The organism is Paenibacillus sp. Soil766 (assembly GCF_001428105.1).
In the GTDB taxonomy this organism is placed as follows: domain Bacteria; phylum Bacillota; class Bacilli; order Paenibacillales; family NBRC-103111; genus Paenibacillus_E.
This window is the reverse complement of record NZ_LMSJ01000023.1, coordinates 1-230,686: the sequence shown is the minus strand read 5'-3', so window position 1 is coordinate 230,686 and position 230,686 is coordinate 1. Positions and strand designations below refer to the sequence as shown.

The 230,686-nt window shown below is 44.2% G+C and carries 247 protein-coding genes, 1 tRNA gene, 1 pseudogene, 1 riboswitch and 1 other annotated feature (1 of these 251 cut by a window edge); of the genes and pseudogenes, 216 read left to right on the top strand and 33 right to left on the bottom strand.

Annotated features, from left to right (window positions below):
* From ASG89_RS18610 to ASG89_RS18520, 19 genes are all read left to right on the top strand, one after another.
* Positions 1-958, top strand: partial view of an AraC family transcriptional regulator gene (locus tag ASG89_RS18610; protein ID WP_057312355.1) — the 3' portion only. Its footprint begins 1,379 nt before the window's first position; the window shows 958 of its 2,337 coding nt (coding positions 1,380-2,337); the start codon falls outside the window, past its left edge; the stop codon is at positions 956-958.
* Between the two features lie 192 nt (positions 959-1,150).
* On the top strand, positions 1,151-2,095 hold the full coding sequence (locus ASG89_RS18605; protein ID WP_057312354.1) for an ABC transporter permease: 945 nt from the start codon (positions 1,151-1,153) through the stop codon (positions 2,093-2,095).
* 23 nt (positions 2,096-2,118) lie between these two features.
* The gene (locus tag ASG89_RS18600) at positions 2,119-3,018 is read left to right on the top strand and encodes a carbohydrate ABC transporter permease (RefSeq protein WP_057312352.1); all 900 of its coding nucleotides are present in this window, start codon (positions 2,119-2,121) and stop codon (positions 3,016-3,018) included.
* A gap of 78 nt (positions 3,019-3,096) precedes the next feature.
* Complete coding sequence (locus ASG89_RS18595; protein ID WP_157276707.1) at positions 3,097-4,647, top strand: ABC transporter substrate-binding protein; 1,551 nt, start codon at positions 3,097-3,099, stop codon at positions 4,645-4,647.
* A 186-nt stretch (positions 4,648-4,833) separates the two neighbouring features.
* Positions 4,834-5,364: a hypothetical protein gene (locus tag ASG89_RS18590; protein ID WP_235549815.1), complete on the top strand. Its 531-nt coding sequence runs from the start codon at positions 4,834-4,836 to the stop codon at positions 5,362-5,364.
* Positions 5,365-5,603: 239 nt separating this feature from the next.
* Positions 5,604-6,518, top strand: a complete 915-nt coding sequence (locus ASG89_RS18585) for a DMT family transporter (protein WP_057312346.1) — start codon at positions 5,604-5,606, stop codon at positions 6,516-6,518.
* Positions 6,519-6,810: 292 nt separating this feature from the next.
* On the top strand, positions 6,811-7,446 hold the full coding sequence (locus tag ASG89_RS18580) for a helix-turn-helix transcriptional regulator (RefSeq protein WP_057312344.1): 636 nt from the start codon (positions 6,811-6,813) through the stop codon (positions 7,444-7,446).
* Between the two features lie 16 nt (positions 7,447-7,462).
* On the top strand, positions 7,463-8,266 hold the full coding sequence (locus tag ASG89_RS18575) for a pyruvate, water dikinase regulatory protein (RefSeq protein WP_057312342.1): 804 nt from the start codon (positions 7,463-7,465) through the stop codon (positions 8,264-8,266).
* Positions 8,267-8,312: 46 nt separating this feature from the next.
* Complete coding sequence (gene glpX, locus ASG89_RS18570; protein WP_057312340.1) at positions 8,313-9,278, top strand: class II fructose-bisphosphatase; 966 nt, start codon at positions 8,313-8,315, stop codon at positions 9,276-9,278.
* A gap of 96 nt (positions 9,279-9,374) precedes the next feature.
* The gene (locus ASG89_RS18565) at positions 9,375-10,040 is read left to right on the top strand and encodes a hypothetical protein (RefSeq protein ID WP_057312338.1); all 666 of its coding nucleotides are present in this window, start codon (positions 9,375-9,377) and stop codon (positions 10,038-10,040) included.
* A 614-nt stretch (positions 10,041-10,654) separates the two neighbouring features.
* Positions 10,655-11,740, top strand: a complete 1,086-nt coding sequence (locus ASG89_RS18560; RefSeq protein WP_057312336.1) for a Gfo/Idh/MocA family protein — start codon at positions 10,655-10,657, stop codon at positions 11,738-11,740.
* A 151-nt stretch (positions 11,741-11,891) separates the two neighbouring features.
* Positions 11,892-12,674 (top strand): SDR family NAD(P)-dependent oxidoreductase, encoded by a 783-nt coding sequence (locus ASG89_RS18555; protein ID WP_057312334.1) that lies wholly within the window; start codon positions 11,892-11,894, stop codon positions 12,672-12,674.
* 506 nt (positions 12,675-13,180) lie between these two features.
* On the top strand, positions 13,181-14,302 hold the full coding sequence (locus ASG89_RS18550; RefSeq protein ID WP_057312332.1) for a glycoside hydrolase family 88 protein: 1,122 nt from the start codon (positions 13,181-13,183) through the stop codon (positions 14,300-14,302).
* Positions 14,295-15,455 carry a DUF2264 domain-containing protein gene (locus tag ASG89_RS18545; RefSeq protein WP_057312330.1) on the top strand — a complete coding sequence of 387 codons (1,161 nt, stop codon included), beginning with the start codon at positions 14,295-14,297 and terminating at the stop codon, positions 15,453-15,455. Before ASG89_RS18550 ends, ASG89_RS18545 begins: the two co-directional genes overlap by 8 nt.
* Before the next feature lie 312 nt (positions 15,456-15,767).
* Positions 15,768-16,457 carry a DUF1961 family protein gene (locus ASG89_RS18540; protein ID WP_057312328.1) on the top strand — a complete coding sequence of 230 codons (690 nt, stop codon included), beginning with the start codon at positions 15,768-15,770 and terminating at the stop codon, positions 16,455-16,457.
* Positions 16,458-16,565: 108 nt separating this feature from the next.
* On the top strand, positions 16,566-18,221 hold the full coding sequence (locus ASG89_RS18535; protein ID WP_057312326.1) for a PucR family transcriptional regulator: 1,656 nt from the start codon (positions 16,566-16,568) through the stop codon (positions 18,219-18,221).
* Between the two features lie 122 nt (positions 18,222-18,343).
* Positions 18,344-19,459: an alanine dehydrogenase gene (gene ald / locus ASG89_RS18530; RefSeq protein ID WP_057312324.1), complete on the top strand. Its 1,116-nt coding sequence runs from the start codon at positions 18,344-18,346 to the stop codon at positions 19,457-19,459.
* Between the two features lie 272 nt (positions 19,460-19,731).
* On the top strand, positions 19,732-21,378 hold the full coding sequence (locus ASG89_RS18525) for a hypothetical protein (RefSeq protein ID WP_057312323.1): 1,647 nt from the start codon (positions 19,732-19,734) through the stop codon (positions 21,376-21,378).
* 24 nt (positions 21,379-21,402) lie between these two features.
* The gene (locus tag ASG89_RS18520) at positions 21,403-22,362 is read left to right on the top strand and encodes an acetylxylan esterase (protein ID WP_057312321.1); all 960 of its coding nucleotides are present in this window, start codon (positions 21,403-21,405) and stop codon (positions 22,360-22,362) included.
* 66 nt (positions 22,363-22,428) lie between these two features.
* On the opposite strand, the gene ASG89_RS18515 is transcribed toward ASG89_RS18520, so the two are convergent.
* Positions 22,429-22,635 carry a YrzA family protein gene (locus tag ASG89_RS18515; protein WP_057312319.1) on the bottom strand — a complete coding sequence of 69 codons (207 nt, stop codon included), beginning with the start codon at positions 22,633-22,635 and terminating at the stop codon, positions 22,429-22,431.
* 182 nt (positions 22,636-22,817) lie between these two features.
* Here ASG89_RS18515 and ASG89_RS18510 point away from each other — a divergent pair, with 182 nt between their 5' ends.
* The 7 genes from ASG89_RS18510 (at position 22,818) to ASG89_RS36485 (ending at position 31,087) form a co-directional block, all read left to right on the top strand.
* On the top strand, positions 22,818-24,572 hold the full coding sequence (locus ASG89_RS18510; RefSeq protein WP_414813276.1) for an ABC transporter ATP-binding protein: 1,755 nt from the start codon (positions 22,818-22,820) through the stop codon (positions 24,570-24,572).
* Positions 24,556-26,376, top strand: a complete 1,821-nt coding sequence (locus tag ASG89_RS18505; RefSeq protein ID WP_057312317.1) for an ABC transporter ATP-binding protein — start codon at positions 24,556-24,558, stop codon at positions 26,374-26,376. The genes ASG89_RS18510 and ASG89_RS18505 overlap by 17 nt, the downstream gene beginning before the upstream one ends.
* Positions 26,377-26,462: 86 nt before the next feature.
* The gene (locus ASG89_RS18500; protein WP_057312315.1) at positions 26,463-28,679 is read left to right on the top strand and encodes a GDYXXLXY domain-containing protein; all 2,217 of its coding nucleotides are present in this window, start codon (positions 26,463-26,465) and stop codon (positions 28,677-28,679) included.
* A 41-nt stretch (positions 28,680-28,720) separates the two neighbouring features.
* On the top strand, positions 28,721-29,587 hold the full coding sequence (locus ASG89_RS18495; protein ID WP_057312314.1) for a DMT family transporter: 867 nt from the start codon (positions 28,721-28,723) through the stop codon (positions 29,585-29,587).
* A gap of 109 nt (positions 29,588-29,696) precedes the next feature.
* Positions 29,697-30,326 carry a hypothetical protein gene (locus tag ASG89_RS18490; RefSeq protein WP_057312313.1) on the top strand — a complete coding sequence of 210 codons (630 nt, stop codon included), beginning with the start codon at positions 29,697-29,699 and terminating at the stop codon, positions 30,324-30,326.
* Positions 30,327-30,497: 171 nt separating this feature from the next.
* On the top strand, positions 30,498-30,815 hold the full coding sequence (locus ASG89_RS37750; RefSeq protein WP_235549814.1) for a hypothetical protein: 318 nt from the start codon (positions 30,498-30,500) through the stop codon (positions 30,813-30,815).
* Positions 30,816-30,940: 125 nt separating this feature from the next.
* Positions 30,941-31,087: a hypothetical protein gene (locus tag ASG89_RS36485; RefSeq protein ID WP_157276705.1), complete on the top strand. Its 147-nt coding sequence runs from the start codon at positions 30,941-30,943 to the stop codon at positions 31,085-31,087.
* Between the two features lie 320 nt (positions 31,088-31,407).
* On the opposite strand, the gene ASG89_RS18480 is transcribed toward ASG89_RS36485, so the two are convergent.
* From ASG89_RS18480 to ASG89_RS18465, 4 genes are all read right to left on the bottom strand, one after another.
* The gene (locus ASG89_RS18480; protein WP_057312310.1) at positions 31,408-32,643 is read right to left on the bottom strand and encodes a threonine synthase; all 1,236 of its coding nucleotides are present in this window, start codon (positions 32,641-32,643) and stop codon (positions 31,408-31,410) included.
* 34 nt (positions 32,644-32,677) lie between these two features.
* Complete coding sequence (locus ASG89_RS18475) at positions 32,678-33,424, bottom strand: YheC/YheD family protein (protein ID WP_057312309.1); 747 nt, start codon at positions 33,422-33,424, stop codon at positions 32,678-32,680.
* Complete coding sequence (gene panD / locus ASG89_RS18470) at positions 33,417-33,818, bottom strand: aspartate 1-decarboxylase (RefSeq protein ID WP_057312307.1); 402 nt, start codon at positions 33,816-33,818, stop codon at positions 33,417-33,419. The genes ASG89_RS18475 and panD (ASG89_RS18470) overlap by 8 nt, the downstream gene beginning before the upstream one ends.
* Positions 33,819-34,029: 211 nt before the next feature.
* Entirely contained in the window at positions 34,030-34,794 is a 765-nt protein-coding gene (locus ASG89_RS18465; protein WP_057312304.1) for a sulfite exporter TauE/SafE family protein, read from the bottom strand.
* A 184-nt stretch (positions 34,795-34,978) separates the two neighbouring features.
* Between ASG89_RS18465 and ASG89_RS18460 the strand changes: the two genes are divergently transcribed.
* Positions 34,979-36,304: an MFS transporter gene (locus ASG89_RS18460; protein WP_057312303.1), complete on the top strand. Its 1,326-nt coding sequence runs from the start codon at positions 34,979-34,981 to the stop codon at positions 36,302-36,304.
* 121 nt (positions 36,305-36,425) lie between these two features.
* Complete coding sequence (locus tag ASG89_RS18455) at positions 36,426-36,851, top strand: GNAT family N-acetyltransferase (protein ID WP_235549813.1); 426 nt, start codon at positions 36,426-36,428, stop codon at positions 36,849-36,851.
* 82 nt (positions 36,852-36,933) lie between these two features.
* On the opposite strand, the gene ASG89_RS18450 is transcribed toward ASG89_RS18455, so the two are convergent.
* A complete protein-coding gene (locus ASG89_RS18450; RefSeq protein ID WP_057312300.1) occupies positions 36,934-37,830 on the bottom strand; it encodes an AraC family transcriptional regulator in 897 nt (298 codons plus the stop codon).
* Positions 37,831-38,152: 322 nt separating this feature from the next.
* On the opposite strand from ASG89_RS18450, the gene ASG89_RS18445 reads away from it, so the two are divergent.
* From ASG89_RS18445 to ASG89_RS18410, 8 genes are all read left to right on the top strand, one after another.
* The gene (locus tag ASG89_RS18445; protein ID WP_057312298.1) at positions 38,153-39,286 is read left to right on the top strand and encodes a Gfo/Idh/MocA family protein; all 1,134 of its coding nucleotides are present in this window, start codon (positions 38,153-38,155) and stop codon (positions 39,284-39,286) included.
* A gap of 41 nt (positions 39,287-39,327) precedes the next feature.
* Complete coding sequence (locus ASG89_RS18440; RefSeq protein ID WP_057312295.1) at positions 39,328-40,998, top strand: DUF4091 domain-containing protein; 1,671 nt, start codon at positions 39,328-39,330, stop codon at positions 40,996-40,998.
* Positions 40,999-42,058: 1,060 nt separating this feature from the next.
* Positions 42,059-42,892, top strand: coding sequence for an electron transfer flavoprotein subunit beta/FixA family protein (locus ASG89_RS18435; RefSeq protein ID WP_057312294.1), 834 nt, complete (start codon positions 42,059-42,061; stop codon positions 42,890-42,892).
* Positions 42,893-42,916: 24 nt separating this feature from the next.
* Complete coding sequence (locus ASG89_RS18430; protein WP_057312291.1) at positions 42,917-44,056, top strand: electron transfer flavoprotein subunit alpha/FixB family protein; 1,140 nt, start codon at positions 42,917-42,919, stop codon at positions 44,054-44,056.
* Positions 44,053-45,363 carry an FAD-dependent oxidoreductase gene (locus ASG89_RS18425; protein WP_057312289.1) on the top strand — a complete coding sequence of 437 codons (1,311 nt, stop codon included), beginning with the start codon at positions 44,053-44,055 and terminating at the stop codon, positions 45,361-45,363. Before ASG89_RS18430 ends, ASG89_RS18425 begins: the two co-directional genes overlap by 4 nt.
* Positions 45,360-45,647 carry a ferredoxin family protein gene (locus ASG89_RS18420; RefSeq protein ID WP_028554142.1) on the top strand — a complete coding sequence of 96 codons (288 nt, stop codon included), beginning with the start codon at positions 45,360-45,362 and terminating at the stop codon, positions 45,645-45,647. Before ASG89_RS18425 ends, ASG89_RS18420 begins: the two co-directional genes overlap by 4 nt.
* A gap of 152 nt (positions 45,648-45,799) precedes the next feature.
* Positions 45,800-47,995, top strand: coding sequence for an alpha-galactosidase (locus ASG89_RS18415; RefSeq protein WP_057312287.1), 2,196 nt, complete (start codon positions 45,800-45,802; stop codon positions 47,993-47,995).
* A gap of 196 nt (positions 47,996-48,191) precedes the next feature.
* Entirely contained in the window at positions 48,192-48,704 is a 513-nt protein-coding gene (locus tag ASG89_RS18410; RefSeq protein ID WP_057312284.1) for a DinB family protein, read from the top strand.
* A 41-nt stretch (positions 48,705-48,745) separates the two neighbouring features.
* On the opposite strand, the gene ASG89_RS18405 is transcribed toward ASG89_RS18410, so the two are convergent.
* Positions 48,746-48,973, bottom strand: a complete 228-nt coding sequence (locus ASG89_RS18405; RefSeq protein WP_028554145.1) for a hypothetical protein — start codon at positions 48,971-48,973, stop codon at positions 48,746-48,748.
* A 203-nt stretch (positions 48,974-49,176) separates the two neighbouring features.
* Positions 49,177-49,971, bottom strand: coding sequence for an AraC family transcriptional regulator (locus tag ASG89_RS18400; protein WP_057312282.1), 795 nt, complete (start codon positions 49,969-49,971; stop codon positions 49,177-49,179).
* A gap of 131 nt (positions 49,972-50,102) precedes the next feature.
* On the opposite strand from ASG89_RS18400, the gene ASG89_RS18395 reads away from it, so the two are divergent.
* Together ASG89_RS18395 and ASG89_RS18390 are read left to right on the top strand one after the other, a co-directional pair.
* The gene (locus tag ASG89_RS18395; protein ID WP_057312280.1) at positions 50,103-50,873 is read left to right on the top strand and encodes a sugar phosphate isomerase/epimerase family protein; all 771 of its coding nucleotides are present in this window, start codon (positions 50,103-50,105) and stop codon (positions 50,871-50,873) included.
* A gap of 33 nt (positions 50,874-50,906) precedes the next feature.
* Complete coding sequence (locus ASG89_RS18390; protein WP_057312277.1) at positions 50,907-51,926, top strand: Gfo/Idh/MocA family protein; 1,020 nt, start codon at positions 50,907-50,909, stop codon at positions 51,924-51,926.
* 123 nt (positions 51,927-52,049) lie between these two features.
* Here the strand turns inward: ASG89_RS18390 and ASG89_RS18385 are convergent, their stop codons facing one another.
* Entirely contained in the window at positions 52,050-54,167 is a 2,118-nt protein-coding gene (locus tag ASG89_RS18385) for an LTA synthase family protein (RefSeq protein WP_057312275.1), read from the bottom strand.
* A 208-nt stretch (positions 54,168-54,375) separates the two neighbouring features.
* Between ASG89_RS18385 and ASG89_RS18380 the strand changes: the two genes are divergently transcribed.
* Positions 54,376-55,242, top strand: coding sequence for a YitT family protein (locus tag ASG89_RS18380; protein ID WP_235549830.1), 867 nt, complete (start codon positions 54,376-54,378; stop codon positions 55,240-55,242).
* Here ASG89_RS18380 and ASG89_RS18375 read toward each other — a convergent pair.
* A complete protein-coding gene (locus ASG89_RS18375; protein ID WP_057312274.1) occupies positions 55,239-55,949 on the bottom strand; it encodes a response regulator transcription factor in 711 nt (236 codons plus the stop codon). The two genes, ASG89_RS18380 and ASG89_RS18375, sit on opposite strands and share 4 nt — an antisense overlap.
* 26 nt (positions 55,950-55,975) lie before the next feature.
* Positions 55,976-57,325 (bottom strand): sensor histidine kinase, encoded by a 1,350-nt coding sequence (locus ASG89_RS18370; RefSeq protein WP_057312272.1) that lies wholly within the window; start codon positions 57,323-57,325, stop codon positions 55,976-55,978.
* 146 nt (positions 57,326-57,471) lie between these two features.
* Between ASG89_RS18370 and ASG89_RS18365 the strand changes: the two genes are divergently transcribed.
* Together ASG89_RS18365 and ASG89_RS18360 are read left to right on the top strand one after the other, a co-directional pair.
* Positions 57,472-58,401, top strand: a complete 930-nt coding sequence (locus tag ASG89_RS18365) for a CPBP family intramembrane glutamic endopeptidase (RefSeq protein WP_057312270.1) — start codon at positions 57,472-57,474, stop codon at positions 58,399-58,401.
* Positions 58,402-58,414: 13 nt separating this feature from the next.
* Positions 58,415-59,392 (top strand): aldose 1-epimerase, encoded by a 978-nt coding sequence (locus ASG89_RS18360; RefSeq protein WP_057312267.1) that lies wholly within the window; start codon positions 58,415-58,417, stop codon positions 59,390-59,392.
* A 1-nt stretch (position 59,393) separates the two neighbouring features.
* Here the strand turns inward: ASG89_RS18360 and ASG89_RS18355 are convergent, their stop codons facing one another.
* Complete coding sequence (locus ASG89_RS18355) at positions 59,394-59,777, bottom strand: YmaF family protein (protein WP_057312266.1); 384 nt, start codon at positions 59,775-59,777, stop codon at positions 59,394-59,396.
* 54 nt (positions 59,778-59,831) lie between these two features.
* Positions 59,832-61,925: an LTA synthase family protein gene (locus tag ASG89_RS18350; RefSeq protein WP_057312264.1), complete on the bottom strand. Its 2,094-nt coding sequence runs from the start codon at positions 61,923-61,925 to the stop codon at positions 59,832-59,834.
* 1,199 nt (positions 61,926-63,124) lie between these two features.
* On the opposite strand from ASG89_RS18350, the gene ASG89_RS18345 reads away from it, so the two are divergent.
* The 8 genes from ASG89_RS18345 (at position 63,125) to ASG89_RS18315 (ending at position 70,449) form a co-directional block, all read left to right on the top strand.
* Complete coding sequence (locus tag ASG89_RS18345) at positions 63,125-63,715, top strand: transposase (RefSeq protein ID WP_057312262.1); 591 nt, start codon at positions 63,125-63,127, stop codon at positions 63,713-63,715.
* 118 nt (positions 63,716-63,833) lie between these two features.
* Entirely contained in the window at positions 63,834-64,058 is a 225-nt protein-coding gene (gene yidD, locus ASG89_RS35685; RefSeq protein ID WP_082593386.1) for a membrane protein insertion efficiency factor YidD, read from the top strand.
* 407 nt (positions 64,059-64,465) lie between these two features.
* On the top strand, positions 64,466-66,466 hold the full coding sequence (gene metG, locus ASG89_RS18340) for a methionine--tRNA ligase (RefSeq protein WP_057312260.1): 2,001 nt from the start codon (positions 64,466-64,468) through the stop codon (positions 66,464-66,466).
* 126 nt (positions 66,467-66,592) lie between these two features.
* Complete coding sequence (locus ASG89_RS18335; protein ID WP_057312258.1) at positions 66,593-67,012, top strand: hypothetical protein; 420 nt, start codon at positions 66,593-66,595, stop codon at positions 67,010-67,012.
* A gap of 59 nt (positions 67,013-67,071) precedes the next feature.
* Positions 67,072-68,100: a metal ABC transporter substrate-binding protein gene (locus ASG89_RS18330; protein WP_321166518.1), complete on the top strand. Its 1,029-nt coding sequence runs from the start codon at positions 67,072-67,074 to the stop codon at positions 68,098-68,100.
* Between the two features lie 39 nt (positions 68,101-68,139).
* Positions 68,140-68,919, top strand: coding sequence for a metal ABC transporter ATP-binding protein (locus ASG89_RS18325; protein WP_057312254.1), 780 nt, complete (start codon positions 68,140-68,142; stop codon positions 68,917-68,919).
* A gap of 12 nt (positions 68,920-68,931) precedes the next feature.
* Positions 68,932-69,732, top strand: a complete 801-nt coding sequence (locus tag ASG89_RS18320; protein ID WP_057312253.1) for a metal ABC transporter permease — start codon at positions 68,932-68,934, stop codon at positions 69,730-69,732.
* A gap of 3 nt (positions 69,733-69,735) precedes the next feature.
* Entirely contained in the window at positions 69,736-70,449 is a 714-nt protein-coding gene (locus ASG89_RS18315; RefSeq protein WP_057312252.1) for a cytochrome c biogenesis CcdA family protein, read from the top strand.
* Positions 70,450-70,453: 4 nt separating this feature from the next.
* On the opposite strand, the gene splB is transcribed toward ASG89_RS18315, so the two are convergent.
* Positions 70,454-71,515 (bottom strand): spore photoproduct lyase, encoded by a 1,062-nt coding sequence (gene splB / locus ASG89_RS18310; RefSeq protein WP_057312250.1) that lies wholly within the window; start codon positions 71,513-71,515, stop codon positions 70,454-70,456.
* 158 nt (positions 71,516-71,673) lie between these two features.
* Here splB and mntR point away from each other — a divergent pair, with 158 nt between their 5' ends.
* Both mntR and ASG89_RS18300 read left to right on the top strand, forming a co-directional pair.
* A complete protein-coding gene (gene mntR, locus ASG89_RS18305) occupies positions 71,674-72,099 on the top strand; it encodes a transcriptional regulator MntR (RefSeq protein ID WP_056614749.1) in 426 nt (141 codons plus the stop codon).
* Positions 72,100-72,210: 111 nt separating this feature from the next.
* On the top strand, positions 72,211-73,188 hold the full coding sequence (locus ASG89_RS18300; RefSeq protein ID WP_057312248.1) for a patatin-like phospholipase family protein: 978 nt from the start codon (positions 72,211-72,213) through the stop codon (positions 73,186-73,188).
* Here ASG89_RS18300 and ASG89_RS18295 read toward each other — a convergent pair.
* Both ASG89_RS18295 and ASG89_RS18290 read right to left on the bottom strand, forming a co-directional pair.
* Positions 73,185-73,442, bottom strand: coding sequence for a hypothetical protein (locus tag ASG89_RS18295; RefSeq protein WP_057312246.1), 258 nt, complete (start codon positions 73,440-73,442; stop codon positions 73,185-73,187). The two genes, ASG89_RS18300 and ASG89_RS18295, sit on opposite strands and share 4 nt — an antisense overlap.
* On the bottom strand, positions 73,439-74,329 hold the full coding sequence (locus ASG89_RS18290) for a DUF1385 domain-containing protein (RefSeq protein WP_057312649.1): 891 nt from the start codon (positions 74,327-74,329) through the stop codon (positions 73,439-73,441). The genes ASG89_RS18295 and ASG89_RS18290 overlap by 4 nt, the downstream gene beginning before the upstream one ends.
* A gap of 199 nt (positions 74,330-74,528) precedes the next feature.
* On the opposite strand from ASG89_RS18290, the gene ASG89_RS18285 reads away from it, so the two are divergent.
* The 5 genes from ASG89_RS18285 to ASG89_RS18265 all read left to right on the top strand — a co-directional run bounded on the left by ASG89_RS18285 (position 74,529) and on the right by ASG89_RS18265 (position 78,626).
* Positions 74,529-75,020 carry a YqhR family membrane protein gene (locus ASG89_RS18285; RefSeq protein ID WP_063867989.1) on the top strand — a complete coding sequence of 164 codons (492 nt, stop codon included), beginning with the start codon at positions 74,529-74,531 and terminating at the stop codon, positions 75,018-75,020.
* Between the two features lie 79 nt (positions 75,021-75,099).
* Positions 75,100-75,531, top strand: coding sequence for a type II 3-dehydroquinate dehydratase (gene aroQ / locus ASG89_RS18280; protein WP_057312244.1), 432 nt, complete (start codon positions 75,100-75,102; stop codon positions 75,529-75,531).
* A gap of 60 nt (positions 75,532-75,591) precedes the next feature.
* Complete coding sequence (locus ASG89_RS18275; RefSeq protein WP_057312242.1) at positions 75,592-76,665, top strand: M24 family metallopeptidase; 1,074 nt, start codon at positions 75,592-75,594, stop codon at positions 76,663-76,665.
* Positions 76,666-76,680: 15 nt separating this feature from the next.
* Positions 76,681-77,244, top strand: coding sequence for an elongation factor P (gene efp, locus ASG89_RS18270; protein WP_057312240.1), 564 nt, complete (start codon positions 76,681-76,683; stop codon positions 77,242-77,244).
* A 125-nt stretch (positions 77,245-77,369) separates the two neighbouring features.
* On the top strand, positions 77,370-78,626 hold the full coding sequence (locus tag ASG89_RS18265; protein ID WP_057312237.1) for an aspartate kinase: 1,257 nt from the start codon (positions 77,370-77,372) through the stop codon (positions 78,624-78,626).
* Between the two features lie 8 nt (positions 78,627-78,634).
* On the opposite strand, the gene ASG89_RS18260 is transcribed toward ASG89_RS18265, so the two are convergent.
* The 3 genes from ASG89_RS18260 to ASG89_RS18250 form a co-directional block, all read right to left on the bottom strand.
* Positions 78,635-79,099: a DUF441 domain-containing protein gene (locus ASG89_RS18260; RefSeq protein ID WP_057312647.1), complete on the bottom strand. Its 465-nt coding sequence runs from the start codon at positions 79,097-79,099 to the stop codon at positions 78,635-78,637.
* A gap of 76 nt (positions 79,100-79,175) precedes the next feature.
* The gene (locus ASG89_RS18255; RefSeq protein WP_057312235.1) at positions 79,176-79,895 is read right to left on the bottom strand and encodes a 2-phosphosulfolactate phosphatase; all 720 of its coding nucleotides are present in this window, start codon (positions 79,893-79,895) and stop codon (positions 79,176-79,178) included.
* A gap of 3 nt (positions 79,896-79,898) precedes the next feature.
* Complete coding sequence (locus ASG89_RS18250; RefSeq protein ID WP_057312233.1) at positions 79,899-80,702, bottom strand: phosphosulfolactate synthase; 804 nt, start codon at positions 80,700-80,702, stop codon at positions 79,899-79,901.
* 203 nt (positions 80,703-80,905) lie between these two features.
* Here ASG89_RS18250 and ASG89_RS18245 point away from each other — a divergent pair, with 203 nt between their 5' ends.
* From ASG89_RS18245 to spo0A, 26 genes are all read left to right on the top strand, one after another.
* Complete coding sequence (locus ASG89_RS18245) at positions 80,906-81,169, top strand: YqhV family protein (RefSeq protein WP_056614722.1); 264 nt, start codon at positions 80,906-80,908, stop codon at positions 81,167-81,169.
* A 72-nt stretch (positions 81,170-81,241) separates the two neighbouring features.
* Complete coding sequence (spoIIIAA, locus tag ASG89_RS18240) at positions 81,242-82,210, top strand: stage III sporulation protein AA (protein WP_057312231.1); 969 nt, start codon at positions 81,242-81,244, stop codon at positions 82,208-82,210.
* 21 nt (positions 82,211-82,231) lie between these two features.
* Positions 82,232-82,750: a stage III sporulation protein SpoIIIAB gene (gene spoIIIAB / locus ASG89_RS18235; protein ID WP_057312646.1), complete on the top strand. Its 519-nt coding sequence runs from the start codon at positions 82,232-82,234 to the stop codon at positions 82,748-82,750.
* A 57-nt stretch (positions 82,751-82,807) separates the two neighbouring features.
* Positions 82,808-83,011, top strand: a complete 204-nt coding sequence (gene spoIIIAC, locus ASG89_RS18230) for a stage III sporulation protein AC (protein WP_056614718.1) — start codon at positions 82,808-82,810, stop codon at positions 83,009-83,011.
* Positions 83,012-83,020: 9 nt separating this feature from the next.
* On the top strand, positions 83,021-83,410 hold the full coding sequence (gene spoIIIAD / locus ASG89_RS18225) for a stage III sporulation protein AD (protein WP_057312229.1): 390 nt from the start codon (positions 83,021-83,023) through the stop codon (positions 83,408-83,410).
* Positions 83,411-83,435: 25 nt separating this feature from the next.
* Complete coding sequence (gene spoIIIAE / locus ASG89_RS18220; protein WP_057312227.1) at positions 83,436-84,635, top strand: stage III sporulation protein AE; 1,200 nt, start codon at positions 83,436-83,438, stop codon at positions 84,633-84,635.
* 13 nt (positions 84,636-84,648) lie between these two features.
* Positions 84,649-85,392, top strand: a complete 744-nt coding sequence (gene spoIIIAF / locus ASG89_RS18215; protein ID WP_057312225.1) for a stage III sporulation protein AF — start codon at positions 84,649-84,651, stop codon at positions 85,390-85,392.
* Positions 85,393-85,396: 4 nt separating this feature from the next.
* Positions 85,397-86,038 carry a stage III sporulation protein AG gene (gene spoIIIAG, locus ASG89_RS18210; RefSeq protein WP_056614704.1) on the top strand — a complete coding sequence of 214 codons (642 nt, stop codon included), beginning with the start codon at positions 85,397-85,399 and terminating at the stop codon, positions 86,036-86,038.
* A gap of 39 nt (positions 86,039-86,077) precedes the next feature.
* Positions 86,078-86,815, top strand: coding sequence for a SpoIIIAH-like family protein (locus ASG89_RS18205; protein WP_057312223.1), 738 nt, complete (start codon positions 86,078-86,080; stop codon positions 86,813-86,815).
* A 157-nt stretch (positions 86,816-86,972) separates the two neighbouring features.
* On the top strand, positions 86,973-87,470 hold the full coding sequence (accB, locus tag ASG89_RS18200; RefSeq protein ID WP_057312220.1) for an acetyl-CoA carboxylase biotin carboxyl carrier protein: 498 nt from the start codon (positions 86,973-86,975) through the stop codon (positions 87,468-87,470).
* 66 nt (positions 87,471-87,536) lie between these two features.
* Complete coding sequence (gene accC / locus ASG89_RS18195) at positions 87,537-88,895, top strand: acetyl-CoA carboxylase biotin carboxylase subunit (RefSeq protein ID WP_057312218.1); 1,359 nt, start codon at positions 87,537-87,539, stop codon at positions 88,893-88,895.
* Between the two features lie 158 nt (positions 88,896-89,053).
* A complete protein-coding gene (locus ASG89_RS18190; protein ID WP_057312215.1) occupies positions 89,054-89,467 on the top strand; it encodes an Asp23/Gls24 family envelope stress response protein in 414 nt (137 codons plus the stop codon).
* Positions 89,468-89,551: 84 nt separating this feature from the next.
* Entirely contained in the window at positions 89,552-90,112 is a 561-nt protein-coding gene (amaP, locus tag ASG89_RS18185) for an alkaline shock response membrane anchor protein AmaP (RefSeq protein WP_057312213.1), read from the top strand.
* 14 nt (positions 90,113-90,126) lie between these two features.
* Positions 90,127-90,354: a DUF2273 domain-containing protein gene (locus tag ASG89_RS18180; RefSeq protein WP_057312211.1), complete on the top strand. Its 228-nt coding sequence runs from the start codon at positions 90,127-90,129 to the stop codon at positions 90,352-90,354.
* Positions 90,355-90,473: 119 nt separating this feature from the next.
* The gene (nusB, locus tag ASG89_RS18175; protein ID WP_057312209.1) at positions 90,474-90,935 is read left to right on the top strand and encodes a transcription antitermination factor NusB; all 462 of its coding nucleotides are present in this window, start codon (positions 90,474-90,476) and stop codon (positions 90,933-90,935) included.
* A 63-nt stretch (positions 90,936-90,998) separates the two neighbouring features.
* Positions 90,999-91,865, top strand: coding sequence for a bifunctional methylenetetrahydrofolate dehydrogenase/methenyltetrahydrofolate cyclohydrolase FolD (gene folD / locus ASG89_RS18170; RefSeq protein ID WP_057312206.1), 867 nt, complete (start codon positions 90,999-91,001; stop codon positions 91,863-91,865).
* Between the two features lie 7 nt (positions 91,866-91,872).
* Positions 91,873-93,243: an exodeoxyribonuclease VII large subunit gene (gene xseA, locus ASG89_RS18165; protein WP_057312203.1), complete on the top strand. Its 1,371-nt coding sequence runs from the start codon at positions 91,873-91,875 to the stop codon at positions 93,241-93,243.
* The gene (xseB, locus tag ASG89_RS18160) at positions 93,230-93,481 is read left to right on the top strand and encodes an exodeoxyribonuclease VII small subunit (RefSeq protein ID WP_056614667.1); all 252 of its coding nucleotides are present in this window, start codon (positions 93,230-93,232) and stop codon (positions 93,479-93,481) included. The genes xseA and xseB overlap by 14 nt, the downstream gene beginning before the upstream one ends.
* A complete protein-coding gene (locus ASG89_RS18155; RefSeq protein WP_414813278.1) occupies positions 93,477-94,391 on the top strand; it encodes a polyprenyl synthetase family protein in 915 nt (304 codons plus the stop codon). The genes xseB and ASG89_RS18155 overlap by 5 nt, the downstream gene beginning before the upstream one ends.
* Positions 94,392-94,505: 114 nt before the next feature.
* The gene (gene dxs, locus ASG89_RS18150) at positions 94,506-96,398 is read left to right on the top strand and encodes a 1-deoxy-D-xylulose-5-phosphate synthase (RefSeq protein WP_057312199.1); all 1,893 of its coding nucleotides are present in this window, start codon (positions 94,506-94,508) and stop codon (positions 96,396-96,398) included.
* Positions 96,399-96,431: 33 nt separating this feature from the next.
* Complete coding sequence (locus tag ASG89_RS18145) at positions 96,432-97,262, top strand: TlyA family RNA methyltransferase (RefSeq protein WP_057312196.1); 831 nt, start codon at positions 96,432-96,434, stop codon at positions 97,260-97,262.
* Between the two features lie 103 nt (positions 97,263-97,365).
* Positions 97,366-97,818 carry a hypothetical protein gene (locus ASG89_RS18140; RefSeq protein WP_057312194.1) on the top strand — a complete coding sequence of 151 codons (453 nt, stop codon included), beginning with the start codon at positions 97,366-97,368 and terminating at the stop codon, positions 97,816-97,818.
* A gap of 2 nt (positions 97,819-97,820) precedes the next feature.
* Entirely contained in the window at positions 97,821-98,270 is a 450-nt protein-coding gene (gene ahrC, locus ASG89_RS18135) for a transcriptional regulator AhrC/ArgR (RefSeq protein WP_057312193.1), read from the top strand.
* 15 nt (positions 98,271-98,285) lie between these two features.
* Positions 98,286-100,013 carry a DNA repair protein RecN gene (gene recN / locus ASG89_RS18130; RefSeq protein WP_057312192.1) on the top strand — a complete coding sequence of 576 codons (1,728 nt, stop codon included), beginning with the start codon at positions 98,286-98,288 and terminating at the stop codon, positions 100,011-100,013.
* A 118-nt stretch (positions 100,014-100,131) separates the two neighbouring features.
* Positions 100,132-101,472 (top strand): SpoIVB peptidase, encoded by a 1,341-nt coding sequence (spoIVB, locus tag ASG89_RS18125; protein WP_057312191.1) that lies wholly within the window; start codon positions 100,132-100,134, stop codon positions 101,470-101,472.
* 235 nt (positions 101,473-101,707) lie between these two features.
* Positions 101,708-102,505, top strand: a complete 798-nt coding sequence (gene spo0A / locus ASG89_RS18120; RefSeq protein WP_056614643.1) for a sporulation transcription factor Spo0A — start codon at positions 101,708-101,710, stop codon at positions 102,503-102,505.
* 149 nt (positions 102,506-102,654) lie between these two features.
* On the opposite strand, the gene ASG89_RS36480 is transcribed toward spo0A, so the two are convergent.
* On the bottom strand, positions 102,655-102,750 hold the full coding sequence (locus tag ASG89_RS36480; protein ID WP_157276702.1) for a YjcZ family sporulation protein: 96 nt from the start codon (positions 102,748-102,750) through the stop codon (positions 102,655-102,657).
* A 243-nt stretch (positions 102,751-102,993) separates the two neighbouring features.
* Between ASG89_RS36480 and ASG89_RS18115 the strand changes: the two genes are divergently transcribed.
* From ASG89_RS18115 to ASG89_RS18105, 3 genes are all read left to right on the top strand, one after another.
* Complete coding sequence (locus ASG89_RS18115) at positions 102,994-104,094, top strand: MBL fold metallo-hydrolase (protein ID WP_057312190.1); 1,101 nt, start codon at positions 102,994-102,996, stop codon at positions 104,092-104,094.
* 98 nt (positions 104,095-104,192) lie between these two features.
* Positions 104,193-104,618 (top strand): hypothetical protein, encoded by a 426-nt coding sequence (locus tag ASG89_RS18110; RefSeq protein ID WP_057312187.1) that lies wholly within the window; start codon positions 104,193-104,195, stop codon positions 104,616-104,618.
* Between the two features lie 31 nt (positions 104,619-104,649).
* Complete coding sequence (locus ASG89_RS18105; protein ID WP_057312186.1) at positions 104,650-104,880, top strand: hypothetical protein; 231 nt, start codon at positions 104,650-104,652, stop codon at positions 104,878-104,880.
* A gap of 62 nt (positions 104,881-104,942) precedes the next feature.
* Here ASG89_RS18105 and ASG89_RS18100 read toward each other — a convergent pair whose 3' ends face one another.
* Positions 104,943-105,209 (bottom strand): hypothetical protein, encoded by a 267-nt coding sequence (locus ASG89_RS18100; RefSeq protein WP_057312184.1) that lies wholly within the window; start codon positions 105,207-105,209, stop codon positions 104,943-104,945.
* 144 nt (positions 105,210-105,353) lie between these two features.
* Here ASG89_RS18100 and ASG89_RS18095 point away from each other — a divergent pair, with 144 nt between their 5' ends.
* Positions 105,354-105,611 carry a hypothetical protein gene (locus ASG89_RS18095; RefSeq protein ID WP_057312181.1) on the top strand — a complete coding sequence of 86 codons (258 nt, stop codon included), beginning with the start codon at positions 105,354-105,356 and terminating at the stop codon, positions 105,609-105,611.
* Positions 105,612-105,945: 334 nt separating this feature from the next.
* Positions 105,946-106,125, top strand: coding sequence for a hypothetical protein (locus ASG89_RS18090; RefSeq protein ID WP_057312178.1), 180 nt, complete (start codon positions 105,946-105,948; stop codon positions 106,123-106,125).
* Positions 106,126-106,186: 61 nt separating this feature from the next.
* Here the strand turns inward: ASG89_RS18090 and ASG89_RS18085 are convergent, their stop codons facing one another.
* Positions 106,187-106,372: a hypothetical protein gene (locus ASG89_RS18085; RefSeq protein WP_057312177.1), complete on the bottom strand. Its 186-nt coding sequence runs from the start codon at positions 106,370-106,372 to the stop codon at positions 106,187-106,189.
* 133 nt (positions 106,373-106,505) lie between these two features.
* Between ASG89_RS18085 and steA the strand changes: the two genes are divergently transcribed.
* Positions 106,506-107,663 carry a putative cytokinetic ring protein SteA gene (gene steA / locus ASG89_RS18080; RefSeq protein WP_057312175.1) on the top strand — a complete coding sequence of 386 codons (1,158 nt, stop codon included), beginning with the start codon at positions 106,506-106,508 and terminating at the stop codon, positions 107,661-107,663.
* A 37-nt stretch (positions 107,664-107,700) separates the two neighbouring features.
* On the opposite strand, the gene ASG89_RS18075 is transcribed toward steA, so the two are convergent.
* Entirely contained in the window at positions 107,701-107,964 is a 264-nt protein-coding gene (locus tag ASG89_RS18075) for a DUF2627 domain-containing protein (protein WP_056614619.1), read from the bottom strand.
* Positions 107,965-108,251: 287 nt separating this feature from the next.
* Here ASG89_RS18075 and lpdA point away from each other — a divergent pair, with 287 nt between their 5' ends.
* The 4 genes from lpdA to ASG89_RS18055 all read left to right on the top strand — a co-directional run bounded on the left by lpdA (position 108,252) and on the right by ASG89_RS18055 (position 113,156).
* Entirely contained in the window at positions 108,252-109,676 is a 1,425-nt protein-coding gene (gene lpdA, locus ASG89_RS18070) for a dihydrolipoyl dehydrogenase (RefSeq protein WP_057312172.1), read from the top strand.
* 108 nt (positions 109,677-109,784) lie between these two features.
* Positions 109,785-110,795, top strand: coding sequence for a thiamine pyrophosphate-dependent dehydrogenase E1 component subunit alpha (locus ASG89_RS18065; RefSeq protein ID WP_057312170.1), 1,011 nt, complete (start codon positions 109,785-109,787; stop codon positions 110,793-110,795).
* A complete protein-coding gene (locus ASG89_RS18060) occupies positions 110,796-111,776 on the top strand; it encodes an alpha-ketoacid dehydrogenase subunit beta (protein WP_057312168.1) in 981 nt (326 codons plus the stop codon). It begins immediately after the preceding gene.
* A gap of 48 nt (positions 111,777-111,824) precedes the next feature.
* On the top strand, positions 111,825-113,156 hold the full coding sequence (locus tag ASG89_RS18055; RefSeq protein ID WP_057312167.1) for a dihydrolipoamide acetyltransferase family protein: 1,332 nt from the start codon (positions 111,825-111,827) through the stop codon (positions 113,154-113,156).
* A 4-nt stretch (positions 113,157-113,160) separates the two neighbouring features.
* Here ASG89_RS18055 and prli42 read toward each other — a convergent pair whose 3' ends face one another.
* Positions 113,161-113,265 carry a stressosome-associated protein Prli42 gene (gene prli42, locus ASG89_RS36475; protein ID WP_157276701.1) on the bottom strand — a complete coding sequence of 35 codons (105 nt, stop codon included), beginning with the start codon at positions 113,263-113,265 and terminating at the stop codon, positions 113,161-113,163.
* A 72-nt stretch (positions 113,266-113,337) separates the two neighbouring features.
* On the opposite strand from prli42, the gene ASG89_RS18050 reads away from it, so the two are divergent.
* A complete protein-coding gene (locus ASG89_RS18050; RefSeq protein ID WP_057312166.1) occupies positions 113,338-114,468 on the top strand; it encodes a M20/M25/M40 family metallo-hydrolase in 1,131 nt (376 codons plus the stop codon).
* A 59-nt stretch (positions 114,469-114,527) separates the two neighbouring features.
* Here the strand turns inward: ASG89_RS18050 and mciZ are convergent, their stop codons facing one another.
* The gene (gene mciZ / locus ASG89_RS18045) at positions 114,528-114,725 is read right to left on the bottom strand and encodes a Z-ring formation inhibitor MciZ (RefSeq protein WP_057312165.1); all 198 of its coding nucleotides are present in this window, start codon (positions 114,723-114,725) and stop codon (positions 114,528-114,530) included.
* A 94-nt stretch (positions 114,726-114,819) separates the two neighbouring features.
* On the opposite strand from mciZ, the gene ASG89_RS18040 reads away from it, so the two are divergent.
* From ASG89_RS18040 to sigF, 17 genes are all read left to right on the top strand, one after another.
* Positions 114,820-115,374, top strand: a complete 555-nt coding sequence (locus tag ASG89_RS18040) for an NUDIX hydrolase (protein WP_057312163.1) — start codon at positions 114,820-114,822, stop codon at positions 115,372-115,374.
* A complete protein-coding gene (locus tag ASG89_RS18035) occupies positions 115,375-116,556 on the top strand; it encodes an endonuclease Q family protein (RefSeq protein ID WP_057312160.1) in 1,182 nt (393 codons plus the stop codon).
* A gap of 61 nt (positions 116,557-116,617) precedes the next feature.
* Positions 116,618-117,262, top strand: a complete 645-nt coding sequence (gene spoIIM / locus ASG89_RS18030) for a stage II sporulation protein M (RefSeq protein ID WP_235549811.1) — start codon at positions 116,618-116,620, stop codon at positions 117,260-117,262.
* A 102-nt stretch (positions 117,263-117,364) separates the two neighbouring features.
* On the top strand, positions 117,365-117,835 hold the full coding sequence (locus tag ASG89_RS18025; protein WP_057312157.1) for a Fur family transcriptional regulator: 471 nt from the start codon (positions 117,365-117,367) through the stop codon (positions 117,833-117,835).
* Positions 117,836-118,017: 182 nt separating this feature from the next.
* Positions 118,018-119,148 carry an alanine dehydrogenase gene (gene ald, locus ASG89_RS18020; RefSeq protein ID WP_057312154.1) on the top strand — a complete coding sequence of 377 codons (1,131 nt, stop codon included), beginning with the start codon at positions 118,018-118,020 and terminating at the stop codon, positions 119,146-119,148.
* A gap of 59 nt (positions 119,149-119,207) precedes the next feature.
* A complete protein-coding gene (locus ASG89_RS18015) occupies positions 119,208-119,444 on the top strand; it encodes a DUF4227 family protein (RefSeq protein WP_057312152.1) in 237 nt (78 codons plus the stop codon).
* An 86-nt stretch (positions 119,445-119,530) separates the two neighbouring features.
* Complete coding sequence (gene xerD / locus ASG89_RS18010) at positions 119,531-120,427, top strand: site-specific tyrosine recombinase XerD (protein WP_057312150.1); 897 nt, start codon at positions 119,531-119,533, stop codon at positions 120,425-120,427.
* 122 nt (positions 120,428-120,549) lie between these two features.
* Entirely contained in the window at positions 120,550-121,725 is a 1,176-nt protein-coding gene (gene deoB / locus ASG89_RS18005) for a phosphopentomutase (protein WP_057312147.1), read from the top strand.
* Between the two features lie 36 nt (positions 121,726-121,761).
* Positions 121,762-122,589 (top strand): purine-nucleoside phosphorylase, encoded by an 828-nt coding sequence (locus ASG89_RS18000; protein ID WP_057312145.1) that lies wholly within the window; start codon positions 121,762-121,764, stop codon positions 122,587-122,589.
* 19 nt (positions 122,590-122,608) lie between these two features.
* Complete coding sequence (locus tag ASG89_RS17995) at positions 122,609-123,463, top strand: purine-nucleoside phosphorylase (protein WP_057312143.1); 855 nt, start codon at positions 122,609-122,611, stop codon at positions 123,461-123,463.
* Positions 123,464-123,620: 157 nt separating this feature from the next.
* A complete protein-coding gene (locus ASG89_RS36470) occupies positions 123,621-124,067 on the top strand; it encodes a flagellar protein (protein ID WP_157276700.1) in 447 nt (148 codons plus the stop codon).
* A 146-nt stretch (positions 124,068-124,213) separates the two neighbouring features.
* Positions 124,214-124,597 carry a hypothetical protein gene (locus tag ASG89_RS17990; RefSeq protein ID WP_057312141.1) on the top strand — a complete coding sequence of 128 codons (384 nt, stop codon included), beginning with the start codon at positions 124,214-124,216 and terminating at the stop codon, positions 124,595-124,597.
* 132 nt (positions 124,598-124,729) lie between these two features.
* Entirely contained in the window at positions 124,730-126,031 is a 1,302-nt protein-coding gene (locus tag ASG89_RS17985) for a pyrimidine-nucleoside phosphorylase (RefSeq protein ID WP_057312139.1), read from the top strand.
* Positions 126,032-126,202: 171 nt separating this feature from the next.
* Positions 126,203-127,378 (top strand): D-alanyl-D-alanine carboxypeptidase family protein, encoded by a 1,176-nt coding sequence (locus ASG89_RS17980; protein WP_057312137.1) that lies wholly within the window; start codon positions 126,203-126,205, stop codon positions 127,376-127,378.
* A 140-nt stretch (positions 127,379-127,518) separates the two neighbouring features.
* A complete protein-coding gene (spoIIAA, locus tag ASG89_RS17975; RefSeq protein ID WP_082593382.1) occupies positions 127,519-127,872 on the top strand; it encodes an anti-sigma F factor antagonist in 354 nt (117 codons plus the stop codon).
* Entirely contained in the window at positions 127,869-128,315 is a 447-nt protein-coding gene (spoIIAB, locus tag ASG89_RS17970) for an anti-sigma F factor (protein WP_057312135.1), read from the top strand. The genes spoIIAA and spoIIAB overlap by 4 nt, the downstream gene beginning before the upstream one ends.
* Positions 128,316-128,326: 11 nt before the next feature.
* Positions 128,327-129,082 carry an RNA polymerase sporulation sigma factor SigF gene (sigF, locus tag ASG89_RS17965; RefSeq protein WP_028554229.1) on the top strand — a complete coding sequence of 252 codons (756 nt, stop codon included), beginning with the start codon at positions 128,327-128,329 and terminating at the stop codon, positions 129,080-129,082.
* Between the two features lie 148 nt (positions 129,083-129,230).
* Here the strand turns inward: sigF and ASG89_RS35680 are convergent, their stop codons facing one another.
* Positions 129,231-129,440, bottom strand: a complete 210-nt coding sequence (locus ASG89_RS35680; RefSeq protein ID WP_082593381.1) for a DUF378 domain-containing protein — start codon at positions 129,438-129,440, stop codon at positions 129,231-129,233.
* Positions 129,441-129,631: 191 nt separating this feature from the next.
* Here ASG89_RS35680 and ASG89_RS17960 point away from each other — a divergent pair, with 191 nt between their 5' ends.
* The 15 genes from ASG89_RS17960 to ytfJ all read left to right on the top strand — a co-directional run bounded on the left by ASG89_RS17960 (position 129,632) and on the right by ytfJ (position 143,504).
* Positions 129,632-130,264, top strand: a complete 633-nt coding sequence (locus ASG89_RS17960; RefSeq protein ID WP_063867987.1) for a stage V sporulation protein AA — start codon at positions 129,632-129,634, stop codon at positions 130,262-130,264.
* A 5-nt stretch (positions 130,265-130,269) separates the two neighbouring features.
* Positions 130,270-130,683: a stage V sporulation protein AB gene (locus ASG89_RS17955; protein WP_235549828.1), complete on the top strand. Its 414-nt coding sequence runs from the start codon at positions 130,270-130,272 to the stop codon at positions 130,681-130,683.
* A 25-nt stretch (positions 130,684-130,708) separates the two neighbouring features.
* Positions 130,709-132,352: a spore germination protein gene (locus ASG89_RS17950; protein ID WP_057312131.1), complete on the top strand. Its 1,644-nt coding sequence runs from the start codon at positions 130,709-130,711 to the stop codon at positions 132,350-132,352.
* Positions 132,353-132,511: 159 nt separating this feature from the next.
* Positions 132,512-133,843: a diaminopimelate decarboxylase gene (gene lysA / locus ASG89_RS17945; RefSeq protein WP_057312129.1), complete on the top strand. Its 1,332-nt coding sequence runs from the start codon at positions 132,512-132,514 to the stop codon at positions 133,841-133,843.
* Positions 133,844-133,960: 117 nt separating this feature from the next.
* Positions 133,961-134,392 carry a peptidylprolyl isomerase gene (locus ASG89_RS17940; RefSeq protein WP_057312128.1) on the top strand — a complete coding sequence of 144 codons (432 nt, stop codon included), beginning with the start codon at positions 133,961-133,963 and terminating at the stop codon, positions 134,390-134,392.
* Positions 134,393-134,680: 288 nt separating this feature from the next.
* A complete protein-coding gene (locus ASG89_RS17935; RefSeq protein ID WP_057312127.1) occupies positions 134,681-135,865 on the top strand; it encodes a hypothetical protein in 1,185 nt (394 codons plus the stop codon).
* A gap of 165 nt (positions 135,866-136,030) precedes the next feature.
* Positions 136,031-136,211, top strand: a riboswitch (FMN riboswitch).
* Positions 136,212-136,444: 233 nt separating this feature from the next.
* Entirely contained in the window at positions 136,445-137,554 is a 1,110-nt protein-coding gene (gene ribD / locus ASG89_RS17930; RefSeq protein ID WP_057312125.1) for a bifunctional diaminohydroxyphosphoribosylaminopyrimidine deaminase/5-amino-6-(5-phosphoribosylamino)uracil reductase RibD, read from the top strand.
* A 16-nt stretch (positions 137,555-137,570) separates the two neighbouring features.
* A complete protein-coding gene (gene ribE / locus ASG89_RS17925; RefSeq protein WP_057312124.1) occupies positions 137,571-138,242 on the top strand; it encodes a riboflavin synthase in 672 nt (223 codons plus the stop codon).
* A 16-nt stretch (positions 138,243-138,258) separates the two neighbouring features.
* Positions 138,259-139,488: a bifunctional 3,4-dihydroxy-2-butanone-4-phosphate synthase/GTP cyclohydrolase II gene (locus ASG89_RS17920; RefSeq protein WP_057312122.1), complete on the top strand. Its 1,230-nt coding sequence runs from the start codon at positions 138,259-138,261 to the stop codon at positions 139,486-139,488.
* Positions 139,489-139,555: 67 nt separating this feature from the next.
* Complete coding sequence (gene ribE, locus ASG89_RS17915) at positions 139,556-140,026, top strand: 6,7-dimethyl-8-ribityllumazine synthase (RefSeq protein ID WP_057312121.1); 471 nt, start codon at positions 139,556-139,558, stop codon at positions 140,024-140,026.
* Positions 140,026-140,667, top strand: a complete 642-nt coding sequence (locus ASG89_RS17910) for a site-2 protease family protein (RefSeq protein ID WP_057312119.1) — start codon at positions 140,026-140,028, stop codon at positions 140,665-140,667. The genes ribE (ASG89_RS17915) and ASG89_RS17910 overlap by 1 nt, the downstream gene beginning before the upstream one ends.
* Positions 140,668-140,683: 16 nt before the next feature.
* A complete protein-coding gene (locus ASG89_RS17905; protein ID WP_057312117.1) occupies positions 140,684-141,475 on the top strand; it encodes a segregation and condensation protein A in 792 nt (263 codons plus the stop codon).
* The gene (scpB, locus tag ASG89_RS17900) at positions 141,459-142,064 is read left to right on the top strand and encodes an SMC-Scp complex subunit ScpB (RefSeq protein ID WP_057312115.1); all 606 of its coding nucleotides are present in this window, start codon (positions 141,459-141,461) and stop codon (positions 142,062-142,064) included. Before ASG89_RS17905 ends, scpB begins: the two co-directional genes overlap by 17 nt.
* A gap of 123 nt (positions 142,065-142,187) precedes the next feature.
* The gene (locus ASG89_RS17895; RefSeq protein WP_157276698.1) at positions 142,188-142,892 is read left to right on the top strand and encodes a DUF2953 domain-containing protein; all 705 of its coding nucleotides are present in this window, start codon (positions 142,188-142,190) and stop codon (positions 142,890-142,892) included.
* A gap of 126 nt (positions 142,893-143,018) precedes the next feature.
* Entirely contained in the window at positions 143,019-143,504 is a 486-nt protein-coding gene (gene ytfJ, locus ASG89_RS17890; RefSeq protein ID WP_057312112.1) for a GerW family sporulation protein, read from the top strand.
* Between the two features lie 54 nt (positions 143,505-143,558).
* On the opposite strand, the gene ASG89_RS17885 is transcribed toward ytfJ, so the two are convergent.
* Complete coding sequence (locus ASG89_RS17885) at positions 143,559-144,170, bottom strand: TetR/AcrR family transcriptional regulator (RefSeq protein WP_057312110.1); 612 nt, start codon at positions 144,168-144,170, stop codon at positions 143,559-143,561.
* Positions 144,171-144,356: 186 nt separating this feature from the next.
* Between ASG89_RS17885 and ASG89_RS17880 the strand changes: the two genes are divergently transcribed.
* The 10 genes from ASG89_RS17880 to ASG89_RS17835 all read left to right on the top strand — a co-directional run bounded on the left by ASG89_RS17880 (position 144,357) and on the right by ASG89_RS17835 (position 154,773).
* Positions 144,357-145,115 carry an SDR family oxidoreductase gene (locus ASG89_RS17880; protein ID WP_057312109.1) on the top strand — a complete coding sequence of 253 codons (759 nt, stop codon included), beginning with the start codon at positions 144,357-144,359 and terminating at the stop codon, positions 145,113-145,115.
* A 203-nt stretch (positions 145,116-145,318) separates the two neighbouring features.
* Positions 145,319-146,512, top strand: coding sequence for a D-alanyl-D-alanine carboxypeptidase family protein (locus ASG89_RS17875; RefSeq protein ID WP_057312108.1), 1,194 nt, complete (start codon positions 145,319-145,321; stop codon positions 146,510-146,512).
* Between the two features lie 40 nt (positions 146,513-146,552).
* Positions 146,553-147,152 carry a nucleoside recognition domain-containing protein gene (locus ASG89_RS17870; RefSeq protein ID WP_057312106.1) on the top strand — a complete coding sequence of 200 codons (600 nt, stop codon included), beginning with the start codon at positions 146,553-146,555 and terminating at the stop codon, positions 147,150-147,152.
* Between the two features lie 6 nt (positions 147,153-147,158).
* A complete protein-coding gene (locus tag ASG89_RS17865; protein ID WP_056614498.1) occupies positions 147,159-147,692 on the top strand; it encodes a spore maturation protein in 534 nt (177 codons plus the stop codon).
* Positions 147,693-147,813: 121 nt separating this feature from the next.
* Complete coding sequence (locus ASG89_RS17860) at positions 147,814-148,560, top strand: pseudouridine synthase (protein ID WP_057312104.1); 747 nt, start codon at positions 147,814-147,816, stop codon at positions 148,558-148,560.
* A gap of 83 nt (positions 148,561-148,643) precedes the next feature.
* Positions 148,644-149,177, top strand: a complete 534-nt coding sequence (locus tag ASG89_RS17855; RefSeq protein ID WP_057312102.1) for a redoxin domain-containing protein — start codon at positions 148,644-148,646, stop codon at positions 149,175-149,177.
* A 42-nt stretch (positions 149,178-149,219) separates the two neighbouring features.
* Positions 149,220-150,881: a cytochrome c biogenesis protein ResB gene (locus ASG89_RS17850; RefSeq protein WP_057312100.1), complete on the top strand. Its 1,662-nt coding sequence runs from the start codon at positions 149,220-149,222 to the stop codon at positions 150,879-150,881.
* Positions 150,878-152,134 (top strand): cytochrome c biogenesis protein CcsA, encoded by a 1,257-nt coding sequence (ccsA, locus tag ASG89_RS17845; protein WP_057312098.1) that lies wholly within the window; start codon positions 150,878-150,880, stop codon positions 152,132-152,134. Before ASG89_RS17850 ends, ccsA begins: the two co-directional genes overlap by 4 nt.
* A gap of 38 nt (positions 152,135-152,172) precedes the next feature.
* Positions 152,173-152,886 carry a response regulator transcription factor gene (locus ASG89_RS17840; RefSeq protein WP_057312096.1) on the top strand — a complete coding sequence of 238 codons (714 nt, stop codon included), beginning with the start codon at positions 152,173-152,175 and terminating at the stop codon, positions 152,884-152,886.
* Entirely contained in the window at positions 152,887-154,773 is a 1,887-nt protein-coding gene (locus tag ASG89_RS17835; protein WP_057312095.1) for an ATP-binding protein, read from the top strand.
* A gap of 240 nt (positions 154,774-155,013) precedes the next feature.
* On the opposite strand, the gene serA is transcribed toward ASG89_RS17835, so the two are convergent.
* Positions 155,014-156,594, bottom strand: coding sequence for a phosphoglycerate dehydrogenase (serA, locus tag ASG89_RS17830; RefSeq protein WP_057312094.1), 1,581 nt, complete (start codon positions 156,592-156,594; stop codon positions 155,014-155,016).
* 71 nt (positions 156,595-156,665) lie between these two features.
* Positions 156,666-156,898, bottom strand: a binding site (T-box leader).
* A gap of 238 nt (positions 156,899-157,136) precedes the next feature.
* Here serA and ASG89_RS17825 point away from each other — a divergent pair.
* On the top strand, positions 157,137-157,460 hold the full coding sequence (locus ASG89_RS17825; RefSeq protein WP_057312093.1) for a rhodanese-like domain-containing protein: 324 nt from the start codon (positions 157,137-157,139) through the stop codon (positions 157,458-157,460).
* A gap of 54 nt (positions 157,461-157,514) precedes the next feature.
* Here the strand turns inward: ASG89_RS17825 and ASG89_RS17820 are convergent, their stop codons facing one another.
* A complete protein-coding gene (locus tag ASG89_RS17820) occupies positions 157,515-158,438 on the bottom strand; it encodes a hypothetical protein (protein ID WP_057312091.1) in 924 nt (307 codons plus the stop codon).
* Between the two features lie 91 nt (positions 158,439-158,529).
* On the opposite strand from ASG89_RS17820, the gene ASG89_RS17815 reads away from it, so the two are divergent.
* Positions 158,530-159,138 carry a CPBP family intramembrane glutamic endopeptidase gene (locus ASG89_RS17815; RefSeq protein ID WP_082593435.1) on the top strand — a complete coding sequence of 203 codons (609 nt, stop codon included), beginning with the start codon at positions 158,530-158,532 and terminating at the stop codon, positions 159,136-159,138.
* Positions 159,135-159,347, top strand: coding sequence for a hypothetical protein (locus ASG89_RS17810; RefSeq protein ID WP_057312089.1), 213 nt, complete (start codon positions 159,135-159,137; stop codon positions 159,345-159,347). The genes ASG89_RS17815 and ASG89_RS17810 overlap by 4 nt, the downstream gene beginning before the upstream one ends.
* 69 nt (positions 159,348-159,416) lie before the next feature.
* Here ASG89_RS17810 and ASG89_RS17805 read toward each other — a convergent pair whose 3' ends face one another.
* Positions 159,417-160,274 (bottom strand): polysaccharide deacetylase family protein, encoded by an 858-nt coding sequence (locus ASG89_RS17805; protein WP_057312088.1) that lies wholly within the window; start codon positions 160,272-160,274, stop codon positions 159,417-159,419.
* Between the two features lie 175 nt (positions 160,275-160,449).
* Between ASG89_RS17805 and ASG89_RS17800 the strand changes: the two genes are divergently transcribed.
* The 61 genes from ASG89_RS17800 to ASG89_RS17510 all read left to right on the top strand — a co-directional run bounded on the left by ASG89_RS17800 (position 160,450) and on the right by ASG89_RS17510 (position 209,916).
* Positions 160,450-160,761, top strand: coding sequence for a hypothetical protein (locus tag ASG89_RS17800; protein WP_057312086.1), 312 nt, complete (start codon positions 160,450-160,452; stop codon positions 160,759-160,761).
* 248 nt (positions 160,762-161,009) lie between these two features.
* Positions 161,010-161,615 carry a genetic competence negative regulator gene (locus ASG89_RS17795; RefSeq protein ID WP_057312084.1) on the top strand — a complete coding sequence of 202 codons (606 nt, stop codon included), beginning with the start codon at positions 161,010-161,012 and terminating at the stop codon, positions 161,613-161,615.
* A 181-nt stretch (positions 161,616-161,796) separates the two neighbouring features.
* Positions 161,797-162,492, top strand: coding sequence for a glutamic-type intramembrane protease PrsW (prsW, locus tag ASG89_RS17790; RefSeq protein WP_057312082.1), 696 nt, complete (start codon positions 161,797-161,799; stop codon positions 162,490-162,492).
* A gap of 69 nt (positions 162,493-162,561) precedes the next feature.
* Complete coding sequence (locus ASG89_RS37165) at positions 162,562-162,720, top strand: hypothetical protein (protein ID WP_164483569.1); 159 nt, start codon at positions 162,562-162,564, stop codon at positions 162,718-162,720.
* A 554-nt stretch (positions 162,721-163,274) separates the two neighbouring features.
* The gene (gene ypeB / locus ASG89_RS17785; RefSeq protein WP_057312081.1) at positions 163,275-164,645 is read left to right on the top strand and encodes a germination protein YpeB; all 1,371 of its coding nucleotides are present in this window, start codon (positions 163,275-163,277) and stop codon (positions 164,643-164,645) included.
* An 89-nt stretch (positions 164,646-164,734) separates the two neighbouring features.
* Positions 164,735-165,397 carry a flagellar brake protein gene (locus ASG89_RS17780; protein WP_321166517.1) on the top strand — a complete coding sequence of 221 codons (663 nt, stop codon included), beginning with the start codon at positions 164,735-164,737 and terminating at the stop codon, positions 165,395-165,397.
* A 66-nt stretch (positions 165,398-165,463) separates the two neighbouring features.
* On the top strand, positions 165,464-165,688 hold the full coding sequence (locus tag ASG89_RS17775; protein ID WP_057312080.1) for a hypothetical protein: 225 nt from the start codon (positions 165,464-165,466) through the stop codon (positions 165,686-165,688).
* Positions 165,689-165,827: 139 nt separating this feature from the next.
* Entirely contained in the window at positions 165,828-166,511 is a 684-nt protein-coding gene (gene cmk / locus ASG89_RS17770) for a (d)CMP kinase (protein WP_057312078.1), read from the top strand.
* 2 nt (positions 166,512-166,513) lie between these two features.
* Positions 166,514-167,095 carry a lysophospholipid acyltransferase family protein gene (locus ASG89_RS17765; protein ID WP_057312076.1) on the top strand — a complete coding sequence of 194 codons (582 nt, stop codon included), beginning with the start codon at positions 166,514-166,516 and terminating at the stop codon, positions 167,093-167,095.
* A gap of 150 nt (positions 167,096-167,245) precedes the next feature.
* Positions 167,246-168,559: a 30S ribosomal protein S1 gene (gene rpsA / locus ASG89_RS17760; RefSeq protein WP_057312075.1), complete on the top strand. Its 1,314-nt coding sequence runs from the start codon at positions 167,246-167,248 to the stop codon at positions 168,557-168,559.
* Between the two features lie 30 nt (positions 168,560-168,589).
* Positions 168,590-169,648, top strand: coding sequence for a type 2 isopentenyl-diphosphate Delta-isomerase (fni, locus tag ASG89_RS17755; protein ID WP_057312074.1), 1,059 nt, complete (start codon positions 168,590-168,592; stop codon positions 169,646-169,648).
* Positions 169,649-169,779: 131 nt separating this feature from the next.
* Entirely contained in the window at positions 169,780-170,400 is a 621-nt protein-coding gene (locus tag ASG89_RS17750; RefSeq protein WP_057312072.1) for a hypothetical protein, read from the top strand.
* Positions 170,401-170,412: 12 nt separating this feature from the next.
* Positions 170,413-171,318 carry a YIEGIA family protein gene (locus ASG89_RS17745; RefSeq protein ID WP_057312636.1) on the top strand — a complete coding sequence of 302 codons (906 nt, stop codon included), beginning with the start codon at positions 170,413-170,415 and terminating at the stop codon, positions 171,316-171,318.
* A 7-nt stretch (positions 171,319-171,325) separates the two neighbouring features.
* Entirely contained in the window at positions 171,326-171,505 is a 180-nt protein-coding gene (locus ASG89_RS17740) for a capping complex subunit for YIEGIA (RefSeq protein ID WP_057312070.1), read from the top strand.
* 129 nt (positions 171,506-171,634) lie between these two features.
* Positions 171,635-172,960 (top strand): ribosome biogenesis GTPase Der, encoded by a 1,326-nt coding sequence (gene der / locus ASG89_RS17735; protein ID WP_057312068.1) that lies wholly within the window; start codon positions 171,635-171,637, stop codon positions 172,958-172,960.
* Between the two features lie 13 nt (positions 172,961-172,973).
* Entirely contained in the window at positions 172,974-173,576 is a 603-nt protein-coding gene (gene plsY, locus ASG89_RS17730; RefSeq protein ID WP_057312066.1) for a glycerol-3-phosphate 1-O-acyltransferase PlsY, read from the top strand.
* Positions 173,577-173,607: 31 nt separating this feature from the next.
* Positions 173,608-174,633 (top strand): NAD(P)H-dependent glycerol-3-phosphate dehydrogenase, encoded by a 1,026-nt coding sequence (locus tag ASG89_RS17725; protein WP_057312064.1) that lies wholly within the window; start codon positions 173,608-173,610, stop codon positions 174,631-174,633.
* A 112-nt stretch (positions 174,634-174,745) separates the two neighbouring features.
* The gene (locus ASG89_RS17720) at positions 174,746-175,012 is read left to right on the top strand and encodes a stage VI sporulation protein F (RefSeq protein WP_057312634.1); all 267 of its coding nucleotides are present in this window, start codon (positions 174,746-174,748) and stop codon (positions 175,010-175,012) included.
* Between the two features lie 189 nt (positions 175,013-175,201).
* A complete protein-coding gene (locus ASG89_RS17715) occupies positions 175,202-175,381 on the top strand; it encodes a DUF2768 family protein (protein WP_057312062.1) in 180 nt (59 codons plus the stop codon).
* Positions 175,382-175,400: 19 nt separating this feature from the next.
* Entirely contained in the window at positions 175,401-175,694 is a 294-nt protein-coding gene (locus tag ASG89_RS17710) for a 2Fe-2S iron-sulfur cluster-binding protein (protein ID WP_057312060.1), read from the top strand.
* A gap of 25 nt (positions 175,695-175,719) precedes the next feature.
* Complete coding sequence (locus ASG89_RS17705) at positions 175,720-176,310, top strand: hypothetical protein (protein WP_157276697.1); 591 nt, start codon at positions 175,720-175,722, stop codon at positions 176,308-176,310.
* Between the two features lie 2 nt (positions 176,311-176,312).
* Positions 176,313-176,663, top strand: a complete 351-nt coding sequence (locus ASG89_RS17700; protein WP_414813275.1) for a 2Fe-2S iron-sulfur cluster-binding protein — start codon at positions 176,313-176,315, stop codon at positions 176,661-176,663.
* Between the two features lie 21 nt (positions 176,664-176,684).
* Entirely contained in the window at positions 176,685-177,428 is a 744-nt protein-coding gene (locus tag ASG89_RS17695) for a hypothetical protein (protein ID WP_235549810.1), read from the top strand.
* 247 nt (positions 177,429-177,675) lie between these two features.
* Positions 177,676-179,154: a stage IV sporulation protein A gene (gene spoIVA, locus ASG89_RS17690; RefSeq protein WP_056614411.1), complete on the top strand. Its 1,479-nt coding sequence runs from the start codon at positions 177,676-177,678 to the stop codon at positions 179,152-179,154.
* Positions 179,155-179,401: 247 nt separating this feature from the next.
* Positions 179,402-179,674: an HU family DNA-binding protein gene (locus ASG89_RS17685; RefSeq protein WP_056614405.1), complete on the top strand. Its 273-nt coding sequence runs from the start codon at positions 179,402-179,404 to the stop codon at positions 179,672-179,674.
* A gap of 161 nt (positions 179,675-179,835) precedes the next feature.
* Positions 179,836-179,909 (top strand) — tRNA-Pro (locus ASG89_RS17680).
* A gap of 106 nt (positions 179,910-180,015) precedes the next feature.
* Positions 180,016-180,936 carry a phosphatase PAP2 family protein gene (locus ASG89_RS17675; RefSeq protein WP_057312054.1) on the top strand — a complete coding sequence of 307 codons (921 nt, stop codon included), beginning with the start codon at positions 180,016-180,018 and terminating at the stop codon, positions 180,934-180,936.
* 74 nt (positions 180,937-181,010) lie between these two features.
* The gene (gene mtrB / locus ASG89_RS17670) at positions 181,011-181,259 is read left to right on the top strand and encodes a trp RNA-binding attenuation protein MtrB (RefSeq protein WP_057312631.1); all 249 of its coding nucleotides are present in this window, start codon (positions 181,011-181,013) and stop codon (positions 181,257-181,259) included.
* A 122-nt stretch (positions 181,260-181,381) separates the two neighbouring features.
* On the top strand, positions 181,382-181,915 hold the full coding sequence (locus ASG89_RS17665; protein ID WP_057312052.1) for a hypothetical protein: 534 nt from the start codon (positions 181,382-181,384) through the stop codon (positions 181,913-181,915).
* A 99-nt stretch (positions 181,916-182,014) separates the two neighbouring features.
* Positions 182,015-182,881 carry a heptaprenyl diphosphate synthase component 1 gene (locus tag ASG89_RS17660; RefSeq protein ID WP_057312050.1) on the top strand — a complete coding sequence of 289 codons (867 nt, stop codon included), beginning with the start codon at positions 182,015-182,017 and terminating at the stop codon, positions 182,879-182,881.
* 13 nt (positions 182,882-182,894) lie between these two features.
* The gene (locus ASG89_RS17655; protein WP_057312048.1) at positions 182,895-183,650 is read left to right on the top strand and encodes a demethylmenaquinone methyltransferase; all 756 of its coding nucleotides are present in this window, start codon (positions 182,895-182,897) and stop codon (positions 183,648-183,650) included.
* A 7-nt stretch (positions 183,651-183,657) separates the two neighbouring features.
* Positions 183,658-184,533 carry a UbiA-like polyprenyltransferase gene (locus ASG89_RS17650; protein ID WP_057312046.1) on the top strand — a complete coding sequence of 292 codons (876 nt, stop codon included), beginning with the start codon at positions 183,658-183,660 and terminating at the stop codon, positions 184,531-184,533.
* Positions 184,530-185,144 carry a UbiX family flavin prenyltransferase gene (locus ASG89_RS17645; protein ID WP_057312044.1) on the top strand — a complete coding sequence of 205 codons (615 nt, stop codon included), beginning with the start codon at positions 184,530-184,532 and terminating at the stop codon, positions 185,142-185,144. The genes ASG89_RS17650 and ASG89_RS17645 overlap by 4 nt, the downstream gene beginning before the upstream one ends.
* The gene (locus tag ASG89_RS17640) at positions 185,125-185,988 is read left to right on the top strand and encodes a menaquinone biosynthetic enzyme MqnA/MqnD family protein (protein ID WP_057312042.1); all 864 of its coding nucleotides are present in this window, start codon (positions 185,125-185,127) and stop codon (positions 185,986-185,988) included. The genes ASG89_RS17645 and ASG89_RS17640 overlap by 20 nt, the downstream gene beginning before the upstream one ends.
* Entirely contained in the window at positions 185,985-186,962 is a 978-nt protein-coding gene (locus tag ASG89_RS17635) for a polyprenyl synthetase family protein (RefSeq protein WP_057312040.1), read from the top strand. Before ASG89_RS17640 ends, ASG89_RS17635 begins: the two co-directional genes overlap by 4 nt.
* A gap of 59 nt (positions 186,963-187,021) precedes the next feature.
* Positions 187,022-187,465 carry a nucleoside-diphosphate kinase gene (gene ndk, locus ASG89_RS17630; protein WP_057312038.1) on the top strand — a complete coding sequence of 148 codons (444 nt, stop codon included), beginning with the start codon at positions 187,022-187,024 and terminating at the stop codon, positions 187,463-187,465.
* Between the two features lie 124 nt (positions 187,466-187,589).
* Positions 187,590-188,372, top strand: a complete 783-nt coding sequence (locus ASG89_RS17625; protein ID WP_057312036.1) for a CheR family methyltransferase — start codon at positions 187,590-187,592, stop codon at positions 188,370-188,372.
* Between the two features lie 92 nt (positions 188,373-188,464).
* On the top strand, positions 188,465-188,629 hold the full coding sequence (locus ASG89_RS37160; RefSeq protein ID WP_200963494.1) for a hypothetical protein: 165 nt from the start codon (positions 188,465-188,467) through the stop codon (positions 188,627-188,629).
* Positions 188,630-188,894: 265 nt separating this feature from the next.
* Positions 188,895-190,058, top strand: coding sequence for a chorismate synthase (aroC, locus tag ASG89_RS17620; protein ID WP_057312034.1), 1,164 nt, complete (start codon positions 188,895-188,897; stop codon positions 190,056-190,058).
* 1 nt (position 190,059) lies between these two features.
* Positions 190,060-191,154, top strand: coding sequence for a 3-dehydroquinate synthase (gene aroB, locus ASG89_RS17615; RefSeq protein ID WP_057312032.1), 1,095 nt, complete (start codon positions 190,060-190,062; stop codon positions 191,152-191,154).
* 3 nt (positions 191,155-191,157) lie between these two features.
* Positions 191,158-191,544, top strand: a complete 387-nt coding sequence (aroH, locus tag ASG89_RS17610) for a chorismate mutase (protein ID WP_057312031.1) — start codon at positions 191,158-191,160, stop codon at positions 191,542-191,544.
* A 288-nt stretch (positions 191,545-191,832) separates the two neighbouring features.
* Entirely contained in the window at positions 191,833-193,380 is a 1,548-nt protein-coding gene (gene trpE / locus ASG89_RS17605; protein WP_057312030.1) for an anthranilate synthase component I, read from the top strand.
* 21 nt (positions 193,381-193,401) lie between these two features.
* Entirely contained in the window at positions 193,402-194,442 is a 1,041-nt protein-coding gene (gene trpD, locus ASG89_RS17600) for an anthranilate phosphoribosyltransferase (protein WP_057312028.1), read from the top strand.
* On the top strand, positions 194,432-195,226 hold the full coding sequence (trpC, locus tag ASG89_RS17595) for an indole-3-glycerol phosphate synthase TrpC (protein WP_057312026.1): 795 nt from the start codon (positions 194,432-194,434) through the stop codon (positions 195,224-195,226). The genes trpD and trpC overlap by 11 nt, the downstream gene beginning before the upstream one ends.
* 104 nt (positions 195,227-195,330) lie before the next feature.
* A complete protein-coding gene (locus ASG89_RS17590; protein ID WP_057312024.1) occupies positions 195,331-196,029 on the top strand; it encodes a phosphoribosylanthranilate isomerase in 699 nt (232 codons plus the stop codon).
* A complete protein-coding gene (gene trpB, locus ASG89_RS17585; RefSeq protein WP_057312023.1) occupies positions 196,026-197,219 on the top strand; it encodes a tryptophan synthase subunit beta in 1,194 nt (397 codons plus the stop codon). Before ASG89_RS17590 ends, trpB begins: the two co-directional genes overlap by 4 nt.
* A gap of 3 nt (positions 197,220-197,222) precedes the next feature.
* Positions 197,223-198,038, top strand: a complete 816-nt coding sequence (gene trpA, locus ASG89_RS17580) for a tryptophan synthase subunit alpha (protein ID WP_057312021.1) — start codon at positions 197,223-197,225, stop codon at positions 198,036-198,038.
* Positions 198,039-198,054: 16 nt separating this feature from the next.
* Entirely contained in the window at positions 198,055-199,155 is a 1,101-nt protein-coding gene (gene hisC, locus ASG89_RS17575) for a histidinol-phosphate transaminase (RefSeq protein WP_057312019.1), read from the top strand.
* A 27-nt stretch (positions 199,156-199,182) separates the two neighbouring features.
* Positions 199,183-200,271 carry a prephenate dehydrogenase gene (locus ASG89_RS17570; RefSeq protein ID WP_057312017.1) on the top strand — a complete coding sequence of 363 codons (1,089 nt, stop codon included), beginning with the start codon at positions 199,183-199,185 and terminating at the stop codon, positions 200,269-200,271.
* Positions 200,272-200,446: 175 nt separating this feature from the next.
* Positions 200,447-201,307: a polysaccharide deacetylase family protein gene (locus tag ASG89_RS17565; RefSeq protein WP_057312015.1), complete on the top strand. Its 861-nt coding sequence runs from the start codon at positions 200,447-200,449 to the stop codon at positions 201,305-201,307.
* Positions 201,308-201,700: 393 nt separating this feature from the next.
* Entirely contained in the window at positions 201,701-202,282 is a 582-nt protein-coding gene (locus ASG89_RS17560; protein ID WP_056614299.1) for an RNA polymerase sigma factor, read from the top strand.
* 6 nt (positions 202,283-202,288) lie between these two features.
* On the top strand, positions 202,289-202,918 hold the full coding sequence (locus ASG89_RS17555) for an anti-sigma factor family protein (protein ID WP_057312013.1): 630 nt from the start codon (positions 202,289-202,291) through the stop codon (positions 202,916-202,918).
* Positions 202,919-202,964: 46 nt separating this feature from the next.
* Positions 202,965-203,555: a histidine phosphatase family protein gene (locus ASG89_RS17550; RefSeq protein WP_057312011.1), complete on the top strand. Its 591-nt coding sequence runs from the start codon at positions 202,965-202,967 to the stop codon at positions 203,553-203,555.
* Positions 203,556-203,677: 122 nt separating this feature from the next.
* Positions 203,678-204,799 carry a hypothetical protein gene (locus ASG89_RS17545; RefSeq protein ID WP_321166516.1) on the top strand — a complete coding sequence of 374 codons (1,122 nt, stop codon included), beginning with the start codon at positions 203,678-203,680 and terminating at the stop codon, positions 204,797-204,799.
* 176 nt (positions 204,800-204,975) lie between these two features.
* Positions 204,976-205,164, top strand: a complete 189-nt coding sequence (locus tag ASG89_RS17540; RefSeq protein ID WP_056616951.1) for an IDEAL domain-containing protein — start codon at positions 204,976-204,978, stop codon at positions 205,162-205,164.
* 206 nt (positions 205,165-205,370) lie between these two features.
* Complete coding sequence (locus ASG89_RS17535; RefSeq protein WP_057312010.1) at positions 205,371-205,802, top strand: DUF2487 family protein; 432 nt, start codon at positions 205,371-205,373, stop codon at positions 205,800-205,802.
* 281 nt (positions 205,803-206,083) lie between these two features.
* Positions 206,084-206,629 carry a ubiquinol-cytochrome c reductase iron-sulfur subunit gene (locus ASG89_RS17530; RefSeq protein ID WP_057312009.1) on the top strand — a complete coding sequence of 182 codons (546 nt, stop codon included), beginning with the start codon at positions 206,084-206,086 and terminating at the stop codon, positions 206,627-206,629.
* Positions 206,630-206,646: 17 nt separating this feature from the next.
* A complete protein-coding gene (gene qcrB, locus ASG89_RS17525; RefSeq protein WP_028554311.1) occupies positions 206,647-207,318 on the top strand; it encodes a menaquinol-cytochrome c reductase cytochrome b subunit in 672 nt (223 codons plus the stop codon).
* 20 nt (positions 207,319-207,338) lie between these two features.
* Positions 207,339-208,229 (top strand): c-type cytochrome, encoded by an 891-nt coding sequence (locus tag ASG89_RS17520; protein ID WP_057312008.1) that lies wholly within the window; start codon positions 207,339-207,341, stop codon positions 208,227-208,229.
* A gap of 91 nt (positions 208,230-208,320) precedes the next feature.
* Complete coding sequence (locus ASG89_RS17515) at positions 208,321-208,980, top strand: DUF1405 domain-containing protein (protein WP_157276696.1); 660 nt, start codon at positions 208,321-208,323, stop codon at positions 208,978-208,980.
* 54 nt (positions 208,981-209,034) lie between these two features.
* Complete coding sequence (locus ASG89_RS17510) at positions 209,035-209,916, top strand: sporulation protein YpjB (protein ID WP_057312007.1); 882 nt, start codon at positions 209,035-209,037, stop codon at positions 209,914-209,916.
* A 64-nt stretch (positions 209,917-209,980) separates the two neighbouring features.
* Here the strand turns inward: ASG89_RS17510 and ASG89_RS17505 are convergent, their stop codons facing one another.
* Positions 209,981-210,856: a YitT family protein gene (locus ASG89_RS17505; RefSeq protein ID WP_057312006.1), complete on the bottom strand. Its 876-nt coding sequence runs from the start codon at positions 210,854-210,856 to the stop codon at positions 209,981-209,983.
* A 118-nt stretch (positions 210,857-210,974) separates the two neighbouring features.
* Between ASG89_RS17505 and ASG89_RS17500 the strand changes: the two genes are divergently transcribed.
* The 14 genes from ASG89_RS17500 (at position 210,975) to ASG89_RS17435 (ending at position 224,523) form a co-directional block, all read left to right on the top strand.
* Positions 210,975-211,313: a nucleotide pyrophosphohydrolase gene (locus ASG89_RS17500; protein ID WP_057312625.1), complete on the top strand. Its 339-nt coding sequence runs from the start codon at positions 210,975-210,977 to the stop codon at positions 211,311-211,313.
* Positions 211,314-211,377: 64 nt separating this feature from the next.
* On the top strand, positions 211,378-211,902 hold the full coding sequence (locus ASG89_RS17495) for a tetratricopeptide repeat protein (protein WP_063867984.1): 525 nt from the start codon (positions 211,378-211,380) through the stop codon (positions 211,900-211,902).
* Between the two features lie 16 nt (positions 211,903-211,918).
* Complete coding sequence (dapB, locus tag ASG89_RS17490; RefSeq protein WP_057312004.1) at positions 211,919-212,722, top strand: 4-hydroxy-tetrahydrodipicolinate reductase; 804 nt, start codon at positions 211,919-211,921, stop codon at positions 212,720-212,722.
* Between the two features lie 25 nt (positions 212,723-212,747).
* On the top strand, positions 212,748-213,167 hold the full coding sequence (gene mgsA / locus ASG89_RS17485; RefSeq protein WP_057312003.1) for a methylglyoxal synthase: 420 nt from the start codon (positions 212,748-212,750) through the stop codon (positions 213,165-213,167).
* A gap of 1 nt (position 213,168) precedes the next feature.
* Entirely contained in the window at positions 213,169-213,858 is a 690-nt protein-coding gene (gene bshB1 / locus ASG89_RS17480; protein ID WP_057312001.1) for a bacillithiol biosynthesis deacetylase BshB1, read from the top strand.
* Between the two features lie 23 nt (positions 213,859-213,881).
* Positions 213,882-215,054 (top strand): N-acetyl-alpha-D-glucosaminyl L-malate synthase BshA, encoded by a 1,173-nt coding sequence (bshA, locus tag ASG89_RS17475; protein WP_056614263.1) that lies wholly within the window; start codon positions 213,882-213,884, stop codon positions 215,052-215,054.
* A 22-nt stretch (positions 215,055-215,076) separates the two neighbouring features.
* Positions 215,077-216,369, top strand: a complete 1,293-nt coding sequence (locus ASG89_RS17470; RefSeq protein WP_057311999.1) for a CCA tRNA nucleotidyltransferase — start codon at positions 215,077-215,079, stop codon at positions 216,367-216,369.
* Between the two features lie 551 nt (positions 216,370-216,920).
* On the top strand, positions 216,921-217,889 hold the full coding sequence (locus tag ASG89_RS17465) for a biotin--[acetyl-CoA-carboxylase] ligase (RefSeq protein WP_057311997.1): 969 nt from the start codon (positions 216,921-216,923) through the stop codon (positions 217,887-217,889).
* Between the two features lie 235 nt (positions 217,890-218,124).
* Positions 218,125-218,979 (top strand): 3-methyl-2-oxobutanoate hydroxymethyltransferase, encoded by an 855-nt coding sequence (gene panB, locus ASG89_RS17460; RefSeq protein ID WP_082593370.1) that lies wholly within the window; start codon positions 218,125-218,127, stop codon positions 218,977-218,979.
* A 24-nt stretch (positions 218,980-219,003) separates the two neighbouring features.
* Positions 219,004-219,873 carry a pantoate--beta-alanine ligase gene (gene panC / locus ASG89_RS17455; protein WP_057312622.1) on the top strand — a complete coding sequence of 290 codons (870 nt, stop codon included), beginning with the start codon at positions 219,004-219,006 and terminating at the stop codon, positions 219,871-219,873.
* Positions 219,874-219,879: 6 nt separating this feature from the next.
* Positions 219,880-220,263, top strand: coding sequence for an aspartate 1-decarboxylase (panD, locus tag ASG89_RS17450; protein ID WP_056614256.1), 384 nt, complete (start codon positions 219,880-219,882; stop codon positions 220,261-220,263).
* Between the two features lie 89 nt (positions 220,264-220,352).
* Positions 220,353-220,949 (top strand): tetratricopeptide repeat protein, encoded by a 597-nt coding sequence (locus ASG89_RS17445; protein ID WP_057311995.1) that lies wholly within the window; start codon positions 220,353-220,355, stop codon positions 220,947-220,949.
* A 91-nt stretch (positions 220,950-221,040) separates the two neighbouring features.
* A complete protein-coding gene (dinG, locus tag ASG89_RS17440) occupies positions 221,041-223,899 on the top strand; it encodes an ATP-dependent DNA helicase DinG (protein ID WP_057311993.1) in 2,859 nt (952 codons plus the stop codon).
* Between the two features lie 3 nt (positions 223,900-223,902).
* Entirely contained in the window at positions 223,903-224,523 is a 621-nt protein-coding gene (locus ASG89_RS17435) for a redox-sensing transcriptional repressor Rex (protein ID WP_057311991.1), read from the top strand.
* 57 nt (positions 224,524-224,580) lie between these two features.
* Here ASG89_RS17435 and ASG89_RS17430 read toward each other — a convergent pair whose 3' ends face one another.
* A complete protein-coding gene (locus ASG89_RS17430) occupies positions 224,581-225,582 on the bottom strand; it encodes an inorganic phosphate transporter (RefSeq protein ID WP_057311989.1) in 1,002 nt (333 codons plus the stop codon).
* Positions 225,583-225,639: 57 nt separating this feature from the next.
* Positions 225,640-226,266, bottom strand: a complete 627-nt coding sequence (locus ASG89_RS17425; RefSeq protein WP_057311987.1) for a DUF47 domain-containing protein — start codon at positions 226,264-226,266, stop codon at positions 225,640-225,642.
* A gap of 258 nt (positions 226,267-226,524) precedes the next feature.
* Here ASG89_RS17425 and ASG89_RS17420 point away from each other — a divergent pair, with 258 nt between their 5' ends.
* From ASG89_RS17420 to ltrA, 3 genes and pseudogenes are all read left to right on the top strand, one after another.
* Positions 226,525-227,820, top strand: a complete 1,296-nt coding sequence (locus ASG89_RS17420; protein WP_057311986.1) for an amidohydrolase — start codon at positions 226,525-226,527, stop codon at positions 227,818-227,820.
* Positions 227,821-227,863: 43 nt separating this feature from the next.
* On the top strand, positions 227,864-228,352 hold the full coding sequence (locus tag ASG89_RS17415) for a DUF5590 domain-containing protein (RefSeq protein WP_057311985.1): 489 nt from the start codon (positions 227,864-227,866) through the stop codon (positions 228,350-228,352).
* A 1,083-nt stretch (positions 228,353-229,435) separates the two neighbouring features.
* Positions 229,436-230,539 (top strand): annotated as a pseudogene (ltrA, locus tag ASG89_RS17405) (group II intron reverse transcriptase/maturase); the annotation flags it as partial.
* Positions 230,540-230,686 lie beyond the last annotated feature (147 nt).

Sequence of the window (230,686 nt, the reverse complement as noted above, 5' to 3'; positions counted from 1 at the left end):
CCCTTGTGAGGCTGTGGAGGTATGGGGAGATCATATTATTCTTATTGTATCGCTGATTGACGCGCCTATTACGGCGAAAACCGATAGGATTCTTCCCATTATTCAGAGCATCCAGCATACGATAGAGACTTATTACGATCTGAGCCTGTCATGTGGTCTTAGTGATCCCATCTCTCAATTGACACAACTGTCATTTGGCTATACGCAAGCTATGCAGAATAGCTTATATACCCTTATTTTCGGCTACAAGTCCATTATTACGAGTGAAATGGTGAGAGAGAACAACGCGAATAAGCGTGTGTCAATCCCTGAAGCCATCGAAAGGAAACTGTCCGAGAGCTTGAAGAAGGGTTTAATGACAGAAGCGGGGATCGAACTGGAGAAAGCGTTCTCCCTTTTTGCCACCTTTCATTATCATGATATTCAACGCGCCGTTACCAATTTAACATGGGTAATCAAATATACCGTCGTAGAGATTATGGAAAATCGCGTAACGAAGATGAGCTTCAATGTGGATTATATTCATCACATTCCACAAGAGAAGGAAACGTTAGAAGACATGTACGTAGCATTATTAGCCTTATGTTCTCAAATTTGTGAGGGTCAGAAGCCGTCTAATGTGGAACGGAATGACATGATCCTCGAAACAGTAAAGGAACTAATTCATCAGAAATATGCGGATATCAACTTGAGCCAACAATCCATTGCTTCGACGGTCAAGCTCTCTTCCGCTTATCTGGGGAAACTGTTTAAAGACAGCTATCAACTTACACTCACGGAGTACATCAACGAGATTCGGTTGAAGCATGCACAGCAACTTCTTGAGAATGGGGATCATTCGGTCTTAGATATTATGGAAAAATGCGGTTACGCCAATCCGAGTTACTTTTTCCGATTATTCAAAGCCAAATTCTGCAGTACGCCGAAGGAATATCGCATGAAAAAATCCATTTCATAACAGGGGAAATGTGTTCAACTAACCGCCACTTCTTCCACCATTTGGTGCATGGAAGGGTGGTTTTTAGCTTTAAAATGGTAAAAAGAGAGTAATTCGCACATTGTACATATGCTTTCTACATATTTTCGAACATCGTACGCTATGTAAACGCTTTATCCTGTGGCAAGATACGAATAGGGAGGGAGGAGCACAATGACGAAATCGCATCCCAACATAAAAAGAAGGCTATTCCAAGAATTCAAACATCTGCGGAAAAATCGAGAGCTGCTGTTGCTTGCGATCCCAGGCATTTTGTTTGAACTGGTCATAAAGTATGTGCCCATGATCGGCCTTATCTTAGCCTTCAAGTATTTCAGGTATGATCAAGGGATTCTAGGTAGCAAATGGGTCGGCTTCAAAAATTTCGAATTTATTTTCAAATCGCAAGACGCCTGGCGCATTATTCGAAACACCTTGTTATACAACATGACTTATATCTTTCTCGGAACGCTTGCAGCACTAGTCCTTTCTATTCTGTTATATGAGGTAAGCGGCCGCATGGTGAAAGTGTATCAAACCACGCTATTTCTTCCATATTTCATTTCACTTGTATTGGTCGGTTACATTACGTACGGCTTCCTGGAGCATAAAAGTGGTTACCTCAATAGCTTTCTGAACACCATCGGGCTTTCGCCGCACAAATGGTACCTTGAAACGGCACCTTGGTTATTCATTCTGCCTGTGGTTGCCGTTTGGAAAAGTGTTGGCTTCTCAACATTGATCTACTACGCTGGGATCGTCGGTATTAACACCGAATATTATGAGGCAGCTAAGCTAGATGGCGCATCACGCTTTCAAATGATTTCACGAATTACATTGCCGCTCATGAAGCCATTGATTATCATCGTATTTATTCTAGGCTTAGGCAATATTTTCCGTGGTGACTTCGGATTGCATTACTTTGTGCCGAATAATGTTGGAGCCAATTTGGCGACAACAGATGTCATTGATACGTATGTGTATCGTGCCCTCTCGAAACTTGGCGACATTAATTCCGGGGCAGCTGTAGGTTTTCTGCAATCTGTGGTGGGATTAATCACCATTGTGTCAGCTAATGCAGCGGTGCGCCGAATCGATAGGGATAATGCATTATTCTAATGAGGGAGGAGCCTAGGAGCTTAATGGAGCTTGCGATTGCTAAACCAACGAAAACGGAATCGATGTGGTATATCCATGTGTTTTTTACAGTTATTTGTGTGTTGATGATCATCCCTTTTGTGCTTGTGATTGCGGTGTCACTGTCATCAGAGAACAGCTTGATACAATTCGGGTATCGTTTTATTCCGAAAGAGCTTAGTTTTGAAGCTTACCGAATCGTCTTGAAATCGCCTGAAATTTGGTTGAAATCGTATGGGGTCACGATTGGTATTACGATTATTGGAACCGTGTTATCCCTGTTATTAACAACGTTGACAGCATATCCGATGTCACGACGCGATTTTCGCTATCATCGTCCGCTTACCTTTTATATCTTCTTCACCATGTTGTTTAATGGGGGCACAATCCCGTTCTACATCCTAATGACGCAATATCTGCATTTAAAAAACTCGATCCTTGCACTCATCATTCCACTTCTCATGAATCCTTTTAATATTATTATTATGAAAAGTTATCTCGATAAAATATCGATGGAAATTATCGAATCTGCCAAAATCGATGGCTCTAGTGAGCTTCGCATTTTTTATCGTATTATTTTGCCGCTTTCTACGCCGGCGTTAGCGACACTCGGTTTATTCATTTCTTTTGCCTATTGGAATGATTGGTTTAATGCCTTGTTATTTATCGATGATAACAAATATGTGCCACTTCAATTGCTGCTAGTTCGCATTCTATCGCAAATTGAATTTCTGGCGAATTCGCCTCTAGCTGAGGCTGCGAGTAAATTACAATTCGCCAACTTCCCTACATTATCCGTGCGGATGGCAATGGCCTTGGTAGCGGGTGGTCCAATGATGATCATGTTCCCTTTTTTCCAAAAGTACTTCGTGAAAGGAATCACGGTAGGTTCACTCAAAAGCTGAGAGGAGGTGAGGGGGCGTTTGTATGAAAGGTTCGATGTTATGATGATACTAGGGGTACTTCATATGGAGGTGTGAAGGTTGATAAGAGGAAAAAAAATGTACCTGAGCAGTGCAGCCATTATGCTTCTGAGTATATCCGTGTTAGCTGGATGCAAGACCGACACGGCAAGTGAAACGTCATCACCGGCCGCAACAACACCCGCAACCACGACAAGTGCTGCACCCGCAACACCGCAACCTAGCACACTGCCTGAAGTTAAATTGACTTTTTACTATCCAAGTAATCCGCCTGGCAAAGATCAGGCTCTCGTAAATGAAGAAGTTAATAAGTATGTGAAGAGCAAAATTAATGCGACAGTAGACCTTAAGCCACTTTCCTTTGATGAATATGATCCGAAATTGAACACGATTATGGCCTCTGGCGAAGCCTTCGATGTGGCCTGGGGCTCGAAATATTGGCTGCTAAGCTATCAGCCGAACATCGATAAAGGTGCGCTCTTGGAGCTGACAGATGCGATGATTAGCATAAATGCAGCACAGGCTCGGAAGAATATTCCCGATAAATTCTGGCCGGATATGAAAGCGACGGATGGCAAAGTTTACGGCTTCCCTGTTTATCAAATTGCTGCTAAGACGAAAAGTCTCGTCATTCAAAAACAATTCGTGGATAAATATAAACTGGATGTTAATTCAATTAAGACGTATAAAGACCTAGAGCCCTTCCTCAAAACGATCAAGGACAATGAAAAGGACGTTATTCCTTTCGGGATGGCTCAGAATTCTTGGGGCCTCTATACGGACCCGAATCTGGTGGCAGCGGATGGTCTTGCGGTTGCTTATAAGAAAGATGACAAAACGTACACGTCCATCACGAAAATTCAACAGTTGCAGAATAAGAAGGACTTCTTCACGACGATGCATAAATGGTCAGTAGCTGGCTATATCAATGAGGATGCCCCGCTTTTGAAAAACATTACGGATCTCAAGAAGAAGGGGAAAGTGGCGGTAAGCCTTGAGTTTACGACGAAACCAGGCGGCGAAGTGGATGAAATGGCGAATAACGGCGGCAACGCGGTTGTGTATGTACCAATCTCTGACTCCTACTTTACAGGAGTTGCGAGTGCTATGCAGGTGATTAGCAAAACATCCAAAAACCCAGAACGCGCCCTCATGTTCATTAACCTGCTTAACACAGATAAAGTATTATATAATCTGATTTCGAATGGGTTGGAAGGCAATCATTATACGAAGAAGGATGACAAATATATTGAACCAATCAAGGATTCCGGTTATGCGCCGAATGTGGATTGGGTGTTCGGTAACCAATTTAACGCCTTCTTGAAAGGTGCGCAGACAACTGATGTATGGGATAAAACGATCAAATTAAACGAAAGCGCCATGGTACCTGTTTCTTACGGATTTGATGTGAATAGAGACACTATCAAATCTGAGGTTGCCAATGTGACCGCTGTAGATAACGAGTTTCAAGTTGCTCTTGAAACCGGTGCTGTAGATCCGGCAGATCAGCTGCAGAAATACATCGACAAGTTGAAAGCGGCCGGTCAAGACAAGATTGATACAGAAACGACGAAGCAATGGCAAGCTTTCTTGAAAGCGAAAGGCTTGTAAATTGTGCACCAGGGCTGTCCCACAAGGTCGATTGACTTTGAGTGGCGGCTTTTTGCGTTTCCGATGCTGGACTGGCTTGTATACATAACAGGACTAGATCTCGAATATATATGAATGAGGACAAGTTGGTTTTCAAATAGAAAAAAGAATGGCTTTTTTTGTTTTCATGCATATACTAATAACACAATGACAGGATTGAAAGAGGTGATCTTGGTGGGAACACGGCTTCTATCGGAACAGCGTGTGAAAACTCGCTTTCCCCATTTAAGGTACATCCGAATTCACACTTCAGATAAATATAAGGCGACCATTTATGCATGGACGGAAGATTTGCAACTATCGAATCAGGATGCACTGAGTGTTGAGAAATATGCAAACGCTTACTTATATCCGTATGTGGTTTTTCAAGTAAAGGCTTATTGTGCAGTCAGGACCGATAAAGTGCCGCTGCTGCAAGAAGTGCCTGTGGATATTTCACAAACGGCGCTGCGCTCAAATTTAAATCAATATGGCATTCTTGCTGCAATCAATCGGCAATTTCCTTATGGGCGATTGCGATTTAAGCACTATGACGTCATCAATAGCATCATACATTTTGATTTCGATGCGCTTAAGCGTATGACGGAACAAGAGAAGGGAAGCATGGCGCTGTATTTACAAGAAATGATTCCCCTCGGCTGCTTCTGTGAGGTGCGATTTCTTGACGAAGATGACTAAGTGATTTGACGAATCCTGCCATAATGACATCCGACTAATTTACCATTGATGAATTTGGATGAAGGGTGTTAGAATTTGTGGTGAAATGGTAAGCTTATTGATGCCTAAGGATTGGACAAGTGTATGCGTATCGAACAACTATGGGGATATCTAGATTCAGGCTGGAAGTATGATCTACTTAATAGCACAACAGGATTGTCATCAAGTAGATATTTCATAAGAAACGAAGGAGCACAGCAATGCTTAAACGATCACCGTATTTCTTATTAATCCTAGCAACTTGCATTTGGGGAGGTAACTTTGTAGCGGGGAAGTCACTCGTTTTACACATTCCTCCAATCACACTCGCAACAGGTCGTTGGGGGATTGCCTTCTTGTGTTTATTACCCTTGTATGGAATAGCAGCTTGGCAGCTTAAACATGAATTTCTAGCGCATTGGAAAATGGTGCTGTTCCTCTCCCTGACAGGAGTAGCGGGATTTAACTCTCTCACTTATGTTGCTGTTCAATACACAGGCTCGATCAATGCCTCATTAATGAACTCGGCGACACCTATTTTCGTTGTTCTCATCACTTGGGCTGTTATGAAGGAAAAACTTGCCTGGTGGGCACTACCCGGAATTGGCGTTTCCATCCTAGGGGTGTGCTGGATTATTAGTCAAGGGGATTTGTCTGCGCTTCTCCGGTTATCCGTCAATCAAGGTGATATGTACATGTTGATCGCCGTCTTATGCTGGGCTTTATATTCAGTAGGTATGAAAAAAATGGCTGGTCGCTTTCCTGCAAGTCCATTTTTACTGGTGCAAGTAACTGTTGCGCTTGTAGTATTAATTCCAAGTGCCTCCATAGAATGGATCATCAAAGCACCGGATATGTCCTGGAGTCCTGCTTTAGTGAGCGGATTACTATATGTGGGAATATTCGCGTCCATCGTAGCTTTCCTGAGCTGGAATAAAGCGATTGAGCTTGCCGGCCCTCAGCGATGTGCAGGGTTTCTCAACTTCATACCGTTGTTTAGTGCCATCTTCGCAACCTCGTTTACGGGGGAATCTCTCCAGCTATATCATCTGTTGGGAGCCTTCTCCATCGTATTAGGTGTGTATTTAACAAATAGGGCTATGAAGAAGCAAGTTCGCCCCTCTTTATCAAAATGAATCAAGTGCTATGCTGAATGAACAAATACAGGTGTGTAAATGGTGAAAGATGCTCTTATGCATCTTTCACAGTTACCTTCACACAGGAACATACAGACTTTGAGGGAGTGTCTCGGCCATTTACATGGCTTTGGGGGACTCTCTTTTTTTATCTCAAATAAGAACTAGGTGATAAATATTTCTTTTATAGGCAATAAACATCTTTAAATTTTAGAAAAATGCTATATAATGTACAATATATAATAAATAGAACATACTATATAGCTGTGTTTCAATGCTTTAGGAGGGATACATCATCGAACTTACGGCTCGCCAATTAGAAATAATTGATCTCGTCGGCAAATATGCGCCAATTGTTGGGGAACGCATCGCAGAGCTATTGGGAGTTAGTCGGCCGACCATTCGGTCGGATTTAGCGGTCTTAGTGATGTTAAGGCATATCGATGCCAAACCAAAGGTAGGCTATTTTCTCGGAAAAGCAGCACATGATGTCCATACACCTAGTAAGATGATCGAGTCCGTGAAGGTGAAGGACGTGATGGGCATTCCAGTGTTACTGCGGGAAACAGTTACTGTTAGCGATGCAGTTGTTACACTTTTTCTCGAGAATGTAGGGAGTTTGATGATTGTTAATCAAGAGGGTGCACTAGCAGGCGTGGTTTCACGAAAGGATCTACTGAAGGTTACATTAGGACATGCAACGGCAACGGCTATGCCAGTCTCGCTGGTGATGACCAGGCAACCGAACATTATTACGGTAAAGCCAGATGATAGCGTGTTAGAGGCAGCTCGTAAGATGATTCAGCATGAAGTTGACAGTTTACCCGTTGTTAAAGCTATTGATGGCAGGGATGGGCTTGAAGTCGTAGGCAGAATTACCAAAACAACAATGACCAAATTGCTGCTGGATGTAGCGCTGGGTACGTAAATCAGGGGGAGTTTACATGGGAGAGAAGCTGCATACCATTTTCGTATGTTCGGATTCGGTAGGAGAAACAGCAAATACGGTTGTTCAAGCAACGATTCGGCAGTTTAATGCTAGTCAGGTTGTCGTTAAGCGACATGGTTCCATTCGAACAGAAGATGAGGTGCGTGCGATCGTAGAAGAAGCTTCACGACTGAAGGGATTTATCGCCTACACGCTTGTATTGCCTGAACTAAGAGAAATGATGAGGCAAGAAGCCATCCGATTGAACGTGAACGCGATCGATATTATGGGACCTATGATGCAAGCCTTTATTGATACGTTTAAGGATTCGCCTAAGCGTAAAGTCGGGCTGCTGTATCAATTAGATGAACAGTATTATCAAAGAGTTGAAGCGGTAGAATTTACTGTCAATAGTGATGATGGCAAAGATCCTAGCACAATGAAGCAGGCACACATCGTACTGCTGGGACCGTCGCGAACCTCCAAGACACCGCTTAGCATTTATTTGGCACACAAAGGATTTAAGGTCTCGAATTACCCTTTAGTCCCTGAGGTTAAACCGCCTAGTCTTTTATTTGAATTAGAACCGAAGAAGCTAGTTGGACTGACGATGAGTGTGGATAAGCTGATTGGTATTCGTACAGAACGACTGAAAGCCGTTGGTCTCCCTTTTGGGGCTAAATATGCGACGAAAGAGCGTGTAGAGGAAGAATTAGCTTTTGCCATGAAACTGTATCGTGAATTGGGTTGTTCGGTTATTGATGTGAGCGAGAAAGCGATTGAGGAAACAGCGGGCTTAATTTTGGCGGAAAGATCATAACGCATCAAACAACGAATCAAACCAATATCGAGAGGGTGGATCGCGTATGCACAGAGATTTATCGTTGGAAATCGTACGGGTAACAGAGGCAGCAGCTATTGCATCATCTAGCTGGACAGGTAAAGGGAATAAGCATGATGCGGATGGGGCTGCAACTTCTGCGATGCGGGAGTATTTTAGTTCTGTTCCTTTTCGGGGGACGGTTGTCATTGGTGAAGGGGAAATGGATGAAGCTCCAATGCTTTACATTGGTGAAGAGGTAGGCAGTGGTGTTGGACCTGAATTTGATGTGGCAGTTGATCCATTAGAGGGAACCGATATAGTTGCAAGCGGTCGGAATAATGCTCTGTCCGTTGTGGCTATCGCAGAGAAGGGCAATCTCCTCCATGCCCCTGATATGTATATGGCGAAGCTGGCTGTTGGGCCGCGATTGGCTGGCAAGCTGAGTCTTGAAGATCCGCTAGAGGTAACCATTCAGAAAGCGGCAAGCATTCTGCATAAGGAAATTTCAGAGCTGACGGTCTCCATCCTAGATCGTAATCGACATGCGGAACACATTATGATCTTGCGTAAACTAGGGGTCAAAATTTATTTGCTCAGCGACGGTGATGTGGCAGGTGCGATGGCTGTGGCATTCCCAGAAACTGGGATTGACCTGCATGTAGGTTCAGGGGGGGCTCCCGAAGGTGTCCTTGCAGCAGCAGCTTTGCGGTGTATGGGAGGCGAAATGCAAGGGCGTTTGCTTCCTGAGAATGAAGAAGAACATCATCGTTGTCTAGCCATGGGGATTACGGATCCATCGAAAGTGTTAGGCATGCGGGACCTTGTGGGTGATTCCGATATTATTTTTGCGGCAACTGGGGTCACATCAGGTGATTTCTTGAACGGTGTCAAATATGGCTGGGGCGGTCGTGCGCAAACCCACTCAGTCGTGATGAGAGCAGAGACACAGACTGTGCGTTTTATCCAATGTGTTCACCAGTTACATGAGGAGCAGCGCGGGAGTGCCTAATTCTCAAGAACAAAGTAACTAGGAATCAAGTTAGACATGTGCCAAGTTCCTCTCCGCATATACTTATGCCAAAGAAGATGCGAAAAGAGGGATAACATGAGCTTGTCTTCAATTGATTTTCTTTCTGTCGTCCGCAGTTGTATACCTGAGGAGGCCGAGATTGTTGTGCTGAGGCAGGAGGGAGAGCCCGCGGCGATTCTTTATGCTGATGTGGATGGTGATGGATTTCCAGAAATCACAGCCCTATATAGATATTTAGATAGCCAATATTTGTTTTCCTTGAAAGAATACTCCGGCAATTGGTTTCCAATCGGGTCGGCATCTACAGGAAAGGATCTTGCTGTGAAGGATTTTGCTGCAGCTCCAGTTTCACGCAAAGAGGGCTGGGATGTCCTTATTGGTTGGGAACGGGCAAATGAACCTACAGCAGAGCTGGATATTATTCAATGGACGCAGACAGGGTTTCAGCGTGTAATTCCACCTGGCACGATATATTCACACTTGGAAATTGAAGATATGCCGACGCGGAATGGTCCAGATGGCCTTTGTGAAATTGCCTTGTGGACGCAGGAGCAAGGTCAAGCGTATCTTGTAGAAACGTATGGCTGGGAACCATATCGGCTTGTGCCGACAAGTGATGTGCATGGCTACTACTTCCAGAAAGTTGCTCGCTACTACGAGAATTTAACGAAGGAACAACCGAATGAGGAGCTGTATCGTAGCTATTTGGAGGATGCTCAGAAACGAGCAGGCGGCAGCTAGAATAGTCCAAATTAAAGCCAGGGGAAATATTCTCCTGGCTTTTACTTGTGTTCAAGGACAAGGGAGAAGGGGAACTTCCCCTTAATTATTAGGGGGAGATAGTGTGTGATAAGGTATGCGTCAAGGAGTAGCAGTAGGAGCAGGGTAAAAGGTGTAGAAGTAGAAGTAGAAGAAAAAGTGTGCTCAATTGAGTAGCTAGTTTCCAAATAACTGTAAAATGTACAGCTAATATTGTCGTTTCACCTAAGCTTTAGCGATTAGATGGAAAAAGTACAGTTAATATGAGCAAGATTAACTGTTTGATGGATTTTGGCGGAAATTAGCTGTAGGAAATCCATCTAATGCTCCCAAATAGGGAGATTCAGCAAAATCCTGTGCTCCAGGCGAATAGAAGAATTTTCTCCAGCTATGCGTCCGTGCGCCGGCCACTTATGTCCGCATCGCGTATCCGATAGCATTATCCGCATTACGTCTCGGCCTATCGTGTCGCAATATCTGACTATGATTGTCCGAATGTTAGACTAAAAATAAGCGTTTTCTTGTGCTAAATTTAAGAGAGTTGTCTAGATATCATATATTTGTATGCAAGGAAAAAACCTATTGGAGGTCTTCACATGTCACGTAAGTATCGAATTGGTATTATTGGTTGCGGTGGAATTGCGAATGGTAAGCATTTGCCTAGTTTGAGCAAGTTGTCAAATGTTGAATTAGTCGCATTTTGTGACATCATTCAAGAGAGTGCAGCAACAGCTGCAGCGAAATATGGGATTGAAGCCGCACTAGTTTGCGAAGATTATAAAGAAGTTCTGCAAGATCCTACGATTGATATCGTGCATGTACTAACACCGAATATTTCTCATGCTGAAATTTCAATTGCTGCACTTGAGGCTGGCAAGCACGTCATGTGTGAGAAGCCGATGGCGAAAACAGCTGAAGATGCGAAACGCATGGTTGAAACAGCGAAACGCACTGGCAAAAAGTTAACTATTGGCTATAACAACCGTTTCCGCCCAGATAGTCAACATCTGAAAAACGTATGTGCTGACGGCGAACTTGGACACATTTATTTTGCTAAAGCACATGCGATTCGTCGTCGTGCAGTACCGACATGGGGTGTATTCCTTGATGAAGAGAAGCAAGGTGGCGGTCCGTTAATCGATATCGGTACGCATGCCCTAGATCTTACACTGTGGATGATGGACAACTATAAGCCGAAGGTTGTTTTGGGCACATCCTACCATGAATTGTCCCAAACAGAAAACGCTGCCAACGCATGGGGGCCATGGGATCCGAGTAAATTCACCGTTGAGGATTCCGCTTTCGGAATGATCGTAATGGAGAATGGTGCTACCATTATGCTTGAATCCAGCTGGGCACTAAACACACTTGAAGTTGACGAAGCGAAGTGTTCGTTAAGCGGTACCGAAGGTGGAGCGGATATGAAAGGCGGTCTTCGCATCAATGGTGAGAAGCACAGTCGTCTCTACACTACCGAGGTTGAATTGAAAGCGGGCGGCGTTGCTTTCTATGATGGTAAAAGTGAAAGCGCGGCTGATGTAGAAATGCGTACTTGGATCAATGCGATTGATCAAGATATTGATCCAGTTGTAACACCTGAGCAAGCTTACGTTGTATCACAAATTCTCGAAGCTATTTATGAGTCTGCTCGTACGGGCAAAGCTGTTTACTTAAACCAATAGAAATTGCAAGAGAAAACCATGAGGATGATAGGTCCTGATGGTTTTTTCTTCGCTGTTGATTCAGCTGAGATTTGAAAAAAGGCGCTGTGATGGCGTATGCTTATCAATAGGTTGCCATTATTGTGTTATTAAGGGAAAGGAAGCGAACCATATGCAATTAGGCTTGCAAAATAAAGTGGCTTTAATCACGGGCGGAAGTAAAGGAATCGGACTAGCTACCGCTATTTCTTTGTCACGTGAAGGGGCGAAGGTGGCAATTCTTGCTCGCAATGCAGAGCAGCTTCAAGAAGCTGCGATCCACATTGCGAATCTAACTGAGGGCGAAGTTCTCGCGATTCAAGCAGATGTGACCTCGGAGGTTGATTGTCAGCGAGCAATCGAAGAGACGGTACAACGTTTCGGCAGTTTGCATATTCTTGTGAATAATGCAGGGACATCTGCAGCTGCACCTTTCGAACAAGTAGGTTCGGCCGTGTGGCGCCAAGATTTGGAGTTGAAATTATTCGGAGCCATCCATTGCTCACAATTTGCGATTCCACATATGCGTGAAGCAGGCGGCGGCTCCATCGTGAATATTACGACATCCGCAGCCAAAACACCTCCGGCTTCATCGCTCCCGACATCCGTTAGCAGAGCGGCGGGTTTGGCATTAACGAATGCGATGAGCAAAGATTTGGGATCGGCACAGATTCGGGTCAACACCGTATGTATTGGAACCATTCGCAGTGACCAGATCGAGAAAGTCTGGAAAAAAGTTGCACCTGACCTCACTTGGGAAGAGTTCGCAAGTGATCCGCGACATGATATTCCATTAGGCCGTATTGGCAATGCGGAGGAAGCAGCCAATGTGATTACCTTTTTAGCATCGGATGCGGCTTCCTATGTAACAGGTACCTCTGTGAATATTGATGGTGGAAAAGGCGCAGCCTTATAGATTATAGTAGTGCAACTACAACAAAGCCTATGTCTCTCCGTTAACGGAAAGCCATAGGCTTTGTTCTTCTTCTATGTTTTTTAGGGCATGGTGCTAGGATTAAATTCTACGTTTCTTTCTTAGGTACCAGATGATCTCAGAGATCGCATCCCGGATTGAAGTGTTTTGGTGAAAAGCGAGTGTTATTGTCATAAGCAAGAAACCTCCCTAATCCTGAAAGAATGTCATGCATGAATAGTATTACGTAAGAAAATCGACGTTGGTTCTATTTTTTTTGTGGGTTAAGCCTATTTTTTGGAGAAAAAGATTCTCACTGTTTCACTTCAACCACCGGCACTAATTTTGGATTAACGATCTTGTCCAAAATGGACGTCAAAACGTTAATTTTGCTTGACAGGTTAAACGTTTCAATTTAATCTAAATATGAGTGTTAAACGTTTAACTCGCTCGTGAAGTTGAGGCAGGTACAATGCAACCTATAACAAGGGATACGGAGTGATTCTATCATGTGGAAACAAGCTATTGAGGATGCTTTGCAGAAGACGAAAGTGAATATTGAGCGTTTCGGGGATCAGTTCCCTCATGTCAGTGAGAACGATATTTATCATTTGAATCCGAATACCGATTGGACGGATGGCTTCTGGTCAGGGATTTTGTGGCTGAGCTATCAGTATAGTGGTGACAAAGTATTCCAGGAGGCTGCACAGAAAACGGTAGCGAGCTTTAAAGAAAGACTTGATAATCATGTCGGACTGGATCATCATGATATTGGCTTTCTGTATTCCCTTTCTTCGAAGGCACAGTGGATTCTTGAGAAGGATGAGAACGCAAAACAACTTACCTTGCAAGCAGCAGATGTATTGATGAAGCGTTGGAGACCGAAGGGGCAGTACATCCAAGCTTGGGGACCTGAGGGTGACGAGCATAATGGCGGACGGATCATTATCGATTGTCTACTAAACCTGCCGTTGCTTTACTGGGCATATGAACAAACCGGAGATACGAAATATAAAGAAGTAGCGATTATCCATGCGGATTTGTCTCGCCGTTACTTAGTGCGCGGTGATGATTCTTCTTACCACACATTCTACTTTGATCAAGAAACAGGTGAACCACTTCGTGGTGGAACGCATCAAGGTTATCAAGATGGATCTACTTGGACAAGAGGACAAGCGTGGGGGATTTACGGGTTTGCGCTTTCGTACCATTATACGAAAAATCCGCTTTATTTAGAGACAGCCAAACGTTTGGCACGTTATTTCTTCGAGCGTTTGCCAGAGGATGATGTTGTATATTGGGATTTCAATGCGCCAGTAAATGCTGAAACGAAGCGTGATAGTTCTGCTTCCGCGATTGCTTCTGCAGGGGCTTTGGAGATTCTTGAGCATTTGGCAGCAGATGATCCGGATCGTGCGTACTTGGAAAATGGTGTTCAGCGTTCAATGGCAGGATTAGTGAAATCCTACGCTACAATTGGTAAACCGGATGCGCAAGGATTCCTTGAGCGCGGTTCTTACAGTGTTCGCGGCGGCGCTGCACCGGATGATTATGTCATTTGGGGAGACTACTACTATTTAGAGGCTCTGCTTCGTCTAGAAAAAGGATTTAAGGGGTATTGGTATGAGTAATTCGCAATCGGCCGTGGCAACAGATCGCGTCTATTGGGTTCAGACGATGCTTCGCATCGCTGAGCCTGTCCTTCGGGCGCTGGCAAGTAGACAACTTAGAGCCACCATGCCAGTTGAATGTAAAAAAGAAGAGCAACGCGCCTTCACGCATCTCGAAGCGTTCGGTCGTACGCTCGTCGGAATGGCGCCTTGGTTAGAAACACCAGCCTTAGATATCGAGGAGGAACAGCTTCGTCAGGCGTACGGTAAGCTTGCACGAGAGGCGATGGATGCGGCAACGGATCCGGAATCACCCGATTTCTTGAACTTCGCTCAGGGGATGCAGCCGATCGTGGATACCGCGTTCCTTGCGCACGCCATTTTACGTGCACCGAATACGCTATGGCATAGCTTGGACGCTCGCGTACAAAAGAATCTCGCTGCGGCAATGAAAACCTCGCGAACACGCAAGCCAGGCTTCAATAACTGGCTGCTTTTCGCAGCGATGACAGAAACCGCTCTTGGTGTCATGGGCGAAGACTGGGATCATATGCGTGTTGATTTTGCTCTAAAGCAGCACGAACAGTGGTATCTAGGCGATGGCATGTATGGTGACGGTGTTGACTATCATGCGGATTATTACAACAGCTTCGTCATTCAGCCAATGATGGTGGATATTATCGAGCAAGTGCATGCGCTTTATCAAGATTGGGGCAAAATGCGTGAGAACATCCTGAAGCGTGCGCAGCGTTACGCGGCAGTTCAAGAGCGCATGATTTCTCCAGAAGGTACATTCCCTGCGATTGGCCGTTCGTTAGCCTACCGCTTCGGTGCTTTCCAAGCGCTGGCGCAGACATCACAGCGGCGCGAGTTGCCTGTTGGCGTCCAACCAGCTCAAGTACGCGGAGCTTTAACAGCTGTTATTCGCAGATTGATTGAAGTACCAGGCACTTTCGATGAAGCCGGTTGGTTGCGGATTGGACTTTGCGGACATCAACCAGAACTTGGCGAGCCGTATATCTCAACAGGGAGCTTGTATCTATGCTCTGCGGTCTTTCTACCGCTAGGCTTGGCGGCGAATGATGAATTCTGGCAAGGTGCAGATGTACCGTGGACCTCACAGCAGGTTTGGTCGGGTCAGAAGGTTGCTATAGATTCAGCGTTATATGAATAGTGTAGATTATTGTATTTCGAAGCACGTACACGTCCCGATGGGATGGGTACGTGCTTTTTGTACATGCCAGAACCCGAAGGAATAAGAACCGTTCGATGACTATGCAAATCGGGAGATTATGAAGGGGCATCTTCCCTACGACCTGTAAACCAAGGAGAGATCGTAATGGGCTTATTGGAGGGATTGTATCAATTTCAGGATTGCAGTTACGCCCGAATTCCTGATAAACTCTGCTTTATGGGGCGTACCATTGTTACAGCTAAGAACGTCTAAATATTAGATAGCAAAAGTCAGGTAGGGGGAATAGAGGCAATGTCTCAAGTAAAGCGAACGTTAATCTACGAAAATAAACTGGCATCGATTGAGGATATTCAAGACTTCCGGCTGGAGGGCAAGGCCAAAATCACATTCCCTAACGGCAGAATGCGGATGGAGAACGCGCTCGACGAAAGCTTGGAACAGTTGGCGAATTATGTGTTCTGGTGTCCTGAAGAATTTCCTGGAGACATTCAGGTGGAGTGGGATTTCTGGCCAATAAAGGAGCCAGGTCTAAGTATGATGTTTTTTGCTGCAGCTGGAAAGAACGGGGAAGATTTGTTCGCCGCCAATTTGAACGAACGGTCTGGACAATATGCACATTACACGCATGGAGACATCGACACGTTGCATATTTCTTATTTCCGGCGTAGGTACCCAGATGAAAGAGGATTTCATACATGCAATTTGCGCAAAAGTTATGGTTTTTATTTAGTCGCTCAAGGTGCGGATCCGATTCCTAATGTGGAGGATTGTATATCGCCCTATCATATGATGCTTAGGAAGCATGGGGCGAAGGTCCATTTTGCCATAAACGAACTGCCTGTATTGGAGTGGGAGGATGATGGCACAGAATTCGGTCATGTTCTGGGCAGCGGCAAGATCGGTTTACGTCAAATGGCACCTCTGATCGCTGAATATGCGAATTTACGTGTGTACCGTCTGGATGAAGATGGTACAACCTAATGAGAATAAATAAATTGGCGTAGTTATATCCACAAATACTCTGATATAAAGATTGTGGATAACTTTTGGCAAAGCATAGATCGAGAACGAGTAGAGAGAAGTGAGTTTATGCATCAAACCTATCAATTAACCGTTGAAGAGGTATTAGCACGACCAACTTTTCATCATGCCTATATCGCGGCTGGCAAAATGGGCTTAGGGCGACTAGTCCGCTGGGTTCACATTATCGAGGTGATCCAGTTTGAACAACTGCTGCAAGGTGGCGAGATGATTCTAACGACGGGTGCCGCCTTCAAGAACGATACGGAATCATTCATGACCTATCTAGAACAGCTAATCCATAGAAATGTCACCTGTCTTTGTATTGAGATGGGACACTATATAAGCTCAGTTCCCCAAGAATGGATGGATGCGGCCGAAGCTCACGATTTCCCACTCATTATTTTCCCAAATGCTGTTCGATTTATTGATATCACGCAGGATATTCATGCTCATATTATTAATCAGCACCATAAAGCACTTCAGGATTTGGAAAAAATATCGCGCGAATTCCATCGTATGACCTTGTCTTCTCAAGGAGTCACGCATGTTCTTGCTCTATTGCAAAGCAGTACCAAAGGTCAAGTCATTTATGTGCCTGTTGATACTCAACCGAAGTTCACCCCACCGCTTGGCAAACAGGAGTCAGATCAATGGCTGGATTTTCTAGCCAATCGCGGCAAAGTAAGTGGGAACGATGGAACAGGTGAGGGGCAATATGTTGAAGACATTGCGGGTCAATCGGTAATTGTTCAACCTGTAGGGGCTATGGGCAAAACCTGGGCGCACATCCTACTCGTGCTGGATCGCAAGCCGCAGGAATATGAGTTTTTAATTCTAGATTCTGCTTCGTTGTCAATTGCACAGGATTTATTGCGAAAACGATACATGGAAGAACGTAAATTGTATTCGCAAACACTGTGGGTGGACGATTTGCTTCATATGCGCATTCAAGAGGAAGAGCAGATCAAGGATCTGATCGGTGTTGAATTTAAACGTCTAAATTCACTCGCCTATCAGGTTGTTTTGATTGAATTTGAGCAAGAGCAAGAAGAAGATCATGCCACGGAAAAAGATGGTATTGAATCTGTAGGTCTGCATTTGTCGCTTGCGGCTAGATCGATTTTTGAGGGACAATTATTTCACCCCTTAATCACGTTGAAACATAACAGACTTGTCGTTCTCGCATTCGATAAGGCTCCTAAGAAGCCAGCGAAGGAGCGCTTGCATTATGTGCTGGAGGCGCTTCAAGGGATGAAGGAACATGCGGAGACTCGGCTGAAGATCGGTATTGGTCAGACGAATCGAACCTTCTTGAACGCGCATCGCAGCTATCAGGAGGCGCTTCAAGCATTGTCAGTAACGGTTACCTTGCAGCAGAAGAATGTCATGTTTTATGACGAGTTAGGCGTATTTGAACTGTTGTTTCATATCGGGGACAAAAGTATTCTGGCATCATTCGTCCGATCGTATCTCGGGCCGATTATTGATCATGATAGCCTCAAAGGCAGCGAGCTCCTCCGAACGCTTAAAGTGTATCTTGACCATGATGGGTCGAAGCAAATCGCTGCGCAGCAGCTTTTTATCGTGAGACAGTCCCTTTATTATCGATTGGAAAAAATTGAAGAGCTACTAGGTGCTGATTATATGCATCCTGAGAAAAGATTAGCGTTACAAGTAGGGATACGTGCTTATCAACTCCTTCGTCCGGAGAAAAAATTGTGAAAAGAAAAGCAGCGGTTTTTTGACAAAATGTCTAATGGCATGTGCCAGTTTCTACCTTATACTTGGAGACAAGTAGAGAGTGATCCTTACACTAAGGGGTCCTTAAGAGAGGTTGATGGGGCATGATTATTGGCGTTCCTAAAGAGGTTAAAAACAATGAGTTTCGCGTTGGCATGACACCGAGCTCGGTGCTTTCATACAAACAGGCAGGACATGAAGTACGGATTGAAACGCTTGCAGGCCACAGCATTGGTTTCACGGATGAAGATTATACGGCGGCAGGTGCGACGATCGTTGCAACCGCAGCGGAGGTATGGTCATCGGATATGGTTGTCAAAGTGAAAGAACCACTACCTGAGGAATATGGTTACTTTCATGATGGATTGATATTGTACACGTATCTGCATCTAGCTCCTGAAGCTGAATTAACGCATGCTCTTATTAGTCAAAATGTAACAGCCATCGCGTATGAAACGATCCAGCTCGACAACGGGAGCTTGCCGCTCCTAACGCCGATGAGCGAAGTGGCTGGACGTATGTCCGTGCAGATCGGTGCTCATTTTCTTGAGAAGGCTCATGGCGGTAAAGGCATTCTGCTTGGTGGTGTTCCCGGCGTTGAACCAGGTAAAGTAGCTGTAATCGGTGGCGGCATCGTCGGTGCAAATGCAGCGAAAATGGCGATTGGTCTCGGTGCTGAAGTGACAATCATTGACTTGAATGCCGACCGACTACGTCAATTGGATGATCAATTTCAGGGTCGTGTGAGAACGATTATGTCCAATCCGTATAACATCGCAGAAGTCGTACGCCGTGCGGATCTCGTTGTTGGCGCTGTGCTCATTCCTGGTGCTCGCGCACCTCGGCTCGTGACCGAGGAGATGGTGAGAACGATGAGTCCAGGTAGTGTGATCATCGACGTTGCCATTGATCAGGGCGGATCGATCGAGACGATCGACCGCATTACAACCCATGATCAGCCGACCTATGTGAAGCATGGTGTCATTCATTATGCCGTAGCCAATATGCCGGGAGCCGTGGCTCGCACTTCTACCTTGGCTTTGACGAATGTGACGACCAGCTATGGTCTTCAAATCGCGAACAAAGGCTTCGTGCGTGCCGCGCTCGATAACAAAGCCATCGCCAAAGGGATTAATGTGGCAAGAGGTCATGTCACATATCCAGCTGTCGCTGAAGCACATGGCTATACGTATACGGATATCTATTCGTTGATTCAATAAAACAAGATGAGGGGCCACCACATGATTGTGGAGGTTCTTTTTTTGCGGGCAGGCGTACCATGCAGCCGATAGATGGAATTTATACTGTTAATTGTTGCGGAACCCAACCCACCAGTCATCCCCATCCCGAGAAATTCGCATTGACGCTACTTTTATTAACATATAAAATTGGTAAAGTGAAACGTTTCAATCCGACTAATTACCTTTGAATTGCCCTTGAATTTGCAACTAAACAAATATGCTTCATATGTTCCTCAATGGGAGATGACAAATTGACTACAATACAGCAACGCCAAGACGAAATTATTGCGAACGTTGCGCATGCAGCTTATAAACAGCCAGTTCTGAGCAATGGCTTTTTGTTCGAAGGGGACGTGCGTGATAATTTCTATTACGCATCGTATCTTTTCGCAGCTTCTGTGGATCCCAACATCGCCTTTGAAGGTGACCGCAAACAGGCTAAGGATAAGGCAGAAGGTGTGCTCCTTCACCTACTTGATATCCAAGATCAAGATTCAACTAGTAGCACCTATGGTCATTGGCCACTCAACTTAAGACCAACGCCTCATGAGGCGTCTAAGAATACATTGCCAGTGGAGCTCATGGGGAGCTTGATGGTTTATTTTGCTCAGCGATATCAAGCTCAATTAAGTGATGCGCTCCGTGTTGCATTGGATAGGACACTTCGCCATATTTATGACAGCAACTTTTATCGAAAACCGCTCACAAGTTATGGTCATCATGAAGCGAAGTATACAGCAGCGAAGCTGATTTTCGGACAACGCTATGAAGATGCCGCTTTACTCCAAGATGGTTATGAGAGTCTGCAATTAACACTTGAGCGAGTCAAAGCCAATGGGATGACAGAATACGGCGGTCTGCCATGGTTCTGGCATTGGGTGCAGGCTTTCACCTGTGCGTGGCAGTTGATCCAAGATACAGAAATCCGCAGCGAGTTGGCTCGGATGCTGGACTATTTGTGGAGCGAGCGCGCGACATTCTACTTAGGCGGCGCCTGGGTAGGTCCACATGCGCGGATTTGGCCGCATGACATGCCGAAAGATACGAATGTGCTGCACGATTATGTGCAATTCGGGGACTTCAAGCTGCCGACTCACATGCCGAGAACCGAATACGCGGGTTTCCTTGTTTATGAAGCGCCAGCACCAAGCATTCAAACTGCTTTGCGTCGGTCACCAGTACCCATCGAGATTAAACGGCAAATTCCTAAGCAAATCGGTCAAGCTAATCATGAGAATGATCATCTCCATAGTTATGTATACTTCACAGAAAGCTTTGCCATGGGCGGCATGTGGGAACGAATTCGAGAGTTCGATAACGAACAGCATCGTTGGGACATCGCGTTCCCGCTTGATCACGTACAAGGTGTGAATCACGCTTATTTTTTCCATCCGGATCTGGAGCAGCCAGAAGGAGATTTGCGCCATCAGAGCGAATACACAGAAGTACTTTTTCATAAACAAGTAATTATGGCCTCTTACAACATACCAGAAGACCAACCAAACTACATTAAAGGGTGCTTGCCTCTGGGTGAGTGGATGGAGTCAACAAGTGGAATTTTTGGACGGGTAGGAAACGCCTTAATGGCTGTATACATCCAGCAACCCTATCATCGTGAGGTTCTGGAGGATCGTTGTTTTGTAACTAGTCGTGGTAGAACGAATGCCGTTGTCGTCGAATGCGTTGATCAAGTAACTGCAGAGTCACTTGGCATACGCGATGTTCACCATTTTGCGGAAATGATGAAAGACAAGCAACCTACATACGGTGCAAATAACTCGATTACGTATACTTCCTTGTCCAATCAAACGTTGTTGTTAAGCGGCGATCCAACGAAGGAAATCAGTCCACTTATTGATGGTGAAGCCATCGATTTCACTTCCTATACGGTCGCTTAAATTCATAGAAATGAGGATGGACACATGCCAGCAATTGATTTTCCATTAGAAAAGCTTCACGCGTACGAAGGACGAAATCCAAGACCCGAAGATTTTGATGCTTACTGGGAGCGTGCAATCGCTGAAATGAAGGCGGTAGACCCCCAAATCGAGCTTCGCCCAAGTGAATTCCAAGTACCGTATGCGGACTGCTTTGATCTGTATTTCACAGGAGTTAAGGGTGCTCGCATTTACGCAAAATATATTCGTCCGAAGAACGTGACAGAGCCGCATCCTGCCATTGTTCAATTCCATGGCTACTCCGGTAATTCAGGTGATTGGAACGATAAGCTTTCATATGCAGCGCTTGGTTATTCCTTCTTCTCCATGGATTGCCGTGGTCAAGGCGGATTCTCGGAAGATGTTGGCGGTACCAAAGGGACGACGCTCAGAGGACACATCGTTCGTGGATTGGATGATCACCCGGATCAGCTTTTATTCCGCGATATTTTCTTAGATACTGCACAGCTTGCTGGCATTGCGATGAATATGCCTGAAGTTGACCCTACACGTGTAGGCGCAATGGGAGGATCGCAAGGTGGTGCTTTAACGATTGCTTGTGGGGCACTTGAGCCGCGTATTAAGAAATTAGCACCCGTCTATCCGTTCCTAAGTGACTATAAGCGCGTATGGGAGATGGATTTGGCGAAGGATGCCTATCAAGAGCTGAAGGACTTTTTCCGCCGTCATGACCCACAACACAAACGTGAGGAAGAATATTTCACAAAATTGGGCTATATTGATATTCAAAACCTAGCGAATCGTATTCAAGGGGATGTGATGATGGCCGTAGGTCTCATGGATACTGTATGCCCGCCGTCTACCCAATTTGCTGCTTACAATAAAATCACTGCAAACAAAAAACTGGAAATCTTCCCAGATTTCGGACATGAAGGATTACCAGGTTTCAATGATTTGACTTTCCAATTTATGATGGATCTTTAACAAATTAAAAAACCACTCTCATTCAATTGATGTGAGTGGTTTTTTGCGCTCAGCTTCATTGTCATGCTATTTCACTTTGAAATGAACAACAGCGCTATACAGCATTTTACCCGCATTTGGGTCAAATACAATGTGATGCTGGATGGCGTATACATCAAGCATAAGCGCCTTGTTATTGTCGATTTGATCATTGATTTTCTCTTCAAGTGTTTTTAAATCATAAGCCTGAAAAAACTCGATTTTATTTTCTATTCGATCTAAAATAAAGTCCATGATCCTGTGCCTCCTTTGAGTATATGTAAATTTAAGACGACTTCTCTTATTATAACGTCAATATCTGATATAGGAAGTGGATCTGAATAGGCGTATACTGGGAAATGCATGGATCGGACGTTTTTAATACATGGGGAAAGACTAACAAGCGAGTCAAAATTGTAATGGGAAGTGATGTCGTTTTGAAGCCGACACGGTTATTGGTTGATTTCTTACTAAAGAATTGGCCGGTGTATGTTATCGCCGCACTCTTGATTTCGGTAGGGAATATTGTTCACTCGTACTATCCCAAACTGCTAGGCATGTTTACGGACCAGCTCCAAAAGGGTGGACTCAGTAAAAGTTTAATTGCCCAGTACAGCGTTAAGCTACTCGTTATTGGTGTAACTTTTGGTGTATTGTGTGCGATTGGACAGTACATGATTATGCGGAGCGGTCGCCGTTTCGAGTTTGGAACAAGAAATCGGTTATTTGATCATTTTACCCGACTTGGAGCAACTTTTTATTCCCAGAATGGAGTCGGTAAGCTACTGAGTTATGTAATGAATGATGTGACCGTTATTCGTGAGTCCATCTCTTTGGGGATCAATCAGATTGTGAATTCTGTCATATTAATTGCAGCTGCTATTGTTTCGATGATGTTCAGCTCCATTCCGCTCTACGTCATTCTGATTTGTATCGTGCCCTTATTACTTATTCCTGTGTTATCCGCTAAGTTTCAGCCAGTAATTAAGCAGCGTTCATTACAGGTTCAGGAAGCATTAGGAACGATGACAGAGTCAGCCGAAGAACAATTTGGAGGCATCCGTGTTGCGAAGAAATTCGCGGTAGAACCGATTATGATTGACAGATTTAGTGAAACGGTCGACAGGATTCGTGACAATCAGCTACGGTTAGTACGACTTTCCTCGTTATTTGAAGCGTTAATTCCGTTTCTGGGTGCGGTATCGCTTATTATTGCGATTGCCTTCGGGGGCTATTTGACGATTCATGGGCGTATTACGATTGGGCATTTTGTAGAATTAACGTTGTATATTCGGATGATGGTGAATCCATTGCAGCAAATTGGACGTGTAATAAATGCCTTGCAGCGTTCACGAGCTTCCTTAGAGCGAGTCAATGAGCTGCTGACGAAGGAATCGGACATTAAGCAGAATGAGCTTGCTCAGCCTACACACCTAGATCAGGAAGAGATTCGCATTGAGCATCTGTCATTTGCTTATCCAGATGATGAGGATGAAGTGCTTCATGATATCTCACTGACCATTGAACCTGGGAAATCGATCGGCATCATTGGTAAAACGGGCAGCGGGAAGTCTACGTTGATGAAAATCATGTTGCGTATCTATGATCCACCAGAAGGAACTGTATGGATCGGAGATAGTGATATCCGTGATGTGACACTCGAAAGCCTGCGGAATCAGATCGCTTATGTGCCACAAGAGGGCTTTTTGTTCAGTACATCGATTAGGGATAATATTGCCTTCTTCAAAAGGGAATCCTCTATAGAACAAGTAGAACGTGCGGCCAATAAGGCGCAAATTTTATCCAGCATCGTGTCATTTCCAGAAAAGTTTGAGACAAAGCTTGGTGAGCGCGGAGTAACCTTGTCGGGCGGGCAACGTCAGCGAACGAGCTTAGCGAGAGGGATTATCAAAGATTCACCTTTGATGATTCTTGATGACAGCGTCAGTGCAGTAGACTCGGTAACAGAAAAGCACATTATTGATGCGATTAGGAAAGAACGATCGAATAAGACGACGATTTGGATTGCACATCGGATCTCTGCTTTGAAACACGCGGATGAAATCATCGTTCTGCATGAAGGAAGAATTGTCCAGCGTGGCACACATCAGCAACTGCTTGCGCAAGATGGCTTGTATGCGGAGCTGTATGCCATTCAAGAAGGAGGAAACGACCATGTTCAAGCGGAATAAACCTCCACAAGACCTCAGTCAATCGAATGCTTCCTTCCGTGCGTTAGCTGCATATGCGAAACCTCACAAGCTTACGTTCGCAGCTGTTGTCGTATGTGCCTTGCTTGGCATCGCGGCAGATTTATTTCAGCCCTATTTGGTTAAAATTGCGATCGATGGTAATCTCATGATCGGCAAAAATGATTTCAACGCACTGATCATGATCTGCTTACTGTACGGGGGATTATCCATCTCGAGCATGTTTTTCAGCTACTTACAAAACAATCTGCTGCAATTCGCAGGTCAGAGCATTGTAGCCAAAATCCGTAAGGATTTATTTCAACATATTTTCAGACAATCGATGTCCTACTATGACAAAACGCCGAGCGGAAGCCTGATTACGCATGTGTCTAGCGATACGGAAACGTTGAACCAGTTTTTCACGCAAGTGCTCCTTAGCTTAGTGCGTGATAGCATGACGTTGGTTTTCATTATCGTTCTCATGTATCATTTGGATCCAATGCTGACGTTGTATAGTATGATCGTCATTCCCATCATCGTTCTCATTGCGGTGGCTTTCCGTCAATATATGCGCAAAACGTACCAGCTCTCGCGATCGAAATTATCCCAAATGGTAGCGTTCACAGCTGAGAATTTATCAGGTATGCACCTTATTCAAGCATTCCATCAAGAGAAAGAGCAGATGAGCCGCTTTACGGATAAGAACACGGGTTATTTCCGAGCGAACCTAAGAGAGATCCGAACAAACGTGTTATTTAACCGCTCTTTTGACATTTTGGGGAACCTATCGATAGCCTTTATTACTTGGGTTGGCGGTATTGCGGTCTTCGATAAAGCCATTGAGTTTGGCGTGTTATATGCGTTCATAACGTATATTAGGCAGTTTTTTCAGCCGATTAATAACATTACACAGCAATGGAATACACTTCAATCCACACAAGTATCCATGAGTCGGATTTGGAATATTTTCTCGGCGCAACCAGAAGTAAAAGATAAAGAAGTTTCAGAATTGATTCCTTTGGTTAATGTCCAAGGAGACATTCAGTTCGATCATGTCCATTTTGGGTATCAGAAGGATACCGCTGTCATTGAAGATTTGGACCTACATATCGCTCCTGGCGAGATGATTGGGGTAGTAGGTACAACGGGTGCAGGCAAAAGCTCATTGATTAGTCTGCTCTGCCGCTTCTATGACGTGCAAGGAGGTGCCATACGAATAGATGGTATTGATATTAGAGACATCTCCCAGACGGATCTCCATCGAACGATTGGCTTAGTTCAACAAGAGCCGTATTTATATGCGGGCAGCATTTTTGAAAATGTAAGGATGTTCGACCCCGCAATTTCACGAGAGACGGTTATTGAAGCTTGCAAATTGGTCGGCGCGGATGCGCTTATAACACGGATGAAAGACGGGTATGACTCCCGAATTTCTGAGAGAGGCAGCGGGTTGTCTGCTGGTGAACGACAATTAATATCTTTTGCGCGAATTATCGTATTCCAACCAAAGGTTCTTATCTTAGACGAGGCTACGGCTAATCTGGATTCACAAACGGAGCAGCTCATTCAAACGGCCTTGAACGTTGTGGCTGAAGGAAGAACGTCCATTGTGATCGCACATCGGATATCAACGATTATGCATGCCGACCGTATTATCGTGATGAGTCATGGGGAAATTGTTGAAGAAGGCACACATACCGAGTTGCTTGCACTTCAAGGTATTTATGAACAACTTGTGCATCATTCACAAGGAAGTCATGCACAAGAGAATGTAGCTGAAGGTCGCATTTCTTCCATAGGCTAATGATCAGGTACTAGGAATAGATAGTACTTCTCAAATCAGCGATCTCCTGTAGAATTAGAAGCATAGTAAGAGAGGAGATGAACAGCATGAAATCCAACAAAATCATGATCCAACTTGGTTATGTACTTGGGGCCAGTGCTCTTTTAACTGCTATCGGTTACTTCTTTGCTTCTAACTGGGAGAAGTTGAACCGATTAGAGAAATTTATTCCTATATTTGTTCTTATATTGGGGTTTTACGGGTTATCCGTTTGGCTTTCCCGTCAGGTTGGAAGAGAGTTTCTAAGTAAGTTAAGCTTGTTTGCCAGCTGCATTTCTTTCGGAGTTGGGATCGGTTTAATTGGTCAAACCTATAATTCACACGCAGACAGTTATAGTTTGTTTCTAGTGTGGTTTCTGCCAGCCGTTCTATATGCGATCTTAACCCGATGGCAGCCCTATTATGTCTTGAGTTATATACTTGGACATCTTGCCTACGGACTGTTCTTCTTTCCCAAATGGGGCAGTTATTCCGAAACCGAGGGAGCTACACTCGCGATCTGGTTTGGGCTTGCGATCGTGAACGGTACCTTGTTCGTCTTGTTTGAGAAGGGGAGCTTACATTCCCCATTCCTCAAATGGGTGACCTTTCAAGCGACACTTTGTATATTCATTATCATGTCTGTGTCCCATACGTTCGAGAATTATGGGATTTGGATGAACCTGCCGCTCATTGCAGCACTAGCTGCGGCCGTCCTGTATGCTCATCGGACACAGAGTAAAGTCTATCTGCTGTTCGCAGGGCTTTGGATTTCTGCCGCGATCACAACGAAGTATGTTGAATTGATTATTGAGTACCATAATGAACTATTTTTTATCGTGAGCTTGTTGTTCGTAATCGTGTTTATCGGTGCGAATGTGATGTTCATGAACTACGTGCGCGCTTGGAAGCCTTCTTCTGAGAAGATTGAGTCAGGTGCAACGGATGAAACCGATACGCCGATCAAAAGCGACGGAGACTTCAGCAAATGGGTCGTACGTGTGCTTACGATTTCTGTCATTATCATCGGTTCTCTGTTAGGAAGTTTCACTCTGATTGGTCTCGTGACGGTTGTTCTAGGTTTTGATGAGCCGGCAAATATTTTGATCGGTTATGGGTTCGTTGCAGTGATTGGTATGTTAGCAGCGCGTAAGTTCAATGTCTTGGCTCGTTTTACCATTTTGTTAAGCGGACTTATGTTGGGCACAGGGGCTTCGGTCGGTACAGAACAATCTTCGATGCTGCTCATCTATCTAGCCTTAACACTTGTGGCTTTTGTATTGTTACAGGGATTGATTACACGGATCCTCTTCTTCCTAGCCTCAATAATTATCGTAGGCTTTGTCCTATGGGATTGGATCAATAGTGGTGTTGCTATTCTTAGTATTCTCGCAGGATTGCTTTTCGTGCTGTTCGCTGGTGGACAGGTGATTCGTTCGGCAGCGTTCCGAGAACCCGTCGTATACAGTAGTTATCCAGCTTTCTTGTTAGCACTGTTTGCCTTAACCTTTATCACGGAATCAGGATGGTACTATACTACGAATGTGCTGTTCTTTGTACTTGTCTTAGCGGCAATTCTGATAAGTCGGCAGCTTCATGTCAAATGGTTATTTGATTGGTCGATGGGCTTCTGGATCGCTTTCCTCGTCTACAAATATTATGATTTGGCGTGGAAGCTTCTGCATAAATCCATCAGTTTCGCGATAATCGGTATTCTGATCATTGGAATTACTGTGTGGATAGAGAAGAAGAAAGGTCTTGAACCAGACGATGGTTCGCTTCTACAAACGGGTTATGGTACGAATCGTTGGGTTATTGCATTATTAGTTGGACTTCAAGTTGTGGCTATGTCTTTGCAAATTGGCAAGAGTGAATATCTTCTCAGTCATGGGAAGCTGATCAAGTTGCAACTGCAGCCATTGGACCCGCGTTCCTTGATACAAGGGGATTATGTTCGACTACGATACACGATTTCAGAGCCTCCGATCTATCAGAACAACCTAGAGGAACGGACTTCCAATGGGAAAATATCGGTTATTCTTGGACCAAGCGGGGATCCAACAGTGTATGAGTTCCGTAGGGAGTACAAGGCTGATGATCAACTTGCCCCTGATGAAGTCCACTTGAACGGTGAGCGAGAGGGGTATGAGGGAATTAAGTATGGTATCGAGAATTTCTTTATCCCTGAAGGCACCGGGGGAATTTATGAACAGAATGCCAAGTTTGCTGAGGTAAGAGTATCCGCAAACGGGGACGCAATATTGGTACGATTAACAGAGAAATAAATCAACATCTTTAGAAAAGAAAGAATGAGGTAACGAACATCATGTGGCTACTTTTTTCCGTCCTCGCGGCTTTATGTTTTGGGCTGCGAGGAATTTTATATCATTGGTCTAGTCAGCAATCGCTGAATCGAAATGTACTGCTGTGTGGCACCTTTGCAATGGGGGCGGTTGTAAGTTTAGCCTGTGCCCTAGTTTGGCAGTCAGAATGGGAAATATCGGCGCTTATCGGGATTCAAATGGGGTTGTTCTCCTTCGGAGCTAATGCCAGCATGTTCAAAGGTTTCGCGGTCGGCAAGGCTTCCTTAGTTGCTATTCTGACGGGATTGCCATCGGTTGTAGTTGTACTATTTGCATATATCCTATGGGGTGAACGGCTGAGCTTGCTACAGCTGTTTGCTTTTGTTGTTATTGTCATAGGCATTTTATTCGTGAAGTACTCTAATGATATTACATTGAAAAACTTACAAGGTGCCGGTTGGGGTGTGATTGCGCTCCTCTTATTTGCGGCCAACGACTTGTCCAGTAAATGGACAACCCTCGTGCATGCTTCCTTATTTCCTACCTTGTTTTATATGTTTGCAACAGGCACGATTTGCTTTGCTATTTGGTGGTGGAAAGATAAGAAGAAGGACGCTCCGCAGCAAACAGCGCGAAGTACGTGGACAGAACGCAAGACGTTTCTTTTCGGCATGGGTGTTGGTATTACGAATGTCATGGGAATGATACTTATTATTCATGGATTTGCGAACGGAATTACTGGATTGGTTTCGGCGGTCGTTGCGCTGAATGTACTGATCGTGCTGTTGTATACGCGATTTATTTTGAAGGATAAATTCTCGAAACTCGAACAATCTGGCTTAGCGATTGCGATGGTTGGCATCCTCATGATGAAGCTTGTTGCCTCTTAAGATCGCATTAGCGCATGTAAATTACAACATATACTTTCTGATCTGGCGTAAATGCGTTACAATAGGAATATTCGTGCCATTAAGAATGATTCAGGAGGCTATAACGACAATGACAGACAAAGATATCGAAACACAAGCAACCGAAGAGATTGAACATGATCCAGAACGTGATCAGGCCCAAGTCATTATTACATGGTTCCAACATGTCCAAGAAATTGTGAAAGAACAATTTCCTGAGTATGAAGTCGATGGTCAAATTGGCAATAATCCAACCTACGGTCCGATGTTCGCTTTTACACTTAAAAAAGATGAGAAATCCACAGCTTGCGGATTTTTCTTGAATGAAATTATGCGTAATTTCCAATCGAATCCCAATGCAGGACTGTGGTTATCCTCATTCTTCGTAGATTTGTTAAGAAGCGACGAGAGTCACATTCTTCCGAATCCGCCTCAATCCGAAGATGAGGCCAAAGATCTACTGGACAAGCATATTGTTCCTTATTGTGCAGCAGCAGTTCGCGAGGAGTTCCCTGAGCAGAAGATCTATGTAGATCTAGAGCTTCATGAAGAGCATGGTCCAGTACTTGAAGCGGGCTTTGTTGCTGTTGAAGAGGGCAATAATACCTGTGCACTTCCACTCCAATACTTAATGACGTTATACTTATTGAATCGTGACCCAGCAGAACCATTGATTCAAGCCATGTACCGACTGTATGAAGAAAATAATTTAGGTCAATAAGATAGCAACGATTCATGCGTGAAGCACACGCCGCTAGCTCCTGATTGTAGGAGTTGGCGGCGTTTTTGTTTTTTAGGAGGCGATTGATTTGTTTGAGAAAGATTATGAGGTTTTTGGAACGAGCAAGTTCGACATGCGGAAGGCCAAAGATTAGAGATGTTGCGAAGGGACTTGACGGGAACGAAAATACTCTTGAAAGAGGTGTTGTTGCCTGTACTAGGCTCGTTTGACGGGTTAGAACTAGAATATGAGATGTTAAGCTTCTCAGGTGTGAAGATATACGGCGTCGTCTGTCATCCCATAATGCGGATCGTGTTCGAGAGGATAGCTTCATTACGCACGCTGAGAAAATTACGAGAGACCGTTTTTCATTCGAAAGGGCACGTGCTCGAAGTGTTGCAATGCTTGGTTATACCTATTTTCCATACAGCCGAGATGAGCTTGAGAAAAAGCCAAGTTTGTGCCAAAGAAATCTATATGAATGGATAGGCCGATTCGGAAATGTGCAGGGAGCGGGGTTTGGGTTGCACGCGTTGCCGGTTTATGAGCGGGAGATTTTGAGGTTTGCTCTAACATGTAACAAGCCGTTTTGTATGAAGGAAGTGTGCCACTGGTTGCAGCTTACGAGAGAAACTAGTAGTAAAATCGTACGAAACTTGGTAGCCAAAGGCTTGCTAAGACCGAATGGTGGAAGTCTGACAAGAAGCTATCAATTTCTGATCACTGAAAAAGCAATTGCACTTTTTCATCGCAGCAAGTGAAGCAATGGGTGGCGAGATCGTCGAAAAAATCGACGATCTCCGGCCTAAGAGAGTCAAAAAGCAAGGAGATCGTCGGAATAATCGACTATCTCCGGCCTAAGAGAGTCAAAAAGCAAGGAGATCGTCGAAAAAATCGACGATCTCCGGCCCAAGAGAGTCAAAAAGCAAGGAGATCGTCGGAATAATCGACTATCTCCGGCCTGAGAGAGGCAAAAAGCAAGGAGATCGTCGGAATAATCGACTATCTCCGGCTCAAGATAGGCAAAAGGCAAGGAGATCGTCGAAAAAATAGACGATCTCCGGGTCACCCTCAAGAAAAGCTATATGTTCCGATAGAGCATAAACTCATCATAGGTTCGAATGATGGGAATGGCCGCGCTCGCCCCAAGTTTAGCATATTTCATCGCATGCGAAGTGTTAAACAGTACCACAGTGTCCGTGTGGCGAAGCCAGCCATTGTCACTAAGGGCCAGCATGGCTGCCCAAGTCGCCGCGCCTTCGGGAGAAGAGGAAATGCCTTCCGCGCCTAAGCTATGCGTGGCTTGGGCAATTTGCTCTTTGGACACCGCGATGGCAGTTCCACCACTCTGCTCGATAATCGACAGAAGCAGTTCCAAATCCGGCGGGTTCGGAACACGCATCCCTGTTGGATTGGGAATAATTCTGCCGCTTACAGGCGTGGTACTTACAATCGTAGGTGTTCCCCCCAACGCTTTCGTCAAACCATCGACAATAGGCTGACAGCCCTCCTCTTGTACACAAACGAATCTAGGCATGTCGCAATTAATGAAGCCTAATGCCTTCAACTCCAAAAAAGCTTTCCACATGCCAATAATGCCTGAACCGCCGCCTGTGGGATAGATGATCACATCAGGGAACGTCCAGCCCAACTGTTCAGCAAGTTCAAGCCCCATCGTTTTTTTGCCTTCTACACGGCCGGGCTCTTTCAATGTGCCGACATTCACCCAGCCTTGCTCCATGCGGCCAGACTCGATGATCGCGGCAGCATCATGAATAAAGCCATCGACAAGTACAGTCGTTGCTCCATACATTGGACATTCATCGACAATGAGTGAAGGACAGTCCATGGGGATGAAAACAAACGCTTGAATGCCGGCTCTTCCTGCATAGGCAGCTAATGCGCTTGCTGCATTCCCGTTTGATGGAACTGCAGCTTTCGTTGCTCCGGCTTGTTTCAATAAGGAAACCGCTACCGAAAACCCGCGTGATTTAAAGCTGCCTGTTGGATTTTGTTCCTCACGTTTGATCCATAGTCGTTTGAGTGATAGCTTGCTCTCCCAGTCTGGCATTCGTAGCAGCGGTGTCCAGCCTTCACCTAGGGAAACGATATGGGACGGATCGTGAATGGGGAGCAGTTCGTGATATTTCCACATGGAAGGATACCTTAACCCAAGAGAAGTTTTCGTGAACGTTTGTGCAACTTGCTCGAGATCATAGTTCACCAATAAAGTGCCGCCGCAGTTGCATTTCATGTCTTGATAGCGGAAGGGCAGTTTTGCAGAACATCGTGAGCAATGAAGCTCCCATTGTTTCATTTCTGGACCTCCTCAGCGTCTCTAGTAGGAATGATCATGTTTGCTTCCTACCTGCATGAAATGATTTGATTTTATGGAAGGTAGATTTATTGGGCAGCTTCAGGAATAACTCGAGCATTGGGGCGAAGTTCACTTCGATTATCCAAACATGTCCTTGCTTATCAAAGGCCATATCGATCCCCATCGTTTTGACCCAACGATAGGAAGGACCGATCTGATTGGCTGTTTGTAGTGCAACCGAACGCAACTCGGCAAGGAGCGCTGAAGTCTGCATGTCCTGAAGCTCAGAACCTTGGATGGCCTTCTCTACAGTGACAACTCGACCGCCACTCCTACGAATATTGGTGATAATATAGCCTTTTCCAGCTACTTTGGCCAGCATGCCTGTCACTTGCCATTCGGATTTGGTATGTCTTTGAACCATGACTCTTAGATCAAAGGGACGCCCCTGCTTGGTCGCAAGCGGGATTCGTTGTTGAACGATATTGTTGTTGTTCGCTTTTTTCTTGATAAAGGGGGTAATGGCACTATGATCTGTATAGGTTCGAGTTTTGGAGCCATCTTGAACCTCATAGGATGAGTTTCCGGAAGATTTGACCTGTATAACACCATTGCCGCCATAGCTCCCTGTTGGTTTAATAATGACTTGACCATATTTGGTTATTAATCGCATGAAACTGTTCTCGCTCAACCATTCTGTTTCAGGCAGATGAGCTTGCAACCTCTTTGATCTTCGCAGGATTTTATGTTTGCTCCATTTGCTCGTGGATAGACTACTCATTCGCTTTCTCTTCTTGCCGCTGAATGACGAGATCATGTTCATCCACTTGAAGTAGTTGATTATGACTATCGACGAAAACGACCTGTGGTTTGAGTGCGCGAATTTCCTCTTCATCCATAAGGCCCATACTGAGAATGATCACGAGGTCTCCAGGAGAGAAGAGATGGGCAGGGGGACCGTTTAATCCAATCTTGCCGCAGCCTTCTGGAGCGGGAATCGCATACGTTTTCCAACGGGTGGCATTTCGTAAGCTTGTGACTTGAACCATTTCATAAGGATGAATATTCGCCTTGCGCATCAATAACCCATCTATGGTAATACTTCCTACATAATCCAAATCGGCTTCCGTTACAGTCGCACGATGTATCTTCCCTTTACACATTAGTCGCTGCATATGCAGTAGCGCTCCTTTATGATCACATGTTGTTCTTCACAAGGTATGAGTGAGACGAGTATCACGGTGTAGGCATGGGCCTAATTCTTTTGAAAAATGGGCTATATCATGTGGGAATTAACCTCTCTATTTCCCGGGCAACCGCAGAATCCGACAGGAAAGTGGATTCCGCTAGATAAAAAAAGCAGAGCCTAGGGGCTCTGCTTCAAGATTAAATTAGTTTAAGACCGCTAATTAATACTAAGGTGGCAATAATCGTACGAAGTACCGTTGTAGGTGCTTTCGTTGCAAGCATGCTTCCGATGAGTACGCCAGGGATCGAGCCGATGAGAAGATTAATAACGAGCGAATAATTGACGTTACCCATACTTGCGTGCAAAATACCTGCTGTTGAGGAGAGTATAAAGGCATGTGCGATATCCGTACCCACAAGCTGAGCGGGAATCATTCGGAAAAAATAGAGCATGGCAATCGCATATAAGGAGCCAGAGCCAATGGAAGTCAATCCAACAATGAAGCCAAGAACTGCGCCAATGGTAATCGTCAACCAGCGCTTCTCTTCTAATGATTTGAGCTGCCAACGATTCTCTTTCATCCGATGCCCGAAGAATACCTTGAACAACGTTGCGAAGGCTACTAGAATCAACACATAGCCGAGTGCGTGCTTGATGATTACTTCTTGATTATCGAAGAAAGAATCAAATAATTTCAGGAACACGACAGCAAGTACAACACCTGGAAGACTACCTAGGGCAAGCATTTTAACAAGCTTAAAGTCGATTGTTTTCTGCCGCCAATGCTGGACTGTACCGAAAAGCTTCGTAATCGAATTATAAAGAAGATCTGTTCCTACAGCAATGGAAGGATGGATACCAATTAAAATAAGTATGGGAGTCAGCAAGGAAGCGCCGCCTACACCTGTCATTCCGACCAGAAAACCAACGATTAAACCCATTAGAATAATACTCAAAGTCATGTTGTCATGTCCTCTTTTCATAACCCACTAAACACATTGGATTAATTTTAGTCCTGCAAAAGGCATTTGTAAAGAGAAATTTTCCAAACTCGACTCTATCCCGAGTAAATCACTTGCTATTCATCAATTCTGGAATGGTTTACAATGGATAGATGTGTCAAAGTCAGCTTAGGGAGGACAATTCATGAGTAATCGAACTACCGTGATGGTCAGTATTGTTCTGGCCATGTTAGTCGCGTCTATGGACACCACTATTGCCAATACAACGATGCCGATCATTGTGAATGACATTGGTGGAAACAGCCTATATGCCTGGGCATTTACATCATATATGGTGTTATCTACGGTTCTAGCCCCTCTTGCAGGGCGTTTATCGGATTTATTTGGGCGCAAACGCATATATGCCGCGGGCATTTTGTTATTTCTAGGAGGATCAGTTCTCTGTGGATTAGCAGACACAATGGTGCAGCTCATTATTTTCAGAGCGATTCAAGGGATTGGTGCAGGGGTGATGATGCCATTTCCATCTATTATTGCTGGAGATATCTACCCTGTGGAGCAGCGAGGGAAGGTTCAAGCTTTTTTCACAGGCATGTGGGGATTAGCAGCGATTCTAGCTCCTACGTTAGGCACGTTTTTTGTAACCTATTTGAACTGGCGATGGATTTTCTTCGTGAATGTTCCAATATGTCTCATTGCATTACTTGCCTTGCTCCCTTACAAAGAAGTGTATCAACCGAAGAAAGCGGTAATTGATTATTGGGGTGCACTTTTGTTTGCCGCGGGGATATCATCGATACTTCTAATAACCGTTGCGCATTCCTATACATACATCTATGGTGCCGTTGGTGTGGCACTGCTCATTGCATTCTTTCTCTATGAAAAAGGGCATGCTGCCCCAATTGTTCCCATGACGTTGATGCGCAATAAGCCTGTGGCTTTGATGATAGGCGGCTCATTTCTTAGTTGTGCGGCCCTTTTCGGGACGTCCAGTTTTATTCCCTTATTTTTGCAAAATCAAGGGCATTCGCTGTTCATCAGCGGGATTGCGCTTCTTGGCACCTCTATCGGTTGGATGGTTGTCGCAATACCGAGCGGGAAATGGGTGATTCGCTTCGGCTATAAGCCGTTGCTGTTAGCGGGCAACGCATTACTTGTCGTCACAGCCGTTCTACTATTCTTTATCCGTGAAGGCACCTCATTTATTTACGTTTTCAGTACACTTACCATGCTTGGACTCTCATTTGGACTTCTGTTTACGGTATCAACGATTGGTGCTCAGCAGCTAGTCGAGGCCCATCAGAAGGGGATTTCGACCTCGCTGCAGCTATTCGCCCGTAACATCGGAACGGCGGTCAGTGTCACGGTGATGGGCTCGATCGTAACGAAATCTGAGGTATTCTACACCGGCATTCATGGGATGTTCGTTTATGGGTTAATAGCAAGCATTGCAGCTTTTGCTGTACCTTTAGCGATTCGTTCAGTAGGTAAAGAGCCATTGTCAGGATAGTACAATGCATAGAAAGCAAACATTGGCGCTACGAATTGACGCAAGTTGACAGCCTGCACCCATTTGTAGAATATTAGAGATATACGAATATAGAAAGAAGTGAGCGTACGTGCTGTTAAATGTGAAATCCCGCCTTCAAGAGGGTGATATTCAACAATTGCTTGGCTATAGTGTGTTTCCAGATCCTGAAAGTCTTCAAGAAGCCCTCAGTCACTATGAAAATAATGAAAACACATGGTTATTTGCCTATGAATCGGAAGGTTTACCAGTCGGAATTATCGGCTTCGAGCTGAATGAGAAGCAAGAAATGACGCTTCGTCACCTTGCAGTTGAACCCGAGAGCAGAGGGGAAGGCTTCGGACGTGGCATGCTGCTTGAAATTATTGATGACATGCAGCCAGTTCGTATTACGGTGGAAACGGATGAAGAGGCCGTGCAATTTTATCGCAACGTTGGATTCGTGATTCGCAGTCTTGGTGAGAAATATCCAGGCGTGGAGCGGTTCCTATGCACGTATGAGGTTGAGGAAGAAGACGAAGACGCGTGAGCTAGATGAGTAATTGAGAAATCCCGAGGAACTGCTAAGTTGCAGCTTCTCGGGATTTTGTTGTAAATGATAAGATAAGTGTCTACATACGGGATTTGACCGTTCTTGCATACTCGGATGGACTCATTAAGGTTGCTTTCTTAAAGGCCTTGGAGAAATAGTGAACTGAGCTGAAGCCTAGTTTCCTAGAAATCTCAGTGAAATTATATGTTTCTTCGCGTATCAAGATTTTGGCTTGATCGATTTTTAATTTGGCAAAGTACTCCATAATGGTATAGTTCGTGTTTTTTTTGAAAAGTTCCTTGAGCTGCGTTTTACCCACACAGAACACTTGGCTGATTTCGTTTAGAGTAAGATGAGCATCGATATGCTCCGCCATATAACTCATGACTTTGCTGGTCAAATCATGGACCGACTTCTCTTTAGCAACTGTGGAGAGAGGTGTATCGACTTCTGCCTGAGCAGATTTCCGTAGCAGACGCACTAAGAGAATTTCTAAGTAGCTTTGAATCATTTGTTCACTGCCTACAGGGGCATCTTGCCTGCGCACAAGGGGATGACCGAATGGGAATTCGAAGGCTTGTTGTCCTTCTCGTACGATTTGGGCAAGAAGATTACGTTCCTCATCATCTAAGTGCAGCACTTTTTGCTCAAAAAATTGCATAGCTTTCGAATGACAGTCGAACGTCATAACGATTAAATTGGGGGCTTTTCCTTTGGTTGCGTAGAAGCTATGAAATTCATTCGGTTTATGAAAAATGATGGATCCCTGTTTAAGTAAATAGCGGTGATCATCCGCATGAACTTCCACTTCGCCGCGATCGACATAGAGAAATTCCCAGAAATCATGCTTCTCCCCATTGAACGAATAATCCTTACCAAACTCGAAGTAATGCATCGTAATAACTTTATTAATTACCAGACTCATCTTCAAATGTGTCCGCTGATACTCGGTCGTGTTCGTTTTGCTAATCGCCATGGGTGTCACTCCTGATCTTTCGATGCAATGCGTATAGGTCTATCATAACACAGCAGAAATGAGAAAACTTCTATCGAGGCCATTCAATGATGAGCGACCGCTATTCTACCCCACAAAGTGACGATAAGCTTCGAAGTAAATTCCGATTACTTTGTGGGGACCCCGAGAGATGTAAGTTTTATCGCCAATAAGAAAGCTGTTTTCGGAAGCCGAAAACTTATACTTTCTTATGTGGTAACAAAAAAATCGGCTTTTAAGACAAAGAAAAACACCAATCTTTCTTTTATAATCAAGGTATCGTAAAGTTCGAGGGGGAGCTAGCATGAAGATAGGCGTTATTGGATATGGGCATAGGATTGAGCATGTGATTAAAGAAGTAATGAAGGCAGATGCGGACTGCCGAATTGAAGCCATTGTTGATGTACGTAAAGATCAGATTAAAGCCAAGTTACTTGAGCAAGGGTGGGATCACATTAAGTACTATGATACACCGGAACAAATGCTGGAGACAGAGCAGCTAGACGGGGCAATGATTGGCACACGCTGTAATTTGCATACAACAATGGGGTTAAAAGTGTTACAACATGATCTACCTCTTTATATCGAAAAGCCAGTAGCTACTAACTATGAAGATCTACGTCGGTTGAAGCAAGGTTATGAAGCATCTAAGTCGCCAGTCGTCGTATCTTTCCCCTTGCGGGTAACCTCCATTGTGGAGCTGGTAAAGGAGATTATTCAATCGGGTAAAATTGGCACGGTAGAACATGTTCAAGCGATTAATAATGTGCCGTATGGCCGCGTTTATTTTCAAAGCTGGTATCGAAACGAGCTAGAAACAGGAGGGTTATTTCTCCAAAAAGCAACACACGATCTTGACTATATTCAAGCTGTACTAGGGCAGAAACCAATCACTGTTTGTGCGATGACATCCAAGCAAATTTTCAAAGGACATAAATCCGCTGGGCTCAAATGTGTCGATTGTGAAGAGAATCGCACCTGTTTGGAGAGCACTGTCCATTCTACAGAAGAGTTAGATCCAACCTGGCAATATTGCTGCTACGCGGAAGATACGGGAAATGAGGATTCTGGAAGTGCACTGTTTCAATATGAAAGCGGTATGCATATGTCCTACTCGCAAAACTTCTTTATTCGAAAAGGTGCTGCTGCACGTGGAGCTCGATTCATGGGGTACAAGGGTACTGTAGATTTTGATTTCTACACAGGTGTAGTTAAAGTGTATATGCATCATTCAGCGCGCGTGGAGACCTATGAGATCGCAGCTGGCAGTAATCATTTTGGCGGTGATGAGAAGTTGGCTCGGAGTTTTGCAGCGATTATGAAGGGAACGGCGGATTCAGTTTCGACGCTTGATGATGGTTTGATGAGTGCTCTGATGTGTATCAAAGCGCAAGAGTCTGCACGAACCGGGACATTCCAAGCTTTAAATTGGGATTAAAGGATACAATCGAGCTTTCTATTTTTGGAGGGATTATACACATGGACCCAAAGGATACTTTTCAAACCATTTGCTTGAGCTCGTTATCCAAAGTTTTTGCAGATGAAGCTCCACATGAAGTGACCTACACACATGCATCAGCACTGAAAGATGAGCATTTCGCTTTCCAAATTGCCTATACCTCAAATCAATTAATGAAAAACATTGGTGTGGAGGTATATTCCACTCTGGGGCTTCCATTTACAATTCGTGCTGTAGGTCTCGTTCCATCAGAAATGCCTTGCTATGCGGACCATGATTCACACGTTCTGCGAACGACGCCAGGGTTGTATCCCGACCCCTTGTATCCCCTTGTGGGTTCGACCGTAACGGCACTTCCCGGCCAATGGAGATCTGTGTGGATCCATGTTGAATTAGATTCGTCAGTTCATGCGGGTACGTATAACGTACTTGTAGGATTCAAATCGCCCCAGGGAGAGAAGCTTAGTGAAGAAGTGCTGGAACTCACAGTACTCCCAGCAACACTTCCGAAGCAGAAGCTCATCCATACGGAATGGTTTCATACGGATTGCCTTGCGACACATTATAACATTCCTGTATTCAGTGAGGAGCACTGGTCCCGCATCAGGCAGTTTCTAGATACTGCAGTTAAACATGGTATCAACATGATTCTGACGCCGATTTTTACCCCACCGCTAGATACTGCAATTGGAGGCGAGCGCCCAACGGTTCAGCTGATTGATGTGTATGTAGTTGGAGGTAAAATCGATGGCAACACGACATATTCCTTTGCGTTTTCAAAGTTAGAGCGTTGGGTAGCACTTTGTCAGGGAGTTGGTGTCGAATACTTCGAATTCTCACATCTGTTTACCCAATGGGGGGCTAAACATACGCCTAAAATCATGGCTAGTATTGACGGTGTAGAGCAACGGATTTTCGGTTGGGATACTGATGCTACAGGGGAAGCCTACGCTCATTTCCTCGAGCAACTCATTCCAGAATTGGATCGCGTCATCCGTCGACTAGGCATCGCTTCTAGCAGTTATTTTCATGTGTCGGATGAGCCTACCCAAGCAAATTTTGATACGTATAAAAAAGCGAGTGATCTCGTTCAGAAGCTCCTACCTCCTGATTACCCGATTATCGACGCACTGACAGAGATTTCTTTCTACGAGCAGGGGATTGTCCAGAAGCCGATACCATCGAACGATCATATTGAGCCTTTCCTCGAAGCAGGTGTCCCTGATTTGTGGACATATTATTGCTGCGCACAGTACAAAGAAGTGTCGAACCGTTTCTATAACATGCCGTCCGCTCGCAACCGGATCATGGGCTTACAGTTATACAAGTTTGGCATACAAGGATTTCTACATTGGGGATATAACTTCTACTACTCTCAGTATTCCATTCAACCATTGGACCCTTTCAAAGTGACAGATGCCTTACACGCCTTCCCTTCAGGAGACAGCTTCCTAGTTTATCCAGGTGAAGCGGGGCCAATTGAGTCAATTCGGTTGGAAGTATTCCATGAGGCGCTGCAGGATTTACGAGCCTTGCAATTGCTTGAGACGCTGATCGGCAAGGAGCGTACAATCGCCTTAATTGAAGATGGTTTGTCAGAACCGCTTACGTTCGCTGTTTATCCGCGTAGCACAGAATGGATGCTCGAAGTAAGGGAGCGAATAAATCAGGCGATTGCAACATACAGTTGAATAGGATTGAAACATGAAAAAGCTGCTCCCGATAGGGATCAGCTTTTTTGGTCTTAACATATTATGGGTGTTGATCTAATAATAATGTTCACTTTAAAACCAAGTTAATTAATGGGACTCAGTAGACTCACGCCACCCAGTAGACTCACGCCACCCAGTAGACTCACGCCACCCAGTAGACTCACGCCACCCAGTAGACTCACGGCCACCCAGTAGACTCACGGCAACCCTATAGATTCACACCACTGCTTCCCCCCCCTATATATCTTTAAAAACAATTTTCTGAGGTATCTACAATAAATAAATGGATCTTGAAGCCTCTTTTAGTGAGAACGATATATGTTTTTTTGAGTGGAGGTAGCTAGGCTCTTTAATGAAAGGATAAATTTTAGAATTTTTTAAGCGTTTATTTCAATTAATTTCAAATCACGTGTAGATACCACAGAAAATGGGTTTCCGTGAAATAGTCAGTCGAATGGGCTCATGGCAATTTACAGAAATACCCATTAGTTTGCGAAATGGAAGTCAATATGCGCTTGCGTGACTCTTGTAGATACAACAGAAATTGGCTTTCCTTTGAATAGTCAGTCGAATGGGCAAATGGTAATTTACAGAACTACCCATTAGTTTGCGAAATAGAAGTCAATATGCGCTAGCGAGACTCTTGTAGATACCACAGAAATTGGCTTCCCTTGAAATAGTCAGTTGAATGGGCTCATGGCAATTGACAGAAATACCCATTAGTTTGCGAAATGGAAGTCTATACGTGCTTGCGTGACTCTTGTAGATACAACAGAAAATAACTTTTGTGAATAGTCAGTAGATCGTGAGCATGTGTCTGAATTTTTTCAGAGGCTTTAGTCAAATTCCGTACCCTCGCGCATATACTGTGTTAGATTCTTATCTTTATGCTTGTTCGAAAGGTTGTTAAATGCCTAAATCCACTGAAAGCGATTTCGCATCGACATTTACGTGACAAAATTCACAATGATGACAGGCTCTCACACACCTGTTGTCAAAACATGCAAGCCAGTCCCCGCAGAAATAGGAGGGTGCAGAGATGCTGCATATTGTCGTCTGTATTAAACAAGTTCCGGATTCTAGAGAAATTCGCATTGATCCCAAGAATAATACGCTCATTCGTCAAGGTGTTCCCAGCATTGTGAATTTCTATGATATGCATGGCTTGGAAGAGGCATTACGCATTAAGGATGAGCAAGGTGCTCGCATTACAGTTGTCACAATGGGACCGCCGCCAGCTGAAAAAGGACTCAAGGAATGTATTTCGTTAGGCGCCGATGATGCGGTATTGGTGACGGATCGTGGTTTTGCTGGAGCGGATACACTAGCTACGTCGTATGTGGTTGCTCGTACAATTCGCAAAATTGCGGAAACGTGGGGGCCGGTGGATATCGTTTTTTGCGGAAAACAAACGTTAGATGGTGATACCGGACAAGTTGGCCCAGGAGTTGCATGCCGATTGGATTTGGAGCAACTCACTTATGTCAACAAGGTGGTTAAAGTCGATGAAGAAAAACGCAAAGTGCGTGTTCACCGATTGCTAGAGGATGGCATTGAAGTGGTTGAGACAAGCATGCCAGTATTAATCACCGCATTGAAAGAGCTAAATAAAGTGCGACGGGCATCACTTCCGGGCATGATTCGAGCGGCTAGATATAAGCCTACTGTGTGGACAACGGCTGATTTCCCAGACTTGGAGCGGGCTAAGATTGGACTCAAAGGCTCGCCGACAATTGTAGCCAAAACGTGGGTACCCGAGATTAAAGCAGTGAAAACGCAAATGATCACTTTTGATAGTCCAGAAATTGGCGCGGCTCAGCTGGCCGACAAGTTATTAACAAAGGACATGCAGACCCTATTAGATTGGGCTTGATAGATAGGAACGGAGGATGACACGATGGCAAGAGAAACGGAACAGATTGATCCGACGATGCCGGACTGGTCGGCATATCGTGGGGTTTTGATCGTTGTTGAGCAGCGCGAGGGCATCGCGAAAAAGGTGTCTTGGCAGCTGCTAGGCGAAGGTAAAAAGCTAGCAGCGAAGCTGGAAGCGCCGCTCATGGCGCTCGTCATCGGCGAGAATGTCACACATCTCGCAGATGAAGCCGTGGCCTACGGCGCTGATCGGGTTTACCTCTGCGAAGCCGCGGAGCTTCGCAACTACAGGACCCGGCCATACAGCCGGGTCTGCTTGAAGCTGATCGAGGAAGCGAAGCCCGAGATCGTGCTCTTCGGCGCGACAGCGACAGGTCGCGACCTAGCAGGTGCGATTGCAACGCACCTGCCCACGGGGCTGACGGCCGACACGACGCAGCTCGACGTGGAGCCGCCGCCCTCGCGGCTATTGCTGGCCAGCCGGCCGGCTTTCTCCGAGAAGATGATGGCCACCATCCTCTGCAAGCAGTACCGGCCGCAGATGGCGACAGCGCGCGCCGGTGTGTTCCAGGCGCTGCCGAAGGACGCGGAGCGCCAAGGCGAGATCATCCGAATCGAAGCCACGATGCGGGAGGAAGAGATTGACGCGCAGGTGCTGGACTTCCTGCGCGAAACAGGGAAGCTCAATCTCGAGGACTGCGAGATTATCGTTGCTGGGGGCCGTGGACTTGGCGGGCCCGATGCCTTCAAGCTGCTCGCCGAGCTAGCGGATACGCTCGGCGGTGTCGTTGGCGCGTCACGCGCTGCCGTGGATGCGGGCTGGATCAGCCACGAGCATCAGGTGGGGCAGACTGGCGCAACAGTGCGGCCGAAGCTATACTTCGCGATCGGCATCTCTGGCGCCGTGCAGCACACGGTCGGTATGAGTCATGCCGATGTAGTCGTCGCCATCAATAAAGATGAGAAAGCACCCATTTTTCAATATGCTCATTACGGACTTGTAGGGGATTTATTCAAAATTGTGCCTGCGATTACAGAGGAATTCAAGAAACGTCGTACGCTTTTCGGCATTCAGCCGTCATCAGTGGTTGATGCATCGTTATCCACTACACAGACGCAGTCAGAGGAGACCATCGCCCGAGAGAGGAGTGAAGCGAAATGAATGAGAAATTCGATGCCATCGTCGTTGGTGGTGGTCCAGCCGGAGCAGCAGCTGCATTAACCATGGCACGAGCTGGCTTATCAGTAGTACTGCTCGAAAGAGGCGAGTTTCCAGGAGCCAAAAACATTTTTGGCGGTGTCCTTTATCGGAAGCAAATCGAGGAGCTTGTCCCTGAGTTTTGGACGGAGAAGAACTTTCCGATGGAGCGCTATATTGTCGAACAGCGGATCTGGATGATGGGCAAAGAGTCCATGGTTACGTTCGGTCATCGCAATGAGGCCTACAAGGAGCCCTATAATTGCTTCACAGGCCTACGAGTCAAATTCGATCAGTGGTTTGCTGAAAAAGCTGTTGCAGCCGGCGCCATTCCAATTTATGAAACCGTGGCACTGGACGTTATTCGTGAAGGTAACAAGGTTGTTGGCGTGCGAACGGACCGAGATGATGGCGATCTATATGCGGACGTTGTCGTCATTGCCGATGGCGTAAACTCCTTGCTCGGTAAAGCGATGGGAATTCATAAAGAATGGATGCCCGATGAGGTGTCTTTGGCTGTCAAAGAGGTTATTGCACTGCCCCGAGAGAAGATTGAGGACCGCTTTGGACTTGAGGGAGACGAAGGTGTCACCATCGAATTTATGGGTGAAACCTCACTCGGCATGGCGGGCATGGGCTTTCTTTATACAAATAAAGAAACGATCTCGTTGGGGGTCGGTGTGATGGTGAACCATTTGCGGGATAAAAAGGTGAAGCCATACGCTGTGCTTGACGCGGTTAAACAGCATCCGATGATTCGAAAGCTGATTCAAGGCGGGGAGACCAAGGAATATTCCGGCCACCTCATACCAGAAGGAGGCTTTCATTCAATCCCAACCCTTTCTGGTGATGGTTGGTGTGTCTGCGGGGATGCCGCGCAGTTGATTAACTTTGTCCACCGGGAGGGAACGAATCTCGCCATGACCTCAGGTCGTTTGGCCGGGGAGGCTATTATCGAAGCGAAGGCACGCGGGGATTTCTCAGCCCCAACAATGCATTTGTACGATAATAAAATCAAAGAATCTTTTGTACACAAGGATCTACAGAAGTACAAGGGGATGCATCAATTTTTGAAAGAGCAGGATCCAGAATTACTGTTCGATCGACTCCCAAGAGCAGTAAACGAAGCGGCTTACAATATGTTCCTCGTGGATGGGATTACGAAAGCCGAAAAGCAGAAAATGGCCATGAAGCTCATCAAAAATGCTGCAGGCGGTACGGTAAACTTGATGAAGCTGGGCTACAAAGGTTGGAGGGCGATGAACGGATGAGCCAAAGTGATATTTCAGATAAACTGTTTACCATTCGTTACAAATGCGATGATAAATCCCATCTCGTTATTAAAGACAAACAAACCTGTTTGAATTGTGTGACGAAGGACTGCAATTATTTCTGTCCTTCCGATGTGTATGAGTGGGAAAAAAAGCTTAAGATCACGACGGTTGCTTTTGAAAATTGTATTGAATGCGGTACTTGCCGCATAGCGTGTCCTTCTTATAATATCGATTGGGTGTATCCGAAGGGCGGCCATGGAATGACGTATAAGTACGGTTAAATGCAGTGTGTCAATGAATAGAGTGGAGACCGATTTAAAGGTCTTGGCTCTATTTTTTTGTCGAAAAACAACATTTCTCCATATGTAGGTGTAGTTTCTCCATAGTTTTGTTTCTTTTAGGACACGATAATAGAAGATAGGAGGGATTTATAATGACAATTTCTTTTGAACCTGTACAAGGTATATTCCATTTGCAAAATAAACATATGAGTTATGTGATTCAGCTTATTAATGGTTCCTATCCAGCCCATGTGTACTGGGGCCGATCTATACGTTCTGGTCAACTCGGTACGGTGATTCAATATAAGGAACGAGCTTCTTTTAGCCCGAATCCAGTTAAAGAAAATAAAACGATCTCTTTTGATACACTTCCACAGGAATATCCTGCTTATGGGACAAGCGATTTCCGTGAGCCGGCGTATCAAGTAGCGCTTTCTAACGGGTCTACAATTACAGAGCTTGTCTATGACAAGTATCAAATCGTGCAAGGCAAGCCAACTTTGGAAGGGTTACCCTCTACATATGTTGAGGAAGACCGTGAGGCTGAAACGTTAAAAATTGAACTTGTTGACAAAGTTGCTGGTTTGCGAGTAATTCTTTCCTATACGATTTTTGCTGATCATGATGCAATTACACGTTCTGTACAATTCGTTAACGAGGGTACAGCAGATCTCAAGCTGTTGCGGGCGTTAAGTATGAGCGTGGATTATTCCCATGCGGACTGGGATCTATTACAGCTCTCCGGCAGTTGGGCGCGTGAGCGTCATATTGAACGAAGAGCATTGGCACCAGGCAAATTGACGGTCGAAAGTCGTCGCGGCGCAAGCAGTCATCAACATAATCCTTTCATTGCATTACTAGCTAAGGATGCTAATGAAGATTACGGTGACGTGTATGGCTTTAACCTTGTGTATAGTGGTAATTTTGCAGCACATGCGGAAGTGGATCCTTTTGCAACAGCACGTGTTTCCATTGGGATTAATCCCTTTGATTTCAGCTGGTTGCTAGAACCTGGTCAAAGCTTCCAAACGCCAGAGGCTGTTATGGTGTATTCCAATATGGGGATTGGCGAAATGTCTAGAACCTACCACCGCTTATATCGTACGCGACTTTGTCGTGGTGAATTCCGTGATCGTGTGCGACCTGTCCTAGTAAACAACTGGGAAGCAACGTATTTTGATTTTAACGCGGATAAAATTGAGAGCATTGCGCGTGCTGGGAAAGAGTTAGGCATTGAGCTTTTCGTCCTTGATGATGGATGGTTTGGCAAAAGAAATGACGATACGACTTCTCTTGGGGACTGGGTAGTTGATAAGGCGAAACTTCCTAATGGGCTTGAGGATTTGGTAGAGCGAGTAAACAAGCTTGGATTGGAATTCGGTTTATGGTTTGAGCCTGAAATGGTCTCGCCAGATAGTGATTTGTACCGGAAGCATCCAGATTGGTGCTTGCATGTACCGGATCGTCGTCGTACGGAAGGTCGTGGACAGCTGATTCTTGATTTTTCACGCGAAGAGGTTTGTGATGGTGTAATGTCCATGCTGCGTAACATTTTAAGCAGTGCGCCAATCACGTATGTCAAATGGGATATGAACCGGAACATGACCGAAATTGGTTCCGCAGCGTTGCCGCCTGAACGCCAAAGAGAGACGGCACATCGTTACATGCTTGGCTTGTATCGCGTAATGGAAGCCATTACTACCGAATACCCGCATATCCTGTTTGAAAGCTGCTCCGGCGGTGGTGGTCGATTCGATCCAGGTATTCTGTATTACATGCCGCAAACTTGGACGAGCGATAACACGGATGCTGTATGCCGTTTGAAAATCCAATATGGCACGAGCATCGTGTATCCTGTTAGCTCTATGGGATCGCATGTATCTGCCGTACCTAATCATCAAGTTCATCGCATTACGTCTTTAGAAACGCGCGGTCATGTGGCCATGTCAGGTAACTTCGGTTATGAGCTTGATCTAACGAAGTTTAGTAAAGAAGAGAAGGAACTCGTCAAACGTCAAGTTGCCGACTACAAACAACTTCGACCATTGGTTCAATTTGGTGATATGTATCGCCTGTTGAGTCCATTCGAGGGGAATGATACGGCATGGATGATTGTCTCCGAGGACAAGACACAAGCGATGGTCGTGTTCATCCGGGTACTTGCAGAACCTTATGCTCCATTGAAAACTTTGCGCTTAAAAGGACTCAATCCTAACTTCGATTATCAAATCGAAGGGGCGGAAGGGCTGTTCCCTGGAGATCATTTGTTATACGCCGGGCTACCTGTCAAAGGGTTGCACGGGGACTTCCAGAGCACAATCTGGCTGCTGAACGCTAGGCAGCAGTAGATAAAAGATAGTAGAGTAACCCTCATTTCCCTTTTTTGGGAAAATGGGGGTTTTTAACGTATGATTGACTTAGGTGAATGTGATGAAGGTAAACGGTGTGTAGAAGGTGTGTAACTATAAGATTCATTTTTCGGGAAAATTGCGATATGATAGATGGATTCAAACCATCATATAAGTGAAGGGAGACAATTCTAACATGCTGCAACGACCAAGTCATGACGAATATTCATCCTACTATACGGATTATATCGGGTTGGTGCCCGAAGGTGACTATGTATCCATTTTGAACAGTCAAGAAAAAGCACTCGTATCCCTATTTTCACAAATAACGGAGGATCAGGCTTTATCCCGCTATGCCCCAGGGAAGTGGAGTCTGAAGGAAGTACTGGCTCATATTACGGATACAGAGCGAATTATGAGCTACAGACTACTTCGTATAGCTCGCGGAGATACAACGGATTTACCTGGCTTTGATCAAGATATTTTCATTGCGAATGCATCATTCGACGAAGTAGCCTTAACGGATTTGGTGAAAGATTTCCAAGCGGTGCGACAGGCTACATTGGCTCTCTTACCTTCCATTACTGAAACGGCGTGGACGCGCTTTGGTACTGCGAATACGTTCGCAATATCTGCTCGGGCCATAGCTTACGTGATCGCAGGCCATGCTCAGCATCATCTTAACATCGCCCAGCAGAAGTACATATAGCAAAAAAAGCCTGAAATCCATCAGTGGATTTCAGGCTTTTTTTAGTAAAGTGAAAGTGCCAGCGAATCTCGTTCATTCAACGAATGTAGAATCGCTTCGCACCCGACAATCTCAATGCTAATGATTGAATCCAGACATTTCTTGAGTGTTGCTCTACCTTTGGTGACCTTGGCTTCAAGCGCTGATTTCAGTAAATTGAACTTCTTTTTATTTTTCTCATCGGAGTATACGGGTACAGGTTTGTTATGAATCGTTATAAACATTTTCATGATTTCCACCATCCTAAGAATTGGATATAGTACTAGCATATCGGATTATTATTAATAGAACCTTAAAATAGTTTTACAATTTTAAGACAAATAAGAGATTGCTATGTATTTTCGTATATAGATAATACGATTTAGCGGCCGATATTGTTTCATAGAATGGTTAGGAATATTGAATATTGTGTGAATTTATCATATGAATAGGGTTAGGTATGCTGCATGTTTTGTCGATAAGCTTTCGGTGATGTATTGAAACGTTGTTTAAAGGCACGATGAAAATAAGGGTAAGAGCCGAAACCACAGCTAAGAGCGATTTGTTCTAAAGACATGGAGCTATCATGCATACGCTCGACCGCACTGGAGAGGCGCACTTCTGTTGCATATTGGATCATTGTTTTACCGAAATATTCTTTGAACAAATGAACAGCGCGGGAGGTACTAAGTCCTACATGGTCTGCGACATCTTCAATTTTGAATGCGGCTGTAGCATGTGCCTCTATAAATCGTTTCATGCGTGTGCCTGTGAAAGGGCGACCTTGCACCGTTTCTGTTGCCGCACGTTCAAGGTAAAGGCACAGAGCTTGGAGCAAATAGCCGCTTAGCTCGGGATTCTCCTCTTCCATTCTGCGTTTCTCCAGACTTAATTGTCGCCAGAGTGAAATCATTCTGGGATCGAGGTCAATGCGCATACAAGTGGGTCTATTGTTACGTTTCCACCAAGCATCAATCCAGTCACCTTTGCAAAATAAATAGTAGTCGCCGCTGGCGATTTTCTGATCAGGCTGAGTCTTCGCCTGCTCGATTCGCAGTTCGTAAGGATCGCCGGGCTTAAACAATAGCAGGTGACCTGCTTCTATCGGGATCATACGTCCATCAACAAGGGCTTCACAACTGCCTTCTGTCTGTAGTCGAAAAAGATAATAAAGTAGTCCCGATTTATTACTGTTATAAAACGGATCCATATGAAAAGAATACCCACAAGTTAATAGTTCAGCTTTCATGAAGTTTCGCCTTTCGTAGCCAAATAAGAGATGTTTTAATTATATCGTGAATGGTCATAATAGGCCAATCTCGCTTATACTAAGGCCAAGGTTACTATTATCGATTTCACTATGAGAAAAGAGGAGAACAAATGGGACGTTTAGGAATTGGACTTCAATTGTACACATTGAGAGATGATATGGCACGTGATATGGAAGGTACACTTCGCCATGTTGCGAAGTTAGGATATGAAGGTGTTGAGTTTGCTGGTTATTATGATATGCCTGCAGATAAACTCAAAGGTTTGCTCGATGAGCTTGGATTGAAAGCTTTCGGAAGCCACATTAGCTTGCAAAGATTCCGCGATAATTTCCAAGGTGAGATTGATTACTTGAAAACAATCGGTGCTACATATGCTATTTGTCCTTATGTTGGTGCTGAAGAGCGCGAGTCCGTTGACCAATGGAAAGCTCTAATTGCGGAGTGCCAGGCACTTGCGGTCGAGACGCAAAAACAAGGCTTGCAATTCCTATATCATAACCATGATTTTGAATTCCACTACAAAGTGGAAGATGAGTTCGTTTTTGACGCAATGTATGCGAATAACGATGCAATTAAAGTCGAAATGGACGTATGTTGGGTACAATATGCAGGTCAAGACCCGTTGGCGTACATTGCCAAATATGCAGGACGTCTTCCTTTGGTTCATTTTAAGGATTTCTCCAAGGATGCTGAAGGTAAGTTAATTACTTTGGAGCTTGGCTTAGGCGATGTTCCTCTGGATAAAGTTATTGTTGCTGCTGAGCAAGCTGGTGTCCAGTGGTTAGTAGTAGAGCAAGATCATTGCCAGAAAGCACCTTTAACTAGTATTGAAAACAGCTTTAACTGGGTTAAAGAACATTATCTGAACGTTCATAACTAATTCATTCATATCATTCGAAGGAGCATTTATCATATGAGCAAAATTAAAGTAGCCGTCATTGGCTGTGGTTCCATTTCCAAGCATAGACATATTCCAGAATACGCATCAAATTCAAATGTTGAGCTAGTTGCATTCGTAGATCCGATCATTGAAAGAGCAGAGCACTACGCTGGATTACATGGCGGTAAAGTTTATAGCAACTACGTTGACATGTTGAAAGCTGAGAAAGTTGACGCAGTTAGCGTGTGTACACCGAACTACCTTCACGCTGAAATCTCTATTGCCGCGGCTAACGCTGGTGCGCATGTATTAGTTGAGAAGCCGATGGCTACAACAGCCGCTGAATCCGAAGCGATGATCGAAGCTGCCAAGAAAAATGGTGTATTCTTAATGGTTGGTCACAACCAACGCTTAATGCCTCCGCATGTGAAGGCGAAAGAAATTTTGGAAACAGGTAAGCTTGGGAAGGTTCTTACTTTCCGTACATCCTTCGGTCACCCAGGTCCTGAAGGCTGGAGCATTGATGGTCGTGAGAGCTGGTTCTTCCGTAAGGAAGAAGCAATTATGGGCGCAATGGGCGATCTCGGCGTACACAAGTCGGACCTTATTCGTTGGTTGCTTGATGATGAAGTTGCTCAGGTAGCGGCGTTCGTGGGTACACTTCACAAAGAGGGTACAGACGTCGATGATAATGCTACTTGTTTGCTTCGTATGAAAAGTGGAGCTACGGGTTCCCTAGTAGCGAGCTGGACTTACTACAAAGGCCAAGACAACTCCACAGTTCTGTGGTGTGAGAATGGTGTTATCAAAATTGATACAGATCCTAACGATCAAGTCATCGTTGAGCTTCGTAACGGAACAGTTGAGCGTTACAAAGTAGGTCAAGTGGCTACGAACGAGAAACAAACATCTAGCGGTGTTGTTGACGAGTTCGTTACGAGTATTCTTGATAACAAACCGCCTCGCATTTCAGGTGAAGAGGGTTACCAAGCATTGAAAGTAATTCTTGCAGCATTCGAATCCGAAGCGACTGGTAAAATCATTAATCTTTAAGTTATATAGAGTTAGCGAGGAGAGCTCATCCCATCCAGGGGTGAGCTTTTCTTGTTTATACAGGATGTGAAAATAAAAACCCCTAATCCTCAGAGTGAGAATTAGGGGCTGGCAATATGCTTTTTAACGACCGCCAATATCAATGGAAATGGAGTTTGATTTGCCTACAATCGTTTCTTTGGAATCTTTGACTTGTACTTGGATGTCCCAAAGGCCTGTTTTAAGTAATGGACCATCCACTAGCGCTGTAACCGTATGTTCGTCTTTCCAAGTCGTCGGTATGGCTTTACCGTTCAAAGTAACGTAACCCAGAGGTGGAAGATGATTACCGCTTACCGTGAGTGTTAAATTCGAGCGACCTGATAGATCTTGAGAATCGGCTTCAACCTTATCTAAGCTAATCGGACCGAAACCGAGCATATATTTAGGATCGATAATCGGTGTTAAATAGTTCTTGTAAGCGTGTCGATCTCCGAAAAGAATATCATATTGCAACGTTTCGTAATTTTTCAAATCATCTTCCTTAATATTCATTTCATCAAAATGATCTTTAGGCGGGATGACTGGATACTTTTTAGCCAATTCCGTTAAGAAATTTGTATAATAATTGCCTTGTTGCCTCGACAGTTCGATTAGATAAGGTCCTAAGAAGGAAGGGCTAATATTCAAATTGTCTTTCCGCTCAGTGTCGAAATTATTCCACACGACTAACGGGACGCTGTACATTTTTTTCAAGAAATCAGGATCAGCTTTGCCGCTAATATACTTCGTGTCAATATATGTTGCATAATCATCACCCAGCGCTGGCAGATGATCGCCCCAGAATGCAATAATCGTAGGCTCGCCTTTTTTCTCGTAGTATTCGACTAATTCCTTCAACATATTATCAGATCCGTTTATCCCTTGGGCAAGCGTTTCAAGCATTCCCACCGAAGAAGCGGAGAAGTTACCTGTTACGTTAAAGGTGTTTTTCGGGAATTTGCCAGGGTAGAAATGAAAATGATTTTCCATCGTGTTCGCGAACACGAAATCAGCGCCTTCGCTTTGCTCAGTTGCGTGAATAATGTTAGCAGCAACTTCGCTATCCGCGATATAAGGACCGGAGTAAGTAGGTTTGAAATACTCAATAGGAATATATTTGGAAAAGCCGAAGTCTTGATAGATTTTATTACTATTAAAGTACCAATTATAAAAAGGACTAATGGCAGTCGAAGTGTAGCCTTGACGTGCATAGATACTCGCTAAGGAATCGACTTCATTTGAAATATATTGATTATAGGCAATGGAGCCTTGTGGTAGGAACCGCATGGAGTTACCTGTAAGAACTTCGAATTCCACATTGGCTGTTCCACCGCCGTATTGAGGTGAAAGCATCGTTCCACTCGTTCCGGACCTCTGCAGTTTATGGAAGAAAGGAATTGGATCTTTGTCGAACTTGGCGCCAGGGATAATGGTTGGATCCCAGAAAGCTTCACTTAAAATAACAATAACATTTGGTTTAATTGGTTTTGTGTTTGAATCACCCGCTTTAACCGGTGACGTCGGGGATGCATTCACGATTGCATCAACGGCTTTATCATCATAACCTTCCCGATGATCAGAGAACATGGCTTTGGTATTCAAAACTGTGGCTAGCGCATACCCATTTGTTTTGGTGTTCTGCACTTGATTCCAAACAGCCGCTTCGATACCAAACCACTTCTGAACAGGCAGCGGCAGATCCGTATAGACAGCTAAGAACATAACTAAACCAATTCCAGCAAGAATTCCACGTTCTTTTAAGCCTACTTTTTTAATAAACATGGTTGTACGGTAGAGGATGAAGTAACTGCCAACAAGAAACAGGAGAATGACAGATAAGACATTAAAAGTCAAAATGTTGGATAAATACTTCACCATATCCGAGGCTTCGCCTGCTACTACTAAATCCCATGGCGTCAAAGGTACGCCTAGTATTTTGAGCTTTACGCCGCTAATAAGGGCTAAGATAATGAGGAAACCGGCAATCACCCAATAGGCGATTCGAGTTCGCCCAATGATGGCAACGAATATCAATAGTAGGCTTACTACGATCCATTCGTTGAAAAGAAGCTCTAGAATATGCTTGAAGCTCCAAGACATCATTTCAATGTAGTTCCCCCGGCTCAATATTTCCATGATCAGAACAGGGACTAGTGCAAGCAGTAAAAGTGGCAGTCGTGGCCGAAATACCAATAACAATCGTTCAGCGTATTTTTTCATAGATTCTCCTGTACAAATATAAGTTAAAAGTCCTTTGAACACCTGATATTATACCATGCATTTCGACATTATTCGATGGTATCTCTATGAAAAAAAAGATAGATTGCAGGAAAATCGTGGCTATATCAAGAATACTTATAAAGAGGAGATAAGTTAGGGGGACTCGCGTATGGCAAAAGAACAAATGCAACTAAAAAGAGAAGCAGTCATGCAGCTACAACACCGAAAAATGACAAAAAGTGCATTTTTTCGTCGTGGATTGTTCTTATTCATTGGTGCCGTTTTAATGTCTGTTGGGTTAGAAATATTTTTAGTGCCTAATCGAATTATTGATGGGGGCATTACGGGAATTTCGATTATTTTATCTTATTTGACGCAAGGGCCGATCGGTGTGTTCTTGTTCTTATTAAATATTCCTTTCCTATTCATCGGTTATAAACTGATTGGTAAAACCTTTGCCTTATCTACGCTTTTCGCTATTCTTATCATGTCGACAGGTACGGCCCTGCTTCATCCTGTGAAGGAACTTACAAACGATCCGTTGTTAGCCGCGGTATTCGGCGGGATCATTCTTGGCATAGGCGTAGGGATGGTTATTCGTTTCGGGGGATCGCTGGATGGTACAGAAATCGTTGCCATTCTCGTTTCCAAAAAAATTCCTTTCTCGGTCGGCGAAATCGTGATGTTTTTCAACTTATTCATTCTTGGAAGTGCAGGGTTTGTCTATACATGGGACCGTGCCATGTACTCATTAATCGCATATTTTATTGCTTATAAAATGATTGATGTCACCATTGAAGGTTTCGATGAGTCGAAGTCTGTGTGGATTATTAGTGACAACTTTAGACAGATTGGCGAAGCTATTATGGATCGCTTAGGACGCGGTGTCACATACTTAGAAGGTGAAGGTGGATTCTCTGGGGATAACAAGAAAGTCATCTTTTGCGTGATTACACGGCTGGAAGAAGCCAAGTTAAAGTCCATCGTGGATGGACTTGACCCTAAAGCATTTCTTGCTGTTGGCAATATCCACGATGTCAAAGGCGGAAGATTCAAGAAGCGAGATATCCACTAGTCGGATTTCTCTTTCTTGATTTCATTATCCTTTTCTGAAGAACCTCGCTCAAAAAAACCTAAATTTCTTAATTGCTGAGCAGCATCCTTGCTGCTTGGGCTTCCGAGCTTTTTCAAAATATGCCCAACATGAATTTTCACTGTTCGTAATGAAATGAAGAAACGGTTTGCAATTTCGGTCTGGGTATGACCTTGATCGATCATATCCAGAACTTGAAGCTCCGTTGGAGTGATGAGATCCCGTACTTCTTTGATCTTGAATTGTTGTTCCAACCGCTTCAATCTGCGAAATTCCTCGCGCATCTGTTCAGAAACAGCCGCATTAATAGCGGACTGGCGCGCATGTGCCGCCCGAATAATGCCAGGGAGTTCCTCGAAACGTGACTTAATCTGATAATCAATTGCCCCTGCTTGAAAGGAACGGAAAATAAAATCCTTTTCCTCCATCGAGGTTAACATGATGACTTTGGCCCCCCAAGATAAGAAGGCTTGCTCGGCAAGACCTATGCCCGCGGGTTCATTCTGAATCATAATATCCATAAGCACGACATCAGCAGAAGGTGTGGCTTGATCAAACAACGCTTGTGCTTCTGCTGCTGTAGATCGGCTCTCCACGACAGTCATATCTCCTTGACGATTTAAATAAGCTGTCAGACCGCGTAGCCAGTCCAGATCATCTTCCACGATGAGTATTCGTATTGAATCCATTCCACTACTTCCTCTCTTCTGCAAGTCTAACGCTGTCCCGGAAATGTTAAATATACACGGGTACCTTTACCGGGTTCACTGCTAATTTCCAAACTACCACCGTGCTTTTTCATGACACTATAGCAATAAGCAAGGCCGAGACCAAAGTTATTTCGGTTACCACTTTTTGTTGTATAAAAAGGTTCTACAGCTTGCTTGAGGACGGATTTCTCCATGCCCATACCTGTATCTTTAATCTCAAGTACTATATTCTTTTTGCTTGAAAATGCCTTAATAGCAAGTTCCCCGCCGCTGCTCATCGCCTCGATGGCATTCATCATAATGTTCGTTAATGTTTCTGAGACTTGAATCGGATCCAATCGAAGTTCTAAGTGATCTGGCAGTTCTACATGTACTTGGATGTTACTCAAATAGACTTCAAGGGGTTCTATCACTTCTTGCAACATCTGACGAACGTCAACCTGTGAAGTGCGCAGCGGCAATTCTTGAGTTTGTTCATGTACACGGCTAATCATATCCTGGATATGCCTAGAGGCGTTCATCACCACATGAATGTCCTGGATAAGCTCTGTTTGCCCTGTGTCTGCTGCGTGTTGGTTCATCTTCTCAAGGAATAAGCGCATTTTACCTACATCATTTTTGATAGCATGATTAAGAATAGCTGTTCCGGACGTAATGGCACGGAGGGTGGAGTCCAGCTTGCGGCGCTCGATGAGCAGCCGGATACCTAGAAACCCGTATTTGAAAAACGTGAATACAAAGAAAGGCACGACGAAGGCCAAAATCCATACATGATAAATCCATAATCGATAGAAACCGAAGCTGGGCATAACATAATTGAGCACGCCAACACAAAGTATCGGTGGAAGAAGGGCAAGGCAAGTGAACAAATGAGTTCGCTTCATGGCCGGGAGATGTTCCTTTTTGAATGCTATCAGTAAGGAACCGATTATGATATATGGGAAGGCCCAGGTCGCGACGACGCGGAAGTCAATGGGCATTTCTTCGGTATACCCTGGCAATAGGATCAGACTAGCAAATGGCGGTACTAACAGTATAAGCGGTAGCCATGTACGTAGGAGAGGCTTCTGCCAAGTGGAATTATAGGCTAAGGACAGCATGGCGAAAGAGTAAGGTAAGCCATAATAGGAAAGCAAGGAGCAGATACTCATCACACGAAATAAGATTGAAGTTAAGGATGGATTTGGTGATGTTAATTGAAAATATGGGATGATATCCGCTGATATGACAGCCGCCAAGGCTCCAGAACCGCCTGTAAAAGCGACTGCGCTCATCCAGCGCATGGTACGTGAACCGGGATCTACAATAAGTAGTCCTGATGCGATGAACCATAGTGCAAATAGGACAAAAAGCATGTTTTCCCCCTCAATCTGGTCAATAGATAGTCTTATTGTGGCATGACGTATTCGTTTGCACAAGAGTTTCCTTTCTAATTAAATGGGAGGATTTGGGGGTTGCTTCTCGAATTCTTGGTATACGAAAGGAGTGAACCGTTATCGAAGTGAAGCAAAGAAGATCATTTCCAATCCTTCAGATTGTGGGTAAAGTGCTGTTGACCCTTATTTTCATCATCGTCATCACGGTAATTTTATCTATTGCTGCCGCTATCCTTGCCGTGAGGTTAACCCCGGATCTCATCGTAAGTATGGAGGCTGTTACTAGTAATCCCTTTTTTATTAAAGCGTCATTATGGGCCCAGATTGTAGGTTTCATAAGTGGTGTTTGTTTGGGTTTTTATTTATTTGAGCGGCAAAAGGGATGGAAATTAGGGCTGCAAACTGTGCGGTTTGGCCGTTGGTTTGGAGAAGGTTTTCTATGGGGTGTCGTGTTAATAACCACTAGTAGTTTAGGGATATGGTTATTTGGGGGTATTCATTTTGTTCAGATGGATTGGAGTTTATCGAAGGGATATGCGATAGGAGGGAGCTTTCTTCTCTTTATCGGAGTAGCGATTAACGAAGAACTATTTGCTCGCGGATATTTACAAGGTCTTGTTAAAAATCGCTTTGGGCCGAAAATAGCATTAGGGGTGTCGACGCTTGTTTTCGCCTTACTGCATAGCTTTAATCCAGGGATGTGGACTACACCGTTTCCCTTTATCAATATTGTATTGGCTGGACTTCTGATGGGGTTGTGCCGTGAGTACTCAGGTAGTCTATGGATGCCTGTTGGACTTCATTTTGCGTGGAATTTTATGCAAGGGTGTGTATTTGGCTTTGATGTTTCAGGGATTCCAATGTCGTCACTCATCACGACAGAAACGAAAGGGGCAATCGTAATTTCTGGCGGGGATTTTGGCGCAGAGGGGAGCTTCATTACAACCTTTATTCTTGTACTGGGCATCATAATGATTTATAACTATTATCAAACACGAAATCGTTTTAATCTAACAAGACAAGTCATAAATAATCAAAATCACAATAATCATTAAGGGGGATTCATCTTTGAGCCAGTATGAAGTCATACATAGTGAATGGGAAGGGGAGTCGACGCTCAAGCTCGTCGACCACCACAATGAAGCCGTGGCCGAAATTATTCCGGCCGTCGGTCTGCACCTGTTCCGCTTCGATGTGCGGAACCACAGTTATATCGCGAAGCCCGACGACTTGTCGGAGCTTCGCATCAATTCCTCGCGCTACGGCGTGCCCATTCTGTTCCCGCCGGGGCGCGTAAAAAATGCGGCCTTCACCTTCGGCGGCCGCGACTACCGGCTCCCGGCGAATCGGGAGCCAGATCACGCCCACGGCCAGCTGCGCGAGCGGCCGTGGAAGGTTGTCGCCAGCGGCGCGGACGCAGCTGGCGGGGCTTATGTCTCCGCGGAATTCGACATCGCGGAGACACCGGACATGCTGGCGTATTTCCCACACGCCGCATGCTTCCGCTTCACGTACCGTCTGCAGGACGGTACGCTGTCGCTCAGCGGTGAAATCGCCAACCGAGGCGGCAATACCATGCCGCTTTCGCTTGGCTTTCACCCGTACTTCGCGTTTGCGGAGGGCGAAGCCGACCGCGTGCGGGTAACCATTCCCGCGGCGGCAGAATGGCCGCTGACCGCGGGTGGATTTGCGGCAGCGGACCCTGTGCCGACAGCGCTCGCAGCGGCCCTACAGAGCGGCGCAAAGGTCTCTTCGTTGCCAGGATATCCTGGCGGTTCACAGATGCTTAGCATCGCGCCAGGCCCACAAAAATGTGAAATAGAGTACAAAGCTCGCAACACCAAACTTATCTTTGAAATGGGAGACAAATTCCCGATTCATGTTCTATTTACAGCGCCATGGGCAAACGCAGTTTCACTTGAACCGTACACAAGCATCATGAACGTATTCAATGAATCCTATGCGGCGGAGATCTCTGGAGCACAGAGCTTAGAGCCAGGTTCGACCTTTACCTTCGAGTGGGCGATTCGTATTCAAACGATCTAATCTACCAAGGCTCATACCCAAAACCGATTGACGAATAACCTTGATAAGCATGCTGATGGAGCTGTACTATAATTCCCTCCTTTTGAGCGGACTTAACTAGCGCGCCTCGTCTTCCGGTGTTATACAGATTAGGGTCCATAATACCTTGGAGCATATGAATATGGGCTCCGTTCGCTATAGCAATTGGCGGCCCAGTAACACCGTAAAAAGTGTGATAATGGCCATATTTAATTCCTGAAATACCTTGATATTGATGCACATGCTGGTCATAAGAAGTTCCGTTCACATTGAAAGTGTATAGTCGCAATAGATGATGGTGACCTAGGTCTTCTGAAGTTACCGTTGTGAAGAAATGAACATGAGCTGGTGGAATGCTTCTCACCACACGAAAGCCCCCTATGAGTAGGATATGCTTCATCCTATTCATAGAGGGCTTTTGTCATGACGATGGCAATGGATAAAGATTAGATTGACCGATTTTCATCTTTTTATCATCATATACACGTACTTCAACTTGTTGCGGCTTACCTAGTTCAATTTCAGGATTAGATGAGATATCAACATAAAGCGTATCTTTTCCATCCCAGTTAGATTTAACTTCCTGCCCATCAATATACACATTACAGGAGGAGAAAAATGGTGAACCCGATACTTTAATTTTTTTGTCTGCTACCGTGACCTTTGAAATGATAGGATCACCGTATCCTAAGGTATACGTGGGTTGGACAATCGTATCTTTGAAGCCCTTAGCTTCATAGCCGTATCGACCACCGAAAAGATTATCATACTGCAGCTTCTCATAACCAACGAGATCACTCTTCTGAATGTTAAATGTCGACCACATGTCTTGAGGAGGAATGACAGGTATTTTTTTTGATAGCTCATATAAGTAATCTGTATAATAACTTCCCTTTACACCTGCCAAATGCAGTAGCATCGGCCCCAAAAAAGAAGGACTTGAAGATAAATTCAATCTCTCTTGATCCCCAGGCACGAAATTATTCCAAATTACAAAAGGCGTGTAATGTGTCTTCGTATACAGATCGGGGTCATCGGGCAACACATATTTGGTATCGCGATATACCTTATAATCTTCCTCAAAGAAAGGGAAATGGTCACCGAAAAACAAAATAATCGTCGGTTCTGACTTTTTCGAGTAATATTCAACTAGAGATTGCAGGGCTTGATCCGTCGCTGTTATACCTTGTGCATAAGTTTCTAAAATACTTTTCGACTCTGCTGAAATATCCCCTGTAACCTGAATCGTATTCTTACTGAACTTATTGGGAGGGTAAGGGTGGTGATTTTCCATCGTGTTAGCAAAAATGAAGTCAGGCCCAGTACTTTTTTCGGTTTCCTCAATAATCTTGTTCACAACGGCATGATCCGCATAATTGGGACCCGAGAAATCATTTGGGAAATATTCACTAGAGATGAATCTGGAAAAACCAAAATGCTTATACACTTTTCTGCTATCAAAGAAATAACTGAAAAATGGATTAATCGCTGTTGCCGTGTATCCTTGTCTTGTCGTAATGCTCGCTAAGGAGTCGACACCATGATTCATATATTCGATATAAGGAATTATCTTATCAGGTGATTTTCCGAAAAAACGCATCGAGTTCCCCGACAACACCTCAAATTCAACATTTGCAGTGCTTCCCCCAAATTGAGGAGATAGCATTTTGCCGCTAGTGAACTTTTTCTGCAACTCATGCAAATGCGGGATCGGATCCCGGCTAAAAGTGACGTTCTTCATCGTCGTTGGATCGAAAAAAGACTCCCCTAGCAAGACGATGATATTTGGTTTCTTATCATTTGTGGCTGGTTTATCTGGGATTTGGTCCAATAGAGTCGTAATTGCTTTCTTACTATAACCAGCTGGTTTTGCCACATTTAAAAAATTAAGCATTTGCACAGTAGAGTACAAATAACCATTTTCATCATAGGTAATCGTTTGATCCCAAGGAACCGTGTACACGCCATATAGTTTTGAAAATGAAAGGGGTTTATCTGCATACAGACAAATCGCCATAACAATCGCAATTACACCGTAAACAGAGCGTTCAATCCAGTGAAACTTCATTTTGCGGTTACGCAAAATGAGATGAAACAGACAAGCCACGATAACAATAAACAGCAAAGTATAGGCAACAATACGATTAGTTAAATATTCGCTCAAAAACCTCTTGTACTCCATAAGCTGGTTATTAAAATAAAGATCCCACGGATAGTAAGGTGAGCCAATCGCTTTTAATTTACTGCCACTAATCGCCCCAAGCGGCAACAGGATAGCGCAGAGGAGCCAAAACGATAGCCTAGAACGACCAGTAATAGCGATCAGCAATAAGTACAAAGTGCCGACAACGAAATAAGCAAGCACCATGGCTAAAGGATACGTTGTCATCCAATGTTGCAATTCCTTGTAAGTACCCCTCTCCAAAAATTCAACCATACACATCAATACAAAAGGAAGTATCACAATCATTGCGCGAGTAGGCAGCTGTTTAAGTGCCTTGAGTAAAGTAGTCATTCGTAAACTCCTATTTATCAGCTTATAAAAACCCGACTCTCCACATGGAGATGCCGGGCAATATTGAATCTTAGATCATGCTTCGTCCGTGCCCTCCATACCAATTTGCTCTAACGCTTGTAGGAATGTAATTACTGGTTGAGCACTCGTTAACGCATATCTAGGGTTGATAACGAAAAAGGGAACACCTGGTACCTGTTACCTCGGCTTGACTGGCAAAAGTACGGTCATCTCCAACCAGTCCAGACCTTAGTTAGCAAAAAGTTGAATACGAGTCTGATGCGAATCCATCCTTTGCGGACGTGCAGATTCAAGTGGATATGGGATTTGTTCAATATATTTTCCGTCCCCAAAATCTTGACAAAACTCAATTCTCAACTCGAATACTCCATCAACGATCACTTCAGTACCAACAACATTATAACCCAAAGATGATAAATGTCACCATGAAACGCAACCTTAATCTGATCTTAAGCACAAACAGAACCCAAAATTAAACTGACGCTCCGCGAGGAATCCAACATCATTGCAACGTACACACTGCACCCATTCGGACTTACAACTCAACGCGCCCCGAACGCCTAACGCCTAACGCCTAACCCCGAACCACGAACCACGAACCACGAACGCCAACCCTGAACCCCGACTCTTGAACCCAAACGGAGTTAAACTCAATTTTTCTATGGAATCTGTTATATCTACACTCGGTGTAACCCAACATATTAGCACTACCATCGGGGGGGATGTATCGCGCCATAATCTTCATTCTGTGCTATCTACAAGTCGCTGGGCGGATTATTCCAATATAATTTTAAGGGATTAAATAAAGTTTAAATCCTTATTGTAAAGAATATTTAGTCCGCTTTTTAGTTATTTCAGTTATATATCCAGTCGAGTTATTTAGTTATTTTTAAAAAATTATTTAATTCTATATTTCTATATTTCCTAAATTCCTAAATTCCTAAATTCCTAAATTCCTAAATTCTTAATTTCTTAATTTCTATAATTCTATATTACTTTAACTACTAATCCCTAGTTTTTACTTGTACATATCACAGATTTTGATTTATTGCGAGTATGGATCCAGATAAAAGGTGGTGTAATTGGAAAATATTATAAGAAAAACATTTACATACGAACACTTGTTTGATATAATAGACACATAGAACATCAGTTCTTATCGGGGGGGGTGAGGAGATATGAACATTATAGCAATTGCAAGTGAAGCGTCATCTTGTGAAACAGAAGAGGCTTGTGAGGATTTTCTTATGAACTTGCGTTGGTCTAATGGTTTTCATTGTCCTCGGTGTGATTACCATGAAGCTTTTCAAATTCGCACCCGTAAATTGTTGGAGTGTAAAGAGTGTAGAATGCAGATTTCGATTACCGCGGGCACAATTATGCATAAGTCTAAACTTTCTTTGTTAACTTGGTTCAAATCTATCCAACTGCTGTTTATAATCGGTGTAGAAGTTACTGCGTACGGATTATCAGAGATTCTTGATATTAATTATAGAAGTGCTAAGCTGCTAATTGATAAAATTTGTTTAGCAATTAAGGTTGAGGAGAGCAGATTACTTGCTTTGAACAAAATGAAAATGAAAGCTAGTCGCTCTAATTCAACGAAATCAAAGTTTCCTATGCCGAAAATGATCGATAAGTGGTGTGATCCATTTGATCTGAAGACATATATAGAAGTCAAACTTTCCAAACTTACTCAGCAATCGTTGATGAAAACCTTCGTGTCCATTCATTTATATTCAAGATTCTTGAAGTGTTTTCAGTTATGAAGTAGTTGGAAGCGATCGCCATAGTCATAACCATATCAAGTATTTGACGGAATTCCTGTTTTCAGTCAAGATAGTTATTAAGGTTACAAGTTTACTACGAAGAATTAGGAGAATACTGATGAAAAGGGTTGTTCAAGCCCCCATCCATTTTTATAGGAAGTTTATATCGCCGTTAAAGCCTCCGACATGTCGATTCTATCCAACTTGTTCGCAATATGCGTTAGAAGCAATTGAGGTTCATGGACCTATGAAAGGTTCCTGGTTATCTGTGAAACGGATAAGCAAATGCCATCCTTTTCACCCTGGCGGGATTGACCACGTACCTGCAAAGATAAGAAATTAATATAGTGAATCTGTCGGCTTGACATGAGGCTGATCTTTTCGATATATTGTGCTTAAGATTGCTAAATATTGTTTGCTTCGATGAACGGATAAGTACAATCAGATGCCTATGAACAGAGAGCCGGGGCAGGTGAAAGCCGGTATAGGAGAATGTTTGGAATATGGTCCCGGAGAATAGGCCTTCGAGCTACTCAACATATGTGTGTAAGAAGTATTTCACACAAATTTTGGAGAGAGTAAGCTGGCCTCGTGTCCCAGCGTTAATGGGCAAGTCGTAATAGACTTACTGAGCCCCGAGCTTGTGAAAGGCGGGGGAAACTGGGTGGTACCGCGTGAGTTCAACTCTCGTCCCAAGATGGATGAGGGTTTTTTGTGTTTTCTATTAACCGATATTTGGAGGAATGAATGATGTCCGATCAGTCAAAAACATTTTACATCACCACACCGATTTACTATCCAAGTGATAAACTGCATATTGGTCATGCCTATTCGACTGTTGCTGGAGATGCTATGGCGCGCTATAAAAGATTGCAGGGCTATAACGTTAGGTATTTAACAGGAACGGATGAGCATGGACAGAAAATTGAACGTAAAGCGCAAGAAAAGGGAACTACACCACAAGCATTTGTGGATCATATCGTATCTGGGATTAAAGATCTTTGGGCGAAACTGGACATTTCGTATGATGATTTTATTCGTACGACGGAGGATCGACATAAGGACGCAGTTGCTAAAATTTTTCAGCGGTTACTCGATCAAGGAGATATTTATTTAGGAGAGTATGAAGGTTGGTACTGTATTCCGGATGAATCCTTTTTTCTTGAGAGTAAGTTAGTCGATGGGAAATGCCCTGATTGTGGACGTCCTGTGGAGAAGATGAAGGAGCAAACCTATTTCTTCCGGATGAGTAAGTATGCGGATCGACTAGTTCAATATTATGAAGAAAATCCTGATTTCATCCAGCCGGAATCACGTAAAAATGAGATGTTGAATAACTTCATTAAACCAGGTTTAGAGGATTTGGCTGTTTCGAGAACGACCTTTGACTGGGGAATTAAAGTTCCTGGAGATCCCAAGCATGTTATTTATGTTTGGATTGATGCGCTTTCCAATTATATTACAGCCCTTGGTTATGGCTCTGACGATGAGACGATTTTCAAAACCTATTGGCCAGCAGATGTGCACCTAATGAGTAAGGAAATTGTGCGGTTCCATACGATTTATTGGCCGATTATGTTAATGGCGCTTGATTTGCCCCTGCCGAAAAAGGTGTTTGCACACGGATGGCTGCTCATGAAGGATGGCAAAATGTCCAAGTCGAAGGGCAATGTTGTAGATCCAGTTACACTTATTGATCGTTATGGTTTGGATGCTCTTCGTTATTACCTCATGCGCGAAGTGCCATTCGGAGCAGATGGTACGTTCACACCAGAGAGTTTTGTTGAACGTGTAAATCATGATCTAGCTAATGATTTGGGGAACCTATTGAATCGTACGATTGTAATGATCGATAAGTATTTTGCTGGAAGTATTCCTGCGTACATTCCTGGCGCTACTGAATTTGACGAAAGTCTGTTGGAGACGGTTCGTACGACAGTAACAAAGTACGAAGAATCGATGGAGAAAATGGAATTCTCCATTGCGCTCTCCGCGGTGTGGCAGCTGATTAGCCGTACGAACAAATATATCGACGAGACACAGCCGTGGTCGATGGTGAAGGATGAAGCCAAGCGTGATACGCTAGGCTCGGTGATGTACGTGCTGGCGGAATCTCAGCGCATTTCTTCTGTTCTTCTTCGTCCTTTCTTGACGAAGACACCGGAACTGATTTGGGCGCAGCTGGGCTTAGCAGCTGAAGATTTACCGCGCTTGACTGCCTGGGAGAGCGTGCAGTCCTTTGGGCATCTCCCTACAGGCACCAAGGTGCAGAAGGGAGAGCCGATGTTCCCTAGACTCGACGTAGCGGCAGAAGTCGCCTACATCGTCGAGGCAATGGGTGGCGGCGCTTCGGAGAGCGCCGATGAGCCTAAGTCAGCAGCGCCAGCATCCGCTGCAAATGCTTCTGTACCAGCGCCGGAGCCCAAAGAAGAAATCGGTATCGACGATTTTGGCAAAGTGGAGCTGCGCGTGGCACAAGTGATTTCGGCGGAGCCTGTGAAAGGCGCCGACAAGCTTCTCAAGCTGCAGCTCGACCTCGGCTATGAGCAGCGTCAGGTTGTTTCGGGCATTGCGAAGTTCTACACGCCCGATGATCTTGTTGGACGCAAAGTCATTTGCGTCACGAACTTGAAGCCCGCCAAGCTGCGCGGCGAGCTGTCGCAAGGTATGATTCTCGCCGCTTCACATGGCGATCAGCTCACGTTAGCGACCGTTCCGGATTCGATGCCGAACGGTGCGATTGTGAAATAATATCCTTACACACGAAGACCCTTTCCAGATTTTCTGGAAGGGGGTCTTTTGCGTTTTGTGACTATGTTGAGGGTATTTTTGATAACATAGGGCAAGCTATAGGAAACTAACCACGGAGTGAATGAGATGCTTATTGGGCGTATAGGAAAAGGGATAACTATAGCGATATTAATCATCACTTTGACAGCTTGTTCGTTGTTCGGTGGAGGCGAGAAGAAGAAGGAAGAGGCTAAAAAAGAAGCTGAAGCAAAGAGCCAAGAAAGTGTCATTGATCAAGAACTGAAAAAACAGTATCAGATGTTCAATGAAGTGGTTGAATATCAAAAAGAACAAGATGCCAAACTTATTAAAGAATCGGAAGAGCGTTATAAAAAATTAAAAGAAGAATCAGACAAACCCACAAAAGGTAGCAGCGAGGAAAAACAGAAAGCCAAAGAGGCTAAGATTGGACAAGAGGGATCAGAAGATTCAGGTTCTGGTGAGAACGCTGGGGATTCTGGTGACACCAGTAATTCAGGTGATTCTGAATCTTCAGATGAGGAATAAGTGTTTGGAATTTTGGCGTAAAAAACATAGTTGAAATAGAAATGGCCATGCTGTGAACGATGCAGCTGGCTTTTTTGACTTTCCTCTCCAGATATATTGACTTCAATAAACCCACCTCGTATAATCAAAACGTTAATAAAAAAAATTACGATTTAGAGTGGGTGTTTATTCAAATGACAAGACATGCGAAGCGATTTATCTACATAGCTTTATTGATGATAGCTGCTTGCTGCATTGCGGGATGTGGAAGTTCGAAAGCGGGATTGGTCGAGGGGAAAGTAAATGTCGTAACTAGCTTTTATCCTTTATATGATTTCACGAAACAAATTGGCGGCGATTATGTCAATGTGATTAATCTTGTCCCGGCAGGTGTGGAGCCACATGACTGGTCTCCCAAAAGCAGGGATATCAAAAATATGTCGGGAGCCCAAGTTTTCGTCTATCAGGGGGCAGGTTTTGAAGGTTGGGTTGAAGATTTTCTTGGAAGTCTATCAAGTAAGTCGACAGTACGTGTCGTAGAAGCGAGTCAAGGAGCCAATTTGATCACAACGGATGAAAATAAAAAAGAATTTGACCCACATGCCTGGTTAAGTCCGTTAAATGCACAAAAAATGGCTTATAATATTAAAGCGGCATTAATTGAAGCGGATCCAGCTCATAAGGATGCGTATGAACAAAACTATCAGAAATACAATGCTAAATTAACGGAGTTAGACGCCAGATATAAACAGGAACTAGCTAAAACTACAAAAAAAGAAATTGCTGTATCTCATCATGCTTTTGCATATCTATGTAGAGACTACGGATTGACTCAAATGTCCATCATGGGCTTATCACCGGATGCAGAGCCAACAGCGCAAGATCTCAAACAAATAAATGCCTTTATTAGAGACCATCAGCTCAAATATATTTTCTTTGAGGAACTAGTCTCTGATAAGCTCGCAAAGACGTTAGCCAAAGATGCCAAGGTAGACACTCTAGTATTAAATCCACTAGAGGGGCTTACGGAAGAGCAGATTGAAGCTGGCGAAGATTATATTTCGATTATGGATAAAAACTTGAAAAACCTAGTCCTCGCGTTACAATAAAGAAAGTAGGACCATTCTTAGTTAGTCAGGGGTAATCAGATGGAAACTAGTAATAAAATGTTATGCCATCAGAAAATCGTTTCAATCGATCAGATTTCATTTTCATATGAAAATAAGTCAGTGATTAACAATCTCCAATATGATGTGTTTGAGCGCGATTTTGTTGGAGTGATAGGTTCCAATGGCGCTGGTAAAACGACACTTCTAAAAATGTTAGTTGGTTTATTGAAACCAACTAATGGTGAAATCCGATTATTTGATCGTCCATTGAATCAATTCAAGGACTGGGAACGTATCGGGTATGTGCCACAGAAGAATGCCTTCAACCCTCTATTCCCTGCGACAGTTAGGGAAGTTGTGCTTTCTGGCATGTATACCAAGAAGAACGTATATCGCCGACTTTCCAAAGCTGATTTGCAAAAAGCTGAGGACGCGATGCTGGCGATGCGCATCGAAGATCTAGCCGATCGGCGTATTGGCCAGCTCTCGGGAGGTCAACAGCAGCGAGCTTTCTTAGCTCGAGCGATTGTGAATAACCCGGAGTTGCTCATTCTAGATGAGCCTACGGTTGGTATTGATGCCGAAACGCAGATTGGTTTCTTCCGAATGATCAAGCATATGCATCAGCATCATCATATGACCTTCATTATGGTTTCCCATGATATGGACATGATTCAGTCATATCTGGGAACAGAGCCGAAGCAAGTAAGCGGTGGTATCAAGTTTTATGTGAAGCATACCCATGATCCCGAGGATTGCCGTGAGACGAATCTAACACATTCACTCGGCCAGATTCGAGAGATGATCGGAGTTCAGTAAGGAGCGGGCGTTTTGGACATATTTACAGAGTACTTTTTTCAACGTGCATTAATAGGTGGATTACTGATCGGGCTTACTGCGCCATTAATGGGCGTTTTTCTTGTTCTAAGACGTCTATCCATGATAGGGGACACGTTAGCACATGTTTCGATCGCCGGCGTAGCGCTCGGTTTCTTAATCAATGTGTACCCACTAGGCGTAGGACTTGTATTTGCCTTACTGGCTTCATTCGCGATAGAGCGATTGCGCAAGGCGTATAAAACCTACGCTGAGCTTTCTATAGCTATTATCATGTCAGGCGGAGTTGCGTTGGCAACGTTACTTTTTACCCTAGGCAAAGGGTTTAATATGAATGTAATGAGCTATCTGTTCGGCAGCATTTATACATTAGATTCCACTGATTTATGGGTGGTGTTAGTGGTATGTGTACTAGTTATTGGTGTGATCGCTTTTCATTTCAAAGAATTTTTCTTGATGTTTTTTGACGAGGATGCAGCGAGTGTAAGTGGACTTCCTTTGAAATTTTATAATATGATGATTACGATGCTGACGGCACTAGTCATTTCAGTTGCTATCAAAATTGTAGGAGCCTTATTGGTTTCCTCGTTGTTAACCATTCCAGTCGCATGCAGTCTGTTAATTGCTCGCAGTTTCAAACATTCCGTTTTCTTAGCGATTTTATTCTCGGAAATTGCAGTCATCGTGGGGCTTGTCGTAGCTGGGATTTGGGATCTGGCACCAGGAGGGACGATTGTACTGAGCCTCATCGCTATTTTAATTGGGATTATTTTAAAGAGAGGATTGAGGATATAAATCATGGATTCAGTTAACATATGGATCGCCCTTTGGGCGGGGATCGCATCTTTCATTTCACCTTGTTGTTTGCCTCTATATCCTTCGTTCTTATCCTACATAACAGGTATTTCGGTCAGTGAACTTAAGTCAGGGAGAACAACCGTACAAGTAAGGCGTCAAACGATGCTTCACACATTAAGCTTTATCGTGGGCTTCTCCATTATTTTCTACGCCTTGGGGCTAACGGCGGGTTTTGTCGGCAGCTTCTTTATTGATTATCGCGACTTGCTTCGTCAAATTGCTGCACTATTAATATTTGTAATGGGCCTATTTTTACTCGGTATATTTCAACCTCAATGGCTAATGAAAGAACGCAAACTGTCGATTAAATTCCGCCCAGCCGGTTATGTTGGCTCAATCTTTGTTGGGATGGGGTTTGCAGCGGGATGGTCACCATGTGTTGGGCCTATTCTATCAGCGATCCTTGCTTTAGCTGCAACTGAACCAGGAACATGGTTTCAACTAACTACGTCATACTCGCTTGGATTCGCGATTCCATTTTTTATCCTTTCCTTTTTTATCGGTTCAACCAAATGGATTCTACGCTATTCCAACCTACTTATGAAAATTGGCGGAGGGTTGATGATCGTCATCGCCATTCTTCTATATACAGGTAAAATGACGCAGATCACCCTTTGGTTGAACTCCATTACACCAGATTTCTTGAAATTTTAAGGATTCATGTAAAATATTCTATCTTCGCTTGAGGGAACTTCTCGAAAATTTGCTCTGTGATAAATTCCCTCAACGCGATAGCTTGTTCATCTTTGTATACATATTTACCTTTCCCATATTTCCCCCATTTGTATTTTCTCTTTTCTTCGTCCATTTCCAGCTTCGTTTTGGGATAGCGCTTCTCAATTATATTCTTAGCAGTTTTCGTGAATCGATGTTGAATCATTTCGAAGGTTAGATCCTGAGTGGCTTCGGCAGGCAAAGTGTTGTGGAGCTTTTCGAGTAACGTTGCATAACCTTCCTCCCAACCTTCATGCCAAATGATAGGTGCGATGATGAAACCAAGCGGATATCCCGCCTTGGCAACTTTGCCTGCCGCTTCAATGCGCTCGTGAAATCGAGATGTGCCAGGCTCGAAGTTCTTGATCACATAATCCGCGTTCACACTAAAGCGAAATCGGGTGTGCTTGTTATGTTTGGCATCTAATAATGGCTCTACGTGATGATATTTGGTGACAAATCGCAGACGGCCATGCTCTTGTTCACCCATAAATTCGATTAACTGTTTGAGCGATCCAGAGATATGCTCAAGTCCTACGGGATCTGATGTGCACGCGGCTTCGAAACGTGTGATTTCTGGCTCTCGTTCCTCAATATAGCGCGTAGCCGCCTCAAGGATATCGTCGATGTTTACATACACACGGATGTAGGGCTTCGCACCCATCGTAGTTTGCAAATAGCAATAATGACAATGTCCCATGCAGCCTGTTGCAATAGGTATCGCGTATTCGGCGGATGGCTTGGATGTCTCAAATTTTAATGTTTTACGTAGGCCAACGACTAAGGTTCGCTTGGCAATTCGATATTTATCTAACTCGGTTTCTCCAGGTAAATCACGGATTTGGTTATGAGAGGTCGTCATATGAATCTCAAGGCCTTCTTGCTCAGCCCATTGATAAATTTGCTTACCTTTGGGATATTTCAGGGCATCTGGTTCAAAATAAACAAGCTCTGGCACGAAAATTGTTGTGCCAGGTATTGGCCTTGTAAGTAACTCAGTAGACATGAGGGCCTCCTCTACGAATCGGAATAACATTCTATTAGTTTAGTGTGCCAAAGAGAAGTACTTTGAAATCATGGGAGATTTGACCGCATCTGGGTAGATGCATTATGATAGGTAAGCAGTATGGCTAAGAAATTCGCACAGCAGGGGGAAATATAGCAATGGCTACGCCAAGTATGGAAGATTATTTGGAGAGAATATACAAGCTTATCGATGAGAAAGGTTACGCTCGTGTTTCCGACATTGCTGAAGGGCTTGAAGTGCACCCCTCCTCCGTGACTAAAATGATTCAAAAGTTAGATAAAGATAATTATTTAATCTATGAAAAATATCGCGGTCTCATCCTAACTCCTAAAGGGAAGAAGATGGGGAAACGCTTGATGGATCGTCATGAGCTTTTGGAAAATTTCTTAACGACAATTGGTGTCCATGAGGACAATATATATAAGGATGTCGAAGGCATAGAGCATCATTTAAGCTGGGATTCGATTACCTGCATTGAAACCTTATTAGAATACTTTCGAAGAGATCCCAGTCGAGCGGATGAACTTATGAATGTTCGTAAAGAATTAGAGGCAGAGAATTAGGCAGAGACCGTTTACGGTCCTCTGTCTTTTTTATTGTGGAATAGAAACAAACTGCTCTCGCATACATACCTAAGAAGCCCTACGAAATAGAGCTACGGGAGGATGCAGGGTATGAAGATTAACGGTGTGTTTGAAGGTGGTGGCGTCAAAGGGATTGCCTTGGCAGGTGCTGTGAGCGCAGCCATTGAACAAGGGTATACCTTCCATAATGTTGCAGGTACAAGCTCTGGTGCGATTGTAGCTGCTCTATTGGCAGCTGGCTATTCGGGGGAAGAAATGAGGGAGTTAATCCTTAGAGCGCCCTTCAAGTCGTTTATGCAACGTTCTCCTATTTTCAATACGAAGTTCATAGGTCCCGCGGCACGATTGTTGCTCAAAAAAGGACTTTATTCCGGAGAATCCTTGGAACATTGGGTTAATCAACAACTCGCGGCGAAAGGCGTTCGTACGTTTGCCGATCTACAGCCGAACCAGCTCCGCATTATTGCTTCTGATATTACACAGGGCAAGCTATTGGTTCTGCCTAATGATATAGCCCAATATGGCATCGAGCCTGGCAAGCTTTCAGTTGCCAAAGCGGTGAGGATGAGCACAAGCATTCCATACTTCTTTGATCCCGTTAGAATTCGGCGTAATATAAAAAGCTCCGAGAAGGCTAAGCCTTTCTCAGAGCAGTTTAATTATATCGTGGATGGTGGGTTGTTAAGCAACTTCCCGCTGTGGGTGTTTGATCATGAAATGACGCGCGCTAAGCTCATTCCTGTTATTGGCTTTCAACTCGTTGGAAAGAACGATACGCCAACACGTACAATCCGAGGACCTATTACGATGCTAGAAGCGCTTTTTAGCACAATGCTTAGTGCACACGATGAACGCTACATTGAACAGAAGAATCGGTTCCGAACCGTTAAAATCCCTACGCTAGGTGTTGGGAATACACAATTCAACATCTCCAAGGAATTAAGCATGTCATTGTACGAGTCGGGCTTCTTGGCGGCCAAAGCGTATTTCAAAAGTTGGTCGGCCAGTACCTATGAAGAAAATTATGAGAAATATGTGATGCGACCTCCACATAAATCCTTGACTTAGTGATATTTTGGAAAATCATCCTTATCGGAGTCTTTCGTACCGTTGATGACGCGGAATTTTGCGTTCTTCGTTTTACCTTTACCATTACCCTGGTTAATTGAAGGTTTTTTCCAACGGGAAGGTGGGAATTTATACAGTAGGAAAATCGCCCCTAGCACAAGAATGGGAATGAATAAGACACGAAGACTAACAATCAAGCCTATTGCAATCAGTATTCCTATGGCAATCTCAATCGGGGAAAACTTTCTTCTCATGCTTTTCCCTCCATAATTCGTTTTTCCGCTTCAAGCATGCGGTTAAAAGATGCGATGGATACCTCGACTTGACTGTCTTCAGGTTCTTTGGTTGTCAGTAATTGTAGCCAAAGACCAGGATAACCTAAATAACGTAGAACAGGAACTTCACGAAGGGAATTCGTAAAGCGTAATACCTCATAAGAAACACCGATAACCAATGGTAACAAAATTAAACGCTGCACAATACGCTCGACTAATCCGTCGTAGTGAAGGAACGAGTAGATGACAACACCGATTAACACGGTGAATACGATAAAACTGCTTCCGCAACGGTAATGCAGGGTGTTGAACTTTTGAACATTGCTTACTGTTAATTCCATACCTGCTTCGTATGCGCTGATAACTTTATGCTCTGCGCCATGATATTGAAACAATCTCCGAATCATCGGTGTAAGAGAGATGAAGTAAATATACCCCACCAGCAAAATGATTTTAATTACACCTTCTATAAGATTATGAAGAATCTGATTGCTAAATACATTTTGAAACAAAAACTGTTCAATAATAGCTGGAACTAAAGTGAAAATGAATTTCCCAAATAAAAATGAAAGGACACCTACAAAAGCAACACCTAGAACCATGGAGATACTAGAGAAAATGCCGCCTTTCTCTTCCTTCTTCACCGTGTCAGCATCACCTTCTTGCTCAGCGAAAGATTCGGCAGAGAAATTCAGATGCTGTGCACCTTTGGCACTGGACTCGATAATTCCTACAATTCCTCGAACAAAAGGAATTTTCTTAAGTGCTTGAACCCATGGAATCACTTTTTTTGGTACTTCCAAAAAATCAAGGGAACCGTCTTTTTTGCGCACAGCAGTTACATGCACATTTCTTCCTGCGAACATGACGCCCTCGATGACGGCTTGTCCTCCGTATATATTGTTTTGTTCTGCCACAAGATTCACCTTCTCATCTTTCTCGAATTCAGTTACTCACTTTCTTATTGTAACGGATTCAGGTGTTGAATGCTACCGATTGCGACAGAACATACTATGATTGCTAATGAAAAGACAAGCCTTATCGGTAGAGAAAGGAAGATCGCAGATGACAAGTGCGCATACCGCGAAGAAAAAACAAACGAATCGTTGGGTATTTGTGCTATATATCGGTTTTTTTGCAGGGTTGATATGGGGTGCCCTCAAAATTGTCGAGAACTATTTTAAGTTCACAACCATAGGAATTGGCTTTCTTGTCGAACCTTTTTTCAAACATGATTTCTTTAATACTTGGATGGGATTGTTCATGGGGTGGATCGTGTTTTCGTTATTCTCGATATTTGCTGCCTTCATCTACATGGTCACAATGTGGAAATTGCGCAGTCCTTTTTGGGGGATAGGTTACGGTGCACTATGGTGGGCGGTTATTTATCTCATTGTAGGGCCGATTACGGGAATGGTGTATTGGATAACGGAATTAGAGCTTAATACGATAATCAGTGATGTTTGTTTGTTCCTCGTATGGGGGATGTTTATTGGTTATTCCATTGCTATTGAATATACAAGCGCTAGAACGACAGAGGCTATACCCAAGACATGAAAGTTATGGTAAAATATCAAAGGTTAATTAGCCATATGCAGCTAGTTGCCTATGACGATTGTTGCGGGAGGATTTCCAATTGAAAAGGATTCTAGTTTTGAATGGTCCGAATTTGAATATGCTTGGCATTCGTGAACCTGGTGTATATGGAACCATGACACTTACTTCCATTATTGAAGGTTTGCAAAAGCTTGGAACCGAGCTCTCGCTTGAATTGGAGTGTTTCCAATCTAATCATGAAGGCGAGATTATTGACAAAATTCACGAAGCCTACGGTACAAAGGATGGCATACTTATGAATCCTGGTGCCTTCACTCATTACAGCTATGCGATTCGTGATGCGCTATCTACGGTCCAATTGCCAACGGTAGAGGTTCATATTTCGAATATTCATAAACGTGAAGAATTTCGTCATCATTCGGTCATTGCACCCGTCGTAATTGGTCAAATTTGTGGATTTGGCGCAGATAGTTATGCGCTTGGTTTACGAGCTTTACTCCCACATCTGTAAGTATGTGCTTACGAAGTTAGTTTTGCTCCAGCAAAACGTTAAGAAGGAATGGTGATTTGGATGCAGGAGAAACGTATTGAACGTCTTCGCGAGTCTATGCAACAGCAAGAATTACCGGCGCTACTCATCACGAACGCATATAACCGTACATATGTATCTGGTTTCACCGGTTCATCTGGCTATGTACTTATTACGTTAGACCGTGCCATTTTATTAACAGATTTCCGTTATATGACACAAGCGCCGCAGCAAGCTAAACTGTTTGAAGTGGTAGAACATAAAGCAAAGGCGATTGAGTCCGTAAGAGAACTCTTGCAGCAGCAAGGGATCACGAAGCTTGGATTTGAGCAAAGTGATGTGTCTTATGGTGATTTCCTCAACTATCAACAGGGGCTTCCGGGCATTGAATTCGTGCCAACTTCTCGCCTTGTTGAATTGATACGTATGGTGAAAGATGAAGGGGAACTGCAAGTGATGCAGGAAGCGGCTGATTTGGCCGATCAAACTTTCACACACATCCTTAATTTCATTAAACCAGGTGTCAAAGAGTTAGATATTGCACTGGAAATTGAAGTGTTTATTCGTAAAAACGGAGGCACTTCAACATCTTTCGAAACGATCGTAGCGTCTGGTGAGCGTTCAGCGCTGCCTCACGGCAAAGCAAGTGATCGCATTCTCCAAGGAAACGAATTTGTCAAATTGGATTTTGGAGCGTATTATAAAGGTTATTGCTCTGACATCACAAGAACGGTTATGCTAGGAAAGCCGACAGACAAGCATAAAGAAATTTATGATATTGTCTTGGAAGCACAATTGCATTGTTTGGCGAACCTCAAACCGGGGATTACAGGCAGAGATGGCGATGCGTTCGCACGCGATGTTATCGTGAAGCGCGGCTATGGCGATTATTTCGGTCACGGGACCGGACATGGGCTGGGGATGGAAATACACGAATCACCGCGTGTGTCGAAAACCGAAGATATGATTTTAACTCCTGGTATGGTTGTTACTGTTGAACCTGGTATTTATCTCCCTGATTTTGGCGGAGTTCGAATTGAGGATGACGTAGTAATTACTGAGACCGGCATTAAAATACTTACACATTCTACCAAAGATTTTCTTATCATTGACTAGCGGAGGGATTTACAAGTGATATCAGTAAACGATTTTAAAACAGGTCTTACGATTGAAGTTGAGCATGATATTTTCACAGTTTTAGATTTCCAACACGTTAAACCAGGTAAAGGTGCTGCATTTGTGCGCTCCAAGTTGAAAAACCTACGTAATGGCAATACGGTTGAGCGTACTTTCCGTGCAGGTGAGAACGTTGGACGTGCTCACATCGAAAACCGTGAAATGCAATACTTGTACGCAGCTGGCGACGAGTACACGTTCATGGATACAGAGACTTATGATCAAATTTCGCTTTCCCACGAACAATTGAAATGGGAATTGAACTTCCTGAAAGAAAACATGAACATCAAGATTATGAGCTATCAAGGCGAAATTCTAGGGATTAACCTTCCGAAGAGCGTTGACTTGAAAGTTGTTGAAACCGATGCAAGCGTTAAAGGAAACACAGCACAGGGTGCTTTGAAAAATGCAAAAGTGGAAACAGGTCTTAATGTCATGGTGCCGCTGTTCATTAACGAAGGCGATGTTCTTTCTGTTGATACAGATGATGGCAAATACCTTTCACGCGCAAGCAACTAATAAGATAAGCCTTTCAGACTCTAAGAAGTCTGAAAGGCTTTTTTTCTTTTCTTACCACAGCCCACCAATTGTATGCTATAATATTGAATTGTTATGCACTAGTATGCGTTAGGAGTGGGTCAGCTTTGTCTCTTATAGTGATGAAATTTGGCGGTAGCTCTGTCGGTGATGCGGAGCGAATGAAACGAGTTGCAAAAAGAATCGTGGAGCGTAAACAAGCTGGTCACAGCTGTGTTGTTGTCGTTTCTGCGATGGGTGATACAACGGATGATTTAATCGACTTGTCCAAGCAAATTTACGATGGAGCCCCACCGGCTCGTGAAATGGATATGTTGTTGACGACGGGCGAACAAGTTTCCGTAGCGCTTTTATCGATGGCGATACATAATCTTGGTGAACAAGCGGTTTCGTACACCGGGTGGCAAAGTGGCATTTATACGGAGCCTGTACACGGAAAAGCAAGGATTTCTGATATTCAACCTCATCGTGTCTTGAACGCGATTGAGCAAGGGAATGTTGTCATCGTAGCTGGTTTCCAAGGGATGACTGAAGCTGGTGAGATTACAACACTCGGCCGCGGTGGCTCGGATACAACTGCAGTAGCACTTGCTGCAGCGATCAAAGCGGATCTTTGCGAAATTTATACCGATGTTGATGGCATCTATTCAACGGATCCTCGGATTGTGAAAGTAGCTAGGAAGCTTGCTGAAATTTCCTATGATGAAATGTTGGAGCTTGCCAACCTTGGCGCTGCAGTACTTCATCCGCGAGCAGTCGAATATGCCAAAAATTACAACGTAACCCTCGTGGTACGTTCGAGTTTTAATTACAATGAAGGCACCAATGTGAAGGAGGAAGCAGTGATGGAGCAAGGAATCGTCGTTCGTGGCATCGCATATGACAAAAATGTAGCAAGAATTAGTATTCTGGGTGTTCCTGAGAAACCAGGTCAGCTTGCGAAAGTTTTCCTAGCACTAGCTGAAGTGCAAATTGACGTGGACATTATCGTTCAAAGCGGTGTGATTAACGGATCTGCGGATTTCTCTTTCACAACAACATTGGCCGATCGTGAGAAAGCATTAGATGTCATTGAACAAATTCGTGCTGAAGTTGGTTTCCGTGAAGTGACGTCAGAAGTTGATCTTGTTAAAGTTTCGATCGTTGGTGCCGGTATGGTTAGCTCACCAGGTGTTGCAGCTACAATGTTCAAAGTCATTTCTGATCTTGGCATTACGATCTCGTTGGTAAGTACATCAGAGATTAAAATGTCTTGTGTCATTGACAATACGAATTTAACAGATGTGATTCGTGCTCTTCACACAGCATATGGCCTAGACACAGCAGAGCAAGCCTTTGTTGGTGGTCCAGAAGATCGCAGATAAGTTGGATTCTAATGGAGTTTGTCCGCAATGAAATAAGCAAGCTTCAATAGAAATGCCGTTATTCCGGCAGCCATTAGTGGACCTACCGGAATACCGCGCATAAATAAGATGCCAAATATAGAACCAAGGACAAGACCCACAATTAATTGTGGGTCTACTTTTAGTAACTCCAAACCTTTTCCATTCATATAGGTGGCAATCGCTCCGCCCATTAGGGCAATAATGCCAGGCCATGTTGTGAAGACGGAGAGGATATCCTTCATCGAAATACGGTCACTTGCAAATGGAATCAATACGCCAATTGTCAGGAACAGCAAGCCTAGCTCGAGACCCCTACGTTCCATGGTAGGGAAGTAGCGATCGAGACCTATTAACTTAATGGCAAGTAAAAGACAAGCCGCAGTTGTAATGATCGGTGAGCGGCCTATGAGTCCAATTATGATTAGAATTACTAGTAGCATATCACCATTCATGTGCATAACCCCTCGTCCTCATCGTCGTCAATTAAGTTTATGAAAGGGGCTTGTATTTAGAACGCATGGTGAGGGACTAGCGCTGAAAGGGAACCATCTGATCGAGTTCCAATATAGGAACGCAATTCGATATATTCGATTGGGCACAAAGTTCGACATCCGCAAGGAAGCCGGACTTTTTCATTTTTTTACCGTTGCTGCAAGCGAGTATGGTCTCGAATAAGTGATTCTTAGCTTCGAGATAGCAACCGCGCATTGCTAAACCAAAGTCATTCGTGATCATGTGCTGCTCACCAAGTAAAGCCGCGATTTCATCCAGGATGAGTCCGGCACAGAGTCCGTCCTCTAGAGAGAATACGTCTTGCGTACCTGCACAGACGATCACTGTGTCCCGTTTAAGATCAATAGCTGCCTCAGCAGAGGCTTTACCGTTGATGATTGCTCCCGCAAGCACACGATCGGCTTTTATTGCTTTTTGGATCCCTCTTGTGCCATTGGTAGTCGTCAATAGGATGCGTTTACCTTGAACAGCTTCACGTGTGTATTCTAGTGGCGAATTACCAAAATCAAAGCCTGGAATTTTTTTGCAATAACGCTCTCCACCAAGTAAATCGCCATCTCTCGCCATTTCCTTCGCTTTTATAACCGTATCAACAGGGACTACACCTGTGCTGCCATTCATCAAAGCAGTGATGATTGTGCTGGTTGCACGTAAAACATCAACGACAATGACGGTTTTATGGAGAAACTCGTCACTTCTTGCTTCGCAGATAGTTGCGATCACCTCGATATGCATGTGCTAATCCTTTCTGCTGCCTAAGGACAACGTGTCAGAACGTAGTCCTCTCCTCAATGCTTCTAATGCAATGACTTCATCTGGGGAAATATTGCCCAAGTGAATGTCGGGTCCGAGGGAGTTAATCAGGTGGACTTGTTGGGTTTTTAGCGGCGCTTCCCAGAGAAGTTTATCACCTGAAATGGAAGCAAGCACGCTATGCAGTTCCTCATCTTTGCATTTCCCTTCCCCATCGAATATGCCAACACCCATGCCAGACTCACGAGCTTCAATCGTGACAAGGGATGCGCCTAATTCCGAATCGATTAAGACCGTATCAATTAACTCTGCTAACTCGATGGAAGAACCCCATCCTTTTTTTCCATACTCCGTAATGACTTCTAACCCTTCATCTAATCCTCTGGCAATTAGTTTATTCCGTTGTCTACGATCCATCTGAATGGTACCGTCTGATATTTCAATGCCATTAAAGCCGAGTGCAAGTATCATGTCAAAAAATGAATCTACCGCATTCTGGGTTACAGCTACTTCCAGAAAAGTACCCCCTGGGTAAATGAGAATATTATTCTCTTTGGCTAGGCTTATTTTGCTTCGCAGCACAGACTGCGGATAAAGGGGTGAAGTGCCGAATCCAAGTTTAATCATATCCACATGGCTGCTTGAGGTTTGGAGCAAATCCTGAAAGACAAGCATCCCAAGTCCCTTATCCATCACCATCGTTTTCCCTAACGTTCTTGGTTTTACCTGCCTTGTTCTTGTGGGGTCGGCTAGAACGGGGTTCCATTCTAATTGAGAGGTCACTTCCATCGGTATTTCTCCTCACTGTCCTTCGAAGGATCAATTATGTGTACAGCATATGCATGAGCACAAATGGAGGTGCCCAGCATGCCTAAAATGAGACGAGCTCGCATAAGGTAGGGAAAAGCGTATGCATTCGAAGCGAGTTTGGACGCTGCAGTATTCGCTTCACTTGCGGAGGCTGTTCAATACTTTAGGAGGTGTAAGGGTTCATGAACAAGATCGTACTTACGATGGCTTCCTTACGGTTGATGTCAGGGAGTATCGAAATTATTGCCGCTATTCTCATGCTTAGACTGGCAACGATTGAGAAGGCGCTGTTAGTGAATTCAGCTCTAGCACTAGTAGGCCCTCTAGTACTATTAACTACGACAACAATTGGATTAGTAGGAGTAGCCGACAAGCTATCATATGGGAAGATGTTATGGATCATAGCAGGGGTCAGTTGTTTGTTTATTGGGATTATTAAAAAGTAATCTGTCATATTTCTTTCTAGTAAGCATAGAAATGAATATAGAAGACTGGACAACTTGGAGGGCTGTCTCCCCATGCTAGCGACTATTTCACATTTGTTGCCGCAGAACATTCGATTCATGCTAAGCGAACTTCCTCCGAACGTACAAGCTAGCGTAGAAGAAATTAGGGTGAGAGAGTCACGTCCCCTGGAAATTAGCTGGGCAGACCGATATGCCTTCATTAGCGAGCGTGGGCAAATGATCACACAAGAAGCTTTGGCGTACAAACCGTCCAGACAAGATTGTCAACTACTACTCGAGATCCTAACGAATCATTCGTTGTACACGTTTGAGGAAGAACTGCGAAGAGGCTATATCACCGTTTCAGGCGGTCATCGAGTGGGACTTGCTGGGCGTACGATTCTCGACCAAGGTCAAGTGAAGCAAATACGCGATGTGAGTTCCTTTAACATTCGGATCGCGCGCGAAATTCAAGGTGTGGGTCAAGAGATCCTACCTCATCTGGTTGATCAGAGCATGGGAAATATTCATCATACCCTGATCATCTCACCGCCGCAGCAAGGGAAGACCACTTTAATTCGTGATTTGGCTCGACTTATTAGCCGAGGTGAGTGGGGGGCTAGGAATAGCTTTCTATCAGGCAAAAAAGTAGGCATCGTAGATGAACGCTCCGAATTGGCTGCTTGTGTCAAAGGGGTGCCGAGATTCGACTTAGGACCTCGCACAGATGTGTTAGATGGTTGTCCGAAGGCGGAAGGGATGATGATGATGATTCGTTCCTTATCACCTGAGGTGCTCATCGTGGATGAGATTGGTCGATGTGAGGATGCGGAAGCGATTCATGAAGCTGTTCACACGGGGATACGTGTTCTAGCGACTGCACATGGAGCAAGTTACGAAGATGTCCGTGGACGACCAGTACTTAGGGAGTTGATGGAGGCAGGTGTTTTTATGAAGTATGTGATCCTGCAGCGAAGGAAAGGTGCTTCTGCTTCCTTTCGGATCTTGGATCATCAAGGTAAGTCAATGGGAGATGGATGACGAACGCAAAGGACGATGAAGATGCTGAAATTCGTTGGAGGGGTTCTGATCTTCGGAGCAGCGTCGATGTATGGGTTTCTGCAGGCTGCTCACTATGTAAGACGCCCCAAGCAAATTCGTATTCTTATTGGAGCGCTTGGCCGAATGGAAACGGAAATTGCTTATGCGCTTACGCCGCTTCCAGAAGCATTTGCTTCATTAAGCAAGCAAGTTGCTGATCCGCTTTCGATGTTATTTCGCTTAATGTCAGAACGTTTGCTCAGAAGCAATGGTGAATCGACGAAGGACCTATGGCAAATGACAGTCAAAGAAGTCTGGGCGAGAACCTCTATGAGGCAAGCTGAGCAAGAAGTGATTCTCGGGCTCGGACCCGTACTAGGGCTCTCAGATCGAAGTGATCAAATCAAACACTTACGACTTGCGATTAGCCAACTTCAATCGGAAGAGACGGATGCCAGAGATGAACAGCAGCGCTACGAGAAAATGTGGAAAAGCCTTGGTGTCCTAATTGGAGCGTTGATCGTGATTTTAATGTATTAGTGGGGATCATTTATCCGTGCATGATAAGTTCCTTGAAGGCGGAGTGAGGTGCCAGGAATGAATGTAGATGTGAACGCCATTTTCCAAATCGCCGGCATCGGAATCATCATTGCGATGATCCATTCGGTGCTGAAGCAGATGGGAAAAGAGGATATGGCACACTGGGTCACGGTCATAGGCTTCGTGGTCGTGCTTTTTATGGTCGTCAGTATGCTGGATAACTTGTTCAAAGAAATTAAAACTATTTTCCTATTCCAATGAGGTGGTCTGATGGAAATCATCCAAATCGTAGGTCTAGGACTCATCGTTACGATCTTGACGCTCATCATCAAGGAACAGAAGCCGATGTTCGCCTTTTTATTAGCTGCTTTTACAGGCATAGTAATTTTCTTGTTCTTAATAGGCAAAATTTCTTCGGTTATCGGAGTCCTAGAGGACTTAGCGGTGAAGTCGAACGTGAACCTCGTTTTCCTCAAAACGATTCTGAAAATTATAGGCGTTGCTTACATCGCCGAGTTTGGCGCACAGATCGTTCGAGATGCCGGGCAAGATTCTATAGCTTCCAAAATCGAGCTGTCGGGTAAGGTGCTCATTATGGTTATGGCTATTCCAATCATAACAGTCATTATCGAAACTGTGGTTAAACTGCTCCCTGCTTAGAAGATTCACCTAAGGAGTGACACGCATGCACCTACTTTATTCGCACCAGAAGCTGAACAACAGGTGGATCTTATTATTTATTATAACGATGGGCCTTTGGCTCGGTCTGTCAGGCTCCTTAACTGCCGAATCCCCCACAGATATCATCATCCAAGAGCAAGCGGACCGCTTGAATACAGAGCCCGTCGAGCAATATTGGGATAAGCTGATGAAGGAATATGGAGGGTATTTCCCGGAGAGCAAGCCTCCAACCTTCATGGAACTTCTCCTTGGGACCAAGGGCATAAGTATGAAGAGTATCTTTAAAGGACTTTTGAGCTATGTATTTCATGAGATCATTATCAATGGCAAGTTACTGGCTTCCATCGTTGTGTTGACTGTCTTTAGCATGATTCTGGAGACGCTGCAAAGTTCCTTTGAACGAAATACGGTTAGCAAGCTGGGCTACACGATCACGTATATGGTATTGATCATCATTGCCATCAATAGCTTCAGTGTTGCAATCGGGTACGCCAAGACAGCCATTTCGTCTATGATTCAATTCATGTTTGCCATCATGCCCTTGTTACTAACTTTATTAGCGTCCATGGGCAATGTCACTTCCGTGGCCATCCTTCATCCTCTGATTGTGTTCATGATCCACTCGGTGGGAACGGCGATATATGTGTTTGTTTTTCCGCTCTTATTTTTCTCGGCTGTGCTGCACATTGTAAGTTCACTCAGCGATAAATTTAAGGTGACCCAGTTAGCAAATCTGCTGCGCACCGTCAGTTTAAGTATGCTAGGCGTGTTCGTAACGGTATTTCTTGGAGTCATCTCAATTCAAGGAACAGCGGGTGCGGTTAGAGATGGTGTAGCGATTCGAACAGCTAAGTACATTACAGGGAATTTCGTGCCTGTGGTAGGGCGGTTGTTCTCGGACGCAACGGAAACTGTGATAGGGGCATCTCTCCTTGTCAAAAATGCAATAGGACTCGTTGGTGTTGTCATCCTCGTTCTCTTGTGTGCGTTCCCAGCAATCAAAATCTTAACGCTAGCTTTTATCTACAACTTATCAGCAGCACTGATGCAGCCCTTGGGTGATAGCCCGATCATTGCTTGTCTGCAAACGATTGGTAAAAGCTTAATTTATGTTTTTGCAGCGCTAGCGGCTGTAAGCTTAATGTTTTTTCTTGCCCTAACCATCATGATCACAATTAGCAATGTCTCCGTCATGATGAGGTGAAAGGAGCTAGGCGATGGATTGGTTAGCAGGATGGCTGAAAACCGTCATTATGGTCATTATGCTCGCAACATTTGTTGATCTTTTGCTCCCAAGTAATACGATGCAGCGGTATGTGAAGACGGTTTTGAGTCTATTTATTCTACTTACGCTGCTCACACCTGTACTTCAGCTCTTCCAGAAGGATTGGGATATGGATAAGCTGCTCAGTCAGGCGGAGAAGGAGCAGAATGAAAAAACAATGTTTGCAGGTGGATATGGCAATCAAACACAAATGAAGTCATTGGCAGCCATCACGAAGGAAGCCAATCAGATTCAAGAAGCCGAACAGAAGAAAACACAACAAGTCGTACAAACACAATTAGCCGGGTTGATTAAAGAAGACTTGCAGAAACAAACGGAATGGCCCGTACAGGAGGTACAAGTTCAAGTACAAGTAGACAATAATGGGAAACCTACCATTACCAATGTGAAGGTGACCCTTGATGATATAGAAACGAAGAAACAAACGACAACGAAGAGTAACACCATTGCTGCGATGGAGCCTGTCAAGCCTGTAGAACCAATCAAAATTGGGTCTGCCGCGATAGCGCAAAATCGTCAGACTTCTGCTCAAGGCGACTTGCAGTCAACCCTTAAAGAGCTGCCTAGCGAGCAAGAAAAGGATCGACTCAAGCAAGATATTTCACGGAATTGGCTAGTAGATCCTGCCAAAATCGAGATTGAAACTGTACAGAGCAAAGGATGGATGGCGAGGTGAATCGATGGGAACATTGCTGCAATGGATGGAGCACAAATTCGGCGGCGGACCAGGTGGACCTAAACGTAAAAATACGTTACTTTGGGTCATCATGGTTGGGCTTTTAGGAGCTGCGCTAATGATCATCAACGCATTTATAAATGTCAAAGATCTGGATCCCATCAACACAGGCAGAGCGTCTCCGCCAGCGGAAAGTAAGGAAACCTTTGCAGGTAGCGCATCTAAGGAAAACGCAAGCTTTCATGATTATGAACAAGCTTATGGTGACCAACTGAAGGGCATCCTGCAGCAAATTGTCGGGGTTGGCGAAGTGGAAGTGCTCGTTACGATTGAATCTACGGAAGAAATGACCGTTGACAAAAATTATAACGATAATCAGACCATGACGACAGAACGCGACAATGGTGGAGCAACACGCAACATATCCCAGGTAACGCGAAGTGGTGAAGTCGTTATTTATCAAGTATCAGGTGACCAGAAACCGCTTGTGCTCAAATACATTAAACCCAAAATTAGAGGTGTCATTGTTGTTGCAAAAGGTGCAGAAAATCTCACGGTGAAGAAGATGATTATGGAAGCCGTTGAGCGAGGAATGGACGTTCAAGCGAGTAAAATTTCGATTTTACCGCGCAAAACAGGTAATTAAATCAGGAAATTATCTAACTATTCTAAGGAGGAATAAACAATGAATGCAAAAAGACAAACAATTTGGCTCGTTTCGATGCTTAGCTTAATGGTGGTGCTCTCCGCGTATTATCTGTTTACTGAGGACGTCAATAAGCTGGATCTCGCATCCTCTGATGCCATCTCGCAATCGCAAGAAGTGAAGATTGATATGACACAAGTGGATCCTGTTACTGGTGCAAAAACGGATGTGAAAGCTACTACTGGAGCAGGTACACAATCCGACACGAAAGCAACAACGCCGCAAACTTCTACAAAAACAGACGCCAAAGCAACGACGACACAAGATAGCTCCCAAACAACGACAAAAGATACGAGCAAACCAACAACGACTAAAACAGATGATCAAGTGTTGAAACAGGTAGAGGAGCAAGCCAAAACGACGTCTGCTAACGACTACTTCACGAATGAACAAGTGAAACAAAACAATTACTTCAGCAAAGTATCCACGGATCTGATGACAATTATTTTGGATACGAAGAAAACGCCTGAAGCGGTAGCAAAAGCAACAAACGATTTGTCTGCTCTGTCAGATCTGCAAGATAAAATTGAAAATCTACAAGATCTTCTGATTCAAGATTTCCCTCAAGCGGTCATTAACCAAGATGGGAACAAATGGAAAGTAACAGTTCAAGCCGATAAATTGGAGAAAAGCCAAGGTGTTTCTATCGTCGACATGGTTGTAAAAGAATTGGGAGCAATGCCAGAAAATATCAAGATCCAATACGTGCGTCCGTAGGGATTCTAGTGAAGTTTTCGCTTCACAAATGGGTAGTGGAAAGGGTCCGGATAAACTGGACTCTTTCCATTTCGTGCGTTTATGGGTATAATACATACGTTGCGGCTATGAAAACGCATTTTTTAAGGGTTCACCAACGTCTAAAGGAGTGACTTGAATGTTTAAATTGAGTGAAATCAAAGAGTTAATTAAACTCGTCGATCAATCCTCTTTACAAGAACTTGAAATTGAAAATGAAGGTGCACGCCTTTCTATTCGTAAACCGAATAAAGTGGAGCCTCTGTATGTATCCGCTCCAGTTCAACACACATACGCACCAGTGGGTCAACCAAACTACACGAATACAGCGCCAGCAGCAGCTGCTCTTGAAGTTCCAGTAACTGCTAACGGACAAGCCAAGCAAGAGGATTCATCTTTACATAAGATCGTATCTCCGATGGTAGGGACATTCTATCAATCCGCTTCTCCTGGATCAGCGCCTTTCGTAAGCGTTGGCTCTAAAGTCACGGACAAGAGTGTTGTTTGTATTGTGGAAGCTATGAAATTAATGAATGAAATAGAAGCTGAAGTGAAAGGCGAGATCGTTGAAATTCTCGTTGAGAACGGACAGCTAGTTGAGTACGGACAACCTTTATTTTTGGTTAGACCGGAATAGTTGCGTTTGCAAGCTTATGCTGACAACGCAAGCTTTACGCAGGAAGAGCTCTTAGGAGGGCAAATCATGAAATTTCATAAAATACTTATTGCGAACCGCGGAGAAATTGCAGTTCGTATTATCCGAGCTTGCCGTGAACTTGGCATCTATACGGTTGCTGTGTACTCGGAATCAGATCGAGAAGCACTACACGTTCGTTTGGCAGATGAGGCTTACTGTATCGGGCCAACAGCGTCCAAAGACAGCTATTTGAACTTCACTAACTTGATGAGTGTTGCAACGTTAACGGAATGCGATGCGATTCATCCTGGATATGGATTCCTTGCTGAAAATGCAGACTTCGCAGAAATTTGCGAGAGTTGTAATATCACTTTCATTGGTCCTTCACCAGATGCGATTTCCCGTATGGGGGATAAAGCGGTTGCCAAGCAAACGATGAAGGAAGCGAGAGTTCCAATTATCCCGGGTTCTGATGGGTTGGTTGAGGATATTGATGATGCTGTGGTTATTGCACGCGATATCGGGTATCCGATTATTATTAAAGCGACAGCAGGCGGCGGCGGTAAAGGAATCCGTATTGCAGAGAACGAGGAAACACTTGTTCAACAAATTACGGCAGCTCAACAAGAAGCGCAGAATGCCTTCGGTAATGCAGGGATCTACTTGGAGAAGTATTTAACTGGCATGAAGCATGTTGAGATTCAAATCCTTGCTGATAAACACGGCAATGTCGTTCACTTAGGCGAGCGTGATTGCTCTGTACAGCGTCGTAGACAAAAGCTTGTTGAAGAGGCGCCTTGTCCGATTCTTACGGAGGAAACGCGTAAAGCTATGGGGCAGGCAGCAGTACGTGCAGCGAAAGCCGTGAATTATTCAGGAGCAGGAACATTGGAGTTCTTGTTAGGTCCTGATGGTAATTTCTACTTTATGGAAATGAATACACGAATCCAAGTTGAACACCCTGTTACCGAAATGATTACTGGAATCGATATTATTCAAGAAATGATTCGCGTTGCTGAAGGAAATCCGCTGTCATTCAGACAAGAGGACGTCCGAATCAATGGATGGGCGATCGAATGCCGCGTCAATGCGGAAGATCCGAATCGGAACTTTATGCCATCTCCTGGTCAAGTGAAATTTTATTTGCCGCCAGGTGGATTCGGTGTTCGCGTAGATAGTGCAGTGTATCCTGGATATACGATTCCGCCACATTATGATTCCATGATCGCGAAGCTTATTGTGTGGGGAAGTACGCGTGAAGAAGCTATTAACCGTATGAAAAGAGCTCTTAATGAGTTCGCAGTGGACGGTGTAAACACAACGATTCCTTTTCATTTGAAGCTGCTTGAACACAAGAAATTTATCAGTGGCGACCATGATATTAAATTCTTAGAAGAGCACGACGTGAACGATCCAGAATCGTAGACAATCATTTGTCATATTTTTACCGAAATGTTATACTAATAAATTAAGATGGCTTATCCCATTTATAATTATGTCTAAGTAAATTATTATAAACGCATGGTTAAGCTTTCGAAGCTACGATGCACATTTGCTACACAAATATTTTAGGAGGTGCCACAATGAGCACAATCGCTCCGGATTACGTCAAGACAGACATGGGCAGCATCCAGATTGCCCCCGAGGTTATCGAAATCATTGCCGGATTGGCAACGGTGGAAGTGCAAGGTGTAGCGGGGATGAGTGGCGGATTAGCTGGCGGCATTGCTGAATTACTTGGACGCAAAAACTTGTCCAAAGGCGTAAAGGTAGAGGTCGGACAACGTGAAGCTGCCATTGACGTCTCCATCATTATTGAGTATGGAAATCGTATTCCAGAAGTTGCGAGTGATATTCAGAATAATGTGAAGCAGGCAATTGAATCAATGACAGGCTTAAATGTTGTTGAGGTTAACGTCCATATTCATGATGTTCATTTCAAACAGGTGGATAAACCGATTGACGAAGAACCAGCGGCTGCCCATCGTGTAAAATAGCGGTAAAGCTGAGCCATATGGATCAATTGAAACCCCCTACAGGTTGCAGGGGGTTTCCTCTAACTTAGGAAGGGGACAAGCGTAGTGGGTAAAATTGTGGACAGGCTCTTGCTACTTTTCTATAGCCTGATTATTTTCGTCGCATCGATCTTTGTATTGTTCACAGCATCTAGCTGGATCCCACTCGATCAAGCAAGTCAAACGCTTAGCCATTTCTATTACGAGAAGAATTACGCTTATCCGGGCATTATCATTAGTTTGATTATGTTGCTGATTTCCGTACGATTCCTGATCGTAACGCTTCGCCGCGGACGTTCTCAGGCGCCTTCGATTGATCAACGTACTGATTTTGGAGATATTCGCATTTCCATTGAGACTGTTGAGAATCTTTCACTGAAAGCAGCCGGTCGCACGAAAGGTGCAAAGGATCTGCGTGCACGAGTTAGAGTGAATCAATCCGGGTTAGAAATAACGATTAGAACCATTGTAGATGGGGAAAGTTCCATTCCGGAACTGACTGAAGACATGCAAGGTACAGTGAAAAGTTACATAGAAGATATTACCGGTATTCCTGTAGCTTCCGTGACCGTATTCGTAGCGAACATCGTGCAATCTGCCCCAACGTTTAAAAGCCGAGTCGAATAGAGGTGAATCCACATATGTGGAATGAACTATGGAATTTCCATAGGGGCAAAGTAATCGGAGTGTCAGCGGGTATATTCTTCGGTTTTATATATTTATTTTTTGGTTTATGGGATATGTTGATTTTTGCATTTATCGTTCTTGTTGGATTTTATGTTGGAAATAAGATGGATCGCAAAGAAAGTTTCGTCATGCTGGAAGACATTTGGCGCTATCTCACACAAAAATGGAGAATGTTTCGCTAAAATCCCTGGTTCATCCATGGATTTTTTTGTTTGGATTGGATCCAATTTGACGTATACTAGGAGAAAGAGTTTTTAGGAGAAGGTCGTTTTGCAGGAGCAAAGCGCTTAGGAGGAACAGAATGAAACGCAGAATTGCACGTGAAATTGCTATACAAAGCTTATACCAAATCCAAATGAATGAGGCTACTCCTCAGGAGGCTGTTCAAGTTGCGATTCATGAAGCTGAACATGATAATGAAACGCAGTTGGATTTCTCCGGAGATAAGATAGATCCAGTCTACATTATTGAACTTGTTGAAGGGACTTACAAGAACAAAGTAAGTATCGATGAGTTGTTGGAGGAGTACCTGAAGGGTTGGGCGATGGACAGACTGTCTCGCATCGATCGGGAAATTCTGCGACTAGGTGCTTATGAGATGTTATATCGCGATGATGTTCCACCAAAGGTTGTTGTTAATGAGGCGATTGATTTGGCCAAGCATTATGGGACCGATGAATCAGGGAAATTCGTAAATGGTGTGTTAGGGAAAATGATCAAAGAAATCGACGAACTGAAAGAAAAAGTTCTGCGTACGCTTTGAGAAACTCAGCTTTCAGCATTTTTAAAATAGGGGTAAGGCTAAAACGGCTAAGGGGGAAATAACATGTCAGCACAAGTAATTAATGGGAAAGAACTCGTGAGCTCGATTCGTGAGGAAATTAGATCTGATGCAGCAACACTAACAGCTCAGGGAAACAAGCCAGGTCTTGTCGTTGTTATCGTAGGTGAAGATGCAGCATCACAAGTATATGTTAGGAACAAAGCGAAAGCTTGCGATGATGTTGGTATTTATTCCGAAGTACACCGTCTGCCTGAAGAGACGACACAAGCAGAATTAATTGCACTCATCCATGGTTTTAATGCGAATAATCGAATTAACGGGATTCTTGTTCAGTCACCACTGCCCAAACATATCAATGAGGAAGCGGTTGTTGATGAAATTGATCCAGCGAAAGACGTAGATTGCTTCCACCCGATCAATGTAGGTAATTTGATGATTGGTAAAGATGGTATGAAACCTTGTACCCCGCATGGTGTTATTGAAATTCTTAAGCGGACTGGTGTTCAAATCGCAGGTAAACATGCAGTAGTTGTAGGTAGAAGTAACATCGTTGGTAAACCGATGGCTATGCTGTTGTTGCGTGAGCATGCTACGGTATCTGTGGTTCACTCCCGCACGCCTAACATGGAAGAGATCACCAAACAAGCAGATATTCTAGTTGTAGCTGTTGGGAAAGCACATTTGATCAAAGCGAATCACGTAAAACCAGGTGCAGTCGTTATTGACGTTGGGATGAATCGTCCTGCAGATGGCAAATTAACGGGTGATGTTGATTTTGAAGCTGTGAAAGAGATAGCAAGTGCTATCACACCTGTTCCAGGTTGTGTAGGCCCCATGACGATCACGATGCTGCTTCGCAATACAGTTGATGCGGCAAGCCGTGCAGCTAAAGCGAATGTGAGCGTATAACCACCTTATGGCGAGAAATGAAACCAAAATCTTATCCGTAAAAGATTTAAATCGATATATTAAACTAATGCTTGAAGGAGATACACGACTCCAAGATGTGTGGGTGCGAGGCGAAATTTCGAACTTCACACATCATTCCAGCGGTCATATGTATTTTACATTGAAGGATGCGGATGGTCGGCTGAAAAGCATTATGTTTGCATCGCATAATCAGAAGCTGGGATTTATCCCGAAAGAAGGCACGAAAGTCATTGCTCGCGGAAATATATCAGTTTATGAGCGTGACGGTGCCTACCAGTTTTATGTGACGGCGATGCAGCCTGATGGTATCGGCAGTTTGTATTTGGCCTTCGAGCAGCTGAAAAAGAAGCTAGAAACAGAAGGCTTATTCGCGCCAGAGCGCAAGAAACCGATTCCTCGGTTTCCGCGCGCCATTGGCGTGATCACGTCTCCGACGGGGGCCGCCATTCGTGATGTCATCATCACGCTGCAGCGACGCTTCCCGTCGATCCCGATCCTGCTGTACCCTGTTCTCGTACAGGGTACACAGGCTGCGCCTTCGATCGTGAAAGCGATCGAAGCCATGAACCGGCTCGGTGAAGCCGACGTGCTCATCGTGGGCCGCGGCGGCGGCTCACTGGAAGAGCTGTGGGCCTTCAACGAGGAAATCGTAGCGCGGGCTATCGCAGCCTCCGCGATTCCGATCATCTCGGCCGTCGGCCACGAGACGGACTTCACGATCGCCGACTTCGTCGCCGATCTCAGAGCGCCGACGCCTACGGCGGCGGCAGAGCTCGCGGTGCCGCACCACCTCGAGCTCAAGCAGCAGCTATCGCAGCAGGCGCAGCGCCTGCATAACGGGCTGCTGCAGCAGCTGCGCCGCAAGCAGGAACGGCTCGAGCGCGCGACGCGCTCGCCGTTCCTGACGAACCCCCGCAGGCAGCTGCTGATGCAGCCTGCGCAGCGACTCGACCGGCTGGCGGAGCAGCTCGGTTACCGCATGCGTCAGCGTCTCACGGAGCTCACGCAGCGTCGTTTGAGGCTGGAGCGTCGCTTATCCAGCTTCAACCCAACCGAGCAAGCCGTGATGGCTAGACGACGTTTGGACACATCCAAACGCCAGATGCTCACGGCCATGCAGACCCTCCTGCGCGCGAAGAAGCAGGAGTGGCAGTCAGGCGTCCGTCATCTGGACGCCCTCAGCCCGCTGAAGGTCATGCAGCGGGGCTACAGCCTTGCTTATGACGAACAAGAGGAGCAACTTGTGAGATCGATTGCGCAAGTGAACATTGGTGACCGATTATCCATACGTCTTAAGGACGGTAAAATACAATGTCAAGTTTCGGGGATGGAGGCGAACATGGATGTCAACAAGTGAAACAGAAGTAAGTTTTGAAGTGGCTATCGAGCAGCTAGAGCGTATCGTAAGTCAGCTGGAGAGCGGTGACGTTCCTTTAGAGAAAGCAATTGAACTGTATCAAGAAGGTGTAAGACTCTCCCATATATGCGGCGTAAAGCTGGAGCAAGTGGAGAAGAAAATTGAGATGCTGGTTGAAGGGGAAGCTGGGGTAACAAGGAAGCCTTTCCAGCCTGTCTTGGAAGATAAGGGGAATTAGTTTGAATAACACGACGTCTACTATTCATACATACATCGCTTCCCATGCCCAATTGGTTGAAGCCGCATTGCGTCAATCATTGCCAACTGCCTGGGAGGTACCAGCATCGTTACGTGAGTCCATGGATTACTCTTTGATGGCTGGCGGCAAACGACTGCGTCCTATTATGGTTCTCGCTGCAGCAGAGTCGCTGGGGGGCTCTCTGGAGTCTGCTATGCCTGTCGCTCTGGCTATTGAATTGGTGCATACCTATTCCTTAGTTCATGATGATCTGCCAGCGATGGATAATGATGATTATCGCAGAGGTAAGTTAACGAATCACAAAGTTTATGGTGAGGCAATGGCTATTCTTGCTGGCGATGCGCTGCTGACGCACGCCTTCTTCTGCGTTACGCAATCCCACAAGAAGTTCGGTGTTCCTGCTGAACGCGTACTCGCCATTACAGAAGAACTTGCTGTATTAGCAGGTGCTCGTGGCATGGTTGGCGGCCAAGCAGCAGATATGTTAGGAGAGCAAGGTTTAACCAAGTTAGAAGAGCTTACTTATATTCATACACACAAAACAAGTGATCTTATTGTGTTTTCCTTGCGTGCTGGTGGACATATTGCAGGGGCTTCCGAAGCGCAATTGGAAGCGCTCAGTGAATTTGGCCATGCGCTTGGGCTTGCATTTCAGATTCAAGATGATATTTTGGATATTATCGGTGATGAAGCGAAACTAGGTAAGCCTGTGAAGAGTGATGAGAAACAGCAAAAGGTGACATTCCCTTATTTTATCGGCATGGAAGCTTCAGAGCAGAAAGTACAAGAGCTGACGAATCAAGCCAAAGATGCCTTACTGCAATCCAACATACCGAACCCGGAACGGTTGCTGCAGATCGCAGATTACCTGATGAAACGGGATCATTAGACATACGTATACAATTAATGTGCCTTATCGAAAGGTAGTTTCACACGAATTACCCAATAATATGATATAATGGTGAAATCTTAGTATTTTCACATTGAAAGTGAGGAAACAAGCGTGCTGCTCGAACAAATCAATCGGCCTGCAGATTTGAAGCGGTTAACCTTATCGGAACTCGAAGAATTGGCAGGAGAAATCCGTCAATTTCTTATTGAGAAGCTTTCCGTTACTGGTGGACATCTAGCCCCGAACTTAGGCGTGGTTGAACTCACGATAGCTTTACACACCATGTTTCACAGCCCGTATGATAAATTGATTTTTGATGTAGGTCACCAGGCGTATGTACACAAAATTTTGACAGGACGCAAAGACAAGTTTGATACTTTACGCAAGTACAAAGGGCTTTGCGGGTTTATAAAGCGTTCCGAGAGCGAGCATGATGTCTGGGAAGCGGGACATAGCAGCACATCTCTGTCTGCTGCCATGGGTATGGCAATGGCTCGTGATCTCAAAGGCGAGCATAATAAAGTTGTCGCCATTATTGGTGATGGCGCACTTACAGGTGGCATGGCATTAGAAGCCATGAATCATATTGGTCACGAGAAGAAGAATATTACGGTCATTCTGAATGACAATGAAATGTCGATTGCGCCCAACGTAGGGGCTCTTCATAATTATTTAAGCAAAATTCGTTCGGACCGTCATTATTTGAAAGCGAAAGAGGAAGTTGAATATTTACTGAAGAAAATTCCTGCCATCGGCGGAACGCTGGCCAAAACAGCGGAGAAGCTGAAGGATAGTCTTAAATATTTTGTTTTGAATGGCGTGTGGTTTGAAGAACTAGGTTTTACTTATATTGGTCCTGTAGATGGACATAACTTACAAGTGCTCATGGATACATTGAAACAGGCTGAGAAAGTTGCAGGCCCTGTGCTCATTCATATTGTTACGACTAAGGGTAAAGGTTATAAACCTGCAGAGAACGATTCCCATACTTGGCACGGATTAGGGCCTTACAAAATGGAGTCAGGTCAAGTTCTAAAGTCTTCTGGTCCGCCAATGTATACACAAGTTTTCGGAGACACATTAATTGAGCTTGGTGAGAAGGACTCTCGTGTGGTTGCCGTTACACCTGCAATGCCAGGTGGATCTGGATTAATGAAATTTGCGAAGCAATTTCCGAATCGAATGATTGATGTTGGTATTGCAGAGCAGCATGCGGCTACGTTGTGTGCAGGACTTGCGAGCGAAGGCTTGAAGCCAGTATTTGCTGTATATTCAACGTTCTTGCAGCGTGCGTATGATCAAGTTGTTCATGATATTTGTCGTCCTAAATTGAATGTAACCTTCGCAATTGATCGTTCAGGCTTCGTTGGTCCGGATGGTGAAACACATCAAGGGGTTTATGATATTTCATTCCTGCGAACAATTCCTAACATGGTCTTAATGATGCCTAAGGATGAGAAGGAATTGCGTGATATGATGCAAACGGCGCTTGAGTATAACGATGGTCCAATTGCGTATCGGTATCCGCGAATTAATGGCACGGGTGCTCCAATAGATGAGGCTCCAAAAGCCATCCCACTCGGTACTTGGGAAACTGTACGCGAGGGTGAATACGCTGCAGTTCTTGCTGTTGGACCGATGGTTCAAGTGGCAGAGGAAGCAGCCGCTCAGTTGGCACAAGAAGGTATTGAACTTCGTGTTGTCAATGCAAGATTTATCAAACCATTAGATGAAGCTTATTTGCTGCAGCTAGCAAAGGAATCGATGCCAGTGATCACGATGGAAGAGGGTTCAATCCAAGGTGGTTTCGGTAGTGCGGTTTTGGAATTCTATGCTGAGAAGCGAATTGTTGGTTTACAGGTTGAATTGATGGGAATTCAAGATTACTTCGTAGAGCATGGCAGTGTGCCTGAACAACGCGAAGAGGTTGGGTTAACTGCTCATCACTTGATTGCCCAAGTAAAGAAGCTAGTACCTCGCAAGGTCCTGCGAGCGAAGGTCTAGTAACCGATTTTGAATAGGAGTAACACATTATATATGTCCTCGGATAAAGAACGATTAGACTTATTGTTACTGGAGCAAGGATATTTTGAAAGCAGAGAAAAGGCAAAGGCCGCCATTATGGCAGGCCTTGTTTTTGCGGATGAAGAGCCAGCTGATAAAGCGGGAATGAAGATCAGTCGGAAAGCCGTGCTGAAAGTAAAGGGTGCGCTGCATCCTTACGTGAGTCGTGGCGGATTAAAGCTGGAGAAGGCGTTAAAGCATTTCAACATCGACTTAAACGGTGCGGTCATGCTGGATATTGGAGCTTCCACGGGCGGATTCACAGATTGTGCACTGCAAAATGGCGCGGCGTCTGTCTACGCTGTTGATGTGGGCTACAATCAATTGGATTGGTCGCTGCGCAATGATGAGCGGGTTCATGTCATGGAGCGAACGAATTTCCGTTACACGAAATTGGAAGATCTGATCGGTCCGAGACCGACTTTTGCAAGTATTGATGTTTCATTCATTTCGCTGCGTATCATCTTGCCACCACTTAAGGAAATCTTAGGGGATCAGGGGCATGTTGTCGCTTTGATTAAGCCGCAATTCGAAGCAGGTCGAGAGAAGGTAGGGAAATCTGGCGTCGTCCGAGATACGGATGTGCATATTGATGTACTTACAACGGTTCTTTCCTTTGCTGAGGAGCTCGGCTTACGCTTGAAAAGACTGACTTATTCCCCAATCACTGGTGGAGAAGGGAACATTGAATTTCTTGCATACTGGTCGAGTAACGAGACGGAAGAGTCACTTGCAGCGCCAGCTACGATTAAAGCCCTTATTGCCGAGACGGTGAAAGAGTCTCAGAAATTACATGGAAAATAAACTCATCTTTGAGAACGCCTTTTGCGGCCCTGAGATGGGTTTTTTCACTTAAGAGAAAGGATTTCCCTTCCGAATTCGCGAATACTATGGCGAGGTGAAGGACATGGAACAAGGCGATGTAAGAGTCATTTTGTTAATTGGGATCGTAGTTGTTGGTTTCGTCTTTTGGCGATTTCAGAAATGGTCAACGGGTTCAAGTCGCAGAAGAGGACGTATTCCAAGGCATGCGAATATTCCTGAGGATGATGTTGTTGAGCTGCTTGAAGCTGCTGGCTTCGAAGTGCTTGCTGGTAAGACCAAAATCCCGATTACCATGTCCGTAGGCGAGAGAGATCAGCTGGAAAGCCGCTTATTTATTGATTATTTTGTGCAAAAGGAAGATGATGTTTATCTTGTGAAGGTGGCGAGAGATCGTAAACCACTGGAGATGACAGGGAGCGCTGTGCGTGACATGCTGCTGCCCTATACCCTCATTTATCCTGAGGCACAGGGTATCCTTTACGTTGAGATGGCCATTAGCAAAATCAAAAAAATCACTTTCCACATAGAGGTGTAAGGATGAAAGGTCAAAGGCATGTAAAAATTAGAGAAATTATTACTAATCATGAGATTGAAACGCAAGATGAGTTGGTTGAGGCGCTGCGCGCGGCAGGATTTCATGTCACACAAGCGACCGTTTCGAGAGATATTAAGGAACTCCATCTTATTAAAGTTCCGCTTGATGATGGCAGATATAAATATTCCATGCCGGCAGATCAACGATTTAATCCCATGCAGCGGCTTCGGCGGGCTTTAAGTGACCATTTTGTCTCCATTGATTATACGGACAACTTGGTTGTGATGAAATGTTTGCCAGGCACAGCGAATACGATTTGTGCTTTAGTTGATAATTTGGAGTGGAATGGCGTCATGGGAACGATCTGTGGAGACGATACAATTCTTGTTATTTGCCGCGGGAAAGAGAACAGTGTTACTTTTGTAAATGAAGTCATGTCCTTATTATCATAAAATCAGGAGGCGTTCATGCTTACAGAGCTTTCAATTCGGAATTTAGCTGTTATTGAACATGTACATATTCGGTTTAAAGCGGGTTTTCACGTCCTTACAGGGGAAACTGGCGCTGGGAAATCGATCATCATAGATGCATTAACACTGATTGTCGGCGGTAGAGGTTCATCGGAATTAGTTCGTTATGGTGCTGATAAAGCAGAGATTGAAGCCATGTTTGACTTGCCTGCTGCTCATCCGGTTTGGCATACGCTTACAGAGTTGGGGATTGAATCAAATGCTTCCGAGCATCTTATTATACGTCGTGAGATTACGGCGACAGGCAAAAGTTCTAGTCGGATTAATGGACAACTTGTGAATATGACGATGTTGCGCAAGACCGGGGAGTGGCTCGTTAATATTCATGGTCAACATGAACATCAATCCCTGCTACATGTGGACGAGCATATTCATTCCTTGGATTTGTTCGGGGATGCTGAGATTGAGACAGCGAAGACGGCTTACCAAGCTAGCTATGATCAATACATGAAGCTCCAAAAGGAGCTGAACGATCTGCAAGAAACGAGCAAACAGGCACTGCAAATGTTAGACCTGTATCGGTTCCAGATTGAAGAGATTTCATCAGCAAAGCTGAAATTAGGCGAAGATGAGACCTTAGCAGAGGAGAAGCGCAAGTTAGCTAATGCGGAGAAGCTTTATCAAAGTTCGTCTGAAGCTTATGATTTTCTCTATGCCACGAATCGTGGGCTAGATGCTGCTGGCAAGGCAGTATCCCGTCTTCAGGATATCGTTCAATTGGATCCAACGAATTTGACTCCAATTCTAGAGCAGGCGCAATCGGCTTTTTATCAATTAGAAGATGCAGCCTACCAAATTAGAGATTATCGCGACAGTATTGAATTCAATTCGTCTCGTTTGGATTATATCGAACAAAGATTAGATACAATCACGTCTCTTCGACGAAAATATGGGGAGAATATTAAAGAGATTCTTACCTATTTAGAAAAGATCAAGAATGAAGTCGATACGATTGAAAATAAAGATGAAATTATTCGTAAATTAGAAGAAAAGCTGGTACTTGCTGAGAAGCAAGTTGGTGTGCATGCGCTAGACCTGTCAAATCTGCGTAAAGGTATTGCGAGTGATCTCTCTGCCCAGATTGAGCATGAATTACGTGATCTTCAAATGGAACGGACACAGTTCCGAGTTCAGATCGCTCATATTATCGATGACCGCGGCGTAGAGGTGGATGGTAACAAGGTTCGCTTCTCCAGGCAAGGGATTGACCAGGTTGAGTTCCTCATGGCACCTAACCCAGGGGAACCTCTGCGTGGATTAAGTAAAATTGCTTCAGGAGGAGAGCTCTCCCGTATTATGCTCGCAATGAAAGCTATTTTTGCACGAATTGACCAGATTCCAGTGCTTGTATTTGATGAGGTTGATACGGGGGTTAGCGGACGAGCAGCACAAGCGATTGCGGAGAAAATGTCTGTTCTTTCGCAAAGTTGTCAGGTCTTCTCCATTACTCATTTACCGCAGGTTGCAAGCTTTGCAGATGTTCATTTCTATATTCGGAAAGAAGTGGACCATGAACGGACGTTCACGCGTGTTCAAGATATGCCAGATGCTGGCCGAATTGAAGAGCTTGCGAGGATGCTTGGCGGTGTAGAAGTAACAGAAACAACGCTTCATCATGCTGGTGAAATGCTTACCATGGCAAAAAATAAGAAAGCAAGGGTATGAAAGTATAGATAGTCATCATTTACTGTTATAAAAGAAGGGGACTGGGGTTAACTTATAGGTACGCAATTGACGAGGTTATTCGTCAGGGCTCAAGGAATTTTGAAGGAGCGTGTTGATAGTGCAATCCAACAAAAGAAAAAGATTGTTCGGACTCTTGCTCGTCTTCTTCGTTTGCTTGGTCAGTATGTCCCCGCCTTTTCAGAGCTTCGCCTCCTTTCCACAAGAACTCCGCTTGTTTAGCGGCCAAGGGAAGCAGCTTCAATTAACGATGCCGGTCAGTGCCCAGGTCACGGTCAAGGATACGGATATTGTGAAGGTTAACGGCAACGCCAAGCACTCATTTCAAGTTAATTTGAACGAACCTATCTCTCTGCAATCCGACCATTCTGGGCAAACGGAAATGAAGCTCAAGCTGTTTGGAGCTATTCCTATCAAGACTGTCAAAGTGAATGTCGTGCCTGATTTAAAAGTAATCCCAGGGGGCCAGACGATCGGTGTAAAAATTAAATCTGCCGGTATATTGGTTGTAGGTCACCATCTGGTGACGGTTGCCTCTGAACAAAAAGTTTCGCCTGGAGAAGAAGCGAAAATCCAAGTTGGCGATTTAATTACCAAAATTAATGGCAAGGATTCTAAGGATGTTAGTAAGGTCGCAGAGCTAGTGGCCAAATCAGGTGAGGGCAAAAATCCTCTTGTTCTGCAAATTTTAAGAAATAATCAAGAAATTGTTGTGAAACTTCAGCCCGTGTATGACGTCGTTGATAAGTCTTACCGCTTAGGTCTGTACATTCGCGATTCAGCGGCAGGTGTGGGGACTTTAACCTTCTATGCACCAGATCAAGGTGTCTACGGGGCACTAGGACATGTCATAACGGATATGGATACCCAGACACCCATTATTGTGGGCGATGGTGACATTGTGTATTCGAATGTGACGTCAATTTCCAAAAGCCATAATGGAGATCCTGGTGAAAAGCATGCTACGCTCTACAAAGACAGTAAGGTGATTGGTAATATTGAGCGTAATACGGCTTTCGGGATTTTTGGGAAAATGTATGGGGCTCCTGATCACAGCTTAGACAAAGAAGCGATTCCCGTTGCTTTCGCAGAAGAAGTGAAAGAAGGGCCAGCCCAAATCTACACGGTGTTGGAAGGTCAAAAGGTAGAAAAGTTTGACATCCAAGTTGTTCATGTATCCAAACAAGACGTACCGGGTACGAAAGGTATGGTAATCAAAATTACGGATCCGCGTTTATTGGATAAAACGGGTGGCATTGTGCAGGGTATGAGCGGCTCTCCAATTGTTCAAAATGGTAAATTAATTGGTGCAGTCACACACGTATTCGTGAATGATCCAACGAGTGGCTATGGCTGCTTTATCGAATGGATGCTGCAGGACTCCGGAATTATCCTTCGGCCAACATCAGGGAACATGGACAAAGAACTAAAGGTGAGTTAATAGCCTTTAGTTCTTTATTTTTTTTCAACCTTATCTTACGGAAGAATAGCGAGTTTAGTGACTTCATGTCGAAAAATGTTGGAAATAGAAGATAAATATTATATTATATAAGAAACTCAAACAAAAGAAAAGAAAAATAATATTCGACAGAAGGATTTTAAAAAGAGCTGTCGAATACCTTTACTTAAGAGAGAAAAATACCAACTTGTTTTAGTAGCTAAAGGAGGAAATTCAGTTGCAAAAAATTCAGGTATTACTTGCAGACGATAACCGAGAATTCACCCATCTATTGTCAGAGTTCATTGGTGAACAAGAGGATATGGAAATTATGGGCGTTGCGTACAATGGTAACGAGGTTCTTCGATTTTTGGAGCAACAACGTGAGCTGCCCGATGTTCTCATTTTAGATATTATTATGCCTCATCTGGATGGACTAGGTGTTCTGGAGAAAATGCGAGAGATGAATCTTCCTTCTCAGCCCAAAATCATTATGCTAACGGCGTTCGGTCAAGAAAATATTACACAAAAAGCCGTACAGCTTGGCGCTTCATATTACATATTAAAACCATTTGATATGGAAACCCTTACGAATCGTATTCGTCAACTTGCAGGTAACTCTTCTACAACAACTACAACGTCATCAACACCTCGTGCGAATGTCGTACATATGCCTAAAGGTAAGAATTTGGATGCCAATATTACGAGCATTATTCATGAAATTGGCGTGCCTGCGCATATTAAAGGCTATCAATATTTACGTGAAGCCATTACGATGGTGTATAACAATATTGAAATTCTAGGCGCTATCACCAAAACACTTTATCCAGCTATTGCTGAAAAATACAAAACGACACCGAGCCGCGTCGAACGTGCCATCCGTCATGCGATTGAAGTCGCTTGGACGCGCGGCAACATCGACAGTATTTCCTTCATTTTCGGATATACGATTAATATCTCGAAATCTAAGCCTACCAACTCCGAGTTCATCGCGATGGTTGCCGACAAGCTCAGAATCGAGCACAAGGTTTCCTGAGACAGTTAGGAGCTTTATAATAAATATCAGATCAAGGACGCTCGAGTCAGAGCGTTCTTTTTAATTTCATTTTTGAAGTTGCATGAATGAGATGGGAAGCAGAAAAACTACCTAGACAATCTAGGTAGTCCTTCTGTATTAGTTTTGAATTACCAAACAAATGCGCTAGTGATAATAACCAATAAGATGAAAAGTACCAAAACAGCTGCTGCAGAAGTACCATATCCGCCAGTTCCACAACTCATTCGAATCAACCTCCAATGGGATATTTGGTTTGTGTTTCGAGATAGCTTATGACTATTTCTGAGGAATGTTTGGGCGAAACGACTGATTGTGCTAATGTCCCTGTCCTCTGAAATAAATTTGGAGTTAGAGGGGGGACTGAAAACTTGGAACCAAGGGATACGTTGGTACGTTATTACACCATAGCTTATTCTTTGTAACAGGAGAAAGGTGTAAGCGGAATTAGAAGTATGGAGGCAGCGAGAATGTTATTGACCGTAGTGATCATTGTGATTTTGATTGGCGCGTATGTTCTTTTTATGAAATTGTATCCGGTATTCGGCCGTAGACCATCTGAGTCTGAAATATTGAGGTTTGGACAGTCTCCACAATATGCGCACAACAAGTTCGAGAATCCAGTCCCAGCAATGATGAATATGAGCTTCAGCACAACGCTCGGGATCTTGCGTGATATGATCAAAGGCAGCCCTCACCGGCGTCCCAAGTCCCTTTTGCCGATGGAGAAACCACAGTTTAGTGTGAATGGCGATACAACTGTTACATGGTTCGGGCACTCGGCTAGCTTGCTAACAATCGATGGGAAAGTCTTGCTCCTTGATCCGATGTTTGGAAGAACGCCTTCGCCATTTCCATGGGTGGGGAAAAACAGATACAGCGGCGGAATTCCATTTGAGATTGCAGAACTCCCGCAGATTGATGCCGTCATTTTATCACATGATCATTACGATCATTTGGATTATGGCTCGATTATGAAAATTAAACATAAAGTGAAACGGTTTATTGTCCCACTAGGTGTAAGTGCTCATTTAATCCGCTGGGGAGTTCCAGCAGCCACAATTGAGGAGCATGATTGGTGGGAGGAAATGGCGTTCGAAGGGCTGGAACTGGCTTGTACGCCTGCCAATCATTTCTCTGGACGCAGTACGAATGATCGTGGGGCGACCTTATGGTGTTCCTGGGTGATCAAAGGAAAGAGTTCAAGTATATTCTTTAGCGGGGACAGTGGGTATACACCTCATTTTAAGCAAATTGGTGATAAATATGGTCCTTTCGATCTGACATTGATGGAATGTGGGCAATATGATGAGCGTTGGGCGGATATTCACTTAATGCCGGAAGAAACCGTTCAAGCACATTTGGACGTGAGAGGGAAGGTTATGCTGCCGATCCATTGGGGTGCCTTCACATTGGCCATACATGCTTGGAATGATCCTGTGTCACGCGCCGCGAAGGCTGCTGCGGCCAAAGGAGTTAAAATGATCACTCCACCTATCGGACAAACCATAATTATTAAGGGCTCCGAAGTGCAGTCCTATCCGCAAGCGAATTGGTGGGTACAGGCATAGTACAGGGTTATAGTTCGATCTGAACTAGCTACTAGCGATGTCACATGGTATTATGGTTAGGTTAATAGTCAGATGTGAGCAGGAGAGAAGAAGAGTCTATGTCGGAACAAAAAAGTGTACGAAAATTTCATTTTCTAGCCGTTGTGCTAGGAATAGCGATTGATAATATCGGGACGATGTTATCGTCAGGGGTGATTGGTAGTCTATATTTTGCTAACAGCCCGATGGAAGATCAAGATGTAAATGCGATTTATTCAAATGCAGGTCTTTTACTATTATTTCTGGTCGTTGGCTTGTTCTGGACGTTTCTAGGTAGCTACTTCACAGCGAAGGTTGCCAAACGAGGAGAACTATTCAACGCAGCGATTATTGGGGTTATCGGCGCAGGGATTGGGTTTGATTCGATATTAACGCAGGATCTGATCCCGCTGTGGTACGAATTGATTGGACTAGTGGCCATTGTACCCGTGTCACTCCTAGGTGGATATCTTGCATTGAAGAGAAAAAAGACATCACAGTCATGATTATTGGGTTGGCTTAGAAGGCGGTGGACGTATGCCTAAGTTCGCGAATGAGAGTGAAGAAGCGACGGCATTTCTGCGAAAACAGACAGGTAGTAGTCAGTTGGTATGCTATACGTATATTGATGCTGAGAATAGCTCGGATAGTTTTTTTATTGTGAAGACCAGTAATAAGGTTATTCAAGTATCCTTTACAGAGATTACGTATGATCCGAGAAATTACCAGAGTTTACTAGAGGGTCTCTACCGTGTTATCTACGAATAATTCATGTCATACAAGAAACCCCCTAGCCAATGCGGCTAAGGGGTTCTGCATGTTCATGCGAATTACTTAATGAAAGTTAAGGCTTGATCAGCGATGGAATGCTTATAGCGATCCAGACAGTTACACAAGTAATCCTTACGGCAGATTGGGCAAGGTTCTTTCATCAAACGGTTCAAATCCGTTACGCGGCCGATGCCAGTTTCAGCATCTCTTTCAAAGAAAAGACGACATTTGTTACGGTCCTTCAAGGAAACAACAACCTCGAAAAGTCCATTCTTTTTATTATCACTCACTATTGTTGCATCAACTACCTGCGGATCGTAGGCCATATGTATTTCCTCCCAAGAGTTTGCTCAGCAAGACATTCTACATCGCAAATTCATAAATTAACATGCTTTTCTCTTTGTTTGCTCAGTTGCATTAGTATATTATATAAATAAAAAAGATTTTATTCAATAGGAGGTCATCTGGACATGATCATGGACTATTGTGAACAGGAATATTCGGAGGGTCAGACGTTCATTCACATCGGTTTGCAGTTCGAGGATGAGCCTGATTCTTTATATGTAGCTGAGCTTGAGGTTGATGAACAAGGTGGCGTTAAACAGTGGCAGTTATTCTTCAATGGGTTTGATTGCAAGTATCATTTTCGCCCATCAGAGAAAGAAGAAATGATTCATTACGCGGCTCAACAAGGGATTTCCATTCGGGAAATTGAAGGCCAAGAATGAGAAAAGGAATTATCGCCATGGTTATCAGTATGGTTCAAATTCCTTGATTTGTGTTTATTCTGTTGTTTGTACTGAAGTTCTATTCGAGTCGGTGTTGTTCTGGTTACTGGATTGGTACCGTGCCAGTGCAATCGCTGAATTTGGGGATCTATCTTGCCTTCACGGATTTGACGTTGACGCAATTTTTGAGCTTGTGATCGGGACATTGTCATTCCTCTTTTCTATTTATAGTGTACGTGTATATTTCTATTGTAACAGGTGATGAGGAAGAGGCAATGGAAAGTTTAGTTGATAATGAAAAGATAATGAAAAGATAATGAAAAGGGTGAACGACATGCGCATTCAAATTCAATTAGCGGTAGATGGCGAAACGACGAAAACGGAGGTTCTCCAAATTGCCGAGCATAAGCTTGGTGAAATGACGGACGAAGAGATCGAGCATGCGATCGAAGTGAAAATTCGGACATGGGTTGATCGGATAGTTCAAGTGGAGTGGGAAGTACTTGACGAGTAGGTCATAAAACGGCCCCGCAGAGATCTTCCCCACGGAGCATCAGTGTACAACCTATGTATGTTTAGTGAACTATGGTGCTGACTCCAGTCTTCTGTAAAGCATGTTCCCAGCTTGGGTAGTAATACAGGGCATTTTTCATAAGTTCAGGATGCAGCTTCTTCACATTTTTTTTGGCCAGCGATTCCCCTGTACTGTGAAGCTGTACAATTTGGCCTATCACTTCGTCTGCGCTCATGTTTAGCTCCATAGATGTCCTCTCCTTTCTTGACGATTATAAACAATGCTTGCCATCCAAAGCTTAAAATATACATAGAATTTTGTGGGTTCGGGTAAATTAGGTAGGCCATGAGACTTACGTTAGGAAAGCTAGGTGTCTAACCATGAATTGGTCATCCTTATCCTTATTTGCCGCGAAGCCTAACCTAATTTGCAAAGGGAAAATAGCTAAAATAACAGGAGTATTTGAAACGTTTGAACAGCTTTCAAGCGGTCGTATACTCGTGACATCACAAAGTGATATCGAGGAAGAACATGCACAAGAACTGCTGGATCGAAGAGTGAAAGCGATCGTTCATTGTGGGCAAGCTATGAGTGGTGTGTTTCCGACGGAAGGTCCACTATTACTTTTGCAAAAAAATATCCCGATTATTGAAGTGGACGCCGTTCATGCTGAAACCTTTCTGCCGGAAGCAGAAATGATCATTTATCAAAATATGATCCAAGTGGGCGGTCAATCTATCTCTTGTAAATCATTTACACGAGAAGATTGGCTGTTGGCGCAACAGGCTGCAAATGAGAAGGCAAGTGAACGATGGGAGCTCTTTATTGAACATACACTGGCATTTGCTATGCGAGAAAAACAAGCAGTCAGAGATTCTTTGCCCAACTTGCCGTTACGCACGCAATTCAAGGGTAAACCAATCCTGGTAGTGTCCGATGGAAAAGGGTATAAGAAAGATCTGCAAGCGGCTAGTGGTTTTATAACGGCGTTTAAGCCGCTATTACTTGGCGTTGGTGCAGGGGCTGATGCGCTATTATCAAGCGGTTATCTTCCAGATGTAGTTGTAAGTGATGCAGAGCAAATTTCGAAACAAGTATGGAAGTGTGGTGCAGAAATCATCGTGCACACCTACCCGAATCCTCAGGGGATCCTTAATAATAGTTCTCCTACTGACTACGTTGAGTCTCATCATGTCTTGCCCTGTATGGGTAACAGTGAAGATGCCGCTCTAATGTTAGCCTATGAAAAGGGTGGAGAATGGCTGATTACCGTCGGTGTACAATCGTATATGAGTGATTTTGTAGCGAAAGGCATAGCAAATATGGGAAGTGCCTTGCTTGTTCGAATGAAAATTGGTGCTCGTCTTGTAGATATTAAAAGCTTACAAGCGTTAACCCATCAACCAATGAAATGGCGGAAAGAGGCACTTTCCACTATCGCTCTTTCCTGTGTTTTCATTGGTTTGAGTCTGTTCCAACTTCACTGGATTCTTAAGCGTGCGAGTCATGTCGTGTGGAAGCTTGTCGGTGTAGAATGAGGGATGTTATGAAAAAAGACCGGACGTATTGTCCGGTCTATTTGTTGCGTTTTGGTTTGAATCGCGGGGCTAGATAATTCCGCTTGCGATCTCTGAAAAAGGTCCAACCGCCAATAAAGGCAACTCCGATCAGAAATAGTACCAAGCCTAAGAAGAATTTCCCCCATAACATACCGCTATTAGCAACTGTATCGAATTGTGCGAAAAAGGCATCTTTCATTGCGAGAAAGCCATAAGTAGCGGTTATTCCAGGAATAACGAGAAGTAGAATAGCAATAAAACGATAAAAGGGTGCTTTCATAGTAACTCCTTAGCTGACATGAAACATGTTTTTTCTAACATCATAACCTGAAACAGCTAGCGTGTCTAATTCCCCACACAAGAATTTATTAGTTTCCGGTGCTCGGAAAAACAAATTGTTATTGGCGTTAAAAGCAGCATTTAAAACACGGTCGCTCATCCTCGAATTGCTTCGATAGAAGTTTTTCTCATAAATAAGACTATGACTTCGATCCCAAAAAAGGGTAATATAATAGAGACGCACATATACATATAACAAGTAATTGTTTCATAGGAGGCTTACCAAGCATGAGTGAACATAGATATGATGTTGTGGTTTTAGGTGGCGGAATCGGCGGGTATACCGCAGCAATTCGTGCTGCACAGCTTGGGAAGTCTGTGGCGATTGTCGAACGTGATAAAATGGGCGGTACGTGCCTGCATCAGGGCTGTATCCCAAGTAAAGCCTTGCTTAGAAGTGCTGAAGTTTATGCCGCGATGAAGCATAGCGAGGATTATGGCATCTCAGCAGCATCGATCTCGTTGAATTTTGACCAAGTTTTAGTACGTAAGCAACGAATTGTCGATCAACTGCATCAAGGACTTCAATTTCTGATGAAAAAGAATAAGATTGCCATTCACCATGGAAATGGGCGAATTATCGGACCTTCGATTTTCTCACCACGCAGCGGTGCTGTTTCGGTTGAGAAGGAGGATGGAGATATTGAAACACTCCTTTCGAGCAATTTAATTATTGCTACGGGCTCTAGACCGCGCAGTTTGCCTGGATTAGAGATAGACGGTACTTCGATTATTACCAGTGAAGATGCACTGCGGATGGAGAGTCTGCCGAAGTCGATCATCATTGTTGGCGGTGGCGTCATCGGTGTTGAATGGGCTTCGATGTTGAACGATTTTGGCGTGGAGGTAACGATTGTAGAAGTCGATAAGCATTTAGTCAGCTTAGAAGACGAAGATGTTTCTAAAGAGTTGGAGCGTTTATTCAAGAAACGCGGGATTAAGCTGGAGACGGGTACGAAGTTGCTGCCTGAGTCTGTGAAAGTGACAGATGGCAAGGTTACGATGCAAGTGGACAAGCAGGGAGAGATATATGAACTATCCGCTGAACGAGTGCTAGTTTCGGTTGGCCGCGTAGCGAATGTAGAAGCAATGGGGCTTGAGAATACGGATATCAAAATTGATAAAGGCGTAATTCGCGTTAATCGCTACATGCAAACGACGGAATCCCATATCTATGCGGTTGGTGATGTAATCGGTGGGCTCATGCTGGCGCATATGGCAGGCCACGAGGGAATTGTTGCAGCAGAACATATCGCCGGCCATCATCCGGATGAACTGCAGACGCACCTGGTAGCCAAATGTACCTATACAAGACCTGAGATTGCCAGTGTTGGCTGGACCCAGCAGCAGGCGATTGATCAAGGCCGCCAAGTGAAAGTTGGTAAATTTAGTTTTAAGGGAATAGGGAAAGCTCTAGTTTATGGGGATTCCGATGGCTTTGTGAAAGTAATTGCAGATAAAGATACGAATGATATTCTAGGGGTTCACATGATTGGCCCCCAAGTAACCAATAGCATTACAGAAGCAGCGCTAGCCCAAGTGTTGAATGCAACGCCTTGGGAAGTTGGACAGACCATTCACCCGCATCCTACACTTTCGGAGGCTTTGGGTGAAGCGATGCTAGCTGTGGATGGCATTGCAATTAGCGGATAAAAATTGTAATCATAAACGTTTGCGTTTATAATATGCTTATAGAGTCAAGTACTAGGACCAGGTATTAAGTTTATAAAGCCATTTAATCTCACTAAGGAGGCAAACTCCATGTCCATTGGTCAGCTATATAAGCACAGAAGTTTAGGATTATCCGATGATGAAGCCGTACGTATGTATACGGTCATGAGCCTTGCAACTAAATTTGATGAGCGTGCTTTCATGCTGCAACGCGCTGGCAAAATTCCGTTTCACGTTTCAGGAATGGGACAATATGCCGGACAAGTAGGCATGGCCTTCGCGATGCAGTCTCAGAAGGATTATTTCTTGCCCTATTACCGCGATTATGCGTTCGTTTTATCGGTTGGGATGACTGTGAAAGATCTCATGCTCGCTATTTTCTGTAAAGCAGAAGATGTGAATAGCGGCGGAAGACAAATGGCAGGGCATTTCGGTGATCGTAAAAATCATGTCGTAACGGCATCTTCACCTGTTACTACGCAAGTTCCGCATGCAGCGGGGATTGCTTTGGCGGCGAAAATGAAAAAACAGGATTTCGTTACTTTCGTTTCATTCGGGGAAGGTTCCAGCAACCAAGGGGATTTCCATGAAGGCTGTAATTTCGCAGGAGTACATAAACTGCCGGTTATTTTCGTATGCGAAAATAACCAGTACGCAATTTCTGTCCCACTTCATAAGCAGGTAGCAGGGAAAATCGCGGATCGTGCGATTGGATACGGCTTCCCAGGTGTTCAGGTCGATGGTACGGATGTCTTAGAAATGTATCGCGTAACGAAAGAAGCAAGAGAAAGAGCCCTTCGTGGAGAAGGTCCAACATTGATCGAGATGATGTGCTATCGCATTATGCCGCATTCCACATCGGATGACGATATGCTGTACCGTACGAAGGAAGAAGTCGAAGAAAATCGCAAGAAAGATGGCATCTTGAAGTTCAAGGAATATCTCATCGCTTGTGAGCTGTGGAGTGAAGAACAAGATCTAGCACTTCAAGAACGCCAAAAGCAAGAAGTTAATGAAGCCACGAAGTATGCTGATCTTGCCCCTTATCCGAAGCCGGAAGATACGCTTCTTCATGTTTATGCGGAAGGAGATGGCAAATAGATGGCTGTTATAACGTATTTGGAAGCAATCCGTTCTGCGATGCAAGAGGAAATGCAACAGGATGATAACGTATTCGTTCTAGGTGAGGATGTAGGAAAAGGTGGTGTTCTTAACACGACCAAGGGGCTTCGCGATCTATTTGGCGAAGAACGCGTGATGGACACCCCACTTGCAGAATCGGCAATCGTTGGTGTTGCCATCGGTGCAGCGATGTATGGGATGAAGCCAATTGCAGAAATTCAATTTGCCGATTTTATTTTCCCGGCAACGAACCAAATCCTGAGCGAAGCTGCGAAAATTCGCTATCGTTCGAACAATGACTGGAGCTGCCCGATTGTCATTCGCGCACCCTATGGTGCAACAGGCGCCGGTGCGTTGTACCATTCACAATGTCCAGAATCGGTGTTCTTTGGTACACCAGGCCTGAAAATCGTAGCCCCATCGAACCCTTATGACGCCAAAGGTTTGCTGAAAGCCGCTATTCGCGATGGCGATCCTGTGCTTTATTTTGAACATAAGAAGTGTTACTTGGCATTATCGGCCGAAGTTCCGGAAGAAGACTACATTGTACCTATCGGTAAAGCTGACGTGAAGCGTCAAGGAACGGATATTACCGTCATCGCCTATGGCATGGTAGTCAATTATGTGCTTCAAGCCGCAGAAGAGCTGGCTAAGGAAGGTATCTCGGCACATGTTCTTGATTTGCGTACCTTGCAGCCACTCGATCGCGATGCGATCCTAGAAGCTGCTAGAAAAACAGGCAAAGTACTCATTACGCATGAGGACAACAAGACCGGTGGTGTAGGCGCAGAAGTATCTGCCATTATCGCGGAAGAAATGCTGTTTGAGTTAGATGCGCCAATCGCAAGATTATGCGGCCCTGATGTTCCTGCCGTTGCCAGCAATCCTCCGATGGAGAAGTTTTTCCTTCTGAATGCTGATAAGTTGAAGGATGCTATGCGTCAGCTTGCTTTATTCTAGAACTTTGTTCTTATTCGTTGATCTTTTCCGAAATTAGGAGGTACTTGTATGAACCAAACCGGCCGCCTCACCGAGGTTACTGTTCCGCATTTGGCGGAAAGTCTCGTTTCGGCTACAATCGGCAAATGGCTGAAAAAGCCAGGCGATTATATTGAACAATATGACGTTCTTTGTGAGCTTTTCACAGAGAAAGTAAATACAGAAATGCCTAGTCCTATTGAGGGCAAGCTGATCAAAATTATTGTCGGCGATGGTGAAACGGCTGCGGTTGGCGAAGCGATTTGTGTCATTGAGGAGCCGGCTGGCACCTCAGCGGCGGCTTCATTAGCGTCTGTTGCTGTCACAGATACGGCTGTTGTGTCCGAAGACGCGGATCAAAGCATGCGTGGCCGCTTCTCCCCAGCGGTCCACAGACTTGCCCAAGATAACCGTGTGGATTTGTCACGCGTAGCAGGGACAGGCCTTGGTGGACGTATAACTCGCAAGGATGTAGAGACTTTCATTTCATCCAATGGAGCTAACGCGGCACCTGCGGCTGTTCAAGCAGTTTCTGCAGCAGCACCCGTTTCCCCTGTTGCGCAAGAGGAACCAGTGAGTCAGCCTGTTCGCAGCTCGGGTATCCATTTATCAGCGAGTCCACAAACGCCGCTGCTCGAAGCAGAAGGACACAACCTGGATGCGAAGAATGAGCATTTCATTGATGTAACACCAATGCGTAATGCGATTGCTACGAAGATGCGCCAAAGCGTCACCGAAATTCCTCACGCTTGGACCATGATTGAAGTGGATGTAACGAATTTAGTTGTTCTGAGGAACAAAGTGAAGGATGAGTTTATGCGCCGCGAGGGCATCAACCTGACATACCTTGCGTTCATGCTGAAAGCTGTCGTCAATGCGATCAAAGATTATCCGATTATAAATTCCGTATGGGCTGTTGATAAAATTATTGTGAAACGCGATATTAATATTTCCCTATCTGTTGGCACGGAAGATTCCGTAATGACTCCCGTGATCAAGAAAGCAGATCAAAAGAATATCGCAGGACTTGCAAGGGAAATTGATGAGTTGACGAAGAAAACGCGTGCGGGGAAATTAGCACTCACGGATATGGTTGGCGGTACATTTACCGTTAATAATACAGGCTCCTTCGGTTCGATTCTGTCATACCCAATCATTAACTACCCGCAAGCAGCGATTGTGACGTTCGAATCGATCGTGAAGAAGCCTGTCGTGATTCAAGATATGATAGCGGTTCGCTCCATGGTTAACCTTTGTTTATCGCTCGATCACAGGATTCTGGATGGTGTGATCTGTGGAAGGTTCCTACAAAGAGTGAAAGAAAATTTAGAAAGCTACAACGCGGATACTAAAATTTACTAACGGATTAAGATGTGAAAAATAATCCGGCTGTAAACAATAAACTGGATAACAACATCACGATGAGCATAATGTAAATAACGACTTTAAACCATTTCTTATTCTGTAGCATGGGATTCACTCCTTTTTCATCCAAGCTTGTACTGTTTTATTGTAACTCAAAGTGTGTATCGGAGGAAAGTACATGATTATGCAAGATCGTTTAGTTCAAGAGTTCATATCACTTGTGAAGGTGGATAGTGAAACTCGATTTGAGCAAGACATTTGCGTTGTGCTCAAAGAGAAATTCAGCCAACTTGGCTTGAAGGTTGTTGAGGATGCTTCGATGGCTAAGAGTGGACATGGTGCAGGTAACTTAATCTGCACCTTGGAAGCGACAGACAGCAACCCAGCAATCCCTACCATTTTCTTCACTTCGCATATGGACACAGTTGCTCCTGGAAATGGTATTAAACCGCAAATTGGTGAAGATGGGTATATTCGTTCTGATGGCACAACAATTCTTGGCAGCGATGATAAAGCTGGAATTGCAGCTATGCTCGAAGGGATTCAAGTTCTGAAAGAACAGAACATTCCGCATGGTCGTATTCAGTTCGTCATTACTGCTGGGGAAGAAAGTGGATTGAAGGGTGCTCGCGCAATGGAGCGCAGCAGTATGGAAGCTGACTATGGCTTCGCATTAGATTCCAATGGGAACCTCGGTGCAATTGCAACTGCGGCACCTGGACGTGCAGAGATTGAAATCATTTTCCATGGCAAAACAGCACACGCTGGTGTGAATCCGGAAGATGGCATCTCGGCTATCCAAGTGGCTAGTAAAGCCGTTTCTCGCATGTCCCTCGGCAGAATTGATAATGAAACGACAGCGAACATTGGCAGCTTTTCGGGCGTAGGCCCATTGAACGTGGTCTGTGATAAAGTGAAGATGGAAGCGGAAGCACGCAGTATTGTTCAGCACAAATTGGAAGCACAGATAGAAGCGATGAAACAGGCTTGTGAATCTGCTGCAGCAGAAGCTGGCACAACTTGTGAATTCCATGCCGATATCGTCTACGCATCCTACATGCATGATGATTCTGCACCGGTTGTACAATTAACTTCTCGCGCGATGAGCACGATCGGGTTAACGGCAAGTACCTTCCACTCGGGTGGCGGCAGTGACGCGAATGTGTTCAACGGGATGGGGATTCCTACGGTGAATTTGGCCGTTGGTTATTTAGACATTCATACCGTTAAAGAACGTATTGCGATAAAGGATCTCGTCAAAACGGCTGAGCTCGTTGTAGCGCTTGTGAAAGAAGCTGCGAAGGTTTAGATCTAGAACAAAATAAAAACCGATTCGTCCGCCAACTGGCGCGGCTAATCGGTTTTCGTTTATTTGTAGGAAGGGATGCTTCGAAGATTGGGCGATGCTGCATGTGAAGTAGCTTTCTGAGATATGTACAAGCCAATCAAATAATCAACCAAGGGTATCTTCGGATCTCCGTGTTGTAGCATTTGTTGCAGGAGATATTTGATCTCCCAGGCTTTGCCTACAAGTCGAATTTGCTTGTCACTCACATAGCTCTTCATATCACAGACCCTCTTTTCAAGAAAATATTTGATATAATGAACGATATGCAGCATGTGGACAAGTTAGACCAATTAATGAGGATGAGGTGCTCGGATGACAGAACATAAGAAATTTGAAGAAACAACAATAAGCAGCGAAATGATTTTCAAGGGTAAAATAATTTCGCTTCAGGTGGATCAAGTGAAGTTGCCTAATGGGGGGACAGCTTCTCGTGAAATTGTTAAGCATCCAGGTGCAGTAGCGGTAATCCCATTACTAGGGGATAAAATGATCGTCGTAGAGCAGTATCGTAAGCCGCTTGAGAAGAGTCAGGTGGAAATTCCTGCAGGTAAGCTCGACAGCGGTGAGGAGCCTATGAGAGCGGCTTTGCGTGAGCTTGAGGAAGAGACAGGCTATAAGACAGCTAACATTCGATTGGTAAGCTCATTTTACACATCCCCTGGGTTTGCGGATGAGATTATCCATTTATACATAGCGGAAGATTTAGTAAAGGGAACCGCGAACCCCGATGAGGACGAATTCCTTGATTGTGAAGCGATCACTTTGGAACAAGCGCAGCAGTATATGCGTGAGGGACGGATTAGCGACGCCAAGACGATCATGGCCGTTTATGCTTGGCAGCTTTACAAGTTAACAGGTCAGATCTAAATGTTGAAGGATTACTATGTTGATTTGCATATTCATATAGGCCGAACGGAGCAAGGTCAAGCTGTCAAAATTAGCGCAGCGAATAATCTTACCTTTTTCAATATTGCTCATGAAGCTGCGAACCGGAAAGGGATGGAAGTTATCTCCATCATCGATACGCACTCACCGTCAGTCCAAGAGGAAATTATGATGTATTTGGATAAGGGAGAGATGGCGGAGCTCGAAGGTGGGGGAATTCGGTATCGGGATACGTCCATCATCTTGGGAAGTGAAATTGAAGTGAGAGACCCTGGGATGGGGCCAGCGCATGTTTTGGCCTATATGCCAAACCTCCAAGTGATGCAGGAATTTACGGGATGGATGAGCCGGCATATGAAAAATGTAGAGCTTAGTTCTCAACGCATCTATGTGCCTGCACGTGATCTCCAAGAAGAGGTGTTGGGGAGGGGAGGTATCCTGATCCCTGCGCACATCTTCACGCCGCACAAGAGCGTGTACGGCAGCGCGACAAGCTGCATGAACGACTTGCTTGATGTGAAGCAAATCCCTGCTGTCGAACTCGGGCTAAGTGCCGATTCAGACATGGCTGGCTACATCTCAGAATTGGATGATTTCACTTATATAACGAATTCAGATGCCCATTCCTTGGCCAAAATAGGTCGTGAATACAATCAGATGAAACTCGCTGCACCGACCTTTGAAGAGTTAGTTAAAGCACTTCGACGTCAGGATGGACGAGGAGTCACAGCCAACTATGGCTTGAATTCGCGATTAGGCAAATATCATCGAACTTATTGCAGCGTCTGTGAGGCTGTACTCGACGATGGCGAAACAGCCGTGGAACGCTGCGTCAATTGCGGCAGCGCCAAAATTGTGCGCGGCGTCATGGATCGAATCATGGCGATTGCTGATCGGGAGATGTCTTATCAGCCAGCCCATCGACCACCGTACCATTTTCAAGTCCCTTTAGAGTACATCCCAGGATTAGGCCCGAAGAAGCTAGAACAATTGCTAAGCCAGTTCGGAACAGAGATGCAGGTCTTACACCATGCAACGCCAGAGGAGTTAGCCAGCGTCGTTGGGGACGAGATTGCCGGATACATTGTAGGGGCGCGAGAAGGGACCTTACATCTCGAAGTTGGTGGCGGTGGGAAGTATGGCAAAGTGAAAAATCATTCATAGTTTTACCTATTCCCTCATAAGCTTGTCTTTGTAGAGGTTGTACAAGGAGGGAGTGGCGAGTGTGAATAGGAACTTAACGATGAAACAATATATGAAGGATAATTTGCCGTTATTTATATTCGTCTCTGTGCTCTTTGTTATTGGCGTTGTTTTCGGTGCCGTCATGGTTAATGCGCTTTCCTTGGAACAGAGGACAGAGATGACCCGCCATTTAGGCAGTTTTTTTCATGAAATCAATGATGGCATCGAAATTGACAGTCAGCAATCGTTTAGTCAAGCATTCGGAATGCATATGAAATGGATATTATTAATCTGGTTATTTGGCTTATCGATTATTGGATTGCCGTTGATCTTAGTATTGGATTTTCTAAAAGGTGTACTGATCGGATTCACGGTCGGATATCTTGTGGGTCAGATGTCGTGGAAAGGGATGCTATTTGCACTTGTGGCCGTTGTTCCTCAAAATTTAATCGTCATACCGGCGATCATATTCTGCAGCGTGGCTGCGATGTCATTCTCACTGTATATGATAAAACATAGAATCATGAGTCGTAGTGGTAACATTTACCAACCTTTCATGAGATATACAACGATCACTTTAGTGATGGGAGTCTTCCTTTTAGCCGCTGCTTTATTAGAAGGATACTTCTCCCAATACATGATGAAATGGGTAACCCCAATGCTGGTGGGGGTTTATGGGCAATAAAATGAAATGTGATTGTGTTTGACTTTGTCTGCAAGCTCCCCCTATAATGAAAAGAGTGGCTAAAAATGGGCTAGGATGCCCACCTTTCTGAGGGGGAGGCATATGGAAGCAAGGATCGAGAAAATTAAACAACAACTACAATCCCAGGGGTACAAGCTTACACCTCAACGGGAAGCGACTGTTCGCGTTCTACTGGAGAATGAACAAGATCATCTTAGTGCAGAAGATGTGTTTATGCTTGTGAAGGATAAAGCGCCAGAGATCGGGCTAGCAACAGTATACCGTACGTTAGAACTTCTGAGCGAACTGCATGTCTTGGAGAAAATGAATTTTGGCGATGGCGTGGCTCGTTATGACTTACGTGACGATAATTCACGACATCATCACCATCACTTAATTTGCGTGCAATGTGGAGCCGTAGATGAAATCATGGAAGACTGGCTCGTACCTTTCGAAGAACGGTTAGAAGCAGAATTTCATTTTCAAGTCTTAGATCATCGTCTTGATTTCCAAGGCATTTGCTACCGCTGTAACGAACGAGGGAAACCGGACTCATTGGAGAAATCCCACTAACAGCTGCCGTACGGTAGTTGTCCAACTTATGAAAATGCCTGTATGCAGTTCATTGCATACAGGCATTTTTGTGTTTACATCATATGCTAATTAGTAGCTAAGAGTTAGCTTACTGTCACATAATTGGCAAGGGAGTCGGGGTACATTATAGACGAATGAACCGAAGGAAGAAGGTGGCGAGTATGTCGAAACCAAGCCTAGTCGTTGGCGTTCCTAAAGAAATCAAGAACAATGAAAATCGAGTTGCTTTGACCCCAGGCGGTGCAGGGATGCTGCGAATGTCCGGTCATCGTGTGTTGGTCGAAGCGGGAGCAGGCATTGGCAGCGGATTTTCGGATGAGGATTATAAGCAAGAAGGTGCTGTAATAATCGCACATGCGAATGAAGTGTGGGCGGAAAGTGATATGATCATGAAAGTGAAAGAACCGTTGCCTGCTGAATATGGTTATTTCAAAGAAGGTCAGATTCTATTTACTTATTTGCATTTAGCTGCAGCTGGCGATCTGGCTGCTCAGTTATTGGAGAAGAAAGTGACAGGTATTGCCTACGAGACGATTCAATTGCCGAATGGCTCCTTGCCCTTGCTAACACCGATGAGTGAGGTTGCCGGGCGAATGTCTGTACAAATTGGAGCCCACTACCTCGAGAAATTTTATGGCGGTCGCGGCATTTTGCTTGGCGGTGTTCCTGGCGTTCCACCTGCAGACGTCATTATTTTGGGCGGTGGGATTGTAGGTACGAATGCAGCCAAAATGGCACTAGGTCTTGGTGCTAATGTTGTTATTATTGAACGAAGTGCTGATCGGATGCGAGCCTTGGATGACATCTTCGGAGGACATCTCCGTACATTGATGTCCAATCCGTATAATATTGCTAGCGCAGTCCAGAAGGCGGATCTGCTCATTGGCGCAGTACTCATCCCAGGAGCAAGAGCACCGCGGTTAGTGACAGCAGCAATGGTGCAGAGTATGAAGCCAGGCGCTGTCATTGTGGATGTTGCTGTCGATCAAGGAGGATCCATCGAAACGATTGATCGTGTAACCACCCATAGTGATCCAACCTATGAGAAGTTCGGTGTGGTTCATTATGCGGTTGCCAACATGCCAGGAGCTGTGCCTCGTACCTCAACGCTTGCGTTGACGAATGTCACCTTGCCATATGCGTTGGAGTTGGTTAATAAAGGCTTCACACAAGCATTAGCAGAGAACTACCCGCTACAACTAGGGGTGAATACGTACAAAGGCAGTGTCACCCATCCAGCGGTAGCTGAAGCGCTAGGAATGCCTTATACGAAATTAATCGATCTGACATAATCATGGTCCGAGCCTCATATTCTGTTCCTAAGACATGGAATAGACATGGAGGCAGGGCTATGATATTTTCCTATCGGAAATTAATTGTTCGCTTACAGTATATTTTGGTTTTTGTGGCGTTGACGGTCATTTTATATCAAGTTCTGCTAGCCGTATCCGGTTGGATTCAGCCTGTGAACAAATACAAAGCGCCGACAGGCAAATCCGTTAAGGTATTCGGACAAAGCGAACATGTATCCTTTGATTCGAATTCAATGAGTGAGCGACTGCGTTTGTTTTATTGGTATGGTGAGTAAAGCGAAAAATAAAGGAATCTCTCCTGTCATCGTGGAATGCTATAGAATGGAAGTTATAGCAGGTAAACGAAGGAGAGACTGACATAATGACGAGTGAGCTACAATCCTTCATCCAATTTCTGACGATTGAACGAGGACTTTCACGGAACACACTCGAATCCTACGAAAGGGATCTCCTTCAATTTGTTGCCTATCTTGAGTTGCAGGGTGTTACAAGCTGGCGAGAAACAGGGAAAGTGCATCTTGGGAGTTACCTATCACAATTAAAAACGCTTGGACGAGCATCAGCGACTTTATCACGAATACGCGTTTCATTACGCTCCTTTTTTCAATACATGGTGAAAGAACGGCTCCTTGATTCCGATCCTTCCGTTTTCATTGAGGTTCCAAAGTTGGAAAAGAGAATTCCGAAGGTTCTAAGCATCCCCGAAGTTGAAAAGTTGCTGGAAGCGCCTCAATCCCAGCAGGTGAATGGTGCGCGAGATAAAGCCATGTTGGAATTGCTCTACGCCACAGGGATTCGTGTTTCTGAACTTGTTGCACTTAATATGGCCGATGTGAATTTAGAGATGGGCTTCATTCGATGTATCGGCAAAGCGGAAAAAGAGCGGATAATTCCGCTTAGCGGCATAGCCATTCGAATGATTGATAGCTATATTCAGATTCATCGTATCAAGCTGCTCAAAAGATCGGTAGACGAGGAAGCACTCTTTATCGGGCACTTAGGTACTCGGATGACGAGACAAGGTTTTTGGAAAATTATGAAGCGCTATGCATTGGAGACGAAAATTACGAATGAAATTACTCCACATACGCTGAGACATTCTTTCGCTGCACATTTAATCGAAAACGGTGCGGATTTGCGATCTGTACAAGAAATGCTTGGACATTCCGACATTTCCTCAACACAATTGTATGTGCAGGTTACGAAGATCAAAATGAAGGATGTCTATAATCGAGCACACCCTAGAGCTCATTTATGAGCATTAATGGAGAGACAGCGGCACTTCCATCCGGAATTGCTGCTGTTTTGCATTCACGGGTTGGAAGTGGGATAATGAAGGGTGGATATCATTACTATTAGGATTGATTTGGAGGGACATCGGTGCGCTTTGAACGAATTAGTTTAATCGTATTGGATAGTGTAGGCATCGGAGAATTGCCGGATGCTGATCAGTTTGGCGACCTTGGAGCACATACCCTTGGTCATATAGCAGAGAAGGTAAGCGGCTTTGCACTGCCACATTTGCAGCAAATGGGACTCGGAAACATCGCAGATATTCAGGGGATTCCACCTGTATCGTCACCAGAGGGTTATTATGGCAAGATGGCAGAGGTTTCCGTTGGTAAAGATACGATGACAGGTCACTGGGAGTTAATGGGGCTTCGGATTTCTACACCATTTAAGGTATTTCCGGATGGATTTCCCGACGCATTGATCTCACAATTTGAACAAGAAACAGGGCGTAAGGTAATAGGCAATAAACCGGCTTCGGGCACAGAGATCCTAGATGAGCTTGGCGAAGAACAGATGAAGACGGGCGCATGGATCGTATACACGTCGGCCGATAGTGTTTTTCAATTAGCCGCACACGAAGACATCATTCCGTTAGATGAGCTCTATCGCGCTTGCGAAATTGCCAGAAGACTAACGATGCAAGATGAATTTGCGGTTGGACGCGTCATTGCTAGACCTTATCTGGGTACACAAGGGGCTTTCAAACGTACGCCAAACCGACATGATTATGCGGTTAAGCCCCCAGAGCCTACCGTTATGAATCAACTGAAGGATGCAGGATGGGATGTCATAGCGATTGGCAAAATTAATGATATCTTTGACGGCGAAGGGGTTACGAAAGCGACCTCTACGAAAAGCAATTTGGATGGCATACAGAAGACGATTGAGGTACTCGGAACCTCATTTAAGGGTCTAGCTTTTACCAATCTAGTCGATTTCGATTCTTTGTATGGTCATCGACGCGATCCTGAAGGCTACGGTAAAGCCTTAGAGGAATTTGATGCCTATGTCCCACAGCTGAAAGCGGGACTCGGGCCGAAAGATCTGCTGATCTTGACCGCAGATCATGGGAATGACCCTGTGCACGCGGGGACGGACCATACACGTGAGTATGTACCCATTTTGCTGTATAGTCCTAGTTTCCAATTGCCAGTTTCCTTGGGAATTCGGGGCACCTTTGCTGATTTAGGCGCGACGATCGCAGACAACTTCGGCGTTGAACCAACGAAGAATGGTGAGAGTTTTCTACATCTTTTGAAATAAAGTAGAGGTTACATTAATTTGAGGAGGCATGATGACATGTCAGGTACATCCATGATTCAAGAAATTCAAGAAGCAGCAGCGTTTATTAAACAAGAAACGAATATTACACCGCAAATTGGTCTTATTCTTGGTTCGGGTCTTGGTGTTTTAGCGGATTTAATTGAACAACCCATTGTAATCGACTATTCCCGTATCCCGCATTTCCCGGTCTCAACTGTTGAGGGACATGCTGGAGAGCTTGTTGTAGGCTCCATTCAAGGTAAACAAGTCCTCGTGATGAAAGGACGCTTTCATGCTTATGAAGGTTATGGCGCTGAAACGGTTTCTTTCCCTGTACGTGTAATGAAAGAGCTTGGTGTACAAACCTTGATCGTTACCAATGCAGCAGGCGGGATCAATGAATCTTATCAGGTTGGCGATCTCATGGTTATCAGTGACCATTTGAATATGACATTCCGCAATCCGTTGATTGGACCGAATGATTCAGCGCTAGGTGTTCGCTTCCCGGATATGTCGGAGGCTTACAGCAAGCGTCTACGTAAGTTAGCGCATGATGTTGCGGCTACGCAAGATTTTAAATTACAAGAAGGTGTGTATGTTGGGCTGCTTGGACCTAACTATGAAACACCTGCTGAAATTCGCATGTTCCGCACATTGGGTGGAGACTCGGTTGGAATGTCAACTGTTCCTGAGGTTATTGTTGCTCGTCATGCGGGTATCGAAGTATTGGGCTTCTCTTGTATTTCCAACATGGCATCGGGTATATTAGATCAACCGTTATCCCATGCTGAAGTGATGGAAACAACGGAAAAGGTTAAACCTAAATTTTTGAAGCTAGTCCTAGGTATTATCGAGGCGCTTTAAAGTAGAAAAGGAGAACAACATGACATTGTCTTACATGCAACAAATTAATGAGGCAGCAAGCTTCATCCAATCGCGTTTAGGTGGCGTATCGCCATCAATAGGACTTGTTCTGGGTTCAGGACTTGGTGATATGGCGAATCAGGTTGAACAGCCGATAGCTATCGAATATAGTGAAGTTCCGCATTTCCCTGTATCTACTGTGGAGGGCCATGAAGGCCGTTTTGTGATTGGTACTTTGGAAGGCAAGCAAGTTATCGTTATGCAAGGCCGTTTTCATTATTATGAAGGTTATGATATGAAAAAAGTGGTGTTCCCCGTTTACGTGATGAAAGCAATCGGGGTACAGGCCGTTGTTATGACCAACGCGGCAGGAGGGATGAATCGCTCCTTCCAAGCTGGTGATTTGATGTTGATAAGTGATCATATTAATATGACTGGCGATAACCCATTGATTGGGCCGAACCATGGTGAGCTTGGTGTTCGTTTCCCAGATATGTCAGAAGCCTATAATCGTGATTATCGACGTCTTGCTCGTGAGTTGGCTTCATCAGTTGTTGGAGAGGATGGCGTAGCACTGAAGCTGCAGGAAGGCGTATATGCTGGCATCACAGGGCCTACCTATTGCACACCAGCAGAGTTGACGATGCTTGCACGTATTGGCGGCGATGCGATTGGAATGTCTACAGTAGGTGAAGTGATTGCTGCTCGCCATGCTGGGCTCAAAGTATTAGGCATCTCATGTATTACGGATATGGCCATTGGTGAGGAGCTTGAACCTTTAACCCACGAACAAGTTGTAGCTGTAGCGAATCGGACGAAGCCTAAATTTATTGCTTTAGTGAAAGCTTTTGTTCGTGAAGTTCAATTTGGATAAATTGAATCGGGAAAAACCGTGATTTTTTTGTGGGATTGAGCATCTTAAGACCTATCCATTCTGTGGGACACATGATAGAATATAGTTAATTAGAACTATATTCGGTGGCCGTCTATCTAAGGAAGATGACCTAATCCATAGAAGGATGTGTTTGATCATGTCAGTTCCTCAAGAACTTATGGTAGCCAATTGCCCACGTTGTGGCAAAGTGTATCAAAGAAATTTACGTAATCAATGCATGGATTGCAGCACAAGTATACATGATCAATTAAAGAATTGTGTAGATTTTCTTCGTAGAAACTATCGTTCATCGAATGAGCAAGTTTGTGCTGCTACAGGTGTTTCCGATATTCAATTACAAGTTTGGATGAAAGAAGGCAAGTTGCAGCTGTCTGATTATCCTAATTTGCGTTACCCATGTGCTTCCTGCTCGGAACCGATACGTGAACATAAGTTGTGTGTAAATTGCAGCACTCGTATCACTCGTGATATTAGAAAACTTAATGAGAGCGGAACCGTACCAAGTATGAAGCAACCTGAATCAAAACCTCAGGGACCTACTTCAAGCGGGTTTAAAATTAGTGATCGGTGGAATCGTGTGTAAATTGCATTGGAATGGGAATAGTAAGATGGAGTTCAGTTCACAATTCTGTCACGAAATAGTCAAAGTTTTGCCACGGACTAGATATGGGATTATTCTCTGATGTTAGGTAGAATAGATGAAGTGAACACACGATGAGGGGGATATGCATGCAAAAGTGGATTTTCTTTGTACTATTTATACTTGCGGGCGCATTGGGGCTGGGAGTCCTCTTTCAAGATATTTCTGATCGCCAAGAGGCACAGGAAGCCGAGGCTGCCGCTGGTAAAATGCAACAGCTGAAATTAGTTGCTTCAAACTGGCAGTTTGATGTACCGGAATACACCGTGAAAAAAGGTGAAGCTACGAAAGTTTCATTGTCCTTAAAAGAAGGTGTCCATGCCGTTGAAATCGTTGGTTTGGATATTAAACTTGACAAAGAAACTCCTTCGAAGGAAGTTACCTTTGACAAACCAGGTACATATGAAATCGATTGTGTTCTTCCTTGCGGCGAAGGACATGCTAAAATGAAAGCTAAATTAGTAGTACAATAATCATAGAATCAAAGTTAAAAGGGGGCTTACATGCTCCCTTTTTTCTTTTATTATATTTGTGATGTAAGATGGAACCTATAGCGGATGCTTACGATGCAAGTTTTCTGGCGAAAACTTTAAGGAGGTAATATTATGAGAATGGTTGATTTAATACATAAGAAACGTGTTGGTGAAGCGTTAAGCGAACAGGAAATAACGTTTATTATCAATGAGTATACGGCGGGGAGTATTCCTGATTATCAAATGTCCGCCTTCCTTATGGCGACCTTCCTAAACGGAATGACAGATGAAGAAACGTCGTTTCTTACGCTCGCTATGGCGGGATCCGGTGAAATGATTGATTTATCGGCAATTGCTGGTGTGAAGGTGGATAAACATTCGACGGGTGGCGTTGGGGATAAAGTAAGCCTCATCGTAGGTCCTGTTGTCGCTTCTCTTGGCATCCCTGTAGCTAAGATGTCAGGCAGAGGTTTAGGGCATACAGGCGGTACATTAGATAAACTGGAGTCCATTCCAGGCTTTCAAATTGAGTTATCGAAGGAAGCTTTTATCGAAGCGGTTAACACGAATAAAATTGCTATTGTCGGTCAGAGCGGCAATTTGGCTCCAGCAGATAAGAAAATCTATGCCTTGCGCGATGTAACGGCAACGGTGGATTCAATTCCTTTGATCGCAAGCTCCATCATGAGTAAGAAAATTGCTTCTGGCGCTGAAGCGATTGTGTTGGATGTGAAAATCGGATCAGGTGCCTTTATGAAAACGGTCGAGGATGCTAGAGTACTTGCTCGTACAATGGTTGATATCGGAACTCGTCTGAATCGGAAAACAATTGCAATGATTACCGATATGGATCAGCCGCTAGGCCGCGAAATTGGAAATGCGAATGAAATTCGAGAATCTATCGAAGTGCTGCGTGGAACTGGAGACAAGGAGCTAACGGAGGTTGCGATTTCTGTTGCGGCTTATATGGCAGTCCTGGGTAAGGTGTATGCCACCTTTGAGGAGGCGCAGGGAGCTGTTCGTGACATCATTTCCAAAGGTAAGGCACTAGACACGTTCAAACGCTTTCTCGCAAGCCAAGGCGGCGACGCGCGTGTTGTTGATCAGCCTGAGCTATTGCCAACAGCAGCATATCATATTGAGGTTCATGCACAACAAGATGGGTTCATAAGTGAGATCCAAGCGGAAAATATCGGAATCGCCGCAATGGTGCTTGGCGCGGGACGAGCGAAGAAAGAAGATTTGATCGATTATGCAGTAGGACTAACCCTAAATAAGAAAATTGGGGACGCGGTTCAAAAAGGTGAATCCATTTGTACTATCCACGCGAATCGATTGGAAGTAGCTGAGGTTGAGGCCATGATCCTTGAAGCGTATAAGATCACGCTAACTCAACCTGCACCGAAACAATTAATTTATGATGTAATCGAATAGATTAGTTCCCAAAAAAGCACTTTCCTTAGGGGAAGGTGCTTTTTTCATTTTGGCTTATTTTCACCGTCATGGAATAATTTTCAATGATTTCGTCAACACTGATTAGCAGTCATTCATGCTGCAAAATGCCAAAACTTTCACTTCATACATCACAGGAGGGGTACAATTGCTATGCGAAAAAAAGGGCTAATCAGTTTTATTTGTTTACAACTAAGTGTGATGCTGGTCCTGCCAGCGATTTATGCGGCGGAAACTAAGGTACAGCCTGTAGATCTCACACCGAATGCCCTATCTGCCGTTCTTATGGATGCGGATACGGGTACGGTGATTGCGGAGAAAAATAAGGATGCCAAACTTCCGCCAGCAAGTATTACGAAAATTATGACCATGCTATTGATTATGGAAGCAGTCGACAAGGGCACTATCAAAATGGATGAAAAAGTCAGCGTTAGTGAATATGCGGCTTCCATGGGGGGCTCACAGATTTTCTTAGAGCCTGGCGAACAAATGTCAGTTCAAGAGATGCTGAAAGGCATCGCAATGGCTTCCGGAAATGATGCTTCTGTCGCTATGGCTGAGAAAATTGCGGGTTCGGAAGAGAATTTTGTTGCCATGATGAATGAGCGGGCAGGTCAACTCGGAATGAAGAACACCCACTTCTCTAACTGTAATGGACTTCCTGTGGCTAATCACTATACAACGGCTAATGATATCGCGATAATGTCACGCGAGCTTCTGAAGCACGAAGGGATTACGAATTTTACAGGTGCCTACCAAGATTATTTACGCAAAGATTCACCTAAGCCATTCTGGCTTGTAAATACCAATAAATTAGTGCGTTTCTACAGTGGAGCCGATGGATTGAAAACCGGCTATACCAGTGAAGCCAAGTTCTGTTTGTCAGCTACAGCTAAACGAGATAATTTACGTGTTGTCGCTGTGGTACTTGGTGAACCGAATACCAAAACGCGGAACGCTGAAGTCACGAAGTTGTTTGATTATGCTTTTGCGCAATATACGAACTATCCATTGTTCAAAACAGGAGATAGTTTGGGAAGCTTCACGATAAATAAAGGTCAAGTCTCGACAGTGCCGTTAGTAGCAAGACAGAATTATAGCATTCTGATGAAAAAAGGGACGGACACGGCAAATATCCGACATGAATTGCAGCTGGATCCTAGCTTGAGAGCACCTGTTAGCGAAGGTCAACCGATTGGTAAAATCATGGTCTACAATGGGGATAATGTCTTAGCAGAGTATCCTTTAGAATCACCTCAAGCTGTTGATAAAGCCTCTTGGTGGAAGTTGTTTAAGCGGACAACATCGGAGTTATTTACCACGGATTAATGCGGAAAACAGCGAATATAAGTTGATGAGATCGTATATTTTGCCTACTTTTAGCGGTTTTCTTCTAGTTTTGTCGGGTGGCAGGAATTGCCAACTCAGTTGTAGAAACTAGTGTTCATGACCTGAAGGGAGTGAACATATTGGGCATGCAAATTGAGTTTGAGCAAGGAAGAAGAGCGCTGATTGTTAGATTGAAGGGTGAACTTGACCATCATGCAGCGGATAGTGTTAAGGTGAGGATGGAGGATGCGATTGCGAAGGAGCAGACGCAACACATCATTCTTAGTTTGAAGGACCTCTCCTTCATGGATAGCTCAGGTCTAGGCGTCATTCTTGGCCGTTATAAGCAAATCACGAGCAAAGGCGGCAAAATGGTCGTCTGTGACGTCTCACCGGCTGTTTATCGATTGTTCGAGCTTTCGGGGATGTTTAAGATTGTATCGATTCAAGATAACGAACGTAATGCAATGTCCAGTTTGGAGGTTGCTTTATGAGTGAGCGTAACTTTATGACCTTGCAATTTGCCAGCCGATCTGAGAATGAAGCTTTTGCACGTGTCGCAGTGGCCGCATTCGTTTCGCAGTTAGATCCAACTTTAGATGAATTGACGGATATCAAAACGGTTGTTTCAGAAGCCGTAACGAATTCGATTATACATGGCTATAACAATAATAAGGATGGTGTCATTACCATTTCAGCTGAAATTGATGATGACACGATTCGTTTAACAATTGAGGATAAGGGTGAAGGTATTGCTGATTTAGAGCAAGCAAAGGAGCCCTTGTACACGTCCAAACCAGAGCTCGAGCGTTCGGGGATGGGCTTTACAATTATGGAAAATTTCATGGACGAAGTGGAAGTTGTGACGGCCGTCGGAATCGGAACGAAAATAAACATGTTGAAGCGAATTGAATCTAAAAAAGCTTTATACAATTAGGGGTAGGATCTATGGATGTTGATCTGAAACATGCTTCTCATAGTTATTTAGACGATTCGGAAGTCAAACGGTTAATCGCCCTCAGCCAATCCGGAGATGGACTCGCTAGAGAAACACTTGTCAGCTGCAATATCCGTTTGGTGTGGTCCGTGGTTCAGCGCTTTTTGAACCGTGGTTACGAAGCCGAAGACTTGTTCCAGATCGGGTGCATTGGACTGCTGAAGTCCGTGGACAAATTTGATCTCTCGTATGATGTCAAATTCTCAACCTATGCCGTCCCGATGATTATCGGGGAAATCCAACGGTTTCTGCGGGATGACGGTACATTAAAGGTTAGCCGCTCTCTTAAGGAGCTTGCGAACAAAATTCGCAAGACAAAGGATGAGCTTTCGAAACGCTTGGGGAGGCTTCCTACGATCAAAGAGGTTGCAGAGGAACTTATGATTACACCGGAGGAGGTTGTGTTCGCTCAAGAGGCGAATAAACCACTCTCGTCGATTCATGAGACCGTATTTGAGAACGATGGAGACCCCATCACACTCATGGATCAGATTTCGGATGAATCCGGAGAGAAATGGTTCGAGAAGCTAGCCTTAAATGAAGCGATAGGGACGCTCTCAGAGCGCGAAAGACTTATTGTATATCTCCGTTATTTCCGTGATCAGACGCAGTCGGAGGTTGCAAGCAGACTAGGGATATCTCAGGTGCAGGTATCGCGTTTGGAGAAAAAGATACTGCAGTCGATCAAGGATCAGATTGCACAATGATTTATACCCTAAAAAAACCCCATGCTCTGGAAAAACCGTGCTCCCTATGGGAGGACGGTTTTTCAGTGTATATACATATAGCCGCTTATTTCCCTTGAGTAAATATCAGGGGGATGAGCGGCTTGTTCCTTATACACCGAACTCTTTACTAGCGTACCGAATAACGGTCAACAGCGTAAAATCTGACGCAGTATATCCCACATAAACCTACGAGGGAGTATACGATACGACTTAACCCTGAAGATTCACGGTGTGAATCTCCCCCAAGCAGAGCAGAAACTAAATCCCATTCGAAAAGCCCAACTAGAAGCCAATTCAACGCACCGATGATGACTAGAGTTAGCGCGAATTTTGCCATGTTATCACCTTCTTTATATGGAATAAGTAATCGTATTCCCTAATTAACATGCCTTGCCATATCCGACTTTATGCATGGAGAATTTACCAAATCTCGAATGGATTACGCAAAGGAAGGATTTTGCATACTATTTCTATACATGGATGACTGCAGACAGAATTGACATCGTTAAGCTCTGAGAGGGGTGAACCATGGTCCAGGTAATTAATAAATATTTATACATACGCCTGCGCCGCAAAGCGCGAGTTCGCAAAGGTCAGATCGTGAGACTGCACCATATTGCCCAACTATTTGTGGAGCCTGAATATGAACAAGCTCTGAACGAATTGATTATTCATCAACCCCAGCAAGAGGATGGGAATCGCGTGTTAATTGACATGCTATTAATCATTCGTAAAGTAAAGATGCGGTTTCCCGAGCTGCAAGTTGAACATTTTGGAGAACCACATGTACTGCTAGAAATATACACCGATAATAAGAAAGCAAACCCGTTTCTCATCGGGATTGTATGGTTGCTTTTATTTATTGGCTCTGGGCTCGCGATCATGAATTTCCATGCAGATGTGTCCATGCTAGCCGTTCATCAACGTATTTACGAATTGATGACAGGTAAAAAGGTAGATCATCCGCTTATTTTGCAAATTCCATATTCAATCGGCATTGGAGCAGGGATGGTACTTTTCTTTAACCATCTGTTTAAAAAGAAATTCAATGAAGAACCAAGCCCTCTAGAAGTTGAGATGTTTATGTATCAAGAAAATATTAATCATTATGTCATCACAGAAGAATACTCGAAAATCAATGAAGAAGGGGACGCGAAGTGATTACGCTGCTCGGGGAAGCTTTCCTAGCTGCTTTTATCGGTTTAGCTGGAGGCATTGCAGTTGGGAGCGGTATGGTTGCCTTCCTAGTAGTTCTGGATATTATCCCTAGGTTAGCCCAAATCACAAGATCATTCTCCAAAATTCACGCTTATGAAGCAGCAGTTGTTCTAGGATCTCTCGTGTTTACTTGGGTGGATTTCAGTGATTTGCATATGCATTTATTCCCAATGGGCGCAGCGCTATTTGGCCTTTTTGCAGGTTGCTTCGTAGGATTGCTGGCTGCAGCACTGACTGAAATCGTCAATGTACTACCGATTTTGGCTAAACGAGTAGGTATGGATTCCTATCGAATTGTGTTATTAATGGCTATGATTTTCGGAAAGGTTATTGGTTCTTTGTTTGAATGGTTATTTTATTAAAGGGCCGGAGGAAGGTGGCGCACCAATGAAGTTTATAGTTAGAAATAGTCAACAGGCTGAAGAGGAAAAACTGCAAGAATTACAGGAAAACGAGAATCAAGGGAATCACGAACATAATCAAGAAGATAAACTGGCTGTTGATGAAGAAGGGAATTTATCGGCCTATAATCCCATTACGAATATGACACCGAAAGAGAAGGCACTTAAGATCCAAGAAGATATTCCGAAAAGTCTTAGAGAAGTACAGCGCGTATTGGAAGAAAGGGTCGGATTGAATCGGAGTTTTGATCTTGTGATGCGAGAGATGGTGTTTGGGGCTAAACGCGTGGGCATCTTTTACTGCAACGGTTTCGCGAAAGATACCGTGCTGACGGATATCATTACACGACTGACCTATGCAGACCGTGAAGAGGTAGCTCACCATACGTTGGAGACTTTTATTGAAAAACTAATTCCACATATACAAGTGAAGCATTATACGAAAATGTCTGAGATTGTTGGACAAGTGTTAATGGGTGGGACCGCCTTCTTTATCGAAGGAGTTACGACGGCCATCGCGGTTGATGCGAAAACCTTTCCTATCCGATCTATTGCTGAACCAGATTTAGAGCGTGTTGTTAGAGGGTCGCGCGATGGTTTTGTAGAAACGCTGTTAACGAATGTTACCCTCGTTAGACGCCGCATTCGTGATGAGCGTTTTAAACTAGAAATCATGCAAATTGGCAAACGGACGAAGACAGATGTGTGTATTGGATATATTAATGATATTGCGGATGCGTCACTTGTCCAAGATATTAAAGACAAAATGAAACAAGTAGAGATTGATGGTTTGCCTTTAGGCGAGAAACAATTAGAAGAAGTGATTGTAAATAAGGGTTGGAATCCATATCCCATGGTGCGCTATTCAGAGCGTCCGGACGTGGTCTCTGCACATCTACTAGAAGGACATGTCTGTGTGTTTGTAGATACCTCTCCAAGTGTCATGATCTTGCCGACGACCTTTTTCCATCATGTACAGCATGCTGAAGAATATCGGAATACACCTTTTATCGGGACCTATTTGAGGTGGGTACGTTTTGCAGGTATTATGATGTCGATCTTCTTGCTGCCACTCTGGTATTTAATGGTGATGGAGCCGTCGCTTAAACCAGCAGGATTAGAGTTTCTTGGTCCTCAAAAAGAAGGTACATTGCCGCTGCTCTTACAGTTCCTCATTGCAGATATTGGGATCGATCTCATGCGAATGGCGGCAGTTCATACCCCGACGCCGCTCGCAACAGCGATGGGCTTAGTGGCTGCGATACTGGTCGGAGACATAGCTGTAAAGACAGGACTCTTCATTAACGAAGTCATCCTCTACCTTGCACTAGCTTCAATCGGGATGTTCGCTACTCCAAGCTATGAATTAGGCTTAGCGAATCGAATCGTGAGGCTAGCCTTACTAATTACGGTATCCATTTTTGGTGTTCCTGGGTTTGTGATAGGCTCCACATTATGGCTAATTATGTTGGCTTCGAAGAAATCCTATGATGCTCCCTATATGTGGCCATTCATACCGTTTAATGCCAAAAGCTTTTTCTCCATCCTGCTGCGTCGTCCGGTGTTAGCAAGCAAAACAAGACTTAGCATTACAAAGCCAATTGATGGCACACGTCAACCTAAATCATAGATCTTGGAAGGGGCTGAAAGTACTCAGCCCTTTTTTGTTTGCCCTAGGCGCATGTATTGTCAAATATGCGTGCACTATGGTACTTTTATTAGTATGTATGCGACCTCTTTAGCGGAATTTGGCATAGGGAAGGTTCAAGTAGAGAGGGGAAATATAGCTATGTATTTACATGGTACCAGTAGAATAAATGACCAAGGCCATCTCGAAATTGGCGGTGTTGATACGACAAAGTTAGTTGCCGAATACGGTACGCCTCTCTATGTTTTTGACGAGACACTCGTACGTCAGCGTTGTCGTGAATTCGTTGAAGCTTTCAGAGCTTCAGGGCTGAAATTTCAAGTAGCCTATGCAAGTAAAGCGTTTTGTATAATGGCGATGTGCCGAATCGTAGAAGAAGAAGGTATGTCATTGGATGTAGTATCAGATGGCGAGTTGTATACAGCTCTTCAAGCGGGCTTCCCGGCTGAGCGTATTCACTTCCACGGAAATAACAAAACCATTTCTGAAATGGAAATGGCCATTGATGCCAAAATTGGATGCTTCGTTGTAGATAACTTTATCGAGTTGCAAATGCTTAATGCGATTGCTGCTGAGAAACGCCAAAAGGTGAAAATTTTATTGCGGATTACGCCTGGTGTTGAGGCGCATACGCATGAATATATTTCAACAGGCCAAACCGATTCCAAATTTGGGTTCGACCTGGGGAATGGTTCTGCATTCCAAGCGATTCAAGAGGCTTCCCAGCTTTCTTATTTAGATCTTTTGGGCATCCACTCGCATATAGGTTCGCAAATATTCGAAGTTGAAGGATTCCGAATTGCGGCAGAGAAAATGGCCGAATTTGCCATTCATGTTCGGACTGAATTAGATGTTACGTTCAAAGTAATCAATCTCGGCGGTGGTTTCGGCATTCGTTATGTGAGTGAAGATACGCCACTTCCTGTTGCTGTCTATGTGAAGGCTATTACCGATGCGATCAAAGCCAACTTCGGGAGCAATGGTTATCCGCTTCCGGAAATTTGGGTTGAACCGGGCCGCAGTATCGTAGGCGATTCAGGGACTACGCTTTACACGGTCGGCACTGCGAAGGAAATTCCCGGCGTGCGTAAGTATGTTGCAGTGGATGGCGGTATGACTGACAATCCGCGTCCAGCTTTATATAAATCTGTATACGAAGCGGGTCTCGCGAATCGTGCTACTGAGCAACCAGCTGAGATCGTTTCGATTGCCGGCAAATGTTGCGAAAGCGGCGATATGTTGATCTGGGATGTGAATCTGCCGAAGGTTGCGACAGGTGATATTCTGGCAGTGTCGAGTACAGGAGCTTACAATTACTCGATGGCTAGCAACTACAACCGTATTCGCAGACCGGGTGTTGTCTTTGTCAAAGACGGCCAAAGTGACCTTGTCGTGAAACGTGAATCTTTTGATCAAATTGTAGGGAATGACTTAATTCCAGCGAGAATGAAACAAGTTAGCAAGACGGTCTAAAAGGTGCCAAAACATCTACAGGAGGCCCTTTGCCCAGAAGGGTATCTCCTGTTGTTTGTGTAATGCTGCCATTCATAGTAGAATAAGATATTATTTCCTAAAGGAGTGAACCACATAATGGCAAAACAAGCAAAAATTCAACTAGCAGGTGGCGGAGAGGTTGTTATCGATCTTTTTGAGAACGATGCTCCGAACACTGTCGCTAACTTTGAAAAACTAGCAAACTCCGGTTTCTACAACGGACTTGTTTTTCACCGTGTCATCCCAGGATTCGTAGCACAAGGTGGTTGCCCAACTGGAACAGGAACGGGTGGCCCTGGCTACCAAATCAACTGTGAAATCAACCCGAACAAACATGAGCGCGGCTCCCTAGCGATGGCGCATGCAGGTCGTAACACAGGCGGAAGCCAATTCTACATCGCCTACCAACCGCAACCACATTTGGATGGTGGACACACAGTGTTCGGTAAAGTATCCAAAGGTATGGAGCTTGTTGATGCATTCAAAGGCAAAGACAAAATGGAAAAAGTAGAAGTTGTAGAAGTATAATTTCTGTTATATGAACTGCTCAGACTAAGGTCTGGGCAGTTTTTTTTTGTACTTGTGCGCTGCGGGGCTGATGTGCTAAATAGATGGATTTTATGTAGGTTAATATTTGGTTTTATTGATAAAAAGTCAGTTAGATGGATTTCATGTAGTTAATTCAGGTATATTCGCAGAAATGAGAGAATCCCCAATAGCTCAACTTCACGGTAATAAGAACCCTGCCCAAGCAGAACCTAATTGAGCGCGGTTACGTCAAACATTAAAAGGGAATATTATGAAAGGTGATGGCTATTGGAAAAGAATTGTTTGAAGTATGTAGGAGCAGGTATAGGGATTATTATACTCTGTTTATTACCTTTGACAGGAAGAGAACGTCCGACGCTCACTGCTCAGAGCCAGCAACATGTGTCTGTGATTTCGGAGGTAGATAAACCTAACCAATCCTCAGAAATGGTGAGGAAACCATTGATTGAACAGCTTAGATTTGAACTTAGCCAAGTAAATAAACCTGATCTTGATATGACAGAATGGCTTCAAACACGTGTAACGCCATACGATTCCCAGAAAGAGTTGATAAACGTCATCCGGACTGATCTGGATCAAGATGGGGTATCGAATGAATGGGTATCTGTGCTGTTTGAGGATATTCTTGATAAGCAAACAGGATTGGTCCAAGCGCGGCAGTCATATGGAGTGATTATCGATTATAGGGATAGCCAATTCTCCCTTCAAAGTTTGAGTTTTCCATCTGAAAATTACGGTCGATCAAAGGTGATGACCATTGACGATCTTACAGGTGATAGCAAATCTGAGGTGGTTTGGGTGTCAATGAATAACGGAGCACACACTACTTTTTCCGAATATATCGTGTCTTCCTGGGTAGATAGAAAGCTTGAAACCTACGAGGGAACAGCTGTGATAGCCAGTGTGTCTAAAGCGGAAATTCAAGATAGGAAGCTTCAGCTATCAGGTGGGCTAATCGGTTCTGTTGGTGCTGGGCCATGGCAGCAGGAATTCACGGAGTCGTATGCAATCTTTGAAAATAAGCTCAAGCGCACTGGTCGTGTCTATGTGCAATCACCTACACCGTATCACCGACTGATAAGCGGCATGTGGGCTGAATCGCACGGATACAGAGAGCAGGCGATGCGTGATTATACGGAGGCTGTCGAGATGCAAACTCCGTCTTATCAAGATTATGCTTTTATTTTTGAAGGCGAATGGGTACAGGGGGGATTAAATCCAGATCAGGAAGCTATGTTCGACCGTACGATCAAACGTTTCTCACAGCTGCGGAAGGAGCTTTTAACGGAGGTGTCCAGTGGTGTTGACCCACGAAACGCTTGTTTAATGGCAAAGAAGAAAACTGGTTTCGACATGACTTGGTTGACATACCTGAACGCACCAGCAGGTTATGCGAATCCCCATTGGGAAGAAGGAACGATTTGCGTGGATATTGCGCTATTAGAACAATGAATTTAGTGCGAATTCAATTAGAATGAATTCCAATTCCAATAATTCCGACAAGTTTTATCAGGAAAATTGAAAAAAGCCCTTGCAATTTTCAAGCATGAGTGATAAATTCTTGTTTAATAAAGAAATTAGTAACTGAGGGTTAGTTACTACTTCTTTTATAGTATGCAAAACCTTCGGGGCGTGGTGAAATTCCACACCGGCGGTGATTCGTACCCATGTACGTGTACATGATTGCGATCAGTCCGTGACCCGTTGTGAAGCTAGCGGTACCTGACAACAGCTTCGCTACGGTTGACCTGGTGGAATTCCAGGACCGACAGTATAGTCTGGATGGGAGAAGGAAAATGCGAATGCCAATTCGCTAGCATGCTTGTTCATTTTTTCACATTAACATAAATTCGGCAGGTCTGTCCAAAGCGGCTACCTCGTCGGTATTGTTTGATTTGAACAAAAAATGTGACAAGCATAATAGCTGATGTTTATTCGTGTTATCTAAACAATCTCTGGCCCCCATCCGAAAGCGGAAGGGGCTTTTTTGCATTAGAATCAAGGAATGGATTAAGAAAGCGGTGATCATCCATGGGGCTGTTAAATGACGAAACCTATATGAGACTTGCGCTTCAGATGGCCGAGAGTGCACTTGGACAAACGGGAATTAATCCTGTAGTTGGTTGTATTCTTGTCAAAGAGGGCCGCATTGTTGGTATGGGAGCACATCTGAAGCGCGGAGAGGGACACGCAGAGGTTCTGGCTTTGCGTATGGCAGGCGAGGAAGCTAAAGGAAGCACAGCTTATGTAACCTTGGAGCCTTGCAGTCATCATGGCAAAACACCGCCGTGCTGCGACCGCCTCATAGAAGCAGGTGTGACTCGTGTTGTTGTAGCTGCCACAGATCCGAATCCGTTGGTGGCTGGGACGGGAATCACCAAGCTGCGCGAGCATGGATTGGAAGTGAGTGTAGGCTTGCTAGGTGAAGAATCCGCAAAGCTGAACGAGGCTTTCAACAAATATATCGTCTCGCGTAGGCCTTTTGTGACGATGAAGACCGCGAGCACGCTAGACGGCCGCATCGCTTCCAAAACCGGCGACAGCAAGTGGATTACATCCGCGGAGTCGCGTGTCTTTGTTCACACCCTGCGCCACCGGCACCAGGGCATCCTCGTCGGCGTCCAGACGATCATCGCCGACGACCCACAGCTGAGCACGCGCGGCGACGTACCGGCTGTGCAGCCGGTACGCATCATCGCGGACTCGCAGCTGCGAGTCCCGCTCGGCGCCCGCGTGCTCACCGAGCAGGATCGTCAGCCGACGATCCTGCTCGCGAGCGCACAGGCGCCAGCAGAGCGGCGTGCCGCGCTGGAAGCACGCGGCATCACCGTCCTTACCTGTGGCGACGGCCCGCAGGTGGACCTGACGCTCGCCATGGGGCAGCTCGGCGAGCGCGAGATCGGCTCCATCCTCCTCGAGGGTGGAGGCCACTTAAACGGCGCCATGCTGGAGCAGCGCCTGATTGATAAGCTGGTGCTGATGTTTGCGCCGAAAATTATCGGCGGAGGCCAGGCAGCACCTGTGAACATCCACTTCGACGGCTACGCGAAGATGGATGAAGCTATAATGCTCGACCGACTACGTGTCGAGCAATTCGGACCGGATGTTTGTATTACCGGTTATCCGATGTATAAGAGCTAGAGAATGGAGGAGTGGCATGTTTACCGGGATTGTTGAAGAAATCGGCCACATGCGCCGCATTCATAGTGGAGGGCAAGCCATGGTGCTGACCATTGGCGCCAAAAAAATACTGGAAGATGTTCATTTAGGGGACAGTATTGCCGTTAATGGCGTGTGTCTCACGGTCATTTCGTATGACAGTGATTCATTCTCCGTTGATGTGATGCCTGAAACATATCGGAAGACGAATCTCCGCAAGCTTCAAACTGGCACGCGAGTGAATTTGGAGCGGGCGATGGCGGCGAACGGCAGATTTGGCGGACATATTGTCCAAGGTCATGTAGATGCCACAGCAACGATCCTTTCCCGCATACCGGAAGAGAATGCAGTTGTATACCGGTTTGCACCGGAGAATCCACATATATTCCGCTATATCATTCCTGGCGGTTCCATTACGATTGATGGTATTAGTTTGACGGTTGTAGATGTCTCAGAAAGTGATATTTCCGTTTCGATTATCCCGCATACCCTTGCGCAAACGGTTCTCCACGACAAAAAAGCGGGAGATACAATCAACATTGAATGCGATGTACTTGGCAAATATATGGAACGACTGCTCAAATTCGGTCCTTCTGAGAATTCGGTTCGAGATGAGCCTAAGAAAAGTAAGCTGACCGCAAGCTTTTTAGCAGATAATGGCTTTATGTAAGTTAGGAGAGGTGCAAATGACACAACCCATTCGGTTCAATACGATTGAAGAAGCTCTTACGGATCTGAAATTAGGTAAAGTAATTATTGCCGTAGATGATGAAGATCGGGAAAACGAAGGCGATTTTATCGCACTTGCAGATAAAACAACCCCTGAAGTGATTAACTTCATGATTAAAGAAGGGCGTGGGCTCGTCTGCACACCGATTACCGAAGACAGAGCCAAAGAACTAGATCTACCTCCAATGGTAGCGCGCAACACCGATTATCACGGTACTGCCTTCACGGTTTCTGTTGATCATACGGATACAAACACAGGGATTTCAGCGCATGAGCGTTCCAGAACAATTCAGGGCTTAATTGATCCAACGACGAAACCGCAGGATTTCCGTAGACCAGGTCACATTTTTCCTTTGATTGCCAAAAAAGGCGGTGTTCTTCGCAGAGCAGGACATACGGAAGCAGCGATCGATCTAGCTATTCTTGCTGATTCATATCCAGCTGGCGTGATTTGTGAAGTTATTAAAGAAGATGGTACTATGGCAAGGGTGCCGGATCTAATGGAAATTGCCGCGAAGCATGAGCTTTGCATCATTACCATCCAAGATCTTATCCAGTACCGTAATCAGCAAGAGAAGTTGGTTATACGCGAAGTTGAAGTGGATCTGCCAACGGATTTCGGAACATTCAAAGCGATTGCTTATACGAATCAATTGGATGATAAGGAACATGTTGCCTTAGTTAAGGGGACCATAGACCCGTCCAAGCCAACTTTGGTGCGTGTCCATTCGGAGTGTTTGACAGGCGATGTGTTCCATTCTCATCGTTGTGATTGCGGTCCACAGCTGGATGCCGCATTAAAACAGATTGATGAAGAAGGCAATGGTGTATTATTATATATGCGACAGGAAGGTCGCGGTATTGGCTTAATCAACAAATTGAAGGCCTATGTCCTCCAAGAGCAGGGATTAGACACCGTAGAAGCGAATATTAAACTTGGATTTGCTCCAGATCTTCGTGATTATGGCATTGGTGCTCAGATTCTCAAAGATCTTGGCATCTCGAAACTTCGTCTATTAACGAATAATCCTCGTAAAATCAAAGGTCTAGAAGGCTATGGGCTTAAAGTGGATGAGAGAGTTCCGATTCAGATGGAGAGCAAGAAGGATAATCTTAATTATTTGCAAACCAAGCAGCAGAAGTTGGGCCACATTCTGACCTTTATAGACGCAGGCAAAGGCATTTAATTATTTATAGAATGAATTAATTCACATACCAACCTAATACGTTTCAACAGAAAAGGAGATTCTTACCATGGCAACGATTTATGAAGGACATTTAATTTCGCAAAATTTAAAATATGGGATCGTCGTTGGACGCTTCAATGAGTTTATTACATCTAAACTATTGGGTGGTGCACAAGACGCACTAAAACGTCACGGTGTGGATGAAAGTGAAATTGATATCGCTTGGGTTCCAGGCGCATTCGAACTTCCTCTAATCGCGCAAAAAATGGCAGAGAGCGGCAAGTATGATGCTGTCATTACCCTGGGTGCCGTGATTCGTGGATCAACGCCGCATTTTGATTATGTGTGCAGTGAAGTGGCCAAAGGTGTTTCGGCGATTAACTTAAAAACAGGTATCCCGACAATCTTCGGTGTTTTAACAACAGATTCCATTGAGCAAGCAGTTGAACGCGCAGGTACGAAAGCAGGCAATAAAGGCTGGGAAGCTGCCGTAACCGCGATTGAAATGGCGAATTTGACGAAGCAATTCTCTTCCTAATGCTAGCTTATTATCATTTAGAAACACTGCTGCCGCGGCTGTTTGCTTTCCTTATCGCTATGACTTTGCATGATACAGCGCATGCTGGAGTTGCTTGGCTATTAGGAGATCGAACGGCTCGTGATGGCAAACGATTCTCGCTTAACCCCTTGGCGCATCTTGACGTCTTGGGGTTGGCGATGATCGTCTTCGGACCATATGGATGGTCCAAGAAAATACCAGTCGATGCAGACCGTTTTTCCAAGAACAAAAAACTATCGCATTCGCTTGTCTATTTAGCGGGACCTCTTACAAATCTTGTGCTTGTTTTGTTTTTTTGGTGGTTATATTTTTATTTACCTGCACTGCTTGGTGTGGCAACCGAATCGCTCGTAGTGGAGCAGTGGCGCGTGTATTTGCAATATTGTGTTATCGTAAACTTAATGATAGGACTCATCCATTTGTTGCCGCTCTATCCACTTGATGGATGGTATATATGGAGAGGACTTGTCTCGACACGGAAACAAAGATGGCTAGACAAGCAAGAGATTCCAGCACTTATTCTTGTAATCGTTTTAATGGTTACCCCGATTGGACAATGGGCGCTCAGCGGAATTTATCCATACGCCGTACAGGTAATCATGCATCTTTATTCACTATGACAAGGGGAAGAACGACATGAAGGTTACATATAAGCTAGAAGCATTTGAAGGCCCCCTTGATCTATTGCTTCATCTAATTGATAAAAATGAACTCGACATTTACAATATTCCGATCAAAGAAATTACAGATCAATACCTTGGGTATGTACAAGCGATGCAGGAGCTGGAGTTAGATATTACGAGTGAGTTTCTAGTAATGGCTGCTACACTGCTCTCCATCAAAAGCAAAATGCTCTTACCTAAGCCGCCTGTCATTGAATTTGACGAATATTTTGATGATATGGATGACTCGTTAGACCCGCGTGCCGAGCTTGTTGCCAAGCTGATTGAATATCGAAAATATAAATCGATTGCGGATATGCTTCGTGACAAAGAGGTGGAGCGAAGCCTCGTTTACACACGTGAACCTGAGGATTTAACACCGTATCTCCCGGATCTTCAAGAGAACCCCGTGGAAGGGTTGGATGTTGCTGATTTATTGATTGCTTTTCAGCGTACCTTGCGTAAGCTGGCGAACCGTAACGTGGTTGCACGGATCCGAAGGGATGAGATCTCGGTTAAGGAGCGGATTCGTGAAGTTGTTGATTTACTTAGAATAAAAGGTGGTAAGTTGTTATTTTCCAAACTATTCGATTATGAGATGACGCGGGAAGAAATTGTTGTTACTTTTCTGGCTATCCTTGAGTTGATGAAAATGAAGAAAATCACATGCTACCAAAATCAGCTATTTGAAGATATCGTCATTCAAGCCAAAGAGGAGGGATCTGACCTTGACACTCAACTTCCAACAGATGAAATCGATTATTGAAGGACTTCTCTTCGCCTCTGGCGACGAAGGACTAGATCTTAAGCAAATTGCTGAAGTGATGGAACTTGATGCCTATGTGATTAAAGATCTGCTGAAAGATATGCGAACAGATTTCAAACGTAAAGGGCGCGGCGTTCAAATTGTAGAGGTTGCTGGCGCATACCAGCTCACTACATTGGCAGAGCATGCTCCTTATTTTGAAAGACTTGCTTATACGCCATCGCGATCCTCGCTCTCTCAAGCTGCTCTTGAAACGTTATCCATCGTTGCTTATAAACAACCGATTACACGCGTAGAGATCGAGGAGATCCGCGGTGTGAAGTGTGATCGAGCGCTTGCCACTTTAACGGGTAAAGATTTGATTACGGAGGTCGGGCGTGCAGATGCAGTGGGCAGACCGATCTTATATGGAACATCCAAACAATTCTTAGAGTATTTTGGGCTTAGCTCGATTCAAGAATTGCCAGACTCTACTAACTTCCAAGGTAATTTTGATTTGGAAGAAGAAACCCGGATGCTATTCGATCGCTTAAGCGGGGATCAGAAACAATTGACTCTGGACGACGTGAGCGACGAGCAGCCAGAGTAGCTACTATTAGTTTGAAGCTTATCCATACATGCATTTCATTTCCTTATACAGGTCATACTAACTCCACCTGCGAGATTTATCTTGCGCGTGGAGTTTTCGTTCATTTTGACTAAGGAGGCGTAAGTGTTGCTGTGGGTAGGATTGGCCGTCTTGGTTGTCATTATTGCCATGATCGTTGTGCTATGCAGCTATATGCGTGGTGAGTTTTATTTCTCACGGGTAAAAGATAATGATACGCTTTCCGTGGAGATGCGAGGATTGTTCGGGCTCGTGCGGTATCGTTATGTCATTCCAATCATTCAATTCAAAGGATTCACCCAAGGAATATTAATTAAGTCAGAGAAAGTGACCCAACAAGGCGCCAAGCTGAAAGATGAAACGAGAGAACATATTACCAAAGATAAAGTTATCGCCTTCTACAAGGAAACGAAAGATGTCCTCGTTCATACGCTGAATTTATATGGTTGGATGAAGATGACCTTAGCCAAAGTGGAGTGCACAGAGCTTAAGTGGATAACACGTGTAGGTCTTGGCGATGCTCCGGAAACGGCAATAACGACAGGAGCCGTATGGGGGATTAAGTCATCGTTGCTTGGGTTTACAGTTCGGTATGTGAAGCTCATTGCGAAGCCGCGCATAGATGTCATTCCACAATATAATGCAAAGCAATTTGCGACGGAGTTTCGTTTTGCTGGTCGAATACGAGTATGGTTTGTTGTCATTGCTGGCATACGGTTGTTGTACAGAGCGACTAAAATCAAAGGCGGTATTCGAAGTTGGATCCAATTCGCATTGAAGGCGAGAGCGAGATTTAAACCTGCCTCGTAAGTTTTACATAACCCCATGTCAGGAGGGGCATTCTAGAACTGAACCATGATTGATCTTTTAGATCTTAGTGCTTAAGTTTTGGATGCTAGGAATGTATGGTAAAAAACGCTAAGGAGGAAAATGAAGATGTCCGAACACCCGATTCAAGGCCTCATGAAAGTCGCCATGGAAAATATAAAAGAGATGGTCGACGTAAACACAATTGTCGGTGACCCGGTCGAAACGCCTGATGGTAGTGTTATTATGCCGATATCCAAAGTCGGATTTGGTTTCGCCGCAGGCGGCAGCGAGTTTGTGACAGACTCCGAAATCGAAATCGAAGGCGGGACAATGAACCGAGGCGATGCGCTTAATGCTAAAGTTGCTCTCCCCTTCGGTGGTGGTAGCGGCGGTGGGGTATCGATTACGCCAATTGCTTTCCTTGTTGTTGGTAAGAATGGTGTGAAAGTCGTGCCATTAGATAATCAAACGCATATTTTGGAGCGTCTAATCGATTCTGCACCACAGGTCGTGGACAAGATTCAGAGTATGATCAAAGGCATGTCAGCGAAGTCGCCAGCAGCCGCTTCAACCAGTGTCACCAACGTCGAGAATCAGAATTTTATAGTGTAGCCTCTTGTCATTATGAGCTGTCCTTTGAGGACAGCTTTTTTAGTTGACATGTCATCAATCGTGTGAGCTTCTCACAACTGTTTTTGCGGAAGCGGGACGCCAGTTAATCAATTTGATCAGTTGATCCTGCATATACGAAGGTGAATATTTGAATTCGCTTTCGATCCAATGAAAAATAAGACCAAGCAAGGCGTGAATCGAATAAATGCTCAATAGTTCTTGATCGATTTCTTTATCTTGATCGGGGTAGACTAATTCTTCTTGTGTGATTTTTTTTAAGGCACTAAACATGGTTTCTTTCAGCTTGGAAAGAACATCACTCCTCATTAGAGTGGTATAAATGGAAGAATTTTGGTAAAAGTGATCAAATATCATAACTGATTTAGCAGGCAGTTCTTGAATTCGAAATGTTTCAACATGTTCATAAGGCGCACGGAAAGATTGTAGTAATTGTCCAGTTAAATTGGAAATGATTTCGTCAAGTAAGTCTTCCTTACTTTCATAGTTCGCATAAAATGTCCCTCGATTATAGTTGGCGAACTCAACAATTTCTGTAATCGAAATGGACATAAAGGGCTTTTGCGACATCAGTGCCAACAGAGCCTCTCGTAGAGCAATTTTACTTCGAACGATTCTGCGGTCCGTTTTTCTAGTGATTTCTGACATTCATGTTCATTCCTTTGTGGTGTTAGTGAACAAAATCAATCGTTTTGTACGTTAGCTTACAAACAAGCGTTTTTTACTGATTGTATCACGTTTGATACTCTATTATACTCCAAGTGAAAGAAGTTCTATATGCACAATTCAGTGAGTTATTCGCATGAAAACACATGACATTTGGAGGAATTACACATGAAGCTTTCTGGTAAAGTGGCTATCGTTACAGGAGCAGCGTCAGGTATGGGGAAAGCAATCGCAGAGTTGTTTGCAGCAGAAGGAGCTAAGGTTGTCGTTTCGGATCTTCGGGTTGAGTCAGCTCAAACGGTTGTTGCTGGTATTGAAGCAAAAGGTGGTACAGCGATTGCAGTTGCAGCCAATGTCTCGAAAGAAGAAGATGTAGCCCTAATGATTGATACGGCTGTTAAGGAATACGGTACCGTTGACATCCTAATAAATAACGCTGGTATTATGGACAACTTTGTCCCTGCAGGAGATCTTACGGACGAGCTGTGGGAGCGAGTATTTGCAATTAACACAACAGGTGTGATGAGAACAACTCGGAAAGTTCTTCCGATTTTTACAGAGAGAAAAAGTGGTATCATCGTAAACATTGCATCCGCAGGTGGCTTAAATGGCTCCAGAGCGGGTGCGGCATACACGGCATCTAAACATGCTGTAGTTGGATTCACGAAAAACGTAGGTTTTCAATACGCGAACCTTGGAATCCGCTGTAATGCCATCGCACCTGGTGGTGTGAGCACTAACATTGGGACAACGATTACAGCACCAAATCCTTTTGGTATGGAAAGAGCAATGGCAGGAATGGGCTTAAATCCACGAGCAGGCGATCCAGAGGAAATTGCGAAGGTTGCTTTATTCTTGGCATCTGATGATGCGAGCTTTGTAAACGGGACAGTGGTTACCGCGGATGCGGGCTGGACAGCTTACTAAATTGAATAAGTAGAAGTTGGCGCCATGTTGCGTAATTGGAAGGCTGATCTTGAAGTAGATATTTACTTCTGGTCGGCCTTTTTGTTTTGGGGAGTTTTCAGGACATATCCCTCGTCCGCTCGCATATACTTGTACAAAGTTTCATCAGTGGATTCGATCAAAAATGTGTACAAGTTCGCTCGTGTAGGAGGATAACCCACCCAATGAAAACCAAACGCCAGTTCATCATCATTTGCTGTGCCTTGATTGGATTGTTACTTGTGCCATGGACCTACGTAGAAGCCGCGCCGCCAAGCATTCATACCAATGCGGTCGGTGCTTCGCTCGTTGATGTGGAGTCAGGACGTGTGCTTTATAGCGAAAAAGGGGACACGCCTATGCGCATAGCTAGCCTGACCAAAATTATGACTGCGATCATTGCGATCGAAGAAGGCAACCTCACTAGCATGGTCAAAGTCAGTAAGAATGCCTTCGGCAAAGAAGGGTCTTCGATCTATTTGAAGCTTGGGGAAGAGATGCGGCTTCATGACATGTTGTATGGACTCATGATGCGCTCCGGTAATGACGCTGCGACGGCGATCGCTGAGCATATTGGAGGAAGCGTAGAAGGGTTCGTCTATTTGATGAACGAGAAAGCGAAAATGCTGGGGATGGATCATTCCCATTTTACGAATCCATCCGGGCTGGACGAAGGAGAAGGTCATCGCTCAAGTCCAAATGATATGGCTAAGTTGACAGCGTACGCGCTCAAAAATAGTGTATTCGCTGATATTGTATCTACTAAGTTGAAAAAAGTACCCAATCCGAATGAAGCTTGGGATTATTCTTGGCTTAACAAAAATAAGATGCTTTCCATGTTCGAAGGTGCAGATGGAGTGAAAACTGGATATACCAAGCTCGCTAAGCGCTGCTTAGTATCTTCGGCGACACGGAACGGCCAGCAGCTTGTCGTCGTTACATTGAATGACGGGGATGACTGGGCGGACCACGCGAAGCTGCTTCAATATGGCTTTAATCATTTCCCAATGCAGACGCTGGTGAAAAAAGGCGACGCTATCGAAGGTACTCCTTGGGTAGCGAGCCGAACGTTCAAGTATCCACTTGCAGAAGGTGAATACGCAAGCATAACACACCAAGTTACTTTGGTAGATCCAATGGCGACGGAGTATCGGTTAGCTGAACGTGGCGCACTCCGAATTTCTTTGAAAAATAAGGTGATACAGACGATTCCGATCTATGATCCTACTAACCCGCTGATGCAAGTACCAGAGAAAGCCACATTCTCATTTCAATCGAGTACGCCTTATAAGGAGTCATTGCTGACAAAGTATAGTTATATCTGCAGAATGCTCGTGCAGGGACTATTTAATATTTCTGGCTCCATATGGGCGGATTAATGTGAATGTCGTAAAGCTAAGTTGTAAGGAGTGCTGACCTATGGTGAATTGGATATGGCTATTTTTTATCGTCGTTGGTTTCCTCGTCGCGGCCATCAATGGCGATGTAGAATCCGTTACACAAGCGGCATTTGATGGGGCGAAGAATGGCGTTACCGTATGTTTTGGATTAATTAGTGTATTGGTATTCTGGATGGGCATGATGCGTATTGCGGAAGATGCAGGTATTTTACAAAAGTTAGCAAGACTGCTTCAGCCCGTAGTCCGCTTTCTTTTCCCAAGTGTGCCAAAGAATCACCCCGCTCTTGGCTATATTATGTCGAACATGAGTGCTAACATCTTAGGCTTAGGCAATGCTGCAACCCCGATGGGGATCAAAGCGATGCAGGAGCTTCAGAAGCTTAATCCAAACAAAGATGAGGCAAGTTCAGCAATGGCCACACTGCTTGCGCTCAATACGTCAAGTATTACCTTAATCCCGACAACGCTTATTGCCATAAGGATGAATTTCAATTCTGTGAACCCGGCTGAAATCGTAGGTACAACACTCATTGCGACGATCATCTCCACAACAGCGGCCATTTTCGTAGATCGATGGTATCGCAGATCACGCTCACCTATCCCTCCGCTGAAAGGATGAACCGGCATGTACGCACTCGTTTCACTTATTTCGGCATGGGCAATCCCGATCATGATTGTGTTCATTCCACTCTACGCGGCTTATCGCAAAGTTCCTGTCTATGAGTCATTTGTAGAGGGGGCCAAAGATGGCTTCGACACGGCGATCAAAATCATTCCTCACCTCGTCGGGATGATGGTCGCGATTTCCGTATTTCGGGCCTCAGGTGCGATGGACATGATGATTGGCTGGATGCGGCCATTTTTCGAAAGTATCGGCGTACCTACGGAAGTGCTGCCTTTAGCTATTTTACGACCCATCACAGGAGCGGGTTCTCTAGCATTTACCACAGATTTGATCGAGCAATTTGGTCCTGATTCGATGATAGGTCGAATAGCATCAACGGTACAAGGGAGCACGGATACAACGTTATATGTGATAACCGTCTATTTTGGCGCAATTGGGATTCGGAAAGCTGGCTATGCGCTCAAAGTGGGTTTAATTTCGGATGCTGTTGGCTTTATCGCTTCTCTTGTTATTTGTTACTTCGTGTTTTCATAAATAGCGACACGCAACGAAGCCGTAATAGCCATCATTCTGTCACCTTCTGTCAGTTATTGTGGGTTGCCGCTTGAGATTTGTGGTTAAGTCCGTTATCATTAACTTGAGGTGAAAGCGGATAATGGAAAGACTGCAAAAGGTATTAGCCGAAGCTGGGATCGCATCCCGCCGGAAATGTGAAGAAATCATTACAGCGGGACGCGTGCAAGTGAACGGTGAAGTCGTCACGACGCTGGGTGTGAAAGTGAATACAGCTGAAGATGAAATTAGGGTGGATGGACGTGCGATAGGTCAACAGAAGAAGATCTATGTCATTTTAAATAAGCCCAAAGGTGTAATTACGAGTGCAACGGATCCCGAAGGCCGTAAGGTTGTTACTGATTTCTTACCAGGTATCAGAGAGCGTGTATATCCAGTTGGTCGATTGGATTATGATACGGAAGGCCTGCTTATTCTAACGAATGACGGTGAATTTGCTCATCTGCTTACACATCCGAAGCATCATGTACCGAAGACGTACCAAGCGACTGTCAAAGGAGTGCCGCATGGCACGTTATTAGATAAGCTCAAATTGGGCATACAGTTAGAAGACGGCATGACCGCACCTGCTGAGGTCGAGTACGCAGATGTGAATATGGAGAAGAATGAGTCCGTCATTCAGATCACCATCTATGAAGGAAGAAACCGCCAAGTCAGACGGATGTTTGAGGCGATTTCGTTCCCAGTAATCAAATTAAAGCGGATTAAATTCGGTCCCATCTTTTTAACAGGTTTGGCAAGAGCGAAGTATCGCCACTTGACGCCCAAAGAAGTTGAAGAGCTTAGGAACGAAGCTCTAAGGACACATAACGTTCAAAAAGGCCAATAAGAATTGGCCTTCTTTTCGTTATAATAAGGGTATAATTCGATATGCCAGAACTAACAATGTCGACAAAGCGAAGGTGATTAACAGTGGGTCGTAATAAGAAGTGGGTACAGATTGGGATCTTTGCAATCGTGCTCATTATTGGTGTGTTTACGATTATTACAAATTTGTCTGCTTCAGCAAGTAAGAAGTACCCGCAGCAAGGGGAGAAAGCGACGAACTTCTCCTTGGTTGGATTAGATGGTCAAACGCACGAGCTCTCAGATTACAAAGGGAAAGTAGTGCTAGTGAATTTCTGGGGTACGTTTTGTCCACCCTGTAAAGAAGAAATGCCTGATCTTCAGAAGCAATATGATAAGTGGAAGAGCCAAGGTGTCGTCTTCTTAGAAGTGAATGTGGACAAGAATAAAGTAACGGTCCAGGGCTTCATGGAGCAATACAAATTAAATATGCCAGTACTGCTGGATGCCAATGAAGTTGTTCGTAAACTATATGGTGTTATGGATTATCCAACAACCTTTTTCATTGGGACAGATGGCAAAATTGCTGTGAAAAAAATTGGCCAAATGGATGAGAATTTCATTAATGAGACAATTTCTAGTTTGGTGACGAAGTCTTAAATAGTAAGTCGTATGCATGTTCAACGTTTTTAGGAGGTCATCATGTTCTACAATACCAAATGCGATTGCGGACATCAGAACCCCACTGGCACCACCCTGTGTGAATCCTGTGGTAACCCGCTGATCGATATCGATGGCAGAGACATTCTGGAAATGCGCTATGACGGTATGGCCAGACGCTCTCAGAAATCAAATCCTTCTCTGCTCGATAAAGTCTGGAATTTCTTCTCCTCAGTCAAAATAGCCGTATGGATCATTTTCATCACCACGTTAGCTTCGGCTGTTGGTACGATATTCCCGCAAGAGAATACCTTTCTGGATATGGATCCATCACAATATTACAGCGAAAACTACGGAACTCTAGGGAATATTTATCATGCTCTTGGATTTTCTCATACGTTCAGTTCATGGTGGTTCATCACATTGCTATTCATGATTGGAACTTCGCTTGTAATTTGCAGTCTGGATCGTGTTCTGCCCCTTTATAGGGCTTTGTCCAAGCAGCAAATCCGTAAACATATCAATTTCTTGACTAGGCAAAATGTCACACTTGTTACTGATCTGCCTGCGGGGACAGATGAAATCGCTTGGACGAACAAGCTTGGAACACTCCTGCGTAAAAAGAATTACCGCGTACATACCGATGGCTCTGCTCTTCTAGCTGAAAAATATCGCTTTAGCCGCTGGGGGCCCTATATTAATCACATTGGTCTCATTATTTTCTTAATCGGTGTGCTGATGCGTGGGATACCTGGCTGGCATATGGATCAATATATGGGCATTCTTGAAGGTGAAACGAAGCCGATCCCGCATACATCGTATTACATCAAGAATGAGAAATTTACACTCACGTTGTACGATGAACAAGATCTTCCTGAAAGCATCAAAGCCAAAGGCCAGATTGTTCCGAAGACATATGAAACGCAAGCTATCTTGTATCATTGTACCGCGAATTGCGGTGAAGGGGCAGAAGCGCCAGTTCTGGAGGAAGTTCATAAGGACAATATCATTGTGAATCATCCATTGGATTACAAAGGATTGCAGGCGTATCAGTTCGATTATAAAGCAACACCACTACTGATCTCGGTGAAACCTACACTTAGCAATCCAACTACGGGTGAAACCTATGGCAGCTTTGATCTACCTATGAATAATCCGAAGGATTCCTATCAGGTAGGTGCATATACACTCACGCTGAAAGGTTTCTTCCCCGAGTTTGGCATAGAGAAGGGGCAACCGATCTCAAAATCGAATGAGCCGAAAGCACCAGCCTTTATTTTTAGTATAACTGGACCAGGGCTAGCTGAAAAAGGAGAACCCTATCTGTATTTCCCAAGACAAATTGATAAGGAAACGTTCTCCCAAGATACCATTAACGGTGCGATTAGCCAGAAGTTGAAGATATCGGTTGGCTCCATGGAAGGCGTTCAATTTGCTAATTATACAACCTACTTGAACATTCGTGTGGATAAAGCTATGCCTTATATATGGGTTGGCTCCGCAATCTTTATGATCGGTGTCATTATGGGCTTCTATTGGCAGCATCGACGCATTTGGATTCGAATTGATGAGGGCAAGTTGACGCTCGGCGGCCATACGAACAAGAACTGGTTTGGACTTCGAAATGAAGTTGCCGCAGCGTTAAATAAGAATGAACTGGACGTTTTACCGAAAACATTAGCAAATGGAGGAAACCAGGGGTGAATGTAAACTCTGTCAGCAGCACCTTTCTACTTATCGCTTTTTTTGTATACTTGCTCGCATTCTTCCTGTTTGTTATTTCTATAACGGGTAAAAGGTGGAGCAATCGAAAGCCAGAAGACCACACGAGACAATGGGGTTTCGTCGCTTTTATTACCTCAGTTGTCGGGTTTGCTTGTCAAGTGACATTCTTCTTCACACGATGGGCAGAAGGGGATCATATCCCAACCTCCAATATGTATGAATTTATGACGTTCTTAGGTATGATGATCATGTGTGCTTTCTTGATCGTATATCTCATCTATCGGACACCTGTACTAGGCGTCTTCGCACTACCGATCGGGTTTATCATTATTGCCTATGCTTCCGTTTTCCCAAGTGAAGTGCAGCCATTGATTCCTGCCTTGCAGAGTTACTGGTTGAAAATTCATGTGACAACTGCTGCTACGGGAGAAGCCTTCTTTGCCGTTGGTTTCGCCGGTGGATTAATGTATCTGCTTCGAGCTGTTGACTACACAGGGACGACGAAGGCAGACAAGAAGGAACAAAGAGGTGTTGAGCTAACTCTATTTTTCATCTTAATGCTCGTTGCATTTATTGCTTCAATTTTTACATTCAATGGATCAGGTTACAAAGCTGTATTCTCCAAAGATGTAATTGTTACGAATGCTGGTGTACAGGAAACCAATCATACAACAGAAACCTACGTATTGCCTCCGATAGTGCAGCCCTATGATACGAAAGTTGTAGAGATGAAGTCATTCCTTGGCATGTCTGAGCCTTTATTTACAGCGCCATCCTGGATGGAAGGGGCTAGCGCAGGACGTAAATTAAACACAGTCATATGGTCCATTCTTGGCGGTCTTGTTCTTTATTGGCTAGCACGCCTAGTGGCTCGTAAACCATTGGGAGCAGCGATTGGCCCAGTTGTAAAAGGAATGGATGCGGAAGATCTGGATGAAATCAGTTATCGCGCGATTGCGATAGGCTATCCGATCTTTACATTGGGCGCGCTAATCTTTGCGATGATATGGGCTCAGGAAGCATGGGGCCGTTTCTGGGGATGGGATCCGAAGGAAGTATGGGCATTGATAACATGGTTATTCTATGCGGTATTCCTTCATCTTCGTCTATCAAAAGGTTGGCAGGGTAAGAAATCTGCTTGGTTAACCGTTATTGGATTTATCGTCGTTATGTTTACTTTAGTAGGTGTGAACTTAGTTATAGCAGGACTGCATTCCTATGCAGGTGTTTAAACTCAAGTACGTACATGAATAGAGGATGTGACACTAAGATGGAATTGAAGCCAAGTATACTCGTTGTTGATGATGAAGAACGTATTCGCAGATTGCTCCGTATGTATTTAGAGAAAGAAGGTTATTTGATTGAAGAAGCGGAAGACGGTGAATCCGCATTGCGGATGGCTACCGAAACCGACTTCGACCTGATCTTGCTTGATGTGATGCTGCCAGGCATCGATGGTATTGAAGTCTGTGCACGCCTTCGTCAAGTGAAATCCACGCCAGTCATCATGTTGACTGCGAAGGGTGAAGAGACGAATCGTGTGAGTGGATTTGAAGTGGGGGCAGACGATTATGTCGTCAAACCATTCTCACCTCGTGAAGTGATTTACCGTGTGAAAGCAATCCTTCGTCGTTCTTCTGCGACAGCGTATTTGTCCAAAGATGCAAGCTCCAGCAATAACATTGTGTTTCCTAACTTGATTATTGAGCATGACGCACATCGTGTGACAGCTGGTGGCCAGGAGGTTGCTCTTACGCCAAAGGAATATGAATTGCTTCATTACTTGGCTGTTTCACCTGATAAGGTTTTCTCACGTGAAGAGCTTCTCAAGGATGTTTGGAACTACGAGTTTTTCGGTGACTTACGGACCGTTGATACGCATGTAAAGCGACTTCGTGAGAAATTAAACAAAGTATCCCCGGATGCTGCTGCGATGATTACGACCGTATGGGGTGTAGGCTACAAGCTAGAGGTGCCTAAATAAGTGTTTATATTCAGAAGTGTCGTAGGTAAGTTGTGGTTAACGATTATTGGCCTAGTTGGGGTTGTCTTGCTCATACTAGGCTTTTTTCTTGTCAATTATATGGAAAATTATTTCGCGCAAGCGACGGATCAACGCGAGAATATGAGAGAAATGGCACTCAAGTTTTCGGAAGAAGCAACGACGCACATGTACAATGAGCAATTCTATCAATTAAGTAATGAGCTGCTGAGCTTTCAAGATTCAAGAATGCTTGTAGTTTCCTCGGATATGAAGGAAATGCTCATCCCGCGAACCAACGGGAGTCAGTTAGTCGAATTCCATGTTTCTGATTTCTATACGGCAGAAGAACTGAAGCCAGTGTTTGCCGGCCAAACGATCGATAAGGTCGTAAATAAATCGCGCACAGGCCGCTTTGATGCAGAAGCTCAATATCTTGTTGTTGCGGTTCCACTTTTCAATTTGGAAGGTGCGATTGTTGGTGCGACCTTGCTGTATCAATCCCTTCAGTCGTTAGAAGCTACACAATCGTATATGTTAAGATTGTTTGTTTATGTGTCCATTGTTGGTTTTCTCATGACGACCTTCTTCGCCTTCTTCTTGTTTTCACAAATTACGAGACCTCTGCAGCAATTGAAGAAAGCAGCTGATTTTATCACACATGGGGAATATGGTACGCGTGTTCCTATTCTTTCCAAAGATGAGATCGGTGAGCTTGCCAAAACGTTTAATCACATGGGCGAAAAGGTGCAAGAGAGTATTCATGCTCTCAGTCAGGAGAAAGAACATTTATCGAGCATACTGCGAAGTATGACCGATGCTGTGATCACCTTGGATGTGAATGGATCTGTGATGCTAAGCAACCCGCAAGGGGAGAGGATTGTAGAAGAATGGAGCACTATTGAGTGGTCTGATGATGAGGGAGAACCGCGACGTTTCCCGAAACCGGATACCGCACTTGGCGATTGGGGACTCATGAGCTTCAGCAATCCAAGCTCATTGCCAATACCGGTACCGTTGATTCCACTCTTTGAAGCGGTTGTTGATGAGTCGGCAGAGGCCGCTACAAAGCTACATGTGCAAAATGGCGTGTGGTCCGTGGCTATGACGCCACTCTATTCACGAGATCAAGTGCGCGGCGCTGTGGCCGTTCTCCGTGATGTGACGGAGGAGGAACGTCTAGACAAGCTGCGCAAGGACTTCGTGGCGAACGTCTCGCATGAACTGCGTACGCCGATCTCGATGCTGCAGGGCTATAGTGAAGCCCTGCTGGACGACATTCCCTCCACGCCAGAAGAACGCGTGGAGCTGGTGCAGGTCATTCACGACGAGTCGCTCCGTATGGGGCGCCTCGTTCGTGATCTGCTTGATCTGGCGCGGATGGAAGCCGGCCATCTTGAACTATCGTTCAGGGAGGTCGAGATCGACTCCCTGGTGCGTCGGATGCACCGCAAATTCGCGGTGCTGGCCAAAGAGCGCGGCATCGCGCTAAGCGTGGCGCTGCCGGAAGAGCCGCTCATCCTGCAGCGCGCGGATGAGGATCGGTTGGAGCAGGTACTGACAAACCTGCTCGACAATGCGTTCCGTCATACGCCTGCAGGGGCGCGTATCGGCTTGAAGGCTGAGGCGTGCCTCTCCAAGGATCGGCCCGCGATCCGGATCGAGATCGCCGATGAGGGGCAGGGGATACCTGCCGAGGATCTTCCGTTCATCTTTGAACGCTTCTACAAGGCGGACAAAGCGCGTACACGTGGATCTTCCGGGGGGACTGGACTTGGCCTCGCGATCGTCAAGAACATCATTGATTCTCATCATGGAACTGTAACGGTTCAAAGTACATGGGGGCAAGGCAGTACATTTACGATCTGCTTACCTTGCGAACATAAATAAATAGAAAATTGTGCGAATTTCGACACAAAGAAAAAGGCGAATGCTGAGTTATCACTCGGCATTCGCCTTTATTTGTAGAATATTCAGACAAAATCTTGTTGTTCGTGAAACATTTTGTGCTTATTACCTCATAAGAAAGAAAGCCGTTTTCGGCTTCCGAAAACGGCTTTCTTATTGGCGATAAAAACTACTTGTAATACGCGGTCGCGCATCCTAGTAGGACTTCGATAGAAGTCTTTCTCACAGCGTTAGTGCACGAACATTTACGATTTCATCTTGTTTTGTAAGCTCTGCCAATACTTCTGCAGGAGCTGTTTTATCAATTGTCAGAACCATGATTGCGGATCCGCCGATCACTTTACGACCAACTTGCATTGTCGCGATGTTGACTTGGTTGCTTCCAAGCAATGTACCAACGCGGCCAATGATACCTGGTTTATCGTTATGTGAGATAAGAAGTAAGTTGCCTTCAGCAGCGAAGTCAACTGGGTATTGATCGATACGCACGATGCGCTCGCCGAAACCGGCAAGTAAAGTACCTGCAAGAGTTTTCTCTTCTTGCTTCGTTTTTACAGTTACGGTAACAAGGTTAGTGAAGCTGTTGGATGCGTTCGATTTTTGCACGACAATGTTCACGCCGCGTGATTTAGCCAGATGCATCGCATTGATAATGTTGATGGATTCCAATTGGTTCTGGAAAATTCCTTTAACAATATAGCGATTTAATGGACTTGTATCCACATCCATCAAATCACCCGCATAGTTAATGACGATTTCAGAAACAGCACCTTGGGCAATTTGACCAAGCACGGATCCGATTTTTTCGCCAAGACTGAAGTATGGTTGAAGTTTGTTAAGCACGTCTGCAGGAACTGGAGGCATGTTAACAGCGTTCTTAAATGGTTCGTTACGTAGAATATGAAGAACTTCCTCGGAAACGTCGATTGCGACGTTCTCTTGAGCTTCAATCGTCGATGCGCCAAGATGAGGCGTTACGATCACTTTCGGATTTGTTAGGAATGGGTGATCCTTCGTCGGAGGCTCGACTTCGAATACGTCGAAAGCTGCACCAGCAACGATACCTTGATCAATCGCTTCAACCAACGCTAGCTCATCGATAATACCGCCGCGCGCACAGTTAATGATGCGAATGCCTGGTTTCATAAGCTCGAATTGTGTTCTGGAAATCAGGTGACGCGTCTCTGGTGTAAGTGGTGTGTGAACAGTAATGAAATCCGCTTGAGCAGCGATCTCGTTAACTGTACCAAGCTTAACGCCCATTTTCTCAGCGCGTTCTTCAGTTAAGAATGGGTCATACCCGATAACTTCCATGCCGAATACTTTCGCGCGTTTCGCAACTTCACTACCGATACGTCCCATTCCGAGAATACCTAGTGTTTTGTTACGAAGTTCAACGCCGATGAATTTACGATCCCATTCGCCGCCAACTGTTTTCTTGTACGCTTGTGGAATCATACGAGCTGTTGCCATCATCATAGCGAATGTAAGCTCACATGTTGCGATTGTGTTACCGTCAGGTGCGTTGATAACGATAATTCCGCGTTTCGTAGCAGCTTCCAAATCGATATTGTCGACACCTACACCAGCGCGGCCGATTACTTTCAACTTAGTGCCGGCAGTCATGATTTTTTCTGTTACTTTCGTTTGGCTACGAACTAAGAGGGCATCGTACTCACCGATAATGGCAATGAGTTCATCTTCAGATAGACCAGATTGCTTAACCACTTCAACATCAGCTGCATCATAAAGCATTTGAATTCCCATGTCACTAATTGGATCGGATACTAGAACTTTGAACATAATTCGTTTCCTCCTTAGATTTGAACATAAAAAAACTCCCAGCCCTCGGACACAGACAGTTAGCCTGTAGCCAAAGGGACGAGAGATTGCTTTCGTGGTACCACCCTAGTTCGCTGCCCATTCGCATGGGAAGCCTCATTTGGTCTTGCGACCTGGAACTGTAACGTGTTCCTAACCCGATTGCATCTACTTAAATTCAATGCAATAACTCTGGAGTGCTCCGCAACATGTTCGCTACCGATTCTCACCAACCATCGGTTCTCTGAAAGCTACTTTATTTGCTTGGCTCCGTCAACGCTGTACTGTGATATAGAATTTTTAATAGATTACCATGCGTTCGAAATCGTGTCAATACATGTCGAACGATTTTCGTGTTTACGTCATTAATGTTCGGATTGACAACAAATTAGAAGCTTTTTGTCTATTTTATAGCAAGAATGTTCAGAATGCAATGATATTTTGCTTATATTTGAGGCCATTATTCATGTATGGTACAGTGAATATTAGGATCTTAACAAAAGAATGCAGGAGTGTGTACTCAAATGGAAATTAACCGCATTTATCCGCAAATTTTCCTACAAGCTGTCGACCAGAAAACACTAGGAAATAGTGTCATCATTGATGTAAGAGAACCCCATGAATGGGAGTACTATCATATGGAGGAAGCTAAATTAATTCCAATGGGGCAAATTCCACTCCGTATGGGTGAACTTCCTGATGATGAGGACATTTATATCGTTTGTGCACATGGGGTGCGGAGTCTACGCGTAGCTGAATATTTAAAAGAAAACGGTTTTGAGCGTGTCATCAATGTAGACGGGGGAATGGCGGCGATCGGTATGTTCCGCGGCTTCCAATACGATTGAAAGAAAAAGCTGAAGATTACGTCCAAGTGGTGGACCAAATCTTCAGCTTTTTTCTTAATTTACATCTGAAAAGAATGGTAATTGAGGCAGTGTTTCATTGGCATACCATTTCGCTTTGCCTTTGACAAAGTCACCTGTGCGGACAGCATTCGTGCTGAGCAATAATTCCATGGTTTGATTCACATCATTCACATTTAGTTTCTTGGCTTGGCCAGATGCAATGAATTCATCAATTCTTATCGTTAAATCTTGCGGATAAAAAGGTGAGAATGCTTTGTTTTTCAATAATTTAGCAGTGATATAAACGTTTTTTACATTGAAATTCATGGCGCGCCACTGATCAAGATTGGCTGTGTTGTTAGGATCGAAATATTCAATGTCCGGATCCATAGTGCCGTTCCAGACCAGGATGGAATCGAAGTAGTTTTTCTGTGCGGTTAAGGCTTGTGTTTTGGCTTCTAGGAAGTACGCATCCTTCTGAATGGCCTCAAGCAGCTGTGAATGACTTTGTGCATTAGCTTTAGATTGATAAGAACTTAATGCATCGGTGAAAAGCTTTAGGCTCTTCAGATAGCCTTGGTGTGATTGCACGAGCAGCGGCGAAGAGGCAGGCATGCTTTTACTTTGAAGTGTATTGTATTTGTCAGCTGCAATTTTACTTAGCTCTTTCAGAACTGCGGAAGCGTCCACGGCGGCGTTATCCATTTCAATTTGACTCAATAGTTCAAACCATTTATTCTGAAATTCCCTAAAGGGTAAAAAGATGGTATGGTAATATGACACTAGCACTTGTTGATCATAAGCACCTATTTCGGGTGCAGATGACGATTGATCAGCATGCAGTATTTTATCATATTTTAAATCAGATTTCGTTTGTCCTAATCGCAAGCCATAGAAAAAAGCGCCAAGGATACAGACCAGCATAAAGATAAACATGAGGGCAAATAAATAATCAGTGCGGGTAAGACGCTTTTCCATAAATCAAGCTCCTTGTTGTCTCTTATAGTTGTTTTAGTATAGGTCAATCTCCATGAAAAAGGAATATTATAAGGAAATGAGGCTGCTTCCTTTGAAGAAATTCGATTTTAAGAACCTTCGCATTGGGAAAGTTGATATCAATGATCTGAATGACAAGACTTTATTGCTGAATCTTTACATTACACAACTGCTTACGCTTATTATCGGAATTATCATCGTATTATTTCAGAGTAATTCAAAGATTCTTTCTGCGTTGTCGTTTCAAGGTGGTTGGCGTGTCATCATTTGGGGTTGTTTATTTGCTGTAGTTGTACTTGGTGTTGACCTGCTTATTTCAAGGTGGGTACCCAAAGAAGTATCTGATGACGGTGGCATTAATCAAATGATTTTTGGAAATAGAGCCCTTTGGCATATTGCACTTATTTCATTTATCGTTTCAATCTGTGAAGAGGTCCTATTCCGTGGTGCAATTCAACATGCCTGGGGGCCCTACTGGACTAGTATTTTATTTGCAGCAATCCATGTTCGCTATCTGCAGCACTGGCTCATGACGGGAATGGTTTTCTGTATCAGCTATGGCTTAGGTTGGATTTACCTTCATACGGGAAGCCTATGGACACCAATAATTGCTCACTTTATGATTGATATGGTGATGGGTTGCATACTTCGGTTTAGCAAGGAGGAAGATCAAGGTTCATGAGTGTTGGAGAAAGAGTAGCTTCGAGGTCGAATCCTGGCGTGGAGGAGAATCAGGGGGATGATACCTATTTACCGCCGCGTAGAGCTGTACACCCTTCAGAGCAAGGTAAATGGACGAATCTTTTCTATATGACATTACTTTGGTTATTTATCGCTTTAGTTGTGAGTTTAACTGTTTGGGGGATCAAATATTCAAATTCCTCGATGTAAAAATAAAATGAGCCTTACATTGCCCACGAAACGAAATACTCGCGGCAACGTAGGGCTCTTATTTCTATTCTATCTCATTTCTAATTCAATGGCGTTTGGATCAACAAACGTATAACCTTTTTCCTCAAGTTTCGTAAGTAACGAATCTAGCGCAATTACTGTCCATGGGAGTTCATGCATAAGGATATTGCTGCCGTTATGAAGCTGCTGCATCACGTTCTCAATGACTTTATTAGAATCATTATTTTTATTCGTCATGTCCCAATCTAATGAACCATTCGACCATGTCATGTAAAGCATTTTGTTATTTTTAACTTTCGATTTCAAATAATCATTGCCTGAGCCAAATGGTGGACGGAAAAATTGCGGGGTCAGACCCGTAATTTCTTTCACAATTTTTTGCACATCGTCAACTTGTTTATCAATTTTATCATTCGTCATGTCCTTCAAATTTTCATGATCCCATGCGTGATTTCCAATGATATTGCCGCTTTCGTGGACAAGCTTAACGAGCTCTGGCTTCTGCTTAATACGATAACCGTTCATGAAGAAGATGGCCTTCGCTTTATGTTTGTTCAGAATATCGATGAGAGATTGATTCATCGCTTGTTCTTTAGGTCCATCATCAAAGGTTAATAAAACGACTTTTTTATTACCATTGGAGTCGTTGGGTACGATATCATAGTTTTTGTTCATATGATAGGTCTTTTGTACTGCTTCTTGAACGGGAGCAGTAGGCGTTGGTGAAGGTGTGGGTGTAGGTGTAGGAGCTACGGTAGGAGTTGGAGATGCACTCGGGCTTGTTGACACAGTAACAACTGGCGCCACACTCGTCGTCGCAGCAGGACTTGATTCAGTTTGATCGGCACTGCATGCAGCCAATAGAAGCATGGCTGTTAGGAATAGTGTGCTTGCTTTCTTTTTCATAATTCGTCTTCTCCTCAGATCCTTACATATTGGTCATCCCTTATAGTACCACAATTAGGTTCACAATTCGCAGAGGTCAATTCTCCTATGTTTTCCTTCTCCAGTTACGTATGTCCACTTCTAAACTCGTGCAAGCTAGGAAGGATTCATACTACTTATCATGGAGGGAGATCCAATGAAATTAGGAACATTTATGCTTGGTGGCATTGCAGGGGCGGCTGCAGTTGTTTATCTCAATCGTAAAAGTAAATCCATGCTTTTCTCAGCATTTAGCTCACCTAATCAATCGATGGGCAATGTCATGGATAAGGCCAAAGAAACATTCACAAGCAAATCTTTTGGAGAATCTACAGCCCGAAATTTCTCCTCGACGAGTACAAATGGCTTAAACCAAGTAGAGAAAATCGTCAAAGAAGACCCGAGTTTGAAGTCAACTGTCAATGAAATCCTGCAAGATAATAAAATAAGCAGCGCAACAATTCAATAAAGATAAGTGTTCGGCACAGTCTGGCATACCCACGGGGCCGGCTGTGCTTTTTCTTTTTATACATAACTTAAGCGTGCAATTACAAAGAATTAGTGTTAACATGAAAGGTGAAAACAATAGATGGATGCATGTCCATTTATTTATTAGTGGTTCACCTTTTTAATTTTCTAACATATTCTGATTTAAATAAGGTGACCATGCTTTCGATGCAAGCTTTCCAGTTGGAGAGCTCAAAGGAGGATCCTATCATGAAAATAGAACGCTTAAGTCAGGATAAGATACGGATTTTCCTAACATTCGATGACTTAACTGAACGTGGAATTCAAAAAGACGACATGTGGAGAGAAATTCCGAAAGTGCACGAGTTGTTTAGTGAGATGATGGATCAAGCCTATTCGGAGCTCGGATTTGACCCGTCCGGCCCGCTTGCTGTTGAGGTATTCGCCCTCCCAGCGCAAGGGATGGTTGTTATCGTAACTAGAGGCAAACTTGACTTGTATGCAAGTTCTGATGCATATGATGATCACGAAGCTGAAGAAGTGTACGAAATGGAAGTTACGCTTGAACAAAGCGATTTAATCTCTTATGCATTCCGTGATTTTGAAGATCTGCTGCGTGTATCCAAAGTAATTAATCCCCTTCTGATGGAAGGTGGCACCCTTTATTCGTATAAAGGGAAATATATTTTACAGCTAGAACCTGTAGATCTGGAAGAGACCAAGTATCAAGCGCTTATCGCTGTCTTGTCTGAGTTCGGTGAAGCTTCTTCAGTGACCTTGGCCGTTCTTGAAGAATACGGGAAGACGATCATTGCAGATGATGCCGTGAAGGTACTCTGCCGTCATTTCAAATAATCGGGATTCGCGTCCTGATCATGAGTATGAAACAAGCATCTCCCAAAAACAACCGTTTTTGAGGATGCTTGTTTTGTTTTCCATAATACGCAACTAAGGTCGTTTATGTTACACGTAGAAATGTCTAGACAGAACGACTATAATAGAGGTATGTATTTCATAAAAAGAGGGGAGCTGGAACATGCATATCGTGCCTATTTTATTGGCAGCCATAGCGCCAGGTCTCTCATTGCTCGCCTACTTCTATCTGAAGGATCGGTACGAAACAGAACCTATCCATTTAGTGATACGGATGTTTCTCTTCGGTGTACTTCTCGTCTATCCGACGATGGTTCTACAGAACGCATTTATCCAGGAGTTCGGCAATGGCACGATCATGACATCCTTTTTTCTCTCAGGAGGAATTGAAGAGTTTCTGAAGTGGTTGTTACTATATCACTTGATTTTCCGTCATGAAGCCTTCGACGAGCCATACGACGGGATCGTGTATGCGGTAGCTGTAAGTCTTGGCTTTGCAACATTGGAGAATATCATTTACGCATTCTTGCACGCTTCTTCTTTCTCAGCCTTGATGCTTCGTGCGCTTTTGCCTGTATCGGGACACGCTTTATTCGGTGTTATGATGGGATATTACTTGGGCAAGGCCAAATTCGTTCCTCATAAGCAAAATAGGTATTTATGGATATCCTTGTTGCTTCCAATTGCTTGGCACGGCGCATTCGATTATATTTTGCTAATATTTAAAAACAGCTGGATTTGGATAATGATCCCTCTTATGACTTTCCTATGGTTACGGTCGATATGGCGTGTAGATCGTGCTAATGCACATTCACCCTTACGTGTTGTGACTGTAGATGAGAAGATTAAAATGGGATGATTTGGGTCATAATGACTGTATATTTGTTGAACTCCATTACATGGAATGGGGAGAGCCGGGAGGGTATACATGTCATTAACGACGCGAGTGAAAGTGAAGATCCGATGTCGATTGTGCGGCGAGAAGTTCGTATTGCGAGGCAAAAAGGAGAAAGACAAGATTGAAACTGGATTTCGGCAATGCATATGCAGTAATGAGCACGATTTTGAAATAGAAACGGAAAGCTAGCAAGAGGCCATTCTTTCGAATAGGCCTTTTTTTGCTGTATAGGAAATGATGCAGGCTGCTCATTTGTGGATAAGTGCTGTGAAACTTCTAAGATGCAGAAAATAATGAATGGGTAACGCTATTTGCACGAGTAAAGCCATAACGTTATTTTCTCCTAAGCCAGTAGTATGCCCCTCCTGAGAAATGCAAAAGTGCAACTTTTTTCTATCACGAAACCCCTGAGCACACAAGCTCTATTAGTTCTTCGTCCAAACTATTTACTTCGCTCCGCCTTCAGCCAAGATGGTTTCCCATCTGGTTCCTTTTCCGTAATGATCTTTGTTCCCTTTGTCCCATCCGCCTAGATATTCAATATTCGATAGTGAAGTGTCCTGGCCTGTAGGTGTTGTTTAGTTTTTCTCGCTGAAATTCATCTGTTAAGTTGACTATAATTTGGGGATAAACGCCATCGTTCTTGAGTGATAACCCAGCTGCTTATTTTATCTCAATCTTGTATAAACCTACCTCTACGCGTAAAAACTAAGCGCAAGATTGGGTATGAAAGGAGCAGTTCTGTGTATAAAAGATTAAGTATCGTCATGTTCCCATTTCTATTGCTGGCTTTAATCGGGGCTTCTGTATGGGGGTATTTAGAGCACCAAGAAAAGAATACGATATTAATTAAAGCGGAGAATCAGTATCAACGGGCGTTTCATGACCTGTCCTTTCACATGGATAAGTTACATACGGAGTTAGGAAATACGTTGGCGGTGAATGAAACTTTGGAGCCATCCTACCGGAAAGGTTTGGTTAATGTTTGGCGTTTAACTAGTCAAGCGCAAAGTGACATCACCCAATTGCCTTTAATGCTGCTGCCTTTTAACAAAACGGAAGATTTCCTAGCGAATATGGCTAACTTCTCTTACCGCATGTCTGTTCGCGATATGACGAAGCAGCCTTTAACCGAAGCGGAAATGAAAACTTTGAATACCTTGTATGCACATTCTGCTGATATAACCAAAGAAATTCGGGGTGTGCAGAATAAAGTAATTGCAAATAATTTGCGATGGATGGATGTGGAGACTGCTCTCGCATCTGAGAACGAAATGCACGATAATGCGATTATCGATGGCTTTAAGATTGTGGATAAGCAAGTTGGTGGATATGAGGAGTTAAATTGGGGGACAGGCAGCTTAAATGTGTTCTCCAAAAATGATGTTAAAATGCTGACAGGCAATGAGATGACAGCTGATCAAGTTAAAAAGAAAGCTATTGATTTCCTTGGCGTTAAAGATTCAAGTGGCATTAAAGTTGTCGAGAACGGTGGAAGTGCACCTGAGTTTCAAAGTTATAGTGTCGTTATTCCAAGCGGTGATAATTCGAAATCGGATACGCAAATGGATTTCACCAAAAAAGGCGGTCACCTGATCTATTTTATGAAGTCACGTGATGTTCCTGCTGCGAAATTCAATCTTCGCCAAGCTAGAGATGTAGCGAATGAATTTCTGGATGGGCATGAGTACAAGGATTTAAGTGCAATTAGTTATGATCAATATCAGAACACAGCGACCATTCTGTTCGCGAAGAAAGAAAATAATGTCACCATTTATCCCGAACAAGTTACAGTTAAAGTTGCATTAGACACCCTTGAAGTAACAGGGCTGCAAGCGACCAATTATATCTATTCACAAAAGCAACGCAAGATTGGCCAACCGAAAATTACGGTAGACCAAGCACGTAAGCAACTGAGTTCTAAAATGAAAGTGACAGGTGAATCGCTTGCAATTATCAAAAATGATCTGGACGAAGAAGTGCTCTGTCATGAATTTATCGGCACACTGAATAACAATATCTATCGTGTTTATGTTAATGCAGATGTGGGCATGGAAGAAAAAATAGAGACAATTCGTCCGGATCAAGCGGAAGTTGCAAAAGGAAAATCATAGTAGGAAGAGGCAGGATATCATCCTGCTTCTTTTTTTTTCTATCTAAATGGTGCGGTCATGCTATAATTAATGCATATTACTTCGCGGAGGTGCCGAAATTGCTTCCTAAGGTCAACCAGATTTTACATATGCAAATGAACAGTATTGATGAAGAAGAGTCCAAAATCGAATATAAGTCTAGAATTGCGGATGTGACAGAAAACGCGATCATCATTGAAATCCCATTGAATGAAAAGACAGGTCGATTGAAAAAACTTTATCAAGGTGATGAGATTAGTGCTCATTTCCTAGGTCAAGGCGGTGTGAAGCACTATTTCACAACGGAGGTAGTAGCTTTTAAAGAGGATGTCATTCGCTTGATCGAACTAAGGCTTCCAGAGCTAAGTGCGATTACGCAAATTCAACGCAGAAACTTCCTTCGAGTTTTAGCAGAATTAGAAATAGCCGTGAAGTTGAACGAACAGATCCAATTTATTGGATTAACCGATGATGTTGGTGGCGGAGGTATTTCATTTATTTGTGATGGTCATATTCCGATCGGCTTAAATGCGATAATCTCATGTTGGGTTCTTGCACCATTTAAGAATGGGACTATCGAGCATATTCCGTTTACCGGAGAAGTTGTCCGCGTGAAAGGGACAGAGACGGGGAAGCAGTTAGTGATGATTCGTTTCGCAGAGATCGCGGACAGAGAACGGCAGAAACTGATTCGTTTTTGCTTTGAGAGACAAATGGATTTTCGTAAACGCTAGGGATTGAGAGATCTACGCTAAGGGTATACTGCTATGCATATTGGATGCTAGCGGGAGTGTGATCTCATGTCGAAGGAGCAAGAGACAGAACCATATGAACAATTATTTTTGCGCTTTTCTGCGAAAGTAGAGAAGGTCATTATTCGAGCTGTGATTTTCGTTGTTATTTTGCTAGTTTGTGTACAAGCTTTGCTGCAAAATGCGTATATTCGCAAGCATTTCACACGCGTTGAGCCACTCGAAGGGCAGCCGTATATCATCCCGGAACATCCCCCAAGAGAACGCTCATAAGCGCATGAAATCAAGGCGGGATAGAACCCAAGTTTTGCATATGACCATGTTGTGTGATATAATTTCTAGTAATTAGCAGGCAAGTGCCTGCTTTTTTGTTCGTAAGGTACTGTGAAGTATTGTTAGGAGGAACAGCAGCTTGGATAAGTTCAATATTGCCATAGATGGTCCTGCTGGAGCCGGTAAAAGCACCATTGCACGGTTAGTTGCCGGTGCACTTGGGTTTATTTACGTGGATACAGGAGCCATGTATCGAGCAGTAACGTGGAAAGTACAGCAAGAAGGGCTGCTACCTGAGCAAGAAACAGAAGTGGCTTCGCTCGCCAATCGTATGCAGATTGAGCTCATCCCTGGAGATGAAGGACAACAGGTCATCGTAGATGGTGTGGATGTGACGAAAGCGATTCGTTCAACGGATGTAACGACACATGTTTCACAAATTGCCAGCTATGGTGCTGTACGACATTTGTTAGTTGCGCTGCAGCAGCAAATGACTGTTTCCAAAGGCGTAGTCATGGACGGTCGTGACATTGGCACCCATGTCATGCCAGATGCAGAGATCAAGGTTTTCTTAACTGCGAGTGTGAAAGAACGTGCTGAGCGTCGATTCAAGGAATTAGAAAACAGTGGTACGAATACACTGACTCTTTCCGAGTTGGAGCAGGATATCGCACGTCGCGATCAATTCGATGAAGCGAGGGAAATTTCACCACTGCGTAGGGCGCATGATGCCGTGTTGATGGACAGTACGTCAATGACAATTGAAGAAGTTGTGGACGAAATTCTTGGACTTTGCAAGGACAAAGTCGGAGGTGGCAAATAAAGATGCTATATCGCATCGGAAGAGCCTTATTTCGATTTATTTTCACTGTTTTTTTTCGAATGCGTGCTATCGGAATGGAAAATGTTCCAACGCAAGGGGCCGTTGTTTTGTGTGGTAATCATACTAGCTTATTGGACCCACCATTCTTAGGTTCACCACTGCGCCGCAAGGTTCATTTCATGGCCAAGGCGGAGCTGTTTGATATACCAGTACTTGGGTCTATCATATCTAAAGTAGGCGCATTCCCAGTTAAACGTGGAGGCGTAAGCAGAGAGTCGATTCGACTTGCTGTACAGTTGCTGCGTGACGGCAACATGCTTGGTGTTTTTCCAGAAGGATCTAGAAGCAATGCGGGTGGAATGGGGAAAAAAGGCGCTGCTAGTCTTGCATTGAAGTCAGGTGCGGCAGTTGTTCCGGTAGCTATCGTAGGTACCTACTCACTTTTCCGTCGTATGACGATCGTTTATGGTAAACCACTTGATATGAGCGCTTATGAAGGCGGTAGTTCAGAGGATCTGGAGCAGGCGACGGAAGCGATTATGAAAGAAATTCGCCGACTACATACAGTTACTAGTAAAGCATAAGCAGAAATGTATGGAATCGAAAGCTTGGAATTATACTAACCATAAAGTGATTTGAACTTATTATTATGTTTGAAACAGAGTAGGAGTTTGACTGCTGCTTTGTGACTTATAAATTATTTTTGTTGGTTGTAAATAGAGGAGGCTAATCTAATGTCAGATGAAGTAAAAGTTGAAGATCAATCACAGGAAGCTCAAGAAACGGCCGTTTCACAAGCAGAAGCAGAGCACGCTCTTAATAATGTTGCTGTGCTGAAGAAAGGCGCTACAGTTAAAGGTAAAATCGTTAAAGTAGACGCTGATCAAGCTTTCGTGGATATCGGTTACAAATACGATGGTGTCATCCCAGTTCGTGAGCTTTCTTCCGTAAGCTTGAATGATGCTGGGCAAGCAGTTGAGCTTGGTCAAGAAGTAGAATTGAAGATTGTTTCCATCAACGACGCAAAAGAAACGTTGGTATTGTCCAAACGTGTCGTTGACAACGAGAAAGCATGGGAAACGCTACAAGGACAACTTGAGAGCAAAGAAATTATCGAAGCAGCTGTTGCTGAAGTAGTTAAAGGCGGATTAGTTGTGGATATTGGTGTACGTGGTTTCGTACCGGCTTCCATGGTTGAGCGTCAATTCGTTGAAGATTTCTCTTCCTACAAAGGCCGTACTTTGCGTCTTCGTGTGAAAGAAATTGACCGCGAGAAAAACAAAGTCATCCTTTCCCAAAAAGATATTTTGGATGAAGAGTTCGAAACGAACAAGAAGAAAATTATCGAAGGTCTTCAAGTTGGTCAAGTGCTAGATGGTACTGTACAACGTTTGACACAATTCGGTGCATTTGTAGACATCGGTGGTATTGATGGACTTGTTCATATTTCTGAGCTTGCATGGCAGCATGTTGAACAAGCTTCTGATGTTGTGAAAGAAGGAGACAAAGTTAAGGTGCAAATCCTTAAATTGGATCCGTCCAATGACAAAATCAGCTTGAGCATCAAAGCTACGCAAGATGGTCCTTGGTCAAATGTTGAGCGTGATTTCAAAGCTGGTGATATCGTAACAGGTACAGTTAAACGTCTTGCAGCTTTCGGCGCATTCGTTGAAGTGGCACCAGGTGTTGAGGGTCTTGTTCACATTTCCCAAATCGCACACCGTCACATCGGTACTCCACATGAAGTATTGAAAGAAGGCCAAGAAGTACAAGTTAAAGTCTTGGAAATCAACCTGGCTGAGAAACGCGTTAGCTTAAGCATTAAAGATACAGAGGATGCTCCTGAAGCACCTGCGGGTGCAGCGGCTCCGTCATCAGTTGGCAAACCAGAAAGAGAAAGACAACCGCGCGGCGATCGTGATCGTGGAAACAGCGCTAGTCACCAAAAAGAAATTGCTGGTAACGAGAACGTATCCCTAAGCAATCAAGGTTTGTCCATGACACTTGGTGAGCGTTTTGGAGATAAATTGGCTAAATTCAAAAAATAAAGGGATCCATTTGCTAGGGAGGGTACAGAAATGCGCATCTCACGCAAAATGGAGCATGTCCATTACGCGCTGGAGCTTGGTCAAACTCGTCAACATGGGTTGGCGGATATCAAGCTTGTGCATAACTGTCTTCCTGAGACTTCGACGGATCATATTGCTCTAACAACAACAATCGGCGATCTCACTATGAGTTCGCCGATTTTAATTAATGCAATGACCGGAGGCGCTCACGAGACAGAGAGTATTAATCGAGAATTGGCCATTCTAGCCAGGGAAAAAGGTTTACCTATGGCTGTTGGCTCTCAGATGTCAGCGATTAAGAATAGCGAAGTGGCATCCAGCTATGAAGTAGTGCGACGCGAGAATCCCAATGGTATCATCTTCGCTAATTTGGGGAGTGAAGCCACAACGGAACAAGCGTTACGTGCGATAGATATGATAGAAGCGAATGCGCTTCAAATTCATCTCAACGTGATGCAAGAGTTGATTATGCCAGAAGGTGATCGCAGCTTCGTGGGCATGCTTGGACGGATTGAAAGCATTGTTCGTCATTCACCAGTGCCGGTAATTGTGAAAGAGGTAGGCTTTGGCATATCGCGTGATAACGCCAAGCAATTAAGCGAAGTAGGTGTTCAGGTTCTCGACGTAGGTGGCTCAGGCGGAACGAATTTTGCTGCTATTGAAAATGCGAGACGGCCTGCTGCATTGGATTGGCTCAATGATTGGGGAACGCCGACAAGTATGACTTTATTAGAGGCCCTATCTGTTTATCCATGGGGTTCTATTATTGCGTCAGGCGGCATTACAAATGCATTGGAAGCGGCGAAAGCACTTACACTAGGTGCATCAGCAGTGGGCATGGCGGGCGCATTTCTGAAGGTATTGCGTGTAGAAGGCGTAGACGCGCTTCACGCATATGCAGAAGAACTGCATCAAGGACTCATCTTAATTATGACGGCATTAGGCGCTAATTCGGTTCAAGCCCTTACAGGGTGTCCAGTGGTCATCGTTGGAGACACCGCGGAATGGTGTCGAGCGAGAGGTATTGACTTAACTTCATACGCAGAGCGAACTAATCGGAGTAAATAATCAAAATATTGCCATACTAAGGATCAGGCAGATCTCCCTTATTATTTATTTGAGGGGGAGCCTGAAGATCCGCAAGCAAATCGATGGCAGAGGAAGTCATCGGTAGCAAAGCAGGCTAGGGTGGTTTGATTATGAATGCCGGTTATCTGTCGCTTATTCTCCTTAGCATCACGTTGATCTTGCTCGCCAGCGGTTGGAAGGAGCTGTACATTCGAAGTATATCGCATAAAGGCATGCTTCTTTTTTTTGTCTCTTGGCTGATCGGATCGAGAGTAAGCGTGACGATACAACATATACAACTCCAACTTGTTTATGTTGTAGTAGTAACGATTGCTTTTAGTATTCTTTATGTCACACAAGGTTTTATACATAAGCTGCATCTGCTTTCCATTGGACTTCTGATCGGTTCACTCCACTTTCTATTTCAACAACTGCTAACAATGGACCCTATTCTCATCATTCGTAATTCTGAATGGCAGACTGCTCTGATGATTGCCATTGTAGCCGTAGTTGTTCAACGCAATGCATGGGAACAAATTGCAGCCATTTCGATCGGATATTTGATCGGGGATATGTATCAAGCTGGTATTCATCAAGTAGATGGCTATCATCTGCTGGGAATGGCTACTTTCCAAGATCAATGGTGGCTGTCAATCTTTACAGCTAGAACGATAACGATCGTCGTACAAGCTGCCTACAGTGGTTGCCGAACAGTCGTGAGAAGCTGGTTTGACCGCAGAGGAGGCAACTAAGACACAATGAATATGACTTGGTTATCTACTCATCGGTATACCATTGGGATTGTCGTTGGTGTCATTTTTGGTATTTTGTCACGAATCAACATGCTGCGAACGGATTATCGGCAATATCCAACGTATCCACATGGGAAAATCATTCATGTCTCACTTGGGGTGATCGCTGCTGGTCTTGGAGCGGTTGCCGTTCCTGCGCTTTTGGAGAAAAATTATACGGCAGTCACGTTTCTTTCATTAGCGGCACAACAGTTTAGAGATGTGCGCAATATGGAAAGACAGAGCTTAACGAAAGTGGATGAGTTAGAACTTGTCCCTCGAGGAGCGGCATATATCGAAGGAATTGCGATGGTATTCGAGGGTCGTAATTATTTGGTCATAATGACAGCATTTTTGGCCTCCTTATTTAGTATCTTAGGTGCTTGGTACTGGGGGATAGCTGCTGGAGTCGTTTCAATTTGGCTTGCAAACTTTTTTAAATCAGGTAGCAAATTAGGGGATATCGCTGATATTGAACCCGTTGATATTCATATCGAGGGACCAGATGTCTCTGTGGGTTCTATTTATATTATGAATGTAGGGCTAAGGGATACGAGAGAAAAAATAATGAAATACGGTCAAGGATTTCTAATTAAACCGAAAAACCGTAATGCACGTGTAACGATATCTCATGTTGGCCAGAGGCAAGCCATTATGTATGATATGTCCACTTTATTCGGCGTGTATCGTGATGAGGGAGAGCCTTCTTTACGACCAATGGCTAAATTGGATCTGGACTCAGGGACAATAGGTTTACTTTTACTTTTGCAGGAAAATGACAAAGAGAAAACATGCACTGCCCTTCATCGTGTACCTGTTCTTGAAAGTGCTGTGCGCATGCCTTCTGAAGCTGGTGTAAATAAAAAGAAGGAGGGGTAAAGCCCTAATGTCACAAATTCTCGCGATCGTAACATTGTCGAAAGACCGTATTGCTGGCGGTGCTCCTATCTTTATTGTTGATGGTGAAGAAGAGATGCAGAGAACCGCATTCTCATTGGAGAAAATGTTAGACGCGAATGCACATGATTTGAAAAATGGTACGATGATTCTGGTGAAACATTCCTGACCATTCATTTTAAAAGCGCATATTTGATGGAAGTCTCAAAAGAGATTAGCCAAGGCGCCTCTTTTTTGCTATGATGTAAGTTGCGTAATTTTCCATGGCTGATCATGGAATCCGAAGGAGAGATGTAAATTGGCTAGACCCGTACTTGCAATTGTAGGCCGACCTAATGTCGGGAAATCCACCATTTTTAATCGAATCGTAGGCGATCGTATGGCGATCGTAGAAGATAAACCAGGTGTCACGCGAGATCGTTTATATGGTGTTGGTGAATGGCTTAATACATCGTTTAGTGTCATTGATACTGGTGGTATTGAAATTGACGGCGAGGATGCAATCCTTAAATCTGTTCGTGTACAAGCTGAGCTTGCCATTGAAGAAGCAGATGTCATTGTGTTCATGGTCGATGCGAAGGCGGGCGTAACTCCTTCAGACGAAGAAGTAGCGCAGCTATTATTCCGTTCCAAGAAGCCAGTTGTCTTGGCAGTAAATAAAGTGGATAATTTGGCACGTCAAGATGATATCTATGAATTCTATTCCCTTGGTTTCGGTGATCCTGTTGGAATATCGGGCTCGCACGGAATCGGGATTGGCGATCTTCTTGAGGTTGTTTGTAATTTATTCCCTGACAAATCAGAGGATGAGTATGGCGAAGAAGTTATTAAATTTGCATTAATTGGTCGCCCAAACGTAGGGAAATCGTCAATGACGAACGCGATTCTTGGTGAAGAGCGGGTTATCGTGAGCGATGTTGCAGGTACAACGCGTGACGCAATTGATACACCTTTTGAGCGTGATGGTCAGAAATTCGTTATCATTGATACCGCAGGTATGCGTAAGCGTGGCAAAGTATACGAGAACACCGAGAAATACAGCGTTATGCGGGCAATGAAAGCAATTGAGCGAGCAGATGTGGTGTTAGTAGTAATCGATGGACAAGAAGGTATTATTGACCAAGATAAGCACATTGCGGGTTATGCGCATGAAGCAGGAAAAGCGATTGTCATTGTCGTAAATAAATGGGATATCGTTGAGAAAGATGAGAAGACGATGCAACATTTCACGACGACGATTCGCGATCATTTCTTGTTCTTGAGTTATGCACCTATTGTGTTTGTATCTGCGAAAACAACACAGCGCCTTCATAAACTGTTGCCTGTCATCGTACAAGTGGCTGAGAATCATGCTCTGCGCGTGCAAACGCATCTCCTGAATGACGTTGTATCTGATGCGGTTGCTTACAATCCGCCGCCAACGGACAAAGGGAAGCGTCTGCGGATTAACTATGTAACACAAGTAGCCGTTAAACCGCCAGTGTTCGTTCTCTTCGTGAATGAGCCAGAGCTTATGCATTTCTCATACGAACGTTATTTGGATAACAAAATTCGTGCTGCCTTCGGCTTTGAAGGAACGCCAATTCGCATCTTAAGCCGTAGAAAAACTTCGGACAAAGAATAGGAGATGTTGTACATTGCTTTCGATAATAACAATTGTAGTGGGCTATTTACTCGGATCCATCAGCTTTAGTTATTTATTCGGAAAATGGTTTAAGGGAATTGATATTCGCAAGCACGGCAGTGGGAACGCGGGGGCAACGAATACGCTCCGCGTTCTGGGGAAGGGGCCAGCGATCCTCGTCCTGCTGTTAGATGCCTTGAAAGGCGTCCTAGCTGTCTTACTTGGGGTTTGGGCTGCGCCGGGACCTGATGATATCTGGATTCGTGTTTTGTGTGGTTTAGCAGCTATTGTTGGGCATAATTGGCCTGTATTCTTCGGCTTCCGTGGTGGTAAAGGTATCGCAACTACCATCGGTGTTATGGCTACACTTTGTTTTATTCCTACTTTGATTGCTGGGTTAACAGCCATCGTCATCATTGCTGTCACACGCTTCGTATCGCTCGGCTCCCTTATTCTTACAGCACTCTTACCTTTTCTAATTTGGGGGATGGACCGGCCGTTACCTGTTCTGTGGATAAGCATCTTGCTGTGCGCATTTGCCTTCTTGCGTCATCGGACGAATATTGTAAAGCTTATTCAAGGAAAAGAAAACAAGCTGGGCCAGAAAAGAGCCTAACGAAAAACAACTACGCGTAGGAGGGGAAACCGTGACACAAAAAGTATCGGTCCTTGTAGCTGGAAGTTGGGGGACGGCACTCGCCTCGGTATTGGCGGATAATGGCAAAGAAGTCCTTCTATGGTCTCGTAACGAAGAACAAGTTGTAGAAATTAATGAAAAACACACGAATAGTCGTTTTCTCAAAGAAATATCGCTGTCTCCTTCGATCATAGCGACCCATTCTTTGCAAGAAGCCGTACAAGATGTGGATGCGATCATTATGGTGGTCCCATCTTCAGGCATGCGTGAAGTAGCTTCTCGTATTCGACCTTTTCTCAAGAAAGATACACTTATTATTCATGCGACGAAGGGCTTTGAAACGGGGACACTCAAGCGTATGACAGAGGTGCTCGCGGACGAGCTCCCTGAGATGGATCCAAAGCGATTTGTAGTTCTTTCGGGACCGAGTCATGCGGAAGAAGTCATTTGCAAAATGCCGACAACTGTAGTCGTCGCTGCTGAGGATTTAGAAGCCGCGGAAGCTGCTCAGGACTTGCTCATTACACGATATTTCCGTGTATATACGAATCCGGATGTAACAGGTGTTGAGGTAGGCGGAGCGTTGAAGAATATCATTGGACTTGGTGCAGGGCTAACAGATGGTCTGGATTTCGGTGATAATGCGAAAGCAGCACTCGTTACTAGAGGGCTAGCGGAAATCACACGATTAGGTACTGCCATGGGGGCTAACCCTCTCACCTTTGCTGGGTTAGCTGGTATTGGTGATTTGATCGCAACCTGTACAAGTAAGCATAGTAGAAATTGGCGAGCGGGCAACAAATTGGCCAAAGGGATTCCATTAGACGACGTGCTTAAAGAGATGGGAATGGTTGTAGAAGGCGTGAAAACAACGAAAGCAGCCTATGACCTAGCGAAACGCTATGACGTCACCATGCCGATTACGAATGAATTACATAACGTTTTATTTGAAGGGAAATCTCCACAGCTTGCCGCTGGTGATCTTATGGGTCGTTTACGTACACACGAAATGGAAGAATTACCGTTGACAAGGTAAACAAAAGGTTGGAGATAGCCTACACCAGATCTTCTCCGCATTCATACTATACCCTATCAGGATTTCTCATTATCTTAGGGTACTGGAGGCGGCACAATTGGCGAATAAAGATATGTCGAAGGACGTATTAAGTGTGGTCAAGAAGAAGACGGGCAAATCCGTGACAGCTAAAGATATCGAAAAAATTGCAAGTGGAGTGAAACCTTCTACCATGCAGAGTGAGGTTCAATTAAGAGCTCTCATCAAACAGGTTTCTGGATTAGTGAATGTCAAGGTGTCAGAAGAAACAATTAATGATATCGTTCAAGCCGTTAAAAGCAGTAAACTGGATACCAATAATATGCAGCAGTTAATGAGCATGATGATGGGCAAGAAATAAGAAGCATAGAGGGGATCTTCCCCTTTATGCTTTTTTCTCTCCACATAAGAATTTATTCTTATTGGCGATAAAAATAACATTTAAAACGCGGTCGCTCATCCTCGAAGTACTTCGATAGGAGTTTTTCTCATTCTGTGCTATACTTACATGTGTTTCATTTTCACGATTTTTACATAAGGAGTTTATCATATGTCATCTTTAGACAAAATGTGGGCCTCATTTGTGGCCATGGGACTGATGGTTGTTGCGTCATTTCTGATCTCGTACGCACGTACAAGAACTTCTGGCGTATGGCGCGGAGTGTTATCTATCATTGCTTTTTTGATGTTTATTCCAATCTTACTTTTTATGTTATCTTCTTTGTTTTAAGCAACGGGGGGAAATCAACATGTTAGAGCTGAAAACACGCAAAACACAGATAAAAGTAACGCCCGAAACGGGATTAACCATTCTGGACCATGCCTTGAAGGCAGGAGTAGATTGGGGATTTTCCTGTACGCGAGGAACCTGCGCGAGATGTCGCTGCTACGTAGCTGAAGGTCGTGAACTGCTTGCAGAGGCATCAGAACCGGAAGAAGATCGTCTAGAACCGGATGAGCTTGCACAAGGCTTCCGTCTAGCCTGTCAATGCGTAGTTAAGCAAGAAGGAACGATTTCTGTTACGCACAAGCCATATTTTTAAAAATTACTGCCTGAAAGGTGTGGGCATGATGAGACTGCTGGAGCCATTACTCCCGTCGATTTCGACTATTCATACTCGGTTACAGCAAGCCCATAGTGTACAATGGCTGATTGGCGGAAGCTGTGGCTTACTTATGCATAACGTCGATATAGGAAGGACTCCCAGAGATTTGGATATTTACATAGATCTGAAGGATGTTCACACAGTACATAAGTTGCTACAGCCTTACGCGATTGATAAACCAGAATATAGTGAAACACCTATCTATGCTTCGATGCTTAGTCACTATCACATTGATGGACATGTTGTTGAGGTGGTTGGTGATTTTAAAGTAAAGGCACTGGGATCCTTGTATCAAGTTGAAGTTAATTACTTGTTTGAGAACTATTATTACCCTGCCTCTAATGCAGCGTGGGACGTTCCGGTAATGCCGTTAGCGCATGAGTTTCTCTTTAATATGCTCAGGAATCGGCCTGATCGCTATGTACCGATTCTCAGAACGATGCAAGAACATCCAGACAAACATATGCAGGCTTTGAATGATTTGATGAACCGCAATCAGTGGGGGCATGAATTTCATGTCATGTTGAACGAATTGCTAGATTGGAAACGGTGACGATGATGAGTGTGTTTGATGTTCATTTTTGGCCAGATAATAAAAAAATTAAAGTAAGAGCAGGCACAACCTTGTTGGATGCTGGTAATAAAGCCAAAGTTCATATACGAACACGTTGCGGAGCAAAGGCTGCTTGTTTAATGTGTAAAGTAAAGGTCAATGACCAAAGCGGTTTAGCACCTCTAAATACGAATGAACGATTGAAGCTTGGCTCCCTGGTAGATGAGGGAGTTCGTCTTGCATGCCAAGCGAGAGTAACAGGTGATGTGGAAGTAAACATTCCAGAGGATCCCTTAAAAGCTGCAATTCGAGCCCAGCTCGCTAGACAAGCGGAAGATGACGACTTCATTTAGTCAAGATAGGATGGTTGAATTGTGAAAGTACAACGAAAACGAACCCAAGGTAGAAGCTTGCTTCTGGCACTTATCTTGGTTATTTTGCTTACAGGCTGTGCATATCCACAAGAGTTACGGAAAGAGAATTTAATTAATCCTGCTGAGTTTATTACCGTTGTTCAACAGGCTATAGATACTTATCATGAGAAAACAGGTGTACTTCCAATTAAAAATAGTGAGATGTCGACACCACTCTATGAGAAGTATGTGATCGATTTTCCGAAATTGAAAAAAACGAATCTGCTGAGTGCGGTGCCTGCGAATGCATTTGAAAGCGGCGGGGTGTTCATCTATGTACTCGTAGATGCCGAAACGAAACCTGTGGTGAAGTTAATGGACCTATCCGCCTATCAAAGTGTGGAAGATGTTCAGAAGAAAGTGAATGATTACATAGCGAAGCACAGCGGCAACATGCCACAGAGTATTTCGTTGAATGATGCATTTGCTTACGTTGATTTCAAGTTGATAGGGATGAAAGAACCTGAAATCAAATCTGTTTATAATCGAAAAAATGGCATTACTTACATTCTAAACAAGCAAACGGGAGAAGTAGCCATTGATTATGCGATGGATATCAACACGTTCATTCAGAATAATGCGTTAAGTGGTTCCATTAAGCCTGATCAAGATTTGAGACAGATTCTCGTAGATAAATCTTACTTCGTACCGATTCGGAGCGTTCCTTATGCTTGGAAAGATAATCAACCTATGCCACATAATTAAATTTGAACGAACCTCTTACCATGTGTAAGAGGTTTTTTTGTCTTTATAGAATAAGCGCAACCGACTGATCATATATTCTTTCGAAAGCCGTATGTGCTTCATAAAATATGAGCGAAAAAAGTTGAAACGCATCTATCATATTTCTATCGAAAGTACATATATATTTACTAGTCCAAATGAATGTACGAGTAGTCAATTGTTACCGTCATTAGCGTCAGTTGACGACCAAACTGTAGGAGGGATTCTCTTGGAGAAAGTGGATATCTTTAAGGACATTGCAGAACGAACGGGAGGGGACATTTACCTGGGGGTTGTCGGAGCAGTCCGGACAGGGAAATCAACCTTTATCAAACGTTTTGTGGAATCTGTAGTGCTGCCGAACATTCAAAGCGAAGCGGATAGGATCCGGGCTACCGATGAACTCCCGCAGAGCGCTGCTGGCCGCACGATTATGACAACGGAGCCGAAATTCGTACCGAATACGGCGGTTCAAATTTCTGTGGCCGAAGGGTTGAACGTAAACGTTCGCCTAGTTGATTGTGTTGGATATGCAGTCGATGGCGCCAAAGGCTATGAAGACGAGAACGGACCTCGGATGATTAATACACCATGGTTCGATGAGCCGATTCCTTTCCAAGAAGCGGCGGAGATTGGAACACGCAAAGTCATACAAGAGCACTCTACACTGGGTGTTGTGGTTACGACAGATGGCACGATTTCGGATATACCGCGGTCTTCCTATGTATTGGCAGAGGAAAGAGTTATTAATGAACTCAAAGAGGTCGGGAAGCCGTTCATTGTGATCATTAACTCCCAGAAGCCAAACAGTGAGCCTGCACTTGAGCTGCGCAGCGAGCTGCAAAGCCGCTACGACGTTCCAGTTGTAACAATGAGCGTTGCTAGCGCTGGAGAAGAAGAAATGGTCTCCGTGCTTCGTGAAGTCCTGTATGAGTTCCCAGTTCATGAAGTGAATGTGAACTTACCTAGCTGGGTTATGGTTCTAGATGAGAATCATTGGCTGCGGACACAGTTCGAAGCATCGGTACGCGATACTGTACAGGATATCAGACGCTTACGTGATGTTGATCGAGTGGTCAGTCAATTTGCTGAATATGAGTTTATCGACAAAGCTGCTCTAGCAGGGCTGAATATGGGGCAAGGTGTAGCGGAAATTGACCTCTTTGCACCAGATGAACTTTATGATCGCATTCTCGTCGAGGTTGTTGGTGTTGAAATTCGCGGTAAGGATCATCTTCTCCAGCTTATGCAAGATTTCACACATGCGAAGAGGGAATATGATCAATTCGCTGAGGCTCTTGAAATGGTCAAAACAACCGGGTATGGGATTGCACCACCTACACTCGCTGAAATGGCATTAGATGAGCCAGAATTAATCCGCCAAGGTTCCAGGTTCGGCGTACGCCTACGAGCTACTGCGCCTTCAATTCATATGATTCGAGTAGATGTAGAATCCGAATTCTCACCGATCATCGGTACGGAGAAGCAAAGTGAAGAGCTTGTACGCTATCTGATGCAGGATTTTGAGGATAATCCGCTCAAGATTTGGGAGTCTGATATCTTCGGAAGATCATTGCATTCGATTGTTCGAGAAGGCATACAAGGCAAGCTTGCCCAAATGCCTGACAATGCGAGATACAAACTACAAGAAACACTTGGACGTATTATCAACGAAGGCTCTGGTGGCTTGATTGCTATTATTTTGTAGATAAATGTGGACAAAAAACACTCGAAAGAGTGTTTTTTGTCGTTTTCTAGCGGAAAGACCCACATAAATTGGAAATAGATACTTGAAATTGCACCCTGAGTGTATTACTATGAATTTATTCGTCTGCTTTCAAAGTTCATTTTGCTTAGAAAATCAACGATTTTTCAGAAGTTTATGTATAATTTCTTGGAAAACGGTGAAAACAGGAAGTAACGGTAGTGAGAAATTTTGGGGGGAGGTGAATGGCATGAATAAATCTGAATTGATTAACAAAGTTGCGGAAACATCTGAGCTTTCCAAGAAAGACGCAACGAAAGCAGTAGATGCTGTTTTTGATGCAATTTCTGAAGCATTGCAAGGTGGAGATAAAGTGCAATTGGTTGGATTTGGTAACTTCGAAGTTCGTGAACGTTCTGCTCGTAAAGGACGCAATCCACAGACTGGTGGAGAAATTGATATCCCAGCTAGCAAAATCCCAGCTTTCAAACCTGGTAAAGCACTTAAAGATGGCATTCAATAATTTGTATTTATACATAGGATTGAACGTTACATAATGATAAAGCCGTGGCCGCTATTAGCGGGTAACGGCTTTATTTGTTTTGCCTGAAAATGGCTTTACAATTTGAAATTCTCCTACTATACTAACAAAAGTGAATGCGTTATTATTGGCTGTAAACGTAACGGGGTATGGCGCAGCCTGGTAGCGCGCACCCTTGGGGTGGGTGAGGTCGCACGTTCGAATCGTGTTACTCCGATTATGACAGAGACATCGGTGTTCGATGTCTTTTTCTATTCCCATGAAACGAAGGCGAGTTCAGGTTCATGTGTTTGAATCTCTTGGATTACATAGGGGGTACAGGGTTGAGTAAGTTGAACGGGCTCATAAAGTCACTGGATTGGACAATGTTCGGGATGATTGCTTCTGTTTTCTTGATTTGGCAGATTGGTACGGTTGGTAACTGGAGCACAGAATGCTGGATATTATTGTGTTTCTGTTTATTAGGGGTACGGAAGGATCAGATTGATGTAGATTGGAAACGCTTTTTTCTGATAGGCATTCCACTATTAGGTATTTTTTATTTTTTTTATGGGACAGGCAATGGATTTTGGTGGAAAATTGCGAACCTGATGTTTGAAAATAATCGTCATCCCTGGCGCTGGGATAGTTATATGAACGCGATCCCGTTGAATTCAGGGGGATGGGCAAGATGGATTTCAACACCTTTTTTGGATAGAGCAATGGTGTGGGTTTACAACTATGGCTTTGTGCTTTCGCTTTGGATTTGTATAGTCCGCAGCTTCTGGACACGTAGTATCCAAAAAATGTTGTCTTACGCGCTTTCTGGGCATATGCTGCAATTTCCACTTATCTTACCTTTTTATAATTTGATTCTGCTTCACGAAGTATGGTATGTAAATAAACAGCCTGATTTACTACATCGTGTGTTTGCGGATGAAAACTCCTTATTAGTAGCGGTGATGAATTGTTTTCCTAGTATGCATACGTCCATTTCGTTTGCAATGCTGTTACTTGCACTAAGGGAGAAGGATCGAATTTTTAAATACATGATGGTCATGTATTGCTCGGCGATTATTTTTTCGACCATGTATTTGCAGATTCATTGGGTGATCGATGTAATCGCAGGCATGTTGTTCGCCTATGGAACCGTTAAATTGACGGATCTCCTTATTCGCTTAGGATCAACTCATGCTTTGCCGGCGAAGTTCAAGCAATTTTATCGGAAACGCGCAACAGCAGCGTCTACGGAATTAACTATGTAGGACATGTTGACTTTCAGTCGCATTTTTTGGCATCATTAGATAAGATGAAGGTTAGGGAAGGACGGGGGATGGATATGGAACAATCGAATAAATTAAATCAGTCAAACTCGAACGGTAATGAGTATTTCGTAATTAAAGCGAAAGATAATGGTGTTCATGTGATTGGATTAACACGTGGACAAGACACACGTTTTCATCATACAGAGAAGCTAGATAAAGGCGAAGTTATGATTGCTCAGTTCACTGAGCATACATCCGCGGTTAAAGTAAGAGGTAAGGCTTTGATAATGACCAAGTTTGGCACGATCGATACAGAAGAATAAGATATTATTGAGAAAAGCAGGCATAGCCTGCTTTTTTTCTATGTACAATGGTGTATAGGACTTGTTTATTTGGATAACCTGTCGGTTATTTGGCTCCTGCATATGCATAGGGGGTGTTGATTGTGAAATGGTCAATGCGTATTGTGATCACACTAGGAATTTCGGTTGTTGTTGCGATTAGCTTATCCATGTTACCAAAGATGGATCTGTCATCAGGCTTAGGATCTGACTACACATGGTCCAATAATCGGGGGGGACAGCTTACCGAAAATAATTTAGCCGATCTATTAGTTCAGATTCCACTGCAGTTGCGAATACGCAAAGTGGAACTGAGTACGTCGCGATTGTCACTTGATTTAAGTTTACCCAAAAATGCGGAGACGATTGCGGTATATCGTGATCTGTATACAATTGCACAGACGATGCTGGTGAAAACCAAAAATGTCGATCAGGTGTGGGTACGCATTATTGACTACTCCGGCGTGACCGATACAACCTCAACTCAGCTTGTCTTGGCGATGGTTGCACAACGTGAATTTGGCAAGGATATGGAGAAGAAGCCTTCAGAGCTTAGTTTAATTCAATTGGAGCAAGAGCTTCAGAATCGATTTCGCATCACCTATACATCCAAATGGCAACAAAAGTATCCCCTATAATTTATTGTGCTTCTATTAACGTGTTATGCTATAATAATTTGGATTAAGACATCGAGTTTCATAAAATGATATTTGGCATACGGTTACGGAGGCTTTTGCATGAATTCTTATCGGATCCCTGAGATCGCTAAGCAGTACACGGAGTATGATATGATCCAAATTCACACAGACTTGCCCGATTTTCCTGAGTTGCGCACACGTCTGTTGTTTGCATTCTTGAATGAAAATAACAAACTAAGCTCATTAAGTGAATTATTTACTTTAGCAACAGCACTTGTACAGCTAGGACTCGATACTCATGATCTTGTGAATGCGTCCAATGAAGTTAAGGAGAAGAAGGCATCAAGGTCCAGACAGCTACAAGTGCTTGCGGGAGACTACTTCAGTGCCAGATTTTATCATCTCCTAGCTAAAACGGGGCAGATCGATATGATTAAGCAGCTTTCAAATGCGATATGTGAAGTCAATCGGCTAAAGATGAGCAGCTATACGAAAATGAAACAGCTGAAACTGTCGGCAGAAGATTACATTCACCTTACGGTGGAAATTAAATCTCAGCTTTTTTTGTCTTTTTCAGAAGTCATGTTCGGGGCTAACAAACAAGCCTGGCCTGATATTCTTAGAGGCTTTGTAAGATGTGAACTGTTGTTCACAGAAATTTTCCGGATAGAAACGATTTCTAAGTTCAGGGGCAGTTGGGGTTATTGGCATATTAACCAGAAAGGCACACGAGATGAGCGTAAACTATTACAAGGTGAAGAGGTAGATACGACGAAGGTTCGTACACTTCAACATAAATACAATATAACCTCACAATTGTATCAATTGCTGAACATTCAAACGAAGCAATTGCACGACTTTGTTAAGAAGCTTGAATCGGATGTGCTACAAAGTGAACTCTTTCACATGGGAGAGCCCTTTCTACGATGGGCTGGGGAGCATCCTAAAGTGTTAGAAGAAATTTAAGGGGACCTGGGGAATGAGTGTAAGCAATACGAAAAGTGAAAATAAAAAAGCGAAAAGTAAAGAAGAATTTGTACATGGTGTTTTTGAAAGCATTGCACCTAAATATGATTTGATGAATAATATCATTAGTTTTAATCGTCATAAAGCATGGCGTAAATTTGCAATGAAGAAGATGAATGTACAACCTGGGGCTACGGCAATAGATTTATGTTGTGGAACGTGTGATTGGACCATTAGTCTTGCTCAAGCGAGTAGAACAGGGAAAATGGTTGGATTGGATTTCAGCCAAAATATGCTGGATATTGGTGCAGAGAAAATAAAACAACTGCACTTAGAACAGCAGGTCGAGCTTATACAAGGAAATGCGATGAGTCTTCCGTTTGACGACAATACGTTTGACTATGCTACAATCGGGTTTGCCTTGCGTAATGTTCCCGATCTTGAACAGGTCATTCGAGAAATGCAACGTGTCGTTAAGCCCGGAGGGCTAGTTGTGTCTTTAGAGCTATCCAAACCAACATGGCAGCCATTTAAGTCCATATACTATGTTTATTTCCGACATATCATGCCATTCCTCGGTAAATTGATTGTCAAGAAATATGAGCAATATAAGTGGTTACCGGAATCTTTAATTTCATTTCCAGATCATAAGCAACTCGCGGCCATCTTCTCGAAGAATGGTTTAGATCACGTACAAGCGCATCCTCTCTTTGGGGGTGTAGCGGCTCTACATGTAGGAACTAAAGGTAATACGAAATCAGGAGTGTAATTCGCATATGTTTACTAAATTGAAGATTTTTCTTGAAATGATTAAATTCGAACACAGTGTGTTTGCTTTACCTTTTGCTTTCATGGGGGCTATTCTTGGTTCCGTTGTATGGCAGGGACATTTACCTAGCTGGGCACAGATCGGTTGGATCACATTAGCTATGGTGGGGGCACGAACTGCCGCGATGGCATTAAATCGTGTAATTGATCAAGCCATTGACAAGCGTAATCCAAGAACAGAGAATCGAGCCATTCCAGCAGGGCTAATTTCAATACCTCAAGTTATTCTTTATATCATCATCTCGTTTGCTGTTCTTTTCTGGGCAACCTATCATCTAAGTGCATTGTCCATGAAGCTTTTACCTATTGCGGTGTTCTTTCTTGTGATTTATTCCTATACCAAAAGATTTACCTGGACATGCCATTTTGTACTTGGCTTGACGTTGGGGCTTGCACCGTTGGGTGGTTGGATTGCGGTTACAGGTCAATTTACATGGTCGTCAATCATCTTTTTCCTTACGGTTGCATGTTGGAGTGCTGGTTTCGATCTGATTTATGCTTGCCAGGATGCCGAGTTTGATCGTGAAGAAGGTTTGCACTCATTGCCAAGTCGATTCGGTATTAAAACAGCATTACAAACAGCACGAGTTCTGCATGTCTTAACTGCCATCGGTTTAGTCTCCTTATTTTTCATCACGCATCTGAGTTGGTTGTATTTGGTGGGGCTAGTTATTGCTTATATATTACTGTTTAAAGAACATAGGCTCGTTACACCGCAGGATTTGTCCAAATTAAATACGGCATTCTTCACGATGAATGGGGTATTGAGTTTAGTTATGTTCACCTTCACATTACTGGATGTCATTGTGAGTAAACATTCATGAGTAGCGGAAACTGGGTCATTGGAATTACGGGTGCGAGTGGAGCTATTTACGGAGTAAGATTATGTGAAGTACTATTGGATCTTGGTTTAGATGTACATCTTATTATTACAGATTCGGGATGGCGTGTTCTGCAAGATGAACATGACTGGAGTGCAACGAAACGTGTAGAGGTGCTTGAGAAGCATTTTGGTGGACGAGCAGGCTCCTATGAATATCACCCTGTTGCGAATATTGGTGCAACTGTGGCCAGTGGTTCTTTTCGAACCAAAGGGATGGTTGTCATCCCATGCTCGATGGGTACATTATCTGGTATTGCGCATGGATCGTCTGACAACTTGCTTGAGCGTACCGCGGATGTCATGTTGAAAGAAGGAAGAAAATTAATTCTGGTGCCAAGGGAAACGCCTTTGCATGCTATACATTTAGAAAATATGCTTACCCTAACAAAAATGGGTGTGCGAATGATACCGGCTATGCCAGCCTTCTATAATCGTCCGCGCTCAATCGATGAGATGGTTGACTTTTTGGTAGGTAAAGTTATGGATAGCATGGAGATTGAACATTCCTTGTACCGCAGATGGGGAGATATTGATGAGCAACCTAGACCCTAAAATCCGAATAGGCCGAATCAATTATACAAATGTATGGCCGATCTATTATTATTTTCCTGAGCTGATGGAAAGTTCAGAAGTAGATATTATTGAACAGGTACCTACATCCCTCAATCAAGCCATGGCAGAAGGGCAGATTGATATGGGACCTATCTCTTCTTTTTCATATGGTCAATTTTATGAGGATTATATGCTATTCCCGGATCTATCTGTTAGCTCCTATGGTGAAGTCAATTCGATCCTACTATTCCATGACAAACCTTTGCGAGAAATCGTGAATGGGAAAATCATACTACCGACGACGTCTGCAACGTCCGTTAATTTGCTTAAAATTATTCTGGAGAAATTTTATAAAGGTAAACCAACTTATGAATATGCAAAGCCAAATCTAGATCAAATGATGGAGGGCGCTGATGCAGCTCTACTCATTGGAGATGACGCCATTAAGGAAAGTTGGCAGAATACAAAGTATATGATTACAGATCTTGGTCAAGAGTGGGCTAAATGGACTGGTAAATGGATGACGTTCGCTGTGTGGGCAATTCGCAAAGAAACGATTCATACCTATCCAGAACTTGTAGCTACTATTTTCGATGCATTTAAGGCAAGTAAGGAAAAAGCTCATCGCGAGCCGAAGTACATGATTGAAGAGGCACAAGCTACTGTTGGTGGCAATTCCGACTATTGGCATCATTATTTTCATACATTGTGTTATGATTTCGCAGCTGAGCAGTGGGAGGGTCTTCAATCGTACTATCAGTACTGTTACGAACTTGGTTTCTTACCGAAACCAGTTCAAATCGGCATTTGGGAAGATAATAAAGTGGCACGGGTGACTGAATGAAAAATTTGTTGGATATTTATGCTAGAAAAAGAAGAGATATTTCAGCGATAGAGAAAGAACTGGAAGAGAGTGTGAATAACGATCACTCTTTACTAAGAGAAACTTCGATCCATTTACTTAAAGCTGGAGGGAAACGGATTAGACCGGTTTTCGTTCTTTTATCTGGTGAATTTGGAAATTATGAACTCCAAACGATGAAAAACGTTGCAGTGCCCCTAGAGCTTATTCACATGGCTTCTCTTGTCCATGATGACGTCATTGACGATGCGAACACACGACGTGGTCAATTGACAGTTCGTTCCAAATGGGATAATCGCATTGCGATGTTTACTGGTGATTATATTTTTGCAAGAGCGCTAGGTGTGATTACTCAGATTCCGGATCCGAGAGTTCACCAAATCATGTCTAAAGCAATTGTTGAAATGTCCATTGGAGAAATGGAGCAAATTCGCTTTTTCTTTCATTCCGAGCAAACGATCCGTGACTATTTACTTCGCATTCGACGCAAAACTGCGTTATTAATAGCAATCTCTTGCCAATTAGGTGCTATGGCTTCTGGCGCTCCAGATTGGATGAGCACTAAGTTGTATAATTTTGGATATAATGTAGGTATGGCCTTCCAAATCAGAGATGATATTCTGGATTTAACAGGCACGGAGAAACAGATCGGGAAACCGCCTGGAAGTGATGTCAAGCAAGGCAATATTACGTTGCCGGTAATCTTGAACCTACAAGATTCAGCTTTAAAGTCAATGATATTGACAGAACTTGATCGAATACATAAACTGGATGGACAAACCGATGTTAGTCGATTCTTAGAAATGATTCGAGGCAGTGCTGGCATTAAGGAAGCCGATCGACTTTCCCAGTTGTATATTGATAAAGCGATTTCGTCATTAGACAAACTGCCGGATCATCAAGCGAAGAAAGATCTGATCGAGATCGCTCATTTTATCGGGAATCGATCTTATTAACGAAGCGAATGCTTACGAAGCTAGTTTTCTGACGAAAACTTTTAGGAGGTAGTCTTTCAATGGAAAAAACATTTCTCATGGTTAAACCAGATGGTGTACAACGTGGACTTGTTGGCGAGATTGTAAAACGGTTTGAACAGAAAGGTTTCCAATTGATTGGCAGCAAGTTGACTGTCATTTCCCGAGAACAAGCTGAGATACACTATGCGGAACATAAAGGAAAAGATTTTTTCGAAAGACTTGTGAATTTCATTACATCAGGACCTGTTTTTGCAATGGTATGGCATGGTGATCAAGTGATCACGTTGTCCCGTACCATGATTGGCAAAACGAATTCATTGGAAGCCGCACCTGGCACCATTCGCGGAGATTATGCTGTACATACGAATCTCAACCTGATTCATGGGTCGGATTCACCTGAAAGCGCTGAACGTGAAATTAACAACTTTTTTCAGCCTAACGAAATTTTCACGTATTCAAAAAACATACAAGAATGGATCTAATCTCATTGACGCAAAGAATCTGTTATCTGAAATGATACAGGTTCTTTTTGTTTTTTTATGAAGGAATTTAGTAAATCCACACAGAATGTATCAATGTACATAATGATCAAGGTGGGTGGACAGCATGGAAGATCAAGATTTTTTGTTGTTTATTAAAAAAATAAAGGAACACACGTCCATTGATCTTGCGTTGTATAAAGAAGCGCAAATGAAGAGACGATTAACTACCTTGCGAATGAAGCGGGGTTACAATACGTTTATTTCTTTTTTTGAAGCGATGATGAAGGACAAGGAACTATTCTATGAGTTTTTGGATCGAATGACGATCAATGTATCTGAGTTTTGGAGAAACCCGAATCGTTGGGAGCTTGTGGAACAGAAATTTATACCAGAGATGCTTAAACGGAATCGCCGGTTGAAGATTTGGAGTGCAGCGTGCTCCACTGGAGAAGAACCGTACACACTAGCTATGATTTTAGCTGAGCAAGGGGCGTTGGCTGAAACGAGCTTGCACGCTACGGATATTGACGATGGCGCTCTAGAGAAAGCACGTAAAGGGTTGTACTTGGATCGTTCTGTGCGTGATGTGCCAGCTAATTATGTGAAGAAGTATTTTAAACAAGATGGCTTGATGTTTCATATTACGGATGATCTCAAAAAGTCTGTGAAATTTCAGAAACAAAATTTACTTGTTGATACATTTGATACCGGTTACGATCTGATCGTTTGCCGCAATGTCATCATTTATTTTACTGAAGAAGCGAAGCATGTTTTGTACCAGAAGTTTGCTAAAGCCCTTAAACCAGGTGGTCTGCTTTTCGTAGGCTCAACGGAGCAGATTTTTTCTCCGGGGCAATATGATCTCGAAGCGGCTGAAACTTTCTTTTATCGGAAAAAAGGAGTATAAGAACTTCCTTATTTTCCAATACTAAGATGTAGCAGTGCAAAGTGAGGGAAACACCAAGCTTTGAACAATGCATACACGCTTAGGGGGCTATCATGGACAAACGCAAGGTGATTACCGCTTATCGCAGAGGAATGATTTCCATTCAAGAATGTGCTCAAATTTTAGGAGTTGATTCCTCACAAATTACGGGTCTTATGAATGATCCTCAGCTTAGTGAGCCTACGAGGGTCGTCCAGAAGCAGCCTATGCACGGGTAATACTAGTTCCTGTCTAGATGATGACACGCTTACGCGAAGGGTTTGTCCCTGACCTGTGAAGCGTGTTTTTGCATTTGTGTTGTTGCCAAACCTGAGTAGCTATACTATAATGACAACATATAATCGCGCGTCAAAGCGCTAAAGTGCTTGGTACTGCAGCTTTTTTTCCTTGGTACATGAAGTAATTAGGCTCGGTTTTTGCATACTATTATGTTTATATACGGAGTTCGATGTTCTTCGTAAAATTCTTAGGGGGTAACGGATTGTGAGATATTTAACAGCAGGTGAAACGCATGGCCCGCAGCTCACTGCGATAATTGAAGGGTTTCCAAGTAATGTAAACCTTAACTTTGAAGACTTAAACCATCAATTACATAGACGTCAAAAAGGCTATGGTCGTGGTCGTCGCATGCAAATTGAGAAAGATACTGCTACCATTGCAGGTGGTGTGCGTCATGGTAAAACAACAGGTGCGCCAATCGCATTAGTTGTCGTGAATAATGATTGGAAACATTGGACTTCGGTTATGGGGATTGAACCCGTTGAAGAAGATAACGAAGGCAAACGCCGTGTGAACCGTCCTCGTCCTGGACATGCAGATTTAAACGGCGGCCTCAAATATAATCAGAAAGATTTGCGTAATATTTTGGAAAGATCAAGTGCTCGTGAAACAACGATGCGTGTAGCCACTGGGGCTGTTGCTCGTCAATTGTTAGCAGAGTTCGGGATCAAAGTAGCTGGACAAGTGATCCGTATTGGCGATGTCGAAGTAGAGCGTCAAGAGCTGCCTGTGGATGAACTCATTCGTATTACAGAGGAATCACCAGTACGTGTAGTTGATAAAGAAGCAGAAGCCAAAATGATCGCTGCAATCGATGCTGCCAAAGAAGATGGCGATACTTTAGGTGGTATCGTAGAAGTGATTATCGAAGGTGTACCCGTAGGACTTGGTAGTCACGTTCAGTGGGATCGCAAATTGGATGGCAAAATTGCACAAGCCGTGCTTTCCATTCAAGCCTTCAAAGGTGTGGAATTCGGTATCGGCTTCGAAGCTGCAGAACGCAGAGGCTCGAACGTGCATGATGAAATCCTTTACACAGAGGAAGCTGGCTTTAGACGCAGAACGAATCGTGCAGGTGGATTCGAAGGTGGAATGACAACTGGCGAGCAGATCATCGTTCGCGGCGTAATGAAGCCAATTTCAACTTTGTACAAGCCATTACAAAGTGTTGATATCGATACGAAAGAAGTATTTACAGCCCAAGTGGAGCGATCCGATACTTGTGCAGTGCCAGCAGCAGGCGTGATCATGGAGAATGTCATCGCTTGGGAAGTGGCTAATGCATTCTTAGATAAATTCGGAGGAGACTCCATCGAAGAAATCCGCACGAACTTAGCGAATTTCCTTAAGCAAGTGGAGAACTACTAAGATGAGAGAACTTACCGTAGAGCTTGGAGAAAGGTCTTATCCCATTTATATTGGCCAAGGCATTCTTACCAATATCTCGGCACTGTTCGATCGCGCGAAACTTAGCCGCAAGTCGCCGCTACTCGTCGTCACCGACGAATCGGTGGCGTTACTGCACTTGGAGCGCGTCCTGACGCTGCTCCGTGACGGCGGCTTCGACGCGACGGCCTGCGTCGTGCCCGCAGGCGAAACATCCAAATCCCTCGCGCAGCTCGAGGGAATCGTCACTGCCGCCCTTCAGGCGGGCCTTGATCGCAACTCTGCGATCATAGCCCTCGGAGGAGGCGTGGTTGGCGATCTCGCCGGCTTCGCTGCGGCGAGCTTCATGCGCGGGATCCGCTTCGTGCAGATCCCGACGACCATCCTTGCCCACGATAGTTCTGTCGGCGGCAAGGTAGCGGTCAATCATCCGATGGCGAAAAACATCATCGGGGCGTTTCATCAACCGGAGCTAGTCCTCTTCGATATCGACTTGCTGTTGACTTTGCCTGAGCGTGAAGTGAAGGCAGGCTTGTCTGAAGTGATCAAACATGGCTTGATCTGGGATGCCGCTTTCACACAGTGGTGCGATGAAAACGCAGACAAGCTGTTAGGATTAGATCCAGAAGCGTTAAGTTATGCGCTTTACATAGGTTGTCAGGTGAAAGCCATCGTTGTATCGCAGGACGAGCGCGAGAATGATCTCCGTGCGATATTAAACCTTGGACACACAATTGGTCACGCATTAGAAGCTGTGGCAGGCTACGGAGAGTTGCTGCACGGTGAGGCTATTGCGATTGGGATGGTCGGGGCTGCAAAGCTTGCTCAGCAGTTTGGCTACAGCGAGGACATACATGCAGTAACCAGAGGTTTGTTTGTGAAATACGGATTGCCGGTGAGTATACCATCACATTTGGACACAGATCGCATTATGAGTGCTATGATGCATGATAAGAAATTCAAAGAAGGTACGATGGTGTATATCATCCCGACTGAGATTGGTAAAGTCGAGATCCGTAAGGATCTTACTTCACAGCAAGTGAGAGAAATTGTTGACCTTCTAAAAGGGGAGAAATAACCGATGTACTTAAGGGGAATTCGTGGCGCAACAACCGTTGAACAGAATGATGCACAGGAAATACTACAAGCAACAAGTGAGCTCTTGCAAGCAATTGTAGAAGCGAATGATTTCCTTCCAGAAGATATTGGATCGGTTTTCATTACAGTTACGGAAGATATTACAGCAACATTTCCAGCAATTGCGATTCGTACTCTTATTGGCTGGGAGCTTGTTCCTTTAATGTGTTCCTTGGAAGTACCCGTTGAGAATGCATTACCCAAATGTATTCGTTTGATGGTTCAGGTGAACACCACCAAAACTCAAGCGGAGATAAACCATGTGTACTTGAAGGAAGCGAAAAAACTTCGTCCTGATATTGTTAAATTGACAAATGAAGCTACCCGGTAGTATAGTGAAGTTAGATGAGTTTAGGTTAGTAGAGCAGAGTTTAGTCGAGTAGAGCAGAGCCGAGTTGAGATGAGAAAAAGTAAAGTAGCTATATGACCATTGGATCGTTCCCAGAGGGATCGTCTATTTGTTCATACCCAAGCTTCGTATTCTTTTTTTCACATTCATCCTGATCGTCTACTGAAACTAAAGTCAACCTCTACCCCTGGTAGAGGTTTTTTTGTATTCGAATAGAGTTTTGAGCGCCGCAGACAGCGAGTAGCTCACAAGCTGAGAGGGGATGTTTCCATGTATACACCTGAATTGCAAGAAGTCATTCGTTTGTCCAAAGATTATAATCTTATCCCAGTAGTGCGTCATTTACTAGCGGATACCGAGACGCCTATACGTGTGTTCCAACATTTATACCAAGAGCCTCGTGCTTTTTTATTAGAAAGCGTTGAAGGAGGAGTGAAGTGGGCCCGTTATTCCTTCTTAGGCAGCGATCCATTCTTGATGATCACGGCGAAGCATGGAAAAACAACGGTCGAAACGGGGTCCGAGAAAAAAATCACGGATGAGAAACCGATCGAAGTGTTGAAGGCGTACCTTCGTTCCTACTCCAGCCCTCAACTTGCAGACCTGCCTCGCTTTACGGGGGGGGCAGTTGGATTCTTCGGATATGATTTATTGCAATACTATGAGAAACTACCGGCTCATCAGATTGATGACTTACAAATGAATGATATTCAATTCATGTTTTGTGATCAGGTTATCGTGTTTGATCATTTCAAACAACAGATCAAAGTGATTGCTAACATACATGTTCCCCAATTCGCAACGGATTCAGATATTGCAAAAGCATATCAAGCAACATGTGAGAAAATTGATGCCACAATTGAGAAAATTAAACGGCCCCTTAGTTCCGATACGATGACGCACAATCCAATCGTGTCCGAACCAGATTTGGGTGAAATTCGCTCGAATATTACGAAGGAAAAGTTCATATCCAATGTAAACAAAGCGAAGGATTACATTCGTGCCGGCGATATTTTCCAAGTCGTGCTCTCGCAGCGTTTTGAAATGGAAACAACGGTTTCTCCTTTACAAGTGTATCGTGTACTACGAACAATGAATCCATCCCCTTATATGTATGTGCTGAAAATGGATGACGAGGTTATCGTGGGCACGTCTCCGGAATTGTTAGTACGAGTTGAGGAAGAAAAAGTAGAGACGCGGCCGATTGCTGGAACAAGACCTAGAGGGAAAACACCAGAGGAAGACCATGCCTATGAAATAGAATTGCTTGCTGACGAGAAAGAACGTGCTGAGCATCTGATGCTTGTTGATCTTGGACGCAATGATATCGGGCGTGTCTCTGAATTTGGTACAGTCAAATGTGATACCTTTATGGATATTGAGAGGTACTCACACGTGATGCACATCGTTTCCAACGTATCTGGTAAAATTGCCAAGGATAAGGATTTCTTCGATGCTTTCCTTTCCTGTATGCCTGCAGGCACGGTGTCTGGAGCACCGAAACTGAGAGCGATGGGCATTATTGCTGAACTGGAACCAGAGTCTCGCGGCTCTTACGCTGGTGCGATTGGTTATCTAGGATTTTCCGGGAATTTGGACACTTGTATTACGATCCGGACGATTGTGTTCAAAAAAGGTAAGGCCTATGTGCAAGCAGGAGCCGGAATCGTTTGGGATTCTGTACCTGAGAGTGAATATCAAGAAACCGTGAACAAAGCGACGGCTTTACTGAAATCAATTCGTATGGCAGAAGCCATGTTCAGTCCTGAGCCTAGACCTGTAAGCGATATTAACAAAGATTATTTTGTTAACTCATAGAAGGAAGGGGCATGGAAGAACATGAGTGGAACAATTTCGATACAACAAGCTCTTGGTAAAGTAATCAGTGGCAATCATTTATCCCGAGAAGAAGCGCGCATCGTCATGTCTGAGATTATGGATGGGGCTGCAACACCAGCACAAATAGGCAGTTTATTGACGGCGCTTCGTATCAAAGGGGAAACGTTTGAAGAGATTACAGGGTTTGCTGAGACGATGCGAAGCAAAGCTGTGCAAGTGAACGTACACCAAAGTGACCTCCTCGATACGTGCGGAACAGGTGGAGATGGTGCTGACACATTCAATATCTCAACGACAGCTGCCATCGTAGCCTCAGCAGGCGGTATTCGAGTAGCGAAGCATGGCAATAGAGCAATGTCGAGTAAAAGCGGTAGTGCGGATGTCCTAGAAGCGCTTGGCGTAAAGATTACACTGAGCGGGGAACAAGCGGCCAAATGTCTTGAACGTACTGGCATTTGCTTTATGTTCGCACAGGCTTATCATCAATCGATGAAGCATGTTGCAGCACCGCGCAAAGAACTTGGATTTAGAACGGTTTTCAATTTGCTTGGACCGCTTACGAATCCTGCGGGTGCAGATCGTCAGGTGCTAGGCGTCTTCGACAGAACCAAGACAGAGATGCTAGCGCAATCGCTGCAAGCACTTGGTCTAAAGCGTGCACTTGTTGTGGCTAGTGAAGATGGTTTAGATGAATTCAGTATCTCAGCGCCAACGAAGGTGACTGAATTGAAATCAGATATTATCACGACTTATACCATTACACCTGACGATTTAGGTCTTCGTGCACATAGTATCAAAGATGTAGCGGGTGGAGATGCTGCCCTTAATGCAGAAATTATTCGTCATATTTTTGCTGGTGAAAAAGGTCCTTATCGGGACATCGTGTTAGCGAATGCTGCGGCTTGCTTTTATGTAACCGGTCAAGTAGGCACGCTTCAACAGGGCGTGAAATTTGCTGCAGAAGTCATTGATTCGGGGCGTGCGGAGCAAAAATTGCAAGATTTAATCCAATACACAGGAGAACTATGCCATGTTTCTTGATAAAATTGTAGCTACAAAGCGTGTAGAAGTTGAGGCGATGAGCCAGTTTTCGATCGCGGAGGCTGAAAAGTTAATTTCTCAGCTTCCTCCTTGTTTAGGCTTTGAGCGGGCATTGACGCTTGGGAAACATCGTTCCATGGGACTTATCGCGGAAGTGAAGAAAGCTTCGCCATCCAAAGGATTGATTCGCGCTGATTTCGAACCTGTTGGATTAGCCCAGGCTTATGAACGTGCAGGCGCAGATTGTATTTCGGTATTGACCGATGTTTCGTATTTCCAAGGAAGCAATGACTATTTGAAAGCTGTGCGTAAAGCAGCGAATGTTCCGTTGTTACGCAAAGATTTCACCATTGACCCGAAGCAAATCTATGAAGCAAGACTACTGGGAGCAGATGCCATTCTGCTTATTGCAGCGATTTTGACAACGGAGCAAATGAAGCAATATTTGAGACTTGCGAAGGATCTTGGTCTAGATGCACTCGTTGAAGTGCATGATCGTGAAGAGTTGGAGCGCGCACTAGAGCTGGATACTCAAATGATAGGTGTAAATAATCGAAATTTAAAAACTTTCGTAACCGATTTAGGAACAACGGAAGAATTAATAAGCTTAATGCCAAAGGGTAAAACTGTGGTGAGTGAAAGTGGGATATCTACCGTTGAGGATATGGCTTATGTCGAGAAAGTAGGGGCACAAGCTGTATTGATCGGAGAGCATTTCATGCGACAACCCGTTGTAGAACAAGCCGTTCATCAGTTAATGGGCGAGTTGGTCAATAAGGCATAGTTATAGAGGTTGTTCAAAAAGACCACCAGCTTCTTTCAATCTTCTCCTGTGCTGAAAAATGGGCTTTTTGAACTCGCATTTATACGTAGAAAGAGGCGGATTTGATGACTGTGGGAACAATTCCAACGGTAAAAATTTGTGGACTTCAAAGCGTTGAAGTGTTAAAATCAATCGTACATTTGCCGATAGCTCATATCGGCTTTGTTTTTGCACCAAGCAAGCGACAGATCACGCCAGAGAAGGCAGCCGAACTGATTGCTTTTTTGAAGGCAGAGGAAGCGAAGGGTCAGACAGTTCCACGATCAGTTGGTGTATTTGTTAATCCAACGAAGGAACAGTTGATCGAAATCTTAGCTGCAGCTCCTTTGGATATCGTGCAGCTTCATAGCCAGGAAACACCAGCTTTCTGTGGCTGGGTTCGTGAACATTTTGGTGTACAAGTATTTAAATCCGTTTCCATCTCCAAAACAGAAGATGCCATACCTTCTCTATCCAAGGTAGCTGAGCAATTAAATCCTTATATCGGGCATGTAGATGCCATCTTATTAGATACCTTTGACCCTGTATATGGAGGCGGTTCTGGGACAACTTTTGCCTGGGATTGTATACCTGTTTATCAAGATTGGGCTCGTTCTGCTGGTATTCAATTGCTAGTAGCTGGCGGACTCCGACATGATAACGTAGATCAATTAGTACATGCATATGCTCCTGATGGCGTTGATGTATCGAGCGGCGTGGAGACAGATGGCGTGAAAGATATTGCGAAAATAACCGCGTTTGTGGAAAGGGTGACCCGTAAGTGACACAAGTACCTGATCAGCATGGTAGATTTGGCAAGTTCGGTGGCCGCTATGTGCCCGAGACATTGATGAATGCCTTACATGAGCTTGAAGAAGCTTATGCACGATATAAAGATGATCCTGAATTCATTGCAGAGGTTCGTTATTTGCAGAAGCAGTATTCCGGGAGACCTACTCCGCTTTATTATGCAGAGCGCTTAACTGAGCTTCTCGGCGGAGCAAAGATTTATTTGAAACGTGAAGATTTAAATCATACAGGGGCACACAAAATTAATAACACCATCGGTCAAGCAGTACTTGCCAAACGGATGGGTAAAAAGAAAATCATCGCAGAAACTGGGGCAGGTCAACATGGTGTTGCTTCAGCGACTGTCGCAGCTCTAATGGGTTTCGAATGTAAAGTATTCATGGGTGAAGAAGACACGAAGCGTCAGCAATTGAATGTGTTTCGCATGAAATTGTTAGGCTCGGAAGTCATTCCTGTTACTTCAGGAACACGTACATTGAAAGATGCTTGTAACGAAACATTGCGGTACTGGGTAAGTAACGTTCAAGATACGTACTATATTCTTGGATCCGTAACGGGACCGCATCCTTATCCGATGATGGTTCGTGATTTCCAACGCGTGATCGGGGATGAGTCCCGTGAGCAAATCTTAGAAACAGAAGGCAGATTGCCCGATGCGGTAGTTGCATGTGTTGGTGGAGGCAGTAATGCGATGGGGATCTTCTATCCATTCGTTCAAGATGAGTCCGTGAAATTGATTGGTGTCGAGGCGGCAGGTCGCGGTGTTAATACGGAGGAGCATGCAGCAACGATGACTAAAGGAACGCCGGGTGTATTCCAAGGATCACTTAGCTACTTGCTTCAGGATGAGTATGGTCAAGTTTTACCAGCGCATTCGATCTCAGCCGGCTTGGACTACCCGGGTATCGGTCCAGAACATGCGTATCTTAAAGATGCTGAGCGTGCTACTTATTATCCAATAACGGATCAAGAAGCACTGGATGCACTTCAATTATTGAGCCGCACAGAAGGCATAATCCCTGCTTTAGAGAGCGCACATGCCATTGCACATACGTTGAAATTAGCACCGACGATGTCGAAGGATCAAATCATTATCGTGAGCTTGTCAGGCCGCGGCGATAAAGATGTGGAATCCATTATTAGTTATCTTGGCGAGGGGGTATAAGCGATGAACCGTATTGACAGTCGTTTTGCAGAACTCAAAGCGCGCGGTGAAACCGCCATGATCCCTTTTCTAACGATTGGTGACCCTTCGATTGAGGCATCCTTGGAGTTGATTCTAGAAATGGAACGCGGTGGCGCGGATTTAATCGAGCTTGGGGTTCCTTACTCGGATCCACTCGCAGATGGACCCGTTATTCAGCGCTCATCAGAGCGCGCGTTGAAACGGAAAATTTCCATCTTTGATGTGATCGATGTTGCTAAACAGGCAAGGAATCGCGGTTCACAGCTGCCGTTCATTCTTTTTACTTATTATAATCCTGTTCTCCAAATAGGTTTGGAACGCATTTTCAAAGTGATGCAGGAGAATGAAATTAGTGGCATTATTATTCCAGATCTTCCGTTGGAAGAAGATAGTGAGACTAGAGGAATTGCTGAGAAATATGGCGTTCATTTGATTCCTTTAGTTGCACCAACTTCGAATGAACGTGTACAACGTATTGCTGCGAGTGCACGCGGTTTCGTTTATTGTGTGTCTTCCCTTGGGGTAACTGGCGAGCGCGCTGAATTTTTTGGCGGCATTGAAGATTTCCTAACAACCGTTCGTGAAGCCGCGTCTGTTCCCATTGTTGTGGGCTTCGGCATATCATCGCGTGAACAGGTTGAACGCTTTGAGAAGCTGTGCGATGGTGTTGTCGTAGGAAGTGCGATTGTCCGCACGATTGAGAACGCATTACCACATTTCGACAAGGACGCTGCTCATCCGGAAGGTCTTAAGCTAATAGGTAGTTTTGTAGGTCAATTAAAACGTTCGAACCACTAATTGATGAGGTGACTTCATGAAACCGAAACAAACCATTATACATTTACCAGTCTACCAACCAGGTAAGCCAATTGAGGAAGTAAAGCGTGAACTTGGCTTAACTGAAGTAATTAAGCTTGCATCCAATGAAAACCCATTCGGGTCATCTCCACATGTGAAGGCTGCTATTGAAGCAGAAATAACAAATATTAGTTTGTATCCAGATGGAGGCGCCGTACAACTAACAGAAGCTGTTGCAGCTTCATTAGGGGTTGAGACGAATCAACTAATTTTCGGCGCTGGTTCGGATGAAGTTATTCTTATGCTAGCACGTGCTTTTCTAGTGCCAGGTGATGAATCCGTAATGGCTTCACACACATTCCCGCAATACAAACACAATTGTGAAATCGAAGGCGCGATCTCCATTGAAGTTCCATTGAAAGATGGTACTCATGATTTGGATGCCATGGCTGAGGCCATTACGGATCGCACAAAAATCGTTTGGATTTGTAATCCCAATAACCCAACGGGTACGATGAATACAGATGCGGAAATTAAAGCTTTCTTAGCTAAAGTTCCTGCACACACGATTGTTGTACTAGATGAAGCTTATTGTGAGTACAACACAACAGGTGAGTTCCCAGATAGCATTGAGCTTATTGGGCAATACAAGAATGTGATCTCCCTACGTACTTTCTCCAAAATTTATGGATTGGCTTCACTTCGTATTGGTTATGGAATAGGGCATCCAGATGTCATTCGTTCGATTAATCAAGTGCGTGAGCCCTTCAATACGACTCGTTTCGCACAAGCTGCTGCTCTTGCGGCAATTAAAGATCAGGATTTCATCGCGAACTGCCGCGAAGCGAATACAGCTGGTTTAAACTATTTAGAAGAACAATTCAAACAACTTGGGCTGCACTCGTTTCCTGCACATGGAAACTTCATTATGGTGGACGTAGCTCGTCCAGCAGCAGAGGTATTCAACGGCTTATTGCGCCGAGGGCTAATCGTTCGTGGTGGTCATATGTTGGGCTTCCCAACTTCACTGCGTGTCACAATTGGTTCAAGTGAGCAAAATGCCAAATTCATTGCGGCTCTAACGGAGGTTCTTGCAGAAGTTCCTGTTCTAGTCTAATTCAGAAGATAAAGGTTGATTCTTGTCATGACGAAAATAGCAATATTCGGAGTAGGTCTGATCGGTGGATCTCTTGCCTTATGTTACAAAGGAAAACCAGACTTTACCGTTGTCGGCCATTCGCCTAATCCGAACTCTGTCCAAAAACTGCTGAAACGGAATGTTGTCGACTATGCAACTACCGATATGGCAGAAGCGGTTGATGGAGCTGACTATATCTTCCTATGTGTACCTGTGGGTAATTTGGAGGAATATGTTCAGAAGCTAATGAAGCTGCCACTAAAACAAGGCTGTATCATAACAGATGTGGGCAGTACGAAAGCTTCAATTACAGAAAGTGCAGCAGCGCACTTGAAGGAAGGCTACTATTTTATCGGTGGTCATCCGATGGCCGGCTCTGAGCGTCACGGGGTGGAGGCTGCTTCATCTCACTTGTACGAGAATGCTTTCTATGTGTTAACACCAGCAGAAGGTACGCCACAGGCTGAAGTGGATCGTCTGACAAGTCTACTTAGTCACACGAAAGCACAAATCGTCCAAGTGGATGCGCGTGAGCATGATGACATCGTTGGTGCTATCAGCCATTTGCCGCATATCATTGCCGTAGCACTAGTTAATCAAGTAAGAAGCTATAACGAGAGTAATCCTTTGTATCAAAACTTGGCAGCAGGGGGCTTTCGAGATATTACTAGGATCGCCTCAAGCGAACCGACGATATGGCGTGATATTCTAGTCAACAATCGTGAAGTTATACTCAAGCTGCTCAAGGATTGGAATGATGAGATTTCTCGATTCGTCCAGTTGATTGAGCAAAGTGATGGTGAAGGAATTGCGGAACAGTTTCGTATTGCTGGAGAATTCCGCAGCAAGTTGCCAGAACGTCGTAAAGGTGTTCTTACGTCCTTATTTGATATTTATGTAGATGTGCCCGATCACCCGGGCATCATAGGTTCAATAACATCTTTACTTGGGAATGCTCGAATCAATCTGAGCAATATTCAAATTATCGAGAGCCGTGAAGATGTGCCTGGTATTCTCCGATTGTCTTTCCGTAACCAAGAGGATGCAGATCGCGCTGCGGAGTTATTAGGTAAAGAATATGCGGTGCATGTTTAATTTTTGAATTACTTGTAACATTCAGGACTTTCTTTGTGTTGGTATCCGCCATCGCAAAGGGAGTTCTTTTATTTTTTGTAGCGGATTCACAGGTCTAAAGCCTCATGCTATAATGGGACTTGTTAATTATTTACATACTATTCATTGTTATGGGGCGGTTGATCTGAAGTACCGAATGTTCATTGTAAGCATACTAGCGGTCATGATTGTCATTCTTAATTTTTCACCTATTTTAGCAAGTGCGAAAGATGTGTATTACTCCAATGAGGTTGCCGTAATCGTTTATCATCACATTGACGAATTTGAGCAGAACTCTGTCACAATCACACCGAGGCTATTTGAGCGGCAGCTAGTATCGTTGCAAAGGAAAGGCTTTCATTTTATTACGATGGATCAATTTAAAGACTTCAAAAACGAAGGAAAACCAGTACCTGATAATGCATTGCTTATCACATTTGATGATGGCTACGAAAGTTTCTACACGCATGCATTTCCAATTCTAAAGAAGCTTCATATCCCTGCAGTGAATTTCGTTATTACGAAAGATTTGGATGATCCCAAAAAGTCTAAGTTAGCGACTTTATCTAAGGCTGAGATTAAACAAATGCGTAGTGAAGACCCTAATATTGAATTCCAAGGGCATTCCGATGAGCTTCATGCAATGAAAGATGGAAAGCCGCTGTTATCCAACAAGGTTGTTCTGAATGGTAAGCTAGAGACTGAGGTTGAGTTTAAGAGTAGAATTGTTCAAGATACTCGTAAATGTATGGATAAACTCAAGGAACTGAATGCTTCGAATAATGTAGATTCTTATGCTTACCCGTATGGTAGTTACGATGATACGACGATTTCATACTTGCATGAAGCAGGTATTCAGTATGCATTTACAACGAAAGCCGGAATTGCTTCAGAATGGACAGATGCAATGCAAATACCTCGAATCAACGGTGGAAGTCCATTTGTTCGTCCACATTCCATTAGTAATTTGATCAAGCAGGCCAAGAGAGAACAATCACTATTAGCTAGTTCAAAATGATGCTTGGTAAACGTTTTCAAAAAAGTGTTGACAGAATGAAACCGTATACATATAATAAAAGTACAGTATGGTTTCTCTCCACTCCTATCCGATAATCGCACTATAAGTGCAACCGCCGAATCGGCGGTTTTTTTTTGCCTTTTTCATACATATAAAAGGAATGCAGGAGATGTCGATAGTAGAGTTGTAGTAGAAATATGAACTTTATCCAACAATTTGTCGAATCTAGCAGGAATCTCGTCTTGAATCGAGAATAGATTAAAATCTAATTGTTTGCCAAATTACGCATTCACTTTTTTTTTACAATACAACGCAACTTTTCACTCCAACACAAGTAAAACATGTATGAACAGTTGGAGTGGTACCCGGAATCGCGAGGAGGGTCGCCACGTAATGACCGATTCCCAATTGATCAGAGAAATCAAGGATGGAAATGTTCAGCTGTATAACGAGCTTATGCGTCGTTACGAGCGTAAAATCCTTGCTTTTATTTATCACATGCTGAAGAGCACACAAATGGAAGCTATCGCGGAAGATTTGTGTAATGAAACATTTTATAAAGCGTATCGCAGTTTGCATTCTTTCCGCGAGATCGAGGCATCTTTCTCTACGTGGTTATATACCATTGCCCGTAATACCGTATTGAGTGAGCTGCGCAAAAATAAAAGTGTCCAGGTGTCACTAGAGCAAAGCGGTCTCACACCGCATGCTTCTTTTGATGCGATGCCAGAGCAGGCTATGTTGAGGAACGAAAAGGTGTCCATGGTTCGCGAAGCGATTAATAGCTTGCCAGAAAAGCAAAGATCGGCTTTGATTTTACGTGAATATGATCAGATGGATTATCAGGAAATTGCCAACATTTTGGGTCAAACCGTCAGTTCGGTGAAATCGCTCTTATTTAGAGCTAGAGCATCAGTCAAATTGCATTTGGATCCTTATTTCAGTGAACCGATATTCGAAGAATCGAAGGGATGACAAGCGATGAAGTGTAGTGAGATCCAGGAATTATTTGGAGTCTATTGGGATTTGCCGAATGATGACCTGCGTCGTGCAGCGGTAGATAAACATTTAGAAACGTGCGACTCCTGTAAAGAGGAATTTCAAATATGGGAAGAGAGCATGATTCTTATCCGCACTGCAGCAACTGACGAGGAGCTGACGGACTTTGAGCCCATTGTCTCCACCAAAGTTATGAACCGTATTTATGAGGATGAATCATGGCGAATTCCAGTTTCGGAACGGATGTATTCCATTTCCTATAAATTAAGACGGAATTTGACGGCTGTTATAGCGTTTTGTTTAGCACTTTTTGTGTTTAGCTTTTTATTTGCGATCGTATACGATGGCTCCCCGCAGTCAACGATGGCTTCCGCGGACAATTCACTTTACGATCTCGAAGCGCCACAAGCGCTAAAGATTAGCGGTACAGAATCATTGAATGGACACAAGTTGGGTGATGCGGTAGCAAGTCTGAATCCAAGCTTCATGGAACCTTTACGTTTTCATGTTGGACCGATCCATTCGTACCCTCATTACTTATTAGTCGTATCGCTTCTCGGCTTAATAGCAACTATTATTATTATGAATTGGTTATCACGAACGAAAACTTAATGCTCCTGGTGGAGCATTTTGCATTTCTAGCGCTGGAGGTAAAAGCATGACAACGATAGGGTTTATACGTCACGGAAGCACGGAGTGGAATCGACTCGGCAAGTTGCAAGGACAGTTGGATACAGACTTAACGGACGAAGGCAGAGAGCAAGCTCGATTACTTGGGCTGCGTCTATCTCAGGAAAGTTGGGATGGAATCCTTAGCAGTGACTTGAAACGAGCGAATGAAACCGCACAAATTATCTCTACATTGTCTGGCATCCCGCTATTGCGCACAGATAAACGCTTGAGAGAGCGCAAATACGGTTTGGTTGAAGGAACTACTGCCGTTGAGCGTGAAGAGCGCTGGGGGGCCGAATGGAAGCTTCAGGATCTGGGCCAAGAGTCGGATAGTGAGCTATGGACAAGATGGTTGGAGCTTGAAACAGAAATTTTGAATCAGTACCCTAGTAAGAAGATCTTACTCATCTCTCATGGTGGTTTTATCGTTCAAGTGCTTCGTGTTTTGAAATTGAATCAAGAGGAGTTCTTACAGAATACGTCATTGACCTTGTTGTTACGGCAAAGAGATCAGTGGGAGCTCCAGTTATACAATTGTTTAACCCATTTGCAAACGACCTCTGATACGATGGTATGAAAGTAAACATGACTCGCTAGAGTCATGTTTTTTTGTTGTTCGCGGAATATTTTCGGAAAAAAATCCCATAATGGTTACTAGAAACATCGGAGTAGAAAGCTCCGCCAGATGGGAGATGTAGGATGGAAATGAACCTAGCGGATATGCTCAGCTATGCCGATATCCATGAATTAGGCCGAATTGCACATACCTACGAGTGTGAGTGCAATGGTCATTCTAAGAATGAGTTGATTCAATCGATCCTGAGTACGGCCATGCGCAAAGACATCTTCGAAAAACACATTCAAAGTCTTAGTTTGGAAAACATTCGCTTCCTTAACTCCCTGCTCTCAGACCCTCGCAATGCGTTTAATATGGAGGAACTCATCGCTAGAGCCCAGCAATCACGCTTTCAGAAAGTAGAGTCATCAGAAGATTGGAATCCAAGGGATATGATCCTAAAATTCAAGAAATTAGGTTGGTTGTTTAACGGGTATTCCCAACAAACCAAATACTTATTTCATGTTCCAGCGGATCTAAAACGAAGATTTAGTGATGTACTAGCGAAGCAATTCAAGCAAGATTTGGTGAAAACTGAAGAACCACTGATCTATCGTGATGAGCAAGTACTTCTAGTCGATGACATCTTTCATTTCTTAACCGCAGTTGCACAGCAAGAAATGCCATTAACAGCAGATGGCTTTATGTACAAAAAACAGCTTGGGCAGCTTCTCGCTAGTTTATCTGTTCAAGAGGGATTGGTAGCTAAGGGGACATGGCGATTCGGTTACGGACGTATGTTTAAGGAATACCCAAATCGATTTTCACTTATCTATGATTATTGCTATTACCACCAATTCATCAGTGAACATGGCCTAGTGCTTCGTATTACAGAAGCAGGTAAGGAACGTTTACTGGAAGGGAAGAAAGAATCAGTAACGGATGTGTACACGTTTTGGCTGAGGTTATACAAAAATCCGATTCCGAATTTACAAAGTATAGCGGTTTGGCTGGATCGACTTTGTGATCAATGGGTGACGTTGGCTTCGATTGTAGATTTGTTTAGCAAATTAGTTAAACCATTTTACTACGACGGTTCAGAATCCATTGTCGAGCAGCGAATCATCCAAATGATGATGCACTTGGGCCTGATCCGGATAGGCGAAGATCACACGTATGGGGCCGTTATTCAGGTCACTAAGCTAGGCTCTAAAGTAATTCGAGGAATTAGTATTGCAGAGGAAGACAAAGTTGTACTTTTCTGATCTAGGTATTAACACATTCCGGCTCAAACGGGCTTTTGAATGAAGCGTTGAATTCACTAGTGAATATGATGTAATAGGAGCATAACAACGGGTTGGCGTACACCAAAATGCAGACATATATTTTTGCGAAAAAGAAGCTCCTGACAAACCGCGGACAACATTTGGAGGTAGGTCTCATGGGAAAAATGAATGTATCTAACGATGCGCTGCTGGCACTTTTCGCGGAAATGATTTGGGATAATGCCTTACGCAAATATAGAGAAGAAAATCTTTATAAGGAAATTGACAGCGCACTTGCTAAAGGAGATCAGACATCCTTTTTGGCGCTAACATCTGAATTAAGGATTTTACAATCACTAGGGTAATCATTTGCTGCGCATGAGTAAGTAAACATGAAGACATGAGGATGCCAATCCCATGTCTTTTTTGTATGTGATCTACAAGGTTTCGATGTTCGACTGAATACCTGATTGACAGCTAAGAAAGGACGGATTAAAGTACTTTAAGTACAAGTTGAGCTTGCGCTACATAGCGGATGTTCTTTTGGTAAATGATAGGGAGGCGCTACACCTTGAAGTTTAATGAGATTGTTGCACAGGAATGGACGGAATTGAAACCCTACTTGGATACATGTCTTCTTCCTGTGACGGGTTTGACAGGTGATGAGGATCCGATGCAAGTGACCACAGTGTTGGAGCGGCTTCGTGATGTCATGGAAATTATCGAGATTCCTTACAAGGGTAGAGTTGTCACTTATCCAGCTCTTCATTACATAGCAGATACTGATGCAAGTGAGCAAGTGGAGAGCATCGTACATCAATTGAAGAAAAGCGGGTTTCGTTACATAATCGTATTAACTTTGCATTCGAAAGCAATTCACTGGAAATCAGCCCAAACAGATTTGTTGATCGTTGTCGATAGCGAGCAATGGGCTCAGCAGTCAGAAGCAATTCGATCAGGTATTTCCAAACAAGTACAACAACTTTGGTACCCTGTAGAGTAACTTTGCTGTTGTCGTGTATTAATGGAAAAAAAATGTGCAAGATAAGGGTAGTAATGGATGAATGTGGCTTGCAAAAAGTTGTGACAATTTCGTTAAAATTTGTCCGAAAGCGAAGATTTCAATCCAATAAAAGGAGTTATGAATTCTTGACGACCTAGTAGACGTAGGCTATTATTAGAAATGTCCTAGTTATGTAGTGTAATGTCGAACGACACGTGATAGAGGTAGCTGTTGTCCGAGAGGGTTCGGACTGCGGCCAATGTAGGAGGGTAGACCTGAGAATGAGTGATCATAACAATCACAATGAAGAACAGCATGGGAAGAAACCCGGGACCAAACGCGAAATGTCTCGTCGACAATTTCTTTCTTATACCCTTGGTGGCGCTGGTGGATTCATGGGAGCCGGAATTATCATACCGATGATTCGGTTTGCCGTAGATCCAGTCCTTCAGCCCAAAGCAGCATCGGACTGGGTTAAAGTTGTCGAAGAAAGTAAAATTACGAATGTTCCACAAGCGTTTACGTTCCAAGTCCATCAGGTAGATGGTTGGTACGAAAGTGAAGCTGAACTCGTAGCATGGATTTCCAAAGATAGTAAGGGTGCTCTCTTTGCGTTAAATCCAACGTGTAAGCACTTAGGGTGTACGGTTAACTGGAACGATAACCCTGCTTACAAAGATCAGTATTTCTGTCCTTGTCATGGTGCGCATTATACGCAAGACGGCAAGAACCTTGCTGTTGCGCCTAGTCCATTAGATGAGTACACAACAAAAGTAGAGAATGGTTTCGTGTATGTTGGTCAACTGCATGCTAACACTAGAGTATAAGGGGGCGTCACGATCAGATGTTTAAAAACGTATACAACTGGATTGACGAACGTCTTGATATTACGCCTATGTGGAGAGATGTAGCGGATCACGAGGTACCAGAACACGTTAACCCAGCTCATCACTTTTCCGCGTTCGTTTATTGTTTTGGCGGATTGACGTTTTTCATCACAGTAATTCAAATTTTGTCAGGTATGTTCCTAACAATGTATTACACACCTGATATTATCAATGCTTATGCAAGTGTTGATTACTTGCAACATAAAGTAGCTTTCGGTGTTATCGTCAGAGGTATGCACCACTGGGGAGCTAGTTTAGTTATCGTAATGATGTTCTTACATACCCTGCGCGTGTTCTTCACCGGATCCTACAAGGCTCCACGTGAAATGAACTGGGTAGTAGGCATGCTCATTTTCTTCGTTATGTTAGGTCTTGGTTTTACGGGATACCTGCTTCCATGGGATAACAAAGCTTACTTTGCTACACAAGTAGGTATGAAAATTGCAGCATCGGTACCTTTTGCGGGACCGTACATCGAAACATTGCTGCAAGGCGGAAGCATTGTTGGTGCACAAACACTAACACGGTTCTTTGCTATTCATGTGTTCTTCCTGCCTGGCGTTCTGCTCGCTTTGCTTGCCGGACACTTCTTCATGATTCGCAAACAAGGTATTTCCGGACCGCTATAATTTAGGGAGGGGCGAATAGCGTGGCGCATGGTCATAAGTCTGATGAAAAAATCGTTTACGTAGGGGATTCCCGCGTAATTAAGAAAACGCAAGAACAACGACTCATTCCTAGAGATTACTCTGCTTACCCAGGTAAATCGGAAGCCTTCATTCCCAACTTCTTGTTGAAAGAGTGGATGGTTGGTGTCGTTGTCTTGGTCGGTATGCTAGTATTAGTAATGTCCGACCCAGCTCCGCTAGGTTATCCTGCGGATCCGAAGAATACGGCATTTATTCCGATGCCAGACTGGTACTTCTTGTTCATGTATCAATTGCTGAAGTATCCATATACATCGGGTGATTACGTAGTTCTTGGAGCCGTTGTAGTACCAGGATTACTATTTGGTGGTTTATTGCTAGCTCCATTCTTGGATACTGGTAAAGAACGTCGCTTCTATAGAAGACCAATTGCTTCCAGCCTTATGATTTTATCTTTGATTGCTTGTACATACCTAACGTACACATCTTGGTCACATTACCAAGTAGAGCTTAAAGAGAAAAACATCATTCCAGAGCACATCAAGCGTGAAGAAGAAATGCACGCTAACAAAGGTGGCGCAGCTGGCGGGGGTGCGAAGAAAGAAACGAAGAAAGCAGCTGCAATTGTTGCTGCTGATGATCCAGGTGCTGCGATTTATGCCAAAGCAACTTGCTTAGCATGTCACGGTGCACAGCTTAAAGGAATGCCAGCTTCTGGTGTACCTGCTTTGTTAGGCACTGGTGATACTCATACGAAGGAAGACATTATGGGTATTATCAAAAATGGTAAAGGCAACATGCCTGCTATGTATAAGCCTAACATTGATAAAGGCTTGACGGATGCCGATATTGATAAATTAGCAGATTGGTTATCCAAACAAAAAACTCAATAAAACAGAACCTGATCGCGAAAGTGATCAGGTTTTTTTTGGGAATTTTAGAAGGTCTACGTATCAAAATTGATTCTATAAAGGAGGGACCATCGTGTCCGTTTCCTATTTGTGGAGCAGAAACTTCCTACTTAGTAAGAGAATGCTCTGGTTGTTTTTTATTAGTAATTTGCTAGGAACCCTATATGGCTATGAATGGTATTGGCTTCAAATGGTAGACACCCTTGCAGAGAATTCGTTATGGTACGTGTTTTTTGTGCCAGATAGTCCGACTGCTAGTTTGTTTTTCACTCTTTCCATTGGTTACTTAATTATGGATCGGTCCAGTGCCAAGCCTAAGAGTAAGCTATTTAACGCAATACGCGGCTTTGTTGAAGCTTTCGGACTCATCACGTCATTTAAGTATGGGATATGGGCAGTTACGATGATATGGGCAGGTGCTTGGCATGGGGCGGCTGTCGGGTGGGACGGATGGATGCTGACCGCCTCTCATTTGGCTATGGCCGTTGAAGCATTGTTATTTGTTCGTTGGTTTTCATTCCGACTACCAGCTATTGTAATTGTGGCGCTCTGGACGTTTTGGAATGACTTCATGGATTATGAAAGAGGAATTTTTCCAAGACTCCAGCGTGAACTGCATCCCTATTTGGGAACGATTCAATTCTTCACGATATGCTTGAGTATCATTAGCATTTGGATTGCGATAACGTGTCTAATGGTAAGAGAGAAAAAAATGTTGAAAGCAAGTACCTGATGGTCTAAAGTGGGACGAACCTCCATATGATGATGGTGAAGGAGGGGATGTCCCATGTTTTTCGATAGAACGATAAGAGGGATAGCGGTGACTTTCTTACTCGGCCTTGTTCTTTGCTTACTTGCAGCTTGCAGTGCAAATCAACACACAGTCGGACAAGCTAGTAAACCTATAGACCCAGTTCAGGTAGAACGGATTTCGTTTTTAAATCAGATCGCCGAAGAGATGTATACCCTAACGATGTCTGGACAAGTTGGTGAGGCAAGAAATAAGTTGATTCAATTGTCCGATCAAATTCCGAAGATTTCATGGGATGGAATTACCTCCATAGAGGGATTGAATGCATTGACTGCTACGATTACTGATGCGAAGCGGGTGTATAACGCGGTTAGTTACTCACCATCTGATGGACAAGTAGCTGTTGCCAAAATTCGTCTTGCAACAGATGCACTTTCACATAAGAACCAGCCGATGTGGCTGCAATATTATAAGGTGCTGCAAAATGATAGCCAATTGCTGAGTCAACAGGTAAAAGCGAATAAGCAGCAAGAAGCAATAGCGGAATTTGCTAATCTTTCTCAGCATATCGCCATTATTCATCCCTCATTAATCATTAGCCGAGATCCATCGTCGGTTGAGAAGTTAGATTCGTTAATCGTCTTCCTACGTACCCATGTGAATACAAAACCAATGCCTATCAGACAGCTAGAAGCGGGTATTGTGAATATGAATCAAGTGATAGATGAGCTCTTCTTAGTTAAACACAAAGATGCCCTAGCCTATGTGCCACTTACGGATCCGAATCATCCCATCATCTGGTCACTTAGTATAGGTCTTATTATCATAGGGGTTTTATCTTATGTTGGCTGGCAGATGTACCAATCCGGACGACATATTGTTCCAGTTAGACAGCCAAGGGAAAGTGAAAACAGATAATAAAAAGTGGATTAAGCTAGCTCAGTAGAGCTGTTTAATCCACTTTTTTTACATTGATGTTAACCTATGAGTTTGTTTTGAAACCCTCGCCGATGACCTCATGGACATCCCCAACGATAATGAAAGCACGTGGATCAACGGCGTGAATTAACTCTCGTAATTGCCTTGTTTCATGCCGGTAAACGACGCAATAGACGACTTCCTTCGTGTTTCCTGAATAAGCACCACGCGCTGGGAAGAGTGTTACTCCGCGATCTAGTACTTTGGTGATGGACTCTGCAAGGCTACTTGGCTGATCACTGATGATCGTAAATGATTTGGCTGCATAAGCTCCCTCTGATATGTAATCAATGATCCGAGATGTGACGAATACGGCTACAAGTGAATAGAGCACTTTTTCTTTAGGGAGATAAATGAAAGAAGAACCAATGACGACGACATCAATAATCAGGATGACTTGTCCGACACTCCAACCTCTTTTTTTATGACCTATGCGAGCTAATATATCAGAACCACCTGTCGTTCCACCGAATCGAAATACAAGCCCAAGACCCGTGCCAAGCGTTATCCCAGCATATAGGGTTGCTAGAAAATAGTCTTGTGTAGTGTGAAAAGGTACTATCCAACCCATATGAATTAGCCATTCCATCACCCACAGAAAGAACGAAAGGCAAATGACTCCGAAGATCGTATACAGCATAGGCCCTTTACCGAAATTTCGCCAGCCTAAATAAAATAACGGAATATTAAATACAAGGGTGGAGATGGAGGGAGGGACATTAAGCACGTATTTGAGCAAAAGGGATATGCCCGTTAATCCGCCTTCCATGAGCTCATTCGATATGACAAAATAATGCAAACCAAACGCGTAAATCGCGGTTCCAATCCCAATTCCCAACACATTGAGTAATTGATCTTGGAACCTTTCTTTAAATACCATGTGAATTCCTCCATGCCTAATATGCTTGCCTTTTCTAACAAAAAATTTGTCAACTTTTCTCGTTTAGTTTAACATAAGGAGGATAACCTTTGTGAAGAGGATAGAAAGAAGGATGCCAATGTCAGAACGTACACTTAAAGACCTGCAACAAGAGGTTGATACTTATATTTCCCAGTTCAAGGAAGGATATTTCAGTCCTCTTTCTATGCTGGCTAGAATGTCTGAAGAAGTTGGTGAATTAGCGCGTGAGGTGAATCATTCTTACGGTGAAAAACCGAAAAAGAGTACAGAAGCGGACAATTCAATCGAATTGGAGCTTGGTGATATTTTATTCATTACGATCTGCTTTGCCAATTCACTTGGCATTGATCTGACGGATGCGCATGACAAAATCATGCACAAATTCAATACCCGTGATGCAGGGCGTTGGACTAAAATTAACACCGAAACGAAATAATCTTCATAAACTAAACCATCCCCATGAAACGGGAAGACCGCTAATGGCAAAGGAGGATGGGCAGATGAATGGAGAAAATCAAATACAAAAAGCATACGAATCCATACTTGGGCATGATTTTGAGAAGGCCATTGAATGGTTTGAAAAAGCGATAGCTGAAGAACCAAACAATGCTGTCTATCATCATAAACTTTCCATTACTTTCGCGAGAAGTAATAAGCTTAACAAAGCGGTGGAACATGCATCAAGAGCGATTGAACTAGACCCAGCGAACGAAGCATTTCGCTTTCACTTGCAAGTGTTGAATGCACGAGAGCTTGTTGAACAAGCCAGAAGGCAGCTTACGAATCAGACTGCTCATGCGGAGCGTGCTATTTTTCTGCTGAAAGAAGCAATTGTGCTTGATCCATTAGCCATTGAAGCGTATCTTATTCTAGGTGAAGCCTTCGCGATGCGAAAGGATTATACCAGAGCTTATCAGACCGTAATGGAGGCTGTCCGTCTAGAGCCTCATCACGAGCTTGCAAAGCAACATGCTTCGATCTATAAGACTAAAATGAATACAGAGCTAGGCCCGAAACAAAGATAAAGGAGATCATCACAATATGGAGCGTAGAATACGAGTAGCAGTTATCGGAGCAAGTGGAAGAATGGGGCGGGAGGTCGTTAAGACCGTTCTGCGTGAGTCTGATATGGAGTTAGTAGGGGGAGTAAGTCGTACCTCCGGCCCCATTGATCTAGGAAGAATGGTTGGTATGGATGAATGCGGGATTCTGATGGGTAACGACATTGAAAAGGTTCTAACCCAATCCAAACCAGATGTGTTAGTTGATTTTACAGGACCGCAAACGGCGGTTTCACATACAAATCTTGCGATTCGGTTAGGGATTCGACCCGTGATGGGGACGACGGGTTTCACTCCTCAGGCTATTGCTGATTTGGACATGCTTTGCCGAGACAACAATATTGGTGGATTAATTGCACCGAATTTCTCCATTGGGGCTATTCTCATGATGAGGTTCGCTGCCCAAGCTTCGAAATATTTCCCTCATTTGGAAATCATCGAATATCACGGTGATCAAAAGCTAGATGCACCTTCTGGAACAGCTGTGAAAACCGCTGAGCTCATTTCAGAAGTGCGAGAAGAAATTAAGCAAGGGAATCCGAAAGAAGAAGAAACAATTGAAGGATCCCGCGGTGGGTATTACAATGGATTCAGAATACATAGTGTGCGTCTGCCAGGTGTATTTGCGCAACAGGAAGTGATTATGGCCGAACAAGGTCAAGCGCTTAAGATTCGACATGACTCTTATGATCGTGCGGCCTATATGCCAGGTGTTGCGATAGCGGTACGAAAAGTAATGACGTATACCGGAATGATTTATGGTTTTGAGCATTTTATAGATTAGAGACCCCTAGGAGAGTGGAAGTTAGATGTTAAGCATCGCACTTATTGCCCATGATCGAAAAAAAGATGAGATGGTGAATTTCGTTACGGCTTATGAGCATGTTTTCGAGGGACACAAACTATATGCAACTGGCACGACAGGCAGTCGAATAATGGCAAATACGAATTTGAATATTCATCGATTCATGTCAGGGCCACTTGGTGGAGATCAGCAGATTGGGGCATTGGTTGCAGAAAATGAGATGGATTTGATCATCTTCTTGCGTGATCCTTTGATGGCTCAACCACACGAGCCTGATATTATCGCTTTGCTTCGATTATGTGATGTGCAAGGGATTCCGTGTGCTACGAACATTGCGACTGCGGAGTTGCTTGTAAGGGCTTTGGATCGTGGGGATTTTGCTTGGAGAGAACTCGTACATAAATATAAGCCAGGAATTGAATAAGATGAGTGAACAATTAGATATTCTTATATTTGGTGCCCATGCAGACGATGCTGAGATTGGGATGGGGGCGACTATTGCTAAGCATACACAGCATGGACTACGTGTTGGATTGTGTGAGCTGACCTATGCGGAGATGTCCTCCAATGGCACGGTAGAAACTAGACTAGAAGAAGCAACAGAAGCAGCGAAAATTCTAGGGGTAGCAACCCGTACGAATCTGGGATTACCAGATCGAGGATTATTGGTCACAGCAGAGCATATTGAACGGATAACACAAGAAATCAGGAAGTTTCGTCCACGAATCGTGTTCGCGCCATATTGGCAAGATCGTCACCCCGATCATATTGCATGTTCAACGCTCGTACAGGAAGCTGTTTTCAATGCGAAGCTGCGAAAATATTTGCCAGACTCAGAAGCTGTGAATGTGGAGCAACTATTTTTTTATTTTATAAATGATGTGTATGAAGCTGATGTGATTGTTAATGTAACAGACACTTATGATAATAAAATGGCAGCACTACGTGCGTACCGGTCACAATTTGTAACGGGTACGGGCACCGTTGCGACGCCACTCAATCAAGGATATGTCGAACGTGTTGAAGCTCGTGATCGACTCATGGGGCAGAAGCGTCAATTGACGTACGCAGAAGGGTTTGTTTCCAAACTCCCTTTGTTGATAGAGCATTTTTGATTGTTCGGAAAGAGGTGTGAGAGATGAAAGATAAATTAAAGATTGGTATTACGTGTTATCCAACACTCGGTGGCTCAGGTGTAGTAGCGACTGAGCTTGGAAAGTTACTGGCTGAAAAAGGACACGAAGTTCACTTTATTACACATAGCATGCCGTTTCGATTAGGCAAATTTCATAAAAATATTTATTATCATGAAGTGGAAGTTAGCCAATATTATGTCTTCCGGTATCCGCCATATGATCTATCGCTTGCTAGTAAGCTAGCCCAAGTTGCCAAAATGGAAGAGCTTGATTTGCTCCATGTTCACTATGCAATTCCACATGCCGTTTGTGCATTGCTTGCTAAGCAAATGGTAGGCTCGAATCTCAAGGTTGTGACGACTCTTCATGGGACAGATATTACGGTGTTGGGGCAGGATCAATCGATTTCGGATCTTATCCGTTATGCCATCAATGAAAGCGATGCTGTAACGGCTGTTTCCAAGGATCTGATCAAAGAAACACGGGAATTGTTAGCCATTGATCGTGATATAGATTTGACCTATAACTTTGTTGATAAACGGGTGTATTACCCGCGAGATATATCGAAGCTGCGAGGCGAATTCGCTCGGCCGGATGAGAAAATTCTTATCCATATTTCCAATTTCCGACCTGTGAAACGCGTGCAGGATGTTGTGGATATTTTCGCAAAAGTGAGTAAAGAAGTGCCGTCTCGACTTTTATTTGTTGGGGAAGGACCGGATCTTTCGAAAATGATTTCGAAAGTGAAGGAGCTTGGCCTCTCGGATAAAGTAACGTTCTGTGGGAAACAGGATGATGTGGCTCAAGTCATTTCACTTGCAGATGTTATGTTGCTTCCTTCTGAGAAAGAAAGCTTCGGGCTTGTTGCACTTGAAGCAATGGCTTGCGGTGTGCCAACGATTGGATCCAATGCAGGTGGAATTCCTGAGTTGATTACACATGGTGAAACTGGCTTTCTAGCTGAAGTCGGTGATACGGAGCAAATGGCCAGTTATGCGATTAATCTTTTGAAAAATCAAGTGATGTATGAACAAATGGCACAAAATTGTTTGAATCGTGCGCGTTATACGTTTTGTAACGATATTACGACAGTTCAATACGAGGAGATTTACTATCGCGTGTTAGGACGGGAGCTCCCTGAATCACATCGCATTTCTGCATCTTCATGTCAATAAGGATGCTAACTGGATAGGAGAAATGAAGTTGGATGCAGGCAAGGGAATGAATGATCCAGGTGCTTCGGAGGTATTGACTTCGCTCATGGAAGCTGGTTATGAAGCCTATTATGTCGGTGGCTGTGTACGGGATGTGGTACTTGGTCGTCCAATCAAAGACATTGATATCGCCACCTCTGCATTGCCAGAGCAGGTGATTCAAATCTTTCAGCGGACGGTACCAACAGGGCTCCAACATGGCACGGTCACAGTTCTAATAGCGCAAGGCGCCTATGAGGTAACGACCTTTCGTAAGGAGGCAGCGTACGAAGGTTTTCGTCGCCCTGCCTCTGTTGCCTATATTTCGGATTTAACTGAAGATTTAAGGCGAAGGGATTTCACGATGAACGCGATGGCTATGGATGTAGCTGGCGTTCTGCAGGATCCTTATGGGGGACAAACAGATCTAGCGGCTGGTGTACTACGCTGCGTTGGTATTGCGGAGGAACGATTTGGCGAAGATGCGTTGCGCATGCTTCGCTGCATTCGTTTCGCTTCGACTTACGATCTAGAGATCGAGGCGAGCACTTGGCAGGCGCTGCTGGCGAATGCGCCATTGCTGCGCCATATTGCCATGGAGCGCGTGCGCAGCGAGCTGCAGCGCATGGTTGAGGGCCCAGCCCCCGCACGGGCTGTGCGGTTACTGCTGGCGAGCGGCCTGCTGGCCTACCTCAAAAAGCAGCTTCCGCTGCCTTTTGAGGCCTGGCTCGCCTGGGACGACGCGCTGGACGTTGTCAGCGCGCTCGAGGGGCAGCATGACCGTTGGTCCATGCTGCTGATGCTCCTGGAGGTGCCAGCGGACGTAGTCCGCGCGGCGCTCCAGGAATTGACCTTCTCCCGCGCCGATGGCGCAGCGGTCGCGGAAGTGCTTGCTCTGCGCGATGCTGTCGCCGCGCAGGTAAGGGTGGATGACCCGGCTCCGCTGGAGCGGGTCTGGAAGCTTGGCGCGGTGCGCCGCGGCGAAGCCGCAGCCCGCGCGTTATTGCGGCTGCTGCGCGAGCTGCCGCAGGTGGAGGGGAAGCGCGGCGGCTTGGCGCGCTTCTTGGTTGAGACCGCGCCGGAGTTGCTGCGGCGCGGAGAAGCTTGGCTGAAGGAGGTCCCCTGCTTCAGCCTGAAAGAACTTGCCATATCCGGCCAGGATGTGGCGGTGGCCCTTGATCGGCAGCCCGGCCCATGGATGGGCAGGCTGCTGCAGGATTTGCTCGAGCGAGCTGCTCTCGGGGAAATCCCGAATGAGCGCGAGGCTCTGATTGACGCCGCGCAGGCTGCGAAGTAGCAGCGCTGTGCGGTTTTTCTTTTGAATGACGGCTGTGGCGGCCCTTACAGGCACTTAATTATTCGAATAACTGTAAAAAATACATTTATTTTACTTGAACTTCTCTTAAAATTACATTTAACTGGAAAACCTCCAGTTAAATATTGCAATTCAAGCGAAAATAGGAAAATTGGTCAGAATTAACTACAGAAAATCCAGCTATTTTCGATTTTGGTACTTTATTACTCAAAATACCTACATGAAATCCAGTTAATTGAAAAAGCGGTCGTTCGTAGGGTGACTAGGCAGTTGAGCAAGAGGTATCTTGCACATATGGAGTAGCTAGTAATTGAAGATTGAGGTATCTTGCACGCATGGGTAACTAGTAGTTCAAGTTAGCGGTATGTTGCACCCATGGGTAACTAGTAAGTTGCGCTAGAGGTATCTTGCACATGAAGTAGCTAGGAAATCGAACCAAGGTTTTTCGCACGCTTCAGCAACTAATTGAATTAGAAATCAAGCGCAGCAATGCGCTATTATAGATCAAACTATAAGATTGCGAGTGAAATCGTATGAATGAGCGAATTTTAGAGCTTTTTGAGCAAGCGCCCGAAACCTATGTATCCGGTGCGGAAATCAGTCGGAGGTTAGGTGTGAGCCGTACTGCGATCTGGAAGCATATCGAGGAACTCCGTTCGGAGGGATATGCGTTTGAAGCGGCTCCACGCAAAGGGTATCGTCTGATCCATAAGCCAGCGAAATGGCAGATCAGCGAATTGATGAATGGTATGGAAACGAAAGTGCTGGGTCAAAAAGTACATATTTATGATGAAGTCGATTCGACTCAGACGATTGCGCATCAGCTCGTGGCTTCAGGCGCGTCTGAGGGCACGATTGTGCTCGCAGAGAAGCAGACAGCAGGCAGAGGTCGAATGGGGCGCAACTGGCATTCTCCTTCGGGTAAGGGGATTTGGTTGAGTCTAATTCTGACACCACGAATTCCTGTCTACTTCATGCCGCAGCTAACTCTGCTTAGTGCGGTTGCCCTGTGTCGTGCCATACAAAAAGTGTGCCAAGTTGAAATTGGCATCAAATGGCCAAATGATCTTCTTATACATGGGAAGAAAGTTAGTGGTATTTTGCTGGAAAGCAGTGGCGAAGACGAGCGCTTAAAGTATGTGATCGCAGGAATAGGTATTAGTGTTAATTTGTTAGAAGAGGACTATCCAGAAGAGCTCCGCTCCATTGCCACTTCTTTAGCCATCGAATCTGGCGCCGAGGTTTCGCGCGCGAGATTAGTACAAGCTTTTCTAAAGGAATTCGAGGAGATGTACGCCCTATATCTGGAGAAGGGATTTGCTCCAATTCGTTTACTATGGGAAGCGTTAAGTGTCACTCTGAAGAGACCGATTCGGACATCAACACCTTCAGGCTTTATTGAAGGAGTGGCAGATTCTTTGGATGATACTGGTGCTTTGACGGTGATAACTCCCAATGGTAAACGGATTAAAATTTATTCCGGAGACATTCAACTGAAGTAGTGGGAGATAAAGGGTATCATCCCGAAGCAAGCTTTGGTATAATAGAAACATAAGGCGGTATCCTTATAGGAACTGCACTTGATCTTGCCTGATCTGAATAACCGAAACAAGATGTTGGATTCTGCTCTGAGCCTTATAGGACCGAGACAGAGGGATCATTGATTCTTTCTGCATGCGCTCCTTTTAGCTCTTAGCTAAAAGGTTTTTTATTTTATATGAGGAAGCTGGGATACCTGTGGAACAACGTAAAGCGCTAACGACAGCAAAGATGAGAAAAATGAAGCAAGATGGCGTACCGATTACGATGGTGACGGCCTATGATTATCCTTCGGCACGTTTGTCGGAAGAAGCAGGTATTGATGTTATTCTAGTTGGTGATTCACTAGGGAATGTCGTGCTAGGCTATGATTCTACACTGCCAGTTACACTAGATGATATGGTTTATCATACACGTGCTGCTGTGCGTGGGGCCGCGAATACGTTTGTCGTCGCTGATATGCCATTCTTAACGTACCATGGCAGCTTGGACGCTACATTGCAAGGCGTTGGACGTTTGATGCGTGAAGGCGGCGCTAAGGCGGTTAAATTAGAAGGTGGCGCAGAGATCGCGGCTACCGTCAAAGCGATTACCGATGCAGGAGTTCCAGTCGTTGGCCATTTGGGGTTAACACCGCAGTCGGTTCACCAACTGGGAGGCTTCCGTGTACAAGGGCGCAGCTCGGATCAAGCTAAGAAGCTGTTGAGTGATGCAAAGGCAATTGAAGAAGCAGGTGCTTTCGCGGTAGTTCTGGAGCTGGTTACCGATGAGCTTGCGGCATGGATCACGAAGCAGCTGTCCATTCCCACTATTGGCATAGGCTCTGGTGTGCATTGTGATGGGCAAGTCCTTGTGTACCATGATTTGTTGCAGTATGGTTCTGACAGTGCTCCCAGAAAGTTTGTTAAAGCCTATGCAAATATCGGGGAAACTATCCGTGCAGGGATTGGCGAATATGTGAAAGAAGTGAAAGCGCGGACGTTTCCAGCGCAAGAAAATACATTTCATATGGACAACGATGTTGTTCAATATCTATACGGCGATAAGGAGTGATTGGTCATGGCAGCGATCCATACCATGGAAGTGGTTCAGACAATTGCCGATTTACGAGCTCGGATCAAAGCATATCGACGAAAGAATGATCAAACTGTCGGCTTCGTGCCGACAATGGGTTTTTTACACGAAGGACATGCGAGTCTTCTCCAAAAGGCACGTTCTCAAAGTGGATTAGTTGTGTTGAGCATTTTTGTGAATCCCTTGCAGTTCGGTCCGGGGGAAGATTTTGAACGATATCCTCGTAATGCGGAGCAAGATTTGGCGGTCGCGGAGGCAGCTGGTGTGGATATTGTATTTATGCCATCCGTAGACGAGATGTACCCAACACCAACGCGCACCACCGTGAGTGTGTCAGAGGTCACGACGAGACTTTGTGGGGCTTCTCGACCAGGCCACTTTGATGGTGTGGCTACGGTTGTAAGTAAGCTATTCCATATGGTGCAGCCGGACCAAGCTTTCTTTGGTTTGAAGGATGCCCAACAAGTGGCAGTCATTGAGCAGATGGTTCATGATTTAAATATACCCATTGAAATTGTGCCTTGCCCGACCCTGCGTGAGAACGATGGCTTGGCGATGAGCTCGCGTAATGTGTATCTATCTCCGGAGGAGCGCCAACAAGCATTGGTATTGTCTCAGTCCTTACAGCAAGCAAAAGAATTCATCCAAAGCATGTCAGCATCCTCATTTACATCACAAGAGCTAGAGATTTTAGTTCGCGATCATATCCTAACGGCGCCATTAGCCGTTATAGATTATGCGGAAGTATTGTCTTACCCTACTTTAGAGACTTTTGAATACAGCCATTCTATTGATACTCTTATTATCGCGCTGGCTGTGAAGTTTGGGAAAACACGTTTAATTGATAATCTTATTCTACAAGTTAGGAAGTGACGTCTTATGTTTCGCACGATGATGAAAGCGAAGATCCACCGCGCCACGGTTACAGAGGCGAATTTAAATTATATCGGCAGTATCACAATCGATGAGGATTTGATTGACCTTGTGGATATGCTGCCAAATGAGAAAGTGCAAATCGTGAATAACAATAATGGTGCACGTTTGGAGACGTATATTATTCCTGGGCCGCGGGGCACAGGTGTGGTTTGTCTGAATGGCGCGGCAGCAAGACTCGTTCAAACGGGTGATACTATTATTATTGTTTCCTATGCCATGATGAGCGACGAAGAAGCGAAGAAGCATCATCCAACGATTGCCATTATGGGAGCAAACAACACCGTTGCCCAATTGCTGAAGGAAGAAGAACATTCGACTGTCCTCTAAGATTTACGGCGGAACCACTTGCATGCATGAAAAGGTCTTTGTTTACAAAGAATGAGGGTAAGCTTTCGAAGCAAAGGTGGGGATGCCAAATGTTTAAGCATTTATTTTCCACAATGAATGAGGTTTTGGAAGAAATCCAGAAGGAATATCCGAACAGTGATGTGGAGAAAAAAGCCGAACTTGACGAACAATTGCAAGTGTTGAAGACGATGAGTGATGAATTCATCGAGGCGTGGCTGCTTTTTGAGGAGAAGCTGGGAAAGTTTTATGGGGTGGTGCCGATCAGCAGCACACAAACCTTACATGACGAACTGATGGAGCTCGACATGTCCGGCAAGCAAACAGAAGAATTCATGCGCGGACAAGGGTATTATAAGTTGTACATGTATGATCAAGCGATCAAAGAATTCGAGGTGCTGATTCAGCGGCAACCAGATTTCTTATTAGCGCGAGTGTATTTAGCAATGGGACATTTGCGTAAAGGGGAGTTTGGTGATGCCTATCAGCACTTCAAATTTCTGCTGCCATTGACGGAAAATTCAAAGATGAAAGCTATTTCTTATAACGCTATGGGTTGTATTCAAGTGCAAAATCAAAACCTAGAGAAGGCTTTCGAATATTTTCAAAAAGCATATCATACTGACCCCTCTTGCATGGAGCCACTAATCAATCTCGATGAGTCCTAGCCCGTTAGCGGTAAAACAAGGTATTCCCTTTTCCTAATCATATTTGGTATGCTAGGAGAAGTGTAGGACGAAGGGATTGAAGATAGACGTTATGAAATTTGCTGTTTTGGATTTTGAAACGACAGGAAGTCAGCCTGGGGACGAAATTATACAGGTTGGACTCGTCATTATAGATCAATTTGAAATTACAGACAGGTATACTTCTCTGGTGAACCCAGGGATTAGTATACCTTCTTCGATTACAACATTAACGGGGATTACCAATGAGATGGTTGCAGATGCACCGTCACTCGATCAAGTTATGTCTGATATGTTTCCTCTCTTGTTTGATTGTGTGCTTGTAGCCCATCAAGCCGCATTTGACTTGTCATTCTTGCAGCGGGGACTTACGAGAACCGGTTATCCTCCATTCTCGGGACGTGTTCTTGATACCATGGATCTGCTGCGTATTTTATTCCCGTCCATTTCTAGTCTACAACTTAGCATGGTGGCGGCGTTATTTGGTATTGATCATGAAAGACCACACCAAGCAGATAGTGATGCGGAAGTTACAGCATTGATTTGGATACATTGCTTGGATCGCTTACTGGGGTTGCCTCTCTTAACGGTACAAAGATTGAACCAAATTTTCGAAAACGGTAACACAGATTTAGGTTGGTTTCTGGACGAGATTTGTTTATATAAAGAATCAGTAACAAGTGTCGATATGGATACGAATCGTTACTTCCGTCAATTTACACTGAATGTGACGGATTGGGGCGACGAAGATGAGTTACGCACGGAGTTTGAGGTCACTGAGGCGTTAGGTGCTTCCTTTCAAGCATTTCAGCAAGGATTGAAATCTGCGCTTCAACAACGGTTCGAGGTGTATGAGGATCGTGAATCCCAGGATCTAATGATTCTAGAAGTGAAGAAGTCTCTTGAGGCAGATCAGCATTTGATGATCGAAGCGGGTACAGGGACGGGCAAATCACTGGGTTACTTGATACCTTCGATCTATTATGGTTTGAAATATGAGAAGAAAGTGGTCGTTTCAACCCATACGATTAATTTGCAAGAGCAGCTGCGTGAGCGGGATATTCCTTTATTAAAAGATATTTTTCCTGTTCCGTTCAAAGCCGCTGTTCTGAAGGGAAGAAGTCATTATCTGTGCCTGCGTAAGTTTGAAACGAAGCTCACAACACGTGACTACGAAAATGGCAGAGAAGACCCAATAACGGCCGCGCAAATGGTCGTCTGGTTAAGTGAAACTGAACATGGAGATGAGGAAGAATTGCACTTTGGCAACAAAGGTGCCCAGTTCTGGTACTCAGTTGCGAGTGATTCGGACTCTTGTTTAAACCGCATGTGCCCATGGTATAAGAAGTGCTTCTACCACAGGGCTCGTAATGATGCCAACACGGCTGATGTGATCATTACGAACCATTCCCTCCTCTTTACAGATATGAAAGCTGAGAACCGCCTTCTACCGTCCTACAAGCACCTTGTGATCGATGAGGCGCATCACTTTGAAGAAGTGGCAAGTAAGCACCTCGGAATAGAGTTGCATTCTTCTGCGTTTTACCATTCTTTATTGTGGCTGTATAAAGATAATCGAAGCGGTCAGCTTCCGATGCTGCGTTTCCGATTGCAGAAATCGGATGAGGCCGGGGAGCGTGCAGCCGCATGGAGCAACACGATTGATGGATTGTTCCCGAAAATCATTTCGATCAAAGAGGATTGGGAGCGACTAAGCGAAGCTCTGTATGAATTGGTTTCATCTGGAAGCGATCCTTCACAATCGGAAACCTCGCAGTATGTACTACGTTTGAAGCCAGAAACATTACCTTCAAATTGGCGTGAGCTACTAATTATGGAGGATAATATTTATCTAAATGCAAATGAACTATTACGAACTTTAGATAAATTGTTAAGTGAATTAAAGGAACAGCAAGATGGGCTTGGTGTTCAAGGGTTAGTAACGGATTTGAATGGCACTGTGAAAGAACTGTACGCACATCGTGATGCGCTTCATTTCTTCATGAAAATGGCAGATGAAGGGTACGTGTATTGGATTGAAGCCGGTACGTATGCGAAAGCCAAATCGGTTCAGCTGAATTCTGTGCCGACGGATGTAAGCGGGCTACTGCAGCAGCACTTCTTTGAAACGAAAGACAGTATTATCTTGACCTCCGCAACGCTCTCGGTGAACAAATCGTTCCAATACTCGGCGGAGCAACTAGGATTAGCCATTCCAGAGGACGAAGAGTCAGGTAAGCTGAAAACGGTGCAGTTGCCATCTCCTTTTAATTATCGAGAGCAGGCTCTGGTCGTCATTCCACGCAATTTCCCGACCATTAAGGGAGCGGGTGATCCGATTTTCATCGAAGCCCTAATCAACTCCCTGAGTGATGTGGCACAGGTGACGAAAGGCCGAATGCTGGTTCTATGTACGTCGAATCGGATGTTGAAACTCGTCCATGCGGGAATGAAGGAGAAGCTGAGTCCTCATGGCATCACCGTGCTTGGGCAGGGGGTAGACAGCGGTAATCGTAGTAAATTGACCCGTATGTTCCAAGATAACAAAATGTGCGTGTTACTAGGCACCAGCTCGTTCTGGGAGGGTGTCGATATTCCAGGAGATGCACTAAGTTGTCTGGCGATCATTCGCCTTCCATTTCAACCACCGAATCACCCGCTTGTTGAAGCCAAATGTGAGAATATCAAGAAGCGCAATGAGAATCCATTTATGAAATTTTCTGTACCTCAAGCTGTGATTCGATTTAAACAAGGCTTCGGTCGATTAGTTCGGAGAGCGTCAGACAAAGGGATCGTCATTATCTATGATACACGTGTTATTGAAACGTATTATGGCAAGCACTTCCTCTATTCGTTGCCTGGTCCGAAGATCGAGCACATGACCTGCGAACAAATGCTGCCGAGGATTGAGCAATGGATGGGAGGAGCCTAATACGTGAAAACACAAAAAATTTCAGAAGCTGTTGTCCGCAGATTGCCTATCTATTTACGTTATCTAAACGAGTTGCAAATGAACAATGTTTCCACGGTATCTTCTCAGGATTTAGGTCAAAAGTTAGATCTGAATCCTGCTCAAATCCGGAAGGACTTAGCTTATTTCGGCGAGTTTGGCAAAAAAGGTATTGGATATGATATCAATTATTTGATCGAGAAGATTCGTCAGATTCTTAAATTAGATCGACATATTCAAGTTGCGCTCGTTGGCGCTGGAAACTTAGGCAGAGCACTTTGCAATTATAATACGTATTTACGTAATGATATGAAAATTGTGGCTTTATTCGATGCCATGCCTGCTAAGACAGGTGAGGTCATTAATAACCTAGTTGTGCTCCCCATGGACAAAATGAAGTCGGTTATGACTGAGCTTGGTGTGCGTATCGGTATTATAACCGTTCCCGCGGCTGAAGCACAGAATGTCGCGAATGAATTCGTTGCTTGTGGCATTGAAGCAATCTTGAACTTTGCTCCAGTCATTATCAAGGTGCCGCCAGATGTGCGCGTGCATTATGCGGATTTTACAACAGAGCTTCAAAGCTTAGCCTATTATCTGGATTAGCATGAAAAAGGCACGACCCGCGCAGCTTCAGCGGGTCGTGCCTTTGATTGTTTACTATTACATGATTAAACGGAATATCGCAAAGTACAGCGTGTAAGCAAGAACCATCGAGATGGGAATCGTAATAATCCAAGTGATCAACATTCGACCCACCGTACCCCATTGTACTTCGTGGAAACGCATGACACTGCCTGTCCCGATGATCGCAGAAGAAATGACATGTGTTGTAGATAATGGTTTACCGATGAAAGTTGAGATTTGAATAACAATTGAGGATGTTAAATCGGCCGCAAAACCGTTTATCGGTTCAATTTTAACAATTTTACCTGAAACGGTTTTAATAATTCGCCATCCACCAATGGAAGTACCAAGTCCCATGGCAAGTGCGGCTGAGATTTTAACCCAGAGAGGTACATTCAAATCATCTTGCACACCGGCAGCAACGAGGCCAAATACGATAATGCCCATCGCCTTCTGAGCATCATTACCCCCATGTGAATAGGAAAGTAATCCGGCTGATAGGATTTGTAACGTACGAAATCCACGATTTAGCTTCGATCTGGACGTATTGCCTGACCAAATTACGATATACTTGATCAAAACCATGATGAGATAACCCAGAGCGAAAGCGATAATCGGCGATAATATGAGAATGATAATAATTTGTGTGAAACCACTCCAGTTAACACCATTGAAGCCCGCTCCTGCAATTACAGCACCAGCTAAGGCACCAAGCAACGTGTGGGAGGAGGAAGATGGAATGGACAGGTACCAAGTAAGCAAGTTCCAAATGATGGCCGCAAGTAGGGCAGCAATAACGACTTCAACCCCATTTTCGATCTTCGCAGGATTGGCAATACTTCCGCCTACCGTTTTGGCAACTTCAGATGAAACCATGGCACCAACGAAATTAAGTGTAGCAGCCATAAATATAGCGACTCGTGGGCTTAATGCTCGCGTAGAAATGGAAGTCGCAATCGCGTTAGCTGTATCGTGGAATCCATTGATGAAGTCGAATAGCAAGGCTAGTGCAACGATAATGATCAAATAAGTTAACATGAATTCCTCCTAGCGTTTTCCAATAGGAAAACTTTCTTCGTACACAGACATCTCGTCTTAAGAGTAACGAAGTACTACACTGTCTAGAATGTTAGCGACATCTTCGCAAGCATCGGTTGTTTCTTCCAAACGCTCATAAATTTCTTTGAGTTTGAAATCTTCGTACACATCTTTACGTGTTATAAAGATTTGACGAATCCCTTCGCGCATCAATCGATCTCCATCATTCTCAAGCTTGTTTATAGCAACGGTGTGCTCCGGAATTTGCATATACTTTTTCTTAGCCAAAAGCTTAAAGGCATCTAACATATGTTGACAGGAATCTACAATTACACCTGAGAAATCTTTCATGTAGGAGTCCGTATGAGATACATTCAAATAGTCGAAACGAGCAATCGTTGCTTCTATCCCGTCTGTGACATCATCCACTTTGGAAGCTAGAACCATAATATCTTCCCGATCAATAGGGGTGATAAATACTTTGTTCAGACCGCTGAAGATGTCATGTGTTATGGAGTCGCCTGCATGTTCTAGGTCATGAATGGCTTTAACATATTCAATTGGCGGCTTATCTCCCATCATAGCTGTGCGAAACAATTGAGCTGTTTGCAAAGCGTTCTCTGCAGCACGGATGAGCAATTGTAAGAAATCGACTTCGTTCTTTCTGGTGAATAACGTTGTCATAGAATCCTCCTAATTTTTACTATATGTACAAGTTTTTGAACGAATTTGTAAATCGAAAATGACCAAATTGTAGAAAAAACTCACAATGTTTAAAGTATCATATACTTTAGGTCTAAAGCAACGAAAATTCCGTGACATTTTACAATTTCTTAACATCTAAGGAATCGCACATGGTTTCCTTGATTTTACAAGCTTGAAGATGTAAAGTTTATGGAGCAGTAGTTGTTTATAGAATGAGCATAGAGAGGGTTTTTTACTATGAAAAAAACATTAATTTCGAATGGTATTTTTATTTCTAATAAGGATGACAAAACTTCCATTAATGGCTGCATGGTAATCGAAGGCAGTCAAATTACATACATCGGGGTTGAAGTGCCAGAACCATTAGACAATTATGATGAAGTAATTGACGGGACGAACAAGTTGTACATGCCTGGACTCGTGAATACACATGGACATGCTGCGATGTCTTTGCTCCGCGGTTATGGTGACGACCTTGCGCTGCAAGTATGGCTTGAGGAAAAAATGTGGCCAATGGAAGGGAAATTTACTTCACAAGACGTCAAATGGGGAACGCGGTTGTCGATCCTTGAAATGATCAAAGGCGGCACAACGACATTTGTCGATATGTACGACCATATGAATGAAGTTGCCTTAGCGGTAGAGGAGTCGGGAATGCGCGGCGTATTGACCCGCGGTGTAATCGGACTATGTCCGCCTGATGTACAAACAGCTAAGCTAATTGAAGCAACAGAATTTGCAAAGAACTGGCACGGTAAGGCAGATGGCAGAATTACAACGATGATGTCGCCGCATGCACCGTACACATGTCCGCCAGATTATATCGAACGCATTGTGCAAGCTGCACATGACCTTAATCTTCCGATCCATACACATATGTCGGAAACACGCCGAGAAGTCGAAGGAAATGTGGAACAGTATGGCGCTAGACCCGTAGCTCACTTGGAAAAGCTAGGCGTATTCACTCGTCCAACACTTGTTGCGCACGGTGTTCATTTAAATGATGAAGAAATCGCAATTCTCAAGCAATATGATGTGCGTGTGTCCCATAATCCGGGCAGTAATCTTAAGCTTGCTAGTGGAGTTGCGCGGTTACCAGAATTATTGCGTGCTGGCGTTAAAGTATCTTTAGGTACGGATGGAGCGGCATCTAATAACAATTTGGACATGTTTGAGGAAATGCGATTGGCAGCTCTTATTCACAAAGGTGTGAGTGGTGATCCATTAGCAATCCCTGCGAAGGAGGCTTTGCTGCTTGGAACTCGAATGGGAGCAGAATCCATTTGGCTGGATGATGTCGGTTTACTTGAGCCTGGCATGAAAGCAGACTTCATCGCACTGGATATCGATCAACCCCACTTCCTTCCGAAGACTGACTTCGTTTCCCACATTGTATACTCCGCTTGTGCGAAAGATGTCGTTGATGTATGCGTTGATGGCAAGTGGATCGTCCGTAAAGGTGAATGTCTAACATTAGATGAAGAGAAAATTAAACGTGAATTTGAACAATGCTTTGATCGCTTGAAAGGCTAATGTTTAGGCAAAGTAAGTGGTTGTGGGGAGGTGCGCGGCGCTTATGAATGCGAAGCGATCGATTACACTTGGTGTTTTCATAGTAGCAACGCTTGGTGTTGTGCTTAGCCGATTCTACCTGAATGTGCAGAACGAACACTGGGAAGAGAAACGTGTAGCTGTTGAAAAAGCCTTTGTTGGAAGTATGATGACCAAAGCATCGAAGGTCGACTTCTTCTACGGTGATGAGCCGTTTCAAATTGTTTACGGGGAAAACAAGCTAGGACAACGTTTAATTACTTGGGTTTCTGCTGAGGATGTTCATACGGAAATGGCGGAGGAAGCCTTCACAGAGGAGCAAGCCCGCGCAGCTGTGTTGAAAAAGGCACCAAGCAGTGAAATAGAGCGTGTTATACCAGGTAAATTAGGAAATGACTATGTCTGGGAAGTGTTTTATAAGACGAAGGAAGATAGAGGTACACGTTATTTCTATGATTACTACACCTTCAAAGATGGTACTTATTTGGATACTTATCGGCTCAGCCTTCATTAGAAGGTTGAGTTTTTTGTGTGCGCCTCACAGTCGCACAATCTAGGTGGTTCAAATCCACACGGTAACTTTACCCTTTGAAGTGCCGTAGCCGAAGTAGAGGTCCGACCCTCCTGAGGAGGAGGACTGACAGGGTGTCCCTCGCGAGAGGGGATCTGAAGGGTCGTTTCGGCGCTGATCTGGTTGGAAGGNTGTGCGCCTCACAGTCGCACAATCTAGGTGGTTCAAATCCACACGGTAACTTTACCCTTTGAAGTGCCGTAGCCGAAGTAGAGGTCCGACCCTCCTGAGGAGGAGGACTGACAGGGTGTCCCTCGCGAGAGGGGATCTGAAGGGTCTGCAGGCAAAGTCCAGCCCGGAATGCAGTGAACCAGAGGTGGCGGCGATGCAGGGTGACCCGCCATGAAAACGGGGAAACTTTTGCAACATGCATATCTTGCAGGGAAGCACGAAAGGGATATGACCTGCAAGGCTCATCGACGTGATTAGGGTCAGGATGGATGGAAAAGAATGTGCAGATGACCGAGGGAAGCCTCGTAGTCTCCTTGGCGCAAACGCGGACAAGGTAGGAGAGGTATAACCCGAAGGGGAAAGCCAAACCGAAGGGTTGCGAGGTGGCGGATCGTTCCGTAGTAGCGAGTAAGTCCGAGCCGATGAAAGCTGGTAACAGACTGGAGGATAAAACTCAGATGAGTATGCGCGGAGTTTTTTTTTTGGAGCAGTTCAAGGCTGTGGAAAAAAAATCAAGTCGCATAACCTGCTTCCACTCCAAAAGAGGGAAGACAGAGGCAAAGGGAACGTGCTTCGTCAAAGACTGTGAGTTCTAGTGAGTGGAGATCGTAAACGCCTTAAACGTAAGGGAACAGTTCCAAGAGGGTGCGTCCCGCCGATGGCGAAAGCACGTCAAAGGATAAGGGCTGTTGGCGACCTGAGTACGCCTTGTAAGACAGAAGCGATTGGTGAAAACCTAACACGCAGTCAGGCAAGTCGGAACAAGTAAGGAATCGATCATTTGTAGCCTGAACAAGATCAGCTTGGTGAGTAGTGGTAAGGTGGTGAAACACCAACCAATGGGACAATCTTCACGAAGCATGGCTAGCGGTAAAGAAGAATCAAGGCAGTGGCGGAATCGATGGAGTAAGTATCGACATGTTCGAGAAGAACATAGACATGAACCTAAAGGAAATGCAAAGGTTACTGCAACAAGATCGGTACAAACCTGATCCTGTCAGGAGACACTACATCGAGAAAGAAAACGGAAAGCTAAGACCGTTAGGTATTCCAACAATCCGAGATCGCGTATGCCAACAGGCTGTACGTCAAATCATCGAGCCGATCTTTGAACAAGACTTCTATTACTACAGCTTTGGTTTTCGACCTGGATACTCGGCGCACCAAGCCATACAAACGATCCGACGCGCAAAACGCGGCGGATACGATCACGTGGTTGACCTCGACATTATGTCCTTTTTCGATGAAATTCCGCATRACATGCTGATGAAAAAGGTTCGTGAACGAATAACTGACGGAAAAGTGCTGACGCTCATTCGCGGATGGCTTAGCGCAGGAGTCATGGAAGATGGCCAGTTCCATGAAACAGTAGTCGGGTCTCCACAAGGCGGTGTCATCAGTCCATTACTTGCAAATTTGTATCTGAATCATTTCGACTGGGGGATGAAGGAGAAAGGGTTCGCTGTAGTCAGGTATGCAGACGATGCGGTCATCCTTTGTAAAACAAAGGAGCAAGCAGAAGAAGCATACGAAACAGCAAAGTCCATCTTAGAAGGGGAACTTCAGTTAAGGATGCATCCTGAGAAAACGAAAGTGGTACATTTTGATGAAGGATTCCGTTTTCTAGGATTTCACTTTAGGAAAGAATACCTCATCCTACCATACGAAAAAGTGAAGAAGTACAAAGAGAAAGTCCGTCAGATCACTCGAAGGCAACAAGGAAACAACCTTGCAGAAATGATCAAGAAGTTGAATGAAGTGTCACGAGGATTTGGTAACTATTTCGGGATAGGGAATGTAAAGAAGAAGTTTCAACGCTTGGATGAATGGACGCGAATGAGAGTGCGAGCCTTCATGCGCAAAAAGAAGTCTACAGTTTCTAACTCGTTAATTCCAAACAAAGTGTTGGAAACAGCGGGTATGGTATTTCTAACGAACTTACTCACCACACGTTTCTAATTCAGGTCTGAAATATGCAACTCGGTGACGGGTGAAGATGACTCACTCCTGAAGATGGGGAACTGACGAAGGAAAGCCGTGTGCGGGAAATCCGCATGCACGGTTTGACGGGGAGTCCGAGGGAGTAATCCCTCGTCTTACCCTACT

What these genes read in the sequence shown, in the direction of transcription:
- ASG89_RS18370 (WP_057312272.1), bottom strand. Translation starts at nt 57,325, where the DNA reads ATGCTTTTTGTCCTATTTGCACTATGGTTCATCGCATCAGGACTACTT.
- ASG89_RS18500 (WP_057312315.1), top strand. Translation starts at nt 26,463, where the DNA reads ATGAAATCCAACAAAATCATGATCCAACTTGGTTATGTACTTGGGGCC.
- ASG89_RS18100 (WP_057312184.1), bottom strand. Translation starts at nt 105,209, where the DNA reads ATGGCCTACGATCCGCAGGTAGTTGATGCAACAATAGTGAGTGATAAT.
- ASG89_RS18250 (WP_057312233.1), bottom strand. Translation starts at nt 80,702, where the DNA reads ATGGAAGTGACCTCTCAATTAGAATGGAACCCCGTTCTAGCCGACCCC.
- fni (WP_057312074.1), top strand. Translation starts at nt 168,590, where the DNA reads ATGCGCATCTCACGCAAAATGGAGCATGTCCATTACGCGCTGGAGCTT.
- ASG89_RS18180 (WP_057312211.1), top strand. Translation starts at nt 90,127, where the DNA reads ATGTGGAATGAACTATGGAATTTCCATAGGGGCAAAGTAATCGGAGTG.
- ASG89_RS18430 (WP_057312291.1), top strand. Translation starts at nt 42,917, where the DNA reads ATGGCAAGAGAAACGGAACAGATTGATCCGACGATGCCGGACTGGTCG.
- panC (WP_057312622.1), top strand. Translation starts at nt 219,004, where the DNA reads ATGGAAGTGGTTCAGACAATTGCCGATTTACGAGCTCGGATCAAAGCA.
- ASG89_RS17495 (WP_063867984.1), top strand. Translation starts at nt 211,378, where the DNA reads ATGAATGGAGAAAATCAAATACAAAAAGCATACGAATCCATACTTGGG.
- ASG89_RS17840 (WP_057312096.1), top strand. Translation starts at nt 152,173, where the DNA reads ATGGAATTGAAGCCAAGTATACTCGTTGTTGATGATGAAGAACGTATT.
- ASG89_RS18535 (WP_057312326.1), top strand. Translation starts at nt 16,566, where the DNA reads ATGCATCAAACCTATCAATTAACCGTTGAAGAGGTATTAGCACGACCA.
- ASG89_RS17765 (WP_057312076.1), top strand. Translation starts at nt 166,514, where the DNA reads ATGCTATATCGCATCGGAAGAGCCTTATTTCGATTTATTTTCACTGTT.
- prsW (WP_057312082.1), top strand. Translation starts at nt 161,797, where the DNA reads ATGCATATCGTGCCTATTTTATTGGCAGCCATAGCGCCAGGTCTCTCA.
- ASG89_RS36480 (WP_157276702.1), bottom strand. Translation starts at nt 102,750, where the DNA reads ATGAGTTGTGGAACTGGCGGATATGGTACTTCTGCAGCAGCTGTTTTG.
- ASG89_RS18115 (WP_057312190.1), top strand. Translation starts at nt 102,994, where the DNA reads ATGTTATTGACCGTAGTGATCATTGTGATTTTGATTGGCGCGTATGTT.
- ASG89_RS17510 (WP_057312007.1), top strand. Translation starts at nt 209,035, where the DNA reads ATGTTTTTCGATAGAACGATAAGAGGGATAGCGGTGACTTTCTTACTC.
- ASG89_RS17905 (WP_057312117.1), top strand. Translation starts at nt 140,684, where the DNA reads ATGAAGGTTACATATAAGCTAGAAGCATTTGAAGGCCCCCTTGATCTA.
- ASG89_RS18295 (WP_057312246.1), bottom strand. Translation starts at nt 73,442, where the DNA reads ATGAGAAGAAAGTTTTCCCCGATTGAGATTGCCATAGGAATACTGATT.
- steA (WP_057312175.1), top strand. Translation starts at nt 106,506, where the DNA reads ATGAATTGGTCATCCTTATCCTTATTTGCCGCGAAGCCTAACCTAATT.
- ASG89_RS17920 (WP_057312122.1), top strand. Translation starts at nt 138,259, where the DNA reads ATGACACAACCCATTCGGTTCAATACGATTGAAGAAGCTCTTACGGAT.
- ASG89_RS17560 (WP_056614299.1), top strand. Translation starts at nt 201,701, where the DNA reads ATGACCGATTCCCAATTGATCAGAGAAATCAAGGATGGAAATGTTCAG.
- ASG89_RS18375 (WP_057312274.1), bottom strand. Translation starts at nt 55,949, where the DNA reads ATGGATTCAATACGAATACTCATCGTGGAAGATGATCTGGACTGGCTA.
- spoIIAB (WP_057312135.1), top strand. Translation starts at nt 127,869, where the DNA reads ATGAGTGAGCGTAACTTTATGACCTTGCAATTTGCCAGCCGATCTGAG.
- ASG89_RS18505 (WP_057312317.1), top strand. Translation starts at nt 24,556, where the DNA reads ATGTTCAAGCGGAATAAACCTCCACAAGACCTCAGTCAATCGAATGCT.
- ASG89_RS18040 (WP_057312163.1), top strand. Translation starts at nt 114,820, where the DNA reads ATGACAGAACATAAGAAATTTGAAGAAACAACAATAAGCAGCGAAATG.
- ASG89_RS17720 (WP_057312634.1), top strand. Translation starts at nt 174,746, where the DNA reads ATGTCGAAGGACGTATTAAGTGTGGTCAAGAAGAAGACGGGCAAATCC.
- ASG89_RS17700 (WP_414813275.1), top strand. Translation starts at nt 176,313, where the DNA reads ATGATGAGTGTGTTTGATGTTCATTTTTGGCCAGATAATAAAAAAATT.
- ASG89_RS18425 (WP_057312289.1), top strand. Translation starts at nt 44,053, where the DNA reads ATGAATGAGAAATTCGATGCCATCGTCGTTGGTGGTGGTCCAGCCGGA.
- spoIIIAE (WP_057312227.1), top strand. Translation starts at nt 83,436, where the DNA reads ATGCACCTACTTTATTCGCACCAGAAGCTGAACAACAGGTGGATCTTA.
- ASG89_RS18090 (WP_057312178.1), top strand. Translation starts at nt 105,946, where the DNA reads ATGCGCATTCAAATTCAATTAGCGGTAGATGGCGAAACGACGAAAACG.
- ribE (WP_057312124.1), top strand. Translation starts at nt 137,571, where the DNA reads ATGTTTACCGGGATTGTTGAAGAAATCGGCCACATGCGCCGCATTCAT.
- splB (WP_057312250.1), bottom strand. Translation starts at nt 71,515, where the DNA reads ATGTCTACTGAGTTACTTACAAGGCCAATACCTGGCACAACAATTTTC.
- ASG89_RS17875 (WP_057312108.1), top strand. Translation starts at nt 145,319, where the DNA reads ATGAAAACCAAACGCCAGTTCATCATCATTTGCTGTGCCTTGATTGGA.
- ASG89_RS17820 (WP_057312091.1), bottom strand. Translation starts at nt 158,438, where the DNA reads ATGGAAAAGCGTCTTACCCGCACTGATTATTTATTTGCCCTCATGTTT.
- trpD (WP_057312028.1), top strand. Translation starts at nt 193,402, where the DNA reads ATGAGTGGAACAATTTCGATACAACAAGCTCTTGGTAAAGTAATCAGT.
- ASG89_RS17655 (WP_057312048.1), top strand. Translation starts at nt 182,895, where the DNA reads ATGAGTGTAAGCAATACGAAAAGTGAAAATAAAAAAGCGAAAAGTAAA.
- ASG89_RS18095 (WP_057312181.1), top strand. Translation starts at nt 105,354, where the DNA reads ATGATCATGGACTATTGTGAACAGGAATATTCGGAGGGTCAGACGTTC.
- ASG89_RS17635 (WP_057312040.1), top strand. Translation starts at nt 185,985, where the DNA reads ATGAAAAATTTGTTGGATATTTATGCTAGAAAAAGAAGAGATATTTCA.
- ASG89_RS18145 (WP_057312196.1), top strand. Translation starts at nt 96,432, where the DNA reads ATGTCCTCGGATAAAGAACGATTAGACTTATTGTTACTGGAGCAAGGA.
- ASG89_RS18285 (WP_063867989.1), top strand. Translation starts at nt 74,529, where the DNA reads ATGACAAGTGCGCATACCGCGAAGAAAAAACAAACGAATCGTTGGGTA.
- ASG89_RS18055 (WP_057312167.1), top strand. Translation starts at nt 111,825, where the DNA reads ATGAACCAAACCGGCCGCCTCACCGAGGTTACTGTTCCGCATTTGGCG.
- ASG89_RS18350 (WP_057312264.1), bottom strand. Translation starts at nt 61,925, where the DNA reads ATGACTACTTTACTCAAGGCACTTAAACAGCTGCCTACTCGCGCAATG.
- ytfJ (WP_057312112.1), top strand. Translation starts at nt 143,019, where the DNA reads ATGTCCGAACACCCGATTCAAGGCCTCATGAAAGTCGCCATGGAAAAT.
- ASG89_RS18545 (WP_057312330.1), top strand. Translation starts at nt 14,295, where the DNA reads ATGAGTAATTCGCAATCGGCCGTGGCAACAGATCGCGTCTATTGGGTT.
- ASG89_RS17550 (WP_057312011.1), top strand. Translation starts at nt 202,965, where the DNA reads ATGACAACGATAGGGTTTATACGTCACGGAAGCACGGAGTGGAATCGA.
- ASG89_RS17415 (WP_057311985.1), top strand. Translation starts at nt 227,864, where the DNA reads ATGAATGCGAAGCGATCGATTACACTTGGTGTTTTCATAGTAGCAACG.
- ASG89_RS17530 (WP_057312009.1), top strand. Translation starts at nt 206,084, where the DNA reads ATGAGTGATCATAACAATCACAATGAAGAACAGCATGGGAAGAAACCC.
- ASG89_RS18345 (WP_057312262.1), top strand. Translation starts at nt 63,125, where the DNA reads ATGAACATTATAGCAATTGCAAGTGAAGCGTCATCTTGTGAAACAGAA.
- spoIIIAD (WP_057312229.1), top strand. Translation starts at nt 83,021, where the DNA reads ATGGAAATCATCCAAATCGTAGGTCTAGGACTCATCGTTACGATCTTG.
- ASG89_RS17715 (WP_057312062.1), top strand. Translation starts at nt 175,202, where the DNA reads ATGTCATCTTTAGACAAAATGTGGGCCTCATTTGTGGCCATGGGACTG.
- ASG89_RS17850 (WP_057312100.1), top strand. Translation starts at nt 149,220, where the DNA reads ATGTTCTACAATACCAAATGCGATTGCGGACATCAGAACCCCACTGGC.
- dinG (WP_057311993.1), top strand. Translation starts at nt 221,041, where the DNA reads ATGAAATTTGCTGTTTTGGATTTTGAAACGACAGGAAGTCAGCCTGGG.
- ASG89_RS18490 (WP_057312313.1), top strand. Translation starts at nt 29,697, where the DNA reads ATGACAGACAAAGATATCGAAACACAAGCAACCGAAGAGATTGAACAT.
- ASG89_RS18385 (WP_057312275.1), bottom strand. Translation starts at nt 54,167, where the DNA reads ATGAAAAAATACGCTGAACGATTGTTATTGGTATTTCGGCCACGACTG.
- lysA (WP_057312129.1), top strand. Translation starts at nt 132,512, where the DNA reads ATGTATTTACATGGTACCAGTAGAATAAATGACCAAGGCCATCTCGAA.
- ASG89_RS18420 (WP_028554142.1), top strand. Translation starts at nt 45,360, where the DNA reads ATGAGCCAAAGTGATATTTCAGATAAACTGTTTACCATTCGTTACAAA.
- ASG89_RS17960 (WP_063867987.1), top strand. Translation starts at nt 129,632, where the DNA reads ATGGTCCAGGTAATTAATAAATATTTATACATACGCCTGCGCCGCAAA.
- ASG89_RS17990 (WP_057312141.1), top strand. Translation starts at nt 124,214, where the DNA reads ATGCAAAAGTGGATTTTCTTTGTACTATTTATACTTGCGGGCGCATTG.
- ASG89_RS18400 (WP_057312282.1), bottom strand. Translation starts at nt 49,971, where the DNA reads ATGAAAGCTGAACTATTAACTTGTGGGTATTCTTTTCATATGGATCCG.
- ASG89_RS17590 (WP_057312024.1), top strand. Translation starts at nt 195,331, where the DNA reads ATGACTGTGGGAACAATTCCAACGGTAAAAATTTGTGGACTTCAAAGC.
- sigF (WP_028554229.1), top strand. Translation starts at nt 128,327, where the DNA reads ATGGATGTTGATCTGAAACATGCTTCTCATAGTTATTTAGACGATTCG.
- glpX (WP_057312340.1), top strand. Translation starts at nt 8,313, where the DNA reads ATGCACAGAGATTTATCGTTGGAAATCGTACGGGTAACAGAGGCAGCA.
- spoIIIAB (WP_057312646.1), top strand. Translation starts at nt 82,232, where the DNA reads ATGCTGAAATTCGTTGGAGGGGTTCTGATCTTCGGAGCAGCGTCGATG.
- ASG89_RS18025 (WP_057312157.1), top strand. Translation starts at nt 117,365, where the DNA reads ATGGAAGCAAGGATCGAGAAAATTAAACAACAACTACAATCCCAGGGG.
- panD (WP_057312307.1), bottom strand. Translation starts at nt 33,818, where the DNA reads ATGCAGCGACTAATGTGTAAAGGGAAGATACATCGTGCGACTGTAACG.
- spoIIIAC (WP_056614718.1), top strand. Translation starts at nt 82,808, where the DNA reads ATGAATGTAGATGTGAACGCCATTTTCCAAATCGCCGGCATCGGAATC.
- mtrB (WP_057312631.1), top strand. Translation starts at nt 181,011, where the DNA reads ATGGAACAATCGAATAAATTAAATCAGTCAAACTCGAACGGTAATGAG.
- nusB (WP_057312209.1), top strand. Translation starts at nt 90,474, where the DNA reads ATGAAACGCAGAATTGCACGTGAAATTGCTATACAAAGCTTATACCAA.
- aroH (WP_057312031.1), top strand. Translation starts at nt 191,158, where the DNA reads ATGTACTTAAGGGGAATTCGTGGCGCAACAACCGTTGAACAGAATGAT.
- ASG89_RS18205 (WP_057312223.1), top strand. Translation starts at nt 86,078, where the DNA reads ATGAATGCAAAAAGACAAACAATTTGGCTCGTTTCGATGCTTAGCTTA.
- ASG89_RS18140 (WP_057312194.1), top strand. Translation starts at nt 97,366, where the DNA reads ATGGAACAAGGCGATGTAAGAGTCATTTTGTTAATTGGGATCGTAGTT.
- ASG89_RS18110 (WP_057312187.1), top strand. Translation starts at nt 104,193, where the DNA reads ATGTCGGAACAAAAAAGTGTACGAAAATTTCATTTTCTAGCCGTTGTG.
- ASG89_RS18495 (WP_057312314.1), top strand. Translation starts at nt 28,721, where the DNA reads ATGTGGCTACTTTTTTCCGTCCTCGCGGCTTTATGTTTTGGGCTGCGA.
- ASG89_RS17430 (WP_057311989.1), bottom strand. Translation starts at nt 225,582, where the DNA reads ATGTTAACTTATTTGATCATTATCGTTGCACTAGCCTTGCTATTCGAC.
- ASG89_RS17555 (WP_057312013.1), top strand. Translation starts at nt 202,289, where the DNA reads ATGAAGTGTAGTGAGATCCAGGAATTATTTGGAGTCTATTGGGATTTG.
- ASG89_RS18105 (WP_057312186.1), top strand. Translation starts at nt 104,650, where the DNA reads ATGCCTAAGTTCGCGAATGAGAGTGAAGAAGCGACGGCATTTCTGCGA.
- ASG89_RS18410 (WP_057312284.1), top strand. Translation starts at nt 48,192, where the DNA reads ATGCTGCAACGACCAAGTCATGACGAATATTCATCCTACTATACGGAT.
- ASG89_RS36470 (WP_157276700.1), top strand. Translation starts at nt 123,621, where the DNA reads ATGTCAGTTCCTCAAGAACTTATGGTAGCCAATTGCCCACGTTGTGGC.
- ASG89_RS18605 (WP_057312354.1), top strand. Translation starts at nt 1,151, where the DNA reads ATGACGAAATCGCATCCCAACATAAAAAGAAGGCTATTCCAAGAATTC.
- ASG89_RS18060 (WP_057312168.1), top strand. Translation starts at nt 110,796, where the DNA reads ATGGCTGTTATAACGTATTTGGAAGCAATCCGTTCTGCGATGCAAGAG.
- ASG89_RS18550 (WP_057312332.1), top strand. Translation starts at nt 13,181, where the DNA reads ATGTGGAAACAAGCTATTGAGGATGCTTTGCAGAAGACGAAAGTGAAT.
- metG (WP_057312260.1), top strand. Translation starts at nt 64,466, where the DNA reads ATGTCCGATCAGTCAAAAACATTTTACATCACCACACCGATTTACTAT.
- ASG89_RS18260 (WP_057312647.1), bottom strand. Translation starts at nt 79,099, where the DNA reads ATGAATGGTGATATGCTACTAGTAATTCTAATCATAATTGGACTCATA.
- ASG89_RS18445 (WP_057312298.1), top strand. Translation starts at nt 38,153, where the DNA reads ATGAAGATAGGCGTTATTGGATATGGGCATAGGATTGAGCATGTGATT.
- ASG89_RS17425 (WP_057311987.1), bottom strand. Translation starts at nt 226,266, where the DNA reads ATGACAACGTTATTCACCAGAAAGAACGAAGTCGATTTCTTACAATTG.
- ASG89_RS18300 (WP_057312248.1), top strand. Translation starts at nt 72,211, where the DNA reads ATGAAGATTAACGGTGTGTTTGAAGGTGGTGGCGTCAAAGGGATTGCC.
- ASG89_RS18255 (WP_057312235.1), bottom strand. Translation starts at nt 79,895, where the DNA reads ATGCATATCGAGGTGATCGCAACTATCTGCGAAGCAAGAAGTGACGAG.
- ASG89_RS17650 (WP_057312046.1), top strand. Translation starts at nt 183,658, where the DNA reads ATGTTTACTAAATTGAAGATTTTTCTTGAAATGATTAAATTCGAACAC.
- ASG89_RS18460 (WP_057312303.1), top strand. Translation starts at nt 34,979, where the DNA reads ATGAGTAATCGAACTACCGTGATGGTCAGTATTGTTCTGGCCATGTTA.
- ASG89_RS17985 (WP_057312139.1), top strand. Translation starts at nt 124,730, where the DNA reads ATGAGAATGGTTGATTTAATACATAAGAAACGTGTTGGTGAAGCGTTA.
- ASG89_RS35680 (WP_082593381.1), bottom strand. Translation starts at nt 129,440, where the DNA reads ATGGCAAAATTCGCGCTAACTCTAGTCATCATCGGTGCGTTGAATTGG.
- ASG89_RS18050 (WP_057312166.1), top strand. Translation starts at nt 113,338, where the DNA reads ATGATTATGCAAGATCGTTTAGTTCAAGAGTTCATATCACTTGTGAAG.
- folD (WP_057312206.1), top strand. Translation starts at nt 90,999, where the DNA reads ATGTCAGCACAAGTAATTAATGGGAAAGAACTCGTGAGCTCGATTCGT.
- ASG89_RS17800 (WP_057312086.1), top strand. Translation starts at nt 160,450, where the DNA reads ATGAAATTAGGAACATTTATGCTTGGTGGCATTGCAGGGGCGGCTGCA.
- trpC (WP_057312026.1), top strand. Translation starts at nt 194,432, where the DNA reads ATGTTTCTTGATAAAATTGTAGCTACAAAGCGTGTAGAAGTTGAGGCG.
- rpsA (WP_057312075.1), top strand. Translation starts at nt 167,246, where the DNA reads ATGTCAGATGAAGTAAAAGTTGAAGATCAATCACAGGAAGCTCAAGAA.
- ahrC (WP_057312193.1), top strand. Translation starts at nt 97,821, where the DNA reads ATGAAAGGTCAAAGGCATGTAAAAATTAGAGAAATTATTACTAATCAT.
- ASG89_RS18520 (WP_057312321.1), top strand. Translation starts at nt 21,403, where the DNA reads ATGCCAGCAATTGATTTTCCATTAGAAAAGCTTCACGCGTACGAAGGA.
- dapB (WP_057312004.1), top strand. Translation starts at nt 211,919, where the DNA reads ATGGAGCGTAGAATACGAGTAGCAGTTATCGGAGCAAGTGGAAGAATG.
- trpE (WP_057312030.1), top strand. Translation starts at nt 191,833, where the DNA reads ATGTATACACCTGAATTGCAAGAAGTCATTCGTTTGTCCAAAGATTAT.
- ASG89_RS18315 (WP_057312252.1), top strand. Translation starts at nt 69,736, where the DNA reads ATGGATTCAGTTAACATATGGATCGCCCTTTGGGCGGGGATCGCATCT.
- serA (WP_057312094.1), bottom strand. Translation starts at nt 156,594, where the DNA reads ATGTTCAAAGTTCTAGTATCCGATCCAATTAGTGACATGGGAATTCAA.
- ASG89_RS17565 (WP_057312015.1), top strand. Translation starts at nt 200,447, where the DNA reads ATGTTCATTGTAAGCATACTAGCGGTCATGATTGTCATTCTTAATTTT.
- yidD (WP_082593386.1), top strand. Translation starts at nt 63,834, where the DNA reads ATGAAAAGGGTTGTTCAAGCCCCCATCCATTTTTATAGGAAGTTTATA.
- qcrB (WP_028554311.1), top strand. Translation starts at nt 206,647, where the DNA reads ATGTTTAAAAACGTATACAACTGGATTGACGAACGTCTTGATATTACG.
- ASG89_RS17980 (WP_057312137.1), top strand. Translation starts at nt 126,203, where the DNA reads ATGCGAAAAAAAGGGCTAATCAGTTTTATTTGTTTACAACTAAGTGTG.
- ASG89_RS18325 (WP_057312254.1), top strand. Translation starts at nt 68,140, where the DNA reads ATGGAAACTAGTAATAAAATGTTATGCCATCAGAAAATCGTTTCAATC.
- panD (WP_056614256.1), top strand. Translation starts at nt 219,880, where the DNA reads ATGTTTCGCACGATGATGAAAGCGAAGATCCACCGCGCCACGGTTACA.
- ASG89_RS17870 (WP_057312106.1), top strand. Translation starts at nt 146,553, where the DNA reads ATGGTGAATTGGATATGGCTATTTTTTATCGTCGTTGGTTTCCTCGTC.
- ASG89_RS17500 (WP_057312625.1), top strand. Translation starts at nt 210,975, where the DNA reads ATGTCAGAACGTACACTTAAAGACCTGCAACAAGAGGTTGATACTTAT.
- ribD (WP_057312125.1), top strand. Translation starts at nt 136,445, where the DNA reads ATGGGGCTGTTAAATGACGAAACCTATATGAGACTTGCGCTTCAGATG.
- ASG89_RS18585 (WP_057312346.1), top strand. Translation starts at nt 5,604, where the DNA reads ATGCTTAAACGATCACCGTATTTCTTATTAATCCTAGCAACTTGCATT.
- ASG89_RS18435 (WP_057312294.1), top strand. Translation starts at nt 42,059, where the DNA reads ATGCTGCATATTGTCGTCTGTATTAAACAAGTTCCGGATTCTAGAGAA.
- xseA (WP_057312203.1), top strand. Translation starts at nt 91,873, where the DNA reads ATGGCGAGAAATGAAACCAAAATCTTATCCGTAAAAGATTTAAATCGA.
- ASG89_RS18075 (WP_056614619.1), bottom strand. Translation starts at nt 107,964, where the DNA reads ATGAAAGCACCCTTTTATCGTTTTATTGCTATTCTACTTCTCGTTATT.
- ASG89_RS17705 (WP_157276697.1), top strand. Translation starts at nt 175,720, where the DNA reads ATGATGAGACTGCTGGAGCCATTACTCCCGTCGATTTCGACTATTCAT.
- ASG89_RS18290 (WP_057312649.1), bottom strand. Translation starts at nt 74,329, where the DNA reads ATGTTCGCAGGAAGAAATGTGCATGTAACTGCTGTGCGCAAAAAAGAC.
- ndk (WP_057312038.1), top strand. Translation starts at nt 187,022, where the DNA reads ATGGAAAAAACATTTCTCATGGTTAAACCAGATGGTGTACAACGTGGA.
- ASG89_RS17540 (WP_056616951.1), top strand. Translation starts at nt 204,976, where the DNA reads ATGGGAAAAATGAATGTATCTAACGATGCGCTGCTGGCACTTTTCGCG.
- ASG89_RS18440 (WP_057312295.1), top strand. Translation starts at nt 39,328, where the DNA reads ATGGACCCAAAGGATACTTTTCAAACCATTTGCTTGAGCTCGTTATCC.
- ASG89_RS17825 (WP_057312093.1), top strand. Translation starts at nt 157,137, where the DNA reads ATGGAAATTAACCGCATTTATCCGCAAATTTTCCTACAAGCTGTCGAC.
- ASG89_RS17805 (WP_057312088.1), bottom strand. Translation starts at nt 160,274, where the DNA reads ATGAAAAAGAAAGCAAGCACACTATTCCTAACAGCCATGCTTCTATTG.
- ASG89_RS17940 (WP_057312128.1), top strand. Translation starts at nt 133,961, where the DNA reads ATGGCAAAACAAGCAAAAATTCAACTAGCAGGTGGCGGAGAGGTTGTT.
- ASG89_RS18600 (WP_057312352.1), top strand. Translation starts at nt 2,119, where the DNA reads ATGGAGCTTGCGATTGCTAAACCAACGAAAACGGAATCGATGTGGTAT.
- ASG89_RS17750 (WP_057312072.1), top strand. Translation starts at nt 169,780, where the DNA reads ATGAATGCCGGTTATCTGTCGCTTATTCTCCTTAGCATCACGTTGATC.
- ASG89_RS18590 (WP_235549815.1), top strand. Translation starts at nt 4,834, where the DNA reads ATGACAGGATTGAAAGAGGTGATCTTGGTGGGAACACGGCTTCTATCG.
- ASG89_RS18565 (WP_057312338.1), top strand. Translation starts at nt 9,375, where the DNA reads ATGAGCTTGTCTTCAATTGATTTTCTTTCTGTCGTCCGCAGTTGTATA.
- ASG89_RS17775 (WP_057312080.1), top strand. Translation starts at nt 165,464, where the DNA reads ATGTCGAAGGAGCAAGAGACAGAACCATATGAACAATTATTTTTGCGC.
- ASG89_RS18380 (WP_235549830.1), top strand. Translation starts at nt 54,376, where the DNA reads ATGCAGCTACAACACCGAAAAATGACAAAAAGTGCATTTTTTCGTCGT.
- ASG89_RS18465 (WP_057312304.1), bottom strand. Translation starts at nt 34,794, where the DNA reads ATGACTTTGAGTATTATTCTAATGGGTTTAATCGTTGGTTTTCTGGTC.
- accB (WP_057312220.1), top strand. Translation starts at nt 86,973, where the DNA reads ATGTTTAAATTGAGTGAAATCAAAGAGTTAATTAAACTCGTCGATCAA.
- ASG89_RS18085 (WP_057312177.1), bottom strand. Translation starts at nt 106,372, where the DNA reads ATGGAGCTAAACATGAGCGCAGACGAAGTGATAGGCCAAATTGTACAG.
- ASG89_RS18560 (WP_057312336.1), top strand. Translation starts at nt 10,655, where the DNA reads ATGTCACGTAAGTATCGAATTGGTATTATTGGTTGCGGTGGAATTGCG.
- ASG89_RS18480 (WP_057312310.1), bottom strand. Translation starts at nt 32,643, where the DNA reads ATGAAACAATGGGAGCTTCATTGCTCACGATGTTCTGCAAAACTGCCC.
- ASG89_RS17465 (WP_057311997.1), top strand. Translation starts at nt 216,921, where the DNA reads ATGAATGAGCGAATTTTAGAGCTTTTTGAGCAAGCGCCCGAAACCTAT.
- ASG89_RS17545 (WP_321166516.1), top strand. Translation starts at nt 203,678, where the DNA reads ATGGAAATGAACCTAGCGGATATGCTCAGCTATGCCGATATCCATGAA.
- ASG89_RS17795 (WP_057312084.1), top strand. Translation starts at nt 161,010, where the DNA reads ATGAAAATAGAACGCTTAAGTCAGGATAAGATACGGATTTTCCTAACA.
- ASG89_RS37160 (WP_200963494.1), top strand. Translation starts at nt 188,465, where the DNA reads ATGGACAAACGCAAGGTGATTACCGCTTATCGCAGAGGAATGATTTCC.
- ASG89_RS18515 (WP_057312319.1), bottom strand. Translation starts at nt 22,635, where the DNA reads ATGGACTTTATTTTAGATCGAATAGAAAATAAAATCGAGTTTTTTCAG.
- accC (WP_057312218.1), top strand. Translation starts at nt 87,537, where the DNA reads ATGAAATTTCATAAAATACTTATTGCGAACCGCGGAGAAATTGCAGTT.
- ASG89_RS18035 (WP_057312160.1), top strand. Translation starts at nt 115,375, where the DNA reads ATGTTGAAGGATTACTATGTTGATTTGCATATTCATATAGGCCGAACG.
- ribE (WP_057312121.1), top strand. Translation starts at nt 139,556, where the DNA reads ATGGCAACGATTTATGAAGGACATTTAATTTCGCAAAATTTAAAATAT.
- ASG89_RS17420 (WP_057311986.1), top strand. Translation starts at nt 226,525, where the DNA reads ATGAAAAAAACATTAATTTCGAATGGTATTTTTATTTCTAATAAGGAT.
- aroB (WP_057312032.1), top strand. Translation starts at nt 190,060, where the DNA reads ATGAGAGAACTTACCGTAGAGCTTGGAGAAAGGTCTTATCCCATTTAT.
- spoIIIAA (WP_057312231.1), top strand. Translation starts at nt 81,242, where the DNA reads ATGCTAGCGACTATTTCACATTTGTTGCCGCAGAACATTCGATTCATG.
- ASG89_RS18405 (WP_028554145.1), bottom strand. Translation starts at nt 48,973, where the DNA reads ATGAAAATGTTTATAACGATTCATAACAAACCTGTACCCGTATACTCC.
- ASG89_RS17660 (WP_057312050.1), top strand. Translation starts at nt 182,015, where the DNA reads ATGAATTCTTATCGGATCCCTGAGATCGCTAAGCAGTACACGGAGTAT.
- ASG89_RS18015 (WP_057312152.1), top strand. Translation starts at nt 119,208, where the DNA reads ATGATATTTTCCTATCGGAAATTAATTGTTCGCTTACAGTATATTTTG.
- spoIIIAG (WP_056614704.1), top strand. Translation starts at nt 85,397, where the DNA reads ATGGGAACATTGCTGCAATGGATGGAGCACAAATTCGGCGGCGGACCA.
- xerD (WP_057312150.1), top strand. Translation starts at nt 119,531, where the DNA reads ATGACGAGTGAGCTACAATCCTTCATCCAATTTCTGACGATTGAACGA.
- ald (WP_057312154.1), top strand. Translation starts at nt 118,018, where the DNA reads ATGTCGAAACCAAGCCTAGTCGTTGGCGTTCCTAAAGAAATCAAGAAC.
- ASG89_RS18000 (WP_057312145.1), top strand. Translation starts at nt 121,762, where the DNA reads ATGTCAGGTACATCCATGATTCAAGAAATTCAAGAAGCAGCAGCGTTT.
- ASG89_RS17950 (WP_057312131.1), top strand. Translation starts at nt 130,709, where the DNA reads ATGAAGTTTATAGTTAGAAATAGTCAACAGGCTGAAGAGGAAAAACTG.
- ASG89_RS37165 (WP_164483569.1), top strand. Translation starts at nt 162,562, where the DNA reads ATGTCATTAACGACGCGAGTGAAAGTGAAGATCCGATGTCGATTGTGC.
- mgsA (WP_057312003.1), top strand. Translation starts at nt 212,748, where the DNA reads ATGTTAAGCATCGCACTTATTGCCCATGATCGAAAAAAAGATGAGATG.
- ASG89_RS17470 (WP_057311999.1), top strand. Translation starts at nt 215,077, where the DNA reads ATGAAGTTGGATGCAGGCAAGGGAATGAATGATCCAGGTGCTTCGGAG.
- trpA (WP_057312021.1), top strand. Translation starts at nt 197,223, where the DNA reads ATGAACCGTATTGACAGTCGTTTTGCAGAACTCAAAGCGCGCGGTGAA.
- ASG89_RS17810 (WP_057312089.1), top strand. Translation starts at nt 159,135, where the DNA reads ATGAGTGTTGGAGAAAGAGTAGCTTCGAGGTCGAATCCTGGCGTGGAG.
- ASG89_RS18390 (WP_057312277.1), top strand. Translation starts at nt 50,907, where the DNA reads ATGAGCAAAATTAAAGTAGCCGTCATTGGCTGTGGTTCCATTTCCAAG.
- lpdA (WP_057312172.1), top strand. Translation starts at nt 108,252, where the DNA reads ATGAGTGAACATAGATATGATGTTGTGGTTTTAGGTGGCGGAATCGGC.
- ASG89_RS18395 (WP_057312280.1), top strand. Translation starts at nt 50,103, where the DNA reads ATGGGACGTTTAGGAATTGGACTTCAATTGTACACATTGAGAGATGAT.
- bshB1 (WP_057312001.1), top strand. Translation starts at nt 213,169, where the DNA reads ATGAGTGAACAATTAGATATTCTTATATTTGGTGCCCATGCAGACGAT.
- ASG89_RS18575 (WP_057312342.1), top strand. Translation starts at nt 7,463, where the DNA reads ATGGGAGAGAAGCTGCATACCATTTTCGTATGTTCGGATTCGGTAGGA.
- ASG89_RS18555 (WP_057312334.1), top strand. Translation starts at nt 11,892, where the DNA reads ATGCAATTAGGCTTGCAAAATAAAGTGGCTTTAATCACGGGCGGAAGT.
- ASG89_RS17745 (WP_057312636.1), top strand. Translation starts at nt 170,413, where the DNA reads ATGACTTGGTTATCTACTCATCGGTATACCATTGGGATTGTCGTTGGT.
- ASG89_RS17860 (WP_057312104.1), top strand. Translation starts at nt 147,814, where the DNA reads ATGGAAAGACTGCAAAAGGTATTAGCCGAAGCTGGGATCGCATCCCGC.
- mciZ (WP_057312165.1), bottom strand. Translation starts at nt 114,725, where the DNA reads ATGAAGAGCTATGTGAGTGACAAGCAAATTCGACTTGTAGGCAAAGCC.
- recN (WP_057312192.1), top strand. Translation starts at nt 98,286, where the DNA reads ATGCTTACAGAGCTTTCAATTCGGAATTTAGCTGTTATTGAACATGTA.
- ASG89_RS17645 (WP_057312044.1), top strand. Translation starts at nt 184,530, where the DNA reads ATGAGTAGCGGAAACTGGGTCATTGGAATTACGGGTGCGAGTGGAGCT.
- ASG89_RS17885 (WP_057312110.1), bottom strand. Translation starts at nt 144,170, where the DNA reads ATGTCAGAAATCACTAGAAAAACGGACCGCAGAATCGTTCGAAGTAAA.
- ASG89_RS17445 (WP_057311995.1), top strand. Translation starts at nt 220,353, where the DNA reads ATGTTTAAGCATTTATTTTCCACAATGAATGAGGTTTTGGAAGAAATC.
- ASG89_RS17505 (WP_057312006.1), bottom strand. Translation starts at nt 210,856, where the DNA reads ATGGTATTTAAAGAAAGGTTCCAAGATCAATTACTCAATGTGTTGGGA.
- xseB (WP_056614667.1), top strand. Translation starts at nt 93,230, where the DNA reads ATGTCAACAAGTGAAACAGAAGTAAGTTTTGAAGTGGCTATCGAGCAG.
- ASG89_RS18330 (WP_321166518.1), top strand. Translation starts at nt 67,072, where the DNA reads ATGCAGCTGGCTTTTTTGACTTTCCTCTCCAGATATATTGACTTCAAT.
- ASG89_RS17880 (WP_057312109.1), top strand. Translation starts at nt 144,357, where the DNA reads ATGAAGCTTTCTGGTAAAGTGGCTATCGTTACAGGAGCAGCGTCAGGT.
- scpB (WP_057312115.1), top strand. Translation starts at nt 141,459, where the DNA reads ATGAAATCGATTATTGAAGGACTTCTCTTCGCCTCTGGCGACGAAGGA.
- prli42 (WP_157276701.1), bottom strand. Translation starts at nt 113,265, where the DNA reads ATGCTACAGAATAAGAAATGGTTTAAAGTCGTTATTTACATTATGCTC.
- ASG89_RS17740 (WP_057312070.1), top strand. Translation starts at nt 171,326, where the DNA reads ATGTCACAAATTCTCGCGATCGTAACATTGTCGAAAGACCGTATTGCT.
- ald (WP_057312324.1), top strand. Translation starts at nt 18,344, where the DNA reads ATGATTATTGGCGTTCCTAAAGAGGTTAAAAACAATGAGTTTCGCGTT.
- ASG89_RS18335 (WP_057312258.1), top strand. Translation starts at nt 66,593, where the DNA reads ATGCTTATTGGGCGTATAGGAAAAGGGATAACTATAGCGATATTAATC.
- ASG89_RS18450 (WP_057312300.1), bottom strand. Translation starts at nt 37,830, where the DNA reads ATGGCGATTAGCAAAACGAACACGACCGAGTATCAGCGGACACATTTG.
- ASG89_RS18475 (WP_057312309.1), bottom strand. Translation starts at nt 33,424, where the DNA reads ATGAGTAGTCTATCCACGAGCAAATGGAGCAAACATAAAATCCTGCGA.
- ASG89_RS17570 (WP_057312017.1), top strand. Translation starts at nt 199,183, where the DNA reads ATGACGAAAATAGCAATATTCGGAGTAGGTCTGATCGGTGGATCTCTT.
- spoIIIAF (WP_057312225.1), top strand. Translation starts at nt 84,649, where the DNA reads ATGGATTGGTTAGCAGGATGGCTGAAAACCGTCATTATGGTCATTATG.
- ASG89_RS18190 (WP_057312215.1), top strand. Translation starts at nt 89,054, where the DNA reads ATGAGCACAATCGCTCCGGATTACGTCAAGACAGACATGGGCAGCATC.
- mntR (WP_056614749.1), top strand. Translation starts at nt 71,674, where the DNA reads ATGGCTACGCCAAGTATGGAAGATTATTTGGAGAGAATATACAAGCTT.
- ASG89_RS18065 (WP_057312170.1), top strand. Translation starts at nt 109,785, where the DNA reads ATGTCCATTGGTCAGCTATATAAGCACAGAAGTTTAGGATTATCCGAT.
- ASG89_RS18540 (WP_057312328.1), top strand. Translation starts at nt 15,768, where the DNA reads ATGTCTCAAGTAAAGCGAACGTTAATCTACGAAAATAAACTGGCATCG.
- ASG89_RS17640 (WP_057312042.1), top strand. Translation starts at nt 185,125, where the DNA reads ATGAGCAACCTAGACCCTAAAATCCGAATAGGCCGAATCAATTATACA.
- ASG89_RS17710 (WP_057312060.1), top strand. Translation starts at nt 175,401, where the DNA reads ATGTTAGAGCTGAAAACACGCAAAACACAGATAAAAGTAACGCCCGAA.
- ASG89_RS17685 (WP_056614405.1), top strand. Translation starts at nt 179,402, where the DNA reads ATGAATAAATCTGAATTGATTAACAAAGTTGCGGAAACATCTGAGCTT.
- ASG89_RS17865 (WP_056614498.1), top strand. Translation starts at nt 147,159, where the DNA reads ATGTACGCACTCGTTTCACTTATTTCGGCATGGGCAATCCCGATCATG.
- ASG89_RS18275 (WP_057312242.1), top strand. Translation starts at nt 75,592, where the DNA reads ATGCAGGAGAAACGTATTGAACGTCTTCGCGAGTCTATGCAACAGCAA.
- ASG89_RS18245 (WP_056614722.1), top strand. Translation starts at nt 80,906, where the DNA reads ATGAACAAGATCGTACTTACGATGGCTTCCTTACGGTTGATGTCAGGG.
- bshA (WP_056614263.1), top strand. Translation starts at nt 213,882, where the DNA reads ATGAAAGATAAATTAAAGATTGGTATTACGTGTTATCCAACACTCGGT.
- ASG89_RS17625 (WP_057312036.1), top strand. Translation starts at nt 187,590, where the DNA reads ATGGAAGATCAAGATTTTTTGTTGTTTATTAAAAAAATAAAGGAACAC.
- ASG89_RS17995 (WP_057312143.1), top strand. Translation starts at nt 122,609, where the DNA reads ATGACATTGTCTTACATGCAACAAATTAATGAGGCAGCAAGCTTCATC.
- hisC (WP_057312019.1), top strand. Translation starts at nt 198,055, where the DNA reads ATGAAACCGAAACAAACCATTATACATTTACCAGTCTACCAACCAGGT.
- ASG89_RS17910 (WP_057312119.1), top strand. Translation starts at nt 140,026, where the DNA reads ATGCTAGCTTATTATCATTTAGAAACACTGCTGCCGCGGCTGTTTGCT.
- ASG89_RS18415 (WP_057312287.1), top strand. Translation starts at nt 45,800, where the DNA reads ATGACAATTTCTTTTGAACCTGTACAAGGTATATTCCATTTGCAAAAT.